This is a genomic window from Mycobacterium sp. NPDC004974 (assembly GCF_053600815.1).
On record NZ_JBSGAQ010000006.1, the window covers coordinates 138,592 to 343,725 of the forward strand.

The following is a 205,134-nucleotide window of genomic DNA, read 5'->3' on the forward strand; positions in this document are numbered from 1 at the left end:
CCGAGACCGCAACAGCACCAGCCGAAGTAGCTCCGAACCCCCAGGACCCCGCACCCGCAGAACCAACCAGCACTCCGGGCAGCGCCGACACCACCGAGACCGCAACAGCACCAGCCGAAGTAGCTCCGAACCCCCAGGACCCCGCACCCGCAGAACCAACCAGCACTCCGGGCAGCGCCGACACCACCGTCACCGCTACAACACCCGTGAACCCCCCACCCGGCGCCATAAACCCAGGTGCCATCGCGCCCACACCTCAAGCCCCGCGGCCATCGGGCAGCCCAGCGTCGACGGTGTCGAATGCATCGGGACCGACTGGAACGCCTTCAGGCGGCGCGCCCTCAGGCGCACCCGCGTCGACGGCAGCAGCGTCCGGCACGCCGTCCGCAACGCCACCGGTCCAACCCGCAAGCGCGGGTCCCGCTGCGGATGCGGCGGCCGCCAAAGCCCCTGTGACACCAATGCAGACGTCCCCGTTGAGTTCATCGCCGATGAGCGCACCGTCAATCGCGGATCCTCACCCCGCTACGCCGGCAGCTGCGTCCACCCATACCGGACCAGCCGCATCGGCAGCCAGCGGCCCGGCTACCGCCCCGCCGGTCAGCGCGCCTAGCAGCGGCGGCGCGACAGGTGCGGCGCCAGGTGGCGGCATGGGCGGCGGTATGCCGTTGGGTGCGCCGCCCACGGCCCCTCCGGCCGCGCCGGTCCCCCCGGCCGCCGCCGCTGCACCGCCACCCGTTGCAGCGGCACCGACGCCACAGGGCGGCGCCCAAGTCGCGCCAGTTCCGGTGTCGGCGGCGCGAGCGGAGCGTGATGCTGCCCAGAATGCGGCACGCCGCAATATCAGCGAACACGAGCCGCTGAATGTGGCGCGCCGGATCGCTGCCGCACTCAACGCTCCCGACATGGTCACCGAAGAGGACTTCTTCTTCCATTGGATCACTGCAGTCACCAAAGACGGCAAAATCGTGGTCGCCAACAATTACGGCCTGGCCTACATCCCCGAGCACGTACTCCTGCCCCAACGGGTAGTGATGGCCTCCGCCGACGAGTCGATCCCGGCAGCTGAACGCGGCAGCTGGGCAACCTACCCCATCGTCGCCGTCCAGCGTTGGGCCCAACATCACGGCACCGAGTTGCGAGCCGTCATCGGGACCGAGGAGCAATTCGCTGGCGGCGATTCCGGTGTGCACCAAGTGATTTTGACGCCTGAGGACATCCCTGCCAGCGGCAAGATGTCAGGCCGTGACCGCCTGCAGGTGATCGCCCCGGAAATCAGTGCCCGGCTCGCGGGGTTCAGTGACGCCGATCTGGTGAGCGTGTTGCCGCCGGCTCCAACCGATTCGAATCCCCCCGAGGATCAACGATCCGAGCTGTGGGACAGAGTCTGGCAACCGCTGTGCAGCAGCGCTTCCAACCGCGGCAACGCACACCTGCAAGCATTCTTGGCGTACGCAGTACACGCCCAGGAGCACACGTTCTACGAAGCACACGCCGCTGCACAACCCGAGGATCAACGCAGGGCAGCCGACGCGTTCATTTACTGGCAGCACGTCGGGCAGGCGACCGCCGACGCTCTTGCGACGTAATCTGCGGGCCGCGGCGCCTCCTCGGGTACCGCGCCAACGAGCGGTAGCGCGACTGACGCTGTCCTCTGCATAGGTACCTGATCGAACGGTTAGGCCATCTCCGTCGGCATGTGCATCATCTGTCCGAAGTGTCCTATCGCATCCGTCGGCCCACCACCGCTCGGGATCGATGGCCCGAACTTCCAGTTGAATGCCGCCGACCTGGCATTGGAACCAGCCGGTGCCTGCTGGTCGGTCTGCTCATACCGATACGCAGCCACCACCAGTCTTGGTCGATGCCGTCTGCGCATCACCTCTGGTCGTCGGCTCAGTCGCTCAGCGGCGCTTCAATGAAACCTGTCCACCTCGCACATTGCGGTACAGCAACCCTCGGTACATCCATCCGCATGCGATCACGGTATCTGTCAACCGATTCTTCATCTGGTTGACGTGGCGTCGACGTCACGTTTCCGACTTGCGACTTGCGACTTGCGACTTGCGACTTCCGATGCCGAGAAAGTCCCCAAATCCCATGTGCCGCTCAGGACTTAGGTTGGTCGTCCACCTTGATATCGAACTTGACGTTGTCGCCATCAACCGATGTGGCGTTGACGTTCACGCCCAACTTCGTGCCGCCAGCGGTCAGCAGACATGTCTGCGTTGCCCCCACCTTGGCCTCAAGGTCCCCGTCGCAGGTCACCGAATCCGCCTTCTCACCCACCTGGGCTTCCAGCTTCTCCTTGACCAACTTGGCCAATTGCTCTTTGGAAATTGCGGCAGTCTTTCCAACCTCCACGCTGGCAGAACACGCGCCAACCAGTCCCGCAGCAACCACCGCCACCGCTGCAACACCCACACGCACGTTCGACGCCATTTTCATTCTGGTGATCCCCTCGGAGTCGTACCCCGATTCTGCTCGACCGCAGAATCCCTCGGCCAGCCAGCGTAACCCGTTGTCACACACCGGAAGCACAGTAATTTCCGGCGGCCCCGCCCTACTTGATCCAGGTCGCGCACCACGTCGCCGAAGGAACACTACTTCCCGTCTGCTCGAACGTTCTAGGAAGATTCGGGCTACCTAGATCTGCCCGCCTGACGCCTCAGCTGAACAACTCGGCCGGTGCGGAATCCTGCTGGGCCCATTCTGCCCACACCAGCGAACTGGCACCCACCGCACTAGCCACCAAATCCCAACCGCCGCTTTGATTTGACCGGAACAGTCCGACGTACGCTTTCGAAGCGCCACCGCTTGCCGCGGCCTCGGCCAGCGGAGTCCCCGCATAGTCGAACGGGCTTCCGTCGGGATTCTTGAGTTGCGCGGACAGGAATCCCCAACCCTCCGACGCCCTGAAGGTCTCCACCGCAATCTGAGCGGGCTTACCGAGTTGGCCATCGGCATTGGTGGACGCCGCCGTCAGAACGGCTTGTCCCTCAGGCGAATTCTGATTCACGTCATTCAATTGTTGGGCTCCCGGCGCCGGCGGTTCGGCCGACGCACACCCGCTTGTAGGTACTGCCAGTCACCGTGCTCCGCGGAGAACCTATCGACGCCCTTCCGTCGCTCTGAAATCCTGACGGCACCAGTATTCGTCGAGTTGAGAACTCGGATACGACCGGAGTGGGAGCGTATTGAGATGAAGTGCAACGCTTTCTACCTCTGGTGGCTCTGCGTCACTCTGGCTGTAAGCGTGTCGGCCGGCTGCGCGGGGTCAACCACCAGCATCGAAGCCACCAACGACAACGGAACCGCATCGTCCTCAATCGTGCCGACCTCACCGCCAAGCATCCCAGCGGCGTTTCCTGTCCTGACGGAATTCACCCCGGTGAACCCCGAGGACTACCGGGACAGCTATCCGTACTTCAACGGCATAAATTTCCGCACGCCGGGCGGGCAAACGTGTGACCACAACAGCATGAACTCCCTTGCAGACGCCGAGAACAAGGTGGTCAGCTGCATCGGTCCGAGTGCGGGCCGCGTTGGAAATTGGTCAGTCGATGCCGCGACCAAACACGCAGCCACCATCGAAGAAGCCGCTGCACCAGGCAATCCCGACTACCAGCCCCGCGAAGAAGACCTACCGAAGTTCCTTCCAGCGATGCACAAGATCACTTACGAGAGCATCACCTGCGCGGCCGGCAACGACGGGCTGACCGCGTGTCAGGTCGGGGCACACGGATTCGTACTCACCCCGACCTCAACCACGCTGTTCTAACCGGCGGAGCCAAGCCCCGCCTATCGACGCAACTCAGTGCAAGCGCAGGTTTCGCAGCAGGTCGTACACGCCGGCGATCCACAGCAGCAGCGGAATCACCGCTGCGATGGCAGCTCCGTCGGTCAGCTCCAGAATTCGCTTGGTCACCGGTGACACCCGACGCCCACTATCGGTGGCCCCCACCGCGATCACGGCGACCAGACCCACCGCCGTGTAGATCGCCAGCACCAACCAGGCGCTACCCGGATTCCACAGGCACAGGCGCACCATCACACCGGTCGGCACGGCGATTGCCGCCGCGAGCAGTGCCCAGGAGCACCACCGCTCGGCATACAGTCGCGACCGGAAGCCACAGATCACGGCCACCAGTGCGGCCACGATCATGCTGTGCACGAAGAAATGCCCCTGCACCACAACGGCAATGGCACCCACCGACAGCACCAGAGAACCGGCCGACAGGAAACCGATCAAGAGCTGGCTGGTCAGCTGGCTGCGCTCTTGCAGGCGTGCGGCCGATTCCGGCACCGAAGCGATGATCGCCTTCCATGTGGGCGAGGCGTCGTCGACCTCGTCCGGCGTGACGACCGGGTCGAGCAGCTCGTCGTTGGACACCGACTCGCCGGGCGCCGGGATCGGCGGCAGGGCGATACGGGCAACGGCGACAGTGAGTTTGGCGGCGTTGGTCACCACGATCAATCCGAACGCGATGGCACCGGCGGGCACCCAGCTGGCTCCGCCGTACCCGACCGTGATCGCGGCACCGGTGATCGCGATCGCCAAGATGGCGACGAATGAAGCCACATCGGCGCGACGACGCGGCCCACCGCGGGTTGCCAACGTCACCAACAGCACCACCGCGCCTGCACCGGCGAGTTGTGGCGCACCAAGGGAATCCGCGTCGTAGGGCAACGGCACCGCCAGCGCTGCGGCACCGCCCAACACGATCGTCGCGCCCAGTAGCAGGCTCTCGGCCAGATCCAGGTTCTCGTAACGGCTCTGGGCAGCGAAGCTGCCGCCGAGCAGGCCCAGGCCGAACAACCCCAGCGCCACCGCCCACCACCAGCCCTGGCCGGCGCCGCTCGAGGACACCAACGACATCGCGGTGATTGCCGTGGCCACCACCGGGATCGCCACGCCGACAAAGCGATTCAATGCAGTGCGGTCGAACACGGGTGATTCGTCGAGCACGGCGATCGCGTCGATCACGTCCTCGACCAGCGGGCGGTACCGCTCGGTGCGGCTGACCGAAACGAGCGTCAGCAACGAACCGTCGACCACTCCAGCATCATCCAGCGATTCGTCGGCCTTCAACGGCGGCGCACCCGGGCGGGCGAACGCCCACATGCCCTGCTCGGAGAAGTCGAAACCCGCGAGGGTGTCCTTCGGCGTGTCCTCGAGCAAATCGCCCAGCACACTGACGGTTTCGTCGATGTAGGTCTCGATCGCCGCACTTGCCGGCAGCACCAGATCGGTCATCCGTTTACCGGTGAGGATCGTGACCCTGGTGGTGGACGGCTTGTTCGGCGCCGAGGTCGATGTATCAGCGGTTGCTGCGGTCGCGGTCAACGGCGTTCAAGCCTGTCGAAATCGTCGGACAGGGCAGCGGCCAACTCGGTGATGCGGCGCTGGAACGTGTCGCTGAGCAACTCGAGTTGAATCTCGGTGCCCGCGGCGATGTGCTTGTCGTACGGCAGCACGATGACACGACCCGGGGGTACGTGGCGCTCGAACTGCTGCACCAGGTCCTCGATGTCGACGTTGGGCTTACCCGGGTTGACGTGGTTGATGACGACGCAGGACCGGCCGAGCAGATCCTGATATCCGTTCTGGCGCAGCCAGTCCATCGTGATGGCGGCCTGGCGGGCGCCGTCGATCGATGCGCTGGCCACGATGACCATGCCGGACACGGTGGACAACACACCGCGGGAGGCCTTCTGGAAAAGGCCGGCGCCGCAGTCGGCGAGAACCAGGTTGTAGTAGCGCGACACCACGGAGGTGGCGCCCTTCCAGTCGTCGTCGTTGAATTCGCGCTGCGCGCCGCTGTAGTCCTCGGAGGACAGCACTTCGAGGTTGGACCCGTTCATGCTCGTGTAGGCGCGAATGTCGTTGTAACGCGACAGTTCCTGGTCGGCGAGCAGATCGTTGATCGTCGCCGCGGACTGCCGTCCGGCCCGGTCGGCCAGATTGCCGCCGTCGGGGTCGGCGTCGATCGCCAGGATGCGGTCACCGCGGACCTTGGCCATCGCCGACCCTAGTGCGACCGTCACCGCGGTCTTGCCGACGCCGCCCTTCAGACCGAACACACCGATCTGGTACGAGTCACGGGCATTGCGCCGAATGCGGCCGTGCAATTCAAGTTCATAGATCTCATCGGGCGACAGACCGAGGTTGATCCGCGTCGTGAGATACAGCCAGTGCCGCCATCCGCGCTGGGACGGCATCTTCACACCGGTTTTCACCCCGACATGCGACAGCGCGTCGATGGCACGGTGGTTGCCCATCGAGGCCGCCGAGGTGGGGCCGGGCGCGGCCGGGGTCGGGATCGCCTGACCTGCCCGCCACTGGCCGCTGACTTCGGGATCGAGGTCAGCGAACTGTGATGGCGCCGGGCCGGGCGCGACGCGCGGAGCCGGGCCGGGCAGGGTGCGGGCCTGCTCGTGGCGTGCGCCCTGGCCGAACTGCTGCTGCTGCGGGGCCCGCAGCATCGAGTTCTGCGGCCACTGCGGCGCGCTCGCCGGCGGCGGCGGCATCGGCGCAGGCATCTGCGGAGTGGTATCCGCATGCCGCGGCTGCGCGGCCGCCTGAGTTTGGGTTGCCGCAGTGGGGGCCACGGGAACGTCCGTGGAACTGGTTTCCCCAACCGGAACCGGCGGTGGCGGCGCGGCCGCGGCGGCCTTCAGAATGGCATCTCTGTCCACGATTGCGGTGGCATCGTCGACCGGTTTACCCGGTTCAGACGAGTGGAAGAGCCGGTCATAGTCGGCCGACATGGGGACCCCTCAATTTGTCAAATACAGATGATTAGATCTTTACACCCAAGCACAAGCGGTGGGCGGGTTCGGCCATCACCAGATAGACCGAGCACCCGCCCACCAAACGCATGCGTGTTGCTGCCCGTTGCTAGGCAAACATTCCCGCGACGCCGGACTCGGTCTGGGACATGGTCTGTCCAGCCTCGCTGATCGTCTGGGCGAGGTTCTGCAGAGCCGAGTTCAGCTCGTTGGCGGTGCTGTCCCAACGGGTCTGAACGGCCTGGTAGGCCTCCGAACCCGAGCCACCCCACGCCGAGGCGAGCGAGGCGAGCGAACCCTTGCCCTCGTCCAGGAGGCCGGCGGTGGTGCCGACGGCACCCTGGATCTCACTGGCTCCGCCTTCGATACCGGCGAAATTCCAAACCTGTTCTGTCATGTCTTGTCTCCGTTTCTTGAGGTCAGCTAGGTCAGATGTTCATCGACGAGGCCAGGTTTCCGGCCTGATCGTCGTCGGTGCTGGTGTACTGCGTACCCGAGGTGTGGATGTTGTTGGAGATGTCGTTCAGCTCCTGGATCTGCTTGTCAGCAGCCTCGTGGAACCGGATCAGTGCCTGCTGAGCGGCGGTGCCGGCCTGGCCCTGCATCTGCGTCGCCAGAGAGCCACCGGTCGACTCGACCTGAGCGATGACGCTCTTCAGCTCACCGGAGATGCGCTCGAAATTGGCAGCCTCCTTGGCGAGGACGGCGGCATCTGTATTCATCTGTGCCATGTTGGATTCCCCTTATTTTTCCTTGTCCTCACCAGAAAAGTTTTGGCGAGTCCTCCGGCCGGGTGGCCGGAAAGTCTTGTCGTGGACGACTACCAATCGTCGTCTGCGTCTTCCGTTTGGTCGTATGTGAGAGCGGTCGGCGCGACCAATCCGTCCTTGGTTTCGCCGCTCTTCTCTTCGTTGTTCTTGGCGGCGTGCACCGGTGCACCACCACCTCCGCCGGCACCGCTGCCGACCGGTGCCATCGGACCCGCTGCGCCCGCGGCGGCAGCGGACACGGCCGGTTTGGCCTCCCCGCTGATACCGAGCATGCTGGACAACAGCGCGGTACGCGGCGGAGATCCGAGCGCACCCGGCAGTGACGCCGCGCGCACCAGACCGGCACCCGAACTCGGGCCCGCGCCTCCGGCCAGCGGATGGTTCGAGAACGGCATCGCCCCCATCAGCCCGACCTGCATACCCCGGTCACTGCCCCCCATGCTGGAGAACTGACTCACCATCTGCGTCACCTGCTGCAGCGGTTGCGTCATCGCCTGCATCGGGCTCTGGAGCATCTGCGGGATCTGCCCCGCGATCTGCCCAGCCTGCTGCCCCATCTGCATGACCATCTGCATGCCCTGCTGCATGGGGTTCTTCTCAGTCGGGTCCTTCTCCTGCTGCCCGGCGTTCTCGGCCTTGCCCGCCGCACCGACCGCCCGCTGCTCGGCATGGTTGGCCTGCGCGGCGGCGTTGCCGCCAACCAAACCCACCGATTCGATGGTGGCCAGTGCGCCGAGGCCCTCGATCATCGCGTTGCGCATCATGCCCATGGCGGTCCGCGGTGCCGTCGACGCCAGCGCCGCTGCCGCGGTCGTCTCGCCGATCCCGGGCAGCACGATGGGTGTCATCGGCATGATCGGCTCGAACAGCAGGTTCATGGTGGTTTCGGCGTGGTACGCCTCCATCGCGTCGGCGGCCTGGTTCCACATCCGGACGAAGTAGTCCATCTCGTTGAGGCCGATCGGCATCGTGTTGATACCGAGGAAGTTGGTGGCGTTCAGGACTGCGTTCGTGACGTGGTTCTGCTCGATCTCGGGAATCGGCGGTGTCGTCGCCAGGGCCAACGTGTACGAGCTTGCCTGCGCACCGGCCTGCAAGGCCCGTTTCTGCGCCTGCAATGCCATCGTCCGCAGCCACATGATCATCGGCATGGTTGCGGCAACAGCGCGTTCACTCGCCCCGCCGCTCCACACCGACGTCAGGGTGCTCAGCGCCCCGGCGAGTTCGTCTGCCTGAGTCTCCAGCAGGATTGCCAGGCCCTCCCAACCGGTGGCCGCCTGGAGCATCGGTGCCGGGCCGGCACCGACCATCAAGCGTGCTGTGTTGACCTCTGGAGGCAACGCGAACCAGGTCGGTGGGACGGGCGGTACCGCAACCATTACTGGATGACCCTAACTTCGACGAATCGTGCCTGCTAAAGCGTGGTCGCCTGGGCGGCGTCGACCGCGTTGTAAATGCCCGCGATCTCCTGGTACGCGGCGCCCGCCCGGGTCAGCTCCTCCTGGGCGAACGAGTTCGCCGCCAGAGCCTCGACACCCTCGCTGGCGAAGGCCATGGCGGCGATCGCCGAGACCTCGTCAGCGCCGGCCGGAACCAGCGCGGTGACGGCGGCAGTGGCGGTGGTGCCACCGGCCAAACCACGGGCTGCGTTTGCGATCACCTGTGCCGCAACACCTTCGGCGCCCGGGTTGTGCATCAACGGTTCCATTTGCTTGCTCCCCTGTTTCGATTGCAAATAACCAGGGACAAGCACTCAAGATCGACCTGGCATGAAGTTTGCCAAGTCGCCAAGGAATCTGTCCCCCGATCCCTTTGCTGGCGGGCCGCCGCCAGCGTTGCTGAGTGCGTTGGATAAATACTAACCGCCCTATTGGGGTGCTGAGAACACTTATTCCGCGGGTGGATCGACGTAGGCCGCCTGAATGACTTCCTTGCCATCGGGCCCGACCATAAATGCCTGGCCAGGCGGCCTTTTCTTGACGATGATCTCCCGCGACGGGAAGTCGTTCTTCTCGCCGGAGAGGAACAAGGTCGGCGAACCGGCGCCATAAGCAGCGCCCACGAACTTGTCCATCGTGGCCCGGTGCGCCTGGCTCATCTGGCACGTCACGATGATGTGCAGGCCGATATCGGCGGCCGCGGGCAGTAGCGGGCCCAGCGGCGCCATCGGCGACAGCATGCCCGCAGCCGCGACGATCATGTGCCAGTCGTCGACCAGCAACACGATGTCCGGACCGGTCCACCACGACCGGGCCCGCAGCTGCGCGGTGGTCAGGTCCGGCGGTGGCAACCGCTTCTTCAGGTTGACCGCCAGCGCCTTGATCGACTCCTCCAGCGAGGCGCTGTTGCGGTTGATCGCACCGGCAGCGAGCAGATGCGATTCGGGCACCGCGTCGAGCAGCCCGGACCGGTAGTCAGCCAGCATGAACCGCACCTGGTCGGGACTGTTCCGGCTGCAGATCGCCTTGGCCACGGCCTGGGCGATCGTGGTCTTGCCCGACTTCGGGGCACCGAAGATCAGCTGATGCGGCGTCATGTTCATCTGGTTGTACGCAACCGTGAGGTCGGACTCGCGCACGCCCAGCGGCACCTGCCAACGGGTGCGGTAATCGGCATCGGCTCCCGGCGGGTTCGGATCCAGCTGATGGAGGTAGATCTTCTCCGGGAGCACCCGAACCTGCGGTGCCTGGTCGGTGTAGCGCGAGGCCACTTCCTGTACGCCGGCCGAGATCGCATCGACGATGTTGGCGGCGCTGTGGACGCCGTCCAGCCGGGGGACTCCGATCATCAGATGGTGTTTCTCGAGAGAGACGGCCCGGCCCGGCCGGTTGGCCGGGATATCCCGCGTGATCCGGTCGATCTGGGTCTCATTGACGTCGCCGAGGCGGAATTCCACCTTGGTGCCCAGGTAGTCGCGCACACGTGACTTGAGCTCGGTCCAGCGCGGGGTGGAGATGATGACGTGCACGCCGTACGCCAGACCCTGGCCGGCAAGATCCTGCACGGTCGGTTCCAGATCGGGGAACTCGGCCACGAAAGCCGGCCAGCCGTCGATCACCAGGAAAACGTCACCGAACGGATCTTGGGCAGCCGGATTGTTCGGGTCCTCCCGCATCTCGCGGTAGGACGAGATGGACCCCACGCGGTACTGCTTGAAGACCTGCTCACGGGCCCTCAGTACCGCTTTGACCTCGGCCACCACCCGGTTGACCCGGTCCGGCTCGGCACGGGTGGCCACGCCGCCCACATGCGGCAGCTCCTCCATGTACATCAAGCCACCACCGCCGAGGTCGATGCAGTAGAACTGCACCTGCCGCGGTGTGTGGGTGGCCGCGGCCGACAGCATCAGAGTCTGCAGGAAGGTCGACTTCCCCGTCTGCGGTGCACCACCGATCGCGATGTTGCCGCCGGCCGCCGACACGTCGACGCCCCAGATGTCCTGCCGGTGCCGGCGCGGCTCGTCCATGATTCCCAACGCGAAGCGCAGCGGCTGCCGCTGGTGGTCCCGCTCGATCAGTTCGTTGACCGGCGTCGGATCCGTCAGTGGCGGCAGCCACATCTTGTAGGCGCGGCTCTCACCGGTGCCCAGCTGCCCGAGGACCACCTCACGCAACACCCTGGGTTCGGCGTCTGTACTCATCGCTAACTCACCGCCGTATCAAAAATCGGGGTCGTCGTGAACTGATGAATCCGCACCCGGGTCTGCCGCTTCTCCCGCGGTCTGGCCTCGCCGTCCACGGAGTCCTCCACCTCGGGCACATAGTTGGCGCCGGTGTAGAGGGTGCTGAACTTCACCGGGTCTTCCATGCCCACCCGCAGGAACCCGACGCCGCTCTCCTTGTTGGTGATGTACTGCGCCTCCGGAGTACCGATCACCGCCTTCGACTCCGAGGAACTGGTGGTACGCAACGCGATTCGGTAGGTCAGGTTCGGCTCGAGCTTGTCGATCCGGACACCGCCGGTGTTCAGCGACTGGGTGGCCAGCAGCAGGTGCACGCGCAGCGAGCGACCCACACGGCAGATCCGGTCGAACAGCTGGATGAAGTCCGGATGGTTCTGTAGAAGCTCGGCGAACTCGTCGACCACCACGAACAGCGTCGGCAACGGTGGCAGGTCCGCACCACGCTCGCGGTGCTTCTCGTACTCGGCCACACCCGAGAGCGCACCCGCGGCACCCACCTGCATACCGGCCTGACGCAGGATCTGCTGACGCCGGTCGAGCTCACCGGTGAGCACCTCGCCCATACGTCCGACGAGTTCGGCTTCCTCTTCCATGTTGGTGACGACGGCCGCGGTGTGCGGCAGCTTCTCCATACCCAGGAAGGTCGAACCGCCCTTGAAGTCGGTGAGCAGCAGGTTGATCTGATCTGGGTGGTGGGTGGCCACCAGCGACAGGATCATGGTCCGGAGGAACTCCGACTTACCCGAGCCGGTGGTACCGATCAGCATGCCGTGCGGGCCGGCACCGAACTCGGCGCCCTCCTTGATGTCCAGCTTCATCACCTCGCCGGACTTGAGTTCGTGGCCGAACGGGATCTTGAGCCGGTCCCGGTCGGTGTCGGTGAACATCCGCCAACGCGCCGGAGTCACCTCCTCCACCGACTTGGCACCCACCAGGTGATGCCATTCCTTGGAGACCTTCTTCTGCACCCGGACGTTCTTGTCGATGATCGTCCCGGTGATCGACCAGCCGGCCAGTTTGCGGGCGACTCGGCCGGCCTGCGCCGGGGTCATCCGGTCGACGACCCGCGTCACCTCGCGGTAGTTCTGGTTCGGAAGCTTGTCGTCGGCTGTCCCGTCGGCGTCGACCCGCAGCCGGTAAGCCGAGCCGCGGTGATTACCCAGGGTCAGCACAGTGACCCCGGCCCGGCCGTCGACCGGGAACCCGGCCTTGCCACCGGTCAGATCCACCACGATCACATACGGGCCGCCGGGCGCGGCGTCCGCGCTGTGCGGGCCGCGCGCGGTCAGATCGCTCAGGCCGTCGGGGCGGGTGTAGACGAGGCGGGTGGGCCCGGCCGCGTCGGTATCCGTCTGGTGCTGAACGTGCGGCAACCACTTGAGCCAGGACCAGTTCGGATCTTCCGGATTGTCGGTGAGCACCCGGATCTGCAGCAGGTCTGGCGGATGGAACACCGCCAGATGACAGATCATCGCGGTCAGCAACGCCGAGGCGCCATCGATGTCGCCACCCACGGCGATGGTCGGAAATGTCCGCAGCTGAACAAGTTTCGGGCAATCCTGGATCAGGCCGTGAGTGCGCAGGAACTTGGTCACCCACATATGGCTGACCGGCTCCAGGTGCGGCTGCGGAGCGCCCTGCGGACCGGCAAGCTCGCCACTGGTGTTCGGCTTGAGCAACCGGTCCACCGCGATCTCGGCACCGATGCCGATCCGGGTGGCGGCGTAGAAGTCCGAGTTGGCCTGACGGGACCACTGCCGGTGCGTGCCGATGATCGAGAGCAGATCGTCGGGATGCGGTGCGTGGTAACCGAAGAAGGCCACCTGCGCCGATGCCGACGACGTCACCCGGGTACGCAGCCCGGCCAGGTACCGCAGGTATTCCTTGCGGTCGGCGTTGATCTCGGGGACCTTCTTGCCGCCGGCACCACCGCCGCCCATCACACCGACGGTGCCCATGATCATCATCAACGGCATCATCAGCATGTAGGGCGACAGCTGACGCACGCCCGTGAAGATCATGATCGCGATCATGCCGAGCATGCAGCCGCCCATGACCCAGGGCATGGCCTTCTGCATTCCCGATGGCGGGATCTCGATCCCGAGGTCATCCGGCGCGGCGACGTTGATCTCGCCCGGGGTGAGCCGCGGCCCCCGCTTGATCGTCGGGGTGAACTTCTTGGTGGTCATGAGCCCTGCTTGCTTTCGACTTTGCGCGGATGTGGGTCGGCAGGCAGCGTGTCGTGCTCAAGCAGCGCCGCGTCCTTCGACAACACCGGGCCCTCCACCAGCAGCCCGACGACCTGCCACGGTGCGTTCACCGAACCGGACAAGCCCAGATTCTTGGCGGCATCGTCATTGGCGATGCCGTACCGCACCCCTTGCGGGTCGATGTAGTAGAGGCTCTCGCCCACCCGCGGATCCGGCGACTGCAGCCGCACGAACTGGCCGCCCTCGATGTACACCGTTGCGTCGCCGCCGATCTGGTCGATCCCGGTGCCGACCGCCGACGACGGGAGCGGCAGCCGGCGGCCGGCGATGACGGTGGTCTTCGGCGCCTGATCGCCCGGCTCGCGCTGCCAGGCCCAGCACAGCACCGGCGAGTCCTGACGCAACAGCACCTCGAGCGGCTTGTCCGGCAACGGCGAGGCATACACCTGCTCCGCGATCTTGGCGACCGCACTGGCCTCCACCGACGGCGGCTGCAAGAGTCCGTAGGAGTTGGTGGCGCGCAGGGCCGCAGCCGTCGTGGGATTCACCCGGGCCACCCCGTCCGGCAACACCACATAGTGCTGGGGATCGGATTCGGTGGCCGTCTGGAACACCGACCCGATCACCAAATTCTCCTGAAGCCCAACGGTATTCGGGGCACCAGCGGCCGGAATCGCCGGCAGCTGCCACGGGCCCATGTTGGCCATTGCGTTGAACAGCCCCTCCGAGACCGGGCTGGCCTTCGCGGTGACGGGGATACCCACCGCGGAACTCACCGCCCGGTCGCCCAGGTCGATGCTGTGCCGGCCTTCCGCGGTGACCAGCCAGTTGCCACCCTCGAACGACACCAGCATGCCCTGGTTCGGTCGCATCGGGCCGACCGCGACATCCGTTGCCAGCGACCGGATCAGGATCGAGGACTCCACCTTGGGTGCCGAGCTGTCCGGCTTGGCCACGGTGTCGCACAGCGTCCAGCGCGATGCGGGCGCACCCGTCGGGGTGGCATACGGCGCACCGGGGATGCCGATCGGCTGCCCCTTCGGCAACCGGTTGAGCTCTTCGGACTTCACCGCAGCGGGAGTGCCCGAATTGCCGAGCGCCAACCGGGCCGAGGTCAGGTTGTACACCGGCCGCAGCATGTTGCTGCCGGGCAACATCACGTAGAGCTGATTGGTGGTGCGATCCACCAGCAGCTGGTCGCTGCCCTGCTTGCCGAGTGGCTTGAAATACGCCAGCATGGCCGCGCCCAGGCAGATCAGCACCGAGACCACGATCCCGGCGAACACCGCACGGCTGTAGAACTGCAGCGGATCGTCGAACATCCGGGTGTCCCGGCGCACGATCGCGTGCTCGACCCGGCGCAGCAGAAAACGCCAGCCGCTGACCTGAACCTTGGTGGTGAGCCGGAAGCCTGCCATCGCCTATTCGCCGATATTCAGGCGGCTGTGCACCGCCGCGATCGCCGCCGACATGTCTTCTCCGTTGATCTCACTGAGCTGCTCGACACCCAGACTCTCGAAGTCCAGCGACCGGGACAGCCGCATGTCGCGGTTCTGCTCACCGGCTTCCACCAGCTGCCGTGCGTAGCGACCGTTACCGGCGATGTCGAGCGCCGGCTTGTTGTTGAGCGTGCGCTGACTCAACAACGCGGCCGCCTCGTTGACCCGCTTGCAGGCGTCATCGTCGAGCCACGAATCATTGGACTTGGCAATGACTTTGGCGATCTCGACAATGTCGTCGGGGGAGTACGAGTCGAACTCGATACGGGTTGCGAACCGGGAACGCAGACCGTCGTTGGCCTCCAACAAACGGTCGATGTCGTTGCTGTAACCGGCGATGATGACCACCAGACGGTCTCGGTCGTTCTCCATCCGGGCCAGCAGGGTGTCCAGCGCCTCGGTACCGAACGGGTCGGCACGGCCGTCGCGCTCCTGCACCAGGGTGTAGGCCTCGTCGATGAACAGCACGCCACCAAGGGCGCGATCGATCGTTTTGGCCGTCTTCACCGCCGACTGGCCTTCGTACTCCGCGACGAAATCCTTACGCGAGGTTTCGATCAGCTTGGGCTCGGCGATGACCCCGAGGCCGGCCAGGATGTTGGCCACCACCCGCGCGATCGTGGTCTTACCCGTACCGGGCGGACCCGCGAAGATCATGTGCTTGGAGGTCTGGGCCACCTTCATACCGCGCGCGGCACGGATCCGGGCCATCTGGGTCGCCGCCCGGTATGCCTCGATCTGCTCCTTGACCCGGCTCAGGCCGATCTGCTTGTCCAGTTCGGCCTGCGCCTCGGCCAGCAGCTTGTCGCGGCCCGAGGTATCGGCCACCACGCTGGACGGATCCCACGGATCGGTGCGGGCCGCGATCTTCTCAGCGGTGGTGGTCTCCAGTCGATACGCCGGATCACGCAGCGCCGCAGTGACTTTGGGCTCAGGGAAGTTCGCCTGCAGCCATTCCAGGAGAACCTGCGCCGACTCTTCGTTGCCCTGGGCGCGCCGGGCCATCGCCAGGAACCAGGCGATGGCACGTGAACAGGCGGCCGCGGCCGGCGTACCGTCCGCGGCGGTGAGGCGGCGGTCTGCCTCGGTGAACAGCCCGAGGTTGGCTGCCGCCACGCCATGGGCCACACCTGCCGCGGCAGCCAGGAAACTGTCCGGCCATTGCTCGGCACCGCGCACCTGGTCGATCACATCGGTCCAGCGTTGCGCCGCACCGTAGATCACTGCCTTGACCCAGGACACCAGATGCTCGGACCCGCCGGCCGGGGCATCTTCCAACGCCTCCATGGCGTCGGCGTAGTTGCCCTCGGACGCCTCCTGCACCGCGAAACCCAAGGTGATCGCCAGCGGCGAGTTGATCGGGTAGGAGATGTCCTTCCCGTAGATGCCGCCGATCGGGATCCGCGCGCCGACACCGTTCATCGAGATCTCGGCAGAGCCGGCCAACTGACCGAAGTTCGAGCGTGAATACCAGGCCCGGAACAACGTCACCCGGTCGGTGTCACCGCAGCGGATCCGGCCCACCCATGCGTCACACGCGGATTCGTCGTAATTGGTGATCTCGGTGAATATCTCGAGTGAACGCGCCGGAGAACCGCTCAGCATCCCGACGGCCGAGCCGAACATCCCAGCGAGGTGGTCAACCATGATCGCCTCCATAGCGAGTCGAAAAGACCTGGGCCCGAGCATCATCGGCTTGCTCCGGGGTGAGCAGATCCAGGTCGCGGGTCAGAAAGTCGCGGGTCGCCGCGTCGTCGTGCCCAAGCTCGCGCATTCCCGCGAGCATGAACGAGTACTGGGCGGACTTGGCCTGTTGAGCTGCCAGGCCCGCGATCACCAGGATCTCCTCGGCAAGATCCCGTTCGGTCAGGTTGGTGATTTTGGGTGCCAATTCGATCCGATGCACCCTGCCGTCCATGAACGCCGTCACCGTGACGGATTCGGGCGGATTGGTGACGATGAACAGTGGAACTGCAAGATTCTCGTCCTCGTCGACGAAACCGTCAGATTCTGCGCCGCCAGATATGGCAGCGCCAAAAACAACTCCGTCGCCGTCGTACGTCCCGAGCGCATCCAGACCCGCGGCGTCCGAATCCTCTTCCGGGTACGAGAATTCCGGCACCGAGCGGTTGTCATAGTCGTGGTCATCGTCGTCCGGATGATGTGGCGGAAAGTCACCCACCGTTGCGGCCTCTCTCAGTGCAGGTAGGAGCTATCCGGTTCGGACTTGTCGAACCACGAACCCGACGGCAGGAACTCGATCAACCCTTCCAGGGCCCGCTGCAGGTTGTCCTTGGTTCCGGTCAGGAAACTGCCGTAGAGCTCCCCGTTCACCTTGCGCGGGATGGACACGATGCGCCCCTGCTTGGAATCGAGCACACCTGCGGCCACGTCGACCTGAGCAGTGGTGCCGCCCGGATTCCGCTCGGACACCACGAGTTCCACCCAGCTCTCGGGTTCGGAGATGATGTTCGCGTACACCCGCGCCGAGGTCGGCGGAATCCCGTAACCGGTCAGCTCGTCGGCGGTCCGGCAATTGGCCAGCGTCGCCGCGACACCGGTCAAGGGCTCGACACTGGCAGGCATGCCTTCTCCGAGCACCGTCATCACCATGCCGGCCAGACCCACCTGCGCGGCCACCCGCTGCAGCACCAGCATGTCGTTGTCGCGGGCGGCGACCACATGCCGACCGCCCTTGCGGCACACCACGAACCGGATCATCTTTCCGCCCACATCGCGGCGCCACCAGCGCCCCTCCAGTGTGCGGTCAGGCCGGCTCAAGGTGTCGAGCATGGCGGCCACCTCCGGGTGTGGGGTGCCGAAGACATCCAGCACCCCCTGGGCCGTGAGATCCCGCTCGACCTGTTCCCACACAGTCTTGCGCAGGTCGGGTTGCGGAATGTTCAGCCGGATTCCCATCGACGGCGGGAAATCGGTCAGTCCCAGCTTGTCGGCGACCACCAGGATCCCGTCGATGGTCAGTTCGACCCCGACGACATCGTCGATCGCCTGCGTATTCGCGTCAGCGCTGTACGGATTGGTCATGAGTCCGCTCCGCCGCTACCGAGCAGTTCCACAGATGGCGTCGCCCATCGTCGAATCCGTCCGGTCATACCCACCCGCTGCGCGGGCGAGTTTTTCCCCGAGGTTCCGCGACACACTGGCCATACCGGTTCCGGCAGCTCGGCGCGCATTGAGCGCGGCCACGACGGCCGTGGCCGTCGACGACGAAATCGGCCCATGCGTGACCCGCACCGAGGCGTCGACACCATCGACCACCCCGGTAGCGATAGTCAGACTGGTCGCGGCCTGGCCTTGTTTGGCCGACAGCTCATACAAATGCGCGGTGGCAACCCGCAAATCACCCGCCATGAAATTCCCCTCGATCCCTGTCCCCGGATTCTTACCTGTCGATCACGGCCGCAGATCCGGGTACACCGCGATCTAATGTAGCCGCCGCTGCCATGTGCAGCTGGCCCTGCTCGAAATCCACCCCGACATGCACCGGAGCCGGACCCGCCACGCCGCCGCCGGCAGCCACGGGTTCCAGGTCAGGCGGCAGTGTCTTGGCAGGCTTGTCATCCCGCCCGGCGTCCAGCGGATCAGCCGGTCCACCCGCAGAATCCGCGTCAGACGGGCCTCCTGCCTGTCCCTCGTCGGGCCCGTCCCCCCTGTCCTCGCCGTCCTTCTCGTCCGCCTTCTCGTCCTCGGCGTCCTTCTCGCGGTCTTCGTCATCTTTGTCATCAACGTCGAAGCCCGCACCTCCCGACACCTTCTCGAGCTGGGCGGCGTCGGCGCCTGTGCCACCCGCCTGCCCGGCCATCTGGGCCGCCTGTGTCCCTGCCTGGGTGGCCGCCTGCAACACGCCGCCCAGGATTCCGCTGAGCGGGCCCATCAGTGAGCCCAGAATTCCGCCGAGCACGCCGGCGACATCGGAGGCCGCGGGTGCCGACGGCGCAGCTGCGGACGGTGCGGCCCCCGTGGCCGGCATGTTCGACGGCATCGAGGGGGCTGCCGTCGGCCCCGACGAGCTCGTGGGTGCGCCACCGCCGCCACCGCTCGGGGCGTCTCCTCCTCCACCGGATGTGGAGCCAGCGGGAGCCGCGACCCAGGGACCTTCCGATGCACCGGGGCAGGCATCTTCCGGCGCGGCGGACGCCTCGGGGTCGCCGGCCGCGGGCGCGAACTCCGCGCCAGTAGCGGCGGCGCCACCCGCCAGGGCCTCGTATTGCGCTGCTGCGGTGCGCAATACGGCGGCGTTCTGATCGATATGTCCACACAGGGCCTTCAGATCGCCACTCGAGTCGCCAACGGCCTTGGCCACCATCGCGAATTCGGCCGACATTTGGGCCGCCGGACCGAAACCCGGAATGATGCCCGCGCTCGTGGTGAGCAGGCTCATCGCGCCCAGCCAGTCAGAATGCCCGTCAAGACTGTCGCGGGTGCCCGCGATCTGGCCGGCTTCGGCGGACAGCACCCCGGCGACCATGGTGTCCAACCCGAGCATGGTCTGGACCCGGCCGACCTGCTCGGCGTTGCGGCCGGCGTAGGCGCTGGCGCCACCGCTGTTCCAACTGTCATCCGGGAATGCCGACACGAGCACCTGTCCGACCGCGCCCATCGTGTCGGCGCCCGCACCGAAGCGTTGTCCGTCCTCCGGATCGCCGACTCCGGTGCTCTTCTTCATCGACGCGATGGTCTGCTGACCGGCGGCCAGGATGGGCGACCGGGCCGATCTGATCAGGCGCCGGCCGATCCGCGATCCGAAAAAGTTGGCGGCGTTCTGGCTGAGGGCGACGATTTGGCCGCCGAACTTGGCGACCTGCTCGAGTTCGGCACCCACGGTGTTGCGGGCGATGAACTCCCCGACCTTGGCGGCGCGCTCGGTCCACTTCAGATTGTTCTCGATCACGCCTTTGCCGAACTCGGCAATATCGCCCAGCAGTCCCATGCCCCGTATCCCCTTCGCCGGAACAGAGATTACCAGCGCATCTGACCCGGTCAGCGCACCAATTTCAGCCCTCCGACGGCGCCGGACAAGCGGCCCCGGAACCCCCTCGGACCATGGTTTATTGCAGTTGGGAAAGCATTTTCCCCGAGGTGTCCAACCGGGTGCGGACCATCCCTGCGCGGGGTGTGGGGTGTGGCGATGCCGGGGCACTTCGCCATGCCTGCCGGCGCGGATTCCCCCTCGCTTTTGGTGCGCGCCGAGTTTGCCACCCGAATTTGCTGCAGCGTAACTTCGGGCCGATTGCGGGCGGATCATGCAAGCCGGACTGGTTGTGGTCGATACTTGAGCACGGTCAAAGTTCCCTTGTGTTGCGTTCCGGAGGAGATTCAGGCGTGCCCGACCCCGACGACACCTTGCGTAGAGAGCTCGGCTGGACGGGTCCGGAGGAATCTCATTTCGAACCCGATACCCGTCCGACCCGACGCAAGCCGCCAGAGCCGCCATCGATCCCCGGGCGCGCTCCGGTCAATTTCGTGCCGTCGAAGGCAGCGGAAACCACTGAGCCCAACGAATCCGGGCCGTCGCAGGGCGTACCGACCGACCCCGACGCCGAGCGCGCCCGCAGCACGTTCCGGGAGGCACCGCCCGCTCAGCCACAGCAGCAGGCACCCCCGCCGCCGGCACCACCCCCGCCGCCACGCGACGTCCGTCAAGCACCGCCGAACCAAGCACCGCCGAACCAGGCTCCGCCCAACATGGGCCATCCGGATGCCCGACCCGATGCGTGGGAGCAGCACCCGCCGGGCTGGCAGCTTCCGTCCCAGCGTCCGCCCGGGCCCGGGGGCCCGCCGCAGCAGCCCTACGGACCACCGCCCGGCCAACCTTGGCCTACCGAAGGCGGATTCGCGCCGGATCCGGGTGGCGCACCCGGCGTACCGCCACTGCCTACCGGCTCCTACGCCGACCGCATCCGGGTCAACGACCTGGTGCCGCCGAAGCGGCAGCCGCCGGGCAGTGGCTGGCGACTGTTCGTGTACCGGGCGACGTTCGGGCTGGTCAACCCCGGCCCGTCACCCGAAGACCTTCGTCAGGCCGAGTTGGAGGCCAAGATCAAGGGGCTCCTGCGCGGCCATTACAAGGTCGGGGTGATGGGCAAGGGCGGGGTGGGCAAGACCACCGTCTCGGCCAGCGTCGGATCGATCTTCGCCCAGTTGCGCCAGGACGATCGCGTGGTGGCCATCGACGCCGACACGTCCTTCGGCAAGCTCGGCAGCCGCGTCGACCCCCAGGCGCAGAGCTCGTATTGGGAGCTCGCCAACGACAAACACCTGGATTCGTTCGCCGATGTGCGCAGTCGCGTCGGCAACAACGCCGCCGGGCTGTTCGTCCTGGCCGGCGAGGGCACGCCGGCCCGTCGCCGGGTGCTCGACGCGGCCATCTATCGCGAGGCCACCACACGACTCGACAGGCATTTCTCAATCTCGGTGGTGGACTGCAGTTCGACCATGGACTCGCCGGTGACCCAGGAGGTGCTGCGCGATCTCGACGGTTTGATCGTGGTGTCCTCGCCATGGGTGGACGGCGCCGCCACGGCCGGCCAGACGCTGGACTGGCTGGCCGCCCACGAGATGACAGACCTGCTGCAGCGCACGGTCGTGGTGCTCAACGACTCCGACGGCCACGCCGACAAACGCACGCGCACCATCCTGGCCGGACAGTTCTCCGGTCAGGGTCAGCGAGTGATCGAGGTGCCTTTCGACGGGCATCTGCGTCCCGGCGGCGTCGTCGATCCGCGAGAGATGTCGACCCCGACCCGGCGCCGGTTCCTGGAGATCGCCGCGGCACTGGCCGAGCACTTCCCGACCCACGACGATCGGCGGGACCGCTAGCCGGTCCGCTGATCAGCGCATCGCGCCGATCAGTGCCTCCAGAGCATGGACCGCGGGGGCGTCGACGGGATATTCCGCCTCGGCGCGGGCCACGGTGTCCTCTGAAACACCTGCAGCCGTTGCGGTTTCACCGATCGTGAGATTCGCCTGCCGACGGGCGGCATACAGGCGCTGCCCGAGGGTGGCCCCGGGCGCGGTGGCGGCCAGCGTGGTCAGCTCATCGATCTGGCGTCGCACCGCGCTGAGCGCCTTGATCAGTGCCGGAGTCACCATGCTGAGCCGCGCGGCTCGAGCGGCCACCGCCTCGAGCTGACGAAGATCGGCCAGCACGGACGTCACCCGCGGGGTGAACTCGGGTTCTCCCACGGCCGGCAGCGTGGCGATCGTCGACTCCAGGGTGTTCACCGCCGTCAGGACCGCCTGGGCGATCAGCGGTACCTCGTCGCTGGCCGGTGGCGTGGTCGTCAACCGCGGTTGCGTGGTGACGACGGTCGGCGGTTCCACGGGTGCTGGTGCCGGCATCGCCGGATCGGGTACCGGCCCGCCCTGGCGCAGCCGAGCGATGGTGCCCGGCGGCCAGCGCAACACCTCTTCGAGCTTGAGCCGGGTGCGCTCGCGGGGCCAGCTGCGGCCCTTCTCGAACGCGATGAGGGCTCCGGCGTTGATGATCCCGTCGGCGGCGAGGCTGCGCTGGCTGATGTCGAGTTCGCGACGCCTGGCCGCAGCTGCAGCACCAGCGCGAATAAGTCCGACATCGAACTCGCCGGTGGCGAGGTCGTACTCAGCGTCGGTCATACGGGGCTGTTTCCTCGCCAATGTGCTCAGCCTCAGCCGAAGTGCTGAAGCGGTTGCCGGGACCCGTCAATCCTAACCCCAGACCGAAGCACCGCTACACCTTGGGTTTTTCGCATCCACAGCAAACAACTCCGATGCTACGGCTTCTTGACCGGACAAATCGATCTCCCGCTACGGGTACATACAGGTACCTATCGGCGTTCTGACGTGCGGTTTTAGATCCAACCGGACTTTTCCCTGGTGATCCGCCATCGTTACCAATGCAAATTTCCGTAGCGTTGCACCGCTGCGGTTTCAATCAAACTGTTGCATCGCTACGGTTCTTGCTATAGCGTTCCCCGCAACGCGGTACACACCGCAACAAAAGTCCTAACAGGAGCAGCAGCATGAACGCACTCATGGCCAACGGCATCCCGCTCGGCGTGTGCGCCAGTGACCCGGAGCGGTGGACCTCCACCCCCGACGATCAGGCCAAGGTCATCTGCCGGGAATGCCCGCGGCGGTGGCTGTGCGCCCGCGAAGCCTGCGAACTGCCCCGCGCTGAGGGACTTTGGGCCGGCATCACGGTTCCCGAGGGGGGCCGGGGCCGCAGCTTCGCGCTGAAGCAGCTGCGATCGCTGGCCGAGCGCAACGGCTACCCCGTGCGCAAGCTGGGCCTGGTCTTCCACGAAGCCGCCTGATCCTCCGGCCGGCGCAGCACCAGTACTTTTGTCTGGCCCTTGCCCTGCCGATTCGAGGGGACGGCAGGGCAAGGACAGGTTTTCCACTGGGGGAGGAATAGGGGCCCGGGGTGTGCCGTTACACCCGGGGACGGTGTCGGGCATTGCCCCGGGCCCCACACCAGAACCGTCGCTTCGAGCGACCACTCGCCGAGAGGCGCAGTGACGGCACCGTCCCCCAACTTCTCCTTCGGCTCCTACGCGAGCGTGGCGACCACGGCATCGAGCAGAGCATCCACTTCGTCCTCGTCGTAGCCGCGCTGAAACAGCGGCGGCTTGGGGAACGCGATATTGCGGACGTCATCGGCATCGAGGTGTCCGCGTCCGTCGAGCCGGCGGGCCACCAACGCCAGGAAGTCGTCGACCGACTTCTTGTCATAGCCCCGCTTACCCAGCGGCGGTTTCGAAAGCTCAGCGCCGCGAACATCTTCGGCAGTCAATCCCCCGGTCATGCCGGTCATGCTAACCGCGCGTGGTCCCGGCTGAACGCGGTTACCGTGAGGTTCATGAGCAATACCGATACGGCGCCTGCCGAAGTCACGTGCGCCAACTCGGAGTTCACCGGGGTCCTGCACCCGCGCGAGGTACCGCTGGGCGGCCCGCGCGCGATGCTCGTCCGTCGCACCCTGCCGCAGCGGGACCGGTCCATGATCGGCGCCTGGTGTTTCGCCGACCACTACGGTCCGCACGACGTCCGAACCGCCGGCAGAGGCATGGACGTGCCGCCCCATCCGCACACCGGATTGCAAACGGTGAGCTGGCTTTTCGACGGGCTGATCGAGCATCGCGACAGCGCAGGAGTGCACGCCATGGTGCGTCCCGGCGAGCTCAACCTGATGACTGCGGGCGCCGGAATCTGCCACTCGGAGGTCTCGACGCCGGAAACCACGATCCTTCACGGTGTGCAGCTGTGGGTGGCGCTGCCCGACGTCGCCCGCGACACCGACCGCGACTTCGCCCATTACGCACCACCGCCACAAACCGTCGGCGGCGCCACCATCCGGGTGTTCCTCGGCGAGCTTGCCGACTCATCGTCGCCGGTGCACACCTTCACGCCACTGTTGGGCGCGCAGATCGACCTGGTTCCGGGTGCGGTGCTGACGCTGGATGTCGACCCGGCCTTCGAACACGGGGTGCTGCTCGACCAGGGAGCGATCGAGGTGTGCGGTACCACCCTGGCGGTCGCCGATCTGGCCTACCAGGCCCCGGGGCGCGCGCAGCTGCAGTTGGCCAACCGCGGCGACGCTCCGGCCCGGGCAATCCTGCTGGGCGGGCCACCCTTCACCGAGGAGCTGGTGATGTGGTGGAACTTCGTCGGCCGCAGCCACGACGACATCGCCATCTACCGAGAACTGTGGCAGGCCAACGATGCACGGTTCGGCGACGTGCAGGGGTACGAAGGCCACATCGCGCGGCTACCCGCACCGCCCTTGCCCAATGGCCGGCTCAAGCCGCGCCCGCGCCCTTCGGGCTAGACGTTCAAGTATTGCGCGGTGCTGCCGCCCACCGGCATCTCGGGCAGCCCGAGCTTGCGGTGGTCCCAGCTGCGCTGCCGAGTGGGCACCACCCGTACCGCGATGCGGTTGTTCATCATCTGGTCGACGAACGGGCGCATCTCCTCGGTGTAGGGCCCGGTGTAGCGCTCCCACACGCTGATGCCCACGCGCAGAATCGTTTCCGGGTCATCGACGATCTCGGCGGTGCCGTCGATCGACACGCCTCGCAGCGTGTTGTAGGTGTCGCCGTCTTCGATCATCACCGTGATCGTCGGGTCGCGGCGCAGGTTGACCGCCTTCTGCGACTTGGCCTTGGTCTCGAACCAGATCTCACCGTCGAGCACCGCGTACCACATGGCCACCAGGTGGGGTCGGCCGCTCGACAGCACCGTGGCCATCGTCGCGGTTCGGCTGCGTTCGACGAATTCGGCGATCTCGTCGTCGCTCATGACGATCTTCGTGCGCTCGTTCTTGCCCACCTGTCACCTCTCTGCTCGGTCAGCTCACCATAGCCACGCGTCCTCAACCGCTCACCGACGCGGTCGCCAACCGGACCGTTCGGTTAGAACACGCCGAACTGCGAGGTCACCCAGCGCACCGGGTCCACGCACCGGAATGGCGCAATACCCCTGGCGTGCAGACGGTTTCCGGTGGGCGGATGCCCCAGCGCCGACACCGCAAAGAACCGGCTGGCCAACCGCGCACCGGCCGACGGGTTCTCCACGGTCGACACGATCGCTCCGCCGTGCAAGCGCACCAGCAGGCTGCGCACCTCCTGGTGCAGCAGCCGGCCGTCCACATCGTCGTAGTGTTCGCCGTCGGAGGTGTCGCGCAGGAACGCCGCTCCGCCGTTGGACATGACCAGCGCCCACTCCGAACCCTGCACGTCGCGCAGCGCGCGCAGCACGTCGAACTTGGACAGGATCACCGCCAGCTTGGGCTGGCCCGGGTTGACCGCCAACAGCAGATTGCCCAGCACCGAGCGCGGCTCCCCGCCGATGAACGGCTGGGGCGGCAGCAGATCCTGCAACTGGTCGCGGATCGACTTCACCCGCAACGGATCAAACATGAAGAACACCGCGTCGGCGTGGGCGAAGAACTGAAAGGGCGGCGCCCGCAGGTCACCGTTCTCCAGGTCTTCGCCTGCGACATCACGCAGCACCAGGAACCGGCGCACCCCGTGCCACACACCGACCGAGAACACCAGTGGCTCACGCTGATTCGGAGCCTGCGTGTGCACCGTCGGAGTGGGCGGCAACAGACCGCGCTGAACATACAGCGGGCCCTCGTAGTTGGCGGCGTAGTTCTGTGCGGTGGCGCGGGTGACCGGTTCCAGCACGACACCGAACTTCTCGCACAACAATTCCAGCTGTTTGATCAGCACGGCGATGTAGAGGCTCTTGCCCGTCGCACGCGCACCGGCCAGCGCGATGCAGATGGCGTGCCCTTCCCGGAAGCCCTCGGGAAGCGTGAAATGGCAGACCGGGCAGATCTCCACCGCCGCTCCCTGCAGCGCCCGGCTGGCCTCGGACGGCGGCGGCGGCGGGCCGTGATAGCCGGCCGCGCGGGTCCAGGTGTACAGCGGGCCGCAATCGGCGGGTGCACCCACGTAGGCGGAGGCGACGTCGTCGCGGTAGCGGGTGCCGCCGACCTGGGCCGGCAGCGTCCACAGGTGGTTGTTCGGGCTCAGCGGGGTGAAGCACCGCGGGCATTTGCTCATGTCAGCCCCGGCTCCCCCTCAGTCGCTCCGCCAGCGACGGTTGCTCACCCCGCCGCGTCAGCAGCCTGTTCACCATTTTGCGGTATCCGCGCATCGTCCCCTCAGAGGAATCGCCCGACAACTGCGCCATCAACACCACCACGGATTCCGCGTCTGCGCCGGACATGGTGGCCGCCACCTGTCCGGCCAGCACCCCAGCCAGCTGATCCACCGGGTCGAGAACTTGCGCGGTGGCCTCGGCCACCGCGGTCCGCAACAGGCCGATCGCCACCACCGTCACCGGCGCCAACTGGCCGCCCTCGACCAGCGGTAGCACTCGGGCCACCGCCTGTGTGCCGCAAGCATTTTCGACGACCAACCCATTGCAGGCCTGCGGATACGGCTGACCGGAAAGTACGCCCAACAACGCGAACGCCACCAGCCGCACCGAGAAATCCTGGTGCACAGACCCCGGCTCCAGACCGGCCAACACCTGATCCCACAGCGGCACATAGGAACTCTGGTGTGTGTGCAGGTAACGCTGATGCAGCCACTCCCGCGGCTCGATGTGTCGTACGGCTGCACAGGCCACCGCCACGTTGTCGCCGTTGTCCTCGATCACCTTGCCGGCCAACAGGTGCAGCGCAACCGAGTCCGCAGCCCCCACCAGGGTGCGCAGCGCGGCCATCCTGGGCAGCGGCTCGGTACCGATCGCCAGCAGCAGATCCGCTGGATCCCAGACCGACGCCGCGGCGACGGCGGTGAAGTGCCCGGGCGCCGTCGTCCGCAGCCACCACAACTGTGCTCCGAGATCACCCGTGCGTTGCGGCCCGCGCCGCTGCGACCGCAGTCCGCGCAGTGCCGCACGGATCCACACCGGATCCCACGGCCGGGCCCCCGCGAGCTCGTCGCGCTCGGGCAGAGGGGCCGCGTCGGCCAGCCAGTCCAGTACGTCATCATCGATCGCGCTGCCCTCGGCGTCGCCCTCGTGCAGCAACCACGCCGCCAGCGACAGCCGGTCCGCGGCACCGATCAGGGCCCGCACCCCCGGATCTGCCAGGCCGGGCAGCACACCATCGGTCAGCGCCGCCCGCAGCCGGTCATCGGCGACCCCGGCCCGCAACAGCAGGTCAACGACCCGCAGCAGCCGGGCGGGCCCCTGGTCCTGGCTACGCTCCAGGGCCGGCCCGATCGCCTTCCGCAACACCGAAGGTAGTGGTTTCCCGTGAAACAATCTCGGCCCCAATGGGATTGGACCGTTTTGCGTCAACCACGCGTCATCAGCAATCGCCCGGGCAACGTACGTGGCGTCGGCGAACGCCGCGCCGGCCCCGTCCGGCAACTCGTGCACGGCCCGCCAGGCGTCGGCCGTCGTGACACCTACCACGGCCGAGAACACGTCGGCGATGATGTGCGCCGCCTCGGACCCCACCAGCGCGCCCGAGGGCGAATGTGCGCCGATCACCTCATGCGCTTCAACGTGCGCGTCGGCGAATTCCGGGCGAGCGGCCACCGCCATCGCCATCGGCCAGGCGGGATGCAGTCCGTCGTCGCGGACCTGGCTGGACAACCCGTCGATGTCCTCGAGCACACGTCGCGCCGACGCCACATCGAGCAGCACCACCTGCGACATCACCGACCAGCGGGTCACCCGGATGCGATGCCCGCCCGCGGTGCAGTGTGGATCACCACCGAGCTCACCCATCGACACCGGCTCGGATTCGCTGATCACCACCATGCCCGGTTCGATCACATCGAGGTCCTCGAGCGGTACCGCACTGAGCACCTGGCCGTTGTGCGGCGCAACCTGCTCGGCACGATCAAAGGTCGAAAAGCTCAGACCTGCCGCGGTACCGGGCGACATCAGAAAACTCACCAGGCCGATCCACTGCGCCGCCGAATCCGGGGAATGCACGCCCAGCACCACCGGTGGGCCACCGGCCATTGCCGCGGCCACCGCGTCGAGCAGGGCGAACAGCGTGGCCAGTCGCCAGGCAGTGGGGTCCAGGGCAAAGGCCACCACGCTGTCCTTCGTCACCGCGCTGCCCAACTGGGGCAGTTCGCCGGGCAACTCCGCGCGAGCCACCGCGGCCGGCCCGTAGGGCTGCAGCCAGTGCGGCGCCCGCCACCACTGGATGGCCCGCGACCGCGGGTGGGTGTCAGGCGCCCGGTCCAACAGCACATGCGCGAAGACGTTGCCGGGACGGCCCGTACTGTCCGACCCGGCCGGGCAGGTGTGCCAGAAGCCGGCACCGTCGCCGAGGTGACGGTAGGCCAGCCGGCGCGGGCCCTGCTCGAGCTGTTCCGGCGTGGGGAAATCCGGCACCGAGCCCACCGGACGGAAGATCGTACGGACGCCGGAGATCAGCGCCTGGGTCTCCGCGGGCGTGAGGTCACCGCCGGTTTGTTTCACCTGCCAACCGCCGACGGTCCCGACCGCATCGAACGACGTGTAGGCAAGCTGGCCGTACCGCGTCGTCATAGCACCGTCACGGTCAGCTGCAGAGTCTCTACCGGAGGGTCCAGCAGTGCGACAGTGCGCAATTGGATCGGGTCGGAAATGTTGACGAACAGCCGGATCCACCCGTGCAGGCCGCTGACATTCGCGGCCCAGAGTTCGCCCTCGCCGGAAGCGGTCAGTGCGGTCCAGCGCAGCTGCTTGGACGGCTGATCGGCGAGCTGCCCCTGCGCGTTGAGCGGCGCCACGTCGACCGGCTGACCGTCGTGCGCACTCAACGGCAGCCGCTGAGGATTGTTGACCAACACGAATGACGGCGACCCCGGAACGTCGTACTCCGAACGCACGGCGACGGTGGCCGTGGTGGGGAATCCGCCTGCGTCGCGGCCGATCCGGACCGCGTACTGCAGTCGCAACCGACCCGGGTATTCGATACTGGCCACCGGCCCGGTCACTCGGCGCCCGCCCGAGAACGTCACCGGCGCCAGATGTAGAGAGCATCCACCCACCGGAAGCGCACCGGTCAGGTGTAGCCCGCCGTACTTCTCGTACTCCTCGAGCGAGATCTCGAAAGTCCTGCCGGTCAGACCCGTCCGGGGATCGTGATCCTTGGGCGCCAGCGTCACCACCACGCCGGCCGCACCGTCCGGCCAATCGAAGGTCAGCACCTGCTTGTTGCAGTATTCGACGAGCTCGATGTCCCCGATCGTGCCGGTGTGCACCGCCGATACGGTACGGCCCAACACGGCACGTCCGGCCAGGATCGTCACCGGGGTGACACAGGCCCGGCTCCAGCCCTGCGGCCAGGGCACCCCGGTCATCACGGTGCGGTGACTGCCGTCTGGTTGCGGTTGATCGACAACCCGATGCGGCAGTCGCAGGTCCGGCGTCAGCCCGACCTGCTCGAGGGCATTCTCGGGCAGCTCGGTGGAGACACCGCCGGCACTCGGACCGGTCTGGCTGAGATAGAGGACAACCTCGGCCCCCGGCGCCGCCCACGACACGTCGAGCGATTCACCGTCGAACGCGGTGTCGACGTCGATGTCGGTGACCGCGGCCAGCACAGCCGACACATCGACATCGGCCTCGACCGGCTGCGAAAGTATGACCGCACCGTCGACTTCGACCGCGCACCGCACGCGATAGCGGTACCGCTTGCCGCGCACCGCACCGGCGTCGACGAACCCGGCCATGTTGTCGCTGTCGGTGAGGATCCGGTACCGCGCCTCGTCGTCCTCGACGTCGCCGGCCCCATCGAACGGGAGTCGGTAGACGTGCACGGCGCGGGTCGCCGGTGGTGCCGTCCACTGCCCGACGACCAGGCCGGTGTCCTCATTGACGGACACATCGCTGACGGGGGCCACCAACACCCCCGCGGCGTGCAGCACCGGCCGGGTGCTCAGGGCATCCGCGCGCGAGGTTCCGGTGATCACCCACACCTGGTAGTAGCGCACCGGACCGGTCAACGGCCGGTCATCGCTTGCCGCCGACAACGGGGTTGCCGCGACGAGGTCGGCGTTCTCGGGTGACCTGGGTGCCCGGTCCTCGGCGCTGACCACCCGGTACAGCACCACGCCCCCGTTGGCCTCATAGTCCGGCCAGCTCAATTCCACGACATCGGGACGGGACTCACCGTGACGGAACGAAATGGCGTGCACGTCCGCGGCTCCGGCCTGAGGCGGCGACGGAGTTTCCGAAGTACCGGTGGGGGTCCCGGCTTCCAGCTCGGCCAGCACCCGGGCCATCTCTTCGGCATGCTCGGCCACCGAACCCGGCAACATCTCGCGGATCTGCTCGACATCGGTGCGTCCGGACCTCAGCACGAGGCGCAGATGCGCCTCCTTGAAGCTGCGTGCCGCCACCGCGCCTGAGTCGACCAGCTGCTGGCGCCACGCAAGCAGCGGCGCCAGTCGCGGATCCGCGTCGTCCGGATCGTCGACGGGATACAGATCGGGCATCAGAACACCAAATCCCCGCCGGACGGCACGTCGGGATCGCTCCGCATGACCTGCTCCGGCAGCTCGAACAGTGCGAACTCCTGAGGTGTCAGACCCTCGCTGGCCTGCACACCCGGCAACGCTACCGCAGCAGCGGCCCCGTCACCGCCACATGGTGAGCCCGGGCCCGCTGCCATGACGACGCCGTCCACCGCATAAGTTCGGCACATCCCGGCGAATCGCGATCCGAGGGGGGCCATGTCATCTTCCAGCTCTTCTGCCAGCCGTGCCAGCGACGACGTGTGGGAAGTGATGTCGACGTCACGCACCATCCGCCGGTTCACCGACGAACCGGTCGACGACGCAACGCTGGCCCGCTGCTTGCAGGCCGCGGTCTGGGCTCCCTCGGGCGCGAATGCGCAGGCCTGGCGATTTGTCGTACTGCGGTCAGCCGAGCAGCGCGCAGTGGTGGCGAGGGCGGCCGCTCAGGCGCTGGCGGTGATCGAACCGGTCTACGGCATGACCCGGCCCGCCGAGAACGACACCAGCCGGCGTGCCCGGACCAATCGCGCCACCTATGAATTGCACGACCGGGCAGGCGAGTTCACCTCGGTGCTGTTCACGCAGCAGCGCTTTCCGACGGCCTCGGAACTGCTGCTCGGCGGCTCGATCTTTCCGGCCATGCAGAATTTCCTGCTTGCCGCGCGAGCCCAGGGTCTCGGTGCCTGCCTGACCAGCTGGGCCTCGTACGGCGGTGAACAACTGCTGCGCGAGGCCGTCGGGGTGCCCGAGGACTGGATGCTGGCCGGCCACGTCGTGATCGGTTGGCCTCGAGGTTCCCATGGACCGGTGCGCCGTCGCCCGGTCGAGGAGCTGGTCTGCCTGGACCGCTGGGACAACCCCGCGCCCTAAGCTGGAATCCGCGGCATCCGGAGGAGGTTCTCCATGGGTATGACAGCACCCGGACTGATGCCCGCCGCGTTCATCGGTCACGGCAGCCCGATGAACGCGATCGAGTCCAATCGATTCACCGCGGCCTGGCGCAGTTTCGGCCAGTCAGTGCCGCGACCGCGGGCGATCCTGGTGGTGAGCGCGCACTGGTACATCAATGCCACCGCGGTCACCGCGATGCCCCGTCCCCGCACCATCCATGACTTCTATGGATTTCCCCGCGAGCTGTTCGCGATCCAGTACCCGGCGCCGGGTCTGCCGGAGTTCGCCGAAGAGGTCGGCGATACGGTGCACCCGACCTGGGTCGGGGCCGACGTGGACAGCTGGGGCATCGACCATGGCACCTGGTCGGTGCTGGTGCACGCCTTTCCCGACGCGTCGATACCCGTTGTGCAACTGGCCATCAATGCCAATCAGACGTCCGAGTATCACCTGCAGCTCGGCGCGAAGCTGGCGCCGCTACGTGAACGCGGCGTGCTGGTGGTCGGCAGCGGCAACATCGTGCACAACCTCGCAGCCATGGACCCCGCCCGACCCCAGGACGGCTACAGCTGGGCCAAGCGGTTTGACGAGGCCGCCAGAGAACAACTCATCCACTCCCCCGCCGACATCCTCACCCTCGAAGCGCACCCGGACCATGCGGACGCGGTTCCCACCCCCGATCACTTCATCCCGCTGCTCTACTTCGCCGGCCTGGCCGGTGCCGCAACCGATTCCGCACGCAACCTGGACACCTTGGTCACCGGATACACCTACGGTTCGCTGTCCATGGCGTCCTACCTGCTGCATTGAGGCCGGCCGTTTCGCCGAACCCGCGCGGGTCGGCACGCTATGGTGACGGGCGTGTTGGGCCATGACAAGCCGGCGAACGCCGTCGGGGTGTAGGAAACGTGCGCGGAATCATTCTGGCCGGGGGCTCCGGCACACGACTCCATCCGATCACCATGGGCGTCAGCAAGCAGTTGCTACCGGTGTACGACAAGCCGCTGATCTACTACCCGCTGTCCACCCTGATCATGGCCGGCATCCGCGACATCCTGGTGATCACCACGCCTGTCGACGCCCCGGCTTTCCAGCGCCTCCTCGGAGACGGCTCTGCCTTCGGAGTGAACCTGACCTACGCCGTCCAACCGCAGCCCGAGGGCCTTGCCCAGGCATTCGTCATCGGTGCCGAGCACATCGGCACCGACACCGTGGCACTTGTGTTGGGCGACAACCTCTTCTACGGCCCAGGACTGGGCACGAGCCTGCGGCGCTTCCAGGATGTCGACGGCGGAGCGATATTCGCCTACTGGGTGGCGAACCCGACGGCCTACGGGGTCATCGAGTTCGGCCCGGACGGGACAGCACTGTCCCTGGAGGAGAAGCCCGCCGTTCCCAAATCCCAGTACGCCGTGCCGGGACTGTACTTCTACGACAACGACGTCATCGAGATCGCGCGATCGCTCCGTCCATCGGCCCGCGGCGAATACGAGATCACCGGAATCAACCAGACCTACCTGAGCCAGGGCCGACTCACGGTCGAGGTCCTGGCCCGCGGCACCGCGTGGCTGGACACCGGCACGTTCGACTCGCTGTTGGACGCCAGTGACTACGTACGCACCATCGAGCGGCGCCAAGGCCTGAAAATCGGTGTGCCAGAGGAGATCGCGTGGCGGGCCGGCTACATCGACGACGATCAGCTGGCCGCCCGCGCCAAGCAACTACCCAAATCCGGCTACGGCGACTATCTGCTGGAACTGTTGCGCCGATAGCCGGCGTCATCACGCACCGATAGCCGAAAATCTGGCGCCGGGAAGGCCGAATCAGGTCACTTATAATTCGGTGAACGACCACACCGGGTCAGGAGGGACTGTGCCCGATCAGTCCGGCGTCGATAACGTCGACCCTCCGCCTCCTGCCAGCCGATAGCTGGTCACAGCCATGGAGCCGACACCGTCGAAGAGGGGGCAGTCTTGACCTATCCACCGCAATGGAACCCACCGCCGGGAGATCCGTTCGAAAACTATCAGTCGCCGCAGACGCCGAGCCCGGGCGGTTACTACCAGCCGATCCCCGGATGGTCCGGCTACGGCGAAGCGCCTCCGGCCGACCAACCACCCAAGCGGAGCCGCACGCCGCTGATCGTCGGCACCGTCGCGGGAGTCGTTGCGATCACTCTCCTGGTCGGCCTGGCGCTGTGGGGGTTCAACTCCCGGGGCAACGACACCGCTGGCATTGCCACCACCACCTCGGCCGCGGCGACCGATGAGCCCACCGGTACCACCACCGCACCGAGCTCCACCACTTCCAGCAGCTCGGCGGCACCGGCGGCGCCCCCGGCGGCACCGGCGGCGTGCGAGGGACGTGTCCCCACTGCCACACCGCAGACTCCCGCAGGGTGGAATCCGGTGGCCAGCCCGCGAGGCCTGAACTACGCCGTACCCGGCAACTGGGAAGTCAATGCCTGCACCGACATGGTGGGCTGGGAAAAGCCCTGCTCCGACGGGCCTTTCGGCTACTGCCCGATCCGCACCATGAGCGGTTCGACCTCGATTCCCAACGAGCAGTGCCCCAAGGGCAGCCGAGGGGTCACGGGCGTTCCCGGTGCGAAGAACACGCCCGATATCAATGAAGCAGTGCAGGGAGAAGCGAAGCTGGTCGCCGACATCTACACCTCCAAAAATGGCGTGGTGCCATCGGTTTCCCTGAGCCCACCCCGCAACTTCACGGTGGGCGGGACACCTGCTGTCCAGATCGTGGCGACCGTGACCGGGATCGAGGGAGACAACTGCACCGGCACTTCAGCATTGCACTCGATGGTGGCCACCACCGTCCCCGGCCAACCCGGGTCGGTGCTGTTTGTCGTCTCGCTGGAGCAGGGCTATCCCGGTGCACCGGATCCTGGGTTGATCGACCAGTTGGTGGGAACGCTGAATCGGGCCAGCTAGTCGCGATGTCCAGGGAGGTTGGCCGGTTCGGCTAACCTCCCTGGACCAATCAGCGCTTGCCGGTGATGTTCTTACCGATGTCACGGGCCACGCTGTACCCCGCCGTCGGGTTGTCGCGTGTGCATCCCCGGACATCGACGATCACATTGGCCCTGCGGGCCAATCCGCGACTGCAGGTGATCGCATCGGCGGCCCCGGTGAGATCGGTGAAGATCGTCATGTTGAGGAATTCTTCCGCCTTGTCCTCGCCATTACCGGTGGTCTTCACCGTGTCGGTGCCGAGCCCGTCATAGGTGGCGTTCATCGACTTGAAGCGGCACGCTGCCCACGTTGAAGCCTGCTTCTGGAACGATGCCTGCGCCGCCGCCTCGTCCGGGAACAGCACCACGGCCTGGACCACGTGGGGTGCCGGCCCGGCGCTCAGTGTCTGGATTGCCACGTCGGTGTAACCGGAATCGGCATAAGCCGATTGGGCACCCGGAGCCCAGACCCCTGCGCAGTCCGGCGGTGTGGCCGGATCGGTGGACAGTGACGTTTCAACAGGTCCGGCAGTCAAGCCCGGGGCCTTCAGCTTTTCCCCGATCGTGCTGGCGGACAACAGCACACCCTGCAACTCGGATGCCTCCACTTTGCCGTCAGCACCGGGTGCCGCCGCCGATGTCGAGGTGGTCGCCGGGCTCTGTGACGTCGTCTTGGACCCCGATGCCCGCGCGCTGGTGGTGCTGGTCGCGCCGGCCCGATCAGTCGTGTCATCCCCGCCGGTCAGGTTGGTCGCCACCACGACGATCACCACCAAGAGCAGGAGCACCGTGCCGATCACACCTCCGATGATCCACGGCGTCTTGTTGCTGGGCGGCGGGGTGTACGGCCCGTTCATCATGGGCGGTGCGTTCCACGGACCTGCCGGACCGGCCTGCCACTGCGTACCGACAGGAGGCGGCGGCGGGTACGGCGGCGGGGCAGAAGGCGATCCGGCTCCCCACGCCGGTGGGGCCGAACCCTGCTGGGGGTTCGCCGGGACCCAGGGTGACTGCGGCGGTTCGGGCTGGCCGCCTCCACCCGGCCAGCCACCTCCACCGCTCTGGAAAGGGTCGCTCGGTCCTTGGTTCATACGGGAATCTTCCTGTCTTTCATGAGATGTCACGGAATGCGCGACAGAATCTTGGCGGCCAGCGTCTCCGCGTCGCGGCCGGGATCCGCACCGAACGCCACCACCACGTCGACGACCACGTTGTTCTTGGCTGCGACAGCCCGGACAATCGGGGTGTTCACAAGCAACTGCGGCCCGTCCAAGGTCGTGCCTCTCAGCACCGCTATCGAGGGATCAGCCGCAGCTCTGGTCACCGGGTCGATCTGATACTTCGAAGTCAGCTGGGTGGCACCCACCAAGTGGTCGACCTGGCCGACGCATCCGTTCCACCGCTGCTCGATCGCCGTGGCTTGGGCGGTGGCCGACGCGGCATCGGGATACAACGTGATCCGTTCGTCGATCGCGCCCAGCTGAATCATCGTCTTGACCGGCAGGCCGTTGATCGAACGGGTCAATGTTGTTATCGCACCACTGTTTTCGTACATATCAACCGCGCCTGCGGCGATGGCGGTCATACAGCCCGCCGGAGTGAAGGCGTCTTGCGGGAGGGAATTCCAGGTGGTCATGTCGGTGGCACCGTAGGTACTGCTCAGCGGATTCACCTCCGCCTTCACCTCGTCGAGGCTGGGTAGCAGTCCCGGAAACTGCGCTTCGGTCACGACGGGGGCCGCCGGCGGCGGCGTGGTGGTCGGGGTGGGCGAGGGCGTCGTACCGGGCGCGGACACGGCGGTGGAACTCGGACCTGCCACCGGAGTCTCGGCCGGACCAGGGATCACGGCCCAAACCACCAGTGCCACAACGGCAACGGTGATCACCACGTAGGACAGGATCACGCCGGTCAACGCGCGGTTGCGTCCTGGTTGCCCGGTCCGCTTGATCTGCGACAGTCCGAGGTGGCCGAGCACCGCCCCGACCGGAGCGAATACGAAAGCGAACACCAGTGACAGCGTCGCGAAGGTGTTGACCGGCGCGTTCGGCGGCGCCGGCGGCGGTGCCGAGACGATCGGGGGTCCGCCGAAGGGTTGCTGCCCGCCCGGAAACTGTCCGCCGGGTTGCTGCCCGCCCGGATACTGCCCGAACGGAGTACCGCCGAACGGGTCACCGGACCCGCCGAACGGATCCCCCGGATCGCCAAATCCTCCGTGGGTCATGCGGGGATCCGCGACAGTATCTCGGCGGCGATACTCTCACCGCTGTCACCGAGGTTCCCCCCGAACACCTGCGCGTCGACCACCACATTGGCCTTTGCCGCCACCACCCGGACGTGGAGGAACTTCGATGATCCGTCCATCGTGCTGCTCACCATCGTGATCGACGGATCACGCGTAGCGCGGGTGGTGGGGCCAATTTCATAGAGCACCGTGCGGCTCCCGTCGTTGAACGTCAAGGTGACCTGCCCGGCGCACCTTCTCGACACTTCCAAGATCTGCGCGACCTGCCGGCGGTGGCGCCGAAAAGATCGGCGGGCCACCGTACGGCAGCTGCCCGAACTGGTCGGGCGTCCCCCCTGCAAAGGTCATGTCAGCCCGGGATCCGATCGAGGATGCGGCGGGCGATGGTGATGTGATCGTCACGCTGTTCCCACGCGAGGAACTGCGTATCCACCATCACGTTGGATTTGACGGCGATAGCCCGGAAGGTGAATACCTCCGGGGATCCAGGGCTGACGTTGAGCAGAGTCGTCACTCCGCCACCGACGTCTTCCACCGGCCCCGAATTGAACACCATCGGACTCGATTTGGTCGGTACCGTCAGCTCCCGGCCTGAGCACTGGCGCCACCTGTCCACGTAACGGGCGAACGCCTCTTGAGCGGCCTTCGCGTCAGCGAAGGCGACCACTCCCTGCCCGGTGACCAGATGGGCGGTTGTCTCTTCCGCCGATGTGGCGTACGCGCTCACGTAGTCGGTGCCCGCATATCCCTCTGGCGCCATGCCATAAAGCGACGCAGTGCATTCGGCCGGCGTCACGTCCCCATGCTGATCGATGACGCCGAACTGGACTTGGCTGGCGGTCAAGTTGGGCGCCTTCATGATGACGCGTAGCTCCTCGAGGTTCGGCAACAACCCGCGCAGTTCCGCAGATGTCACCGTCGGCTCGGGTTTCACCGTGCTGGTGGGGGCTGCGCTTACCTTCGGCACGGCATTGGCGGACGACGTGGTGGCACTCGTGTTCGCCTTGGATCCGTTGTGCACCAAGGCCGCCCAGACCACCAGCCCCACCACCAGCAGCACGATGAATGTGTAGGACAGCACGATGCCGATCAACGCGCGGTCGCGGCCCCGCTGGCCGGTGCGTTTGATCTGCGACAGTCCCAGATGACCCAGCACCGCCCCGGCCGGGGCGAAGAGGAACGCGAACACCACCGAGAGCGTCGCGAAGGTGTTGACCTCGGCGCTCGGCGGCGGCGGGGCCGCCGGAACCATGGGCGGACCGCCATATGGCGCCTGCCCGTAAGGCTGCCCGAACGGCGCACCGCCGAACGGGTCGCCGGTCCCCCCTCCGTATGTCATGTCAGCCCGGGATCCGATCGAAGATCTGCCGGACGACCCTGTTGGCCTCGTCCGTCAATCCCATGCCCAGGATTTGTACGTCCACAAGAACATTGGCTTTGGCGCCGATCGCCCGCACCATCCACACCGTTCCTTGGGGTCCCTCGTTTGCGCTACGCAATCCCGTGATTCCCGGGCCACCGTCCTCTGGGCCACCGAGGGTGAAGTTCGCCGACCGGCCTTCATTGGTGAACGCCCAGGTAAGAGTCCGGCCGTTGCATTCACGCCAGATCTGAACGTAATTGGCCAGTGCCCGCTGCGCGGCGGCCGCGTCGTCGAAGATCGCCACCCCTTCCACCGCCTGCATGTCCACCTTCGGTTTCTGCGCCTGAACTGCCCAGGCGAGCTTCCGGTAGCCGCTGTTCTCGTAAGGCCGCGGCGTGAAGACGCTAAACGAACCGGCACACTCGACCGGAGCGTAGGTCTGGGTGTCCGGGAGACCTATCTCAGGGGCGTCGCCGGGCGGGTTGTCGACCAGTTCCTGGTTGCCGGTGATCGCTCGCATCTCGTCGACGCTGGGCAACAGCGGTGCCATCCCCGCCGCCTCGATCCGTGGCGGCGGCGGTGGAGGCTTCGGCGCTGCCGTGGCCGAAGTCGACTTGGCCACGGCCGACGACGTCGTGGGGACGTCCTCCGCAACCGTCGTCGACGTCGAATGTGGTTCTCGCACCGCGATCCACACCACCAGGGCGACCACCGCCAGGGCAATGAACGTATACGACAGCGTCAGGCCGACCATGGCACGGTCCCGCCCACGCTCGCCGGTGCGGCGCACCTGTGCCAGACCGAGGTGGCCGAGCAGAGCCCCCACAGGGGCGAACACGAATGCGAACACCACCGACAGCGTCGACAACGTGTTGTGCTCACCGGCACCCGGCTGCTGCATCGGCGGCGGCGCGTACTGCATCGGCGGCGGCCCAGCCGGATGTTGGGCAGGGTGGGGCGGTACACCCGGCCCCCCGAACGGATCTTCCCAAGGTCCCCCGAAAGTCACTGCTAGAGCACCCCGAAACTCGACGTCACCCAGCGGATCGGGTCCGCACACCGGAATGGCGCGATGCCCCGGGAATGCAGCCGGTTTCCGCTGGGCGGCTGGCCGAGGGCAGACACCACGAAATACCTGTGATGCAATCGGATTCCGGTCGACGGATTCTCGACTGCAGCGACGATGGCTCCGCCGTGCAATCGGGTCAGCAGGCTGCGGACCTCCTCATGCATGAGTTCCCCGCCCACTTCGTCGTATTGCGAACCGTCCGAGGTGTCCCGCGAGTAGGCGGCTCCGGGGTTGGACATGATGAGGCTCCACTCGGAGCCCTCGACGTCACGCAGCACCCGTAGCGCATCGAATTTGGAGAGAATGACCGCGAGCTTGGGTTGTCCCGGCCCCACCGCCATCAGAACGTTGTTGAGCACCGAGCGCGGATCGCCCCCGCTGAACATCTGCGCCGGGAGCAGATCCTGCAACTGGTCGCGAATCGCCTTGACCCGCAACGGGTCGAACATGAAGAACACCGCATCGGCGTTGGCGAAGAACCGGAACGGCGGAGTGTGCAGGTCGCCCGATTCCATGTCCTCACCGGCCACGTCGCGCAGCACCAGGAACCGACGCACCCCGTGCCACACACCGATCGAGAACATCAGCGGCTCACGCTGATTGGAGGCCTGAGTGAGCACCGTCGGGGTGGGCGGGATCAACCCGCGCTGTACGTACAACGGGGACTCGTAGTTGGTTTCGTACGCCTGGGCGGTGGCCCGGGTGACGGGCTCCATCGACACCCCGAGTTGCTCACACAGCAGTTCCAGTTGCTTCACCAGCACCGCTATGTAGAGACTCTTGCCGGTGGCGCGGGCCCCGGCCATGGCGATGCAGATGGCGTGGCCTTGGCGCCAGCCCTCCGGCAAGGTGTAGTGACACACCAGGCAGATCTCGACCGCGGGTCCCTGCAGTGCTCGGCTGGCTTCGGCCGTCGGTGGCGGCGGACCGTTGTGCCCAGGGGGGCGGGTCCAGGTGTAGAGCGGACCGCACTCAGCGGGTGCGCCCAGATACGCCGAGGCGATGTCGTCGCGGTAGCGGGCCCCGTTCGCCTGCGGTGACAACGTCCACAGATGCTGGTTCGGGTTCAGAAGTGAGAAACAACGCGGGCACTTGCTCATTCGCGGTCCATCTTCGGCTCGTCACTGAAGCTCACGTCAGCGCTCGCACCAGGTTGGCGGTGATCCGGTCCAGGACCGGAGGATGAGCCAGGAGTTCCTCACTGGCCTCATTGCCCGGCCGGGGCGACGGCAGCCGTGCGCCTGCTGCATCGAGACGTCGGTCGTTGGACAGCGCGATGACCGGAAATCGTTGCAGCACAGAACCTGTCGGAAAATCCGCACAGACCACCGTCCGCGCCGACCCTGGCGCCAGCCGGGACCAGCGGGCTCCCGCCGACCACCGTGGCTGAACCTTGCGGAGGGCACCGGCCAAATCGGCAGTGCCCACCGCGTCGACCTGGGTCACCTCGGCACCGACCAACACGGCCGTGACGTCGCGTACCCCGACGGCGTCGGCGACGCCGACCACGATGTCGGTTGCGGCCGCAACACTGCCGTCGGCAAACCACGGCCGCATCGAGGCCGAACAGTCGAAGGCCACCACCACCGCGCCGTGGGACTCCTGCGGTCCCCGGCCGGTCACCTTGCGTGCCGAACTGCGGGCAGCCGTGGCGAGTGGACTCAACGGCGTGTCGGCGACAGCACTGACCGCGATGTCGATCTGGTTGCCCTTGGGGTGCAGCGCGGCGAAAGTCACTCCCGTATCGCCGCTGACATCCACCGGGTCGAACATCACCTGGACCGGGTCGACATCACCCGGGTTGTCATGCGCGATCGCCAGGTGGATGACCGAATCAGGACCGAACCGTTCGGAGCCGACCGGGCGGACGGACACCGTGACCTGTCCGGTCAGGCTGGGTAGCAACACGTGGTGGGCCGTCGAGTGGACGATCGGTTGTTCGGGGCCACCTTGTATCTCGAGCGCGGCCCCGCCGACGGCGCCGGTGATCGACACGGCCAGCGCTTGATTCGGAATCTGCACGCGCTGGTTGCGCGCACCCACCACATAGATCGGCATCAGCGGTTCCCCCGTAATCTCGCCACCAGAGACGGTGGTGTATCGCCCCGCCGTTCCAGCATCCTGCTCACCATTTTGCGGTACCGACGTTGGGCGCCGTCGGACGTGTCTCCGGACAGCTGCGTCATCAGCACGGTGACCCCCTCGACGAGGGTGTCATCTTCGACAAGCCCGGCGGCGGCCCGCTGCGCGAGCTGACCGACGAGTTCGTCGACCGGATCCGGTAACCGTTCGCTGTCCTCAGCCGCGGCGGTGCTCACCAGACTGACCGCCATGACCGCCTGCGGTGCAATCTCATTGCCTTCGATCAGCGGCCACGCCCGGGCCACCGCCTCGCCGCCGAGCACGGCGTCGGAGGCCAGCGCATTACATATCGCCGGATACGGCTGCGCCGCGATCACGCCGAGCACGGCGAACGTCAGCAAGCGCACCTCGAAATCGTGGTGCACCTGTCCACGCTCGACCGACAGCATCGCCTTTTCCCATAGTGGGCCGTAGGCACTGTGATGAGTTTCCACATACCGCTGCTGCATCCACGCCCACGGGTCGACGTGCCGCACCGCCGCGCATGCGACTGCGCCGGCATCGCCGTTCCCGTCGATCACCTTGCCGGCCAGATCCGTGAGCGCGGCGGAATCCGGTGCGCCCAGCAGCGTGCGGATCGCGGCGGGTCCCGGCACCGGTTCCGTTCCGAAGGCCAGTTGCAGGTCGGCCGGGTCCCAGACCGATGCCGCGACGGTGTCCTCGAAGTCCGGCGAACCCGTGGCCCGCAGCCACCACAGCCAGGCCCCGGCGTCCCCGGGCCGGGCCAGCCCGCGACGTGTGGTCCGCAGGCCGTGCATCGCCGCCCGAATCCAGGTGCGGTCCCACGGTTGTGCACGGGCCAGTTCATCGGCACCGGGCAGGGGCGTCGCGTCGGCGAACCAATCGAGCAGGCTGTCGCTGATCGCCTTGCCCTCGACGTCACCGCTGCTCTGCAACACCGTAGTGGCCAGCGCCAACCGACCGTCGACGTCGATCCGCTGGCGCAGCTTGGGGCCGCGCACCGGATCGTCGAGGAGAGGCAGCAGGTCGTTGTTCAACGCCGCGTTCAGGCGCGCGTCGGCGATACCGGCCCGCAACAACAGATCCACGACCCGTAGTTCCCGTTCGGGGCCCTGCTCGCGCGCCGCCGTGAGCGCAGGACCGATCGCGTCCTTCACCTGCCCCGGAATTGGTCTTCCGTGAAATGACCTCGGGCCCAACGGAATCGGGCCGATCTGAGCCAGCCAGGTGTCGTCGGCGATCGCCCGGCTCAGGTACGTGGCGTCGGCGAACTGAGCTGCCGGGCCGTCGGGCAGCTCCTGCACCGCCCGCCACGCATCGGCGGTACTGGCCCCGACCACCGACGAGAACACACCGAATATCGTTGCGGCCGCTGTCGATCCGGCCGGCACATCGAGCGGTGAATACCCCGCGATGACCTCGTGTGCTTCCTCTTCGGCGTCGGCGAACTCGGGACTCCCCGCGATCGCCATCGCCATCGGCCAGGCCGGATGCAAACCCTGATCGACGACCTGGGCGGCCACCCGGTCGATGTCATCGAGTAGACGTCGCGCCGAGTGGGGGTCGAGCAGCGCGACCTGAGCCATCGCCGACCACGCAGTGGCCTCGACTGCATGCCCACCGGCCGTGCGGTGCGGTGCTCCGTCGAGTTCGCCCAGCCAAACCTCTTCGGTCTCGCTGATCACCGTCACACCTGCGGGGATCGCATCGAGGTCGACGATCGGGACCGCGGTCAGCAACTGACCGCTCTGCAGGGCCAGCGTCACCTGATCGGCACGGTCGAAGGTGGAGAAGGTCAGTCGTGCCGCGGTGCCCGCCGACATCAGAAAACTCACCACGCCGATCCACTGGGCCGCCGAATCCGGCGACTGCGTACCGAGCACCACCGGCGCACCACCGTCGAGGGCGGCCGCCACGGCGTCGAGCAGAACGAACAGTGTCGCCAACCGCCAGGTGCGGGCATCGAGCGCAAACGCCACCACACTGTCCCGGGTCACCACGGAACCCGCGGCGGGTGGGGTATCACCGATCTCGGCGCGGGCCACCGCCGCGGCGCCGAACGGGCACACCCACCCGCCGGACTGCCACAACTCGATCGGCCGGACCTGCGGTGCCCTGAACGGCATCCGGTCCAGCACCACGTGAGCGAAGACGTTGCCGGGGCGACCGGTGCTGTCCGTTCCTGCCGGGACGGTGTGCCAATACCCCGCGGTGTCGTTGTCCGGTCGCCCGAAGGCCAGCCGGCGCGGTCTCTGTTCGAGCTGTTCGGCCGTTGGATACGGGGGCAAAGCCTCAACCGGGCGGAACACCGTGCGCACCCCGGCGATGAGCGCCGCGATCTCGTCGCTTGTCAGGGCGCCGGTGCGCTGTTTGACCTGCCAGCCACCAGCCGCACCGACCGCGTCGTAAGAGGTATAGGCCAGTTGACCGTAACGCGCCGTCACTGCGCCGGCGCCGTGAGTCGAAGGCTCGCCACCGGCGGATCGAGCAGGGCGATGACGCGCAGACGCTCCGCCGACGGGGTGTTGACGAACATCCGCACCCAGCCCTGTAGGCCCTGCACGTTCGCCGCCCACAATTCCCCGGAACCGGTGGTGGTCAACGCCTTCCACCGCAGCTCCTTGGAGGGGCGCTCGGCGATCTGGCCCTGGGCATCCATCGGGGCGACGTCAACGGCCTGACCGTCGTGAACACTGAGCGGAATCCGCTGCGGGTTGTTCACCAGAACGAACGCCGGAGAACCCGGCAGATCATGTTCCGAGCGCAGCGCGATGGTGGCGGTCGTCGGATATCCGTGCGGATCCCTGCCGATGCGCACGGCGTACTGCAATCGCAGCAGACCGTGGTACTCGACGCTGGCGACCGCGCCGGTGACCCGGCGGCCACCGGAGAACGCGACCGGAGCCAGGTGCAGCGAGCATCCGCCGACCGGCAGCTGGCCGGTCAACTGCATGCCGCCGTATTTCTCGTACTCTTCCAACGAAATCTCGAAGGACTTACCCGTCAAACCTGCGCGTGGATCATGGCCTTTCGGCGCCAGGTGCATGACGACAGCCGCCGCGCCGTCGGGCCAGTCAAAGGTCAGCACCTGCTTGTTGCAGTACTCGGCCAGCTCGATGTCCTTGATGCTGCCGGTGCGTACCGACGACAGCGTGCGGCCCAGCAGGGCCCGGCCAGCCAGGATGGTCACCGGAGTGAGGTAGGCACGACTCCACCCGGTCGGCCAGGACACCCCGGCCAGCAGCGCCTGGGGGCGCCCGTCCGGACCCGTCCGGTTGGCCACCGGTTGGGTGAGTCTCAGTTCAGGTCCCAAGCCGACCTGCTCGAGGGCATCCTCGGGAAGTTCCCCGGCGTCTGCGCCCGCATTCGGGCCGCTCTCGGTGCGGTAGATGACCACCTTGCCGCCGGCCGGCGGTGTCCAGGTCAGGTCGAACGCGCCGGCATCGACACCGCTGACCACCGCGAGATCGGTGACCGGTGCGAGCACTGCGGATACCTCGACGTCGGCCTCAACCGCCTCCGAGAGCCTCAGCACACCCTCCACGGTGGCCGCGCACCGCGCCCGATACTGATAGCGCTCGCCACGAACCGCCTCGGTATCGACGAAGCCGGTGAGGTTGTCGGTGCCGGCGAGGATCCGGTATTGCGGTCCGTCGCGGGCGATGTCGGCGGCGGGCACCCGGTAGACGTAGACAGCGGTGACCCCCGGAGCCACGCTCCATTGACCGATCACCCGCCCGGCATCCTCACGGATGACGAAATTTCTTATGGGACTCACCAATACGCCGGCGGCATGCAGGATCGGCTGCGCGGCCAGCGCCTCGTCTCTGGTCGCGCCGAGATTGACCCAGACCTGATAGTGCCGTGCGGAGGCGACCAGCGGCCGGCCGTCGGTGGCGACCGTGTCGGCTGTCGCGGCCACCAGATCGGCCCGGTCCGGCGAGTAAGGCGGGTTGTCCTCACTACTGACCAGCCGATAGAGCACCACCTCGCCCGCACCTTGATGCGGCGGCCAACTCAACTCCAGACCGGCATGAGTCGCACCTCGCCGCAGCGCGACGGTGTGCACCGGCGGCGGCTGCTGACTGAACGTGAACGCGGCGAAATGAGCTGCGGTCAACGGTGCTTCGGTGGGAGCCGGCACAACGATCTCGGCCGTGGGGGCCGGGGTTTCGGGCACGTGCTCGGAAACCGACGGCGGCAAGGCCCCGGCTGCCGGCTGCGCAGCGGGCGTCGCCTCGGGAACCCGGTGTCTGGCGCTGAAGCCGGCCTGCTGAGGGGATGCGTCGGCCAGTTCAGACAGCACCCGCGCCATTTCGTCGGCGTGCTCGGCCGCCGACCCCGGCAACATGGCCCGGATCTCCTCGACTTCGGTGCGGCCGGACCGCAGCACCAGACGAAGATGTGCCTCTTTGAAACTGCGCGGGGCCACCGCGCCGGAGTCGATGAGTTGCTGGCGCCAAGCCAACAGCGGCGCCAACCGAGGGTCGGCGTCGTCGGGAGCATCGGTGTGAGACGACTCAGGACTGGAATCCGGCATGTCAGAACACCATGTCCTCCCCTGGCGGCACATCAAGTTCGGTGCGTCGGACCATCGTCGTCGGGTCGTCGTCGCCACCGGCGATGGCAACCGGTATCTCGAACAACGCAAAATTGTACGGCGGGAGACCGTCGCTGGCCTGCACGACCACCGCCCGATATCCCAGCCCGCCGCGCACCACGACGGCTTCGTCGATGGCCACCCCGGACCGCCCGGCAGTGACCGCGGCGTTGGTGAACAGCGACGCGTCGAACGGAGCCGCCCGGTCCGGCCGGTGATCGACGAACCCCGCATTGAACTGCTGCGCCGGGATGTCACGGCCGAACGTCGGAACCCGCACCGTGCCGGTCAGTGCATCGGACAGGGCACCGGGCCGGCCCGCTGCCTCGTCGGTGAACATCTGCTCCACCCGGGCCCACAACGCGTCGGCCCCGGTCGGACGCACCCGCCCGGACATCACGGCCGCCGACCACTGATCCAGGCCCGACGACGTACCCACCCCGGGCTGCCGAAACAGCGCGATGGGCTCCTCACGCAGGCGGGCGGCTGCCTCGGCCAGCATGTCTTCCCACGGTTTCGTCAGCCAACCCAACGAATAGAGCCTCCGCTGGATCCCGTGGACCGCGTTGTCAGCCTGATCCGGCGACGGCGTGGCAATGCCGACCTGCGTGGACCTGGGCAGTCCGTCGACCAGAAAGCCCGCGGCGCGTTGGCTCGGCGGCGGCGGCCCAAACGGCGCCCGCAGCACCGTGCCCAACGTCCTGCACCAGGCCAGCAGCTGTCCGTAGGCCGAGGTCATTCGGCTCAGATCCTGCACGGCGGTACGCAGATTGGCGTGCATCATCTCGAGTTGGTGTTGCTGAGATTTTCGCAAGTTCATCTCGGCGAACAGATCTCGCTGACTCAGCAGGAACAGCGCCAACGACACGAGGACGTAGATGAGGATCACCGCGGCGCCGGTGCTCAGGGCGAACTTCCAGCTCACCCAGTCGGCGGCGGCGATGCCGATCAAAGCCAGCAGCACCACGAACACCGCGACGGTCAACGTTCGCAGGATGATGCTGATGACGGCCTGGCGTTCCCGAAGGCGCTCGTCGACGGCGTCGCGGTTGGCTATCGCCTGGATCTGCGACACCATGTCGGTCACCTCGGACCGGGCACGCTGCATGAAATCGGCCAGGACCGAGCTCACCTGCCAGGCGTAGCTCCGGGTCGCGGCTGCCTGCCAACGATCCAATTCGGTGCCGGTGTTGCGGGCCTCCACCCCGGCGGCCGGATCGGAGTAGGCATTCTGCAGGCGTTCTCGCACATTGGCCGCGCCGAGCACGTCGGCGCCCTCGACCTCGCCGACGCCGATCACCGCTGCCAGTGAGGTCGGGATGCCCCGGAAGTGACCGGCTGGGCTGGGCACCACGTCCTCGGCGTTGAACACCACGCCGACCGCAGAACCCACCGCGACGGGGTCGAGCCCGGCCGCCCGCCGCCCCCCATCGGCCAAAGTCAATGCGCCGTTGGCGAAGTCGGTCCACAACCCGGTCAGATCCTGCTGCTGGACGAGCCCGTCCTGACCGCCGTTCAGTGCCGTCTGCAGTGTCTCTGCGCTGCGGTTGAGGTCCTGCCAGTCGGCTTTCGTCGCGTCGGCGACCACGGCGAATGCCGAGTCGGTGCGCCCGAACACGGTGCCCTGCACCGTGCTGGCCACCACCGAGGTGACCGAACCCATCACGGCCGAGAGCCAGGCTGACGGAGCGCTGCGCAGTGCGGTGCCCATGAACTTGAGGAACATCTTCATCGCGGCCCAGATGGAGATCGTCTGGGTCGGCCCGGCGTCGACGGCCAGGCGCGGTCCCCGCAGCACGTCGCGGTGTTTGGTCCACAACGCGCGAGCCATGGACTGTGTCGCCGTGGGAACGTCTTCGATATAGACCACCGGGACCTGACCGCCCTGCGGCAGGGGCAGCCGACCGGTCGGATCGAAAAGGTGTGTGCGCAAGCTCTCTTCGACGGCAGTGCTGTCCAGCCTGCGGTAGAAGGCGCGGACGGCCCGCACCGTCTGGCCGGGCAGGATCTCCAGAGCGTCGAACGGGCTCCGGTCCAACCCGGCCCACAGGCCGCTGATGCCGGCCACCACCGGCGCGGTCTGCTGGGCCACGTCGGCCGGATCGGTGAGTCGGTTCCATGGCACCGCACCGAGTCCGGGCGCGGCCGAATCCTCCGGTGCGATCAGCAGGTTGTGCCAGCCTTCCAGCACCAACGCCAGATCCGGTGTGGTCGGAGCGGAGTTTCCCGGGGTGATCAGAAGCCGTAGGAGGCTGATCGGCGCCCCCATCGCGCTGCTGCGCACACTTTGCTCGACCGCCTGCTCCGTTTCGAGCGGTACCCGCTCGGCGCTGGGCGCCTCGATCGGCACCAAGACCGTGATCCGGATCCGGTCGTAACGCTCACCGGTCAGAAGCTGTTGCAGCACAACGGGTCTGGCCTGACCGTCCTGGATCATGGTGGCCGGGGTGGAGGGACCGCCCACGTCTTCTGCTGCCACCCAGGCGAACGGGTGGAGCAGTCCGACCGCCGAGTAGTCGGCCAGCACCGCGAGGATTTCCTCGGTGTGCTTCGGCGGTGCCAGCAGCACGGTCAACGCCCGCGGCGGGGCCGGGGGCTGTGTTCCCATGGACGTCGACATCGTTTAGAAGGTCCCGCCGTCCGGAATCACGACCGAGCTGCCACCGTCGTCCAGGAACGTGGCCGCGCCGGCGTGCTCGCCCCTGGCCAGTGCCTCGGCCTCGCGCTCGAGCAGCTTGATCAACATGTCGGTGGCCCAGAAGACATCTGGCGCCAGATCGCGGAAGATCGGCGTCTTGGCCGCCTTGGACCGGGTCGTGATCGTGGTGAACGCCCCCTCGGGTGCCGCACCGGGCATGTCCGAGGGCAGATACTGCGCCGCGACGTCTCGGACGTTGCTCAACCAGGTTTCGGCGGCGCTGCGCCGTTCCTCGGTCGTCTGCGCCGCTGCGATCGGCCCCACCCGGGAGGTGACGCCCCGGCCCGACACTCCGGTCTGGAGGAATTCACGAAGCAACCCGGCGGCTGACAACTCGACGATGCCGCTCGCCGGGTCCTGGCTGTGCGAGTCGTAGAGCTCACGCAACACCTGGTAGGGCCGCAGGGACCGCATCACCGGGGGTTCATGCGAGGTGGCGATCGCCAACAGGATTCCCTCGAGCACCGCCGGGAGCCAGTCGTACGACGCGGTGAACGCCGACGGCGGGGTGAGCAGCGGGTTGGGGAAGTTCAGCCACTGGTTGTCGTTGCCGTCGAAGATCCGCACCGGTTCGGTGTACGGCGACGCGGGAATCTGGATGCGGCCGAGGATCTGGCCCAGGAACCAGCCGGCGGTCATGGTGCGCCGCTCGTCGTCGGTCATCGGCAGCGATGCCGCCAGCGGACGCGACCGCCGGTAGCGCCAGAACTGTCCGCGTCCGGGTCCCGCGGTCTGGGCCCACTGCTGCGCCGCCGGTTTGAGCACCGAATCGAACGCCAGCGGTGAGTAGTTCGGGTAGGACCCGAAGATGTCGATGCGGGTGACACTGTCCTCGTCCGACAGCGACCGGCCGTAGTTGTCCTTGGTGGCCTGGTCGATACGCGGATTGGACCGCAACACGTCACTGAGCGCCTCGGCCACCGGTTGCCCGGCGAACGGGATCTCGGAGAACTTGTATCGGTACTCGACCTGCTGGCCGGGGTGTACCCGTTGAAGTGCCTGGTCGTTCACGCTGGCCAGCGGCCGGGCCAGGGACAGCGCCTCGCTGAACTTGGTGGCGATGTCCTGGCGGCGGTTGTTCAGTTCGGATTCCGAGGCGCCGACGCCCTGCACGAAGTCGCGCAGCGACACCTTGCAGAAGACCTCGAAGGCCTCCCCCGGGCGCGCCACGTACAACCGGGCCCGGGACAGCAGTTCGGCGGGCCGCGTGTGAATGTCGAACTGCGCCATCGACGGCACGCGTGGTCTGCCGGTCTCCGGGTCGGTTCCCAGGGCGCGGGTGACCCAGCTGGCGGTCAGCTCGACGAGCCCGCCGGGAGCCGACACACCGCCGGTGGTCTGCCACTCACCCATGATCACCCGGGTAGTGGCGTCCTCGACGGCGTTGCGCAGCGGGATCATCGCGTGCGCGCCGCCGACTGCCTTGGGCAGGTCGGCTTCGTAGCGTTGCTTGAACGCCGCGGAACTGATCAGCAGCACCTCATTGTTGGCCTCGGCGAACCGCGACGGCACGAGCTCGTCGGCATCCGACGGCCAGGCGACGTACTGATCGGTCGACAACCGGGCCAATCCGATGTCCGAGGGCGGTTCTGAACGAGCCTTCTCGAGCAGAATCATCGCCTCACCGAGCGATTCCCGAAGGGGCGCAAGCAATTCGGCGCCCATCACGCGCATCACGTCGGCAACGCGGGCGGCGGCATCGGCGAAGAGCTGGCGGCGCACGTTGGAGCGGAAACCGTCCAGCGCGACCCCCAGCACCTGGTCGGCGTTGGTCATGGTGCCGTGAAGGGACCGCAGCGCCGCGTCGACCTGCGGCGGCACCGCGACGATGTCCGGCGGGCCCATGGACCCGAGCTGCGCCAGGCCCGGCGCCAGCACGTCGTTGATATGGCGGCGCAGCCGGTCGACGAGCTCACGGGCATACGGCAGACCGAGGGTCGCCGCGGCGCGGCCGACCATCACTCGGACCTGTTCAGAGAACTCGTTGTGCCACGCGTAGGCCATCGCGTAGCCCGTCTCGGCGCAGGAGCGGGAAAGATCGGCACGCCGGTTGAGCACCGCCTGACGGAAAATCGGCACCCACTGGTCGGCCGACATCCCTTGCGGATTGGGCAGATAGCCCCGCAATTGGCGTTCCACCAGACCGTTGACGGCCCCGACGACGGCTTCGGGTGCGAACGCCCCGTTGGCGATCCAGTTACCCAGAACGCCGACCCGGGTCTGCTCGTCGCCTGCCTGATCGGGGATGCGCAGTTCACCGCAGTGCGCATGCCACTGGCTGCTCAGCAGGCTGTCGAGCTGCTCGTTGCTCGACGCCGGGTTGCCCGGCTGGACGTGGCCGAAGAGAAGTTTGTCGGCGGCCGCACGGGCGAGCCGCTGCGCTGCGTACTCCGCATACCGATCACGGCCCATCGACAGACTGGAGAAACCGTATGTGCCCCAAGGCAATACATCCCACGCCGAGATGCCCCAGCCGAGGACGTCACGGTCACCGACCGGCGACGCCGTGTTGCCGAGGTCGTAGGACACGAACTGGTCGCTGGCCTTGCCACTCATCATCAGCCCTGCCAGACCGCGGGCCAGGCCGCGGTACACGGCGTTCTGGGAGCCGTCGCCGAACAGGGTCCGATCGGCGCCGATGTACCGGCCGACCGGGAACACGCGGGCGAACGGGATCGGCTCGCCGTCACCGTGGTGCTGGCCCAGGGCCCGCAGGATCCGCACGTCGTGCTCGCGGGCGGCGCCGGCCTGGCTGGCCACGATCTCACCCAGCATGGCCAGCGCATTGGCCCGCACACCGGTGCGCGCGCTCTCCGGCAACGAATCGAAGATGTCGGGCGTCACCATGAAGACACCCATCAGTTTCGGGTCCAGCCCGGTCACCAAGGTGAGCAACCGGCAGACGTCCAGGGCCATCGAGGCGCCGGCACCGCCGGCCATCGAGGACACCACCAGCACCAGCGGCGGTTCGTTCGGGTCGAACCGACCCATCCCGGGCACGCTGGCCGAGGCCATCTCCGAGATCGTCTCCACCCGGAACAACGCATCCCAGGACGACTGCAGCCGGGCGTGAATCTCGCTGGCCTTGCTCAGCGTGATCATGCGGCCGATCGCCCGGTACTGGCCGGCACCGGCCGAGATCGGGTTGGTGACCTCCTGCGGATTGCGCGGAGCCCAGGTGGCGACGGTATCGAGGGCGCCATCGGCAGCCAGCCGCTGCGACAGCGCACCGTCGAGAATTGCATAACTACTGCCCTGGGGACCGCACCCGATGTAGCTGCCGCCCTGGGCCGGAACGTTCGCCAGGCCCTCGGGCCCCGATTCGGCGGCACTGGGCACATCGATGTGCACGAACTGCCAGCCCGCCAACAACTTGTCGATGCCTGCGGCGTGTAGTTCAGAGCGGAGCTGATCCATCATGAACGCCAAAGTGGCGCCACCGGAACCACCACATCCGACTACCAAGAAACGGCGCATCAGGCTCCTCCACCAAACGGGTCGAACGGATCGGGGTCATATTGCTGAGGGCGCCCCTGGGGCGCCGGGGGTCCCTGCTGCCCCTGTCGAGTATCGCCAGGTGCACCGGGTTGTCGGGCGGGTGGGGGCCGGTTCCCGTCCGGCTGATACGAGTGCGGCACTTGCTGTCCCGACTCATACGGACCGGCACCCGGCCCCTGCGGCGCGGGGGGCATGCCGGCTCCGAACGGATCGGGGGGACCAGATGCCGCGGGGGGCCCGTACGCCCCGCCGGGCGCCTCCATCGGTGCCTGGGGTCCGCCGAACGGGTCGTATCCGGCAGGGGCAGCGCCGTGTCCGGCCTCACCGAACGGTGACGCACCCTGGTCCTGATCGTCGTGGGGCGACGCGACTCCGGCCTGTACCGCACGTAGCCGCAGGCCGTTGAGGAGCTCCGGCAGCCGGCGGCCCACCTCCTCGAAGATCTTTTCTCTGGCTGCGGTGTCGGTGTTGCCGCTGACCAGCAGCAGCACCTCCGCGCGATTCGACGGTCCCCGCGGATCGTGCAGCACCACCCAGGTGTTGTGCACGGCCAGCGGCAGCACCGCGTGCAGGCCGGTCTCGTCGCTACCCGGCAACTCCGAACCGACGCTGACCAGGTTGCCCGCGTCCACCGTGACCCGGCCTGCACCGAAGGGACTGCGGCCCATCACCGCGTTGAGAGTCACCCCGAGCACCGACAGCCTGCGCACACCTTCGGTCAACCCGGTGACCGGCTGGATCAGATCGGAATCGACCATCGCGAACGGATTCCCGTCGCGCAGCGCCATGTCGTTGTTGACCTCGACGTGGATCCGTTCGGCCAGCAACGGCGTATTCGGGATCTTGGTGACCCACCACTTCGACAGGTACAGCAGGCCCAACGGAATTCCCGGCCCGAGCAGCAGCGCAGCGATCAAAACCAGCACGAAGTTGGTCTTGTTCAGCGGCTTCAGCAGCGACGCGGCAAACTGCACGTCGACCACCTGGCCGTCATCGGGATTCTCCAACGAGGCCACATGCACCGGGACGGTGCCGTTCAGACCGCCATGTCCGTCCTGGTCGGTCCGCAACGTGACCTGCAGTTTCTGGGTCTGATCTTTGTCGAGCTTGAGACAGTTGCCCGACGAGTTCTGCGCCGCGGTCACCTTCGGGTCGCCGATTCCCTCCGGGCCAGCGATCACCTTGACGGGCTCACCGTCGGCGATCCAGACACACCCCGGCCCCGTGACGGTCAGTTCCGCAGTGGCGCCCTGGGCCGCCTGTACCGAACCGAAGTCGATCCGATCACCGATGGTGGGCAATCCCACCTTGGGCTGGATCTGCACCGGCAGGTCCCGCGTCTGCTGCGACAGTTTGGTGCCGGGGGCGATCTGCACGCCGGCCGGATCCATCGCCGGTGCGGTGGTGATCCCCAGCGACATCTTGAGCGTGGCGCGGCCCGGGGCGGCCTTGGACAGATCCACGCTCACGGGGACTGCGATGTTCTCCTTGGGCGTGGCATCCATCAGCACTATCGGCTCGGCGCCCTCGGGTACGAGTTGAACGGTCATCTCGGCGGTACCGGCGAGATCCTTCGGTGACACGGCCTGGCCCTTGCCGTCGACCAGGCCGAAAGTCAGATCGTCGATCTTCGCGCCGCTGCGCCACTTGATGGCATCGCCGTTGGTCAGCGCAGGGAAGATGTCGGTGGTGATGTGGATGTTCACCTTCGACACCGCATCGGGATGCGCGCTGCTGGGATCGACGTAGGTGATCGCCCACTGGCCGGCCCACTCACCGCCGCCGCTGGTCATCGCAATGGTCTGGGAGGTGTCGGAGAGCCATTCGTAGCTCACCGGGGCACCACCCACCTGGAGCTCGACCTTGCCGTCCTTCTTCGGTAATTCGACGGTGGCTCCCGACGGGGAAACCAGATAGGGCACCACACCCGGGACGTCGCCGGAGCCCAGGATCGTCACCGATTTGATGGAGCGGTCCAGCACGAAGTTGTGCCGGGCCTCCTCACACAGCTGCCCCTGACATACCGGTCCCTGGGAGTTCACCCCGGGTTCGGGGTTGAGCTTGTCGAACGCGAACAACATGTCGTCGATGTTCGACACCGGATAGAAGTCACCGGGGACCGGATCGGTGATGTCCCCGCACTTCATGCCGTCCAGCCCTTTTCCGGTGCTGATCGCGCTCATCACGTCGAAGTCGCCTGGTGAGGCCTCGGCGCCCAGGCCGATGCCGAGCATCACGATCCCCGATGACCGCACCTGGTCGGCAACTCCCCCGCCGCGGCAGATCGACTCGACGGCCCGCTGCCTGGCCTGATCGATGCCGCCCTGGTTGGTCAGGTCGACACCTTCGGCGTAGGGCTTGGCCACCTCGCGCGGGGTGAAATCGATCTTGCCGTCGGAGAACCAGGCCACCGCCTGACACCGCTGACCCGAGTCGGCGCCGGCACCCGCGCCGCCACCGCCGCGGGCGGCCAGAGCCTGCCGAGCCCCATCCAGTGCCATCCAGTAATCGGTATCGATACCGGTGTTCTTCGATTTCAGACTCGCCAGTTGGTCCCCTACCGAATTGGCGCTCGCCGCGGTGAGCGGGGTCCAATCGTGTTCGGGCGTATAGGTGTCGGAAAAGCCTGCCGAGGCCACTTCCAGTTTGGCGCCGACCCGATCGGCAAATTCGCCGAGCGTGCGCAACAGGTATCGCGCCGCGTTCACCCGATCGCCGCCGGGATCGCTCTGCTGCAGGCTGCTCGACTCGTCGAACAACAGCAGTAGGTCACCGGACTTCTGCGCGCCCACACATGCGCCGAACCGGGCTGCCCCGCCGGTGGCCGTTTCGGCCGACGCCACCGGCGCCGACCAACCCATCACGACGACCGCAGCGGCCGAGGCGACCGCGACCAAACCCTTCGTGCTCGCGCGCGCAGCCGAACGCAAGATCCCCCTCTTCATTCCTTAGAACCTGCCTGCCCATAGCGCGATCTGCCACGCCCCGATCGCAATGCCGATCAGGCAGGCCGCCAACACCACCCAATACAGAGTTTCCGTCCAACCAGGTGCCGAATAGATGGCCTCGGTCCGCCGACGCGTATCGACGCGGGTGTAGACCGCCAATGCTCCGATGGCGACCGGTCCTGCCAACAGCCACCCGGCCAATGCGGTCAGCAACCATGGGCCTGCCACCGCCCCGACAATGGCTATCACCGCACCCAGAACCGCCAGGCCCAGCGCCACGCCGAACCACACCAGCGGCGGCCCGGCCGTCTTCAATGCAGTCCCGCCGAGTGTCGCGGTGGATTGCCCGAACACATCCTGACCGTGCGGCGTCGGTGCGGCACCGAATATGTCCTGCGGCCCGGACGGCTGGGGAGCCTGCGCCGGGGGCTGGCCGGCCCACGGGTCGAAACCGGCCTGCGCCGGCGGTCCCGCAAGACCCGGCGGTGCCGATGGCGGGCCCTGGCGCTGCGGCGGGCCGAAGTCGCTGAAATCAAACGGATTCGGATTGGTCATGACGACACTGATCCTCCCATCTGCGAACCCGTCAGCCAGACGCCAGACGTCGCGCGGATGCCATATCGATGCCCCGCCGCGACCGTAAGAGAGATCCCCCGCGCTGGATTGTCCGACTCTATCGGAAACATCGTGCTGCCCCCCGCCGCCAGCTAATCCCTTTCGGGAGGCACCGCACCATCCGCGCGACCCCCGCATGCTTATCAAACTTGTGTCGAGTTGTTGCCGGAGTAGTCCGATTCCCGGTGGTCGAACACGAGCGGCGACCGCGGCCGTCTGGCACGGCATCACACGTGGATCTGGTCATCAGCATTCTTCGGCTTTCGGGGCGTTGGTAAGACTGTCACCGAATTCGGTTGTCCGCACGCGATCGCCTGCCCGGAAACGTCGAGCGCGGCATGGTCGTCCTACTCGCGCTGGGCCTGTTCGGCGGCGTTACACGGACCTAGCGTGTCGACATCAACCACACGACCAACGCGATGATCAGCAGAAACATCATGACAAAAGACACGGTCACGCCGATCAGTGCGCGTTCGCGGCCGGGCTGACCGGTCTTACCGATCTGGTAGAGCGCGACCTGCCCCATCACGGCCCCAACCGGAGCCAGGATGAACGCGAACACGACCGACAGCGTGGCCAGGGCGTTGACTTCCTGCTGATACGGCGCGTGCCCGGGCGGCGGCGCCATGCCGTAGCCGGAGGCGATGATCGGCGGTCGGTATGCGGACTCCTGCGGTAGGCCGGAGAATCCACCCCGTCCGGCGAAGAGGTCACCGTCGGATGGAGATGTCGGGCCATCCCCGTACCCGCCGGACGTCACGGACATGCCCCGGCTTCGCTCGAGTAGCGATCTGATCGAGTTTCTCCGGCTTGCCCTGGCCGCCGCCGAATACCGGACAGCGCCATGGACTGCTCCGTTTCCTCGTGATCTCAACCGGTCGAACCGAGCCTAACCCGGCGATCACGGACCGCTGGACACCAAATAAATGGGTATCGACCAGCCGGTCCAGACCAGCGGAAGGACCACGCCACCCCGGTGGCCATACCGGCTACCCCCGATGAGATTCGGCCGACGACGAGCTCACGCATTCCGCACATGTGGGTCCAGCAGCTATGACAGGCGCAGAACCCGAACACTGGCTGGCATTGATCGCAATAGACGGCGTTGCATTGCCTCTAGCTATGCCCCGGGCCGATCACATTGTCGACTCGCCGTTGCTGCCGTCTGAAGTCGATTGATATTTCACATAGCTTCAGAGCTTGGCTGGCCTCTGTGAATGCGGTTCGTGTTTGTTCGCATTACGCGTTAGCAAGTTCTCGTCGGACACCAACATCGGCCGACCGGTGGAGTTAAGCGACGAGCGTGCCGTTTTCGAGAACGACAGAATTGGTTTCTGTGCTCCGTTCTTGCGAAATCTTCACCTGCTTGCGACACACCCCCTTAAATGCCGCGCAGCATATGGCCTCAGTACATCGAGCAGAAAGCGTTCTCGCCCACCGAACTCTGTGTCAGGGCCACGGATTTAGTCGGATTCACGTGGCGGTCGCAAGCTGACAGTGAAGTCGCATGTGCCTGTGTGCGTGTTTTCGGCATCCGTCAGGGACACCCGAACCACGGCGTCGCATCCACGGCCAGCGCGTAACTCTTGGCGCATGAGTTCGACTGTGCCCTCGTCAAGCTTGGCGGTAGCAGAGATGCCGCCGCGGGCCGGCCGACTGTATTTGATTGTGGCGTCACGGATCACGGTATATGCGCCATGGCCATCAGCCCCGGCTGCGATTACGGCAGCGCCGGCGCCGGCGACTTCGGCGACGCCGTAGATCACAGGTGCGTTCACATGGTTGTTGTGATTGAGATGTTCAGGTTTGGGTCGACGCAGGATCACCTGGAGTGTGCCATCCGGACCGAACTCGGTGTCCAAGTCAAGCCAGCCGATCCACGGCATCTTGGTCATTGCCTCAGTCGCTGCCATTACACGGTCCTCTCAGAGTCATCCCTGCACGACAAGACTAGAGCACTGCTCTAGTCGATACTCTGTGGCGGTGGACACACTTCGGCCACCACAGGCTCTGCTGCAAACAGCGCTGGTCATCGTTGATCGCGACGGAGTTGACGCGTTGACTGTGCGGGCGTTGGTCCGGGAGTCCGGCATCAGTAACGGCAGCGTCTATCACCACGTTGGGTCGCTGGATCGGCTCCGCGCGCTCGTGGCTGACGAGGCGGTGCAGGACTGGTCCAATTCGTTCCTTACGGCCCTGCATGCCGGCGGTTACGCGTCGGCGGTAGCAGCCGACCTAACTTGGTGCCGACAGCATCCTGCACTGGCCGAACTCCTCGAAACAGAAAGGAGGCATGGCCGTCTCGGGCGCAACGCAATCCGCTTCAGTCAGCAGCTACGTCGATGGCTGGATGACCGCCAGCTAGCGCTCGGCGCTCCTGCCCACCTTGTTTCAGCGATCGTCATCGGACCCCTGACAGAGCTGCGGCGGATCACCCGCGACACCGCCCCACCCTCGGCCGCGGACCTCGATGCGCTCGATGTCGCTGTCACTACAGCGCTCCGGGCTCTCAACGACATTGCTCGCTGATCGTCTCTGCCAGGGGCGCACGCGAACGCCGGATGGTGAAGCAATACTTCGGTCACGGTTTACGGCCGCTGGATCACTTCATCGAATTTGTTGTTATCGCTTGCTTCATCGTCACCTCCCCGCCTGACACTTTCTCTCAACCGGTCACAGGTGTGGGTGTGACCTATGCAAGGAGCGCGAAGAATCCACTTCTGTGATGCCAAACACACGCGCGCCGCGGAGAAGCTGTCGCCGGAGCTACTCACAAAACCGCAACAAAGAAGAACAGCGCGACGACCATGGCCTGGTAAGGGCGCGGGGATGGAGCCGCCGCCTCGCCGAGGAATCGGTCTACACGCCCGCAGCCCGACCGATAAGCTCACTTTCGGGATTACCCGGAACCGAGTCCCGCCACTGAAGACCAGACCCATACCAAAACACAAAGGTCGCGAACCCGATTGGGCTCGCGACCTTTGTGTGTGCGGTTCATCTGAACCGCTCTCTGTGGGCGAAGGGGGACTTGAACCCCCACGTCCCGAAGGACACTGGCACCTGAAGCCAGCGCGTCTGCCATTCCGCCACTCGCCCGAATGACCGAGGGAGCGTAACACTGCGAGCGCGCCGTTCCCAAACCGCCCGATCAGCGGGCCGCCGGAGCGGCCGTCAGACTGTCAGAAGATCCTTAAGCTCATCTAGATCAGGTCACTGACCTGCATTGACCGAATTCTCAGAGTTCTGTTGGTCCCGCATTACGGCACCAGGCCGATACCATGCTTGTGAGCAGTGTGGCCAGAGCGACACGCGGGAGCACGGGTGGCCGTGCCGAGGCGACGAGCGACAACGAGAAAAGGCGGGCGGTGACATGGGTCTGGTCGACCGCATCGAACGCAAACTCGAGTCGACCGTCGGCGATGCGTTCGCCCGGGTCTTCGGCGGCTCGATAGTGCCCCAGGAAGTAGAGACGGCGTTGTGCCGGGAAGCCGAGTCCCGGGCCCGTACCGTGGCCGGTGGTCAAGTTTTGGCACCGAACGCCTACGTAATTACGCTCAGTGGCACTGACTATCAGAAAGTAAGCGCCGATACTGACCTGACCTCGTCCGCGTTCGCCAAGCATCTGGGGGGATTCATTCGTGATCAGGGGTGGCAAACGTATGGTGATGTGGTCGTTAGATTCGAGCAATCATCGAACTTGCACACCGGACAGTTCCGCGCACACGGCGCGGTTAACCCCGATTCGACCGCTGGCGAATCCGCGCGAGCCCGAGGCGACCAAGCGTTCACCGCAGAATCAGGAGAACCACCTATGACCGATAACCCGAATTACCGCGGCGGCCAGGGACAAGGGCGGCCCGGCGACGACTATTACGACGACCGCTACGGGCCGCAGGACGATCCCCGCGGTGGCCAGTACCCGCCGGATCAGGGCGGCGGTTACCCCCCTCAGGACCAGGGCGGTTACCCCCCGCAGCGCGGCGGCTACGGCGCCGAGCGCGGTGGGTACCCCGAGCAGGGCGGCTACCCCGACCAGGGCGGGTACCCGGATCAAGGCGGCTACCCCGACCAGGGCGGCTACCCCCCGCAGTCCTACGAGCAGCAGCGTCCACCCGCCGGCGGCTACGGCGGCCAGCAGGGCGGCGGTTATGACCGTGGCTACGGCGGCCAGCAGGGCGGCGGCTACGGCCAGCCCGCTCCGCCCGCCCAGCCCGCACCGGGCGGTCAGCCCGGTTACGGCGCCGGCGAGTACGACTACGGACGTCAGGACCCACGCCAGGGCGGCGGCTACCCCGAGCAAGGTGGGTACGCCGGCGGCCAGCAGCCCTACGGGCGCCAGGAGTACGGCCAGCAGCAGGATTACGGCCGCGGCTACGCCGAGCCCCAGCAGGGCGGCTACCCCGAGCAGGGCTACGGCGAGCCAGGTTATGGCGAGCAGGGCGGCTACGGCGGCGGGGAGTACGGCGCACCGCAGGGTGGCCAACCCGGTTACGGCGGCCAGCAGGGCGGGTACGGCGGCGGCGACTATGCCGCCGGCGGCGCCGCGGTCACGCTCCAGCTCGACGACGGCAGCGGCCGCACCTACCAACTGCGCGAGGGCGCCAATGTGATCGGCCGCGGGCAGGACGCCCAGTTCCGTCTCCCCGACACCGGCGTGTCACGACGGCATCTGGAGATCCGTTGGGACGGGCAGGTCGCGTTGCTGTCAGACCTCAACTCCACCAACGGCACCACGGTGAACAACGCACCGGTGCAGGAGTGGCAGCTGGCCGACGGCGACGTGATCCGGCTGGGCCATTCCGAGATCATCGTGCGCGTGCACTGAGCGTCTGAAACCGGACACACCTGAGTGGCAAGCACCCCGCTTCGCCCTCACGGCGATCGGCGTCCAAGTATCGTGACGTTGCCGACGGTAGCTGAGCGATACCAGTGGGGCGGATACGGAGAGGACGTCAGATGCAGGGGTTAGTGCTGCAACTGACGCGTGTCGGTTTCCTCCTGCTGCTGTGGCTGTTCATCTGGTCGGTGCTGCGTATCCTGCGGACCGACATCTATGCGCCCACGGGCGCGGTGATGGTCCGCCGGGGGTTGGCTCTCCGCGGTTCCCTGCTTCCGAGCCGGGACCGACGGCATATCGCGCGGCAATTGGTGGTCACCGAGGGCGCACTGGCCGGAACCCGCATCACGTTGGGTGCCCAGCCGGTGCTGATCGGCCGTGCCGACGACTCCACTCTTGTGCTCACCGATGATTACGCTTCGACGCGCCACGCCCGGCTCTCGCCACGAGGTTCGGAGTGGTACGTCGAGGACCTAGGATCGACCAACGGCACATACCTTGACAGGGCGAAGGTGACAACAGCGGTAAGGGTTTCGATCGGAACACCGGTTCGAATCGGTAAGACGGTAATCGAGTTGCGTCCGTGACGCCGCGCACGCGAGGAGCAGATCGGGCACTCCGCGCGCGAGGAGCAGGATCGATACCGCGCATGCGAGGAGCGCGAGACACACTATGACCCTCGTTCTCCGATACGCCGCGCGCAGTGATCGCGGATTGGTTCGCGCCAACAATGAGGACTCGGTGTACGCCGGGGCGCGGCTGCTGGCGCTGGCCGACGGCATGGGTGGCCATGCCGCGGGCGAAGTGGCCTCACAGCTGGTCATCGCGGCGCTCGCGCATCTCGACGACGACGAGCCCGGCGGCGATCTGCTCAGCAAGCTCAATACCGCGGTCGGCCAGGGCAATGCCGCGATCGCGGCCCACGTGGAGGCCGACCCCGAACTCGACGGCATGGGCACGACGCTCACCGCGATCCTGTTCGCGGGCAACCGGCTCGGCCTGGTCCACATCGGCGATTCCCGCGGCTACCTGCTGCGCGACGGTGAGCTGACCCAGATCACCAAGGACGACACGTTCGTCCAGACACTGGTCGACGAGGGGCGCATCACCGCCGAGGAGGCCCACAGCCATCCCCAGCGCTCGCTGATCATGCGGGCGCTGACCGGACACGAGGTCGAGCCGACCTTGATCATGCGCGAGGCCAAGGCCGGTGATCGTTACTTGCTGTGCTCGGACGGTCTGTCCGATCCGGTCAGCCACGAGACCATCAACGAGGCCCTGCAGATCGAGGATGTCGCCGAGAGTGCCGACCGGCTGATCGAATTGGCGCTGCGCGGCGGCGGCCCGGACAACGTGACCGTGGTGGTCGCCGACGTCGTCGACTATGACTACGGGCAGACGCAGCCGATCCTCGCCGGCGCGGTATCCGGAGACGACGACCAGACCGCACCTCCGGACACGGCCGCCGGACGGGCCTCGGCGTTCAATCCCCGCCGCAATGAACCCAAACGCGTGGTCCCCCAGCCGGCCGAGCCGGATCGCCGGCCGCGGTCGCGTCGCCGGATCCTCATCGCCGCTGTGCTGCTGGTGCTGGTGCTCATCGTGGGGCTGGCAATCGGTCGGGAGATCATCCGCAACAACTATTACGTCGCCGAACATCAGGGCACGGTGTCCATCATGCGCGGGGTCCAGGGCACCTTCCTTGGCATCTCGCTGCAGGAGCCGTATCGCCTCGGCTGTCTCAACGCACGCAACGAACTCTCGCTGATCAGCGCCGACCAGGAGCGCAGCCGCCTCGACTGCCGGTTGATGGCGGTCGATGACATGCGGCCCTCCGAACGGGCCTCGGTCCGGGCCGGTCTGCCCGGCGGCACCCAGGACGAAGCCATCCAGCAGATCAACGATCTGGCCCGGAGCTCCGTCCTGCCGGTGTGCGTAACGCGCACCGCGCCCACGACGACGTCGAAGCCGACCCCAGCACCCAGCCCGTCGCCGTCGCCCTCACCTGGCGCCGTGCCGGCCCCGTCCCCGACGCCCAGCGCGGAGCCGCCGGCCCCCGAGACTCCCGCACCTGAATCACCTGCCCCCGGGGTTCCCGGGAGCGCCGCTGCCCCGCCCCCGGCACCGCCGTCACCGTCACCGACGGTCACCGCGCTGCCTCCCCCACCACAAGAACCGGGGAAGAACTGCCGAGCGGTGTCATGACGACTCAGCCCCAGTCGCCGGTTACCGTCACGCCGCCGCTACCCAATCGGCGCAATGCGGAACTGCTGCTTCTGGGGTTCGCGGCCTTCATCACCACGGTCGCGCTGCTGATCGTCGAGGCCAACCAGGAACAGGGCCTGAACTGGGATCTGGCCCGCTACGTCATCGCGTTCATCGTCCTGATGGGCGCCGCGCACCTGGCCGTGCGCCGGTTCGCGCCCTATGCCGACCCGCTGCTGCTGCCGGTCGTGGCACTGCTCAACGGGCAGGGCCTGGTGATGATCCACCGGCTGGACCTGGCCAAGGGTGAGACGGCCTCCGACGGGCTCGGCGGCACCGCCAATCAGCAGATGATGTGGACGCTGGTGGGTGTCATCGGGTTCTCGGTCGTGGTGGCACTGCTGACCGACCACCGCATGCTCGCCCGGTACGGGTACATCTGCGCGCTGACCGGCCTTGTGCTGCTTGTCATTCCGGCGTTGTTGCCGGCGAAGTACTCCGAGCAGTACGGCGCCAAGATCTGGATCCAGTTCCCGGGCTTCTCGATTCAGCCCGCCGAGTTCTCCAAGATCCTGCTGCTGATCTTCTTCGCAGCGGTGCTGGTGGCCAAGCGTGATCTGTTCACCAGCGCGGGGAAACACTTCTTCGGGCTCGACCTTCCGCGACCCCGCGACCTGGCTCCCCTGCTGCTGGCCTGGGCGGCCTCAGTGGGTGTGATGGTTTTCGAAAAGGATTTGGGCACTTCACTTCTGCTGTATGCGTCGTTCCTGGTGCTGGTCTACGTGGCTACTGAGCGACTGAGCTGGGTGGTCATCGGACTCGCCTTGTTCGCCGCGGGAAGCGTTGTGGCATACCAGGTTTTCGGCCATGTCCGGGTGCGGGTGGAGACCTGGCTCGATCCGTTCGCCGATCCTGACGGCGCCGGCTACCAGATGGTGCAGTCCCTGTTCAGTTTCGCCACCGGCGGCATCTTCGGCACCGGTCTGGGCAATGGACAGCCCGGGACCGTGCCCGCCGCGGCCACCGATTTCATCATCGCCGCGATCGGCGAAGAGCTCGGATTGGTCGGGCTGGCAGGCGTTCTCATGCTTTACACGATCCTGATCATCCGCGGCATGCGCACGGCGATCGCGGTGCGCGACAGCTTCGGCAAGCTCCTGGCGGCCGGGTTGGCCTCGACGCTGGCCATTCAGCTGTTCATCGTCGTCGGCGGCGTCACGAAGCTGATCCCGTTGACCGGCCTGACCACCCCGTGGATGTCCTACGGCGGCTCCTCACTGCTGGCCAACTACATCCTGCTGGCCATCCTGGTGCGCATCTCGCACGCCGCTCGCCGGCCCATCACCACCACCCCGACGCCGAACCCGACCCCCATCGCCGCGGCCAACACCGAGGTGATCGAGAAGGTATGAACACCTCCCTGCGCCGGGTGGCAGTCACGATCATGGTGCTGATCGTGCTGCTGTTGACCAACGCCACCATCACCCAGGTCTTCACGGCCGACGGGTTACGCGCCGACCCGCGTAACCAGCGGGTGCTGCTCGACGAGTATTCGCGCCAGCGGGGCCAGATCACCGCCGGCGGCCAGCTGATGGCCTACTCGGTGGCCACCGACGGCCGGTTCCGCTTCCTGCGCACCTACCCCAACCCCGACGTCTACGCCCCGATCACCGGGTTCTACTCGCTGGGCTATTCGAGCACCGGGCTGGAGCGGGCCGAGGATGCCATCCTCAACGGCTCGGACGAGCGCCTCTTCGGCCGTCGGCTCGCCGATTTCTTCACCGGCCGCGACCCGCGCGGCGGCAATGTCGACACCACGATCAACCCGCAGGTGCAGCAGGCGGCGTGGGACGCGCTGCAGCACGGCTGCAGTGACGGCCCCTGCAAGGGCTCTGTGGTGGCCCTGGAGCCTTCGACGGGCAAGATCCTGGCCATGGCGTCGTCCCCCTCGTACGACCCCAACCGGCTCGCCACACACGACCTCAACGCGCAGAGCGAGGCCTGGCAGCAGTTGCGCGACAACGAGCAGTCCCCGCTTCTCAACCGCGCCATCGCGGAGACCTACCCACCGGGCTCGACGTTCAAGGTGATCACCACCGCGGCGGCCCTGCAGTCCGGCTCCACCCCGGACACCCAGCTGACCGCGGCGCCGCGGATCCCGCTACCCGACAGCACCGCCACGCTGGAGAACTTCGGTGGGGCCTCGTGTGGGCCCGGACCGACCACCTCCCTGCGCGAGGCGTTCGCCAAATCGTGCAACACCGCCTTCGTCGAGCTGGGGATCAAAACCGGGGCCGACAAGCTCAAGGCCACCGCCCAGGCCTTCGGGCTCGATACTCCCCCGGCGGCCATCCCGCTGCAGGTGGCCGAATCCACCACCGGACCCATCTCCGACGGCGCGGCGCTCGGTATGTCCAGCATCGGACAGCGCGATGTCGCGTTGACTCCGCTGCAGAATGCGCAAGTGGCCGCGACCATCGCGAATGACGGCATCGCCATGCGCCCGTATCTTGTGGATAGCCTAAAAGGACCCGACCTGACCACGATCGCCACCACCGCCCCCGCCCAAGAGCGCCGGGCGGTGTCACCCCAGGTCGCAGCTACACTTACGGACTTGATGGTCGCCGCCGAGCAGGTGACTCAGCAGAAGGGAGCCATCGCCGGCGTGCAGATCGCTTCGAAGACCGGTACGGCAGAGCACGGGACGGATCCCCGTAACACTCCGCCGCATGCCTGGTACATCGCATTCGCACCGGCCAGCGACCCCAAGGTCGCGGTCTCGGTGTTGATCGAGGACGGCGGGGACCGGTTGTCGGCCACCGGCGGCGCACTCGCCGCCCCGATCGGACGCGCCACCATCGCGGCGGCGCTACGGGAGGATTCATGAGTCCCCGGGTTGGAGTCACGCTGTCCGGGCGGTACCGGCTGCAGCGACTGATCGCCACCGGCGGTATGGGTCAGGTCTGGGAGGCCGTGGACTCGCGGCTGGGCCGGCGCGTCGCGGTCAAGGTGCTCAAGGCCGAGTTCTCCACCGATGCCGAATTCGTCGAGCGGTTCCGGGCGGAGGCCCGCACCGTGGCGATGCTCAACCACCCCGGCATCGCCAGCGTGTACGACTACGGCGAGACCGATATCGACGGCGAGGGCCGCACCGCGTATCTGGTGATGGAGCTCGTCAACGGTGAGCCACTGAACTCGGTGCTCAAGCGGACCGGACGGCTCTCGCTCCGGCATGCCCTGGACATGCTCGAGCAGACCGGACGCGCGCTACAGGTGGCCCACACCGCCGGGCTGGTCCACCGCGACGTCAAGCCGGGCAACATCCTCATCACCCCGACCGGCCAGGTGAAACTGACCGACTTCGGCATCGCCAAGGCCGTCGACGCCGCCCCGGTAACCCAGACCGGCATGGTGATGGGCACCGCCCAGTACATCGCGCCCGAGCAGGCCCTCGGCCACGACGCCACCGCTGCCAGCGACGTCTACGCGCTGGGAGTCGTTGGCTACGAATCGGTTTCGGGCAAGCGTCCATTCACCGGCGACGGTGCGCTGACGGTCGCGATGAAGCACATCAAGGAGACCCCGCCGCCGCTGCCCGCGGATCTGCCGCCCAACGTCCGCGAGCTGATCGAGATCACCCTGGTGAAGAACCCGGGGATGCGTTACAAGTCGGGCGGGCCGTTCGCCGACGCGGTCGCCGCGGTGCGCTCCGGCCGCCGTCCCCCGCGTCCCAACCAGGCCCCGACTCTGGGCCGGGCCGCTCCGGCCGCGGTTCCCTCGGCCGCCCAGGCCCGCGCCGCGGCCGAGCTCACCGGCCGCACCCCGGTGACCGCCACCCGGGCCAGGCCGACCACCGCCGCCCACCGGCCCGCACCGGCTCCGCGGCGCACGTTCTCGTCGGGTCAGCGGGCCCTGTTGTGGGCCGCCGGGGTACTCGGCGCGCTCGCTATTGTGATTGCCATCCTGATCGTGCTCAATGCACAGGATCGCAAGGATCAGCAGCAGTCACCACCGCCCACGGTCACCGACACGGTGACCCAGACGACGCCTTACCAGACCCCGGCAGCGTTGCCGGACCTGGCATTCCACGTGATCTTGCCCAGAGAAGCCGGGGCTGACGCTCCGGCCACCTCAGGGGCCCCGGAACAGATACTGCGATGACGACGCCTCAGCACCTCTCTGACCGATATGAACTCGGTGAAATTCTCGGCTTCGGCGGCATGTCCGAAGTCCACATCGCACGCGACACGCGGCTGCACCGCGATGTCGCGGTCAAGGTGCTGCGGGCCGATCTGGCCCGTGACCCCAGCTTCTACCTTCGGTTCCGCCGTGAAGCACAGAACGCGGCCGCGCTGAACCACCCCGCCATCGTGGCGGTCTACGACACCGGAGAGGCCGAGACGCCCAACGGTCCGCTGCCCTACATCGTCATGGAGTACGTCGACGGTGTGACGCTGCGCGACATCGTGCACACCGATGGGCCCATGACGCCGCGCCGCGCGATCGAGGTCATCGCCGATGCCTGCCAGGCGCTGAATTTCAGCCACCAGCACGGCATCGTGCACCGCGACGTCAAGCCGGCCAACATCATGATCAGCAAGAACAACGCTGTGAAGGTGATGGACTTCGGTATCGCGCGGGCCTTGGCCGACACCGGCAACAGTGTCACGCAGACCGCCGCGGTGATCGGCACCGCGCAGTACCTGTCGCCCGAGCAAGCCCGCGGTGAGACCGTCGACGCCCGTTCCGACGTCTACTCGCTGGGCTGTGTGCTCTACGAAATGCTCACCGGGGAACCACCTTTCATCGGTGATTCACCGGTGGCGGTGGCGTATCAGCATGTTCGCGAGGATCCGGTCCCGCCGTCGCAACGCCACGCCGGCATCTCCCCGGAACTCGACGCCGTGGTGCTCAAGGCCCTGGCCAAGAACCCGGACAACCGCTACCAGACCGCTGCCGAGATGCGTACGGACCTGATCCGCGTGCACAGCGGTGAGGCCCCGGAGGCCCCCAAGGTGCTCACCGACGCCGAGCGGACGTCGATGATGAACTCCGGGCCGATGCTGGCCCAGGGCGGCGGGGTGCCCACCCAGAACATGGTCGTGCCCCGCCCGGCCGACCGCAATGCCTCGATCGCCCGCTGGTTGATCGCCGTCGCGGTGCTGGCGGTGTTGACCGTGGTGGTGACGGTGGCGATCAACATGTTCGACGGCACGTCACGCGATGTGCAGGTGCCCGACGTGAGCGGCCAGCGTTCGGCGGATGCCGTTGCCGCACTGCAGAACCGCGGTTTCAAGACCCGCACCGAGCCCAAGACTGACAACAAAGTGGCCCTGGGTGTCGTGATCAACACCGACCCGGCGGCCAACAGCATGGTGGCCGCCGGCGATGAGATCACCGTGAACGTTTCCGCCGGACCCCAGCAGGCTCAGGTGCCCGATGTGGCCGGGTTGACCCCGTCCCAGGCCCGCCAGAAGCTCAAGGACGCCGGGTTCGAGAAGGTCAAAGAATCCACCAGCCCGTCGACACCCGAACAGAAGGGCCGGGTGCTCGCCACCAATCCGCCGGCCAACCAGACCGCGGGGATCATCTACGAGGTCACCGTCGTGGTCGGTTCAGGCCCGGAGGACACTGCGGTTCCGTCCTGCACCGGCCAATCGGTCGACGTGTGCAAACAGATCCTCACCGCGTCGGGATTCACCAACACCGTCGTGATCGACGTCGACAACACCGCACCCGCGGGCCAGGTGGTGGGTACCGAGCCGCCCGCCGGGACGTCGGTGCCCAAGGACACCCCGATCCAGATCCATGTCTCGAAGGGCAACCAGTTCGTCATGCCCAACCTGGTCGGGCAGTTCTGGGATGACGCCTACCAGCGCCTGAGCGCGCTGGGCTGGACCGGGGTCCTGGACAAGGGGCCGGACGTGCGCGACAGCGGTCAGCGGACCAACGCGGTCGTCACCCAGAGCCCGTCCCCGGGCACCGGGGTGAACTTCGGCGCGAAGATCACACTGAGCTTCGCGTCGTAGCCGCCGCCACGGCGCGGGCCACCTCGGCCTCGAGCGTGGCCACCAGGCCTTCCTCGGGAGCGGCACCGCACACGCCGAGCCAATTGGCCAGCATGCGGTGCCCGCCCTGGGTGAGGATCGACTCGGGGTGGAACTGCACACCGTGAATCGGCAGCTGTCGATGGCGCACGGCCATGATGACGCCACCGTCGGTCTGCCCGATGACCTCGAGCTCATCGGGCACGGTCTCGGGCAGGATCGTCAGAGAGTGGTACCGCGTCGCGGTGAACGGATCCGGAAGGCCCTTGAGCACGCCGGCATCGGCGTGATGCACGACGCTCGTCTTGCCGTGGAGCAGTTCGGGCGCCCGGTCGACGGTGCCCCCGAACGCCACCCCGATGGCCTGGTGCCCGAGACAGACGCCGAGTAGGGGAGTGCCGGCCGCGGCGCACGCGCGCACCAGCGGAATCGTGGCTCCGGCCCGTTCCGGCGTGCCCGGGCCCGGGCTCAGCAGGACGCCGTCGAAGTCGGCCGCCACCTTGGCGAGGTCGGCTTCGGTGGCCAGGCGATCGTCGTCGTTACGCCACACCTGCGCGTCCACCCCGAGCTGACCCAGATACTGGACCAGGTTGAACACGAAGCTGTCATAGTTGTCGACGACCAGAACCTGCATCGGGCCAGGTTACCGGCTCAGTAGCCGACCGGGCCCGCGGGTTTCGCGTAGCGCATCCGCAGTGGCTCGGTGTGCCCTACCAGGTCGACCTCGGCGCGCGGCTCCTCCGCATAGCCCAATCCGAACCGCACCACGTACTGCTTGTAGAGGGTGACGTTCGGGGCGGCCGCCAGCGCGGCCTGCATGGCGGAGGCATCGCCGATCGCGGTGATCACGTAGGGCGGGCTGTAGGTCCGTCCGTTGAGTAGCAGGGTGTTGCCGACGCACCGGGGTGCCGACGTGGCGATGATGCGTTGGTCCTGCATCTGGATGCCCTCGGCGCCGGCACTCCACAGTGCGTTCAGGACGGCCTGGATGTCCTGTTGGTGCACCACGAGGTCGTCGGGGGAGGCGTCGCGGGGAAAACGGCCCTGGGCGTCGCGCTGGGCGTCGTTGAGCGTGACGACCAGGCCGGGTCCCCGCATGGGCACGGTGCCCGCGTCGACGGCCAGCTCGGCGGAGCGCCGGGTGATGGCCCCGAGCGCCGCGTGTGATCCGGGGGATCCGCCGTGATGGCTGTCGATCTCGGTCGACAGCGAATCGCGCTGGACGGTCAGCCGGTCCACCGACTGCTGTGCCTCGCGCACCAGGTCGACGAGGCGCGGTGCGTCGCTACGGCGAATCTCGTCACCGCCCGAGACGCCGTGGGTAGCGGCCAAGAGCAAGCCGGCGGCCAGGCAGACGACCGGGACGCCGAAGCGCCACGGGGATCGATCCGGTTGGTCCATCGCAGTCTCTCCTGGACGTGCAGCTACGTTAGGCTCGTGAGGCATCCTGCCTCATCGTCGCACCGTGTGACGCCGACTGTCCGCGAAGGTACCCATGCCCAAGTCCAAAGTCCGTAAGAAGAACGATTTCACCATCAAGGCGGTGAGCCGGACCCCGGTCAAGGTGAAAGCCGGGCCGTCGAGTGTGTGGTTCGTCGCGCTGTTCATCGGCCTCATGCTGTTCGGCCTGTTGTGGCTGCTGGTGTTCCAGTTGGCCGCGACCAACCCCGTGGACACCCCATCCTTCCTCCAGTGGATGGCTGACCTGGGTCCGTGGAACTACGCGATTGCCTTTGCCTTCATGATCAGCGGGCTGTTGCTCACGATGCGCTGGCGATAACCCCGGACGACGTAATAATGAATTCATCTTACGTTTTCAGCGTTACCGGTTCAGCAACCTTGGCGATGCTCAATCACATCGTTGTGATTCATCCCCATTGGGGATAGCACCTGTGGATAACTCCATTAGTCGCGGTAAGAGGGTGTGAAGAGCCCGTGCAGCAAACTCATTGGGGACCACCTGCTGCCGGAGTCGCTGGTTGCGGCATAGCCGGACTTATGATGGCTATCGCAGCTGTGACCCTGATCACAGACCCGCCCGGACGTGTTCTTGCCGGCATAGCTGGGGTGGGATTGCTCACGTTCGCAACATTGTCGTGGCGGGCACGACCCAAACTGGCAATTAACCAAGACGGTCTCACGGTCGCCGGGTGGTGGCACACCCGGACATATCGCCGGAATGAGATCCGGACGATCCGCATCACCGAGTTCCGCCGGATCGCCCGCAAGGTCCGCCTGCTGGAGATCGACACCGTCGACGACCGCCTGGTGGTCCTCACTCGCTGGGATCTCGGAACGGACCCTCTCGACGTCCTGGACGCGCTCACACAGGCCGGTTTCGCGGCCGGGTGAGGAATGGACCCCACACAACACGCGACGCCCCCGACTACGGGGGCGTCGCGCATTTGTAGGTGCGGGGTCTGGCCCGTTATGACACGGTGACCGATTCGATGACAACCGGATCGGCCGGACGATCGGAACGATCGGTGGGGGTGGACGCGATGGCGTCGACCACCTTCTTGGACTCCGGATCCACGACCTCACCGAAGATGGTGTGGCGCCGGTTCAGGTGCGGGGTCTGGCCGACCGTGATGAAGAACTGGGAGCCGTTGGTGCCCGGCCCGGCGTTGGCCATCGCCAGCAGGTAGGGCTTGTCGAACTGGAGCTCGGGGTGGAACTCATCGGCGAACTGGAAGCCCGGGCCGCCGCGACCGGTGCCGGTCGGGTCGCCGCCCTGGATCATGAAGCCGTCGATCACCCGGTGGAAGACGACGCCGTCGTAGAACGGACCGGAGGTTCCGCCCGAGGCATTCTCGGTGCTGTAGTCCTTGGTGCCCTGCGCCAAGCCGACGAAGTTGGCCACGGTCTTGGGAGCGTGGTTTCCGAACAGTGCGATCTTGATGTCGCCGCGATTGGTGTGCAGTGTCGCCGTCGCGGTCTGAATGGGGCTCGTCACGGCTACTCAGTCTGCCATCCCGGCCGCCGGCAACCGTCAGATACCCCACCAACACCCCGCGACTCGCGCAGAGATGGCAGTCTGGATCTCAGCCGACATACCGGCCTACTCCACCTCCGCCGCCAGTGCCCAGAAAGGTGCCCGATGACCGCGAACGTCGATACCCGGTTGGCCCCCCGTCAGCGCCTAGCCCGCGGTTTGAAATACAGCACCGTCGGTCCGGTCGACGTGACCCGTGGTGTGGTGGGCATCAGCGCCAACACGGTGTCCGCCGCGGCGGCCGGGCTACGCAAGCGCTACGAGTCGGGCAAGCTGCGCCGTCAGCTTGCCGCGGCCGCAGCCGCGGTGGCCGCACTGCCCGAGGTACTGCAGGAGGCCGCCGCGGCGCCACAGCCCAAGCGGCGCCGTCGCCGGTTGGTGATCGCCGCGGTGGCTGCAGCGGTCCTGGCCGGTGGGGCCGTGGCATTCTCCATCGTGCGGCGGTCCAACCGGCCCGAGCCTTCATCGCTGCCACCCAGCGTGGACGTGACACCCCGGCCCTGATCCCGGCCCCCAGAACCCACCAAAGTTGTTGTGACACATGGCAATCACGGGTGCTGGTCCTCGACGATCCCTGGCTGCCGGTGTCGGCGGGCCGGCTATTCCGACGACGGCCCCTGGCAGTCCAGCCATTGGCCGTCCTCTCGGAGGAACGTGTTCGAGTCCGTGCTCGTGGCCGGTGGCTTGTCGCCTGATTTCCATGTGACGGTCAGGTCAGCCGTCGCGTTGTCGCCGGTGACCTTGATGTTCTCCACCTTGTCGATCGTCACTGTCGTTGTCTGCCGGAGAATCTCGAGGTTCGCCGCCTTGTAGGTCGGTTCGTCGTAGCTGATCAACGCATCGACCAGTTGGCCGATCGTGGCATCTGATGCGGCGGGGTACTGCTGTTTGAGCGCCTCGGCCATCACGTCGGCAGGCTTCGCGGCCAGTTCCTCAGGTGTCCCGGCCTCGCTGAGCGGTGGGAACATCGTGTCCGGCTGGGCCAGAACGACGTCACGGTACTGCGCACAGGTCAGCTCGGCCATCCTGTCGAAGTTGAACCCCGCCATCGCAGCCTCTTGCTCATCTATCAGAGCGCGGATCTGCTGCTCGTCGCTCACCTCGGCCTGAGCCGAGGTGGCAGCAGGCTCCGACGGCGCCGACTTGCTTTCCGATCCGCAACCAGCGACGGCCAACACGGCCAGTCCGACGATGAACGCTCGTATCACGTAGTTCCTCTTCCTCACGGTGGCGCTACCGGCTCTGTATGGAGCATCCCGAGGGCAGACGAGCTCCGGCCTGCCATCTGTGGGACGGCGGCAGCTTACCGACTGGGTGAGTTGAGGTCACGAACAAAAAAGCGGCTCCGGCATCTGACACCGGAACCGCTCATGACTGTTTTGATTTGTGGAGCCTAGGAGATTCGAACTCCTGACATCTGCCTTGCAAAGGCAGCGCTCTACCAACTGAGCTAAGGCCCCTCGCTCGGACGCGACTGCGGATTTTCCGCGTCGTGCCAAACCTCTTCACCGTGTCGTGATCGCCAGACGATCACCGCGACGGCTGCGATGCCGGCCAGAAGTATGAACCGCATGGCGCAACCTCTCGATGATCACCGGTTACACCGGGTGTCGTGGGCCTAGGAGGACTCGAACCTCCGACCTCTTCGTTATCAGCGAAGCGCTCTAACCACCTGAGCTATAGGCCCGAAAATTGGGATCGACCGAGCGCAGAGATTACCGCACCGGGGCGCAGACTCCCAAATCAATCCCGGTCGGCCAGCGTGACCTCGACTCCGCCGACCAGATCGGTGGTCAGGTTGTAGATGAAGGCCCCGATGGTCGCCATCGCACACAGCACCACGATGTTCACCAGGCCGACGAGCGCCGCCCCTCCGAAGATCGTTCCGCTGGAGACCAATTCGCCTCCTGAGGCGCCGCTGGCGCTGGTCAGCAGATCGCCCACGTTGCTGTTCAGCTTGCTCCACACGCCCATCGCGCCGAGCACGAGGTACAGGAACGCCACCGCGATCATCCACACGAAGAACAGCACCACCGACAGCACCAGTGAGACTTTCAGCACAGTCCACGGATCGACCCGGCGGATCTGCATGCTGGCCCGGACCGGCCCCTGATGCGGGGTGCGGTTGGCCACCTGGATCCGGGTGGTCGGGCTGTTACTCGAGGATCTGGGCGCCTGGGTATCGGCGGATGTCTTGCGTTGCGACGGACGCTGGGACGGCGCCGACAGGTCCGGAATTTCACTCGCGTAGGCCTCGGACCGCACCGGCTCGCTGCGCGGGGCGGACGGCGCGGCCGGGGCCGACGAGGGCACGCGTGCCGGCCGGGGCTGCTGCTCCGTCTCCTGGGTCTCCGGGCCCGCGACGAAGCGCTGCAGTCGGGCTTCCACACCGGGGGAGTGGGAGCCGGGCGTACGGGCACTCTCGTCGCGCGTCTCGGTTGGCGGCTGCGGCGTGGTCCTGCCGGTTCCGCGCTGCCACGGGGGCACCTCACCGGTCTCGGTGATCTGACCGCCCGCGGGCCGAGCCTGGACCCCGGCGGTCTTGCTCGCCGTCGAAGTGCTCTCGGTCCCGGCGGCCCCGGCACCTGAGCCGTTGGAGCTGCCGGGCCGGTCGCCCGCTCGCGGGTACCCCGGCTCGCTCGGTGAACTCACCTAACAGCTCCTTAGCTCAGGCCGAGGTCCGCGTCGGGCCTCAGCGACGGCGTCACGCCTCGTCGGACTCTTCACCATCCGCATCCGAGTCCTCCTCGGCGTTGCGCGCAATCGCAATCAGTGTGTCGCCGTCGCCCAGGTTCATCAAGCGGACACCCTTGGTCTGGCGCCCAGCTTTGCGAACCTGACGTGCGGCGGTCCGGATTACACCGCCACCGGAGGTGATGGCGTACAGCTCCGTCTCGTCATCGACGATCAGCGCTCCGACCAGACTGCCACGTTTGCGGTCGTACTGGATCGTCAGGATGCCTTTGCCGCCGCGGCCCTGAACCGTGTACTCGTCGATCGCGGTGCGCTTGGCGTAGCCGCCCGCGGTCGCGACCAGCAGATATGTATCCGGTTGGACCACGTTGAGCGACAGTAGCCGGTCATCCTCGTTGAACCGCATGCCCTGCACACCCGAGGTGGCCCGACCCATCGGCCGCAGCGCCTCGTCGGTCGCCGAGAACCGGATCGACTGGCCGTTCGCGCTGACCAGCAGCAGATCGTCCTCCGCCGAGCACAGCACCGCGCCGACCAGCTCGTCACCGTCGCGCAGGTTCACCGCCACGATGCCGCCCGACCGGTTGGAGTCGAAGTCGACCAACTTGGACTTCTTCACCAGACCGTTGCGGGTGGCGAGCACCAGGTATGGCGCATCCTCGTAGCTCTTGATCTGGATGACCTGGGCGATGCGCTCTTCCGGCTGGAACGCCAGCAGGTTCGCCACATGCTGACCGCGCGCGGTGCGTGAGGTTTCCGGCAGGTCGTATGCCTTGGCCCGGTAGACGCGACCCTGCGTGGTGAAGAACAGGATCCAGTCGTGGGTCGAGCAGACGAAGAAGTGGTTGACGATGTCGTCCTGCTTGAGCCCGGCACCCTGCACGCCCTTGCCGCCGCGCTTCTGGCTGCGGTAGAGGTCGGTCTTGGTGCGCTTGGCGTACCCGGTCTCGGTGATCGTGACGACCACGTCCTCCCGGGCGATCAGGTCCTCGTCGCTGACCTCGCCGTCGGCCGGCATGATCCGGGTCCGGCGGTCGTCACCGTGCTTCTCGACGATCTCGGCCAGCTCGTCGCGGACGATCGCCCGCTGCCGTTCCGGCTTGGCCAGAATGTCCTCGAGGTCGGCGATCTCGGCTTCGATCTTGGCCAGGTCGTCGACGATCTTCTGGCGCTCCAGGGCGGCCAACCGGCGCAACTGCATGTCCAGGATGGCCTGGGCCTGGATCTCGTCGATGTCGAGCAGCTCGATCAGGCCGGCGCGCGCGATCTCGACGGTCTGTGAGGCGCGGATCAACGCGATCACTTCATCGAGTGCGTCGAGGGCCTTGACCAGACCGCGCAGGATGTGGGCCCGCTCGTTAGCCTTGCGCAACCGGTACCGGGTGCGGCGGATGATCACGTCGAGTTGGTGTGCGACGTAATGCCGGATCATCTGGTCCAGGCGCAGTGTGCGCGGCACCCCGTCGACGATCGACAGCATGTTGGCGCCGAAGCTGGTCTGCAGTTGGGTGTGCTTGTAGAGGTTGTTCAGCACAACCTTCGCGACGGCATCGCGCTTGAGCTCCACCACGATTCGCAAGCCCACGCGGTCGCTGGACTGGTCCTCGATGTTGGAGATGCCGGCCAGCTTGCCGTCGCGCACCTGCTCGGCGATCGAGGTGATGAAGTTGTCGTGGTTGACCTGGTACGGCAGCTCGGTGATGACGATGCCGGTGCGGCCCCGGTTGTCCTCTTCGATCTCCACCACACCGCGCATCCGGATCGAGCCGCGACCGGTGGTGTAGGCGTCGTGGATGCCCTGGGATCCGACGATCAAGCCGCTGGTGGGGAAGTCCGGACCCTTGACCCGCTCGCACACCGCGGTGAGGGTGGCCTCTTCATCTGCCTCGTGGTTCTCCAGGCACCAGTACACGGCCTCGGCCAACTCGCGCAGGTTGTGCGGCGGGATGTTGGTGGCCATGCCGACGGCGATGCCGCCCGAACCATTGGCCAGCAGGTTGGGGAACCGGCTCGGCAGCACCGTCGGCTCTTGTACCCGACCGTCGTAGTTCGGAATGAACTCGACTGTCTCCTCGTCGATTTCACGCAGCATCTCCATAGCCAACGGCGTCAGCCGGGCTTCGGTGTAACGCATCGCGGCCGCGGGATCGTTACCCGGCGAACCGAAGTTCCCCTGGCCGTCGACCAGTGGGTACCGCAGCGACCAGGGCTGGGCCATCCGGACCAGTGTGTCGTAGATCGAGGAGTCGCCGTGCGGGTGGTAGTTACCCATCGTCTCGGCCACCGAGCGCGCCGACTTGGCGTGGCTGCGGTCCGGGCGGAAACCGGAGTCGTACATCGCATACAGCACACGGCGGTGCACCGGCTTGAGGCCGTCACGGACCTCGGGCAGCGCGCGGCCCACGATCACGCTCATCGCGTAATCGATGTAGCTGCGCTGCATTTCGTGCTGAATGTCGACCGGTTCGATGCGGTCAGATGTTCCGTCGCCGGGTGGCAACGTGGTGTCAGTCATGAGTTCCTCGCTCGTTGGCTCGGCTTGATGCGGTCAAAGGCCATCTGGACGCGACGTGAATTACGGTGGCGCGCAGGGCATGAGTGGTCCGCCTAAACGTCCAGGAACCGGACGTCTTTGGCGTTACGCGTGATGAAGCTGCGCCGCGCCTCGACGTCCTCACCCATCAGGATGGAGAACAACTCGTCGGCCGAAGCGGCGTCGTCAAGCGTCACCTGACGCAATACCCGCACCGACGGATCCATGGTGGTCTCCCACAGTTCCTTGGCGTCCATCTCGCCGAGACCCTTGTAGCGCTGGATGCCGTCGTCGATGTTGATCCGCTTGCCCGACGCCTTGCCCGCCTCGAGCAGACCGTCCCGCTCGCGGTCGGAGTAGGCGAACTCCGGTTCCTGGCGCTGCCACTTGAGTTTGTACAGCGGCGGCTGCGCCAGGAAGATGTGGCCGTGCTCGACCAGCGGTTTCATGAAGCGGAACAGCAGGGTCAGCAGCAGGGTCGAGATGTGCTGGCCGTCGACGTCGGCGTCCGCCATCAACACGATCTTGTGGTAGCGCAGCTTGCTGATGTCGAACTCGTCGTGAATGCCGGTGCCCAGGGCGGTGATGATGGCCTGGACTTCGGTGTTCTTCAAAACCCGGTCGATACGGGCCTTTTCGACGTTGATGATCTTGCCGCGCAGCGGCAGGATGGCCTGGAACATCGAATCCCGGCCACTCTTGGCCGAGCCGCCGGCTGAATCGCCCTCCACCACATACAGTTCGGACTTCGTCGGATCCGTCGAGCGGCAGTCGGCCAGCTTGCCCGGCAGGCCGCCGATATCGGTGGCGCTCTTACGCCGAACCAGTTCGCGGGCCTTACGCGCGGCGATACGGGCCTGTGCTGACGAAACTGCCTTGTTCACAACAGTTTTCGCCTCGGCCGGATTCGCCTCGAACCAGTGGGTGAGCTGCTCGTTGCAGATCTTCTGAACGAACGACTTCACCTCGGTGTTTCCGAGCTTGGTCTTGGTCTGACCCTCGAACTGCGGTTGGGCCACCTTCACGGAGATGACCGCTGCCAACCCCTCACGAATATCGTCGCCGGTGAGGTTCGGATCCTTGTCCTTGAGCAGCTTCTTGTCTTTGGCGTACTTGTTCACCACGGTGGTCAGCGCAGCGCGGAAACCTTCCTCGTGGGTACCGCCCTCGTGGGTGTTGATCGTGTTTGCGAACGTGTGCACCGACTCGGAGTAGCCGGCATTCCACTGCATCGCGATCTCGACCTCGTGGCCGGTGCCCTTGCCGTCGAAATCGATCACGCTGGGCTGGATCGCGGTCTTGGTTCGGTTGATGTGCTTGACGAAGTCGACCAGACCGCCCGGGTAATGGAAAGTGCGGTGCTTCACCTTATGGGGTGCGGCGGCCTCGGCGGCCGTCTCTTCCGCGGTTTTCGGCGCGGCCGCGGTGTCGGCGACCACCTCGTCGACGATCTCGTCCTTGGTCACCCGCTCATCGGTGAGCTCGATGGTCAGGCCCTTGTTCAGGAACGCCATCTCCTGCAGCCGCCGGGCGATGGTCTCGAAGTCGTACACCGTGGTCTCGAAGACGTTCGGATCCGCCCAGAACCGAATCGTGGTGCCGGTCTCCTTGGTCTTCTCACCCTTTCGCAGGGTTCCCGGGACCGAGTTGTCGTAGGTCTGGAACCACTCATATCCATCGGTACGGACATCGGCCTCCAGCCGCGTGGACAGCGCGTTGACCACCGAGACACCGACGCCGTGCAGGCCGCCGGACACCTGGTAGGCGCCCTCCTCGAACTTGCCGCCGGCATGCAGAACGGTCATCACCACGTCGATCGTCGGGATACCGGTGGCGTGCATGGCGACCGGAATGCCTCGCCCGTCGTCGGTGACCTGGACTCCGCCGTCCTCGAGGATGCGCACGTCGACCTTCGTCGCGAAGCCGGCCATCGCCTCGTCTACCGCGTTGTCGACGACCTCCCACACGAGGTGGTGCAGGCCACGTTCACCGGTGGAGCCGATATACATGCCGGGACGTTTGCGAACGGCTTCGAGGCCTTCCAGCACTTTGATCGAGTCGGCACCGTACTGATTCTGGGCAGCCACGTCGGACGCGTCTCCTTGGGGTTCGCGGGAGGTGGTTGCGTCACCGCCCTGCAGATCTCGCCACAGTCTACCGGTCGACACGTACAGGGCCGACTCTGTAGCGGCGTTTCCACCTATCTAACTGCGCCGTGCGCGGAATTTCTCGGGCATCGGTGCCTTCGGACGCTTGAGAAGATCCATTTAGCGCGTCTCGGCGGTTCTGAGCGCGGTCCTAGCCGTAGGTGTCTCGAGGGCCGCGGCCTGGGACGTGATACCGACCTTTCCGCCACGACGGGCCGACGGGGCCCACGATCTTCAATGAGGTCACCACACCGTCGCCGACCGCGGCGGCGATCTTGGCCAACACCTGGGACTGCACCATCCGCAGCTGGGTGGCCCACGCGGTGGACTCCGCCGAGACGGTCAGCACGCCCTCGTTCAGGCCGGTCGGGTTGGCATGGTCGGCGATCTGGTCGCCGACCACTGTCCGCCACCGACCGAACACCGAACCCTCGGCAACCCTCGAGGACCAGCCCCGCACCTTGGCAAGATCCTGGGTCGCGGACCCGAACAGCTGCGGATCGCGGACATCGGGCCCCGGACCCGACCAGCTGCGGCGCCGGCCGGCATTGCCCGCCACCCGCCGTACCGGGGCACGGCGGCCTCGGCCGACATCCTTGCCCTGGCTGCGTGCCGCGCCTCGAGCCTCTTCCAGGGTTCGCCGCACCAGATCCATGCCGCGCATCCGGGTCAGATCTTCCGGGGAGACCGCGGGGGTGGGGGCAGCCGGATCAGGGGATTCTGCGGGATCGTTCGTCATGACTGCACCACCGATATCCGTCCCTGGTCGCCTTCTGTCATCCTGATCTCAACCCGGTTGACCGCCCAGTCCTGCGGGATGTCCTCACCGACCGCCGCGGTCACCAGTACCTGCTCGGCTTCTCCGGCCACCGCCGCCAAAGCCTGCCTCCTCGAGGTATCCAGCTCCGCGAAGACGTCGTCGAGCAACAGCACCGGATCGACGCCGTCCGACCGCAGCAATTCGTAGGCACCCAGCCGCAGGGCCAGCGCCATCGACCACGATTCACCATGGCTGGCAAAGCCTTTCGCGGGTTGGTCGCCCAGCCACAGCTCGAGATCGTCACGATGCGGACCGACCAGACAGACCCCGCGATCCAACTCCGCGTCGCGGCGTCGCGCCAACGCGTCCAGCAGCGCGGCCTCGTAGAACTCCACGGATTCCGGACCCGGAGCGTTCTCGATCGCCTCCACACTGCTGCGGTACCGGATGGCCGCGGGCCTGCTGGACGGCGCCAACAATTGATAAGCCTTCTGAACCTCGGGATGCAGCTGCTCGACCAGCGCGATGCGCGCGGCAGTCAACGCCGCGCCATGGGCAGCGAGGTGTCCGTCCCACACATCGAGGGTGTCCAGCGCGCTACGATCCCCTCGATAACGTGCTCCCGCAGCGGTTTTCAGCAATGCCGTGCGCTGCCGCACGACCTTGTCGTAGTCGGCGCGAATACCCGCGATCGCCGGGCGCCGGGTGGTCGCGAGCTCGTCGAGGTAGCGCCGCCGCTCACCGGGGTCCCCCCGCACCAGTGCGAGGTCCTCAGGACTGAACAGCACCGCCCGCAGAACCCCGAGAATTTCGCGGGGCGAGCGGACCGGTGAGCGGTTCAGCCGGGCCTTGTTGGCCCGGCCGCTGGTGATCTCGAGATCGACGGCCAGCTCCCGCCCCTCGTTGACCACGATGCTCGAGACGATCGCGCGGGGCGCACCGGCCCGGATCAACGGGGCGTCAGAGGCCACCCGATGGGAACCTAAGGTGGCGCAATACCACAGTGCCTCAACAAGATTCGTCTTACCGAAGCCGTTCGACCCGACGAAGACCGTGCGGCCGGGCTCGAGCTCGAGCTCGACATGAGCCCAGGACCGGTAGTCGGTCAGTCCCAGGTGACGGACATACATCGGAATTGCGCCTACCCGGACTCACTGATCCGGTGCACCGCATGGCCACCGAACTGGTTACGCAGGGCCGAGACGGCTTTCATGGTGGGGGAGTCCTCTTGTCTCGAGGCGAACCGGGCGAACAACGACGCCGCGATCACCGGCATCGGGACCCGGTGGCTGATCGCCTCCTCCACGGTCCAGCGACCTTCCCCGGAATCCTCGGTATAACCGCTGATCGCCGAGAAACCGGGGTCCTCCTTGAGTGCCTTGGCCAGCAGCTGCTGCAACCACGACCGCACCACGGTGCCGTTCGTCCAGGCCTGGATCACCGCCTGGGGATCGGTGATCAATTGCTCGGCCGCCAGCAGTTCATATCCCTCGGCGTAGGCGTGCATCAGGCCGTATTCGACGCCGTTGTGCACCATCTTGGCGTAATGACCCGCGCCCACCGGGCCGGCGTGGACGAATCCGTCGGCCACATCACCTTCGGGGCGCAACGTGTCGAAGATCGGCATGGCTCGAGCCACATCGGCGTCACTACCACCGACCATCAGCCCGTAACCCTCGTGCAGACCCCAGACGCCACCCGAAACACCCGCGTCGATGAATTTGATTCCCTTGTCGCCCAACAACTTTGCATGTGGACCATCTTCGGTGTACCTCGAGTTACCACCGTCGATCACCAGATCACCGGGACCCAGTACATCGGCAAGCGCGACGATGGTCTCGTGCGTGACCGTGCCCGACGGCACCATCACCCAGACAACCCGCGGCGTCTCGAGCGCACCGGCCAGGTCCGCGAGGCTGGCCACGTCGCTCACTTCCGGGCGAGGGTCGTATCCCACGACCTCGTGACCGCCGGTGCGCAGGCGCTCGCGCATGTTGAAGCCCATCTTGCCCAGGCCGACTAACCCCAGTTGCATGTGCGCCCTCTCTCGCCCGCGCCGGTCAGCCGGGAAGGCGTACCGGCATCAGCAGGTAGACGTAATCGGTCTTGGCAGCCGGGAACGGACCCGAACCGCCACCTGTACCAGCATCCTCGCTCGTGGGCCGCAACACTGCGGGCCGGCTCGGCGTGGTGAAACCGAAAGTCACCCGGTCGGAATGCAACGAGCTCAACCCATCGGTCAGATAGGTCGGGTTGAACGCGATGGTCAGCGGATCGCCGGCGAAGTCGACGGGCAGATCTTCCTCGGCCCGGCCGACGTCATCGGCGCCGGCCGACAGCCGCAGCACTTCGTCGCCGAATTCCATACGGATCTGGGCACCCCGGTCTGCCACGAGCGCCACACGCTTGATCGCCTCGGTGAGCTCGGCCACGCCGATCGTGGCCACCGCGGTGTGCTCGGTCGGCAGCAGCTGACGGAACTTCGGGAACTCCGCATCGAGCAGACGGGTGGTGCTGCGCTTGCCGTTGCTGCGAATTCCGAGCAGGCCGTCCTTGCCCACTGACGCGCCGGAACCCAAGGACAGGTGCACCTGGTTACCGTCGGTACCCGCCTTGGCAGCCTCGGCCAGGGTCTTCGCCGGAACGAGCACGGCGGTTTCGATGTCGCTGGCACTGGTTTCCCAGGTCAGCTCGCGCACGGCGAGCCGGAAGCGGTCGGTCGCCGCCAAAACCACTGATTCACCGGAGATCTCGACCCGGATACCGGTCAGCATGGGCAGAGTGTCATCACGACCGGCGGCGACGGCGACCTGGCCGATCGCCTCGGCGAACAGATCCGATGACACCACGCCGGTCTCGTCCGGCAGGGTCGGCAGTGCGGGGTAGTCCTCGACCGCCAGGGTCGGCAGCGAGAACCGGGCACTGCCGCAGGTCAATGCCACCCGGGTGCCCTCCACGCTGAGCTCGACCGGCTTGGCAGGCAAGGCCTTGGTGATGTCGGACAACAACCGTCCTGACACCAAAACGCTTCCGGGAGAAGCGATTTCAGCGCTGACACGGACTTCGGCGGAGACTTCGTAGTCGAAGCCGGAGATGGTCAGGCCCTCATCGGTGCCGGTCAGCAGGACGCCGGCCAACACCGGGATGGTGGGCCGGGTCGGCAGATTGCGGGCCACCCAGGCCACCGCGTCCGCGAAGTCCTCACGCACCACGCGGAACTTCAAGTCGGTCAGCCCAGCCGTCGTCGTCGCCACGTGCTTTGCGCCCCTTCGATGATCCCCATTACGAGCTCTACCTGCGTCTTCCGAAAACCACACCACGCAGCATGAGCGCTGAATGACAAAGCTGGAAACCGCTGTCGATGAACCACCGTAGAGCTTTCCGCATGAACTTGAAAGCTAATCGATCGGGGTGACATCCGTGCTTCGTGAGCTCGAGCGGACGCACGGTCCGTCCGGTGTCCCCAACCCCCTTCTTCTAGAAAGAACTCTTAGAAGATATTTGAGTAACAGTATTAGGGGCTGTGAAAACTGGGGATGAAGGGGTGTTTGCCCAGCACCGTAGGTGTGTCGGAATGTGAGTCGGCTGTGGAGACCGGTGGATGGACCGGCGCTCGAGTGTGGACAAATGACATCGTGTGGATGATTTTGTCATTCATCCCGTGGTTTGCCCGCAGGTTGTGCACAGCGGTATCCACAGCGGTCACCTGTGACTTGTGATGCGTAATGGGGCGGAAGTTGTTACAAGATTTTTCGCCAGACGGGCCTGAAGAGACCACGATGTGAGACGCCGGAAGCTGTAAGACGGCACGAGTGAGCCGCGCTCGAGGTTGTCTCGAGGCGTCAGGGAGAGATGCGGCGCGGGATTCAGCGCTTGGCGCGCTGGCGAATCCGGGTGGTGAGTTCCTTCACGTGGTCGAAAACCTCACGTCGTTCGGCCATCTCGCCACGGATCTTCTTTTCCGCGTACATGACCGTGGTGTGGTCGCGACCGAACGCCTGGCCGATCTTGGGCAGGGACAGATCGGTGAGCTCACGGCACAGATACATGGCGATCTGCCGGGATTGCGCCAGCGCCCGGGTCTTGCCGGGGCCGCGCAGCTCCTCCACGGTGGTCTCGAAGTACTCGGCGGTGGCCGCCATGATCGCAGCGGTACTGATCTGCATGGTCGTGGCGTCGGCGATGAGATCGCGCAGCACGACTTCGGCCAGCGACTTGTCGATCCGGGTCTTGTTGAGCGACGCGAAGGCCGTGACGCGGATCAGCGCACCCTCGAGCTCGCGGATGTTGCGCTCGATGCTGCTGGCGATGAGCTCCAGCACGTCATCAGGCACGTCCAGACGGTCCATCTGAGCCTTCTTACGAAGGATCGCGATGCGCGTCTCGAGCTCAGGCGGCTGGACGTCGGTGATCAGACCCCACTCGAAACGCGTACGCAGTCGATCCTCGAGGGTGGCGAGCTGTTTGGGCGGCCGGTCCGAGGAGATGACGATCTGCTTGTTGGCGTTGTGCAGGGTGTTGAAGGTATGGAAGAACTCTTCCTGGATACCTTCCTTGCCCTCGATGAACTGGATGTCGTCGACCAACAGGATGTCGATGTCGCGGTAACTCCGCTTGAACGAGGCCTTACGGTCGTCGCGCAGCGAGTTGATGAAGTCGTTGGTGAATTCTTCTGTGGAGACGTACTTCACGCGCATGCCGGGAAAGAGACGTTGCGCATAGTTTCCGGCCGCGTGCAGCAGATGCGTCTTGCCGAGGCCGGACTCGCCCCAGATGAACAACGGGTTGTACGCGCGGGCGGGTGCCTCCGCGATGGCGAGGGTCGCGGCGTGGGCGAATCGGTTCGACGCACCGATGACGAAGGTGTCGAAGGTGTAGCGCCGATTCAGATTGACCGCGTTGTCGTCGCTGACGGTGGAGTCACGCTGCGGGCTGCTGAAGTAGGTCGGCCAGGTCTCTTCGGCGCTGACCTTTGCGGCGCGGTCGTCGTCGATCTCGTCGTTGTCGGAAGCCTGGTCCGTTGACGTGGCCGCGGGTCCGGCGTCCCGGGAATCCGCCGGCGATTCGGCGGGGGAGTCCTCGGGTTCCTTGGACGGGGTGGCGATGCGCACACCGAGCTCGACACGCTGGCCCAGTTTGCGACTGAGCGCGTTGATGATGGGCTCGCGCAGATGGCGCTCGATCTCGTTCTGGACGAACGTGGTGGGGACCGAGAGCAGAGCAAATCCCTCGGCGATCACGAGTGGTTCCACCAGCTTGAGCCAGGCCCTTTGCTGAGGTGTCAGCTGAGGTGAGGCTGTATCACCCGCGGAACCGGACTCTGTGCCGCGGTCGCCGTTGAGTTCGGCTACGACGCTGTTCCAGACGGCGACGAATGGTGGGTCGGGGTCCGCTGTCAACGACCGTTTCCCCCTTTGAGGTGCTTCGAGGTCGACCCGGTGACGACCAAAAAGAACGATGACGAACTGTCCACATATTTATCCACAGCTTGTGGAGAAAGGACAGTCGTCGTCGCTCTGTTGTCTGTTGTGAGAGCGTCGTGGCCGGGTTCGTCACATGCTGTGAGGCTTGCGGCGGAGCGACGTCCTCATCTTATTGTCCGGGGCCGGTCCAGGCTCGGAACGGCATTGCCAGAAGCTAACAGTTTTCTCTCGATGTGCCAACAGTTCTGCAACATCGAACGCCGACGATGTGGGCGGTTCGGCGCAGGTTTGACCGAGGGAATTCTCATCAGTACCCTCGAGCAGTCGCCCGCACGTGGCGGTACGGCTGCGCCCGGGATTGTTCCGGAGAACGCGCCGGTTAGAAAAGCACGACGGACGAGCTTAAACCGAGCTTGCACGGTGACCGTGTTCTTGGCGACATTTCGGTGTCGGCGAGGCGCGGGTACCAAACGGAACAAGGAGAGATTGCCGTGGCCAAGGGCAAGCGGACCTACCAGCCCAACAACCGCCGCCGTGCGCGCGTGCATGGGTTCCGGCTGCGGATGCGCACTCGCGCCGGCCGCGCCATCGTCGCCAACCGCCGTAGCAAGGGCCGTCGCGCACTTACTGCGTGATACGACGCAGGATCTAGCGCGGTGCTCCCGGCTCGATACCGGATGAGGCGGTCCGCGGAGTTCAGTGCCACCGTCAGTCGTGGCGTGCGTGCGGTTCAACCTGACGTTGTCGTACACGCGCTCCACGAGGGGACGGACGCTACCGGCCCGCGGGTCGGTCTGATCGTGTCCAAAGCCGTCGGCAACGCCGTGGAACGTCATCTGGTGTCGCGGCGGCTGCGTCATGCCGCCCGCACCGTGATTCCCAAACTGGACGCCACGGACCTCGTGGTGATCCGGGCTCGCGCAGGCAGCAGTGAAGCGCCGTCACCGCGTCTGGAGCAGCAGTTGCACCGCGCTCTCGAGCGCCTTGAAGCGCGGCGCGGGACGTCACCATGATCCGCAGAGCGGGTGCCGGTGCTGCCCGCGGCGCGATCTTCCTGATTCAGCTCTACCGTCACACCATCTCTCCGCTTCGGCTGCCGTCGTGTCGATTCATGCCGACCTGCAGCCAGTACGCGGTCGATGCCCTCACCGAATACGGCTTGGTCCGCGGCGGGTGGCTGACGTTGATCCGACTGCTGAAATGCGGACCGTGGCACCCGGGTGGATGGGACCCCATCCCGGACCGGTGCCCTCACGATCACGAGTCCATCAGCTCTGATGAGACCGTCTCTGGCGAGATAGCCGTCGCCGAAAACCTTGTCTGGGATACCCCAGCGAAGCGATGGGAGAGCAAGTCGCGTGTTTAATTGGTTCAGCCTGGACATCATCTATTACCCGGTGTCGGCGATCATGTGGGTTTGGTACAAGGCGTTCGCCTTCCTGCTCGGCCCCGAGAACTTCTTCGCCTGGGCGCTGTCGGTGATGTTCCTGGTGTTCACGTTGCGCGCGATCCTCTACAAGCCTTTCGTCAAGCAGATCCGCACCACGCGGCAGATGCAGGAACTGCAGCCTCAGATCAAGGCGCTGCAGAAGAAGTACGGCAAGGACCGGCAGCGCATGGCGCTGGAGATGCAGAAGCTTCAGCGGGAGCACGGGTTCAACCCGATCCTCGGCTGTCTGCCGATGCTGGCGCAGGTGCCGGTGTTCCTCGGCCTGTACCACGTGTTGATGTCCTTCAACCGGACGCAGACCGGCATCGGCCGGTTGGGGTTGTCGGTGGACGAGAACCGGAGCCTGGCCAACTACGTCTTCAGCGCTACCGACGTCGGCCATTTCCTCGACGCGAACCTGTTCGGTGCACCGCTCGGCGCGACGATGGTTCAGCAGCACGGGCTCGAGGCGTTCACGGAATTCAACCGGCTCGCTGTGGTTGCGGTCGGCGTCCCGATCATGATCTTGGCCGGCATCGCCACGCACTTCAACAGCCGGGCCTCGGTGGCTCGCCAGAGCGTGGAGGCCGCCGCCAACCCACAGACCGCGATGATGAACAAGCTCGCGCTCTACGTGTTCCCGCTCGGTGTGGTGGTCGGTGGGCCGTTCCTGCCGCTGGCCGTGATCATCTACTGGTTGTCGAACAACATCTGGACTTACGGACAGCAGCACTACGTGTTCGGGATGATCGAGAAGGAAGAAGAAGCCAAGAAGGTCGAGGCGATGGAACGCCGCTCGGCGAATGCGCCGGCCCCTGGTGCGAAGCCCAACCGGGCCCGGAAGGCCGAATCTGCGAGCCAGACGGAGAGCGGTGACGCGGCGGGTACCCAGACGGACGCCGCTGAGGCGCAGACGGAGGACCAGAGTGACACGGCTGGTGGATCGGGAGGGCCGAGCGTGAACCGCACGCCCAAGCCCGGTGCACGCCCCAAGAAGCGGAAACGGTGACCAGTTCTCACACTGGCTACAAGTAGGGAGAAGACGGATATGACGGACGCACAGACGACCGAGCCCGGCGCCGAGCTGGAGGAGGACACCCAGTCCGCGCCGAAGAGCGAGGACGACCTGGAGGAGCGACTGGTCGCCGAAGGCGAGATCGCCGGCGACTACCTCGAGGAGCTGCTCGACCTGCTGGACTTCGACGGCGATATCGATCTCGATGTCGAAGGGGACCGGGCCGTGGTGAGCATCGACGGCGGTGGCGATCTGAGCAAGCTGGTCGGCCGCAAGGGCGAGGTGCTCGACGCCCTCCAGGAGCTGACGCGGCTGGCCGTGCACCAGAAGACCGGCGAGCGTAGTCGGCTGATGCTCGACATCGCGCGGTGGCGTCGTCGTCGTCGTGACGAGCTCGCGGCATTGGGTGACAAGGTGGCCCGCCGCGTGCTGGAGTCGGGGGAGCGTGAGGAGCTGGCTCCGATGACGCCGTTCGAGCGCAAGATCGTGCACGACGCAGTGGCCGCGGTCGACGGTGTCCGCAGCGAGAGCGAGGGCGTGGAGCCGTCGCGACGCGTCGTCGTTCTGCTTGGCTGAGCTTTAGTTACAAAGGTGTAGTTCATTTGCGGCGACGGTGCCGTAGGGAGTGCGGAGGATGTTTCACGTGAAACATGGACCGGTCCCCGCGGCACCGGACGCCGCGGCGGAGGTCTTCGGAGATCGTCTGGAGACCGCCGAGCGGTACGCGGCAATTCTGGCCGGTGCCGGTGTCGAGTGGGGTCTGATTGGTCCGCGGGAAGTGGACCGGCTCTGGGATCGACACATTCTCAACAGCTCGGCTCTCGGAGAGCTTCTGGCTCCCGATGAGCGCATCGCCGATATCGGCAGCGGCGCCGGCCTCCCGGGTATCCCGTTGGCCCTGGCGCGCCCCGATGTTCATGTCACGTTGATCGAGCCGCTGCTGCGCCGCAGCGAGTTCTTGCGTGAAGTGGTTGACGAGTTGGGCCTCGACGCGGCGGTGGTCCGCGGTCGGGCAGAGGACTCCGAGGTCCGCAAATTCGTAGGCGAGTTGGATGTGGTGACATCGCGTGCGGTCGCCTCGCTGGATAAGTTGACGCGCTGGAGCATGCCGCTGCTGCGCGTCGACGGAAGAATGCTCGCCCTCAAAGGCGAGCGCGCTGAGGCTGAGATTGAAGAGCACCGGCGTGTGATGGCTTCCCTGGGTGCAGTCGATGCCAGGGTGGTGAAATGTGGCGTGAACTATTTGAACCCACCCGTAACCGTGGTCGCCGTGCGGCGCGGAGCGGTGAGACCGGGCAGCCGGTCAACGGGCAGAGCCTCCGGGTCGCGGGGGAGATCGGGCAGGAGATGAGGATGGGTTCTGATAGGCAGGCAGCCGCTGGCGGGGGTGCTCGGCCCGCCGTTTCACGTGAAACGGTTTCACGTGAAACATGGAAAAACGGTGGCACTACCCCGTGGTCCACGGACGCCAGCATGGACACCCCGATTGCGGCCGAGGCGGAGCAGGCGACTCGCGTGCTCCACACCTCGCACGGGCAGCTTCCCCGGCCGGCGCGTCAACGCGTGTTCACGATCGCGAATCAGAAGGGCGGCGTCGGCAAGACGACCACCGCGGTGAACGTCGCCGCCGCGCTCGCGCTGCAGGGATTGCGGACGTTGGTGATCGATCTCGATCCGCAGGGCAATGCCAGCACGGCTCTTGGCATCGAGCACCGGCCCGGGACCCCGTCATCCTACGAGGTCCTCATCGGGGATATCCCGGTGGAGGAGGCGCTCCAGCAGAGCCCGCACAGCGACCGGCTGTTCTGCATTCCCGCGACGATCGATCTGGCCGGTGCTGAGATCGAGTTGGTCAGCATGGTGGCTCGTGAGGGGCGGCTGCGCTCGGCGCTCGCGGCCCTGGCGAACCACAACTTCGACTACGTGTTCATCGACTGCCCGCCGTCCCTCGGATTGCTGACCATCAACGCTCTGGTGGCTGCCCCCGAGGTCCTGATCCCGATCCAGTGCGAGTACTACGCGCTGGAAGGTGTGGGGCAGCTGCTGCGCAACATCGAGATGGTGAAGGCGCATCTGAACCCGGAGCTGTCGGTGTCCACCGTGATACTGACGATGTACGACGGGCGGACCAAGTTGGCGGATCAGGTGGCCGAGGATGTGCGGGAGCACTTCGGTGACAAGGTGTTGCGGACGGTCATCCCGCGGAGCGTGAAGGTTTCGGAAGCGCCCGGATACGGGATGACGATCCTCGATTACGATCCGGGTTCCCGTGGCGCGTTGAGCTATCTCGATGCGAGCCGCGAGATCGCAGAGCGCGGGGCGCCGCCCCGCGGTCGCTAGGCGCCAGTAACCACCAGCAGCAGACAGACAGCGGACGGCAGCGATGAGCAGGAGACGACCATGAATCAGCCGGCACGGAAGCGGAGTGGCCTTGGCAGGGGACTGGCAGCCCTCATTCCGACCGGTCCCGCTGAGGACGGTACCGACGCCCTGAGCCCAAGGATCGGTGCGACCGCGGCGGACGTTCTGCTCGGTCCATCGTCCAACTCTGGTGATGGCGGGGCGGCGGCCCCGACATCCCCCGCGCACGATGGGGCGGACCCTGTCCTGACCGCCGGTGAAGTCGGCGCGACGTATCGCGAGATCGATCCCAGCCTGATCCAGCCGAATCCGCGTCAGCCCCGCCAGGTGTTCGACGAGGAGGCGCTCAGCGAGCTGGTGCACTCCATCCGCGAGTTCGGATTGATGCAGCCGATCGTTGTCCGCGCTGTCGAGGAGAACGGTCAATCCCACTACCAGTTGGTGATGGGCGAGCGCCGCTGGCGGGCCGCACAGCAGGCCGGCCTGGAGACGATCCCCGCGATCGTCCGCGAGACCGGCGACGACAACATGCTGCGCGACGCGCTGCTGGAGAACATCCACCGGGTACAGCTCAACCCACTGGAAGAGGCCGCCGCCTACCAACAGCTGCTCGACGAATTCGAAGTCACCCACGATGAACTCGCCGCCCGGATCGGGCGCTCGCGGCCGCTGATCTCCAACATGATCCGGTTGTTGAGGCTGCCGATCGCCGTGCAGCGTCGCGTGGCGGCCGGCGTGCTGTCCGCGGGCCATGCACGGGCGCTGCTCGCCCTGGAGGGGGGAGCGGAGAAGCAAGAGGAGCTGGCCGCCCGGATCATCGCCGAGGGTATGTCGGTGCGGGCGACTGAGGAGGCCGTGACACTGGCCAACCGAGACGGCAACACCGCGCCGCCGGCACCTCGGCGCAAGCCGATTCAGATGCCGGGTCTGCAGGACGTTGCTGAACGGCTCTCGTCAGCCTTCGATACTCGGGTCACCGTGAGTCTCGGCAAACGAAAAGGCAAGATTGTGGTCGAGTTCGGGTCGGTTGACGATTTGCAGCGCATTGTCGAAATTATGAGCGCCGAAGAGCACTGAGAACCCACGACCAACGACACCAGGTTGTTCCGTCACTGTGACACATCAGTGATCAGCGCCCGGAGTCGCGAGCACCACATAGCGCAAAGCATCTGTGCGGCATAGCATTTCACTTTGGAGGCGGAGCTCGATGAGATTTTCGGGGCGCAGTGGTCCGACTCCGGCGGACTCTCCTATTCTTGAGGGGCAGCCACGCACAAAGTGTGAAAGCCAGGGACCTCAGTGACAGCACGAATCACACCGCTTCGGCTCGAGGGCTTCGAGCAGCTGCCCAAGCATGCGCGGCGCTGTGTGTTCTGGGAAGTCGATCCGTCCACAGTGGGCGACGACCACCTGACGGACCCTGAATTCGAAAAAGAAGCCTGGCTCTCGATGGTGATGCTCGAGTGGGGGTCGTGCGGTCAGCTTGCGGTCACCGCTCGCCCGGATGGACCGGCAGGGGAGCCAGGTGCTGGGCCAGACGCCGGCTCCGGTGCCGAGATCGATCTGGCGATCCGAGCCGGCGTAGCTGACTCCGAGATGTCAGCCGCGGGCGATGACTGGACGGCTCCAGCCATCATCGACGATCCGTGCCTGGGCTTCGCGTTCTATGCACCCCCGGGTGCGGTGCCGCGGGCCCGGCTCTTTCCGACTGCTCCGGTGAGCGCCGATGCGATTCTTCTGACCGCGGTCGGTGTGGAGTGCGCCGACGACCGCGAGCTGTTGTCCCAGAGTCTGCTTGCCGCGGTGGTCAATGATCTGGTGCGGCGCGGTGTTCGGGCATTGGAGGCGTTCGGCTACACCTCGGCCGTGGCTGAAACGGCCGACAGCGGCGAGCTGCCCGTCGAGTTATCTCCGGTGGTGGCAGTGCTGGGGGACTGCTCGGTTGACGATTGCATGCTGTCATCCGATTTTCTCGAAGACGTCGGGTTCACGGTCGTGGCACCGCACCCGTACTTCCCGCGGCTGCGCCTGGAACTCGACAAGGGACTCGGCTGGAAGGCTGAAGTCGAGGCCGCGCTCGAGCGCCTGTTGGAGAACGCTCGGATAGAGTTGCCGATCGGTGCGGGGATGTCCGGAGCCGGCGTCGGCGCGAAAAGCGTTGTCCGACAGACCAGCCTGACGTAACCGCCATCGGCAGATCGTGCCGGCAGGCTGAGCAGTCTCGTCGGCCGGCTGCGGGGCGGCTCGAGCGCTGGCTATGCGGCTCGAGGCCGCAACGGTGAGCTTGTCGGCTTGTTGGGCAGGACTGCTGGACCGAAGGTTGGAAGTGACGACGGTGGAGCCCTAGCCTGTGGTCATGCCAGCTGTGGGGCGGTATGCCAAGGGTGAGGTCAAACGTGCGGAGATCAAGGCGGCCGCACTGGCGCTACTGGAGCGTGATGGCGAGGCCGGCGCATCGATGCGGCTGATCGCCAAGGAGGCCGGAATCAGCCTGGCGGGCGTGATGCACTACTTCCCGACGCGCGATCTCCTGCTCACCGAGATACAGCGTGACGGCGACGCGAAATTCGAAGAGTGGTACCGGAATTCGGATGTCGATATCGACCCCGGTGAGGCGCTCGCGCAGGCCATGGTGGACAAGGCGAGCAAGCCCGGATCGGGAACGGTCTACCTTTCGTTGGCGGCCGCCGCGGCGATCGACCCGTCGCATCCGGCCGCGCAGTATCTGCGGGAACGGTACGTGCGGATACGCGATGTCGTCGCTGATTACGTGAGGCGGCGACAGGCCGCGGGTACCCTGCCCGAGTATGTTGACGCCGAATTCGTTGCCGCGGCACTGATTTCCGCAGCTGATGGCATCCAGATCCAATGGATGTCCGATCCGTCGATCGACATGGGCGGCCATGTCCGCGCCGTGTGGGAGAGGCTCCTCTCCCGATAAAACAGTGCAGTGTATGGTTTTCGTATGGTCATGAAGTGGAACAGGATCGTGTTGGCGTCCGCCGTGCTCGCCGCATTGAGTACGTCCGCCTGTGACGCGCAGCCAGAGGCCACGCAGCCGGTGGCCTGGGACCGCGATTTCTACTGGGGCACTGCCACCGCCGGATACCAGGTGGAAGGAGATGCGCCCGACAGTAACTGGCGCCGGTACGTCGACCGGACAGCCAACAAACCAGTGACGCCCGCCTCCGATCCCCTGGGCGCCGGCGCGGTCGACCCGTACCAACAGGCCGTCGACTTCCGACACCGCTACCACGAGGACATCGCCAACGCGCATGCCATGGGTGTCAACACTTTTCGCCTCGGCATCGAATGGGCGCGGGTGATGCCCGAACCGGGCAAGTGGGACGAGAAAGAGCTGGCGTACTACGACGACGTGGTCGCGACGCTGCACAAGAACGGCATGACCCCGATGATCACGCTGATGCACTGGGTATATCCAGGGTGGATCGCCGACCGGGGTGGATTCATGAACAACGTGGGGGCGTTCGAGGATTTCGCCACGGCGGTCACCAAACGCTATGCGGGACAAGGTGTGCTGTGGGTGAGCATCAACGAACCGCTGGCCTTCGGGGCGATGGAGCTACGCACCGGCGCGATCAAACCAGACCAGTTCAACACATTCCTCGACCGAGTGGCCGACGCCCACCGCGCTGTGTACCGCGCGGCGCACGACGCCGATCCGGACGCCAAGGTCACTTCCAACGAGGCGTATATCTCGCCGGAAGTGTTGGCGCAGTTCGCCGGTCTCGGAATCAAGGGCCTCGAGGGCTCCTTCTTCGACCGGATCAAGGACAGCCTCGACTACCTCGGGTTCGACTACTACACCGGAACAGCCCACGACAACCCGGCCTCGGCGCAGAGCCTGATGGCGCGATGGAACACCAAACTGCAGGCCGAGGACATCTACTATGTGGCGCGCCACTACGCCCAGCAGTATCCGGGCCTGCCGATCTACGTCGTCGAGAACGGGATGGTCACCGACAACGGTAATCCGCGGTCCGACAGGGTGACCCGGTCGCAGTATCTCGAGGACACGGTGTTCTGGCTGCAGCGAGCCAAAGCCGACGGTGTCCCGATCATCGGCTACAACTACTGGTCGTTGGTCGACAACTACGAATGGGGAAGCTACCGGCCACGTTTCGGCCTATATACGGTCGACGCCCTGGGTGACCCGACACTCAAGCGCGTTCCCACCGACGCTGTGGCGACCTATACGCAGATCACGCGCGACGGTGGCACCGCTCCGGGATACCAGCCCGTTCTCCCCGCGGCGAAGTGCTCGACGACCGTTGGCGAGGACAGCTGCGAGCCACTGGATCCGAACGGTCCAGTCGCCGAGCTGAAGTGAGTTCGAGCGCTCAATCTGATCACGTGATCCACCAGATGTGAGGTGTCACATGACGAAACAACCATCGGGTGGCGGGGTGCTCGGTTGCAGGGGCTGAACCGGCGTTCAGGCAGAACCGGCGCTCACGCGCCGCGGCTCGCCTGTTCGACCGAAAGCTCATGCGCCAACAACTCGGCAAAGGTGAATGTTCCTGTCGGCCGGTCGTTCTTGCCCAACAGATACAGCCGCTTGACGGCGGCAAGGATGCCCTCGGCGATCGCATCACGGGTATGGGTGGACAGCAGCAGACCACGATCGTGCGGGTTGGTGATGTAGCCGATGTCGACCTGAACGGTGGGCATCCGGGTCAGCCGCAGCAGATCCCAGGTGCGTCCGTGGGACCGGCAGTCACGTAAACCGGTGCGCGCCACAACTTCTCGCTGAATGAAGTCGGCAAGATTGCGGCCGATGGTCGACACCGAACCGTGCGAATTGCCGAAGTGAAATGAGGCCACCCCATTGGCTGAGGGGGAGCGCTGACTCTCACACCGCAGGCTGATCATCAGATCGGCGCCGACCGTATTGGCGGTGGCGGCACGTTCGGTGTCCAGCGGGCTGCGGTTGGCCGGCCGGGAGATGAACGTCTCCATGCCGATCGCGGTCATCCGGCCTTCCAGCCGACTTGCCAAGTCCCACAAGATGTCCGCTTCGCTGATCGGACCGTCGGGCCCGTTCATGATCATGCCGTGGTCTGCTCCGCCGCGGCCCGGATCGATGATGACATGCTTACCGGACAGCTGCGGCCCGGAGCGACGTACCAGCTCCTCTTCCCGGATCGCATGTGGCGACCCGCCGGTCACCCGCGAACCCAGGAAATACAACGAGCGCAACGTTTCCGGTCCACAGATACCGTCGGGGTACAGCCCGTACTCACGCTGGTACGAGGACAACGCGTTGTGGGTCTGCAGGCCGAAATGCCCATCGACCATGCCGGTATAGAAACCGAGGTCCTGTAGGCGGGCTTGCAGGGTGGCCACGTCGTCGCCGTACATGGGCGCACCGAACTGGTGGGTCAGGGTGCGGGCCCCGAGCCGGTAGGAGGCCTCGCGCAGTGCGCGATAGGTGGCCTCCCCGACGATTCCGTCCACCAACAGGCCACGGTGCTGCTGAAATGCCCGGACGGCGCGGTCGAGCTCGTCATCGAACGCGTCGAGCGCAACATGCCTACCGGTGCTCAGGTCGGCGTCAGGACCGTCCATCAGACCCAACGCGGCCAGCGACGCCCGGATCTCGGTGACTGCTCCGCCACGGTCACCGCGACGCAGACTCGACATTCGGCCCCTCCATGCTGGTTTCCGGCCGTCTGCCGGGCTAGCTAGCCAGCATTGTCTCAGATTTCGGCCACATACCGGAAAACGCCAGGCGTATCCGGGGTGTGTGTGGTGTCAGTGAACTCAGAGTGCGTCGGCAAGCTCGCGCAGGAGCGCGGCCTTGCCTTTGGCCCCCACGATGCGCTTGACCGGCTGGCCGTCCTTGAAAAGGATCAGCGTCGGGATCGACACCACCTGGAAGTCGCGGGCGGTGGCCGGATTGGCGTCGACGTCGATCTTGGCGACCCGCAACTCGCCGGCCTTCTCCCCGGCGATCTCCTCGAGCACCGGGGCCACCATCTTGCACGGCCCGCACCAGGTGGCCCAGAAATCCACCAGCACCGGTGTGCTGCTGGTCAGGACATCGGTCGAGAACGAATCGTCGGTGACCGTTACGGTTGCGCTGTCAGCACTCATGGAGATCTCCTGTCGGGTCGAAATCTGTTGGTGGTCAGTCGTTATCGGCGAGCCAGCGCTCGGTGTCGATCGCCGCCGAACAGCCGCTGCCCGCAGCGGTGATGGCCTGGCGGTAGGTGTGGTCGACAAGGTCGCCCGCGGCGAACACGCCGTCGAGCGTGGTGGCGGTGGTACGGCCGAGGACCTCCACGTAGCCCTCGTCGTCGAGATCGATCTGGCCGCGCACCAGTTCCGAGCGGGGATCGTGACCGATCGCCACGAACACGCCGGTGACCTCGAGCTTGGATTCCTCGCCGGTGACGGTGTCACGCAGCCGCACGCCGGTGACCTTCGGATCGCCCTCGATCTGGGTGATCTCGGTGTTGGTCAGGAAGGTGATCTTCTCGTTGGCGCGGGCCCGCTCCAACATGATCTTGGAGGCGCGGAACTCCTCGCGGCGGTGGATCAGGGTCACCGAGCGGGCGAATCGGGTGAGGAATGTCGCTTCCTCCATCGCCGAGTCACCGCCGCCGACCACGATGATGTCCTCATCACGGAAGAAGAAGCCGTCGCAGGTGGCGCAGGTGCTCACACCCATGCCGGTCAGTGCTTCCTCGCCGGGCACACCCAGGTGGCGCGCAGCGGCGCCCATGGCCAGGATCACCGACCGGGCCTGGTGGGTTTCATCGCCGACGGTGACGGACTTCACCGGGCCGGTGAGGTCGACCGCGTCGACGTCCTCCATGCGCAGATCCGCACCGAAGCGCAGGGCCTGCTCCCGCATCTCGTCCATCAGCTCGGGGCCGGTGATGCCTTCGCGGAATCCCGGGTAGTTCTCGACCTCGGTGGTGGTCATCAACGCGCCGCCGAATTGCGTGCCCTCGAACACCAGCGGCTTGAGCTGGGCGCGGGCAGCGTAGATGGCTGCGGTGTATCCGGCGGGGCCGGAACCGATGATGATGACGTCGTGAACCGTCGCTGAGGTGGACATGTAAGCCTTTCTGCCGTACTCGGCACGGGTTGCAACGTCAGCCTAGGCCCGATGTGTTCCCAGGTGAGTTGTAGGACAGACTACGGATGTTTCACCGGGCGTTTGATCACGGTCTGGGCCAGTGACCCGGCGTGACCGGTATCGCAGTCCGCGGCGAGCACCACGGCGACGACGGCGTCGGGTGGGTCGGGCGTTTTCGGGGGTACCACGACCAGCACACCGTGTTGACCGGCCACCTCGAGCGGCTTGGCGCCCAGAATCCGGACACCAGAGGGGTACCCCAGTGCGGTGAGGCAGGCGGTGCGGCGCTTCGCGTCGGTCAGGGGCCCCAGGTCAGGTGGTTCCGACAGCAGGCCCAGGATCTGGGATTCGGACAGCCCGACCTCGCCGCGTGGCGGTGAGACCGTGATCTGGCCGAGGCTGACCCTCGTCGAGGGTGCCTGACCTGCCGGGCGCACCAGTACGACGCCGCCGAGCACGGCGGCCGCTGTGGCCGCCCCGGCGCCGGCCACAGCCGCGATCGACTTCCAGCGTTTCGTGGACGGTTTCGCTGGGGCCGGTTCGGCCCGCAGCGCCTCGGACAACCGGGCACTGACCTCGGCGGGCACCGGGGGAGCGGATTGTGAATCCGCACCCAGCTCCCGGAGATCGCGGCGCACCCGATCGAGGGCGGCCAGGGTGCTCCTGGCCTCGGGGCCGGCCAGCGGGTCGGTGCGCACACGCCGGCGGATGTCCGCGGCGGTGGCGTCGTCGAGCAGGCCGGCCTGCAGATCAGCCAGGAGCTCAGCAGGAATCGGGCCGTCCGACGGCACTCGGGGCGTGCTGCCGTTCATCGGCTTCAAAATACTGGAGCAGGCGGGCCAGCTTGTGTCTGGCGCGGGCGCAGCGGCTCTTCACGGTGCCCTCGGCCACCCCGAGCAACTGCGCCGTCTCGGCCACCGAATAACCCTGCATGTCGACCGCCACCACCGCGGTACGCTGCTCGACCGGCAGCTGCATGAGCGCCCGCTCCACCACGATGGCGGTGGCCACCCGCGGTGCCGGGTCACCGGCCGGGTCGTGCAGGTGAAGCAGATGACCGAACTCGTACTGGGACACCGTCGGCTGGGTACGCGACCGGCGCACCCGGTCCAGGCAGGCGTTGACCACGATCCGATACAGCCAGCTGCTGACCGCCGAGTCATGGCGGAACGACGCGGCCGTCCGATGCGCCGAAAGCAGGGCCTCCTGCACGGCGTCGTCGGCGTCTTCGTGGTGGCGGCTGGTCAGAAATGCCAAGCGGCGCAACTGCCGATGGTGTCGGAGGACCAGCTCCTCGAACGCGTATCGGTCCCCGGCGACGTGGGCGGCCAGCAGTTCGGCATCAGAACGCGTGACGGTGTCATGCCCCCGCAGCTCCTCCGTGGCCGGCGTGCCGGCTCCCCCGAACCTTCTCACACGCTGAACCTAAACGCTGTCGGGCAGCGGCCTGGACACTTGTTTGCTCCGCGCGCTATAACTCCTGGTCAACGCCCCAACTCGGCTGGGGATGACGGTTCAGGACGCCGCTTTGATGGTGACTTCGGAGATGTCGGTGCGGCTCTTGCCGTCCACGGTGCCCAGCGTCGAGATCCACACCAGGACGTATGAGGTCGACGACGCCTTGTTCACCGAGATGGTGTTGGAGCCGGGCTTCAGCGGGGTAGCCGGGGTCAGCTCGGTGGTGTCCGACAGTGACGACGGGGTGGCGGACTGGGCCGAGCGGATCTGCACCGAGGTGCCGGTGCTCGTCACGTTGAGGGTGACCGAGCCGACGACGGTCGGCTGCGGCAACTGCAGCATCAGGCCGACACCGTTCTTGAACCCGGGGAACGGGGAGGGATCCGAATAGGTGTCGGTGGACCACGCTGTGCCGGTGTTGCCGTCGATGGCCTGTCCGGCGGTAGCCGGTGAATCGGCTTCACCCTCAGGCGAGAACACCGTGGCCCGAACGGGTTTCACCGTGCTTCCGGTGGCGGCCGAGGAAGTGTCCTGGGTTCCGTCGCTACTCGACGGCGCGTTCAGGCCGAGCTCATCCCGGTTGAGACCGCCGCCGACGTCGCCGAAGATGCTGTTGAGCACCGAGGCCATCACCAGCAGCGCCACCAGGATGATCCCGGCGCCGACGCTGATCCCGATGATCAGGCCCTTGCGGCGCCGCGCTTCGGCGGCTTCGTGTTCCTCGGGCGTCTCGTGCACCCGGACCGGGGCGGCCGGAGCCGGGGTCTCCTCGACCGACCCCAACAGCTCGGTCCGATCCGCGATGGCGGTGGCCTGTTGCAGCAGATTCAAAAGGGTTGGAGCACTCCGGATCCCACCACCAGGCTGGACGGCGCGAGCGGCTGCAGCCGAGATCTGGAACGGGATGTCGCGGTCGACTGCGCGCGGCTCGACCGGCTGCCCGGCCTGGTCCAGGGCGGCAGGCTCCAAGCCGCTGCGCGACCCGGACTCCGGCAGCGGCCACCGATTCACCAGCAGCGCGTAGAGAGCCGCACCGATACCCCGGATGTCGTCGTCAGGTGTGGCGTCGGGCATGGTGGCCGGGAAGGCAAGCGCCACATCGCCTTCGATGCTGACCCGCACCCGGCCCGGGTGATCGATCGACAGCGCAACCCCGGCACGATGGGCGGCCTCGGCGGCAGCGGCCAGCGACTGGATGGCCCGCGCCCCACCGATCGGGGACGGCGAGGTATCGGCCACCTCCGCCAGCGAGCCGCCGCGAATCCACTCAGAGACGATCAGGCCGCCTGATCCGCTGTGGGCCACATCGAGCACGCGCGCGATACCGGGAACGTCGATGCGGCTGAGTTTGAGGGTGCGCGAAAGGATCTCCTGCACCTGCGCGTCGGACATGGTGGCGTCCGGGTCGACGAAGGTCAGCGCCACCTGACGGTCCAGTGCGGTATCCAGCGCCTGCCAGAACTGCAGGTGCGGTGGGCCGCCGTGGAACACGAGCAGCCGGTAGCGGCCCTCGGCGATCGTCGCCCCCGGAATGAGGTGCACATCTTCTTCGGACGATTCCAGTGCGGCATCGTTGGGAGAGGCGAACGAGATCGGCTCACGGGTCGGATCGCCGCCGTAGTCGGTGAGTGGGCGCGTCGCCCCGTTCGACCGACCCGCGGCCGCGTCGTCGGAAGCGGCGCCCTCGGCCGGTGTGGTGGCTTCCGGACCGGCAGGGGCCACGTCCGGTTGGAACTCGTCGGCGGCCGGACGCGGCAACTTCGTCGTATCGGTTGTCATGCCGGAACTCGACGTGGAGTCCAGTGCCGGGCCGTCCGCAGATTCGTCGGTCACCGGTGATCCTTTCCACATCCCCGCCCCGGCAACACCTGCCGGACTCCCGCCTCCGGCGGCTGCCGGGCTTGACGGCCACCCAGTGGGAGCAGAATTCCTCTGATCAGGGTACGTGACGGGCATGGGCGGATGAGGCCCGACGGGCGGCGCAATTGTTTGCGCGGCTACCTTTCCGGCCTCCGGCAGCGGCGCGATACGCCCACGCCCGAGTCGGCGGCGGACCATGGCCAGCGCCGACTGGGCCTCGGGCACCCGGGCCGCGAGCATCACGCCGGCAATGATCGGGACCATGATCACGCCGAGGACAACCAGGCGCAGCAGCGAACCCCCGGCACCGGCACGCGCGGTCAGTGCGTCCAACCCCAGCAGCCGGTCGGCCGCGTGGGCCACCAGGCTTGCGATCAACGAGGCCGCGATGGTCACCAGGATCGTGCGGATGACGGCGTCGCGCAGCAGCCGTCCGCCACGCGGTCGGAGGTTGGCCTTCAGCAGCAGATGGCCGACCACCGCCCCGGCCGCGAAACCAAGACCGTTGGCCAGGCCCAGGTAGCCGGCCACCATGTTGGGGTTGTCGGTCAGGTGGGGTGCGGCGATCGAGCCGATGATCTTGACGATCGTGATCACGACGATGATCAGGATCGGTGTCCACGGCTGCTCCCGTGCGTAGAACACCCGCAACTGCAGCAGCACCAGCGCGTAGGGGATCAGGGTGAAGGCCGAGAGCGTGATCGCCATCCCGAGGTACCCGGCGTCGGCGGCGCTGAAGTTGCCGTACGCGAACAGTGCGCTGCCGATCGCCGGCCCGCCGACGGTCATCATCGCCACGATCGGGATCAGCGTGACCATGGTCAGGCGGGTGGCCAGGGAAAGATCGTCGAGGACGGCGGGGACGTCGTCTGCCGCCGCGTTGCGGCTCAGGCGCGGCATCACCACGGTCAGCACCGTGACGCCGATCATGCCGAACGGCAGCTGCAGCACCAGCCAGGTGTAGTTGTAGATGGCCGGGCCGGAGGCGGAGGCCGAACTGGCGATCTGGTTGCCGACGATCAGGCCGATCTGGCTGACCAGCACGTAGAGCACCATCGCGGCAGCCATGGTGCCGAACTTCTTCAGCCGGGCGTCGATACCCCACAGCGGCCGCAGGCTGACCCGCTCGGCGCGGATCGCCACGAACAGGACCGCAGCCTGGACCACCACACCCAATGTGGTGCCGACGCCCAGGACCACCAGCTTGGCCGTGCCCAGCTCGACCGGATCGCTCGACAACTCACCGGGCACCAGGACGAAGACGCCCAGTGTCACGATCGCCACCACGTTGTTGAGAACGGGGGCCCAGGCCGGGGGGCCGAATACGTTGCGGGTGTTGAGGATCGCGCCGAACACCGAGGTCAGCCCGTAGAACAGCACCTGCGGCAGGAGCAGGTAGGCGAACGCGACGGTCAGCGGATCGTTCACCTGCGGATCGCTGCCGAGCATCAGCCGGACCAGCAGCGGGGCGCACAGCACCGAGAGCACGGTGGTGACCAGCAGCAGGGTGGTGGCCAGCGTCACCAGCCGGCGGATGAATGCGGTGCCGCCGTCGGGGTCGTCGCGCTCGGCCCGGGCCAGCACCGGCACGAAGATCGCGGTGAACGTGGCTTCGAGCACCAGCGCGGCGACCATGTTGGGCAGCTGGTTGGCCACCGAGAACGAGCTCGTCAGCGGTCCGCCGAGCAGGGCCATCAGCAGAACGAACCGGAGGAACCCGGTGATGCGCGAGATCAGCGTGGCGAACGCCATGCCCCATGACCGTGACACGACCGCGGAGTCGGACAGCTCCGCGCGTCCGGCCGGCCGGGCCGGGCCGGTCGCGTGCGGAATCCTCGGCGGGCCGGGTGGCCGGGCCGTGTTGGGGTCGGGGGAGGTCATCTGGGTCGGTCCGGACTGTGTTCGGCGGCCGCCTTCGGGGCGGCCTCGACAGCGTCTCCGCTGCCGGTGTCATTGTTGAACGCCATCGCGACGTCGAGCGGGTCAGGGTGTTCGCCCGGCGGGATGAGGTCCGCGCGGTCGGGCTGGCCGCGGAAGCGGTGCCACAACCGGCGACCGGCGAGCGCCACGAGCACCGCCCCGGCCGACAGCGTGATGAAGAACAGCACCTTGCCGTAGGCGTTGGAATGCACCGACAAACGCACCGGCTCACCGAGGGTCAGACCGTCGGCGGTCTGCAGGCTGACGTCGACGGCCACCCGCTGGGTGAAGTGCACCTCGATCGGTACCCGCAGCGGCAGGTAGCCGGGCGGCAGTTCGATCTCGCCCATGTCGGTGACGGTCATGCCGGGCGGCGTATCGACGTGCAGCCGGACCCGTACCGGCACCGGCAGGTCGTTGCGCAACGCCAGCGGGAGCGGGCTGCGTTCGGTGGCCAGCGTGTACGCCCCACCCGGGTTGACGATCGTCACCGCGCCGAACATGTCGTTGACGCTGCGGCTGACCGTCTGCAATCGCTGCTCGGCGAGCCCCTCACGGGCCTCCGGCGGCACGGACTGGCTGAGCGCCCGCAGCATGTCCTCCCGCAGCGGCGCGGTGTACTGCATGCCGGTCAGCCCGGTGCGCTCGTCGGTGGTCAGCGCGGCGGTCAGCCCCCACAACCGGCTGATCACCGCCGCGATGCCGCTGTTGATGTTCTCGTCGATGCTGCTGCGCGGGTTGCCGAGGGAGTCCGGCGGCGGGGGCGCCACGGGCTCGGGCGGTACGGCGTTGCTCTCGGCGATCACCGCGGGCAGCGGGCGCGGCACGGCCAGCCCGGCGTGGATCGTGGTGGCCACCGACGTCAGGATGGCCTGCGCGTCGTCGGCGTCGAGGGACCACACCAGCGGTGGCATCAGGATCTGGGTCCGGGGTTCCTCGGTGGGCGTGAGCCCGCGCCACAGCAGAGCACCCAGCGCATCCTGGCGGCGTGCGGTCTGCGAGTCGTGGCGTACCGGGATCTCCAGTGACGGGTCCAGGTAGGACGGCGCCACCGGGTCGGTGCCCGCACCGGCCAGCGCGGCACCGACGGCCGGGTCGAATCCGGCGGCCACGACCTCTGGCCGGTACCGCAGCGGCGCGACGTCGGCGGTCTCGGGAGCGCCGGTTTCCGAGTCCTGGGCCGCGATGTGAGCGGCCGAGATGGCGACCGTCTGGCCCTGGGCGGCCAGCAGGTCCAGGGCCGGCCGGGTGAGGGGGCCGTCGCCCAGGATGCTGGCCCCGCGGATCGAGGCGACGCCCAGAATCTGGTCGACGATGTCGCCGGCACCGTTGGTGGCGATCGCGCTCAGGCCCGGATCGCCGACCCGCTGCAGTGCGGTCAGATCGGCTTGCGCGTAGTTGGTGGGCGCCACGCAGAGCCGTGCGGCCAGGGCGCGCAGTCGATTCAGCCAGCCGATGGCGGCCTCCTGGCCGGTACCGGGGCGAGTCGGGGTCCTGGGCCCGGCGTCGGGCCCGTCGTTGACGACGTAGCCGCCCGTCATCGCGTTGACCGTGACCAACAGATCGGGGTCGACGGCAAGGCACAGGGTGGCTCGCATCTGGCCGCCGGAGTCGACGGTCGGCCCGGTGGCGAAGTCGGCTGCCGACAGCAATGTGTCGAGCCGTCCGCCCGGGGCCAGCGAGGCGGCGAGGCTGTCGTCGACCAGGCGTACGGGCGTCGTTCCACCGGGGGCGCCCGGGGCCAGCCGCGGCCGGTCGGCCAACGGCCAGAGCATGGTCATCCGTACCGGCTGCGACGTGTCCGGCGGTACCACCGAATTGAGGGTGTCCGCGGCTGACATCGAGTCGGTGCTGTTGTCTGCTTGCCGGTCGGACGGTACGCCGAGGACGGGCAGCAGGAAGCGGGCATCGTCGAGTTTGGCCGGGGCCCCGTAATCGGGCGTGCCGTTGACGTTGATCAGTACGGGGTAGACGCCGGGTTCGGTGATGTGCAGCGATCCGGCACCTTCGGCGCGCAGGGGGTAGGCCAGCGTGAATCCCACCGACTGGCCGCGCTGCAACTCCGGTGCCAACGTGACGAAGTCGGCCACGGGCTCGAACCGGTCACCGTCTCCGGTGAGGTCGGTGCGCAGCTGGCTCGATGAGGTCACGGCCTTGGCGTGCTCCATCCGGATGTCTACGTCGCGTACCGGCCGGTCGCCGACGTTGAGTACGGCCCCGCTGACCGTCAGCACCGATTCACTGGTGGTGGTGACGACGTTGGGGGTGACGCGGTCGATCCGGATCTGCAGGAACGGCAGGGCACCGGGTTCGCTTGCGCCCGCACGGGGCAGGAGTACGGGGAGCGCGGCGGTGGACCACACCGAGAACAACAACACCACCGCTACAAGCACCACTGTGTGCGCCAGGAGGGAAACCCCTCGGCGCACCGCCGGGGCGGCGGTCACGGTCCCTGTCCGCATCCGTTCGTGCGCCGGCGGGGCTGGGGTTGCGCAGGGTCGTCGCGGCGGTGATTGCGGGCATGTGAATGGGTCTGGGGACGGCGCCGGGGCGCGCTGCGGGGCAGCGGCGGCAAGGAGCCGGGACCGTCGGTGTGCAGCTTGTCGATGAGTTCCCCGGCCACTTCGGCGAGCTTGCGCTCGTCGGCGTAGGCCAACCGGGAGGGCAGATCCCGCAGCGGGACCCAGGCGACCTCGGTCACCTCGACGTCGTCGTCGGACAGCTCCCCGCCCTGAAAGCGCAGGAGGTAATGGTGCACGGTCTTGTGCACCCGGCGGCCCTCGGTGACGAACCAGTAGTCGATGCTGCCGAGCGCGGCCAGCACGTCACCGCGGATACCGGTTTCTTCGGCGACCTCGCGGATCGCGGTCTGCTCGGCCGTCTCGCCGAGTTCGATGTGCCCCTTGGGCAGCGACCACAGCATCCGGCCGCGGCGATCGACCCGGCCGATCAACGCTGCCACCTGGGTGTCCTTGGGGCCGTCGATTCCGTCGATGACCAGACCTCCGGCCGACGTCTCGTGCACGGTGCGCAGCCGCTCCGGTGGCCGGCGCGGCCGCGATTTGTGCTGCTTGGACTGGTCACGCGGGGTGGGTGCGGGATTCGGGGAACCGGCGGTCGCCTCGCTGGGGCCGGCGGCGTCATTGCCCTGATCACCGGCCGGGGGCCCCGCCGCCCTTTGTGCACGACGACGGCCACGACGCCGGCTGCGGCGCCGTCGTGGTTTGGCCTGTTCGCCGTCCGACACCCAAGCGATAGTAGCTGCCACGGGGTTGGCCTCCTGCCCCACTCGCCGGTTGTGACCACACTGCGAGCATTAGGCTCATCGAACGTGTCCGACGCTGTTGTTACTGATGCCGAATTGTTGGCAGGCGCACTGGTCTCGCTGAACCACCGCGCCGAGGTACTGCGCGGGCTCGGTGCGGTGTTCGCCGCGGCGGGTCACGAGCTGTATCTCGTCGGCGGCAGTGTGCGCGACGCCCTGCTGGGCCGGCTGACCGAGCACAGCGATCTCGATTTCACCACCGACGCCCGCCCCGAGCAGATGTTGAAGCTCCTGCGTCCGTGGGCTGACGCGCTGTGGGATACCGGGATCGACTTCGGCACCATCGGCGTCGGCAAGGGTGAGCACCGGCTGGAGATCACCACGTTCCGGGCGGACAGCTATGACCAGGTGTCGCGAAATCCGACTGTCGAGTTCGGCGACAACCTCGGAGACGATCTGGTCCGCCGCGACTTCACCGTGAACGCGATGGCGGTACGCATCACGGCCGACGGCCCAGCCGAATTCCATGATCCCCTGGGCGGTTTGGCGGCCATCCAGGCCAAGGTGCTCGACACCCCGTCGGCCCCGCAGGTGTCGTTCGGGGACGATCCGCTGCGGATGCTGCGGGCGGCCCGGTTCGTGTCGCAACTCGGGTTCGGCGTGGCGCCGCGGGTGCTCGAGGCGCTGCTGGAGATGGCCCCGCAGTTGGAGCGCATCACCGTCGAGCGGGTTGCCGCCGAACTGGACAAGCTGCTGCTGGGCGCGGATCCCGTGGCCGGTGTCGATCTGATGGTGCAGACCGGGCTCGGTGACGTGGTGTTGCCCGAGGTCGGCGAGATGCGGATGGCCATCGACGAACATCACCAGCACAAGGACGTCTACTGGCATTCGCTGACGGTGCTGCGCCAGGCGGTGGACCTGGAGGACCAGGGTCCGGACCTGGTGTTGCGCTGGGCTGCACTGCTGCACGACATCGGCAAGCCCGCCACCCGCAAGCACGAGTCCGACGGCGGGGTGAGCTTCCACCACCACGAGGTGGTCGGCGCCAAGATGACCCGCAAGCGGATGCGGGCGCTCAAATACTCCAAGCAGATGGTCGACGACGTATCGCAGCTGGTGTATCTCCATCTGCGGTTCCACGGCTACGCCGACGACAAGGGCACGGGCAAGTGGACCGACTCGGCGGTGCGCCGCTACGTCGCCGACGCCGGCCCGCTGCTCGGCCGGCTGCACAAGCTGGTGCGCGCCGACTGCACCACCCGCAACAAGCGCCGTGCCGCGCGACTGCAGGCCAACTATGACGATCTGGAGAACCGGATCGCCGAGCTGGCGGCCAAGGAGGATCTGCAGCGGGTCCGGCCGGATCTCGACGGCAACGAGATCATGGAGATCCTCGGTATCCCGGCTGGCCCGCAGATCGGTGAGGCATGGCGGTATCTGAAGGAGTTGCGGCTCGACCACGGGCCGTTGTCCCGCGAGCAGGCCATCGACGAATTGTTGAAATGGTGGAACGCCAGGGGCTGATCGTGCGTCTGATCAGTCATGGACTACTGCCTGGGTGACCCCGACGGGACCGCGACCATCTTCACCGGGGTGCCCGATGTGGATGTGGACGGCAACGGCAGCCCCGACGGCATCGGTCTGGATTTCGACGGGGACGGCCGTATCGATGATGTCATGGCCGATTTCGACGGTGACGGTATCGCCGAGCGGGCGGTGCTCGACGTCGATGACGACGGGCAGGCCGAAAGTTACTTCTCCGACGACGGTTCGGGCACCTGGGCGGTGCGGGTGGACCGGTCCGGGCAGGTGCGCTGGTTCGGGTTGGACGGGGTCGAAAAAACCGGAGGGCCGCTGGTCGATTTCGACGGCGACGGCGCCACCGATGACCGGCTGCTCGATGTCGACGGGGACGGTTTGGCCGACCGGGTGCTCGGGCCGGGCTTGGCGTACGTCGACACCGACGGTGACGGGCGGTGGGACCTGAAGCTGGCCGACACCGATGGGGACGGCCGCGCAGACGCGGTCTCCTGACTCCGCGTGCTCAGCTCCGGCCGGAGCCCGGCGGCCCGGCGAAGGCCTGCGCGATGGTCAGCCACTTGGCCGCGTCGTCACCGACCGCGCTCACATCCAGTTCGGCGGGCGCCCGGCGCTGGGTCACCAGCATGCAGAAGTCTTCGGCCGAACCCGTCACGCGCTGCTGGGCGTCGTGCGGTCCCCACTCCCACAGCGTGCCGTCGGGAGCGCGCAGCTCGACCCGGAACGGCTCGGCGGGTGGTGTCAGTCCGTGCACGGTGAACGCGAAATCCCTTGTGCGCACGCCGATGTGGGCAATCGAGCGGAGCCGCGCGGTGGCGGGCCGGTGGACTCCCAGCGCGTCGGCCACATCGAGGCCGTGCGCCCAGGTCTCCATCATGCGGGCGGTGGCCATGGACGTCGCGCTCATCGGCGGGCCGAACCAGGGCAGCTTGCGCCCTTCGGCCACGTTCACCAGCTCGGTGTGCAATCTCGCGCGGGTCCAGCGCCAATCGGCCAGCAGCTGCTCGGGAGGCGTCAGCGCGAGTTCTTCGGCGGCGGCGTCGACGAACCCGGTCGGGTCCTGCATCGCCTCGGCGAGAACCGCGTCGAAACCGGCTTGGTCGGTGATCGCGATGACCGACACCCGATCGGTCCACAGCAGGTGGGCGATCTGGTGGGCGATGGTCCAGCCCTGGGCCGGGGTGGCGGTGGCCCAGCGCTCGGGCGGCAGGTCGGCCACCAGGGCATCGAGTTCGTCGCTCTCGGCGGACAGGTCGGCCACGATCGGCTCGGCGCTCACCATGGCGGCCAGCCTAGACCGCAGGGTCACACCCGCTTCGGGGATGCCAGCGTGGCGTGGAGTCCGAGGCCGACGAGATAGGCCACGGCGCCGGCGACCACCAGTGCCGGCGACCGCCCGTCGGCGGGAATCACCGCGGCCGCGCCCGCGATCGCCGCGACGAACGACATCCAGAACAGCGCGTCCTGCACGGTGAACACGTGGCCGCGCAACGCGTCGTCGACGTCGATCTGCATCGCCGAATCCGCGCAGAGCTTCACCAGCTGGCCTGCTGCGCCGAGCAGGAAGCCACAGGCCAGCATCACGGGCACATGCAGCCCGATGGCCACCAGCTGGATCAACACGGCGAGGCACAGTGCGCCGTTGGCGGTCGCGTAACGACCGAACCGGCCGATCGCCGCGGGAGCGGCCACGGTGGCCAGGAACTGGCCGATACCCCCGGCTGCCAGGAACAGGAATGCACTGCCCAGGCCCAGTCCGGTCACATCCGGGTTGTCGGTATGCCGGACGATCACCAGCACCAGAAGCGAGTTGATCCCGAACGCCATGCGGTGTGCGGCGAGCCCGCCCAAGGTGCCGGCGACGGTGGGCACTGCCCACACCGTGCGGGCACCGTGAACCCAGCCGGTGGCCACCGCGTACGCCACCGAGCCGTGAATGGTGCGCTTGCTCTCGTGCGGACCCAGCACATGCGCACCGAAGCGCACCGACAGCCACAACGCCAGTGCTACCGGAAGCGCGACGATGAACATCACCACCGAGGCGCCGGCGTCGTAGGCACCGAACAGATTGCGCGGCAGCAGCATGAAGACCGCGCCGAGGAATGCCGCCAACGCGCCGATGGCGGTAGCCACCGAGTTCATCGTTATCACCCGGTCGGCCGGCACCACGTCGGGCAGCGAGGCCGACAGACCTGAGGAGACGAACCGGGTCAACCCGTTGACGATCAGCGCGCAGCACAGAATGGGTACGTCGCCGACACCGAAGGCCAGCAGTGTGCCCACTGCCAGCACCACGAGCAGCCGGCCTGCGTTCGCCCCGATCAGCACGAGGCGGCGGTCCCAGCGGTCCAGCAGGGCACCGGCGAACGGGCCCAGCACCGAGTACGGCAGGAACGTCACCGCGAACGAGGCGGCGATCTGCCAGGGCTCGGCCTCGCGTTCCGGGTTGAACAGGATCGCGCCGGCCAACCCGGCCTGGAAAAGGCCGTCGGCGAACTGGCTGACCGCGCGCAACTCCAACAGCCGGCGGAATTCGGTCATGCCGCGCAACGAATGCCAGAGGGCACGGAGCGCGTGAGCATGAACCACCCGATCAACAGTACAAAGCTGCGCCGAAATCCGACCGCGCCCGGGCTTGTTCGCCACCTCGAGGCAATCGCGGTGCCATGATGTAACCGTGGCGCAGTCAGAAGACCCGGAGGATTTCATCGCGCCTGCGGCGCACCGGGTACGACCGGGCACGCTGCTGCTGGCCAATACCGATCTGCTGGAGCCGACCTTCCGGCGCAGCGTCATCTACATCGTCGAACACAACGCCGGCGGAACCCTCGGTGTGGTGTTGAACCGGCCCAGCGAGACAGCGGTCTACAACGTGCTGCCGCAGTGGGCGAAGCTCACCGCCAAACCCAAGACCATGTTCATCGGCGGCCCGGTCAAGCGGGACTCGGCGTTGTGCCTGGCGACGCTGCGGGTCGGCATGCAGGCCGACGGCGTGCCAGGGCTGCGGCACGTGCAGGGCCGGGTGGTGATGGTCGATCTTGACGCGGACCCGGACACGCTGGCCCCGGTCATCGAGGGCGTACGAATTTTCGCCGGGTACTCCGGCTGGACCATCGGTCAACTGGATGGCGAGATCGAACGCGACGACTGGATCGTGCTCTCGGCGCTGCCATCGGATGTGCTGATCGAGCCGCGGATCGACCTGTGGGGCCGGGTGTTGCGCCGTCAGCCGTTGCCGATGTCGCTACTGGCCACCCATCCGATCGACGTCAGCCGCAACTAGCGGCTATCTGCACTCCGTCACTTACAAGACAACGTGCAGCTGGCACATGAGCCGGCGCATCCCGCACCGGAAGCCGAACCGGCCTCCGCTGCCGCGACGGCCTTGGCACTCTGCCAGCAGCCGGCGGCCACTGTGGCGACGGCGCCGATGATGCACACCATGACGACCATCAGACCGGTGTGGGGTGCGGCGGCCAGGGCGGCGGCCCCACCGGCGGCGAGCATCACCGCGGCAGCCAGTTGGGTCGGGGCCACAGCCCTCAAGACTGACCGCACGGGATCACCGGTGCGAGGCCTGGTCAACAACCACAGCCCGAACACACCGACGATGACGGCGGCGCTCAGGCACAGCAGCGCGGCGATCAGCATGCGCCACACAATACGAGGCGCCGGTCGGTAAAGCGAGGTCGGGTTTGGTCCCGGTGGTTCAGCCCTGCAGGCCCAGGAGCTGGGGCAAACCCGGCGCCGGAGCCGGTGCGGGTGCAGCCGGAGTAGCTGGCGGCGGCGCAGCGGCCGGGGCCGGGGCGCTGACCTTGAAGCCGGACACGATCGCGTCGGCGGCGTCGGCAGCCGCGGAAACACCCTGGTTGGCGGCCGAGGAGTTCACCGACAACGACACCAGGTAACGGTCCGGGCCTGCGGTGGCCAGGATGTGCCTGCGTGAGGTGTTGAGCATCTGGCTGCCCGACAGATAGCTACCTTCGATGAAAGCCGACGGGAAGCCGTTGAAGTCGCCCATGGCCATGTCGGTGGGGCGCCAGTTCTGCAGCTGCTGGGTGTCGACGAAGCCGTGGCTGGCGGCTTCGACCGGATCGAAATTGCCGACGAGCTTGTAGACCACGACCTGTGCGTTGGGGGTGTAGAGGTCGGTGCTCGAGCGGTCGGCGATCACCGCGAAGGCGTCGGGCACGTTCGGGTCCGGCACTTTGGTCCAGCCCGAAGGCAGCGGCAGCACGATGCTCAGCGCCTTGAAATCGTGGCTGACCTGAGGCTGCATCTGCACGCCCTTGCTCTTGAAGAACTCGGCGAAGGTGCCTGACGAAGCCGGGGTGATGGTCTGGGCCACCGGAGCCGGCGCCGCGACCGCAGGTGCGGGGACTGCCGCGGCACCCGGGGCGACGGCCGCACCCGGGACGCCTGCGGCGGCTGGGGCGGCCGGAGCGGCAGCAGCCTGCGCGGGAGCAGCCGGAGCGGCGGCGGGGGCGACCGTGACGGTCTGGGTCACCGTCACCGGGCCGGGAACGCTGGGTGCCGGAAGTAGGGGCTCGGCTGCGGCGGTCTGACCGGCGAGGCCGACAACCCCGGCCACTCCGACGGCCGTTCCCGCTGCCAGCACCCGCCATCGGCGGGCCAACTCGATCATCACTCGTTCCCTCCGCAAACCGTGCCCTCACCAGGCAACCTCGTCTCTAGGGGGCGAGACTATCCACGGGGCACCGCCTGCCACCAGCAACTCAATCGACCTGGAACCAACCCCTGACAGAGCTGCGACGCAACCGATACCAAGCCGTGGCCAACGGAGGGGTGAGACGGGCGGTGAGCTGCTCAAACCGTGGCCTTATACCCTGAACGGCGTGATCGAACCCGCCAACACGTCCCAGCCAGGGCATTCAGAGGACACCCCGCAGCACCGTTACACCGCGGAACTGGCAGGTCAGATCGAGCGCACCTGGCAGGAGACCTGGTCGGACCTCGGCACGTTCAACGTGGCCAATCCGGTGGGCTCGCTGGCACCGCAGGACGGCTCGGCGGTGCCCGCCGACAAGATGTTCGTCCAGGACATGTTCCCGTACCCGTCCGGTGACGGCCTGCACGTCGGGCACCCGCTGGGCTACATCGCCACCGACGTCTACGCCCGGTACTACCGGATGACCGGACGCAACGTGCTGCACGCGCTGGGCTTCGATGCGTTCGGCCTGCCGGCCGAGCAGTACGCCGTGCAGACCGGGACGCACCCGCGCACCCGTACCGAGGCCAACATCGTCAACTTCCGCCGGCAGTTGGGCCGGCTCGGGCTGGGCCACGACGCGCGGCGCAGCTTCGCCACCACTGATGTCGACTTCTACAAGTGGACACAGTGGATCTTTCTGCAGATCTACAACGGCTGGTTCGACACCGCGGCTCGCAAGGCCCGGCCCATCAGCGAGCTGGTGGCCGAATTCGACTCCGGGGCACGCACTCTCGATGACGGCAGGACGTGGGCCGAGCTGTCGGCAGCCGAGCGCGCCGATGTGGTGGACGGCTACCGCCTGGTGTACCGCGCCGACTCGATGGTGAACTGGTGCCCGGGCCTGGGCACCGTGCTGGCCAATGAGGAAGTCACCGCCGACGGCCGCAGTGACCGCGGCAACTTCCCGGTGTTCCGGAAGCGCCTGCGGCAGTGGATGATGCGCATCACCGCCTACTCGGACCGGCTGCTCGACGACCTGGATTTGCTGGACTGGCCCGACAAGGTCAAGGCCATGCAGCGCAACTGGATCGGTCGGTCCACGGGTGCCTCGGTGGAATTCGGCACCGCGGCCGGCGATGTCGAGGTGTTCACCACCCGCCCGGACACGCTGTTCGGTGCCACCTACCTGGTGCTGGCTCCGGAGCACGATCTGGTGGATGCACTGGTCGCCGATGCCTGGCCCGAGGGCACCGATTCGCGGTGGACATTCGGTGCGGCGACGCCGGCCGAGGCCGTCGCGGCCTACCGGGCCGGGATCGCGGCCAAGTCCGATCTGGAGCGCCAGGAGAACAAGACCAAAACCGGTGTGTTCCTCGGTGCCTACGCCACCAACCCCGTCAACGGGCAGCAGGTTCCGGTGTTCATCGCCGATTACGTGCTGGCCGGTTACGGAACCGGCGCGATCATGGCGGTGCCCGGTGGCGACCAGCGGGACTGGGACTTCGCTACGGAGTTCGGCCTGCCCATCATCGAGGTGGTCGCCGGCGGTGACATCACCGAGGCGGCCTACAACGGTGACGGCACCATCGTCAACTCCGACTACCTGAACGGGTTGTCGGTGGCCGAGGCCAAGGACGTCGTCATCGGACACCTCGAGGCCGACGGCCGCGGCCGGGCCCGGATCGAGTACAAGCTGCGGGACTGGCTGTTCGCCCGGCAGCGGTACTGGGGCGAGCCATTCCCGATCGTCTACGACGCCGACGGCCGCGCCCACGCGCTGCCGGAATCGGCCCTGCCGGTGGAACTTCCGGATATCCCCGACTATTCGCCGGTGTCGTTCGACCCCGACGACGCCGACAGCGAACCGTCGCCGCCGCTGGGCAAGGCCACCGAGTGGGTGCATGTCGAGCTGGATCTCGGTGACGGGCTGCAGAGCTACACCCGCGACACCAACGTGATGCCGCAGTGGGCGGGCAGCTCCTGGTATGAGCTGCGCTACACCGACCCGCACAACTCAGAAGAGCTGTGCGCCAAGGAGAACGAGGCCTACTGGATGGGCCCGCGCCCGGCCGAGCACGGGCCGAACGATCCGGGCGGTGTCGACCTGTACGTCGGTGGCGTCGAGCACGCGGTGCTGCACCTGCTGTACTCGCGGTTCTGGCACAAGGTGCTGTTCGACCTCGGCTTTGTCAGCTCGAGCGAGCCGTACCGCCGTCTGGTCAACCAGGGCTACATCCAGGCCTTCGCCTACACCGACGCCCGCGGCAGCTATGTGCCCGCGGCCGAAGTCGTTGAGCGCGAAGGAAGGTTCTTCTGGCCGGGGCCCAATGGTGAGATCGAGGTCAACCAGGAGTTCGGCAAGATCGGCAAGAGCCTGAAGAACTCGGTCTCACCCGACGAGATCTGCGACGAGTACGGCGCGGACACCCTGCGGGTCTACGAGATGTCGATGGGTCCGCTGGAGGCGTCGCGGCCGTGGGCCACCAAGGACGTCGTCGGTGCGTACCGATTCCTGCAGCGGGTGTGGCGAGTGGTGGTCTCCGAAGAAACTGGAGCAGCCGGCGTTACTGCCCACGAGGCACTCGACACCGACACCTTGAAGATTCTGCATCGCACGATTGCCGGGGTGACCGAAGACTATGCGGCGCTTCGCAACAACACCGCGGCCGCCAAGCTGATCGAGTACACCAACCACCTGACAAAGGAGGGGGTGGCGGCTCGCGCCGCGATCGAACCGCTGGTGCTCATGGTCGCCCCGCTGGCACCGCACCTGGCCGAGGAGTTGTGGAAGCGGTTGGGCCACGACACCTCACTGGCGCACGGACCGTTCCCGGTGGCCGATCCGCAGTATCTGGTGGACGACACCGTCGAGTTCCCAGTACAGGTCAACGGCAAGGTGCGCGGCAAGATCACGGTGGCCGCCGACGCGGACAAGGCGGCGCTGGAGGCCGCAGCGCTGGCCGACGAGAAGGTGCAGGCCTTCCTGGACGGCGCCACACCCAAGAAGGTGATCGTGGTGCCCGGCCGGCTGGTCAACCTCGTCGTCTAGCGATTTGTGGAGTTTCGGCCGTCATCACCACGGCCGAAACGGGTCACCCGGGGCGGACCACGATTTCGTGTACGTGACCGTCGGGCGGGGTGGTGACAGCCGTCGCCACCAGCCCGGCGACCGTCTCGGGCTTGAGGAACTTCGCCGGGTCGTAATCGCCAGCGCCGTCGGTCTCATAGGCCACCAGGTCGCGTTGCATCTCGGTGTCGGTGCGCCCGGGGAAGATCGAGGTGACCCGCAGTGACGGTTCGTCGGCGCGCAGTGAGTCGGCGAATGCGCGCAGTGCGAACTTGCTCGCCGAATAGGACGCCATCCCCGGCGAAACCTTCTGTCCGGCACCGGAATTGATGAAGACCACGTGTCCGCGGGCGGCCCGCAGCGCGGGCAGCAGGGCCAGCGTGAGCGCTACCGCGCCGGTGACATTGACCTCGAAGGATGCCCGCCACTGTTCGGCGATGGACTCCGAGACCCGGCCCGGGTATAGCACGCCGGCGTTGTGCACGAGCACATCGAGTTCGGCGAGCACCTCGGTGGCGGATTCGATTGAATCGGCGTCGGTCAGGTCCAGCGGCCAGGTCGGAGCGCCGAGGCGTTCGGCGACCGCGTCGAGGCGGGCCGACGGGCGCCCGGCCAGAAACAGCGTGTGGGTGGGAGCAAGGGCGGCGGCGATGGCCGAACCGATGCCGCCAGCGGCTCCGGTGATCAATGCAGACGGCACGACTGCAACGTTACTGTGACGCCGTTTGGCACGGGGCCGACCTGCGGAGCGGGCCGCGGCGTCGCATCATGGTAGGGATGCCACCGGATCCCAGCTTCGCTCCCACCCAGCTCGCCGCGCGGGCCGCGTACCTGCTGCGCGGCAACGACCTGGGTGTGATGACCACTGCCGCGCCGTTGCTGTATCCGCACATGTGGAGCTGGGACGCCGCGTTCGTCTCGATCGGGCTGGCCCCGCTGAGCGTCGAGCGCGCCGTGGTGGAGCTCGACACCCTGCTCTCGGCACAGTGGCGCAACGGGATGATCCCGCACATCGTGTTCGCCAATGGCGTCGACGGCTACTTTCCCGGCCCGGCCCGATGGGCCACGTCGGCCCTGGCCGCCAACGCCCCGCGGAACCGGCATACCTCCGGCATCACGCAACCGCCCGTGCATGCGATCGCGGTGCAGCGCATTCTCGACCACGCCCGCAGTCGCGGCCGGTCCACCCGGGCGGTGGCTGCGTCCTTCCTGGACCGGCGGTGGGCGGACCTGGTGCGCTGGCACCGCTGGCTGGCGGAGACGCGCGATCAGGACGGCCGCGGCCGCATCACGCTGTATCACGGGTGGGAGTCCGGCATGGACAACTCACCGCGATGGGACAGCGCCTACGCCAACGTGATTCCCGGCAATGTGCCGGAGTATCAGCGCGAGGACAACGCGATCATCACCGACGCCACGCAGCGGCCCAGCGACCTCGAGTACGACCGGTATCTGTGGCTGCTCGAGGAGATGAAATCCGTTCGCTACGACGATGATCTGCTTCCGAAGGTGATGAGCTTCGCGGTCGAGGACGTGTTCGTCTCGGCGATCTTCTCGGTGGCCTGCCAGGTTCTCGCCGAGATCGGGGAGGATTACAAACGCCCCAATGCCGATGTCCGTGACCTCTACTCCTGGGCCGAACGGTTCCGGGTCGGTGTGGTCGAGACCGCCGATGAACGCAGCGGTGCGGCAAGGGATTACGACGTGCGCGCGAAGAAGTGGGTGGCCACCGAGACGGTCGCACAGTTCGCTCCGCTGCTGTGTGGCGGATTGCCGCACGATCGTGAACGCGCCCTGCTGCGGCTACTGGAAGGTCCGCGTTTCTGCGGGCATCCGGACCTGCGGTATGGGCTGATCCCGTCGACCTCGCCGGTGTCGCGGGACTTCCGGTCGCGTGAGTACTGGCGCGGCCCGGTGTGGCCGGTGATGACCTGGTTGTTCTCGTGGTGCTTCGCCCGGCGCGGTTGGGCCGAGCGGGCCTCGACGCTGCGCCGGGAAGGGTTGCGTCAGGCCAGCGACGGGACTTTCGCCGAGTACTACGAGCCGTTCACCGGGGAGCCGCTGGGCAGCATGCAGCAATCGTGGACCGCGGCGGCGGTGTTGGACTGGCTGGGATAGCCCGCTACTCGGACTTGGCGTGGGCGGTCTGAGCCTGATCGTTCTGGACGGCCAGGCGCTCGAGCGGGGCCAGGGCGGCGGCGAGGGTGGCCAGGTCATCTGCGCTCAGGTTGGCCAACCGGGCGGCCAGATCGGCACGACGCGCGGCCAGCGATTCGCGGTGCTGCACCAGCCCGCGTGGGGTGACCTCGACGAGCACGGCACGGAGGTCGGAAGGGTCGCGGGAGCGCTTGACCAGGCCCAGCTTCTCCAGCCGGCGGATTGCCACGGTGGTGGTGGGGGTGCGCACGCGCTCGCGGGCGGCCAGCTCGGTCATCCGGATCGGGCCCTGGTCCAGCAGGGTCAGCAGGATCGAGAGCTGGGCCAGCGTGAGCTCTCCGGCGGTGCCCTTGTTGGTGTCGCCTCGGCGCAGCACCGAGAACACCTTGGAGAGAACGCGTTGCAGCTCTCCGGCCAGCTCTGTGACCTGTGAATCGGGCTCCACCATAATTCGCTAGTCTAACCTGTCTGAAGCTGCCAGGTCGGCAGCTTGTTGGGTTTGGCGCAGGGGTTGCCGTAGCTCTCACAGCACCTGCGACAGGAATCGGCGCAGCCGATCTGTCTCGGCCGCTTCGAAGATCTGCTCGGGGGTACCCGACTCGACCACTTTGCCGTGATCCATGAAGACCACCGCATCGGCGGTGGAGCGGGCGAAACCCATCTCGTGGGTGACCGCCACTATCGTCATCCCCTCGGCGGCCAGTTCGGCAATCAACTCGAGGATTCCCTTGACCAGCTCGGGGTCCAGCGCCGAGGTGGCCTCGTCGAAGAACATCACCTGCGGCGCCATGGCGAGCGCCCGCGCGATCGCAACCCGCTGCTGCTGGCCGCCCGACAGTGTGATCGGACGCACATCGGCCTTGTGCCGGAGACCAACCCGCTCCAGTTGGTCCAGCCCCAATGTCCGGGCATGCTCGGCGCTGAGCCCCTTGAGCTTGCGCGGGCCCAGGGTGACGTTGTCGAGAACGGTCTTGTGCGGGAACAGGTTGAACTGTTGGAACACCATGCCGATGCGTTGGCGCAGGCGGTCGGGATTGTCGGCGAGCACCGAGCGGCCGTCGAGCAGGATGTCGCCACGGTCGGGTTCGTACAAGCGGTTCAGGGTGCGCAGCAGCGTCGATTTCCCGGATCCGGACGGTCCGATGACGGCCGTCGTGGTGCCGGCAGGCACATCCAGATCCACCCCGCGCAGCACTGCGTTCGGCCCGAATGACAGGTGGATGTCCTTGGCGGCCAGCGCGACCGGCTGTGGTGCCGACATCAGATCATCTCCTGGTTGGTCACCGCGGGCAGGGGATCTTCCTCGGCCGGCGGGCGGCCTCTGCGCAGCCGGTTGTCGACGAAGTTCACCAGATGGGTCAGCGGGATGGTCAGCAGCAGATAGAACAGCCCGGCCGCCACCAGCGGTGACAGATTTCCGGTCTGCGCGTTGAGATCTCGCCCCACCTGGAACAGCTCCCGCTGGCTGGCCACCAGACCGAGGAAGTACACCAGTGACGAGGCTTTGAGCAGTGAGATGAACTGGTTCATCAGTGCCGGCAGGACCCGCCGGATGCCCTGTGGAACGACGACCAGGCGCATCGACGAGGCATAGCTGAAGCCCAGGGCGCGTGAGGCTTCCATCTGCCCGGGCTCGACGCTCTGGATGCCGGAGCGGAAGATCTCCCCGACGTAGGCCGCTGCCATGAGCCCGAGCGCCGCGATGCCCAGGGGGTAGGGGCTGTTACCGGTGAGCGATCCGACCACGGGCCCGATGCCCAGCCCGATCAACAGGATGATCACCACTTCGGGCAGGCCGCGGAAGATGTCGGTGTACACCCGGGCGGGCCAGCGTAGCCACCGCGACCGCGAGATACCTGCGACCGCCAGGACCATCCCGAGCACCAGCCCGATGACGCTGGCGCACACGGTCAGGATGAGTGTGTTGGGCAGGCCGGTGCGCAGCAGGTCGGGGATCGCCTGCTTGTAGAGGTTCCAGTCCAGGAAAGAGTCCCGCAGTTGCGCGAGTGTGGATTTGGGTGCGACGGGGGCTCCGGCGGCGGGTTTCTCCTTGGCGGCGGCGATCGCTGCGAAGTCGGGCAGCTGGGGAACGGGCGCGGACTTGGAGCCGGGCTTCCAGCCGGGCGGCAGGGCCCGCGGCACCCAGTCGGAATACAGCTTGGCCCAGGTGCCGTCGGCGATGACGGCGTCCAGTCCGGAGTTGAGCGCGTCGATCAGCGGCAAGTTCTCCTTGGCGACCGCCCACGCCACGAAATTGTCCAGGCTGAACGTGTTCTCGATGATCTGCGCCGGGTCACCGGGCTGCACGGTCCCCGAGGCCTGCTGCGACGGTGCCACCCAGGCATCGATCTGACGGGTCTTGAGGCTGGCGTAGACGGTGTTGTAGTCGGGGAACTTCACCGGCTGTAGGTGAAGCGTGTCGATGACGTAGGCCTCCTGCACGGTGCCCTGTACCACCCCGATGCGCTGTCCGGGGCCGAGCTGGCCGAAACCGGTGATCGGTGAGCCGGTGGGCACCACGAGCGAGAAGTAACCGAAGTCGTAGCCGTTGGTGAAGCCGACGGTACGGCGCCGGGCATCGGTGGTGGTGATCGACGACGACGCCACGTCGAAGCGTCGGGACGCGGTCTGGGCCAGCAGGCCCGAGAAGTCGGTGCCGACGAAGTTGATCCGCAGGCCGAGCTTGTCGGCGATGGCCCGCAGCAACTCGTTGTCGAAGCCGGTGAACTGTCCGGCCGAGTTGATGCAGATGCTGGGAGGCGCATCCGACAACGTGCCGACGGTGAGCACGCCGGGGGTGCTCAGGCCGAGGTTCTCGGTCCGGATCGTGTCCAGGGGGGCGACGGTGGCGGTGGTGTATTTGTCGGCGCCGGGCCCGGTGGCCGCGGCGGCCAGGTTGGTGGGCAATGCGCTGGCGCTGTCCACTCCGGGGGGTGCGCACTGGTCGACGTCCGCGCCTGCCGGTGCTGCACACACCAGCCCGAACAGCATCAGGACCGTGGTCAGCAGCACGGCCGATCGTCTGGCGTCCATCTGATGCAACCTAGTGGGCGGACGCCAGGTGATGAGCGATTCCGCTCAAGGGGACCGTAAGTCGCCCAACACTCCACGCCGGGTCAGCTCGCCGACCATGATCTGCGCCATCTTCTCGGCGCGCTCGGTGCAGGCCTTGCGGGCAGCCTCGGGATCCCGGGCGTGGATGGCGGCGGTTTCCTCTTCGTAGCCGGCCAGAAACTCGGCCTTGGCCTGCGGGTAATTGATCCAGAACTCCGAGGGCGCGAAGCTCTTGCCGGCGCGGATGGTGGCATGCAGGCGCGGCCCCGCGTACTCGTCGTTGATCGCGTCGCGGTACACCCAGCAGGCCTCCTGGAAGGTCTTGGTGTCCTTTGCTGAACGCATCACGCGCAACGTGTCATCGAGATGGGCGATGATGCGGGGGGTGGGGTTTGTGGCGCAGCGCGCCGAGGCGATGCCGTTGAGGATGCCGTACAGCTCGTGATGTTCGGCGACCGTCGCCTCGTCGAACCGGGAGACGAATGCGCCGCGGTGGTACCGCGTCGAGAGGATTCCGTCGTGCTCGAGCTGAACCACGGCTTCCTGGATCGGGACGCGGCTGAGCCCGAGGTCACGGACGATCTCGTTGCGATCGATGCGGTCACCGGAGCGCAGTTTGCCCGTCATCACCAGATTGATGATGTGCGTGACAACCTGGTCCTTCTCCTTGACCCCGTAGTTTTTGGGCACCCTCGGTAACTCCCCCTTTGAGTCGGGACACACACCCCCCGTGCGTTAGCGTTTCGCAAGTTTCTCACGGGCGGCTCCAAAGGGTGATGCGAGTGGCTTCAGCTCATCCGCTGAACTTTGCGTGCCGCCCGTCGCGCCACCGGCACAGGGCCTCGGCGCCGGTCAGGTCGTAGTCGGGTCCGTTGACGCCGACGGTGACGATGCTGACGCCCAGATCTGCCAGCGCATCAGCCTCGGCGAGCATGGCGTCGATGCCGCCGGACTCCTGTACCCCGGCCGAGCGCTGCACGGTGGACGGATCGCGGCCGGTGGTGGCGCAGTGCTCGGCGAGCACCGCTGCCTTGCCCGGGTAGGTGTTGCGGTCGACGAATGCGTGCCAGATGTGAGCGTGTTCGGCCACCAGGCGCAACGTCTTGCGTTCGCCCTGGCCGCCGATCAGGATCGGGATCTCCCGGGTGGGCGCCGGGTTGAGCTTGGCGAGCCGGGCCTCGATGCGCGGCAGCGCTTCGGCCAGATCGTCCAGCCGGCTGCCCGCGGTGCCGAACTCATAGCCGTACTCGTCGTAATCCTTTTGTTTCCAACCACTTCCGATGCCCAAGATGAGGCGGCCGTCAGAGATGTGATCGACGGTGCGGGCCATGTCCGCCAGGAGCTCGGGGTTGCGGTACGAGTTGCAGCTGACCAGTGCGCCGATCTCGATACGCGAGGTCTGCTCGGCCCAGGCGCCGAGCATCGTCCAGCACTCGTAGTGTGCGCCATCGGGATCGCCGTAGAGCGGGAAGAAGTGGTCCCAGTTGAACGCGATGTCGACGCCGATGTCCTCGCAGCGGCGTACCGCATCGCGGATATGGCTGTAGGTGGGGGAGTGCTGTGGCTGCAGTTGCACACCGATGCGTATGGGGTGGCTCACTTTTACGAGGGTACTCAGGGGTGATCCGCAGCATAGGCTGATTGTGTGCAGCGGATCGCGACTGTCGTGCTCGCCGTGTTGCTGGTCGCGATGCCGATCAGCGGGTGCTGGGCCAGGCCGGCTCCCTCCCAGCAGGACACCGGGAGTCCCACGCCGGCACGACCGCAGAACTCCGTGTCAGAGCCGCAGTTCCCACGGTTCGAGGATTTCACCGCGGTCCCCGTAAACGACTACACGAGGCCATACGAAGGAGTTTTCTTCTCGACTCCGAGCGGTTTGGTCTGTGCTGTGGGCTCGGACCGATTCGGTTGCCACGGGGAGATACCCGGTGCCCCCGGCGGCGCGAACGCGGTCGCGGTCAGACCTGACGGCTCAGTGTGGTTCCTGAAGACGGCAGATCCCGTCCCGCAACCCCAGCCGCCGGTGCTGCCGCCTGGCTCACGGCTTTCCGTCGGCTATGTCGATTGCGTGGTCGGTCCCGATGCGTTGACCGCATGCCGGGTTCGCCGCGAACGGCCGGCCGGGTTCGTGGTGCGGGCGGACTCCGCAGCCCTCACTCCCGTGCCGCGTCTGCCCGCCGGCTTCCCCGATCCGCGGCAGTACGTGTTCGACTCCACGAAGGTCTACTCCAAGCACGGTGGGGGCAAGAACATCACCGAGTACTTCGCGGTCGACGGTGACCTGCGTTGTGAGATCACGTCGTTCTCCGGTGTCCGGGCCAGCTGCCGAGGTCCGATGCCGGGTCGCAACGACAATGTCGTCAGCTTGAACATTTCGGAATTGGCCTGGGGCCGAAGTGATGCCGTGATGGATCCCGAGTACGCGGACCCGCTTCCCCATCTCGACCAGGGGCGGGCGGTCAGCAGCCGCGACCCGTACGGGTGGTGCCTGGCGCTGTACGGGGGCGGGGTCGCGTGCAGCGACGACGGGGGTCACGGTTTCGTGATCACCTCGAGCGAAAGCTGGTCGTTCCCCTGAGAATTAGTGCGGCCGGTGACCCTGCAGCGCCGATAGCCTGGGGGAGTTCCGGGCATACACGAAGGGGGAATGTTGACGGCCGTGGTGATGTCCCCGAGTTGGCGCCGGTCGATCCTGCCACGCCGCGACGGCCCCGAGGTGCCGATCGCCGACGTGCGTGACGACGTCGTCGCAGGCATTCGAACCGCGATCACCGACACCCACCGAGTCGAGTTGGAAGCGGTCGCCGGCTACCGCGGAATGGTCGAGGAGCTGGCCGTGGCGCTCCGACGGTTTCTGGCGCCCGGTGGCAACGATCCATTGGGCGCCGCGGTGATTGCCGGACTGGAACTGGTCGCCGATGCCCGGCCGGCGGACTGGGTGGATTTCTGGATCGCCGACTACGGATTCGAGTTCGCGGCGCTGGCAGTGATGCGGTCCCCGCGATGGGTGTTCAATTTCTGGTCCAGCACGGATTACCCGATCCCCCGAATGCCACATGGTGTCGACCGATTCGGACTGGCCCGGCGGATGCGGGAACGGCTCACGCGGATCGAATCCGCCCACTACGACCGAGTGATGTCGGCGATCGACACCGCTCGCGACACCGCACAGGCCAAATGCGCTGCCGCGTTCATGTTGCCGACGAACCAACAGTGGGTCGTCGAAGCGTGCCGCACCCCGATCGGCCTCTCTGAGGACCGCTCGCGCCTGGAGTTGTTGACCTCGGTCGACTCGATCGACGATGTGCACCGCCTGCTCTTCGCGACCAGCGGAGCCTCGTACTACCAGGACTACCGCCACATCCTGCCCACGCTGGTCGATCGGTTCGGTGACGCCCTGGTCCCGATGCTGGACCGGCTGTTGCGCGAGTATCTGTCCAAAGAACGGGTCGGGGTGGTCGCCGAGGCGCTCGCATGTCTGCCCGTCGACGCCGCGTTCGAGACACTGTTGACGTATTCCGGCCGGGAAGGTGTCCGGCCGGGGCTGGCCCGCGCGGTCCGCAACTTCCCGCAGCGGGCGGACCGCCTCCTCGCGGGGCGTGACGACGACCTGGCCCGGGAGTTGCTCGGCGCGGCCGTGCCTGCACCGGCTGCGCTGTCGCAGGCGTGCGCCTTGCCGGAATTGTTGGCCACTCCGCCGTGGAAGCGGGCCGCCAAGTCGCCGAAGCTGCCTGTCCCGTCCCGGCCGCTACGAGCGCCATCACCCGAACTGTTTTGGACTGACGAGGAGCTCACGGTCGCCCGCCGAGTCGCTGCGCAGCCGCCGAGGATGCTGCGCAGCTGGGCCGACATCGAACGGCATCGCGAGGAGTCGGGCGAATGGATCTGTGAGCGCGACATTCTCGTCCACGGTCCAGACCGCCTGGTGGAGAAGCTCATCGCCTCGGGCTGGACACCGCAGTGGCGGCCGTACTACTACGGCGAATGGTGCGGGGCGGCACTCCTTCGGCTCGGCCCCCGCCTGGACTACCTCGCCCTCGCCTACGCGGACAAGTGCTCTGATGTGGCTTACCTCGGCCCCATCCGTAGCGAACTCGTCGCGGTCCGGATCGCCGAATGGCTTTCTGGACAACGCCGTTCGCTGATCGCTGTGGCTCGTGCCTACCTGCACCGGCACGGACCGGACATAGCGCCGTACCTGCTGCCTGCGGCCACCGACGCCGCCGAGACCCGTGGTGCCGCCCACACTGCGCTGCGCTACCTCGCGGCACACAGCTCGGTCGACGAAGTGATCGAGGCGGTGCGCCGGCACGATTCCGAAGCTGTCCCGCTGGTGACGGCGGTGTTGGCCGTCGACCCACTGTTGGTACTGCCGAAACGTGTGCCCCGGCTTCCGGATTGGGCTCGGTCGACGCTGGCTACGCCCGTGCGGCTGGCCGACGGTTCGCAACTTCCACCCGACGCCGTGGAGTCCGTCGCGGTGATGCTGATGCTGTCCGGGCCGGTGCTCCCGTACGCGGGGGTCACCCAGCTGATGGACCTGTGCGACGTGGCCAGCCTCAACGCGTTCAGCTGGGCGCTCTTCGAGGCGTGGTGGGCGTTCGGCGCGCCGGGTGCGCACAAGTGGGCCCTGGACGCGTTGGCGTGGTTTGCCGACGACGAGAGCGTCGACCGCATCGCCGAGATGGTCAAAGCCTGGCCGAGCCAGGGCAGGGGCGGACGGATACCGCACGGGCTGGACGTCCTGAGCACCATCGGCACCGACCACGCGCTGCTGACGTTGTTCCGGCTGTCCAAGAAGGGGCGGTCGAAGCCGTTGAAGGACAAGGCGGCTGAGCGGCTCGGCGAGATCGCCGTCGCGCGGGGTCTTTCCGACGAGCAGATGGCGGATCGCCTGATACCCGACCTCGGACTCGACGAAGCGTCGGCGGCGGTGTTCGACTACGGCCCCCGGCGGTTCACGGTCGAGTTCGACGAATTGCTCCAACCGGTGGTGCGCGACCAGGACGGCGCGCGGTTGCGTAGTTTCCCGAAGCCCGGCGTGCGTGACGACGCCGAGGTTGCCGAGGAGTCGCATCGGCGGTTCACCCGCCTCAAACGCGAGGCCCGAGTCGTGGCCAAGGAACAGCTGCCGCGGCTCGAAACCGCGATGATCCACGAACGGCGTTGGACTGCAACGGAATTTGAACTGATCTTCGCGAATCACCCCGTGATGGTGCACCTGGCCCGGCGTCTGGTGTGGGGGCAGTTCGACGAGTCAGGGTCATTGGCAACCACTTTTCGGATCGCCGAGGACCGCAGCTATGCCGACGTCGACGACACCACTGCGGCGCTGGACCCGGACCTGCCGGTCGGGATCGTTCATCCTCTGCACGGCAGTCTGGCCGGCTGGGCCGAGGTGTTCGCCGACTACGAGATCCTGCAACCGTTTCCGCAGGTGGCGCGTGAGGTGATCCGGGCGACCGGAGAAGACCTGGCCGGCAAGACCCTGCGGCGCTTCGAAGATGCGCGGGCCGAGACCTTCGCATTGCTGGGCCTGGCCAGTCGCGGCTGGACGGTCGGTGAGCCGCTCGACGGCCCGCTGCGGCACGACGTCAGCCGCCCGGCACCCCGGAGTCGATCGGTGGGCATCTGGGTGGATCCGGGCATACCGTTCGATCCGCGGGAGATCGACTCCCAGACCATTCAGGTGGAAGTGAGTGAGGGTACGTTCGGCGATCTCGGTGTGGTGTTCACCTCAGAGGTCGTCACCGATGTCACGGCGGTGCTCAGTCGCTGAGCAGGCCGCGCAGTAGCTGCACGAGTGCCGCCGGCTGATCGCCCTGCACCGAATGCCCGGAGTCGGCGACGACGTGCGTGCGCTGGAAGCCGGGCGCGGTCCTGGCGAAGGTGTCGGCGTCCTCGTCGTTGACGAAGAACGAGTTGGCCCCGCGGATCAGGGTGGTGGGCATGGTGATCGCCGGGACGTCGTCCCACAGGCCCTCAAACCCGTCACCCTTGCGGAACGTGTCGTACCGCCAGGTCCAGGTGCCGTCGTCGAGCTGTTTGGAGTTGTGGAAGACGCCGCGCCGCAACGAATTCCGGTCCCGATGTGGGGCGGCCGCGACGGTCACGTCGAGCATCGCCTGGAATGTCGGGAAGGTGCGGTTGTCCCGCACCAGGGCGACGGTGCCCATCTGGGCCTTGGTCATCTCGTTGTGCCGCTCGGGTGCCGACGGTGTGACGTCGACGAGCGCGAGTTCGGGTACCAGCCGGGGTTCGGTCGCCGCGATCCGCAGCGCGGTCAGGCCGCCCAGCGACATGCCGACCACCAGTCGCGGGTTGGGGGCGTGCGCCTCTAGGACCGGAATCAGGCTCGCCGCATTGAGTTTCGGGCCGTAGTCGCCATCCTCGCGCCAGGCCGAACGGCCGTGGCCGGGCAGATCGACGGCCAGGGCGGTTTCGCCGAGGCCGAGGATCACGGTGTCCCAGGTGTGCGCGTTCTGGCCGCCGCCGTGCAGGAACACGATCCGTGGGGCGTCGGTGCCGAATTTCAGCGCGCTGATCGGCCCCTGCTCGATGCGTTCGACCGCAGGCAGCGGGCCACTCGCGCCGATCTGTTCGGCGTTCTCGTGCAGCAGGCCGAACTCGTCAAGACCAGTCAAAGCGTCGTCGCTCACCACGGGCCCTTTATACGCCGAGAGTGCGGTGAGATCGCATCCGGACGGAAATTCGCGATCTCACCGCACTCTCGGTGAAAGAAGAACTAGCCCTCGATGAAGGTCTCCAGCTCGACGCGCGCGACGTCGTCGGCGATCTGCTTGGGCGGGCTCTTCATCAGGTAGGCCGAGGCCGCCTCGATGGGGCCGCCGATGCCGCGGTCCTTGGCGATCTTGGCGGCGCGCACCGCGTCGATGATCACACCGGCAGAGTTCGGCGAGTCCCACACCTCGAGCTTGTACTCCAGGTTCAGCGGCACGTCACCGAAGGCGCGGCCTTCCAGGCGCACGTAGGCCCACTTGCGGTCATCGAGCCACGCGACGTGGTCGGACGGGCCGATGTGGACGTTCTTGTCCTCGACCTTGCCGGCCAGCGAGCCGGTCAGGTTGGAGGTGACGGCCTGGGTCTTGGAAACCTTCTTGGACTCCAGGCGCGAGCGCTCCAGCATGTTCAGGAAGTCCATGTTGCCGCCGACATTGAGCTGGTAGGTGCGGTCCAGCGTGACGCCGCGGTCCTCGAACAGCTTGGCCATCACGCGGTGGGTGATGGTAGCGCCGACCTGGCTCTTGATGTCGTCGCCGACGATCGGGACACCGGCGTCCTCGAACTTCTTGGCCCACACCGGGTCGGAGGCGATGAACACCGGCAGCGCGTTGACGAAGGCCACGCCGGCGTCGATGGCGCACTGGGCGTAGAACTTGTCGGCCTCTTCGGAGCCCACCGGCAGGTAGGAGACCAGCACGTCGACCTTGGCGTCCTTGAGCGCCTTGACCACGTCGACGGGCTCGAAGTCGGAGATCTCGATGGTGTCGGCGTAGTACTTGCCGATGCCGTCGAGGGTCGGGCCGCGCTGCACCGTCACGTTGGTCGGCGGCACGTCGGCGATCTTGATGGTGTTGTTCTCGGAGGCGAAGATGGCCTCGGACAGGTCGAAGCCGACCTTCTTGGCGTCCACGTCGAACGCGGCCACGAACTTCACGTCACGCACGTGGTAGGGGCCGAACTTCACGTGCATCAAGCCCGGCACGGTCGTGTTCTCATCGGCGTTGTGGTAGTACTGCACGCCCTGGACCAGTGACGATGCGCAGTTACCGACGCCGACGATGGCGACCCGGATTTCTCCTGCGTGCTCAGACATGGACGATCTCCTTACTCGTTCTGTGTGCTCGGCCTGGGGCCATGTGCGGGGCTGTGCTCATGCGTTTTCCGAGCGTCCCTGCGCCGTACGTTCGGCCGCGATCAACTCGTTGAGCCATTTGACTTCTCGTTCACTGGACTCCAGGCCCAGCTGGTGCAGCTGACGGGTGTAGCGGTCGAACGAACTACTGGCCCGCGTCACGGCTTCGCGCAGACCTTCCCGGCGTTCCTCCACCTGACGGCGCCGCCCCTCCAGGATTCGCATCCTGGCCTCGGCCGGGGTGCGGTTGAAGAAGGCGAGGTGGACACCGAACCCGTCGTCGGAGAAGTTCTGTGGCCCCGTGTCGGCGACCAACTCGCTGAACCGCTGCTTGCCGGCATCAGTCAGCTGATACACCCGCCGAGCCCGGCGCACCTTGGTCGGTCCCAAGGGTGCGGCGTCCTCGACGATCAGGCCGTCGGCCTGCATGCGACGTAATGCCGGGTAGAGCGAGCCATACGAGAACGCTCTGAACGCCCCCAACAGACCCGTCAATCGCTTGCGCAGCTCGTAGCCGTGCATCGGTGATTCGAGCAAGAGGCCCAGGACTGCGAGCTCCAGCATCGAGATCACCCCTTTCGACAGATCAGATGGAATTGATCGCTACGACGGATCAACACCTCGCCAAACTGTATCGCGCCGATATATTTGGCGCCAAGTGAATGCCGATAGTCATGGACCGGTGGCCGGGCCCGAGCGTCACGTCGGAGCGATGACGAAGGCCCGGCGAATGACGGCGGCAGCCGAGGGCCGGCTCACCCGTTGTTGCGGTACATCCCCTTGACGGTGCCGTCCGGGTACAGGTTGATGGTCCCGCCCCCGAAATCGCTGCTGACGATGACATCGATGTTGATGGCCTCAGGCGTCGACGGATCTTCGGACGGTGTGATGCGCAGCCAGGTGCTCTTCACGTCGGCGCGTTTGGTGTTGAGCGTGTCGGGCGCGCCCCGCATGATCCCGAGGACCTTCTCGTAGTCGAACGCCGCGAGGTCGACGAGCCGGTCCTCGCTGTTGAGAGTGCTGGGCGAGCTGCTGGGATCGCCCCATCCGCCGGTGTACCGGTAATAGACCTTCATCCGGCTGTCCCGCGGGTCCGGCCGATACGCCATCGCCGAGTCCGGATCGATGTGCAGTTCGAAGCCCATGGTGTTGCCGAACTTCTGGCGCATCTGCTCGAACAGTCCCTTGACGCCGTTGAGCGATTGCAGCTGTGTCGGCGGGGTCAGCACCACCGGGGCGATGCCGTCGGGCACGGCTCCCGGGTCGGGGTTGAAGCTCAACGGTGAGGAGGTGTTTCCGTACAAACCCCAGCCGATACCGATCCCGAGCACGACCAGTACGGCGGCCGAGGCCAGCCGCAGCCCCCACCCGGAGCCGGCCGGCTTGCGGACGCGGGGCAGGCGGGGCTTGGTCAGCGTCGGCAACTGCACAGGTGAATCCGCGTTCTGCAGATCCTCGACCAGACGGGCGAGATCCCCCAGGGTCGTGGCGTTGGTCGCCGCCGACACTCGTTGGCGGTGCTCTTCCATGGACAACTGGCCCTCACCGAGTGCGTTGTCGAGCACTTTGCAGGTGTCGTTGCGATCGCTGTCTTTGGCCCGCGTGGTCGCGGTCTGCCGAGTTGCCACGCCGATGATCGTAGGAGCTGTGACGCGGTCGCGCCTCGGCGTGTAGGGGGTCGACGTACTCTGGTCATCGTGCGATTGCAGAGACAGGTGGTGGACTACGCGCTTCGGCGGCGGTCCCTGCTGGCTGAGGTCTATTCGGGGCGCACCGGCGTCTCGGAGGTCTGTGACGCCAACCCGTACCTGCTGCGCGCGGCAAAGTTTCACGGCAAGCAGAGTTCGGTGATGTGTCCGATCTGCCGTAAAGAGCAGCTCACGCTGGTGTCGTGGGTTTTCGGTGATCATCTGGGCCCGGTGTCGGGCTCAGCGCGCACCGCGGAGGAGCTGGTGATGTTGGCAACTCGTTACGACGAGTTCGCAGTCCATGTGGTTGAGGTATGCCGCACCTGCAGTTGGAATCATTTGGTCAAGTCATATGTCCTGGGCGCGCCTCGGCCGCCGAAGGCACGTGGCACTCGAGGCACGCGCAAGTCGGCGCGTACGGCCAGTGAATAGCGAAGGGCGCCATAGCCGGTCAGCCAACGACATCCGTAATGCGGCTGACCGCCTCGGCGCGCGCGAAAACCGGCCGCCTGCGCGAGAGAACCCACCGGCTCGGGAGAACCCGCCTGCGCGGGAGAAGCCCCCGATGCTGGAGAAGCCCCCGATGCTGGAGAAGCCGCCGATGCGGGAGAACCGGGCTCCGGGTCGCGAGAAGGCACCCACGGGACGGGAGAACGGTCCCGCGGGTCGTCCCGGTCGTCCGGTGGTACCGCCCGACGATCGGCTCACCACGGTGCTGCCGCCGGTACGTGACGGCGGGCCGGCCCCGCTCGATGTCGTCAGGGCGGCGATGGGCGGCACACCGCCACCCAAACCGCAGCCACCCAAATCTCCGCCTCCGCCCCCGCCGCCGGGAGGCGGCCGTGGATCGGGCCCCTCGGGTCCGTCGGGGCCGGGCCCCAAGGCGACGCGGCAATTCCACATCAACTGGAAGTTGGTGCGACGCCTGTCGATAGCCGCGGTGGCGGCAATGATCCTGCTTCCGCTGGTGACCTTCGGTATGGCGTACATGATCGTCGACGTCCCGCAGCCCGGTGACATCCGCACCAACCAGGTATCGACGATCCTGGCCAGCGACGGCAGCGAGATCGCCAAGATCGTGCCGCCCGAAGGCAACCGGGTCGACGTCGGCATCGACAAGATCCCGGAGCACGTCCGCAATGCGGTGATGGCCGCCGAGGACCGCGATTTCTACACCAATCCGGGCTTCTCGTTCACCGCGCTGTTGCGCGCGATCAAGAACAACCTGGTGGGCGGTGATCTGCAGGGCGGATCGACCATCACTCAGCAGTACGTCAAGAACGCATTGGTCGGTGACGAGCGCTCAGGCGTCGGCGGTTTGATCCGCAAGGCCAAGGAGTTGGTCATCTCGACCAAGATGGCCAGCGAATGGTCCAAAGACGCTGTGATGCAGGCGTATCTGAACATGATCTATTTCGGTCGCGGCTCGTACGGGATCGCTGCGGCGGCCAAGGCGTACTTCGACAAGCCGGTCGAGCAACTCAACGTCGCCGAGGGCGCCTTGATGGCCGCGCTGATCCAGCGCCCGTCGACGCTGGACCCGTCGGTGGACCCGGAGGGCGCTGCCGAGCGGTGGAACTGGGTGCTCGACGGCATGGTCGACATGGGCGCGCTGTCAGCCCAGGACCGGGCCGGTCAGGTGTTCCCGCCGACCGTGCCGCCGGACCAGGCCCGCCAGGCAAACCAGACCACCGGCCCGAACGGACTGATCGAGCGGCAGGTCACCAAGGAACTGCTGGATCTGTTCGACATCAGCGAGCAGGCCCTGAACACCGAGGGTCTGCAGGTCACCACCACGATCGACCCGCAGGCCCAGCAGGCCGCGGAGAACGCGGTGTCGAAGTACATGGACGGGCAAGACCCCGACATGCGGACCGCGGTGGTCTCGATCGATCCGCATGACGGTGCGGTCAAGGCCTACTACGGCGGCTCCGACGCCAATGGCTTCGACTTCGCCCAGGCCGGTCTGCCGACGGGTTCGTCGTTCAAGGTGTTCGCGCTCGTCGCGGCCCTGCAGCAGGGCATCGGCCTGGGCTACCAGGTCGACAGCGGGCCGATCACCGTCAACGGCATCAAGATCAGCAACGTCGAAGGTGAGGGGTGCGGCACCTGCTCGATCGCCGAGGCGCTCAAGCGGTCGCTCAACACCAGCTACTACCGCCTGATGCTCAAGCTCGAGCACGGTCCCGAGGACGTGGCCAAGGCCGCACACGATGCCGGCGTGGCCGAGAGTTTCCCGGGCGTCGAGCACACACTGTCCGAAGACGGCAAGGGCGGCCCGCCGAACAACGGTGTGGTGCTGGGCCAGTACCAGTCCCGGGTGATCGACATGGCCTCGGCGTACGCGACGCTGGCGGCCTCCGGCGTCTATCACAAGCCGCACTTCGTGCAGAAGGTCGTGAACTCCTCGGGGCAGGTGCTGTTCGACGCATCCAGCCAGGACAACGGTGAACAGCGGATCGACAAGGCGGTCGCCGACAACGTCTCAGCGGCCATGCAGCCGATCGCCGGTTGGTCGCGCGGACACAACCTGGCCGGCGGGCGCGCCTCGGCCGCCAAGACGGGCACCAACCAGCTCGGCGACACCGGCGACAATCGCGACGCCTGGATGGTCGGATACACGCCGTCGCTTTCGACCGCGGTCTGGTTGGGTACCTCGGACGGTGTGAACCCCTTGAAGACTCCGGGTGGTGGCCCGGTCTACGGATCCGGGCTGCCGTCGGACATCTGGAAAGCCACGATGGACGGTGCGCTGAAGGGTAGCGACAACGAGACGTTCCCGAAGCCGACCGAGATCGGTGGCTATGCGGGTGTGCCGCAGGCCCCTCTGCCCCCGCCCGCTCCCGGTATGCCGGGCGGCCCGCCGATCGCGGTGATGCCCTCGGAGACCGTGATTCAGCCGACCATCGAAGTGGCCCCGGGCATCACGATTCCCATCGGCCCCCCGACGACCGTGCCGATCGGACCGCCGCCGGGAGCTCCATTTGCGCCGGGCGGTCCGGTGCCACCGCCGCCTCCGTGACGGACCGGGTATCGCCGGCTCCGCTCGCCGAGGACGAGCGGAGCGCCGACGACCGCGACCTACCCAGCCGCAATGACCGGCTGGCCGAGGCGCTGTCGCAGACGGTCGGCGGACCCGTCGGCCGTCATGCGTTGATCGGGCGCTCACGGTTCATGACCCCGCTGCGAGTGATGTTTGTGATCGCCGTGGTGTTCCTGGCGTTGGGATATACGACCAAGGCCGCCTGCCTGCAGACGACGGGCAAGGGCACCGCAGGCGAGCGGGTGGCCAACTGGGAGAACAACCGGGCTTACTACGAGCTGTGTTACTCCGACACGGTTCCGCTGTACACCGCAGAGCTGTTGAACCTCGGCAAGTTTCCGTACAAATCCAGTTGGGTCGAGAACGACTCGACCGGCAAGCCGCGCATGCAGTACGACGGCAGCCCGGCGATCCGCTACATGGAGTACCCGGTGCTCACCGGGGTTTACCAGTACGTGTCGATGTCACTGGCCAAGACCTACACCGCGGTGACCAAGCTGGTGTCGGTCCCGCTGGTGGCCGAAGTAGTGATGTTCTTCAACATCTCGGCTTTCGGCCTGGCGCTGGCCTGGTTGGCCACGATCTGGGCCACCTCGCGCATGGCCGGCCGGCGGGTGTGGGATGCCGCGCTGGTGGCGGGGTCCCCGATTGTGATCTTCCAGGTGTTCACCAACTTCGACGCGCTGGCCACCGCAGCCGCCGCGGGCGCGATGCTGGCGTGGGCTCGGCGAAAACCGGTGTGGGCCGGGGCGTTGATCGGAATTGGCGTGGCGGCCAAGCTGTATCCGCTGTTGCTGTTCGTCCCGCTGGTGCTGCTCGGGCTGCGCACCGGCCGTCTGCGTGAGGTCGGCAAGGCGGCGCTGACCGCCGTCGTGACGTGGTTGCTGATCAATCTGCCGATCATGGTGCTCTTCCCGCGGGGGTGGTCAGAGTTCTTCCGGCTCAACACCCGTCGCGGCGACGACATGGACTCGCTCTACAACGTGGTGAAGTCGTTCAGTGATTGGCGCGGCTTCGACCCGGACCTCGGTTTCTGGCAGCCGCCGACGGTGCTCAACACGGTCACGGCGGTGTTGTTCGCGGCCTGCTGTATTGCGATCGGCTACATCGCGTTGACGGCACCCCAGCGGCCCCGGGTGGCGCAACTGGCGTTCCTGGTGGTGGCCACCTTCCTGCTGACCAACAAGGTGTGGAGCCCGCAGTTCTCACTGTGGCTGGTGCCGCTGGCGGTGCTGGCGCTCCCGCATCGCCGAATTCTGTTGGCGTGGATGACGATCGACGCCCTGGTGTGGGTGCCGCGCATGCTTTATCTGTACGGCGAACAGAACAAGGGACTGCCCGAGCAGTGGTTCACCACCACCGTGCTGCTGCGCGACCTCGCGGTGATCGTGTTGTGTGCGTTGGTCATTCGCCAGATCTATCGTCCGGAGCTCGATCGGGTCCGCCACGGCGGCCGCATCGACGATCCCACCGGCGGGGTGTTCGACCGCGCGCCCGACAACCCGCCGCGCTGGCTGCCGGACTGGCTGCGGCCCTCGGCTGACCGAGTCCGGATCGAACCGGCTCCGGCGGAGCCTGTTTCAGCTCAGCCCTGATAGCCCGGATACGGGGGATACCCCTGGAACGGTGAAGAAGCCTGAGCCGCATCCGGGTTCTGCGGACTCTGCGTTGCGCAGATCCACCCTGTGGTCGACGACAGCAAGACCAGTACCAGCGTCAACAACGGGAAGCCGAACCCCAGCACAGCGAGGATGGCGAACGCGGCGGGTTCGTGGGTGGGTTTACCTGAGATGCCGATGAGCAATTCAGCGAAGCTGAGCAGCCCGAGCAGGATGGCCACAGCGCATCCGCCGACGATGAGCCAGCGGCCGATCATCTTGTGCCGCCACAGCAGTATCGCTCCGCTGAAGAGCACCAGCCCGAAGGCGATGCTGAACAGGCCCAAGACTGTGCCCATGGCGTCGAATTCACGGTCACCGATCATGACGGCCACGCACACTCCGCCGAAGAAGATGCCGAACAGTCCGCCAAGTAGCGCCAGGATGCCGGCGGTGATTGCGGTGGCACCGCTCGGGTTGCGGGGCGGTGTCGAATCGCCGCCCGGGTAGCCGGCCTGGTTCGAGTAGACCGGCGGCTGGACCTGGAAACTGGGCTGTTGCGAAAAGTTCTGTTGCTCGGGAAACCCCTGACCCTCGGGCCAATTGGGAAAGGTCACAGATCCGCCCGGATCCACGCCGTGGTTGACGGCAGTGAAGCCGTCACGATGATGGCAATCGGCAGTGCGAGGCTCAGGATTGCCAGCCCGTTGATGGCACCGGCCCCGTAGCTGGATGTCGCGGCCAGACTCAGGCCGAGACTGATCAGGCTTCCCGCGATGATCAATCCGCAGCCGATGACGATGAGGCGGCGGCCAATCATCTTGTGCCGCAACAGCGCCACCGTGCCGGCCAGGAGCAGGAGTCCGCAGGCGACGCTCAGCAGCGTCGCGAGGACCGTCATTGCGAGCACTCCGGGGGTTCTCAGGGCCAGGGTTCGCAAGCCCGCGTCGCCGGCCAGAGCGGCGAGTCCGGTCAGGCCGAGGATGCCGTTGCTGAGGGTCAACAGGGCGCCGATCCCGGCCAGGACAGCTGTGAGGATCGCCGTGACCCCGCTCGGCGATGCCGTAGGCGCCGGCGCCAGTTCGTTCGGCTGCGATTCGCCCTCCGGATGGTCAGGTTGTTGGAGGCCGAGCTGTTCCGCGTAACCGGGCTGAAGGGAATAATCCTGACCCTCGGGTCCATGGGGAGAGGTCACTGTGGCTCCGATCGTGGGAGAAGGGCGTACCCGCACATACGGATTCGCAGATCAGCGAGGGTCACCAGCCCGGATACGGCGGGTAGGGCTGGGGCGCAACCGGTTTCTGCTTCGCTTCGATCCATGCCCCAGTCGATGGCAGCAAGGCCAACACGAGTGTCGCGATGGGGAAGATGAGCGACACCAGCGACAGTGGGTTGGTGCCGTCGGTAAAGCTGCTGTAGTCGCTTTCCAGGGCGGCACCGAAACCCGAAACTGACCAGGCCGCCGAGAATGGCGACGGCGCAGCCGCCGACTACGAGCCAGCGGCCGATCATCTTGCGTTGAAACAGCAGTACCGCCCCGACGAGGAGCGTCAGGCCGAAGATGATGCTGAGGAGCATCGAAACGACCATCAGCGCATAAGTTCCGCCGGAAGCGTGCCTGAGGCTGCCGATAGCGACGAGACCGAAGACGGCGACTGCTCCGGCGCCCACGCCGAGTACCCCGCCCAATCCCGCCAGGGTGGCGGCGATCATCCCCGTGGCCCCGCTGGGTTCACCCGATGCCAGTGCATAGGGCGGTTGTCCGCCTGGGTAGCCGGGTTGTTGCGGGAAACCGGGTTGTTGCGGTTGGCCCAGCATTGGTGGAAAACCGGGTTGTTGTGGATAGCCCGGCTGTGGCGGATACCCGGGCTGGTCAGGAAACCCCTGACCAAATGGCCCGTTGGGAAAGGTCACAGATCGCCCCTCGATCTTCGATGTTCGACAGGCCCACGCTATGCGGATTTCGCAGATCAGGGCTGTTTCCGGTAGCCTAACCCGGTTGCCGACGCAGGCGACCCTCCTGCCACGGACACGCCGTGGCCGCAACGACCATAGGAGGTGATGGGTTCCTTATGCGTCCATACGAAATCATGGTCATTCTCGACCCGACACTCGACGAGCGCACCGTAGCTCCCTCGCTGGAGGCGTTCCTGAACGTCATCCGCAAGGACGGTGGCAGTGTCGACAAGGTCGATATCTGGGGCCGCCGCCGGCTGGCCTACGAGATCGCCAAGCACGCCGAGGGCATCTACGCCATCGTCGATGTCAAGGCTGAACCGGCCACCGTGTCCGAGCTCGACCGTCAGCTCAACCTGAACGAGTCCGTGCTGCGGACCAAGGTGATGCGGACCGACAAGCACTAAAGGCTGTCAGTCGTCGGCGGGGCTACGTAGGCTTCGCGCAAACGGACATGCCTATCCCAGGAGGATCTCGTGGCTGGTGACACCACCATCACAGTTGTCGGAAACCTGACCGCTGACCCGGAATTGCGTTTCACTCCGTCCGGCGCGGCTGTCGCCAACTTCACCGTTGCCTCTACGCCGAGGATGTTCGATCGGCAGAGCAACGAGTGGAAGGACGGCGAGGCGCTGTTCTTGCGGTGCAACATCTGGCGTGAGGCCGCCGAGAACGTGGCGGAGAGTCTCACCCGGGGTTCGCGGGTGATCGTCACCGGTCGGCTCAAGCAGCGCTCCTTCGAAACCCGTGAGGGTGAGAAGCGCACCGTTGTCGAGGTCGAGGTCGACGAGATCGGTCCGTCCCTGCGCTACGCCACGGCCAAGGTCAACAAGGCCAGCCGTAGTGGCGGTGGTGGCGGCGGCTTCGGCGGTGGCGGTGGCGGTGGCGCTTCGCGCCCTGCCGAGCCCAAGGACGATCCGTGGGGTAGTGCACCGGCGTCAGGCTCCTTCAGCGGGGCCGACGACGAGCCGCCGTTCTGATCAACATCGAAATTTTTGCAAGGAAGAGATAACCAATGGCCAAGACCACTAAGAGGCGGCCGGCACCGGAAAAGCCGGTCAAGACTCGGAAGTGCGTGTTCTGCTCCAAGAAGGGCAAGGGGCAGATCATCGATTACAAGGACACCGCGCTGCTGCGCACCTACATCAGCGAGCGCGGCAAGATCCGTGCCCGTCGGGTGACCGGCAACTGCGTCCAGCACCAGCGCGATGTCGCCATCGCGGTGAAGAATGCCCGCGAGGTGGCTCTGCTGCCGTTCGGCTCGTCGACGCGGTAGGGGATAGACCAATGAAGCTGATTCTCACCGCTGAGGTGGAGCACCTGGGTGTCGCGGGCGACGCCGTCGAGGTCAAGGACGGCTACGGCCGTAACTATCTGCTGCCCCGCGGGCTGGCCATCGTGGCCTCCCGTGGTGCCGAGCGCCAGGCCGACGAGATCCGCCGGGCGCGCGATGCGAAGTCCATCCGTGGCGTCGAGCACGCCAACGAGCTCAAGACCGCGCTGGAGGGTCTGGGCGAGGTGTCGCTGCCGGTTCAGGCCGCTGCCGACACGGGCAAGCTGTTCGGCTCGGTCACCGCTGCGGATGTCGTGGCCGTGATCAAGAAGGCCGGCGGCCCCAACTTGGACAAGCGCACCGTGCAGCTGCCCAAGGCGCACATCAAGTCGGTCGGTACGCATCCGATCACCGTGAAGCTGCACACCGGGGTGGAAGCCAAGGTGTCGCTGAATGTCGTCGCGGAGTAATCCCGTAGCGGAGTAAATCCGCCAGCACTCAATCGCCCGGGTGGGAGCCTGCACAGGTTTCCGCCCGGGCGTTTGCTGTATCTCTGGCGAACCCACAGCGGAAAACTCTGGACAGCGAAGCTCACCGGGTGTTAACCGGCGCGGTTCCTGTGCGCAACACAACACGCCCGGGACGGCAACCCGGCACGACACGCCGAAGAACTTTCCATACACAATCACTGACAGCCTTTGTGGGACCCTGACCTGGGAAAACAACAGATTGTTCTGGAATGATCCACAGGTTCTCCCCAGAGCCTCAACACTGCGACCGAGACCTATCCCCACACCATCCACAGGTTGATCAACAGGGGTGGTTTCGGGCGACGTCAGCAACGTCTACCGTGATGCGTCGCAGCGCTGTCACGAAGCTTTGTCGGAGCCCTGTTTTACAGTTGCAGTACCGATTCGAATAAACGTTCGAGCCCATCGCGAGGTGGGGCTCGGAAGGGGGTGGGGAGTCCGTGGCGGTGGTGGACGACCTGGGGCATCCGGATTCGGAGATGGATGGCCCTCCGCCTGGGGAGGACTTCGGCCGGCAGCCGCCGCAGGACATGGCGGCCGAGCAGGCGGTCCTCGGCGGCATGCTGTTGAGCAAGGATGCGATCGCCGACGTATTGGAGCGGTTGCGTCCCGGTGACTTCTACCGTCCGGCGCACCAGAACGTCTACGACGCGATCCTGGATCTCTACGGCCGGGGTGAACCCGCCGACGCCGTCACCGTCGCCGCCGAACTCGATCGCCGGAGCCTGCTGCGCCGCATCGGTGGCGCCCCGTATCTGCACACCCTGATCTCCACGGTGCCGACCGCTGCCAATGCGGGTTTCTATGCCGGCATCGTCGCCGAGAAGGCCCTGTTGCGCCGGTTGGTGGAGGCGGGCACCCGGGTGGTCCAGTACGGCTACGCCGGGGCCGACGGCGCCGATGTCACCGATGTGGTCGACCGGGCCCAGGCCGAGATCTACGACGTCACCGAACGGCGCGCGTCCGAGGACTTCGTCGCGCTCGAAGACCTGCTGCAGCCCACGATGGACGAGATCGACGCGATCGCCTCGGCGGGCGGGATCTCCAAGGGTGTGCCGACCGGGTTCACCGAATTCGACGAGATCACCAACGGTCTGCACCCCGGGCAGATGATCATCATCGCCGCTCGTCCTGGTGTCGGGAAGGCACTCGCGCTCGATACCCCACTGCCGACCCCCAGTGGCTGGACCACGATGGGTGAGGTTGCGGTAGGTGACTACCTCATCGGCGCTGACGGTGAACCGACGCGCGTTGTCGCAGCCACCGAGGTCATGGTCGGCCGGCCGTGCTTCGAGGTCGAATTCTCCGATGGCACAGTGATTGTCGCCGATGCTCAGCATCAGTGGCCGACGGGCGACGGCGTCCGCACGACGACCCAGCTGCGGCCCGGTCTGCACACCATCGCCGCACCGACCTCTCGTGGCGGCGCTGCAGTGCTGGCGCCGGTGACCCAGGTGGCGGCGGTTCGGCGGCTGCCCAGCGTGCCGGTGCGGTGCGTCGAGGTCGACAACGCCGCCCATCTGTACCTGGCGGGTCCTGCGATGGTGCCGACGCACAACTCCACTCTCGGCCTGGACTTCATGCGGTCCTGCTCGATCAAGCACCGGATGGCCAGCGTCATCTTCTCGCTGGAAATGAGTAAGTCCGAGATCGTCATGCGACTCCTCTCAGCCGAGGCGAAGATCAAGCTGGCCGACATGCGTTCGGGCCGGATGAGCGACGACGACTGGACCAAGCTGGCCCGCCGGATGAGCGAGATCAGCGAGGCGCCGCTCTACATCGACGACTCACCGAACCTGACCATGATGGAGATCCGGGCCAAAGGCCGGCGGCTGGCTCAAAAGGCGGATCTGAAGCTCGTGGTCGTCGACTACATGCAGCTGATGAGCTCAGGCAAGAAGTACGAGTCGCGTCAGCAGGAAGTCTCGGACTTCTCCCGAAGCCTGAAACTGATGGCCAAAGAACTTGAAGTGCCGGTGATCGCGATCAGCCAGCTGAACCGTGGTCCCGAGCAGCGCACCGACAAGCGTCCGCAGGTCTCGGATCTTCGTGAATCGGGCTGTATGACGGCGAGTACCCGAATCCTGCGTGCCGACAACGGCGCCGAGGTGACGTTCGGCGAGCTGATGGCGACGGGCGAGCGCCCGCTCGTGTGGTCGCTCGACGAGCACAAGAACATGGTCGCGCGCCCGATGACCAACGTGTTCCCGAGTGGACGCAAGGAAGTCTTCACTCTGCGCATGGCATCGGGACGCGAAGTGGAGGCCACTGCCAACCACCCGTTCATGACATTGGACGGCTGGGTTCCGTTGGGTGAGTTGGCGGTCGGAGATCGGTTGGCGACGCCGCGGCGGGTGCCCGAGCCGGTGCAGACCGAGCGCATGCACGACTCCGAGGTGATCCTGCTTGCACACATGATCGGTGATGGTTCGTGCGTGAAGCACCAACCGATCCGGTACGCCAGCGTCGACCAGGCGAATCTGCTCGAGGTCGAGATCTCGGCGCTGCACTTCGGAGTGACTGCGGTGCGGGACGAGTACCCGGCTGCACGCGTCACGACGCTGCGGCTGCCGGCGCCCTACCGGTTGACGCATGGCAAGCACAATCCGATCGCCGCGTGGCTGGCCAAGCTCGGGTTGTTCGGCAAGCGCAGCTACGAGAAGTTCGTTCCCAAAGAGGTTTTCGCGCTACCCAACGATCAGGTGGCGTTGTTCCTGCATCACCTGTGGGCGACGGATGGTTCGGTGCGTTGGGATGCGACGGCGCGGCAGGCGCGCATTTACTACGCCACGACAAGCCGGCAGCTCGCCGATGACGTGACGCAGTTGTTGTTGCGGGTCGGTGTGTACGCGCGGATCAAACGCGCAAAGAAGGTCGGTTACCGCGACTGCTGGCATGTGCTCATCTACGGCGGAGACAACCAGCAGCGATTCCTGGCGCATGTCGGTGTGAACGGAGAGCGCGGCGTCAAGGCCCGTGAAGTGCTAGCCCATCTCGAGGGCGCCACGCGCAACCCGAATCTCGATACTGTGCCGAAAGAGGTTTGGCAGCAGGTGAAGTCGGCTCTGGTCCGTGAAGGCATGACGCACCGGCAGTTCGCGGTAGCGATGGGCACGAAGTTCTGCGGCTCGGCTATGTGGAAGCACGCGCCGAGCAGGTCACGGCTGCACCGCGCCGCGGCCTTGCTCAACGATCCTGAACTGCACCACCTGGCACTCAACGATGTGTTCTGGGACGAGATCGTCGAGATCACCAGCATCGGTGAGCACGATGTGTACGACGGAACCGTGCCTGGCACGAGCAACTTTGTGGCACAAGGAATTACAGCTCACAACAGCCTTGAACAGGATGCCGACATGGTCCTGTTGTTGCACCGCCCGGACGCGATCGACCGTGAAGACCCGCGTGGTGGCGAAGCCGACATCATCCTGGGCAAGCACCGTAACGGCCCGACGGCGAATATCACTGTGGCGCACCAGCTTCACTTCTCGCGGTTCACCAATATGGCGCGCTAGGGGAGAGAATTTGTAGGTTCTCACGGAACGTGGCGGAATCTCACGACTGATGGCGGAGCGATGGCGGATCCGCCTCCACAGCGGTACTTCGAATAACCGTCGCCGGTGATCCGGCGGCGACAACGTGATCAGGGATGTCTCGCAACACGACGCTTCCGGCGCCGATCACAGCGTTGCGCCCTATCGAAACTCCTGCACCGACGGTGACAGAAGCGCCAAGCCACGCGTTCTCACCGATGACGATCGGATCTGCTCGCTCCCACCCTTCACGGCGTTGGCGATGGTCATCAACAGGGTGCAACGCGGTCATCAACTGCGCTCCAGGACCAATCCTCGCGTGTGCGCCAATCGTGATGGGCGCATCGTCCATGAAGAACCCGTTGGCGTTGACGAACGCATTCGCTCCGAGCCGGATGTTGTACCCGTAGCTGCATTGGAACCGCGGCACCACCGACGCACCGTCACCGAACTCACCAAGGAGGTCGGTTAGGACCTGGGTCCGAGTCCTGGCATCGTCCGCCGCCGCCAGATTGAAGAAATCGAGCTGGCGCCAGCAGTCGAGACGCCGCTGCTGCAGCTCATCGTCATCGAGATACCACTCACCGCGCGAAAGGCGATCAGCCTGGTGTTCCACGAGCCGATTCTGGCAGATTAGCCGCTCAGGGAGGAGCGACACTGACCCCCATCAGAGTTGACAGCTAACGTCGGGGCGACGAAACCCGCCGGGGCCGAATCAAACCCGAGCCTGAGCGGGCGCGTCGGAATTAGCGCGTCCCGCTCATGCAATGACAGGAAGGCCGTCATGATCCCCACGATCTCCATCATCGGCGCCGGCCTTGGCGGTCTGACACTCGCGCGTGTCCTACACGTTGCGGGCGTTGGCGCGACCGTCTACGAAGCCGAGGACTCTCCGAGTACCCGAACCCAAGGCGGGCAGCTAGATCTGCACGAAGGAACTGGCCAGCGGGCTCTTGAGATGGCTGGGCTCACGAAGCAGTACCACGGCGTCATCCACCGGGGTGGCAGTGCTCGGCGGGTCTATGACACGAGCGGTAACGTGCTGGTCGAGGTTCCCGACGACGGGTCGATGACACGTCCCGAGACGCTGCGCGGCGATATTCGCCGCATCCTGCTGGAATCTTTGCCCCCCGATGCAGTGCAATGGGGCCGGAAGCTTGTGTCAGCGACCGCGATAGGCGCTGGCCGGCATGCGCTCGTGTTTTCCGACGGCTCAACCGTGATCACCGACGTTCTTATCGGCGCCGACGGAACGTGGTCTACCGTGCGCTGTTTGCTTTCCGATGAAAAACCCGTCTACTCGGGGCTGAGCTATGTCGACACCTACATAGTTGATGTGGACCAGGAGCATTCAGCGATCGCCCAGACCGTCGGAGACGGTGCGCTCTACTGCGTCATGCCGGGGAAAGCGCTTCTGGCGCACCGCGAGTCTGGGAATGTGGTGCATACATATGTGATTTTGCACCGACCCGTCGAGTGGTTTGACCAGGTTGACTTCACCGACGGGACCTCTTCCCGCTCCCAGATTGCCGCCGAGTTCGACGGCTGGTCGCCAAAGCTGACGGCGCTCATCGTGGAAGGCGACGGATTGCCCGTTCTGCGCAAGATCTATCAGCTTCCTGACCACCACCGCTGGAACCGCACACTCGGTGTCACGCTTGTTGGCGACGCAGCGCACGCTACTGTCCCTGGCGGCGATGGTGCGAACCTCGCCATGCTTGACGGTGCCGAACTCGGCGAGGCCCTTGCCGCGCACCCAAAAGAGACCGAAGTCGCGTTGGGTAGATACGAACAGATCATGTTTCCGCGTAGTGAGGCGGCAGCGATCGCCGCGCATCAGACCATCGACACCATCTTCGGTACCGGCGCACCGGAAGGGGTGGTCGAGCTGTTCAAGAACGTGCTCGCGCAGCAACGAGCGTGATCCCGGCGGGTACTGGCCCGCTTGACTGTCCCGGTTCTCTAGGAGTGAGACAGACCCCTCCGGCCTTGCCGGGTGACGAGCGTTCAGCACGGCAGACTTGGCCGGGTGGAGTCGGTGACGGTGTCTTGTGGCGATGGGACGCAGCTGCACGTCGGTGTGGTGGGCGACGGGCCGGACGTGGTGGTGTTATCGGGCGGCCCGGGTTGTGTGAATTATCTGGAGTGTGACTACTTGGCCCCAGCCGGCACACGCGCGTGGTTTCCCGAGCCGCGGGGCGTTGGCCGGTCCGGCGGCGGTGCCCATGACCTCGCTCAGGCCGTTGTCGATCTCGAAACGATTAGAGCCACGGTGGGTGTGGATTCCTGGACGGTGCTCGGTCACTCGTTCGGATCGGATCTAGGCATCCGCTACGCACTGGATCACCCCGAGCACGTGAAGTCGGTCGTCGGCATCGCCGGGCACGGGTTACACAAGGATCGCACCTGGTCGGAGAGCTACTCGTCTCGCCGCCACATTGACGATAGCCTGGTCATCGCGTGGGATGCCGCGGTGCACGAATCACTCAACGCGTCGTTCATCGAGTGGATTCACCAGCCGAAGTTGTTCCGGCAGCTGGCCGATACTCGTGTTCCGATGACGTTCGTGGCTGCAGGTGAAGACATTCGGCCCGATTGGCCACTTCGCCAGCTCGCCGCGTTGGTTCCACGGGGACAGTTCCGCAACGTCAACGGGGTCCCGCACAACTTCTGGCACACCCACCCGGAGACATGGAAGGCGACCGTTTCCGACCTGTGCCGGGGCGAGGTGATCGTACGGGCGGCAGATATCGATGAGCTGGGTGTTGTCGATGTGGTGGGGTTGGCCATTGGCGACGACCCGCCGAAGATCCGTGCGGCCGTTGAACGCTACCGGAATGACCCCACGGTCACGCTGCTCATCGCGACGGACCGCGGCATGCCCGTCGGGGCCGTTGGTTACACCGTGGGGAAAACCGCGATCACGCTGCTGCACATCGCGACAATCCAATCCGCGCGGCGCACCGGGCTAGGACGTCGCCTCCTGGCAGAGGTACGCCAGTCTGCCGCTGAGCTACCGCTAGTTGCAGAAACCGACGCTGACGGAGTTGGCTTCTACGCCGCGACCGGCTTTACCATCGCCCCTCTGGGAGAGAAGTATCCCGGCGTGCAGAGATTCCGCGCACGCCTCGAAGAACATTCCGGTCGAGACAAGAACTGATCACTCCCAGATTCATCCCCGAACGGCAGCTGATCGCGGAGATCGACCACCTGCAGAGGGCTGGAGCCTACGCGCCAGAATCAAACGGGCCGAACTACTAGCAGAACTCGTGATACCAGCACCTGCACCCCCAGTAGCAACGCCCGGCGCGCCAGAGGCGCAAAAGCAGCAAACCCAGCAAGTCGTTGACCCGCCCGGAGAAAGCACAACCTAGGCCTGGTCGCCGCCTAGTGGGTTGATGACCTGTGAGCCAGAATTTGGGGTGCTCCGCTATCCCGCGAGATGATCCCATGACTTGGCGAGGTCTGCCCATGGTCCTGTCGCCTTGATTTGGCCGTTGACCAGAATCACTACTCGGTCGGCGTGGGCCAGGGCGGCTCGCTTGGATGTTGCCCCGATGACCGTGGTGCGGTGGGCGCGCAGACTGGCCCACAGCTGCACTTCGGTGGTCGCGTCCAGGGCGCTGGAAATATCGTCGGCGAGAAGGAGTTCCGACTCGGTCGCCAGTGCTCGGGCCAGTGCCAGCCGCTGCGCTTGCCCGCCGGACAGGCGCACGCCGCGATGGCCGATGAGCACATTGATGCCGCCGGCCTCCTCGATATCATCTGCCAGACAGGCCTTGTCGATCGCCTCGTTGATCGCGCGGTCGTGGTCGAGGCGGACGTTGTCGGCGAAACTCCCCGACAGTACCCGCGGTACCTGGGCGACATAGGCGACCTGTTCGGGGCGTAGGAAGACCTGAGCATCGCAAATGGGCTCACCGTTCCAACGGATATCGCCGGTGTGGTCTGCCAGTCCGCAAAGTGCCGCCAGCAAGCTGGATTTGCCGGATCCGATCTGGCCGAGCAGCAGTACCAACTCGCCGGCTTCGATCGTCAGGTCGACGCCGGTGACACCGCGGGTCCCGTCGTCGTGGATCGCTGAGACTCCGGAAAGTTCTAGGCGCTGCAACGGGATTCGGAAAGGCTCAGCTGGAGGCCGGGCGGTACCGACGACCAGGTCGATGCCCGGTGGGATGTCCATCAGATCGGTGCCGCCGGCGAAGCGGGTCGTCGCCTGTTGCCATGCCCGCGTCCCGGGTGCCTCGGTGACCGCGGCGGCGACGACACTGCCGAAGTAGTCAAATCCTAAAACCGCACCCGAAACTAGGAGCGCGGAAGCCAGGCTCCAGCCGCCGAGCAGGTACACCGTCCAGGCGGCAAGGACGCCTAGTTGCACGGTGACCACCGGCACCAGGGCCAGGATTGATCCCACCCGGTGCTCACGTACGGCAGCGTCAACACGCCCGCTGTCGACGCGGGTGAGGTGTGCGTGTACGTCGTCGGTGGCTGCGGCGAGCTTGATGGTGCGCACGCACTCCAATGTCGCGACTAGGGCTGTGCCGAATGCGGCTCGCGACGCCGAGGCCGCTGCGGCGGACCGGCCGGCGATCGAGCGGCCGGCCACCGATGTGACGGCGGCGGCGATCATCACGGCCAGCAGGATGGCGCCGGCAATGATGGTTCCGCTGAGCAGCGAGGTGATGATCACGATCAGCACGGCGCTGATGACCTCGTTCCAGCGGTCTGCGTAGCGAAGGAATCGGTCGGCATCCAGCAGCCGGGCCACCACTTCGCCCGGTGGTGTGCGGGGTAGTCGATGCTGCTGAGTTTGGGCAGCGAGCACGGCCATCCGGATCCGTAGCACGCACGCGCTCCACCACGGTGAGTAGCAGCGGACCGCCCAGGCCAACAGGAAGGGCTGCGCCACGATGGTGATTCCGGTGGCGAGCGTGAGCAGGACCGGCGTGTTGCCGCTATTCAGGGTTTGGATGACGTGGCCCCAGAGGTAGCCGGTAACGGCGTTGGCGGAGTTGCCGACCAGCCATGTCAGCAGGAACAGCACACTGCCGAACAGTCCCCAGCGCGGGTGCATCATTACCGCCCGCGCGATGCCGCGAGCCAGGCTCGGCCCGGAGCCCACGTCGGCCTGTGTGACCGGGCTGCCTGGGCGGCGGGCGCCGCCGACGGCCGTGTCATCCTCACTGGCCGCCGGCGGTGGTTCGACTGAGTCCGTCTCGGCCCCGGATGCATCGAGCAGCCGCCGGAACGGGCCCGGTCGCAACTCCAGTTCCGACGGTGTGCCCTGATCGAAGATGCGGCCGTGGTCGAGAACCACGATCTGATCGGCCCGGGCGACGGTCGAAAGCCGGTGCGCGATCACAATTCCGGTGCGCCGAGCAAGCAGACGGCCGGCGGCCCGCACCATGCGTGTCTCCGAGAGAGGATCCATCCGCGCGGTCGCCTCGTCCAAGATGACTACGCGAACATCTCGGACCAGCAGCCGCGTGAACGCGACGAGTTGCTCCTCCCCTGCCGACAATGTCGTGCCGCCCGGCCCCAATTTCGTGTCCAGGCCGTGGGGCAGGCTGTGCACCCAGTCCGTGAGGTCCAGTTCGGTGATCGCCGCTTCCACGCGTGAACGGGGAAGGTCGGCGAACAGCGCAATGTTGTCGGCCAAGGTTCCGGCCATGATCTCGGTGCGCTGGGTCACCACCCCGACCGCAGAACGCAGACCGTGTAGGTCCAGATCGCAGATGTCTGTCCCGCCGAAGTACAACGTGCCGGGTTTCGGCTCGACCGCGCGCGACACCAGCGATGCGAGCGTTGATTTGCCTGAGCCGGTGCGCCCGACGATGCCGCAGGTGGTGCCGGCGTCGATGCGAAGCTGGATGTCATTGAGTGCGAAAGTGCCTTCTGCGTAGGCAAAGTCCAGGTTGTCGAACACGATGTCTATGGGCCCGTCCGGAACGGACTCACCGCCGACAGGTTCGGATTCGACGGCCAGAAACTGCCGCAGCCGGATGACCGCGCCCATGCTGGCCTGCAGGTCGGGCAGTTGTCGAGCGAGCCCGGCGATCTCGCCGACCAGTGTTGCACTCACCAGGACCAGGGTCACTAACTCAGCAACACCCAAGCGACTGTGGCTTACCAGCGCGACACCGGCCAGCAGGACACCAGCCAGTAGTGCCTGCAATAGGCCGCCGGCACGAATGGTGATCCGGGACTCCACCGCCACGGCCGCGCGGAACCTCCGTTGGATGATGCCCGACAGCTCCGCCGCGCGCCGCAGGACGTAGGCCTGGCCCAGGCTGGTGCGCAGGTCATCTCGCGCTGCGATGGCCTCTTCGACCACGGCAGCGTGCTCGGTCCAGGCAGCCTCCTCCTCGACTTTTCGGTCCTTCAACTCCTGCAGGAGCGGGCGGACGATCAGCACCGTGAGCGGGGCTACCACCGGGAAAATGATCCACGCCGGCCACCACGTCAGGCCCGCAACGATCCACATGGGCACCGTGTAGGTCAAGGTGCGCAACGCATCCCAGGCCTGGTGGCGGGCAAGCCCTCCGACGGCTGCAGCGTCGTCATCAACGCGATCGATGATCTCGCCGACGGCCTGCTCGGACAGCACCGCCAGTGGCTGGCGCAACGCGGCAGTCAGAAGGTCTGCGCGTAGCCTGCCTTCAGCACGATCAGCCATCGCCGCCCAGACAGTCCGACCTGCGGAGTCGACAACGGCGCTGCAGAGCAGACAACCGGCCAGAAGAGCGACCGTCGACCACAACGGATTCGCGGCGAGTTGACCACTGACAACGGTGCTCAACGCCGCAAGGACGGCGCCCAAAACCATCGCAGTCAGGGCTACCCCTGCAGCCCCGCGGCCCGCCCCCACGAGGCGCCGCCAGTCGACCGTCCGGTCAAGATCATCGACGGCGCCTGGCGTGCGCCCCGACGCGTGCTCCTGCACCAACGAATCAGAGGTCATCGTTTCGGCACAGTCATCGTGCAGGCCGCAGATACAAGTAATGCCAGACTGCATTCCATTTTTCGCCCCCCGCGACGCGGGTGACTCTACCGGCGGCCGAAAGCGAACAGCATCTGAATTTCGCAGCGACGTGTTCGACCGCTCCGCCAGAATGGGCTCCCGCGGTTTCGCGCACGCCGAAATGCAGTGGTCTTAGTGTGGGACCGTGGACTGGGAGTTTGAGACCGAGGTATTCCAGTGGCGCGGCCCCGCACCGTATTTCTTCGTCGCCACACCCGCCCATATCAATGAGTTCTTGCACGTTCACTCCGGCGAATTGACCTACGGTTGGGGAGTCATCCCCGCGCAGGTGAGCATCAATGACACCGAGGTCACCACATCACTGATCCCCAAGGACGGCGTGTACCTGGTCCCGCTGAAGATCGCCCTGCGCCGCCCCGAAGGCATCGACGACGGCGATCGCGTACGGGTGCGGCTGCAAGTCAGCCTGCACAACAGCGGTGAACTTTCTGAAGGTACGGGGATGTCCACATTCGTCATCGATGCACCGGTGGCCATCAAACTCGCCACCGATAACGCCGTTATCCCCCAGCAGCACAGCTTGACCGCACCCACGCTGCTGCGCTCGCAGGTACTGGCGCTGGTGTATGAAGCGGTGCGCCGCAATGAGATAGACGAACGCGCTGGACGAAAAGTTATCGACGATATCCGTGGTTTGCGGATCCGGTTCCTCAGCGACCGCTCACTGGAGGACCACTCGTGGCGGCTCGCCAGCAAAATGAACTGGCCGGACATACACCAAGTCGAGTACATCGCGCTGACCCAACTGCAGGCCGACGCGCTGGTCACCGTGGATACCGAACTGGCCGCCGCGGCGCGCGCATTCGTCAAAACCGCCTCCGTCGCAGACATCTTGCTGCTGTAGCCAAGACACTCGGGCTCGATGTTGAGTTCGACCCAGCGCCAACCTGAGCGATGATCGGCACCAGGGACGACGGTTTGTGGCGGCGAACCCGCGCAACGTAGTCAGCGTCGCTGACGAAGTGCCCACCCAGCCCAACCATCTGCCGTAGCTCCGCTGGCAGTTGGATGGCTGTCCAGACCGGAGCACGCCCGCGACCGGCTCCGTACCCAGACGACTCGGTGGCGAAATTCAGGGGGTTTCCCCGATGTCCCGGCTACCTCGACCTCGCTATGGTGAGCCTCCTGCGTGGGTATCAACCGGGTGCGGCGAGGAATGGTGAACGCGGTGCGGCAGCGTTGGCGACGGGTGTTCGTCGGAGTGTTGGTCATGTTGGCCGGTGTTGTCGTCGCGGCAGCGGCAGGGGTCGCGGCAACGCTGGGGATGGCCGCGCTGATCACCACACCAGGAGTGTTTCTGGTCGTTGGGTTGGCCGTCTTCGCCGCCGTGGTATTCGGCACTGCTATCGCCGGATTCCGCATCGTGCGGGCCGCACACCCGCTCGCCGGTGCGACGGGGACGGCAGTGGCGGTCACCCTGTTGACGCTGGTGGGGGCGAGTATGACTGTGCTACAACCGTTCCCGGTGCAGAGTGCCGCTCCAGTGCCGGCGGACGTTCGGTTCTGGGAACTGTCCACCGGCACCCGGGCCGCCTTTGTTCACGCGCCCGCGGCGACCGGTTCGCCACATCGGGCCGCGCCGGTGATCTTCCTGCACGGCGGTCCAGGTACACCGGGTGAGGGCATCCCCACCGGAGGAGCCGAACTCGCCGCAGACGGGTTCGACGTGTACGCGTACGACCAACTCGGCGCGGGCCGGTCGAACCGGTTGGCCGACGTGACCGGGTACACGGTGGAGCGTCAGGTCGCGGACCTCGAGGCGATCCGTCGCACCATCGGGGCCGAACAGCTCATCCTCGTCGGTCGGTCGTGGGGAGGCTCCCTTGCCGCGCAATACCTGGCCGCGCATCCCGACCGGGTCGCGAAGGCGGTGTTTGTGGCCCCGGGCGCGATCTGGGGCGGCGGATATGCCGAGAGGGACGTCGGCGAACCCTGGGACGACATGACGACGGATCAGCAGTCGCGTTACGACGAGCTGACCAGCAGCCCGCGGATGTTTGCGCAGGCGCTGCTGATGGCGGTCAACGCGAATGCCGCCCACGCGCTGGTGCCCGATTCGGAGGCCGACTCGTGGATGCACGCCGTCGCTCTGGCCGGCCGCGACGCCACTTCATGCACTCACACGGTGACCGCGCCGCCACACGAGAACCCCCAGGGTTTCTACGTCAATCAGCTCACCAAAGCCGATTTCGACAAGATCCCGGATCCACGACCGCAACTGCGCAACGTCGAGGTTCGTTCACTCGTCATCGCCCCGCAATGCGACTTCATCCGCTGGGCCGTCACCCGCGAGTACCGCGACGTGCTGCCCCGCTCCACGCTCGTCTACTTCCCCGACGCCGGGCACGCCGTTCCGTTCGACCAGCCGGCGGCGTATATCCGTTTGCTCCGCGCGTTCGTCCTCGACGAACCGTTGCCACTGCCCGCATACACGGCGCCCGAGCCGCCCCCCGGACGCTGGACCCGTTGACGCGGAACCCACTTCGACGTCACCGGGACCGGTGTCAACAGCTGAGATTCTCCGAGACCCACCGCGACGGCAACGACACGAACGGGGTGTTGCGATGTGGCGTGTCAAGCATGGGTTTTCGTCCTCAAGCACGCGCTGACGAGGGCAAAGCCTTGCGGAGGTGGTAGGCGGCGATGCGGGCGAGTACACGGGGTTCGAGGAGACGCTGCGGTGGATCGACCATGTTCACGATCCGGACGAGTCGCTCGGTGATGACGATGTCGTTGGCGGCTTCCAACGTCTTGCGGAGAATCCACTGGACAGCACGCCGGCGGACCTTGTCCTTCACACCGCGGTCGGAGCTGTGCCCGGGAGGCTGATTGCCGGCCCATACGGGGGCGATCATCTGCGTCAGTGACTGGTAGAACCGTTGCGGATCAACGCTTCTGCGCTCACGGAGACGGGTGCGCAGCATTTGGGCGTGTCGCGCCGCCATGGTGATCCCTTGCCCGTGGATGGGGTCCAGGCAGCAGAGAGCGTCGCCAATGACGAGCAGGCCGTCGGGGTGCTGGGCGCAGCGGTCATAGCGGTGCCAAGTGCCACCGGGGTAGCGGTAGACCTCGACATCTGACAGCGGCACGGCCTGGCGCAATGCCGGATGGATGTGCGATGGCACGAACTTCTCGGCGAGGGCGAGCATGTCGGCCAACGTTGTGGGTGGTGCCGGGTGCTCGTCTGCGTGCGTTGCGATAGTCAACGTCCAGGTGCCGTGTTCGCCGGCGGCCAGGCCACCGCGGCCGACGCTGCCGGGCGGGACGACCAGGACAAGCCGTTCAGGGAAGGCGTCCTGATCGGGGATGGCGATCTGTTGGCTGTAGTACACGCCGCGCACCGTGAACGACCGCTGCGGTGGCCGGTCGTAGCCGAGCGTCTCCAACAGCAGGGGTGTGCGGGTCGCCCGCCCGGTGGCGTCGATGACCAAGTCGGCGTCGAGCGTCTGCGTCGCGCCTGTCCGCCGGTCGCTGATGGTGACACCGGTGATGCGATCCGGTTCACCCGCGACGAGTTCGCCGATATCGTGACCATCTTTGATGACGACGTTGGGAAGGGCGGCGACCCTACGGCGCAGGGCACATTCCAATAGAGGTCGTGTCACCAGGTAGGTGGCGAGGGCGGCTGGATCTGCCACTGGGTCGGTGCGGTTGAAGGCGTACGGGCCGTTCTGGATGTGCATGCGCGCACCCAGGCGGGCGTCGGCGAGAACGTGGCCGCCGGCGGTGATCACGTCATCGATCAGTCCCGGGACCAGCGTCTCGATGGTGTGCCAGCCCCGGGACAGCAGGCTGTGGAGGTGAGGTCCCTGCGGTATGCCGCGGCGCTGAGAAGGGTTGTCCGGCAGGCGGTCTCGTTCGACGACTGTCACGTCGTGACCGGTGTCGGCGAGCGCAGCCGCAGCCAGCAGGCCGGCGATACCCGCGCCGAGAACAACAGAGTGGTCAGCCATGTCGCGCACGCCTCCCCTGCGTGTCGAACTGAGTGATGGGGTTGACGCTAACACGAAATTAAGAAAAATAAGATTAAAATAAGCAAAGTCTAAGGTTCGGGGTAGGTACGAGGAGGGCTCGGTGAACCGACGAGGTGCAGGATTGGACGCGGGCGATGAGGTTGCGAACCGGGTCGCGCTGATCACGGGGGCCTCCCGCGGAATCGGCGCCGAGGTGGCCCGAATACTCGGTGCGGCAGGCCTGCATGTCCTGGTCAACTACCGCGAGAAAGCCGCGCGGGCCAACACTGTGGTCGACGCCATTCGGATGGCCGGGGGACACGCGTCGGCGGCCGGTGCCGACGTTTCCGACGAAACCGCAGTCAAGGCGCTCCTGGCTGATGTCGGTGAGCGATTCGGCACGCTCGATGTGTTGGTACTCAACGCCTCCGGCGGTCTGGAGCGCGGAGCTGACCCGGGATACGCCATGCGCCTCAACCGCGATGCGCAACTGCGTCTGGCCACGCTGGCCCTTCCGTTGATGCCGGCGGGGGCGCGGATTGTCTTCGTCACCAGTCATCAAGCGCACTTCTACCCGGCCAAACCGGTGCCCGAAGGCTACGAACCCATCGCGCAAAGCAAACGTGCCGGCGAGGACGCGCTGCTCGCAGCGAAACCTGCTCTGGCCGAACGCGGGATTGCGCTCAAGGTCGTGTCCGGCGACATGATCGACGGGACCATCATCGTCCGGTTGCTGCAACGGCGCGACCCCGCCGCCGTCGACGCCCGCCGCAACCAGGCGGTACTTCCGACCGTCGATGAGTTCGCCGCCGCAATCGCCCGAGCGGCGTTGGATTCCGACCATCACGACATGACCTATGTCGGCGGTGCGGACTACCTGATCTGACCAACTCGGCTCTGGGCTGCCTGACGTCGCGCGGGTAGACATCGCCGGTGCCAGTTCGTAGCCTGTCCGGGACATACGTAGCCGGACCACGATCGGTCCCCGCAGCGAAGGACCGTGACAATCCGAATGACCGGGGTTCGCCATTCACTTCGGCGAGCGGCGTACGGTTCGGTAGCCGCGGTACTGGCGTTGGCGTTGGCGATGTCGATGGGCGACGTGAACGCGGACCCCGCGGCCGACGCGATGTCCACGCTCAACGAGTTGTCGCGGCAGGCGGTGCAGACCCGCGAGGCCGTCACAACGGCCCAACGCGACGCCGATGCCAGGCTGGCCGCCCAGACTGCGGCCGAAGATCGCCACCGCGCAGACATGCAGGCCCTCGAGGTCGCCAACGCCCAGCTACAGCCCCATCAGGCGGCTGCCAACCGGGTGGCGGCCATGACGTACATGAGCGGTGGCACCGGTCAAATGGCGGCGGTGCTCACCGCTGGCTCACCCCAACAGCTGATCGGCCACCTGTCACTACGGCGGGTGGTGGCCACCGAGGCGACCGAACAGATGAAGGCCTTTCAAGCAGGACGTGAGCGCGCCGCCGCCGCTGTCCGGGCCTCTGAGGCGTCGGCCGCCGAGGCCCGCGCCGCAGCCGAGCGGTCTGCCGCGGTGCGTACAGACCTGCAGGCGAAATGGGGTGAACTGCAGCGTCAGATCGCCGCCGCGGAGGCGCAGTACGCGGCGTTGACTCCAGGTCAGCGGGCGGTGATCGACAACGCGGCCGCGGCCCCGCCCGTCGATCTCCCGGAGTCGTTACCTGTCGGCGTCGCGTCTGAGGCCGGGTTACAGGCCAACACCATCGTGGCTGCGCGGGCTGTCAGCGCGAGGTTTCCCCAGATCGCCGACATCGATGGGGTGCGGCCGGACTCGAAGCCCTGGCATCCCAGCGGTCTGGCGATCGACATCATGATTCCCAATCCCAGCAGCCCCGAGGGCATCGCGCTCGGAGACGAGATCCTCGCGTTCGCGATGAGTAACGCGGCCCGATTCGGGTTACAGGATGTGATCTGGCGGGGCACCTATTACACGCCATCCGGCCCACAGGCATCGGGTTACGGCCACTACGACCACGTGCACATCACCACGACGCCTCGCCACTAACCGGCGTTAGACGTGCCCGCCGGGGAACATCGTCTTGACGGCCTGAGTGACGGTGTCGCGAGCGTCGGAGGCGTCACCGGGTTCCAGGGAGCTGATCACCATCACGTAGCGGCGTTCGGGTCCGATCGTGCCGGTGGACACGTGTAGCTGGTTGGCGCCGCTCCAGCAGCAGAACCAGCCCTGCTTGACCGCGACCGGCTCGGCGTAGAGCCCGTCCGGGATGCCGAAGCGCTGCGGGTAACCGTCGGTTCCCATCGGTGTGGATTGCGCGAGGTTGGTCATGATCACGTCGGCCTGTTCGGGGGGCAGCCCGCCGCTGCCGTCCAACAGCATGTCGTAGTAACGGACCAGGTCGCTTGCGGTGCTCTGCGTGACGTCCCAGTGTCCGTTGTACGGCGCGGTGGTGCCCTTCAACCCGTACCGCGCCACGATGCGTGAGATGACGGCGTTTCCTCCGCTGCGGTCCCAGAATGTCTGGGCCGCGCTGTCGTCGGAGGAGCGCAGCATGATGTCGAGCGACTTGCGGTCGGCAGCAGTCAGTTTCGTCTCGCCCTTCGATTCCTGCAGCAGCAGGTCGTCGGCGATGAACAGCTTCACCACCGAGGCGATCGGGAAGGGTTGGTTGGCGCCGTTGGAGATGACCCGGCCGGAGTTGCGGTCCAGCACGACGATCTCGACGTCGGCCCCGGACTTGGACGCGTCGGCGGTGGCTTGACGGGTGCGGGCCTCGAGCCCGTCGAATGGCGTGGTGGGCTGGGCATCGAGCTCGTCCAGTGGCGCCAACGGGGGCTGCGGGGCGATAGCCGGTGCCTGGGGGACGCTGTGAGCTGATGGCATGCCCCAGACCTGTGCCGCACAACCATTGACGAGCATCGCCACGCTGGCGATTGCCATGCTCGTCATAGCCGGCTTCGACAGCCGCCTCCGCATAAGTCCTCCAAATGATTCAGAACCTGGGCAGCTGGAATGGACTCTGCGCCCGCCGGTCGCCCCAGCCTAATCGGCCACCCAGACGATCGGCGACCTGAGTCGAGGCTGGGAAGAGGGAGACGGCGTGGAAAGCACCTCCCCGGGATGAGCCAGCCTAGGATCCGAGCCGTGGGGATGGAAAAGGTGACACTGCGTCCGCGAACAGGATTCGTCTTCGGAGTGGTCGCCACGGTCGTGGGCAGCGTCCTGATGGCATGTTCGCCGGGATCTGCGCCGACCGCACTGGTGGCGGACGTGCCGTTGCAGTCGGGTGAGCAGACCACGCTTCCGTTCAGTTCCTTTGACTACCGGGAGATGGGCGTCGACGCGAAGAACGTCCTGTACCTGGGTGGTACCGGCGGGTTCGCGACGTTGACCCCGGGGGCGGCCCGGCCGACCCCGATGAAGCCCAGCGGCAATCCCCCCGTGTCGACGTTCGGGGTGGCACCGGACAGCCGGTTGTCGTTCGTCACTCTCGGTGGTGTCGTCGAGACGATCGCACCTGGGGCCACCACCTCGGAACCGCTGCCTTTCGACAAGCTCACAAAGTACGGCCAGATGGCAGTCGGCAAGGATGGATCGGTCTACGTGACCGACAACCAGAGCAACAAGCTGTTGAAGCTCGCTCCCGGTGCGACCGCCCCGACGGAGCTGCCCGTCGACATCGGAAATGGCTTGGGGCACTTGGTGATCGATGCCGACGACAATCTGTACTCAGCCAAGGACGGCAAGATTGTGAAGGTCGCGAAGAACGCGAAGAAGGCCGAGCCGATTGCCGGGGTGACGGACAACGTGGCCGGCCTGGCGGTGGACGCAGCGGGCAATCTCTATGCCACCGACCGGCAGGCCGGCACGGTGTCCCGGATGCCGGCTCGCGGAGGTGACTGGGTCCAACTCCCGTTCAAGGGCCTTCAGCGCCCATCGGCCATCACTGTCGACGGCGACGGCAACGTCTATGTCATGAATATGAACGTCCGCGAGACGGATACGAGAGACACCATCGTCAGGCTCGCCGCCAAGTAGCCCCGGTGCCCACCTTTCGATCTCACGGGTGGAAGTTCCACTGCCCGCAATCCTGGGCCAGCACGTCGTTGACGTCGACTTCGAGCCCGCCGACCACCGGGCCGGGATTCGACGCTGTGCTCACTACGCGCTGGTAAAGAACTGCGGCAGGGTAGACCTGACCGCCGGACCAAGAGCGGGTCTGCCACGCCCACACGTGACCGGGCGATTGCGACTTGCCGATAACGCCATCGGCTGCAGCCCACTGGCACGGCCTGATACCCGCGTAGATCCCGGTGCGCTGCACCCCGATCACTGAGTTGATTCCGCGGAACCATGGCAGTGCGACGGCGTTCCAGGTGTTGCGGTCGATGTCGTCGTCGACGCTGAAGAAGATCGGTGCGCTCTGTCCACCCCCTGCCGCGGTGTGCAATTGCCAGGCGGTGCGCGCATCGGCGACGCCGCCCGCGTACCCGCGGGTGAAGTCCGACGGCGCGGTCCCGCCGGGCTTGCCGTATTGGTAGTTGCTGACGATCACCAGACCGGCGGCGGTCAGCTCTCGGGCATAGGGCAGGGTGATCGGCTTGGCGCCCATGGAGGAGCCGGGCCGCGATGTCGAGACGTAGTTGATCACTCCGGAGTGACCTGCGGCCCGGATATCGCGGGCCGGAATCTGGCGCATGGCGAAGTCGATCAGTGTGGGTGCGGCCGCCGACGCCGTGGGCATGCCTGCTGATGCCACGCCGAGCCCGGCCAGCGAGGCCGCGGTGGCGTAGCGCAAGGCGTCACGCCGGGAAACCTGCACCGCGTGATGTTAACAAAGTGACTGCTGTGACTTGTGTTGCCTCACGCGCCGGTGTCAGTTCGATGCCGCACTGTTATCCAGCTGGTGCTGTGTCCGTTCTGGCTCCCGGGACCGTCACGACAACAAGGTCACGACAACACGAAGACCACCGCCGCGAGCAGCACCGCGGCAGCGACGAATGCCACCGCGCCCGCTGTCCAACGGTTGTTCTTGACCCAGATCCGTACCGACGGCACTGTGATGTAGATGTGTGGTTCCGCGCTGACCATGCAGCCCCCTCATGCCGTTGTCGCCAGGCTACGGCGCCGGTGTCACGTCCGTCCCGGCACCCTTGACCGAAGCCTTGGCCCGATTCTCGGCCCGGACGCCCCTCTTGCCCCGCACGAACCCGGTCGCGGAGATCGCCGCCGACAGCAGTGCGTCCTCACCGTTGACGAACGGGTGGAACCCGACACCGGCACCACCGCGGCCCTTGACCGGGATATCGGCGACTTCGGTGACTTTCCAACCCTTTTCGGAGATCGACAGGATGGCCTCGCCGTTCGCGCAGGAAATCGGCAGCGCCGCGATCACCTCGTCGCCATCACCGGCCAGCTTCACCCCGGCCACACCGTTGCCGGCCGCACCCTGAGGATTCACGGCGGCGGGGTCGATGCGCAGGATCTTCCCGCGCCGCGTCACCAGCGCCAGGTGGTAGCCGTCGGCCAGCACACCCGACCGCAGCAGCCCGGTGATATCCGGGGCCACCGGGATATCGCGGATCTTGAACGGCAGGCCGTTGCCGGTGGTGAACTTGACGCGCCCGTCGGTCCACACCGCCCAGCCCAGACCCGAGGTGAGCAGGTCGCCGTGGCTGTCGGAGAACACCCCGCGATCGTCCAGGCGCCACGCGGCATTGACCTTCCGCTCGCGGGGACCGTCTTCATCGGCGCTGGACGCGACGGGTGTGGCATCGAAGTCCAGGACCGTGCGACGGTCGAACTCGGGCCCTTTGAACAGTTTTGCGGTCTCCACGAGCTCCTTGTCGATCACCTTCCGGCGCGCATCGGGATCGGCCACCAGCTCGGTGAGCTGGGCGAACTCGGCATCCAGCTTGTCGGCTTCGGCCTGCAGCTCGATGACGTCGAGTTTGGTCAGTCGTCGAAGCTGCAGTGCCAGAACATAATTGGCCTGCTCTTCATCGATCTGGAACCGCTCCTGCAACCCCTGTCGAGCGTCGTCGACGGTGTCGGAACCTCGGATCACCGCCACGGCAGCGTCGATGTCGAGGTGGATCTTCATCAGGCCGGCCACCAGATGACGTCGTGCGGTGACCTTCTCCAGCCGATACTCGCTGCGGTGCAGCACCACCGAGTCACGTAGATGCAGGAATGCGCCGATCAGGTCCCGCACCGACCACCAGCGCGGTACCCGGTCCTCGTCGAGCGCGACCAGGCTGGCGGCGAATGTCGACTCCAGTGGGGTCAAGGCGAGCAGCTGGTCGCGGATCGTCTCGGCACTGTGTCCGCGCTTGGCGGTGACCACGATGCGCAGCCCGTTGCGGCGGTCGGTCAGATCGGACATGTCGGCCACCCCCGACATCTCGCCGGACTCGACCAGGGCCCGGATCCGGTCTTGCACAGTGTTACTCGCGACACCGGGCGGCAGCTCGGTGATGATGCAGTTCTTTCCGTCGACAGAAATCGTGCCGCGCACCGTGAACGCGCCCTTGCCGGTGGTGATGTACTCCCGTAGCCCGCTGGCGCCGACGACGGTGGCGCCGCATCCCCAGTCGGGGCCGGGAATGAGCTTCATCAACGTGTCGTCGGTGGTGTTCGGCCTGGCCAGCAACGCTCGGCAGGCCGCCATGATCTCCCGCGGATTGTGTGCGGGCACCTTGGTGGCCCAGCCCTCGGCGATGCCGACGGCGCCGTTGCAGAGCAGCACGGGCCATTGGGCCGGCAGCATTGTCGGCTCGACCCATTCACCGTCAAACGTCTGGACCATCGGAACGGCGTGATCGTCGAGTTCGGCGGTCAGTGCCGCACCGGGCGCCGACAGCCGCATCTCGGTGTAACGGTCCGCAGCGGGTATGTCGCCCTGGATACGGGGGAACGCGCCTTGTCCGTCAATGACTTTCACCCGCTGGAACTCGGCGGCCATCAGCGCCGCGGCGCCGTACATCGACGCCCCGCCGTGGGGGTGCAGGTTGCCGGTGACCGCCGAGCAGATCTTCGACGATTTCTGCGGCTTGTTTCCGGGCAGCAGTTTCGACTCGTGCATCTGGTAGAGCAGACGCCGCTGACCGGGCTTGAGCCCGTCGAATGCGGACGGGATGGCGCGGTCGCTGACGCTGTAGAGCGCGAAGGTCAGCTGATAGTGGTTCCAGTAGTCATCGGCGCTCTGGTCGAGCACCAGGTCGGCGTTCTGCTCAGGAACGTCCAGGGTGGCGGTCACGTCGTGCTCCTAGGTCAAGTCCAGCGTGGAGGTGTCGACGCGGGAGGCGATATCGGCCATCCACGTGCGCCGGCCCTCGGGTGGCCCGCCGAACAAGGTGTGGTGCAGCTTCTTCTCACCATCGTCGAGATGAACCCGAATCACGGTGCGGCGCTGCGGATCCAGCACGGTATTCCAGAAGTCGTCGGCGTCCATCTCGCCGAGGCCCTTGTTGCGTTGCACCTCGACCTTGCGTTTGGAGGTGGCCTTCAACTGGGCCACGGCAGCGTCACGCTCTGATTCGTCCTGACAGTAGATCCGCTCGGTAGCGTCCTTGACCACGAACAGCGGCGGCAGCGTCACATACACCATGCCGGCCTCGACGAGTGGGCGGTAGAAGTCCAGGAACATCGAGATCAGGCTGGAGTTGATGTTGCCGCCGTCGGGGTCTGCGTCGGAAGCGAACAAGATCCGGTCGTAGCGGCACAGCTCGGGGTCGCAGTGATCACGCACTCCGCAGCCCAGGATGCGTTCGATCGAATCGAACTCGTCTTTGGCCCGTGCCTTGCTCAGAGCGAAGCCGTACACGTTGGGCGGCTTGCCTTTCAGTGGGAAGGCGGCCTGGAATGTGGCGTCGCGCGCCGCTTTGATGGTGCCCAGTGCGGAATCGCCCTCACAGAGGAACAACTCGGCACCCGACCCGCGGCCCGATTCCCGGCTGGGCAGCAGCTTCGGTGGTAACGACAGATTCGTGCCCAGCCCTTTGGCTTTCGATGCCGCACGGGACCGGGCTTTGGCGCCCTCGGCGCTGCGCCGCGCGCGGGCGGCCTCCAGCGCGAGCTTCGTCCACAGGGAGACGGTGTCGCCGTTGGCGGGGTTGGCTGCCCAGATGGTGACGCTGCGCGCGACATCCGGGGCCATCGCTACGTTCAGCGACCGCGACGACACCGCGGTCTTGGCTTGGGAATCCCACGCCACGTCGGGAGCGCGGGTGTCGACCGCCAGGGCGGTGACCGCGGCGAAATCCTGTGCCTCCGGACCGTCTTCGCCTTTGGCCAGACCGAGGTCGCGGATTCGGGACGCGCGGTCGGCCAGGGCTTCGGAGAGCCCCTTCACCGCCGCCGTCAGGTGCGATCCGCCGTTCGGGGTGCGCACGGTGTTGCAGAACGCGGCCACGGTCGCCGGTTCGGCCGGGCCCGCGGTCAACGACCAGCGGAACGGGGTCGGGCCGCGTCCGGTGGTGTACTCGCCGCGGCCCTCCACGACGGCGCGGACGTCGGGCAGCGGACTGCCGGCGGCGGTGCACATGAGGTCCAGCAGGGTTTCGGTGCCCCACGGGCCGCTGAACGGCTCGAGCAACGCGGGCGGAACTTCCTCGCCGGGCCAGCCGTCGTCGACGACCGTCAGGTGCACCCCGGGCGACATCCGCGCCGCGGCGTGCGCCCGCAGCAGTACCTCACCGATGTCCACGCTGGAATCCGGCACCACGGTCGGGTCGAAGAGGATGCGCACAGTGGTGCCGTGTGCATCGGGCTTGCGGTTGCCGGAGCCGCGCAGTTTCTGCGTGTCGGCGCGGGTGAACTCCGCGTCGGGGTCAAAGTCCTTGCCGTCGAACACCCCGGGGTAGCCGTGGCCGAAACTCTGCAGGTAGGTCTTTCCGGCCCGGCGCACCGTCACGTCGGTGCGCGCCGAGATGAACACCGCTGCGGCGGCGCCGATCCCGTTCAGGCCGGCCCCCGTGCTGGCCGCGTCGGCGTGGGCGGAGAACTTGCCGCCGGCCCGCGCGGTGCCCAGTGTCTTGACGATGCCGTTCTTCCCGGTCACCGGGTCGGAGTCGACAGGCAGGCCGCGGCCGTCGTCGGCGACGCTGACCGATCCGTCGGCGTGCAAGGTGATCGTCACGGTGGATCCGCCGTGGCTGGGATCGGCGACCTCTTCGACCGCGTTGTCCACGAGCTCGCGCAGTGCGGTGTTGAGCACGTCGAGGCCCAGGTTCACCGCCGGCCGCAGGCGTGTGTGCTGGACATCGTCGAGTTCGGTGATGTCTGCGGCGTTGTAACTCACTGCTGGTCCTTTCCACCAGAGTCGCTGGCAGAGCGATCGGGCCTGGTCGCGGGGGGCTCACCCCGGCATGCGGGCTTTCTGCGATCGTCATCGTCGACAAGGTGTGCCGCAGGAATGGTAAGCGGGCATACCGACATCGCCGTGCATCCCTCCCGTTGTCCGTGGTGTGGCGAGATCCGCATCACTCCGGGGTCAGACCCGGAGTCTGTGAATTCGCGGCCGGTGAACAGGCAGGTCAGAAGACGCGACGGGTGGACTGCTGTCGATACTTCGTGGAGGTTGCAGTCGTGGTGTGCGTCACGAACCCGGCAATTCGGGGAGTGGTCCCCGCAAATGCGACGATGAGGCCATGACCGCAACGCTTGTCGCGAAGAACGTGGCCGGCGGATTCGCCCACCGCACCTTGTTCGAGGGGCTGGACCTGACCGTGGCACCCGGAGACGTCGTCGGGGTCGTGGGAGTCAACGGTGCGGGCAAGAGCACACTGCTGCGCATCCTCGCCGGAGAGCTCGAGCCGCTGGACGGTGTCGTGAGCCTCGCTCCGGTCGACGGTTTCGTCGGGTGGCTACCGCAGGAGCATGAGCGGGTAACGGGTGAGACCGTCGCCGCCTACATCGCGCGGCGTACCGGGTGCACCGAGGCGACCCTGGCGATGGAAGCCGCAGCCGAAGCCTTGGCGGACCCGGCAGCCGACGCCGACGCCTACTCCGTTGCGCTGGACCACTGGCTCGCCACCGGCGCCGCCGACCTCGACGAGCGGATGCCGGTGGTGCTGGCCGATCTCGGGTTCGACATCGACGAGGTGCGCCCGGATTCCACCCTGATGACCGCATTGTCGGGCGGGCAGGCGGCACGGGTCGGGCTTGCGGCACTGATGTTGTCGAGGTTCGACATCGTCCTGCTTGATGAGCCGACCAATGATCTCGACCTCGAAGGCCTGGCCCGGCTGGAGAACATCGTCTCCGACCTCCGCGGCGGGGTGGTGCTGGTCAGTCATGACCGGGAGTTCCTGGCCCGCACGGTAACCCGTGTCCTGGAACTGGATCTGGCACAGAACAGAACCACTGTCTACGGCGGCGGCTACGAAAGCTACCTGGAAGAGAGGGAGGTCGCTCGCCGGCACCGCCGGGAAGAATACGACGAGTTCGCCGAGAAGAAGGCCGATCTCGTGGCGCGGGCACGAACCCAGCGGGAGTGGTCGAGCCAGGGTGTGCGCAACGCGATGCGCAAGGCGCCCGACAACGACAAGAACCGGCGACGGGCGCAATCCGAGTCCAGCGAGAAGCAGGCGCAGAAGGTGCGCCAGATGGAGAGCCGGATCGCCCGGCTGGAGGAGGTTGAGGAGCCTCGCAAGGAGTGGACCCTGCAGTTCACGATCGCGGCGGCGCCGCGGTCGAGTTCGGTGGTGGCGACGCTGGACAATGCGGTTGTGCGGCAAGGTGATTTCGCACTCGGTCCGGTGTCGCTGCAGGTGAACGCCGGCGAGCGGATCGGTATCACCGGCCCGAACGGGGCGGGGAAGTCGACGTTGCTGCGGCTGCTCCTCGGCCGTCGGCAACCTGACGACGGACGCGCAAGCATGGGCGCGAACGTCGCCATCGGTGAAATCGACCAGGCCCGAGCTGATTTCACCGGCACCGGACGGCTCATCGACCGATTCGAGCGGCACGTGCCGGACTGGCCGACGGCCGATGTTCGCACTCTGCTCGCGAAGTTCGGACTGAAGGCCGACCACGTGGAACGCGCGGTCGACGACCTGTCACCCGGCGAGCGAACCCGTGCCGGGCTGGCATTGCTACAGGCGTGTGGCACCAATGTGCTGGTTCTCGATGAGCCGACGAACCATCTGGACCTGCCCGCCATCGAGCAGCTCGAGCAGGCGTTGGAGACCTATGACGGTGCCCTGCTTCTGGTGACGCATGACCGCCGGATGCTGCAGAACGTTCGCCTCGACCGATCGTGGCTGGTCGACAAGGGGCAAGTCACAGAGTTGTAGGAGCTAGCGCTCCACCGTGGCCAGGACGGTGTTGTTTGCGTCGACGATGTTGAGCTTTCGTAGCTTTGGCATCGGAATGGATGTCGCCCCTTGCACGACCCCTGCCCCGGTCGGCATTGCCGCCCAGGTGGCCGCCGGCTGCATCTGTCCGCTTTCGTCCATCGTCCGCAGTGTGAATACACCGTCGGTTGGTAGGTGGTCCAGGTCGAGCACGATGGCGGTCCCCCACGGCTTGGGCGTCAGGGTCACCGATCCAGAGGCTCCGGCGGCGGCTACCGAATGCATCGCAAAGGTGCCCGTACCCGGCGGAGCCGGCTCACTGCGCGGGATGACCAACACCAGTGCGACGGCCGCGATCGCCGCAGCGCACGCGCCCACGACCACCCGGCGGCGGACCCGGCGGTTCGCTGCCGCACGTCGTGCGGCGAGCATGTCGCGCAGCGCCAGTTCCGACTCGGCACGGTCGGCGGGTTCGGTTTCCAGGTCTACCGGGTCGATCTTGCTCAGGAGTGCCGGAAGGGGCGCGAAATCGGCGACTTGAGCGCGGCACTGCGCACATTCTCTGAGGTGCGCCTCGAACTGTCCGCGTTCCTCGGCGTCGAGTCCGCCGAGGATGTAGGCGCCCAGAAGGACATGAGGTTCGTCGATCACAGCAGCCCCATCTCGTCGAACACCGCCCGCAATGCGCGCACTGCGTAGTAACTGCGTGACTTCACGGTACCCACAGCAACATTGAGCCTATCCGCTGCTTCAGCCAGTGTGAGGTCATCGAAGTACAGCGCCTTGACCACCTCGCGATGTTCGGGGGACAACCGTTGCAGGGATTCACCGATGACGATCCGCTCCAGAGACTTGTTGACGGCATCAGCGCTGGGCAACGCGATATCGGTCTCGACGAGCACTTCGCCTCGCCGTGACCGTCGCCGCCATTGATCGACGATGACGTTGCGGGCAATCGTGAACAGGAAGGATCTGGGATTGCCGTCGTCTGTGTCGATCTGGTCGATGTTCTTCCATGCCCGGGCAAACGTCTCCTGCACGACGTCCTCACGGTGTTGTACATCGACGACGTGGCCGGCGACGAACCGTCGGACGGCATCGCCGTGGATGGTGTACAGCATGGTCAAGAGCTGATCGTCAGCCGCACGACCAAGCTGTGCGGCTGACGATCGGCGACGTCGTGGACGGTTCAGCACGGCTCAGTACCGCGGGAACCCGTCAGATTGCACGACGCCCCACTTGGAGTCGCCGAGTTGCTTTCCCACGCCGTTATGCTGCCCGGCCGTTTTGTCCTGGACGAACGTGTAGAGCGGGCGCGCGTTCAAGGTCAACTGGCGGGTGCCGTCGGGACGTAGGTACACACCCAATACTCCATCAACTCCGGTCGCTTGCGCCGGTAGGGGGTCGGGGGCAATGACGGCCGGCCATTTCTGCAGGCAGTCCTCATCGCATCCGCTGCTTGCGGGGGTGTCGCCCTGGAAGGCATATACCGTCATTCCCTCAGCGTCGATGACGATCTCGCCCAGGTCCGACGTCTGCTTCGCGGTGATCGGTGCCGGGGTGACCGGCTCCTCGGCGTGTGCGTAACCCGGCGCGATCAGTCCCGCCACCATGCCGGCGGAAAACAGGCCCGCACCAACAGTTCTTCTCATCCGATTGATATCCACGGGCTTACGTACGCCGGCGCAGCTCGATAGGTTCATCGCTTCCGAAAGTCATTCGGCGCAACATGCCATCGCGCAGTGTCAGTGTGTGCAGAAGCACCGCCGACACGTGTGCGGCGATCAGCACGACCAGGCCGTAGGCCATGATCGAGTGGCCGTTACGAAGCAGGCCGTACAGGTCAGCGTCCACCGGGGCGATCGGTGGCAGCCGTACGCCGCCCAACACGACGGGGACTCCGCTCGCCGACAGCATTGCCCACCCCAGCAGCGGCTGCGCCAGCAGCAGCACGTACATGCCGAGCTCAGAGCCGATGACGGCGATGCGCTCGACTCGCCCGACCGTGGCAGGCAGGGCGGGCCCGCGATCAGTGAGCCTGTTGATCAGACGGACCACGAATACCAGGAACACCAGGGCACCGAGAGCTTTGTGCACGCTGAGCAGCACTGCGTAGTCCGCCAGAGAGTTGGCCAGGACGAACCCGACGAGCAGCGTGCTGAACACGAGCGCTGCGGCCAACCAGTGCAGGACGCGGGTGCCGAGGGCGTAGCGGGAACCGGATTGTGGGGCCGAGGCGATCATCGCGCCACCTCCCCGGTCTCGACCTGTGGGGCCGCTCCGGCAACGCCGGCACGGCGGCGGAACGACGCCGCATACACCGCCGAACGCGCAGGCAGCAGTGGGTCTTCCGAGGGCTCGATCCCATCCGGTAGCACCATGGGGTCGAAGTTGACGTCACGGGCGTTTCCGGCCGATTCCGTCGCTATCGAGTCGAGCACCACGGTCCCGGTGTCGATCGTGAGGCGATCCGCAGGCCATGCGCTGGTCGCATCGCGCACGTCGTCCTCCGGTTCACCGATCGTCACGAGAAACCGCCAGCGCAACGGGCCGGACCGGATATCGCGAATAGCGTTGTCGAACAGCCAGTTCGGGCCGGCCGGCGATGTGGAGGGTGGCTTCACCTCCTGTAGCGGGATCAGCGACCATCGCACCGGTATACGCTCACCCGCTGCGTTGACGAAGTAGAAGGCGTTGAGCCCGCGGAAGGTGCTGTCGGCAAAACCCGAGGTGGGGGGTTGCTGCTTGATCGTCGACATCGCCCTGGCGGTTTCGGGGTGGGCGGTCAAGAAACGGGCCATGGCGGCGGGATCCGGCTTCCCGGTATCAGGCACCGGTTTGGAAGCCAGCAAGCGGTCATAGAAACCCTGCACCGAATTGTCCTGGAATACCGGCAGGTTCAGCATTGCGGTCCGCCATTGCTGGCCATCGGGATATCCGATCGCCAACCCCAGGCCGCGTGGGGCCGCGGTGGTATCGGACACCGTGGGGTTGCCTCCCGGCACGGAGAACCGTCCGACCAGGGGAGTGCGGCCGACGCGGAAGACTGCGGCCGTGGTCACGTCGGCACCCGCACCGTTGCTGTCGAAGTAGCCACTGACCGCAACCCCCTTGGCGTGATTGAGGCGATAGCCGGGGTGGATCCCGGCGACCCGGTGGAACGCGTCGACGAATGCCTGAGGGGTCAGTCGCCGCTGTGATCCGAGCGGACCACGCGCGTACAGCACCGCGCCGAGGTCGGCAGCCAGGAACCCGCCGACGGCCGCGATCCCGACCAGGACGCTGCGCCGGCTGGGTGAAGTGCTGCGCCACGATGAGGGCACGATCGATTTCCGGTCCATTGGCGACCTTCCGAACTCGGTAGTTGGGGGCTGGTTTCCCGGAGGAATACGCCCACGGGGCACCGAAGGTTCACCGCGGATCCGGCCATCCCATCTCCAGCGGAAACTGGCCCTCGATCAGATGACGCTTCAAGACTTTTCCCGTGGCGGTGCGCGGGAGCTGATCGACGAATGTCACGTCGCGCGGAATCGAGAAGCGGCTCAGTCGGTTCCGCACGTAGTTCTTGACGGTGTCTTCGTCGAGTGACGCCCCCTCGGTGCGGACCACGAAGGCCGCCAGACGCTGGCCGAACTCGGGATCTGGCACGCCGACCACCGCCACATCGGCGACCTGTGGCAGGACGGCGAGAGCTTCTTCGACCGGCCGGGGAAAAACGTTCTCGCCGCCGGAGATGATCATGTCGTCGTCCCGCCCGGCGACGAACAGACGTCCGCTGGCATCCAGGTACCCGAGATCGCCGGTGTCCATCAGCCTGTCCTCGACGGCAGGCGAGGTCGCGTTCGTGTAGCCGTCGAACAGCATGTCGTTGCCGACGAAGATGCGACCGACGGTGCCGGCCGGCGCGATGTTGCCGCGGTTGTCGAGGATGGCGACGCGGGTACCGAGCGGCGGCCGGCCCGCCGTGGTGGGGGCGACGCGCAGGTCGGCGGGATCGGCGATCGTCGCCCAGGACACCTCGGTGGATCCGTAGAAGTTGTAGAGAACGTCGCCGAAGGTTTCCATGAACTTGGTGACGGCCGCGCCCGGAATCGGCGACCCGCTGCTGGCCACCACCTTCAGCGACGACGTGTCGTATCTGCTGACCACTGCGGCCGGCAACTCGAGAATGCGCTGCAACATCACCGGAACCAGGATCACCACGGTGCAGCGGTGGCGCTCAATGGCTTTGAGGCATTCTTCGGCGTCGAACCGTTCCATCAGCACCACCGTGGCCAGCAGCGGGGTGCTCACCTGCAGCGCGGCGAGACCCCAGGTGTGAAACAGCGGCGCGCACAGCAGCATCACTTCGCCACGGTGCAGCGGCATGCGCGACAACATCGCCGCGATGGCGCCGAAGCCGGGCGGCGTGGGCCGTCGGGCACCCTTGGGCGTGCCGGTGGTGCCCGAGGTGAGAGCCACCAGCTTGCCGGGTTGTTTCGGTGGCGCCACCGGTGCGGCGCCGGTGCCGGTGGAAATGAGATCGTCCAGCGAGCGCCGATGCCGCGTAGCCGAATTCGCGTGTATCGAAATTCGCGGGATATCCGCGGAGACGTACCGAACCTCCGATTCGAAGTCGCCGTCGACGAATATGGCGTCGACGCCGTGGCGGTTGATGATCTCTTCGATCGCGCGGGCGGCAAGGCCGGTGTTGAGCAACACCAGGTCTGCACCCAGCTTGCTCGATGCCACCATGCACTCGACCATCGCCGAGTGGTTGCGGGCGAGAACCGCGAACGTGCTGTCGCTGGTGAAACCGATTACGGCAAGGCCCGATGCCAAGCGTGTGGTGCGCTCGGCCACGTCCGCGTAGGTCGACGTCCCGTCCCCGTCGATCGACGCTGTTGTGCGCGGCGATCGCACGGCTGCGGCGGTGAGGCCGCCGGCGAGCGTGAATCCCCATTTGGCGAGCGAATTGAGTTGGCGAAGGCCGCGATCGGGTCGAGACGCGCGCACCACACCGCTGGTGATCATGGTCTTCAACACGTTGAGTTGCAGAGATCGCCCATCGCCCATGTTGACCAGCTGCGAGGACGGCTTGCCTTCGAGGTGGTCCGAGATTCGCTGCAGCCCTTCACGGATCCAGCTCTCGACAGCGTTGTCGCTGGCTTTTGCGATGTCGGCATGGAGCGTGCCGACCGCGAAGATCCTCAATGCGATCCGAGCACCGCCTCCTTCGGGAGTCAGGCGGATCGAGGCGAAACAACGCCCCGTCTGCGTTGCATCAAGGCGCAACTCCATGCCCGACAGGCGGACCGTCCGGCGCATCTCGTGAACGACGACGGCACCGCGAGAGGTGGACAGACGGACCTCGAAGAGCTGCGGGTCGCCGGCAGCCTGCTCGCACGACCCGATGCCACGAAAGAACCGTGGGTACAGATCCGGTGCCGCCAGGATGGGCCAGATATCCGGACATGGGTGATCGAGCGTTGTGTCGACGGCGATCACGTCTCGTGCCACGGTGGTTCTGCCAGGGTTTCGGTAGTTAGCTGCGACTAGCCATTGTGGTTCATCTGTCCCCGGTACGGACCTGTTTCGCGAACGAACCCGAATGTAACCAATCCCCGGGGGTGGAGTTGGGCCGGATCCGCGGATACGCTTCGGTCCGTGACGCGATCTGCCTCACGGCGCGAAGTGCTCAGGTATGCGGCGCTGTTCGCGCCGGCATTGGCCGTGCCGGGAGCGCTGGCCGCGTCGGCCGGCACGCCGACGGCATCTGCCGATGGCCTGCAACTCGTCGATTTCGCCGACCGGTTGGTCCAGCCCGAGCAGATCAAGTCCGCGGGCTTCGGCGGCGCGCTGGTCTACGTCTCCGAACTGCGGCCCGGAGCCACATTCGATTTCAAACCGGTCAACCGGGACTACGCGGACCGCCTGCGGGCGGCGGGCCTTCAGATCGTCAGTTGCTATCAGTTCGGCAAGCCGGGCTGGCCGACGCCGTCGGACTTCACCCGCGGCTACGACGGGGGAGTGGCCGATGCGCAGACGGCGCTGGGGCTGCACACGGCGGCCGGGGGCCCCGCGACGGCTCCGATCTTCTTCAGCGTCGATGAGGATATCGATGCCTCAACGTGGAAAAGCCAGGCAGTCCAATGGTTTCGGGGCATCAACTCGGTCCTGGGCGCCGCCCGTACCGGAATCTACGGCGGCCGCCGTCAGTGCGGGTGGGCCATCGCCGACGGTGTCGTCGGATCCTCGACCAGCCCGGGCTATCGGTGGGCCTGGCAGACCAAGGCATGGTCACGTGGGGAGCGTGAACCGGCCGCCGTACTGTTCCAGAGGGAAGTCGTCACCGCGTCCGATCCGGGCTTCGTGATCGACGGCATCCATGTTGACGTGAACGATGTTCTCGCTGCCGATTACGGCCAATGGGATCTCGCCAGATAGGAGTCACTGCCATGAGCAACACCGACATGCTGGACGCTGCCGCAGCCACGGGAACGGCGATGGAGCAGGCGGTAGCGATCTTCATGCTGCATCCGGAGAACTTCGGTGCCAGTGTTGCCGCCGGCTACGAGAACCCGTTGGCGGGCTACGTGGCCGGCCGCGGCGGAGTGCTGGGCGAGGCGACGGGCGCCACCGTCAGTGCGGTCTTCGCGGTGTTCGAACCGAACGGGTTGGCTGCGATGTGGGACGAGGGCATTGCGGTGCGCGGTGCAGCCGGTGCGGCGCAACAGTATTGGGATCAGGCCGCGGAGTTCGGGCGTAAGTACCTGTCCGGTGCCCAGGGGCTGGACCGCATCGCCGCCTTGGGAGAGAAGCTCATCGCCGCGGCGCCGATCGCGGGGCTGCCGCTGTACGCCGGGTGGCGTGCGATGCCGTTGGACGAGGATCCCGCCGCGCGGGCGTTGCAGGTGATGTTCGTGCTCCGCGAACTGCGCGCCGGTGTGCACTTCAACGCGCTCACGATCTCGGGCATCGCACCGGTTGAGGCGCACATGCTGAACAAGGGTCCGCAGTACACCACGATGTTCGGTTGGCCCGAACCGTTCGCCGACGGCGCAGACAAGAAGGACCGTTACGCCGAGATCGAGCAGGCGACCAACCGGCGAATGGCCGAGATCTTCGCGGCCGCTCTCGATCCGGCCGAGGCGCAGGAGCTGGCCGAGCTGAGCACCGGCGCGCTGGCCTCGTTGAAGGCGAACGTCCCAGGCTGAACGGACTGAACCGTGCGGCTGGGCCCGGAGGAACGCGAGCGGGTGTTCGCAGCGGTGGCCGACGAGCGCCGGTCGATCGCCACCCTGGTCGAAGGGCTGGACGAAGACCAGCTGGCCACGCCGAGCCTGTGCGCCGGCTGGGACGTCAAAACCGTTGCGGCACATCTGGTCAGCGATTTCACCGATGGGTTCTGGGGCTTTCTGGCCAGCGGTCTTCGGCACGGCAGCATCGACCGCGGGATCGACGCGCTGGCCCGTCGCCGCGCGCAAGCGTCTGCGGCTGAAATAGCTGAGACACTGCGCGGCCGGGCCGGCCACAGACTGAGCCCACCGGTCACAGGTCCGCTGTCAGGCCTGACCGACGTGTTGGTACACGGTGCCGACATGCGGTTACCACTGGGGCTTCCGCATCACCCGGATCCGCAGCATGTCGCGCGGGTGCTCGATTTCCTCACCAGCCGAACGCAGCTCGGTTTCTTCCCGCACCGGCGCCTGCGGGGTATCGCGTTGCACGACGCGGACACCGGGCGGACATGGGGTGACGGCCAGGTCATCACCGGTCCGGGCGTCGCGCTGATGCTGGCGGTGTGCGGACGCACCGTCGCGTTCGACCATCTCGCGGGCCCGGGACTTCCCGTGCTGCGCTCGCGCCTGCACCTGCCGGATTGAGCTCTCTACCACGCATTTCGTCGCGTTTTCATCCGGCAGCCGAGGTTTGCTCCTTAAGCTGACCACGACCACCAAATCCTGTGGCCATTCGAAACGTCGAAGGGCCTGGACGATGACAGCTGCCAATAGGTTTCCGACACGTGTGCCGCGGTCACGTGTTCGATGGCCTTGGGAAAAGGGCCGGGTCGTCGGGTGGCCGAAGGTTGCATTCGTCAACTTCGGGAGGCAGCGGCGATGACAAAAGTATTCCGGAAGGTCTGGCTACCGATCGCCATCATGGTTGCCCTGACAGTGGGTGTGCTCACGGTGTCGCACCTGCGGACCATCTTCGGTGCCCATCCGGTGCTGGTGACACCGATCGGCGCGGACACCGCGGAGAAATTCAATCCCAAGGTCGTCACCTATGAGGTGTTCGGCTCGGGCTCCACGGCCGTGATCAACTACAAGGACCTCGACGGCATTCCGCAGCGCACCGGAACCGTCCCGCTGCCATGGACCTTGACGTTGACGACCACGGCGCCCTCGTCGTCTCCGAACGTCCTGGCCCAGACCGACGGCCAGAGCATCGGCTGCCGGATCACCGTCGATGACGTGGTCAAGGACGAACGCACCAGTACCGGCGCCAATGCACAAACCTTCTGCTTGGTGAAGGCAGCATGAGCGCGCCGGTGGACGACGCCCCGACCGCTCCCGTTCCGGGGCCTCCTCACAGGTCGCGCCCGGCGATCCCCCGGTTCATCCGGATCTTCGCTGTCCCGATCATCGTGGTCTGGATCGCCATGATCGCGATACTCAACACCGTTGTGCCGCAACTCGAGGCTGTAGGCAAGATGCGGTCGGTGTCGATGAGCCCCAACGATGCACCATCGATGATCGCCATCAAACGCATCGGCACAGAATTCGAGGAATACCGCAGTAGCAGCTCGGTGATGATCGTGATCGAGGGCCAGGACAAGTTGGGCGCCGAGGCGCACGCCTTCTATGACCAGATGGTCCGCGACCTGCGCGCCGACACCAAACATGTGGAGCACGTGCAGGACCTGTGGGGTGACTCGTTCACTGCCGCGGGAGCCCAGAGCGTCGACGGCAAGGCCGCTTATGTCCAGGTGTATCTCGCCGGCGATCAAGGCGAGGCATTGGCCAACGAGTCGGTGGATGCCGTTCGTCAGATTGCCGAGAACAGCCCGGCGCCGCCGGGGATCAAGGCGTATGTGACAGGCGCGGCGGCGACCAGCTCGGATCAGAACAGGGTCGGCGACGAGAGCATGCGGATGATCGAGATGGTCACCTTCGGGGTCATCGTCGTCATGCTGTTGGTGATCTACCGATCCGTGACCACAACGCTCCTGCTGTGCGTACTGCTCGTCGCCGGACTGACGGGTGCCAGCGGGCTGGTCGCATTTCTGGGCTACTACAACGTCTTTGGCCTGACCACCTTCGCGACCAACATGGTGGTGACCTTGGCCATCGCCGCGGTCACCGACTACGGGATCTTCCTGATCGGCCGCTACCACGAGGCGCGCAGGGCCGGCGAGGATCGAGAATCGGCGTACTACACCATGTTTCACGGGACAGCCCACGTGGTACTGGCCTCCGGCCTGACCATCGCGGGCGCCACCTTCTGCCTGCACTTCACCCGGTTGCCGTACTTCCAGACGATGGGCTACCCCCTGGCCGTCGGCATGGTGTTCGTTGTCGCGACAGCCCTGACGTTGGGAACCGCGCTCATCTCGATAGCCAGTCGCTGGGGCCGGTTCCTGGAGCCCAGGGGGAAGTCGAAATCCAGAGGGTGGCGCCGGGTCGGTACCCTGGCCGTCCGCTGGCCCGGCCCACTGCTGGTGGTCGCGGTGTCGGCGTGCCTGATCGGCCTGCTCGCGCTGCCCGGCTACCACACCATCTACAACGATCGCAGATATCTGCCCCCCGACGTGTCGGCCAATGTCGGATACGCGGCGGCGACCCGGCATTTCTCCGAGGCCAGGATGAATCCGGACGTGATGATGATCGAGACCGACCACGATATGCGGAATCCGGCCGACTTCCTGGTGATCAACAAGATCGCGAAGGCGCTGGCGCAGGTGCCCGGTATCGCCCAGGTGCAGACCATCACCCGACCCGATGGCAAGCCGATCGAACACTCGACGATCCCGTACACGCTGAGCCAGAGCGGTACCGGCCAGATCATGGGCAACGACTACCAGCAGGGCGTCATCGCCAACATCCTGGCCCAGGCCGGCGAGATGCAGACCTCCATCGACACCATGGAGAAGATGCAGTCCATCACCCAGCAGATGGCTGCGGTCACCCACAGCATGGTGCAGAAGACGAAGAAGACGTCGACGGATACCAATGAGGTTCGCGACCACATTGCCGACTTTGATGACTTCTTCCGGCCGATCCGAAACTACTTCTACTGGGAACCGCACTGTTTCAACATCCCCATCTGTTGGTCGCTGCGGTCGATATTCGACACTCTCGACGGAATCAACACGTTGTCTGACGACATTCAGGATCTCGTACCCGACCTGGAGCGCCTGGACGCCCTGATGCCGCAATTGGTCGCATTGATGCCGTCGATGATCCAGTCGATGAAGAACCAGAAACAGATGATGCTCAATCAGTATCAGGTTCAGAAGACCCAGCAGGACCAGACCATGGCCCAGCAGAAGGACAGCACCGCGATGGGTGAGGCGTTCGACAAAGCCCAGAACGACGACTCGTTCTACATTCCTCCGGAAGCCTTCGAAACCGACGACTTCCAACGGGGAATGAAACTGATGATGTCGCCAGACGGGAAGGCCGTGCGGTTCACCATCATTCACGAAGGCGATCCGCTGACCCCGGAGGGTACAGCTCGTTCCGAGGCGCTCAAAACAGCTGCGGCGGCAGCGATCAAGGGAACACCGTGGGAGGGATCGTCGGTCTACCTCGGCGGTACCGCAGCGATGTTCAAGGACATGCAGCAGGGCGCCAACTACGACTTGCTCATCGCGGCAACGGCCGCGCTCATGTTGATCCTGATCATCATGATGATCCTCACCCGGGCCCTGGTGGCCGCCGCCGTCATCGTCGGCACGGTCGTGGTCAGCCTGGCCACCGCCTTCGGCCTGTCGGTGGTGCTCTGGCAACATCTCGTCGGCATCCCGTTGCACTGGATGGTGCTGCCGATGTCGGTCATCGTGCTGGTGGCCGTGGGGGCGGACTACAACCTGCTTCTGGTGTCGAGAATGAAAGAGGAAATCCACGCCGGCTTGAAGACCGGCACCATTCGCGCCATGGGCGGCAGCGGCCCCGTGGTCACCGCGGCGGGTCTGGTGTTCGCGTTCACCATGGCGTCGATGGCGGTGAGCAAATTGATCGTCATCGGCCAGGTCGGCACGACAATCGGCCTCGGCTTGCTGTTCGACACGTTCGTGATCCGGGCGCTGATGACGCCGTCCATCGCCACCCTGCTCGGGCGGTGGTTCTGGTGGCCCCAGCGGGTGCGTCCTCGTCCGCCGCGCTCGCCGTGGCCCAAGCCGATCCAGCGCGATCCGGCCGAGGTGGCGTCGTGAGGCGGCTTCAGCGGGTCAGCTGAAGCGGATGTTCATCGTCGCCAGGCCGAAGATCTTCTTGCCGTCGGCCTTTGCGGCGACGATGACGACACCGTTGCGGGTCTCCGGGTCAAGCGACTTGATCTTGCCGCTGAACTCGATGTCAGCGCCTTCCTTGGCCGACACGATCGCGGGCTGGGACAGCCGCACGGCGTAGCGGGTGACGGCCCCCGGATCGCCCGACCAGGTGGAGACGAATCCGGCACCCAGGCCCATGGTGAGCATTCCGTGTGCGATCACGTCGGGCAGCCCGGCCAGCTTGGCGATGTCCTCGTCCCAGTGGATCGGGTTGGCATCGCCGGCCACGCCGGCATAGTTCACCAGGTCGCCGCGGGACAGCCGGGTGTGGTGCACGCCGATCTCGTCGCCGACCTTCAGGTCATCGAAGGACGGGGTACCCGGCGTGCGGGTGGTGCTCTCGGCGATCCGGATCTCGCCCTCGGGGCGGACGGTCTTCTCGTACTCGTCGTCGCCTACTCCGAAGATGTCGACGTCGTGCATCATCGCCCGCTGGACGGCGGTCTTGATCTCCGGATTGAGATCTTCGGCGGTGACGCCGACGACGGTGGTGTGCAGGGTGTGCACGCGCTCGCCGGCCCGGTCCGTGAAGGTGTTGGTGACGGTGATCATGTCCCGACCGGCGATCCGGCGGACCGACGTCAGCTCGACGTCGACGTGCAGCTCGTCGCCGGCCACGATCGGGCGGTGCTGCTCGAAGACCTCTTCGGTCTGCAGGTAGGTGTCATAGCCGACGACGATCGACTCGAACATGCGCCGGTTGCAGGCCATGGCCGGGGTCGAGGTGAAGGTCAGCGGCGCGACCAGGCCCGAGTAGCCCAGCTTCGCGGCGGCGTCGACGTCCCAGTGTGCGGGGTTGTAGTCCTGCACGGCACGGGCGTACTCGCGGACCTTCTCGCGGCCGACCAGGTAGAGGCCGTCTGCCTCGTAGTAGTGGCCGACGCGGGCTTCGAGCGCCGATGCTTCTGGTGCTGCGGTCATGAATTTGCTCAACTTTTCTATCGGCCCGTTCGCTGAAGCCGACGAAAGCACACTAACGTCTGACCGCCATTACGCGTACAACCGGCAGCGCTCGATGAGAATCCGGGCCAGCCGCTCGGGCTCACTCACCATCAGGCAGTGACAGGTGTCCATCTCGATGAGGGTGTGCACCCCGCCGAGCGCCTCGATGTAGGTGCGTTGCCGTTTCGGTCTCAGCGCGCGATCGCGCAGGGTGAAGATCCAGGTGCGCGGGACATCGACCGGCATTCCGCGCCGGGACACTTTCTCCGCCATGACGGCAATCGATTCCGAGTGAAGTTTGCCTGCCATGAACCGGCGACGGACGCGGGGCACCCCGTTCAGATACGCGAATCGCACCAGCCACTTCGGTGTCACGCTGGGACGGTTCCGCCTCACTCCACGGAGGGCGACCCTCTTGAACGGAACACGAATGCCGCCGCCGTGCACGAGAACCAGCGCGGGCAATGCCATCGCGGACCTCCTTCAGCTCCGGCTCCGGTGAATCGTGGCACCTCTGGCGGGCGTCGTTGCGAGTAATCAAGTACCCGATTACCGGTCACGATCGGCCGATATGGTTCGGCCATGCCCGACCTCAGTAACTCCGAGCTCGTGTCTGCCTACGCCGCCCAGTTCAACCAGTCGGTGCTCAATGGGCACGCAGTGGCCTCGCCGCTGGGCCTGTGGCTGTTGTTGGCGTTGGTCGGCCCGACGGCCACAGGAGAGTTCCGGCGCGATCTCGAGGCGGCGCTCGGTACGACGGTCGACGATGCCGCCGCGCGGGCCGGCGCTCTGTTGAGTGAGCCGCACCCGGCGGTGTCTGCCCTCGCTGCGGTGTGGGACCGCGAGTTGGGGCCGGCGTTCGACGAATGGGCGCGCACCCTGCCCGATGTCGTGGAGCGGGGACCGGTCCCGGAGCAGGCGCAGGCCGATGCCTGGGCGCGGTCCCAGACGAACGGATTGATCGACCAATTCCCGCTCCAGCTCAACGAATTGACCAGGCTGGTACTGGCTTCCGCGCTCGCCACCGATATCGGCTGGGCGCAACCGCTGGGCACCACGAATGAGTTGGGCGGGCCCTTCGGTGAACAGATCAGCACGGCATTGACGTTCCGGGACGGAATCCAGCTGGTGGTCGACACCGAGGCCGCCGGGCTGGTCGCGGTGGCGGCACCGCCCTCGTCGTCGTCGCTCGATGTCTTCAGCGTGATCGCCGCGCCCGAGGTGGTGCCCCACGATGTGGACACCGCAGCGCATCAGGTGGCGGCGATGCTGCGGGGTGACGGATGCGCGGCGCGTCGTGTCCCGGTCGAGGAACTGGCTGACGGGCATGCGTGGACGGTGAACGAGCGGCACGAGCGCAGGGTGGGAGGCCCCGACGTTCACGCGGAGTGGAGCACGTACCTGCCGGCCTGGTCGGCGACGAGTGACCACGATCTCGAGAACGCACCCGGTGTGGGTCCGGTGTTCGGCGCGCTCCGCGGCTTCGCGCGGCCCGAGGACCTACCGGTGGAGTTCAGCGCCCGGCAGTCGGCCGTCGCCGCCTATACGCGAGAAGGTTTCAAGGCGGCTGCGGTGACGGCGATCGACATGCGCGCCGGATCGGTGCCGCGGTTCCGCGAGGTGTTGGTGCGCCGGATCGAGATCCGCTTCAACCGCCCGTTCGCAGTGCTGGCCTGCGCGGACCGCTATGACGGGCCGGAGGCCTGGCGTGGAGTGCCGGTATTCAGCGCGTGGGTCACCGAGCCGCAGGACACCGTCATCGACGAGGCCGGCCCGCCGCGGCCAGTCGCTGTTCGATGACGGCCAGTGCCCGGTCCGCCCAGTCGAGGTTCTCTTCCTCGAACCGGATTCCGCGCAGCAATGTCAGATAGGGGCCGATGCGCTCGGCCTCGGCCAGGTACGCGGCTTCGGTGCGACCGGCCAGCAGGAGGTCTTGCACGCGGCGGTAACGCGCGAGTTTGGCGGTGGCCCATTGCCGGCGTTCGGTGAGCGCGTCGCGGACCGCTTCGATATTGCCGGAATCCACTGCCTGGACCTGAACGAGGAGATCTTCGCGGATCGCGCCGGGCTTCGGCGGCACCTCGGTGAACTCGAGCAATGCCTGCCGGCCCGCGTCGGTCAGTGAGTAGAGGCGCTTGTTCGGTCGCCGGTCCTGCTCGACGAGCCGGGCGGCGATGAGACCGTCGGCGGCCATGCGGTCCAGTTCGCGGTAGAGCTGCTGAGGGGTGGCCATCCAGAAGTTGGCGACCGACGCGTCGAACCCTTTGGCCAGGTCATAGCCGGATGCCTCGCCGTCGAGCAGCGCGGCCAGGACTGCGTCGCGTAACGCCATGAGCAGATGCTAGCAGCGAAGTGATTATTCAAAATGTTGACTATTGAAAGCTGTCGCGCCTAGCATCGCCGCTAGTTGATGAATCGGGTATTGGAGGTGGCATATGCATCCGTTCAGGAAGGCAGTGGAGGCCCGCGACGAGGCCGCGATCGAGGCGCTGTTGGCCGACGACGTGGTGTTCACCAGCCCGGTGGCGTTCAAGCCGTACCCGGGCAAGCCGATCACGGCAGCGATCCTGCGTGCGGTCATGCGGGTCTTCGAGGACTTCCGGTACGTCCGGGAGATCGCCGACGCCTCGGGGCAGGATCATGCGCTGGTCTTCGAGGCCACGGTGGACGGCAAGAAGATCACCGGATGCGACTTCCTGCATCACGATGCCGACGGCAAGATCGATGACTTCATGGTGATGGTCCGGCCGCTGTCGGGTGCGACCGCCCTGTCCGAGGCCATGGCCGCGCAGTTCGAGCGGATCAAACAAGAAGCCGCAGAACAGATTCAGCGAGAGTCCGCTCAGGCCTGATCAGCGGCTCGCCGCTCCGGCTTGATCAGGGCCTGATCAGCGTCCCCGCGTCCGAGGCCGCTTTCTTCAGTTCCGGAATCGTCATGCCGGCGTAGTCGGCATTGACCGGGCCCGCCGCGGTCCCCAGCCACGGCACGACGCCGGGATCCGGGGTGACACCCAGGTGGTAGGCCTGGATGCCGGGCAGGTGGTACTGGAGGAAGTTGCCCAGCATGTCGACGAGGAAGATCACGCTGCGGATGGGGCCGGTGCCCCACAGCGCCGCGGCGTTGATCAACGGCGTTGCAGCGGCAGGATCACCGATCATCACGATCGAGCCGTAGTGCGGCTTGCTGCCGCCGCCGGGCACGTACTCAGGCATGAACGGTTGTAGCCCGGGTATATCGGTGGAGAAGTAGGCCGCGGTATCGCCGTAGGTGAGGACGTTGACGAACCCGGAGTCAGCCCCGTTGCCCGGCACCGTGGTGTTGAGACCGGGGCTCTCGAAACCGACGCCGCCCAGGCCTGTCTGCTGGGCCACGTACGCGGCTTCCCAGCCACCGAGTGAGTGGCCGGTGACGAAGATGTCCTCCTTGCGGTAGCCCTGCGCGATGGCGGCGGCCTCCACCTCCCGCTCGAAGGCCACCGAATCGGTGAAGGCCCACGGCGTGGTGTCGGTGAAGATCACCTGCGTATCGGCGATCACCTGGGAGACGGCGATCAGCGGATTGTGCAGCAGGTTCGTGCCACCCGTGGTGCCCTGGTAGGCGATGATGATCTGGCCGTCGGGCGTCACCCATGCTTTGGCGGACATTCCCGACAGCACGTTGGTCGATTCCATCTGCTTGCCGTTGACCACGAACGGTTTCAGGTCGCCCGGGGTGCCGCCGAATACATACGCGGCGGTCGCGGCATTGAGGAACTGTGACACCGTCGGGGTCTTGCCGGTCGTGGGCCCGTCGTAGGTCATGGTCGGCGGCACCGGTTGCGCCGCAGGCGTTTTGGTCAGTCCCAGCTGTCCTTCGATCTCCCGGAACGCCGCGAAGATCGCATCGTTGATCGGTGCGAAGTTGATCGGGCTCTTCGGGCCGTTGGCCGACACGGTGATGTCCAGCACCTGCAGGACCGTGTTGACGATGCGGCCGGGCAACTCGGCGATCTTGGCGATCGGCGACAACGGCTCCGGGGGTTTCGGAGTCGTCTTGGTGGTGCTGGATACCGCGGCGACCTTCGCCGTCAGGGGGATTTCGTTCGCGGCGACCTTCGGGGCGGCTTGGATGACCGCAGTGATTTCCGGGAGGGTCGCCGTGCGTTCCGGCGCCGGAGCCGGCGACAGGGCGGAGCCGACGTCCTCGCGGTCGGTGACGGCTGACGGGGCGATCGCCGCCGGGCGCTTCGCCGTCACGCGGGGTGTGAAGTCGGACTTGGCCAAGCGCGTGCCATCGATCCGCAGGGGTGCGGCCGTCTTGATGTTACGGAGTTTCCCGCGGACGATGTCGGCGATCGACTCCGGCTGCGGCGCTGTGGAAGTCGGCTGTGCGGCGGGGGAGTTGACGTCATCGTTCGACGGCGTCGGGTCAGGAGCTGTCTTGCCGGCAGTGTCGGAGGCGTCGGTCTTCGCGGGCGACGAGGGCCGGTTCGGACGTGTGCCACGCCGGTCGGTCGGCTTCTTGGGTCCGTGGCCGGTTCCCGTACTCGAGTGACTCGACGTCTGGCCCGATGAGGTCGATGAACCGGTCGTGCCGGGGTCCGCCCATGCCACCGGGTGGGCACTGGCGCCTGCGATGCCGATGCCGATGGCCACGACCGACAGGCCGTACCGCAGTGGTATGCGGCCGGCGTTCTCCGGGCAGCGCGAACTGTTCACCATTACCGATGTCCCCCTTGACATTCCGCGGAAGTGTCCGGACCGCCGCCAACGGGAATGTCAGCCGTCGCGAACACACGCCGGCCCAATATATGACAACGTGCGATGGCAGTCTTGGTTTTTGCGGCCAATGTGACGGCCCGGCGTCGTAGTCTCAGGTATGCGGTTCAGGGGTCTTGCCGGGGTGAGTGTCGTTGTTGTCTTGGCTGCCGCGGTGGCCACAGGATGCACTACGACCGCGGGTACACCCGTGGCGAAGACGACGAGCGCCACGGTGTCCGAGCCTCCCCGGGCGGCGGAGTCTCCCAAGGCGGCCGAGCCAACCGGAGCGCCCGTGGGCTCGGCGGTCATGAAGGTGACCGGCGGCAGTGTCCCGGTGACCATCCGCTACCGGATCAACGGCGGTACGGAGCAGACCGAGACGAACGTGACGCTTCCGTGGGAGAAGCAGTACTCCGTCTTCGACAAACTGGAATCGGAGGTTGCCGCGGACGGCGGGAGTGCCGCGCTGACCTGCACGATCATGATGGATGGCGACAAACTCGTGTCGTTCAAGACCGAGGTGAAGCCGGTGTGCAACTTCTCCTACTGGGGTTAGGATCTGCCGGCTCACGGTTGGCTGAGTTCTTCAAGCGAAAAGTCCGGTGCCGCAGGTTCATCGGTTCGTACCTTGCCGGCGGCAGGAGCTTCACGCTGCTCGCCTGAGGCGCGAACCTCTTGACAACATACAACCGATTGGTTGTATGTTGGTTTGGTGACCGAGAGCGATGAGGACCGGGCTGACGCCCTGTTCCACGCGCTCGCCGACCGGACCAGGCGGGACATCATGCGCCGGGTCCTGGCGGGGGAGCACTCGGTCTCGGTGCTTGCGGCGAAGTACGACATGAGCTTCGCCGCGGTGCAGAAGCACGTCGCCGTGCTGGAGAAGGCCGGGCTGATCACCAAGCGACGCAACGGTCGTGAGCAGCTGGCCAGCGGTGACGTGCAGGCAGTGCGGTCCGTTGCGTCCATGTTGACTGAGCTGGAACAGGTTTGGCGTGGCCGCATCGCACGCATCGATGAACTGATCGCATCCGATCCCCAGGAGGACTGAACCATGCCCGTGACCGATGTCCAACACGACCTCGACCGCCGAACACAACGGCGGCACGCGCGCGGTCTACGTGAGCACCTACTCCTCCGCCGAAGCGCTTCAGCAGGTGCTGGACATGGGCGTGGTCGAGGGCGCTTCGTCGGCGATCAACCAGATCGACGAGCTGATCGCGTCCTGATTCCCGCGCGGCCCCTCTGACGCCGCGGCGCGGGCGCCCGGTTTACCGGTGCCGTCCGGCCGTGGCGGCCACGGGACGTGACTCGGCCGCGCTCTCCTCGGCGTTGCGATCAGGTGCCAGCATCACGGCGGTGATCGGCACGACGAGTGCGAGCAGGCCGATCACGAAGACGGGGAACAGGAACGAGAACACCTCGGGCCCAGCGGGAACCGGCATCGTGTGATCGACAGTCACTCGCACTGCGGCCATGCCGGTGTAGTGCATGCCGACGACGGCGACGCCCATGACCAGGCCGGCGACGAAACGCAGTCCGCGTGATTCGAGGACGAGTGTGAACCACAGCGCGGCGGTGGCCGCGACCACGGCTATCACGAACGAGAGGACGACAAGGGTGGTGTCGTAGGTCATCGTGCCCTGCATCTGCACTGCCCACATGCCGGTGTAGTGCATGACCGCGACCGCCAGGCCGGTGATCACACCGCCGGCCAGCAGGCGGCGCAGATCGAAGTCCCGGCCGATGGTGATCAGCCCGACGAACACCGCGACGATCGCGATCACGGCCGACGCGACCGTCCAGCCCAGGTGGTACCGGACCATGCTGCTGGGGATCGCGAAGCCGAGCATCGCGATGAAGTGCATGAGCCAGATGCCAACCCCGCCAATGGCGATCGAGGCCATGAGCAGCCAGCGCAGCCGATCGCGTCCACTGGTTGCGGTGGCGCCGCAACGAGTGCAGGCCAGGCCGACGACCGAGCCGGTCACCGAGACGATGTACGCCAGGAACAGCAGCCAGAGGCCCATGTCGAAGTGATGTACTTGGTGGTTCATGACGGGTTCCTCGAGACTGTGAGACTGACGGGCGGTGGATCTAGGAGGCTGTCGACGGAAGGCGTTCCAGTGCGAACGAGGTGATGGCGATCAACGCGTTCTTCGCCGAATCACGGTCCCGTGCATCGACATTGATGATCGGGACATTGGGGGACACCGACATCGCCTCGCGCAGTTCTTCGATGCTGTGGGTCGGGGAGTCGTCGAACTCGTTGACGGCGATCAGGAACGGCAGGCTGCGGGCCTCGAAGAAGTCGACGGCCGCGAAGCTGTCCTCGAGCCTGCGGGTGTCGACGAGCACCACGGCGCCGATCGCACCGTGGACCAGGTCGTCCCACATGAACCAGAAGCGCCGTTGCCCGGGTGTGCCGAACAGGTACAGCACGAGATCGTCGGCGATCGTGATCCGGCCGAAATCCATGGCGACCGTGGTGGTTTCCTTGCCGGGGATCGCCTCGATGTCGTCGTGGCCCTGCGAGGCGTTCGTGACCAGGGCCTCGGTGCGCAACGGCACGATCTCCGACACGGCGCCGACGAACGTGGTCTTGCCGACGCCGAAGCCGCCGGCAATCACGATCTTCGTCGACGACACCGTGGGGCCGGAGTCAGAGTGCGCGTAAACCACTGAGGGTCCTTTCGATCAGTAGGCGCCGTTCTGCAACGGTCGAGCGGTCGGTCAGGGTCGCGTGAACACGAAGGTGGCCGCTGTCCACCAGGTCGCTCACCAGCACCCGGGTCACCCCGATGGGTAGGCCGGCATAGGCCGAGATCTCGGCGATCGACGGCCGGGTGTCGCACAACCGGACGATCACGGCGGGGATGTCGCCCGGCGCGCAGTCGAGCTCACCGGATGACAGCAGGGCCTCCACCGGAGCCTCGATCGGCACCTCGACCCGCGCCCGGGTTCGTCCACCGGTCAGGGTGTACGGCCGCACGCGACTGGCGGACCGCTTCTGCTCGGGTCTGTCCATACTCAGGGTCATCGAGCTCCGGGCGTGGCGCGCGGCGTCGCCTCGACGGTCTTGCCGACCCGGTCGACCAGCAACGCCATCTCGTACCCGACCTGCCCGATGTCGCACGAGGTCGAGGCCAGGGTGGCCAGATATGAGCCGTTGCCGACGCCCATCAACAGCAGGAACCCGTCGTCCATCTCGACGATCGACTGGCGTACGTTCCCCGCCTCGAACAACCTCGCGGCACCAGCCGACAAGCTCGCCAAACCGGAGGTGACCGCGGCCAGTTGCTCCGCACGATCGGCCGGGAGGTGGGAGTTCGACGCCATCAGCAGACCGTCGGCCGACACCAGGATCGCGTGGGCCACACCCGGCACGTCGCGGACGAAGTTGGACACGAACCAGTCGAGGGTCCCGGAGGTCCCAGACGGTGCTGCAGCAGACCCCGCGGACCGTTCATGTGGTTGCGTGCCGGCGTTCATCGATCTCCTTCGATTCGGCTGTGTGCTGCGTCGGTCTCGGCTCGGCCCCTGCGTACGCCGGCCAACTGTCGGCTCAGGATGTCTCGGATGGCCGCGGGATCGTTGGGTCCGTCGGGCCTGGCCCGGGTTTCCGATCTTGCCTCATCCGGCACCAGGCGCGCTCCGCGTTCGCGGATCGGCAGCCCGGATGCGGTGTGCCGCTTCGGTTCCTGTTCGACGGCCTTCGCCGCAGCTTCCCAGCCGGCGTCGGCGGCGCTGGCCCAGACCCGGTTGCGGAATTCCGGTGTCGTCGGATCCATCAGCCACTCCGAGGCCATCCGCTCGAAGATCGGCGCACTCTCGGACTCGACGTCGCGCCACGTGGATTCGCCTGCCCGCTCTGGTTCCGGACTCGGCTGATCCGAGTTGGCCTGGGTGGAACCGCCGGACGTGAAGTACGAAAGCGGATTTCCGCGCTGCGGGCGTTCGGGTTCTTCGGGGACCGCGGCGGGGGCGGGGGCCGGGATGGTCGCGGGATGTCCGTTGACACCGCTGGCGCCGGGCGAGCGCTTCGGCAGTCCGTTGGTGGTCGCCTGGACCGGGGCATCCGGTCCACGTTCGGGCTGCGCCGACGGGGCCGGCGAGGCATTGATGCCGGCGAGCGCCCCAGCGCCGGTGTGCGCACTCCGCGCGTTTCCGGCGGCTCGCGGCCGGGGATCTGCAAGCGAAGACTCGGAGAACGAGCCGGTTCGCAGATCGTCGAGCGTTTCGCCCATCCCGATGGGCGAGACCAGCGTGCCGGGCAGGTGCACACTCGCCGTCACACCGGGCCGCTCGGTCAACGCCGAAGTGGTCCGCAGCCGGACCGTGGCCTCATGGCGTCGCGCCAACCGGCCGACCACGAAAAGGCCCATCCGCTTGGCGGTTTCGGAGGTCACCTCGCCACCGAGCGCGAGTCGCTCGTTCGCGGCGGTCAGATCGTCCTTGGGCATGCCCAGGCCCCGGTCGGCCACCTCGACCAGCAGGCCGGCGTCGACTGCGCGCCCGACGGTCACCAACACCGGCGAGTCCGGTGGTGAGTAGCGCAGGGCGTTGTCGAGCAGCTCGGCGATCAGGTGGCCGATATCGCTTGCGGCCGAGCCGGCGATGGAGACGTCGGCCATGTGCCCGACCTGAACCCGGCGATACTCCTCGACCTCGGACATCGCGGCGCGCAGCATGTCGGGGAGTGCGACGGGTGCTGACGTGCGGTGACGTTCCACGGTGTCGGCGAGGACGAGCAGGTTGTCGCCGTTGCGGCGCATGCGCGTCGCGAGGTGGTCGAGACGGAACAGGTGATCGAGCCGGACCGGATCCTCCTCATCGAGCTCCAGCGTCTCGATGAGGGCCAGCTGCTCTTCGACCAGTGAGCGGCTTCGGCGGGACAGGGTCTCGAACATGTCGCCGATCTGCAGGCGGACCCCGTGCTCACCGGCCAGGCGGACCGCTTGGGAGTGGATGTCGTCGATCGCGCGCGCGAGCTGCCCGACCTCTTCGTTGGTATGGAACGGCAACGTCTGGATCTCCGGCATGCCGCCGCCCTTGCTGAGGCGTTCGATCTCCTCGGGCAGCTCAACCTGCGCCACCTGCAGCGCACCCTGGCGCAGCCGGCCGATCGACCGGATGAGCGAGCGTCCGACGGCGAGGGCGAAGACGAGGGCGGCCAGCACGGCGCCGAGGATGATCGCGGTGTCACGCAGGGCGTCGGAGCGCAACACGTTGGCCCGGTGGTGCAGCGTGCCGTCGAGGTCGGAGGACAGGCGCTGCGTCATCGCGCGGTACTGGTCGACGCTGGCCCGCATCGCTTCGGTGAATGCGGGTGCGTGCACGCTGTCGCCGGACGGATCCATGTAGGTGTCGCGACGGACGTCGGACTCCTTGGACAACGCGGCGGCTTCGTCCGTGGGCGTCAGCCGGCTGAGCCGGTCGATAGCCGCGGCTTCCGCGCCTGCCGCGTCCGCGACCTCGGTGCGCAGCTCGTCCGTATCGGCGAAATCGGGGGCGGCGATCAGTACCCGCTGCGTCGTCAATGCACGTTGCGCCGTGAGCGTGTCCACGAGTTGGTCGGCGAGCGGTCGCACGGTGCGGTCATCGACCGTCCCGGTGGTCGTCGCGATAGCCGAGACGACGCCGGACGCCACGTCGGACGCGCGCTCGGCGATCACCCGCTGGGGCAGCGGTCCGGAGTTGATGTCGTCGCGCAGCGTCTTGGCGGTCGAGGACGCCGCCGTCAGCTGTGCGGCGGCCGCCGGGTCGAACTCGGCGGAGGTGATCAGGGTGTCGAGGGCCTTGGCGGTCTGGTCGAACTGTGCGAGGGGTTCCTCGAGCGGTGCGCCCGCGGCCGCGGCGTAGGCCAGCCCGTCGAGCCGGTCGACCAGCTCCACCGCGGGCACGACGATCACCGCGTTGTCGGACGCGAGGTTCAACCGCGAGGCGGCCGACAGCTCGTTGTAGATGCGAGCTGCGCCGAAGGTCGCCGCGAGCAGGATCGGCAACACCAAGGTCGCCGCGACCTTCCACCGCAGCGGCCAGCTCTCGATCGACGCGCGAGACGCAAGAGTCACGGCCGGACGCTCATGTTCTCCGACGCTCGGATCATGTGCATCCACAGCCGTACCACCCTTCACCGAGCAAATTGACGTTCCAGCAGGGGTACTCGGCCACCGGACAGGGTAGGTGATAGGTAACGATTCCGCATCGACGGGGCTAAGGGCGGCGCGTTCGCTGGCGCGCTTCCTTAACTTGTGTCCGCGCGCTACGTGCAGGTTTCCGTACAAACTAAGAAGATGCGGCGATCGGCGCCGCCCCATCGGGCAGAGGTCCGCCGCGATGGACGGATTGCGGTAGCTGGCACCGCAGGCCGCGATGACCTTGATCGCTCGATCAGTTCGGATGAGCGCTCGGGGCAGCAAACATGGCGGCGGAAAATGTCAAATTCGCGAGTGTGAAATGAGTGTGAAATACGTCTCTGTCGCGCTTCTTTCAGTGTGCGAACGCTGCTTAAGAGGGATCCTTAATGTGTCCACGGCCAACTCGATGCATCGTCTCAGCTTGGCCGAGCACGCTCGGGACTGAATAGACACCGAATAGAAGTGTCGTGAAGCTCCACCGGAGGTCAGTGAAAATGGCGACAAAAGCTGCCGGCTCGACGGTCATCGAGCTGGCGACGCACCCGCTCTGGTGTTCGTCGCAGCGCTACTCCAGGGAGCTGGCCGCGGCCAAGCGCAGGCATCCGTCGTCCTATCGACCTGAGGCCGAAGATGACGCGCTCGACGTCGAATCTCAGCGGCCGCTGCCATCGGGCTTGCGCACCAACGCTCTGGTGACCCCGCTGTCCTGCGCTCGGGTCCTCAAGTTGAACAGCGCGGCCGGCGAGCTCGTCGGGGACTGACGCCCCGAAGTTCCGGTCGATCTGCCGTGGCCGAAACGTGACGAACGCTTGACCGAATTGTCTACGTGTGACTACACATTCGGACAGCTGCGGGCCAATACCATGACATCGTTCAAGATCATGGGGGCATCGCAGAGAGATCGGTTTGATGCGCGCGGTAGTTCAGGGTGTTCTCGTTCTGGTCGTGGTTGTCATGACCTATTTCTCCGGCGGTACGAATAGCGTCGACACGGCGGCGGTGAGCCTGCCGTTGACGTCGACCATCGAATCGATCGCGCCGGCCCAGGGCGCTGTCGTCGGCGTGGGCCATCCCGTGGTGGTGACGTTCAAGAACCCGATCACCAACCGGTCATCGGTGGAACGTGCCCTCGGGCTGAAGTCGACGCCGGTGCGTACGGGCACCTACGAGTGGCTCGACGCCAACGTCGTGTCGTGGACCCCGGCACAGTTCTGGCCCGCGCACAGCACGGTGATGCTGTCGGTCGGCGGGATGCGGACGGAATTCCAAACCGGCCCAGCCGTTATCGGTGTTGCCGACATCTCCGATCACACCTTCACGGTCACCATCGACGGGTTGGGTGAAGACCCACCGATCGCCCTGCCGGCACCGCATCATCTGCCGCACGCCGGCGAACCGGGGGTGCTGCTGGCCTCTCTCGGGCGTCCCGAGTACCCGACCCCGGTCGGCACCTACACAGTTCTCGGGAAAGACCGCACGGTGAAGATGGATTCGAGCAGCGTCGGCATTCCCGTCGATGCGCCGGACGGCTATCTCCTGGACGTGGATTACGCGGTCCGATTCACCCATCGGGGTCTGTTCGTACATTCCGCGCCGTGGGCAGTCCCGTCGATGGGCCTGGACAACACCAGCCACGGCTGCATCAGCCTGATCCCGGCGGCCGCCGAGTGGTACTTCAACACGGTCAACATCGGTGATCCGGTGATCGTGCAGGAGTAGTGAATCCTGCTGTGAGGCAACGGTAAAAAGGCAATGAGAAAGGCGCCCGGCTGGTGAGCCGGGCGCCCTTTTTGCGCTACGGGATGGGTTGGATCAGCCGCCGGCGGATGAGTCCGGGGGACCGGGCAGCGTGGGAGTCCCGGCGACCGGGCCGCCCCCGGGCGAAACGGTCGGGACGCCCTTTCCGGTGCCTGCGGCGATCGCCACCGGAGCGGCGATAGGTGCAGCCGCGGGGACCGGAGCGGCGGCCGGTACGACCGGCACCGGCGGTGCGAGGGGCACCGGAGGCACCGGCACCGGCGGTGGTGCGAGTGGTACCGGCGGGACGGCAACCGGTGGCGGTGCCAGTGGTGCCGGCGGGACCGCGGCCGGGACGATTCCCGCGGATTCGACTGCCGCAGCCGCGCACGGCGCCCCGGGCGCCGCACCGGCGGCACCGTCGACGCACTTGTACCCGCCTGTCTTGAGTTGCAGCGCTGCCGCGGCGTGCGGGCTCAGCGCTACTGCGGTCGCTACTGCGGTCATGCACAATCCTGCGCTGACAACAGTTTTGACCGTGATATGAGCAAAGGTGGCCATCCCCGATCAGCTCCCTTGATTCGTGTGGAAATTACATCGGTGAAAATTGTGACGAGCTGAACCGTAGAACTGTCTGAAATCGGTGTCCACACAAGTTTTCAGATGGTTGCGGGGTTGACATGTGAGCGAGCCGTAGTCGTGACCGCATCGTTTCCAACCGGCGGCGTACGTCGTGATATGGCGTCGCGCGGCAATGGCCCAACTCCGCGCGAGGGCGCGATTCTCGCAAACATCATTGACCGAGCTGCATCCGGATCCCTTTGGCCACAAGTTGTTCGAAGGTGTAGCTGAATTCGCCGCGACGTCCGACGGAGAGCACGTAGCGATCCTGACCTTCGGTCAACGGCACGCTGAAGGAGAAGGTGCAGCTGGCGGCGTCGCCCTTACCGGGCCCCAGGGTGGTGGTGGCGAGTACGTCGCCTTTGCCGTTCTTGACGGTGACGATGGTGCCAGGATTGACGTCGGAGTATCCGTTTGCGCCTTGGCATGCTGTTCCGTCGGAGACGATGCCCTCGGCGCCCACGTTGTCAGAGAGAATGAAAGTACCTGCGACCGTCGTCTTTTCGAGCACATGGAAGCCTTCGGAGAAACGCGGGCAGAACGCTTCGACGGCGATCTTGTCGGCGAGTAGGCCCTGTTGGGCTTCACCGTCTTCCAGCCGGCGGCACACCTGCCGCCCGTGGGCGACAGCGTTGGCGTCGGAATTGAACTGATCGCTGATCCCGGCATCCTTCAGTGCGGCAAGGTATCCGGCCTCCGGCGGGGGCGGCGGTCTGTGGCCCGCCACCAGGAGGATCCATACCACCGCGGCGGTCATCACGATGATCGCCGCCGCCGCGGTGGTTCCCAGCCAGGTCGACCGGATGCCCGCGGTCTTCAACTCGAGGTAGTCGGGCAGCATCCGGCCGCCGACGGGGTCGGTCGACGTGGTCCGGCCGTCACGAACCCGATTCGTCGGATGTCCGGTGACGAAGTAGCGGCCTTCGTGGCGGGCTGTGGGGTCCGGTCGCCATCCGGTCGGTGCGGTTTCGTGGATCTGCCCGCAGCGGCTGCAGGTGTCGGTTTCATCGAGCGGGGATCCGCAATACGGGCAGGTCATAGCGGACGATCCACCACGGGCAATCGACAGCGGTTCGCCTGCGTCATCGATGGGCCATCTGTCATCACTACCCGTTATATGCCGCTCGGTCCGCCTGCACAGCGGGCCGCTCAGATTGGCTGCCGGGAAAATCCCGTCGCACATTCGGGTAGTGCGGTACTCGTGCCTGCTCGTGCGTCTCGGCGAAGACTTCACCCATGGCCGAAGTCAAGCTCGTATCGCTTGTCGCCGTTGACGTGATCGTGGCCGTGGCTGCGCCGATCGCGGCTGCCGAGCTGTCGGAGTACTGGCCACTGCAGGTCGGGGCGGCGCTGGTCGGACTGTGGACGTTCCTGATGGTCTGGATAATTCAGCATGGCAACTCCGACCCGGAGCGCAACCGAACCGCGGTGCGGGATGCGATCGTCTCGGCCTTCGTCACGAGCTATCTGATCATCGTCAGTTGGAGTCTGTTCTCGCGGGCGAACAACGGGCAGCCGATGGGCAATGTGGATCCACTCGCCCACACCCTGCTGGCCCATTTCACCTACCTGACCGGGATCGTGGTCGCCGCCCACGTCGGCGCCGGTGCGCTGGAATCCGTGCGCGCCAGGCGCTCGGGCACCCCATCGGATGGCGGAGGCCAGGACACCGCGGCCTGAGGACGCTGAGCAGTTGCACGGCCCCGCCGCGGCGGGGCCCCGGACCTGCGTATACCGTGCTGGTCATGACACGGGTGACGGTGATCACAGGCGGCGCAGGTGGCATGGGACTCGCGACGGCCAAGGTCGTCGGGCGGGACCAGCCGGTGGTGTTGTGCGATGTGCGACAGGAGCGCCTCGAAGGCGCGGCCACCGCGCTGGCCGACCTGGGTATCGCGGCCGCGATCGTCAATGCCGATGTCACCGATCGGGAGGCCGTCGATCGGCTGTTCGAGACCGCGGCCGGGCTCGGCACGGTCGGCGCCGTCGTCCATGCGGCCGGGGTCAGCCCGAGCATGGGTGACGCCGAGTACGTCATGAGAACCAACGCGCTGGGCACGCTGCACGTGAACGAGGCCTTTTTCGCGTCCGCGGGCGAGGGAGCGGCGATCGTCAACGTGGCATCGATGGCGGCGCACCTGCTGCCCGAGGAGATCATTCCTGCGCAGCACTTTCCGCTGGCGCTGCAGGACCAGGACCGATTCCTCACCGAAATGCTCGCGGCGTGCAACATCGCTCCGGAGGACATGCGGTCCGGATTCTCCTACGCGATCAGCAAGGCGTTCGTGAAGTGGTACAGCTCGTCGCAGGCCGAGCGGTTCAACGGCCGCGGCATCCGCATCGTCTCGGTTTCCCCGGGCTCCATCGACACCGAGATGGGCCGGCTGGAGGAACAGGCGGGGGCGGGTGCCATGGTTGCCGACGCCGCGGTGCCACGGTGGGGCAAGCCGGAGGAGATGGCCGATCTGCTGGCCTACTGCGTCAGTGACCGGGCCGGTTACCTCACCGGTACGGACATCCTCAATGACGGCGGCGTCGTCGCCTCGATGCGGGAACGCGCCCGGCTGGCCGCTGCCGGCAGTTAGTCAGCCGCGCACGGGCTGAACGCCCGTGGGATCATTGATGGCGGCATGGGGGTGCCGGGCCTGAGTGGCCTGGTCGTTCAGCGTCAGCAGTTCGGTTTCCGAACGCCGGTCGGGGGGCTGGCGTCGAACCTGTCGGGACATTGCCCGCGGACGCGTCGTCGACAACTCGCTGTGGAGTTGGGATCGCGCGTGCGACGGGTACCCCTTTGGTGCCGTCAGTGTTCGCACAGGGAGATGCGTTTTATTCGTAAAGTGATGCAGGTCAACAGGAAAGACGACGGTGCCGGTTTGGGCCGTCGTGCCGCGTTCAAGCTGTCGCTGCTCGTCACCGCGGGCTTGTCGGTGGCCAGGGCGCCGGAGGCCCACGCGAAAATCGACGGCCACGGAGCCCGCTGGTCGCCCGAGCGGGCGCACCGCTGGTACGCCGCGCAGGGTTGGCTGGTAGGCGCCAACTTCATTCCGTCCAACGCGGGCAATCAGTTGGAGATGTTCCAACCGGAAACCTATGACCCGCAGCGGATCGACAATGAGTTGCGCATCGCCCGGTTGGCCGGATTGAACACGGTGCGGGTGTTCCTGCATGACCAGCTGTGGGCCCAGGGCCACTTGGGCTTTCAGAACCGACTGGCCCAGTTCGTTGCTCTGGCATCCAGCCACGGCATCAAACCGCTGTTCGTGCTGTTCGATTCCTGCTGGGACCCGTTTCCCCGGTTGGGGCGCCAGCGGCGGCCACGGCCCGGGATACACAACTCGGTGTGGGTTCAGAGCCCGGGTGCGCAGAACCTGGACGATCGCCGGTACCGGCGAATGTTGCGTGAGTACGTCATCGGGGTGATCAGCCAATTCCGTCATGATGACCGGGTACTGGGGTGGGACCTGTGGAATGAACCCGACAATCCCGCAGCCAACTACCGCGAGGTGGAACGGCAGGACAAGGTCAGCCTGATCGAGAAACTGTTGCCCGAGGTTTTCGCCTGGGCCCGCTCGGTCGACCCCGTGCAGCCGTTGACCAGTGGTGTCTGGGACGGGGCCTGGGCGGACCCACAGCAGCGCAGTGCGATGGCCACGATCCAGCTCGACCTCTCGGATGTGCTGACCTTTCACAGTTACGACGATCCGGCCGGATTCGAGGCCCGGATCGGCGAGCTGGCACCCATGGGACGTCCGATCCTGTGCACCGAATTCCTGGCACGAGGTGAGGGCAGCACGGTCGAGGGCGTGTTGCCAATCGCCAAACGGCACAACGTCGGTGCCTACAGCTGGGGCCTGGTGGCGGGTAAGACGCAGACCTATCTACCGTGGGATTCTTGGGATCATCCCTATAAGTCGCCCCCGCAGGTGTGGTTCCACGACTTGTTCCACGCGGATGGACGACCGTATCGGGACGGTGAGATTCGCACGATCCGAGAGCTGACCGGACGGCCGTACCCCTGACGCGAGCGTGAGTTCAGCGCCCACCCATGCGACTGACGTCGGCGATCGCGGCGACGAACTGCTCGGGTGCCTCCTGCGGCACGTTGTGTCCGATGCCGTTGAGGATGCGGTGTTCGTAGGGCCCGGTGTAGAGCGCGCGGTAGCCGGCTCCGTCCTTGGCCGCGCCGTCGAAGTCGGAACCGATCGTGATGGTCGGAACCGTGACGGGCGGCTTGCCGGCCAGCCGTGCCTCGTCCGCGTCGTAGCGGGCCTCACCGGGGGCCAGGCTGAGCCGCCACCGGTAGTTGTGCACGACGATGTCGACGTGGTCAGGGTTGTCGAACGCCGCGGCGGACAGGTCGTAGGTGGCGTCGTCGAAATGCCACAGCGGTGAGGCCTTGGTCCAGATCAGCTTGTTGAATTCCCTGGTGTTCTCGCGGTAGCCGAGTTCACCGCGCGGGGTGGCGAAGTAGTACTGGTACCACCAACCCAGTTCGGCCTCGGGCGCCAGCGGCTTGAGGTTGGCGGCCAGGTTCACGGTGATGTAGCCGCTGACCGCGACCAGTCCCGCGCAGCGTTGCGGCCACAGGGCGGCAACGTTGTTGGCGGTGCGTCCGCCCCAGTCATATCCGCCGAGCACGGCCTTGGGGATGTTCAGCGCGTCCATCAAGGCGATGACGTCGTGCGCCAGTGCGGCCTGCTGACCGTTGCGCACGGTGTCGGCGGAGCGGAACCGGGTGGAACCGAAGCCGCGCAGGAACGGCACGATGACGCGAAAGCCCCGCTCGGCGAGCAGTGCCGAGGCATCGGCGTAGCTGTGGATGTCGTAGGGCCAGCCGTGCAGCAGGATCACCGCGCGCCCATCGGCGGGCCCGGCCTCGGTGTAGGCGACATTGAGTTCGCCGGCGTCGATCTGTCTGACCGGGTTCATGGTGTGCGACGGCTTGGCCGGTGGTCCGGGTGGCGGAGCGGGCGCGGGTGAGGTGCCGCAGGCCGCCAGTGTTGCCGCGCCGGCCGCGGCCGCCGTGAGGAAGCCGAAGTTCCTTCTACTCAAACCAGTCACCGTTGCTGCTCCTTCTCGCGGGCTCGTGGTATCCATCCCACCCGCACCACGCCATCAAGTCCAACGATTGGATCCGATGAGACCTATCGATCAGATAGATAGGCTGGCACGGTGGAGTTACGACAGATCGAACACTTCATCGCGGTCGCCGGCGAGATGAGTTTCACCCGTGCCGCCGAGCGGGTGCACGTCGTCCAGTCGGCGTTGTCGACGTCGATCGCGAAGCTGGAGCGTGAGCTCGGGGTAGAACTGTTCGACCGGTCGCGGCAACGGATCAGCCTGACCGCCGCCGGGGAGGCTTTCCGGTCGCACGCCTACGAGGTGCTGCACGCGGCCCGTGCGGCAGCTGAATCTGCCGGACAGTTCCGTGGATCACTCATGGGTACAGTCGAATTCGGCTCGTTGATCTCCTATGGGCCGGTCGATGTCGCCGGTGCTCTCGGCGACTTCCACCGTGCCCACCCCTTTGTCCGGTTGCGGTTGCGGCTGAGCCAGTCCGGTGCGTCGGCCTATCTGGCGGCACTTCTGGAGGGCTCGCTGGATCTGGCCCTGGTCTCACTGCCCAACCGGTTCCCGGCTCAGCTCGACATGAGGCTGCTGTTCGAGGAGCCCATGGTGTTCGTCTGCCGTGACGACCACGTCCTGGCGCGACGTCGCCGTCTCGAGCTGGGCGACCTGGCCGGTGAGGATCTGGTCGGCTTCCCACCTGAATTCGGACTGCGGCGCCTGATGGACGAGGCGTTTCACCGGGCCGGCGTGCAACCCCAGACGCAGTACGAGGTTCCGGCCGGGTTCGCCGCGATTGCCGAACTGGTCGGCACCGGTCTGGGTACCGCATTCATGCCGGCGTCCGAGGCGCGCCGCTTCGGCGATCTGCGGACCGTTGTGTTGCGCGACCCGCCGGTGTGGCAGGTCTATCTCGCCGCGCCGCCGGTCGGGCGGATGACACCGGCCGCGGCGCGGCTGGCCGAAACCCTGCTCGACGCCGCGGCTTCGGCGCCCGGTTAGCGAGCCAGCGGACTGTAGAAGACCAGGCCGTTGCCCTTGTTGTCGTACACCACAGCCCGGCGCTCGTGGGCATCGTCATACGGGTGCTTGATGATTCCGCCGCCACTTTCTTCGATGGCCTTGGCCGCACCGTCCACGTCGGCGGTCTTGATCCCGACGACGACCTGGCCGGGGATCGGGTGATCCACCGACGTGGCCAGGGCCAGCGTGAGAGATCCACCGTCGAGCGCGGCGAAGTGGGCGCCGTCGCGGAACTTCAGCGGCATTCCCAGAGTCTCGGTGTAGAAGCGGATCGACTCATCCAAGTCGTCGGTCGAAAGAATGATCATCCGTACGTCGTGGTCGCTCATCGGTGCCCTCCTATGGCTGAACGGTTTCAGGTTAGGGGCTGCACGGGTGCGCACATAGGGTCCTTGGTCCATCTGGGTCCTTGACCACCACCAGTTCTATGGCACCTTTGGTTTGATCTCCTCGATCACCCACTGGGCATAGTCGAGATATTCGTCGACGCCGCTGACGGTGGGGAGTGGCACGGCGCTGACCGTGACTCCCTGTTCCCCGAGCCAACACAACCGGTCGACGATTTCCTGCGCACTCATGTCGGACCGGGTGTCGGGGTCCTCACGCACGGCATGCGCCTCGCCGACCCGTCTGGTCGCCATGCCGTGCACGACGTCGAACTCGCGTCCGTCGTATTCCGGCTGCGACTTGATGAACTCGATCCTTTCGGCCAGTTTTTCCGGAGGGGTGAGAAACGACCACCACCCGGTGGCATACTTCGCCGCGCGTCGGAGCGCCCCGTCCGCGTCCCCGCCGATCCACACCGGAAGGTGCGGTTTCTGAATCGGTTGGGGTTCCACGGCGATGTCGTCGAAGGCCACGTACCGGCCGTCGAACCGCGGGTTCTCACTGGTCCACAGCTCGATGATGGCCGCCAGGTACTCGTCGGCAATCCGTCCTCGTTCGTGAAAGGGAACGCCGAGTAGTTCGAATTCCCGTTGCAGCCAACCGACTCCGAACGTGACCATCATCCGCCCACTGCTCATCCAGTCGGCCGTGGCCAGTGACTTGGCGAGGACGAGCGGATGCTGGAGCGGCAGCACCGTGATGCAGGAGTTGAGCCGTATCCGTGAGGTGGCGCCCGCAAGGTAGGCCTGCGCGACTGTGGACTGCAGATAGTGCGGCCCGGACAACTCGACGTGTTCACGCGGGATGGCGAAATGTTCGGGCACGGCGATCATGTCGTAGCCCAGGTCGTCGGCCCGCTTCGCCATCCTGGTCTGATCGGCGCCGGTGACTTCGGCCTCCCACGCCTGCATCGTCGCCTTGAGTCGCAGCATGTGAGGCAGGTTGAAGATGAATTTCACCCGGGCTCCGTTCGGTCTTGCATGGGCGGTGTGCAGGACTCTACATATATAGAGACTCTGTGGGGTAGGTTGTCCGGAATCAAGCCGAACCACAGGAGAGCTCGCCGACGATGACACTGCAATTCGATCTGTCACACCGGCGGGTGTTGATCACCGGTGCCGGACAGGGCGTCGGCCGCGGTTTGGCCGATGCCTTTGCCGCAGCCGGGGCCACGGTGCTGGTCAACGACCTCCGAGGTGACCGGGCGGAGGCTGTGGTCGCGGAGTTGCGAGAAGCGGGCGGTGATGCGGTGGCGGTGCCGTTCGACGTCACCGACTACCAGGCGGTCACGCAGGCAATCATGACGGTCGGGCCGGTGGACATCCTGGTCAACAATGCGGGCAACGCCGGCGCCGAGGGCTTCGCCGCCCGGGTGCCGTTCGCCGAATCCACCCCTGCGGACTGGCATCCGTTCCTGCAGGTGAATCTCTATGGCGTACTGCATTGCACGCGCGCGGTGCTGCCGGCGATGATGGAACGGCAATGGGGCCGGGTGGTGACGATCGTGTCGGATGCCGGGCGAACCGGCGACGCCAGTGGCGCGGTGTACGCGGCGGCCAAGGCCGCTGCCGCGGGCCTGACCCGGTCGATCGCGCTGGAGAACGGCCGCTACGGCATCACCGCCAACAACATCGCGTTGGGCACCATGCGCACGCCGCTCACCGAACCGTTGTGGGCCGAGATGGCCGACTCCCCGCAGGCCAAGGCGATCCTGTCGCGCTACCCCATCCGCAGGCCCGGCCTGCCCGAGGACGTCGCCTATCTTGCGGTGCTGCTGGGCAGCGACCACGGCTCCTGGATCACCGGCCAGACGCTACCGGTCAACGGCGGTTACTCCTTCGCGATGTGAGGTGGCCGGGGCCGCCGCGACGATCGCGGTGATGATGTCGTGGAGTTCCTCGTCGGAGTTGATCGTACGGTCGCCGCGGGCCAGGGCAAGCATCAGTCCGCTGATGAAAGTCAGTAGGACATAGGCCTTTTCATCGATCAGACCCGGGTCGGTGTCGGCCGGGCAGAGCGCGACCACGACGTTCCGGTGCAGTTCGAAGAACCGCTGTTGGTTGTGGCTGAACGCTTCGGCCAGGGCGGCGTCCCGGCTGGACGGCATGACCAGCTCATAGCGGGCCTTGCTCCGGACCAGGCGCGCCCCGGTTCCGGACCGGATGACCAGGCGGGCCAGGCCGGCCGCCGGCGATGGGCCGTCGCCGCCGTTCTCCGATCGGGTGGCCGCGGTGAGATCGGCCAGGTCGAGATCGGCGATGCGGTTGGCGGCCGCACGGATCAGCGCCGAGCTGGTGCGGAAGTAGAACGACGTGGTCCCGTCGGCAACCCCGGCCTTGCGGTCGACCTTCAGATGGGTGACACCCTTGATGCCCTCGCGGGCGAGCAGAGCTATTGCCGCATCGCACAATTCGCGTCGGCGTTGCTCGGGGTTCTGTTTGCCTCCCATGCCGAACCTAGCGGCGGGCCGGCTCAGGCACGTGTTCGGGACGCACCCCGGTGCCCACCAGGTACGCGGGGATCGCGGTGAGCTGGGGGAACCGGCGCATGATGCTCACGAGTGCCCCGGGCGGGGTGACCTCGGCGCCTGCCATGACCGGTGCCAGCACCTGACGATGCAGGATCCGTTGGAAGCCTTGGGTAATGGTGGTCGCCACGGTGCGCGTGCGCTGCACGGCGGCCAGGTCGGACTCGGTGACCCGGTGCTCGCGCAGCGGTTGGTACAGCACGCGTGCGGCCGCGGCGGCGTCCTGGATCGCGACGTTGATGCCCACCCCGCCGACCGGCGACATGGCATGTGCGGCATCGCCGATGCACAGCAGACCGTCGCGATGCCACCGCGGCAGGCGGTTGAGCTGAACATCGAGTTTCTTGACGTCGTCCCAGGAGGTGAGTGTGTCCACGTCGGCCTCCGGGATCAACTGGGCCAGCTCGGTGCGGAACGCGTCCAGCCCACGGGCGCGCAGTCCGGCGTCGCTGCCCTTCGGGATCAGGTAGGCGACCTGGAAGTAGCCGGTGCGGGGAATCATGATCAGTGCACGTCCGGGCGCGGTGCGCGGGATCAGCGAGTACTGGCCGTCCTCGGTGCGCGGCAGGCGGAACCACCACACGTCGAAGGGCACCGGATAGTCCCGCGTGGCCAGCCCGGCCTCCCGCCTCACCACCGACGTGCGCCCGTCGCAGGCCACGGTGAGCTCGGCGCGCAGCTCGCCGTCGCCGTCGGGGCTGGTGTAGCGGACTCCGGTGATACGGTCGCCGTCGCTGCGCAGGCCGGTCACTTCGGTCCGCATGAGCAGGGTGAAGTTGGGTTCACTGCGGCCCGCGTCGGCCAGCAGGTCGAGGAAGTCCCACTGCGGCACCATCGCCACGTACGGATGGGACTGGCGCAGCCGCCGGAAATCGACGAACGTCACCGGGGGCCCGCCGTCGACCGGGAATTCGGCCTTCTCGACCTTGCTGTAGCCGATTTTGTCGAACTCGCCGAACAGCCCCAGCTCATCGAGCATGCGCATGGTGCTCGGATGCACTGTGTCACCGCGGAAATCACGCAGGAAGTCGGCGTGCTTCTCCATGACGGTGACCGCCACCCCGCACCGGGCCAGGATCAGCCCGAGCATCATCCCGGCGGGCCCACCACCCACGATCGCGCAGGTGGTGGCTGCCGGCCATGATGCGTCAGACATGGGCGAGTCCGTTCAGCGCGTCGGGAAGGGGTTCGGTGTGCAGAACCCCGAGGCGTTGCGTCGCGCGGGTGAGCGCGACGTACAACTCGGCGGCACCGCGGTCACCATCGGCCAGGATGTGTGCGGGCTCTACGACGAGCACCGCATCGAACTCCAGGCCCTTGGTGTCCGACGGGGCCACCGCGCCGGGCACCTCGGGCGGGCCGATCACCACACACGTGCCCTCGCGGGTGGCTTCATCGCGCACGAATTCCTCGACAGCAGCGGGGATTTCGGCGGCGGTCAGGTGTTTCGCCCATGGCTGCACACCGCATGCCCGCACCGACTCCGGCGGCTGGACCCCGGGTGCGAACTCAGCGAGCAGTGCACCGGCCACCGCCATGATCTCGGCCGGGGTGCGGTAGTTCACCGACAGCGTCCGGTAGATCCACCGGCCGGGCACATACGGCTCGAGCATGGTGTCCCAGGATCGGGCCCCGGCGGCCGAGCGGCGCTGGGCCAGATCGCCGACCACCGTGAAGGACCGGCGTGGGCAACGACGCATCAGCACCCGCCAGTCCATCTCGGACAGTTCCTGGGCTTCGTCGACCACAACATGACCGTAGGTCCAATCCCGGTCGGCCGCAGCACGTTCAGCGAGTCCGCGGGTGTCACGTTCGATGAACCGGTCGGCCAGGTCCTCGGCGTCGATGAGGTCGCTGGCCAGCAGGTGGTCCTCGTCGTCCATCAGATCCTCGCGGGCGACCATCAGGTCGAGCACCCCGGCGGCGTAGGCGGCTTCCTCGCGCCGTTCGCGTTCCGCGGCTTCGTCGGCCGCCTTGTCCCGGCCCAGCAGATCGACCAGTTCGTCGAGCAACGGCACGTCCGAAACGGTCCAGGCGCTGGGGTCGGCTCGGAAGAACCGAGCGTCGGCGCCAGCCGCCTGCAGCCGATCGGGCGACGAATACAGCGTGGCCAACAGGGTTTCCGGGGTCAGGATCGGCCACAGCGCATCGAGTGCCCCGGCGAACGCGGCGTTGTCGTCGAGTTCGCTGACCACGCTGGCCCGCAGTTCCTCCCAGGCCGCCTTGTCCTGGCGGCTCAGCCACCCCTTGCCGATGCGCGCCACGGCGCGTTCGGTGAGGACGTAGGTGACGATGTCGCGGAACGTCGCCCGGGCCTCGTTGTGCGGTAGCCCGGTCTCCCGGGCCTCCTCGATGGCCCACTGCGCGGTTTCGGCGTCGATGCGCACGGTGACATCGGGCAGTTCGATGAAGATCGGCTCGGCCGGGACCTCCTGGCGGTCGGCCACCGCGGCGGCCAACACGTCGAGGATCTTCAGCGAACCCTTGATCGCGGCCACCTCCGGCGCGTCCTCGGCGGTGACGTGCAGGCCGGGAACCAGGTCGCCGGGTGTCATGAACACCGCATCGGACTCGCCCAGCGAGGGCAGCACCCGGCCGATGTGGTGCAGGAACGCCTCGTTGGGCCCGACGACCAGAACGCCGTGACGTTCGATGCGCTCGCGGTGGGTGTAGAGCAGATAGGCCACGCGATGCAGCGCCACCACGGTCTTGCCGGTGCCCGGGCCGCCCTCGACCACGAGCACCCCGGTGTGCTCGTTGCGGATGACCTCGTCCTGTTCGGCCTGGATCGTCGCGACGATGTCGCGCATGCCCTCATCGCGCGGGGCGTTCACCGCCGCGAGCAGTGCGGCGTCGCCTTCGTCACCCTCGGTGGGCCGGCCCAGCACCTCGTCGGTGAAATCGAGCACGCGGCGCGCCAGCGTGCGGAACTGGCGGCGTCGGCGCATGTTCTCCGGGTTGGCCCCGGTCGCGGTGTAGAACGGCCGGGCCAACGGTGCCCGCCAGTCCAGCAGCAACGGTTCGTAGTCGTCGTCGCGGTCGAAGAGGCCCAGCCGCCCGACGTAGAGACGCTCTCCGTCGACGGTGTCCAGCCGTCCGAAGCACAGGCCGTTGTCCGCTACGTCGAGCCGGTTTCCTTCCTTGGCCAGCGCCAGCACCTCGGCGTCGCGTTCCACCGCGGACCCGCCGTGCTCGCGCAGCGCGGTGCGGTACCGGTCACGCACGAGGTTGCGTTCGGCATCCAAGCGGGAGTAGAGCCCGTCCACATAGGTCTGTTCGGACTGCACTTCGACATCGTGATCGTCTGCTGGCACGTGCTCCTCGTTCATCCGTGGTCAGGTTCGGCCAGCGATTGTGCGCCATCACCGGGGCCTTGCGGCAAGGCCCCGGGGTCGCGATAACCTGGAAGAGGCACGGGGTCAGTCGATTGTGCCTATCCCATCCGGCCCGCATCCACGATACGCAACACCGCGGCACCTTCCTCGTCGCTCGCGGCCAGGTCGACTTCCACGTCGAAGCCCCAATCGTGATCTCCGGCAGGATCTTCGAGGATCTGTCGCACACGCCACACCTGCGGCTGCCGATCGAAGATCAGCAACGCCGGGCCACGTGCGTCGGCTCCGGTACCCACCTCGGCGTGCTCGTCGAAATACGCCTCACCCGCATCGGCCCAGCGCTCGGCCGTCCAGCCGGATGCGGCATCGAGCGCCCCGAGCTCGTCCCAGCGGGACCGGGCGAACAGCTCCACCCGGCGGAACAACGCATTGCGCACCATCGCGGTGAACGCCCGCTCGTTGCCCGTCAGCGGGCGAGGCCGGGCCGGTACCGCCACCGGAACGTCGTGGGGCTGATCCGGGCTGGTCAGTTGCTCCCACTCGTCGAGCAGGCTGGAATCGACCTGGCGCACCAGCTCGCCGAGCCATTCGACGATGTCGGCCAGTTGCTCGGTGCGGGCGGCCGTCGGAACGCCCGAGCGCAGCGCCTTGAACGCGTCGGACAGGTAGCGCAGCACGGCACCTTCGGAGCGGGTCAGCCCGTAGACGCTGATGTACTCGCGGAAGGTCAGGGCCCGTTCCCACATCTCGCGCACCACCGACTTGGGGGACAGGTGTCCGTCGGCCGCCCACGGGTTGGTCTGCCGGTACACCTCGTAGGTGTGTTCCAGCAGTTCTTTCAGCGGCTTGGGATAGGTGACCTCGTCGAGCAGTTCGATGCGTTCGTCGTACTCGATCCCGTCGGCCTTCATCTGCGCCACGGCTTCGCCCCTGGCCTTGTTCAGTTGGGCGGCCAGGATCTGGCGGGGATCTTCCAGCGTGGCCTCGATCACCGAAACGACATCGAGCGCATAGCTTTCGGATTCGGGGTCCAGTACATCGACCGCGGCGAGCGCGAACGTCGACAGCGGTTGGTTGAGCGCGAAGTCGTCCGGTAGGTCGACGGTGAGCCGGTATCGGCGTCCGTCGGCTTCGGGTGTGTCGAGGCGCTCGATGACTCCGGCCTGCAGCAGCGAGCGGGCGATGCCGACGGCCTCCCGGATGTGCTTCAGCTGACGCTTGCGCGGTTCGTGATTGTCGGTGAGGAGCCGTCGCATCGCCGCGAACGGGTCGCCCGGACGGTCGACCACGTCGAGGATCATCGCCGTGGAGACCCGCATGTTGCTGGTCAATGCCTCGGGCGCGGCGTCGATCAACCGGTTCATGGTGGCCTCGCCCCACGGCACCATTCCCTCAGGTGCCTTGCGTCGCACCAGCTTTCGGCGCTTCTTCGGATCGTCGGCCACCTTGGCGAACTGCTTGAGGTTCTCCACCTCGTGGTCGGGCGCCTGCACCACCACGGTGCCCGCGGTGTCGTATCCCGCGCGCCCGGCCCGTCCGGCGATCTGGTGGAACTCGCGGGCGTTGAGCAACCGCATCCGGGTGCCGTCGTACTTGGACAGGGCGGAGAACACGACGGTGCGGATGGGGACGTTGATGCCGACGCCGAGGGTGTCGGTGCCGCAGATCACCTTGAGCAGTCCGGCCTGGGCCAACTGTTCCACCAGCCGCCGGTATTTGGGCAGCATGCCGGCGTGGTGGACGCCGATGCCGTGCCGCACCAGCCGAGACAGTGTGGTCCCGAACGTCGTAGTGAACCGGAAGCCGCCGATCATGTCGGCGATCGCGGCCTTCTCCTCCTTGGTGGAGACGTTGACGCTCATCAGCGCCTGCGCGCGTTCCAGCGCCGAGGCCTGGGTGAAGTGCACGACGTAGATCGGCGCCTGTTTGGTGTCGAGCAGATCAGCGATGGTCTCGTGCATCGGCGTGGTGGCGTACGAGAAGAACAGCGGCACAGGTCTTTCCGCGCCTGCGACCAACGCGGTCGGACGCCCGGTGCGGCGTGTGAGGTCCTCCCGCAGGAACGTGACGTCGCCCAGCGTCGCCGACATCAGCAGGAACTGGGCCTTGGGGAGTTCGAGCAGCGGGACCTGCCAGGCCCAGCCGCGGTCCGGGTCGCCGTAGAAGTGGAACTCGTCCATCACCACCAGGCCGATGTCGGCATCGGCGCCTTCGCGCAACGCGAGATTGGCCAGGATCTCGGCGGTACACGCGATGATCGGCGCGTCGGCGTTGACCGACGCGTCCCCGGTGAGCATGCCGACGTTGTCGGCCCCGAACACGTCGCACAGCGCGAAGAACTTCTCACTGACCAACGCCTTGATCGGGGCGGTGTAGAAACTGACGCGGTCCGCGGCGAGCGCCGCATAGATCGCCCCGGTGGCGACCAGGGATTTACCGGAACCGGTCGGCGTCGCGAGGATCACGTTCGCTCCGCTGACCAGTTCGATCAGCGCCTCCTCCTGCGCGGGGTAGAGCGTGGTGCCGTTGGCCTCGGCCCAGCCGGCGAAGTCGGTGAACAGGGTGTCGGCGTCGTTGGCCTTGGCGCGCAGCGCGGACAGGTCGCTCGGGTCATCGAGGAGGGGCTGGGTGGCGGTCATGTTGATGACCAGCGTGCCAGCTCGCCCGCATCCCCGATCGCCCAGGCACGGTCCACGTTCGTAACGCAGTGGCGAAAAACCGGCCCTCAAAGTCAAGTGGCTAGTGCAACGTGGCTACGCAGCTTGATTGAGGAGGGTGGCGAGGCGTTGGGCTGGGGTGTCGAGGTCCAGGGTGGGTC

The 205,134-nt window shown here is 66.5% G+C and carries 178 protein-coding genes, 3 tRNA genes and 1 pseudogene; 71 read left to right on the top strand and 111 right to left on the bottom strand.

Annotated features, from left to right (window positions below; all coding sequences use genetic code 11):
* On the bottom strand, window positions 1–244 hold a 244-nt coding region (locus ACWEFV_RS16195; RefSeq protein ID WP_450070907.1), incomplete at its 3' end, for a hypothetical protein.
* Between the two features lie 406 nt (window positions 245–650).
* Here ACWEFV_RS16195 and ACWEFV_RS16200 point away from each other — a divergent pair.
* Window positions 651–1,589, top strand: a complete 939-nt coding sequence (locus tag ACWEFV_RS16200) for a secretion protein EccK (protein ID WP_450070908.1) — start codon at window positions 651–653, stop codon at window positions 1,587–1,589.
* A gap of 520 nt (window positions 1,590–2,109) precedes the next feature.
* On the opposite strand, the gene ACWEFV_RS16205 is transcribed toward ACWEFV_RS16200, so the two are convergent.
* Both ACWEFV_RS16205 and ACWEFV_RS16210 read right to left on the bottom strand, forming a co-directional pair.
* Window positions 2,110–2,532 (bottom strand): DUF4333 domain-containing protein, encoded by a 423-nt coding sequence (locus tag ACWEFV_RS16205; RefSeq protein ID WP_450070909.1) that lies wholly within the window; start codon window positions 2,530–2,532, stop codon window positions 2,110–2,112.
* A gap of 136 nt (window positions 2,533–2,668) precedes the next feature.
* Complete coding sequence (locus tag ACWEFV_RS16210) at window positions 2,669–3,019, bottom strand: hypothetical protein (RefSeq protein ID WP_450070910.1); 351 nt, start codon at window positions 3,017–3,019, stop codon at window positions 2,669–2,671.
* A 183-nt stretch (window positions 3,020–3,202) separates the two neighbouring features.
* Between ACWEFV_RS16210 and ACWEFV_RS16215 the strand changes: the two genes are divergently transcribed.
* Entirely contained in the window at window positions 3,203–3,781 is a 579-nt protein-coding gene (locus ACWEFV_RS16215; protein ID WP_450070911.1) for a hypothetical protein, read from the top strand.
* A gap of 33 nt (window positions 3,782–3,814) precedes the next feature.
* Here ACWEFV_RS16215 and eccD read toward each other — a convergent pair whose 3' ends face one another.
* The 14 genes from eccD to ACWEFV_RS16285 form a co-directional block, all read right to left on the bottom strand.
* Window positions 3,815–5,347, bottom strand: coding sequence for a type VII secretion integral membrane protein EccD (gene eccD / locus ACWEFV_RS16220; protein ID WP_450070912.1), 1,533 nt, complete (start codon window positions 5,345–5,347; stop codon window positions 3,815–3,817).
* On the bottom strand, window positions 5,344–6,771 hold the full coding sequence (locus ACWEFV_RS16225; RefSeq protein WP_450070913.1) for a MinD/ParA family ATP-binding protein: 1,428 nt from the start codon (window positions 6,769–6,771) through the stop codon (window positions 5,344–5,346). The genes eccD and ACWEFV_RS16225 overlap by 4 nt, the downstream gene beginning before the upstream one ends.
* Before the next feature lie 130 nt (window positions 6,772–6,901).
* Window positions 6,902–7,189 (bottom strand): WXG100 family type VII secretion target, encoded by a 288-nt coding sequence (locus ACWEFV_RS16230; protein ID WP_450070914.1) that lies wholly within the window; start codon window positions 7,187–7,189, stop codon window positions 6,902–6,904.
* Between the two features lie 31 nt (window positions 7,190–7,220).
* A complete protein-coding gene (locus ACWEFV_RS16235; protein ID WP_450070915.1) occupies window positions 7,221–7,523 on the bottom strand; it encodes a WXG100 family type VII secretion target in 303 nt (100 codons plus the stop codon).
* Window positions 7,524–7,612: 89 nt separating this feature from the next.
* Window positions 7,613–8,941, bottom strand: coding sequence for a PPE family protein (locus ACWEFV_RS16240; RefSeq protein WP_450070916.1), 1,329 nt, complete (start codon window positions 8,939–8,941; stop codon window positions 7,613–7,615).
* 35 nt (window positions 8,942–8,976) lie between these two features.
* On the bottom strand, window positions 8,977–9,270 hold the full coding sequence (locus tag ACWEFV_RS16245) for a PE family protein (RefSeq protein WP_450070917.1): 294 nt from the start codon (window positions 9,268–9,270) through the stop codon (window positions 8,977–8,979).
* A gap of 180 nt (window positions 9,271–9,450) precedes the next feature.
* Complete coding sequence (gene eccCb, locus ACWEFV_RS16250; RefSeq protein WP_450070918.1) at window positions 9,451–11,202, bottom strand: type VII secretion protein EccCb; 1,752 nt, start codon at window positions 11,200–11,202, stop codon at window positions 9,451–9,453.
* A gap of 2 nt (window positions 11,203–11,204) precedes the next feature.
* Window positions 11,205–13,433, bottom strand: coding sequence for a type VII secretion protein EccCa (eccCa, locus tag ACWEFV_RS16255; RefSeq protein WP_450070919.1), 2,229 nt, complete (start codon window positions 13,431–13,433; stop codon window positions 11,205–11,207).
* A complete protein-coding gene (gene eccB / locus ACWEFV_RS16260; RefSeq protein ID WP_450070920.1) occupies window positions 13,430–14,872 on the bottom strand; it encodes a type VII secretion protein EccB in 1,443 nt (480 codons plus the stop codon). The genes eccCa and eccB overlap by 4 nt, the downstream gene beginning before the upstream one ends.
* A 3-nt stretch (window positions 14,873–14,875) precedes the next feature.
* Window positions 14,876–16,600 carry a type VII secretion AAA-ATPase EccA gene (gene eccA, locus ACWEFV_RS16265; RefSeq protein ID WP_450070921.1) on the bottom strand — a complete coding sequence of 575 codons (1,725 nt, stop codon included), beginning with the start codon at window positions 16,598–16,600 and terminating at the stop codon, window positions 14,876–14,878.
* A complete protein-coding gene (locus ACWEFV_RS16270) occupies window positions 16,593–17,135 on the bottom strand; it encodes a YbaB/EbfC family DNA-binding protein (RefSeq protein ID WP_450070922.1) in 543 nt (180 codons plus the stop codon). Before ACWEFV_RS16270 ends, eccA begins: the two co-directional genes overlap by 8 nt.
* A 14-nt stretch (window positions 17,136–17,149) precedes the next feature.
* A complete protein-coding gene (locus tag ACWEFV_RS16275) occupies window positions 17,150–17,998 on the bottom strand; it encodes an ESX secretion-associated protein EspG (protein ID WP_450070923.1) in 849 nt (282 codons plus the stop codon).
* A gap of 15 nt (window positions 17,999–18,013) precedes the next feature.
* Complete coding sequence (locus ACWEFV_RS16280; RefSeq protein WP_450070924.1) at window positions 18,014–18,325, bottom strand: ESX-1 secretion-associated protein; 312 nt, start codon at window positions 18,323–18,325, stop codon at window positions 18,014–18,016.
* A 31-nt stretch (window positions 18,326–18,356) separates the two neighbouring features.
* On the bottom strand, window positions 18,357–19,904 hold the full coding sequence (locus tag ACWEFV_RS16285; RefSeq protein WP_450070925.1) for an EspA/EspE family type VII secretion system effector: 1,548 nt from the start codon (window positions 19,902–19,904) through the stop codon (window positions 18,357–18,359).
* 392 nt (window positions 19,905–20,296) lie between these two features.
* Between ACWEFV_RS16285 and ACWEFV_RS16290 the strand changes: the two genes are divergently transcribed.
* The gene (locus ACWEFV_RS16290; RefSeq protein ID WP_450070926.1) at window positions 20,297–21,793 is read left to right on the top strand and encodes a nucleotide-binding protein; all 1,497 of its coding nucleotides are present in this window, start codon (window positions 20,297–20,299) and stop codon (window positions 21,791–21,793) included.
* A gap of 12 nt (window positions 21,794–21,805) precedes the next feature.
* On the opposite strand, the gene ACWEFV_RS16295 is transcribed toward ACWEFV_RS16290, so the two are convergent.
* A complete protein-coding gene (locus ACWEFV_RS16295) occupies window positions 21,806–22,588 on the bottom strand; it encodes a helix-turn-helix domain-containing protein (protein ID WP_135451368.1) in 783 nt (260 codons plus the stop codon).
* A 386-nt stretch (window positions 22,589–22,974) separates the two neighbouring features.
* Here ACWEFV_RS16295 and ACWEFV_RS16300 point away from each other — a divergent pair, with 386 nt between their 5' ends.
* Window positions 22,975–23,268, top strand: a complete 294-nt coding sequence (locus tag ACWEFV_RS16300; RefSeq protein ID WP_450070927.1) for a WhiB family transcriptional regulator — start codon at window positions 22,975–22,977, stop codon at window positions 23,266–23,268.
* 236 nt (window positions 23,269–23,504) lie between these two features.
* Here the strand turns inward: ACWEFV_RS16300 and ACWEFV_RS16305 are convergent, their stop codons facing one another.
* Window positions 23,505–23,768 carry a DivIVA domain-containing protein gene (locus ACWEFV_RS16305; protein ID WP_450070928.1) on the bottom strand — a complete coding sequence of 88 codons (264 nt, stop codon included), beginning with the start codon at window positions 23,766–23,768 and terminating at the stop codon, window positions 23,505–23,507.
* Window positions 23,769–23,813: 45 nt separating this feature from the next.
* On the opposite strand from ACWEFV_RS16305, the gene ACWEFV_RS16310 reads away from it, so the two are divergent.
* Window positions 23,814–24,782 (top strand): pirin family protein, encoded by a 969-nt coding sequence (locus ACWEFV_RS16310; RefSeq protein WP_450070929.1) that lies wholly within the window; start codon window positions 23,814–23,816, stop codon window positions 24,780–24,782.
* On the opposite strand, the gene ACWEFV_RS16315 is transcribed toward ACWEFV_RS16310, so the two are convergent.
* The 5 genes from ACWEFV_RS16315 to ACWEFV_RS16335 all read right to left on the bottom strand — a co-directional run bounded on the left by ACWEFV_RS16315 (window position 24,779) and on the right by ACWEFV_RS16335 (window position 31,157).
* On the bottom strand, window positions 24,779–25,282 hold the full coding sequence (locus tag ACWEFV_RS16315) for a pyridoxamine 5'-phosphate oxidase family protein (protein WP_135451364.1): 504 nt from the start codon (window positions 25,280–25,282) through the stop codon (window positions 24,779–24,781). The genes ACWEFV_RS16310 and ACWEFV_RS16315 overlap by 4 nt on opposite strands.
* An 83-nt stretch (window positions 25,283–25,365) precedes the next feature.
* A complete protein-coding gene (locus tag ACWEFV_RS16320; protein WP_450070930.1) occupies window positions 25,366–26,523 on the bottom strand; it encodes a hypothetical protein in 1,158 nt (385 codons plus the stop codon).
* Window position 26,524: 1 nt separating this feature from the next.
* Entirely contained in the window at window positions 26,525–28,984 is a 2,460-nt protein-coding gene (locus ACWEFV_RS16325; RefSeq protein ID WP_450070931.1) for a GAP1-N2 domain-containing protein, read from the bottom strand.
* Window positions 28,981–30,918, bottom strand: a complete 1,938-nt coding sequence (locus ACWEFV_RS16330; protein WP_450070932.1) for a hypothetical protein — start codon at window positions 30,916–30,918, stop codon at window positions 28,981–28,983. The genes ACWEFV_RS16325 and ACWEFV_RS16330 overlap by 4 nt, the downstream gene beginning before the upstream one ends.
* Window positions 30,918–31,157: a hypothetical protein gene (locus ACWEFV_RS16335; protein ID WP_450070933.1), complete on the bottom strand. Its 240-nt coding sequence runs from the start codon at window positions 31,155–31,157 to the stop codon at window positions 30,918–30,920. Before ACWEFV_RS16335 ends, ACWEFV_RS16330 begins: the two co-directional genes overlap by 1 nt.
* On the opposite strand from ACWEFV_RS16335, the gene ACWEFV_RS16340 reads away from it, so the two are divergent.
* The 4 genes from ACWEFV_RS16340 to ACWEFV_RS16355 all read left to right on the top strand — a co-directional run bounded on the left by ACWEFV_RS16340 (window position 31,156) and on the right by ACWEFV_RS16355 (window position 34,778).
* A complete protein-coding gene (locus ACWEFV_RS16340; RefSeq protein ID WP_450070934.1) occupies window positions 31,156–31,809 on the top strand; it encodes a nitroreductase family protein in 654 nt (217 codons plus the stop codon). The two genes, ACWEFV_RS16335 and ACWEFV_RS16340, sit on opposite strands and share 2 nt — an antisense overlap.
* A 57-nt stretch (window positions 31,810–31,866) precedes the next feature.
* Window positions 31,867–32,640 (top strand): 4,5-DOPA-extradiol-dioxygenase, encoded by a 774-nt coding sequence (gene ygiD, locus ACWEFV_RS16345; RefSeq protein ID WP_450071024.1) that lies wholly within the window; start codon window positions 31,867–31,869, stop codon window positions 32,638–32,640.
* A gap of 98 nt (window positions 32,641–32,738) precedes the next feature.
* Complete coding sequence (gene rfbA / locus ACWEFV_RS16350; protein ID WP_135451358.1) at window positions 32,739–33,602, top strand: glucose-1-phosphate thymidylyltransferase RfbA; 864 nt, start codon at window positions 32,739–32,741, stop codon at window positions 33,600–33,602.
* 201 nt (window positions 33,603–33,803) lie between these two features.
* Window positions 33,804–34,778: a hypothetical protein gene (locus tag ACWEFV_RS16355; protein ID WP_450070935.1), complete on the top strand. Its 975-nt coding sequence runs from the start codon at window positions 33,804–33,806 to the stop codon at window positions 34,776–34,778.
* A 49-nt stretch (window positions 34,779–34,827) separates the two neighbouring features.
* Here the strand turns inward: ACWEFV_RS16355 and ACWEFV_RS16360 are convergent, their stop codons facing one another.
* The 15 genes from ACWEFV_RS16360 to ACWEFV_RS16430 form a co-directional block, all read right to left on the bottom strand.
* Complete coding sequence (locus ACWEFV_RS16360; RefSeq protein ID WP_450070936.1) at window positions 34,828–35,889, bottom strand: sensor domain-containing protein; 1,062 nt, start codon at window positions 35,887–35,889, stop codon at window positions 34,828–34,830.
* Window positions 35,890–35,918: 29 nt separating this feature from the next.
* Window positions 35,919–37,019, bottom strand: a complete 1,101-nt coding sequence (locus ACWEFV_RS16365) for a sensor domain-containing protein (RefSeq protein ID WP_450070937.1) — start codon at window positions 37,017–37,019, stop codon at window positions 35,919–35,921.
* The gene (locus ACWEFV_RS16370; protein WP_450070938.1) at window positions 37,016–37,339 is read right to left on the bottom strand and encodes a sensor domain-containing protein; all 324 of its coding nucleotides are present in this window, start codon (window positions 37,337–37,339) and stop codon (window positions 37,016–37,018) included. Before ACWEFV_RS16370 ends, ACWEFV_RS16365 begins: the two co-directional genes overlap by 4 nt.
* A 50-nt stretch (window positions 37,340–37,389) precedes the next feature.
* Window positions 37,390–38,379 carry a sensor domain-containing protein gene (locus ACWEFV_RS16375; RefSeq protein WP_450070939.1) on the bottom strand — a complete coding sequence of 330 codons (990 nt, stop codon included), beginning with the start codon at window positions 38,377–38,379 and terminating at the stop codon, window positions 37,390–37,392.
* A gap of 1 nt (window position 38,380) precedes the next feature.
* Complete coding sequence (locus tag ACWEFV_RS16380; protein WP_450070940.1) at window positions 38,381–39,325, bottom strand: sensor domain-containing protein; 945 nt, start codon at window positions 39,323–39,325, stop codon at window positions 38,381–38,383.
* A gap of 89 nt (window positions 39,326–39,414) precedes the next feature.
* Window positions 39,415–40,572 carry a hypothetical protein gene (locus tag ACWEFV_RS16385; RefSeq protein ID WP_450070941.1) on the bottom strand — a complete coding sequence of 386 codons (1,158 nt, stop codon included), beginning with the start codon at window positions 40,570–40,572 and terminating at the stop codon, window positions 39,415–39,417.
* 31 nt (window positions 40,573–40,603) lie between these two features.
* A complete protein-coding gene (locus ACWEFV_RS16390; protein WP_450070942.1) occupies window positions 40,604–41,530 on the bottom strand; it encodes a hypothetical protein in 927 nt (308 codons plus the stop codon).
* Entirely contained in the window at window positions 41,530–44,019 is a 2,490-nt protein-coding gene (locus ACWEFV_RS16395; protein WP_450070943.1) for a GAP1-N2 domain-containing protein, read from the bottom strand. Before ACWEFV_RS16395 ends, ACWEFV_RS16390 begins: the two co-directional genes overlap by 1 nt.
* Entirely contained in the window at window positions 44,016–46,115 is a 2,100-nt protein-coding gene (locus ACWEFV_RS16400; RefSeq protein WP_450070944.1) for a hypothetical protein, read from the bottom strand. Before ACWEFV_RS16400 ends, ACWEFV_RS16395 begins: the two co-directional genes overlap by 4 nt.
* A gap of 1 nt (window position 46,116) precedes the next feature.
* The gene (locus tag ACWEFV_RS16405; protein ID WP_450070945.1) at window positions 46,117–48,783 is read right to left on the bottom strand and encodes a hypothetical protein; all 2,667 of its coding nucleotides are present in this window, start codon (window positions 48,781–48,783) and stop codon (window positions 46,117–46,119) included.
* Between the two features lie 15 nt (window positions 48,784–48,798).
* On the bottom strand, window positions 48,799–52,350 hold the full coding sequence (locus ACWEFV_RS16410; protein WP_450070946.1) for a tubulin-like doman-containing protein: 3,552 nt from the start codon (window positions 52,348–52,350) through the stop codon (window positions 48,799–48,801).
* Window positions 52,350–55,316: a VWA domain-containing protein gene (locus tag ACWEFV_RS16415; protein WP_450070947.1), complete on the bottom strand. Its 2,967-nt coding sequence runs from the start codon at window positions 55,314–55,316 to the stop codon at window positions 52,350–52,352. The genes ACWEFV_RS16410 and ACWEFV_RS16415 overlap by 1 nt, the downstream gene beginning before the upstream one ends.
* 3 nt (window positions 55,317–55,319) lie before the next feature.
* Entirely contained in the window at window positions 55,320–55,874 is a 555-nt protein-coding gene (locus ACWEFV_RS16420; RefSeq protein WP_135451347.1) for a hypothetical protein, read from the bottom strand.
* Window positions 55,875–56,319: 445 nt separating this feature from the next.
* A complete protein-coding gene (locus tag ACWEFV_RS16425; RefSeq protein WP_450070948.1) occupies window positions 56,320–56,700 on the bottom strand; it encodes a DUF4190 domain-containing protein in 381 nt (126 codons plus the stop codon).
* 697 nt (window positions 56,701–57,397) lie between these two features.
* The gene (locus ACWEFV_RS16430) at window positions 57,398–57,847 is read right to left on the bottom strand and encodes a YiiD C-terminal domain-containing protein (RefSeq protein ID WP_450070949.1); all 450 of its coding nucleotides are present in this window, start codon (window positions 57,845–57,847) and stop codon (window positions 57,398–57,400) included.
* Between the two features lie 70 nt (window positions 57,848–57,917).
* Here ACWEFV_RS16430 and ACWEFV_RS16435 point away from each other — a divergent pair, with 70 nt between their 5' ends.
* Window positions 57,918–58,463, top strand: coding sequence for a TetR/AcrR family transcriptional regulator (locus ACWEFV_RS16435; RefSeq protein WP_450070950.1), 546 nt, complete (start codon window positions 57,918–57,920; stop codon window positions 58,461–58,463).
* A gap of 484 nt (window positions 58,464–58,947) precedes the next feature.
* Here the strand turns inward: ACWEFV_RS16435 and ACWEFV_RS16440 are convergent.
* Window positions 58,948–59,030, bottom strand: a tRNA-Leu gene (locus tag ACWEFV_RS16440).
* Between the two features lie 274 nt (window positions 59,031–59,304).
* On the opposite strand from ACWEFV_RS16440, the gene ACWEFV_RS16445 reads away from it, so the two are divergent.
* The 7 genes from ACWEFV_RS16445 to pknB all read left to right on the top strand — a co-directional run bounded on the left by ACWEFV_RS16445 (window position 59,305) and on the right by pknB (window position 69,005).
* The gene (locus tag ACWEFV_RS16445) at window positions 59,305–60,759 is read left to right on the top strand and encodes an FhaA domain-containing protein (RefSeq protein WP_450070951.1); all 1,455 of its coding nucleotides are present in this window, start codon (window positions 59,305–59,307) and stop codon (window positions 60,757–60,759) included.
* Between the two features lie 131 nt (window positions 60,760–60,890).
* Window positions 60,891–61,358: an FHA domain-containing protein FhaB/FipA gene (locus ACWEFV_RS16450; protein WP_029110475.1), complete on the top strand. Its 468-nt coding sequence runs from the start codon at window positions 60,891–60,893 to the stop codon at window positions 61,356–61,358.
* An 85-nt stretch (window positions 61,359–61,443) separates the two neighbouring features.
* The gene (locus tag ACWEFV_RS16455) at window positions 61,444–62,976 is read left to right on the top strand and encodes a PP2C family protein-serine/threonine phosphatase (RefSeq protein WP_450070952.1); all 1,533 of its coding nucleotides are present in this window, start codon (window positions 61,444–61,446) and stop codon (window positions 62,974–62,976) included.
* On the top strand, window positions 62,973–64,388 hold the full coding sequence (locus tag ACWEFV_RS16460; protein ID WP_450070953.1) for an FtsW/RodA/SpoVE family cell cycle protein: 1,416 nt from the start codon (window positions 62,973–62,975) through the stop codon (window positions 64,386–64,388). The genes ACWEFV_RS16455 and ACWEFV_RS16460 overlap by 4 nt, the downstream gene beginning before the upstream one ends.
* The gene (gene pbpA, locus ACWEFV_RS16465; protein WP_450070954.1) at window positions 64,385–65,863 is read left to right on the top strand and encodes a D,D-transpeptidase PbpA; all 1,479 of its coding nucleotides are present in this window, start codon (window positions 64,385–64,387) and stop codon (window positions 65,861–65,863) included. The genes ACWEFV_RS16460 and pbpA overlap by 4 nt, the downstream gene beginning before the upstream one ends.
* The gene (locus ACWEFV_RS16470) at window positions 65,860–67,137 is read left to right on the top strand and encodes a protein kinase domain-containing protein (RefSeq protein ID WP_135459698.1); all 1,278 of its coding nucleotides are present in this window, start codon (window positions 65,860–65,862) and stop codon (window positions 67,135–67,137) included. The genes pbpA and ACWEFV_RS16470 overlap by 4 nt, the downstream gene beginning before the upstream one ends.
* Window positions 67,134–69,005 carry a Stk1 family PASTA domain-containing Ser/Thr kinase gene (gene pknB / locus ACWEFV_RS16475; protein WP_450070955.1) on the top strand — a complete coding sequence of 624 codons (1,872 nt, stop codon included), beginning with the start codon at window positions 67,134–67,136 and terminating at the stop codon, window positions 69,003–69,005. Before ACWEFV_RS16470 ends, pknB begins: the two co-directional genes overlap by 4 nt.
* On the opposite strand, the gene ACWEFV_RS16480 is transcribed toward pknB, so the two are convergent.
* On the bottom strand, window positions 68,983–69,657 hold the full coding sequence (locus ACWEFV_RS16480) for an aminodeoxychorismate/anthranilate synthase component II (RefSeq protein ID WP_450070956.1): 675 nt from the start codon (window positions 69,655–69,657) through the stop codon (window positions 68,983–68,985). The genes pknB and ACWEFV_RS16480 overlap by 23 nt on opposite strands.
* Before the next feature lie 17 nt (window positions 69,658–69,674).
* Window positions 69,675–70,424, bottom strand: coding sequence for a DUF881 domain-containing protein (locus ACWEFV_RS16485; protein ID WP_450070957.1), 750 nt, complete (start codon window positions 70,422–70,424; stop codon window positions 69,675–69,677).
* 94 nt (window positions 70,425–70,518) lie between these two features.
* Between ACWEFV_RS16485 and crgA the strand changes: the two genes are divergently transcribed.
* A complete protein-coding gene (gene crgA, locus ACWEFV_RS16490) occupies window positions 70,519–70,803 on the top strand; it encodes a cell division protein CrgA (protein WP_029110467.1) in 285 nt (94 codons plus the stop codon).
* A gap of 155 nt (window positions 70,804–70,958) precedes the next feature.
* Window positions 70,959–71,375, top strand: a complete 417-nt coding sequence (locus ACWEFV_RS16495) for a PH domain-containing protein (protein WP_450070958.1) — start codon at window positions 70,959–70,961, stop codon at window positions 71,373–71,375.
* Window positions 71,376–71,451: 76 nt separating this feature from the next.
* Here the strand turns inward: ACWEFV_RS16495 and ACWEFV_RS16500 are convergent, their stop codons facing one another.
* Window positions 71,452–71,979, bottom strand: coding sequence for a peptidylprolyl isomerase (locus ACWEFV_RS16500; RefSeq protein ID WP_450070959.1), 528 nt, complete (start codon window positions 71,977–71,979; stop codon window positions 71,452–71,454).
* A 144-nt stretch (window positions 71,980–72,123) separates the two neighbouring features.
* Here ACWEFV_RS16500 and cwsA point away from each other — a divergent pair, with 144 nt between their 5' ends.
* Window positions 72,124–72,522: a cell wall synthesis protein CwsA gene (gene cwsA, locus ACWEFV_RS16505; RefSeq protein WP_450070960.1), complete on the top strand. Its 399-nt coding sequence runs from the start codon at window positions 72,124–72,126 to the stop codon at window positions 72,520–72,522.
* Window positions 72,523–72,617: 95 nt separating this feature from the next.
* On the opposite strand, the gene ACWEFV_RS16510 is transcribed toward cwsA, so the two are convergent.
* The 11 genes from ACWEFV_RS16510 to dnaA form a co-directional block, all read right to left on the bottom strand.
* On the bottom strand, window positions 72,618–73,226 hold the full coding sequence (locus tag ACWEFV_RS16510) for an Rv0361 family membrane protein (protein WP_450070961.1): 609 nt from the start codon (window positions 73,224–73,226) through the stop codon (window positions 72,618–72,620).
* A 179-nt stretch (window positions 73,227–73,405) separates the two neighbouring features.
* Window positions 73,406–73,478: transfer RNA gene (locus ACWEFV_RS16515), tRNA-Ala, on the bottom strand.
* A gap of 153 nt (window positions 73,479–73,631) precedes the next feature.
* Window positions 73,632–73,705, bottom strand: a tRNA-Ile gene (locus ACWEFV_RS16520).
* 56 nt (window positions 73,706–73,761) lie between these two features.
* Entirely contained in the window at window positions 73,762–74,670 is a 909-nt protein-coding gene (locus ACWEFV_RS16525) for a DUF3566 domain-containing protein (protein WP_450070962.1), read from the bottom strand.
* A 52-nt stretch (window positions 74,671–74,722) separates the two neighbouring features.
* The gene (gyrA, locus tag ACWEFV_RS16530) at window positions 74,723–77,227 is read right to left on the bottom strand and encodes a DNA gyrase subunit A (protein ID WP_135459688.1); all 2,505 of its coding nucleotides are present in this window, start codon (window positions 77,225–77,227) and stop codon (window positions 74,723–74,725) included.
* Between the two features lie 92 nt (window positions 77,228–77,319).
* Window positions 77,320–79,332 carry a DNA topoisomerase (ATP-hydrolyzing) subunit B gene (gene gyrB, locus ACWEFV_RS16535; RefSeq protein ID WP_450070963.1) on the bottom strand — a complete coding sequence of 671 codons (2,013 nt, stop codon included), beginning with the start codon at window positions 79,330–79,332 and terminating at the stop codon, window positions 77,320–77,322.
* Window positions 79,333–79,543: 211 nt separating this feature from the next.
* Window positions 79,544–80,131 (bottom strand): DUF721 family protein, encoded by a 588-nt coding sequence (locus ACWEFV_RS16540; RefSeq protein WP_450070964.1) that lies wholly within the window; start codon window positions 80,129–80,131, stop codon window positions 79,544–79,546.
* On the bottom strand, window positions 80,128–81,282 hold the full coding sequence (gene recF, locus ACWEFV_RS16545; RefSeq protein ID WP_135459685.1) for a DNA replication/repair protein RecF: 1,155 nt from the start codon (window positions 81,280–81,282) through the stop codon (window positions 80,128–80,130). The genes ACWEFV_RS16540 and recF overlap by 4 nt, the downstream gene beginning before the upstream one ends.
* A gap of 11 nt (window positions 81,283–81,293) precedes the next feature.
* Window positions 81,294–82,187, bottom strand: a complete 894-nt coding sequence (gene gnd / locus ACWEFV_RS16550) for a phosphogluconate dehydrogenase (NAD(+)-dependent, decarboxylating) (protein WP_135459684.1) — start codon at window positions 82,185–82,187, stop codon at window positions 81,294–81,296.
* Window positions 82,188–82,212: 25 nt separating this feature from the next.
* Window positions 82,213–83,406: a DNA polymerase III subunit beta gene (gene dnaN, locus ACWEFV_RS16555; RefSeq protein ID WP_450070965.1), complete on the bottom strand. Its 1,194-nt coding sequence runs from the start codon at window positions 83,404–83,406 to the stop codon at window positions 82,213–82,215.
* A 612-nt stretch (window positions 83,407–84,018) separates the two neighbouring features.
* Window positions 84,019–85,551, bottom strand: a complete 1,533-nt coding sequence (gene dnaA, locus ACWEFV_RS16560; protein WP_450070966.1) for a chromosomal replication initiator protein DnaA — start codon at window positions 85,549–85,551, stop codon at window positions 84,019–84,021.
* 515 nt (window positions 85,552–86,066) lie between these two features.
* Between dnaA and rpmH the strand changes: the two genes are divergently transcribed.
* The 11 genes from rpmH (at window position 86,067) to ACWEFV_RS16615 (ending at window position 94,731) form a co-directional block, all read left to right on the top strand.
* Window positions 86,067–86,210 carry a 50S ribosomal protein L34 gene (gene rpmH / locus ACWEFV_RS16565; protein WP_003883350.1) on the top strand — a complete coding sequence of 48 codons (144 nt, stop codon included), beginning with the start codon at window positions 86,067–86,069 and terminating at the stop codon, window positions 86,208–86,210.
* 21 nt (window positions 86,211–86,231) lie between these two features.
* Window positions 86,232–86,588: a ribonuclease P protein component gene (gene rnpA / locus ACWEFV_RS16570; protein ID WP_135459681.1), complete on the top strand. Its 357-nt coding sequence runs from the start codon at window positions 86,232–86,234 to the stop codon at window positions 86,586–86,588.
* Window positions 86,585–86,941 (top strand): membrane protein insertion efficiency factor YidD, encoded by a 357-nt coding sequence (gene yidD, locus ACWEFV_RS16575; RefSeq protein ID WP_450070967.1) that lies wholly within the window; start codon window positions 86,585–86,587, stop codon window positions 86,939–86,941. Before rnpA ends, yidD begins: the two co-directional genes overlap by 4 nt.
* Before the next feature lie 43 nt (window positions 86,942–86,984).
* Window positions 86,985–88,013: a membrane protein insertase YidC gene (yidC, locus tag ACWEFV_RS16580; protein WP_450071025.1), complete on the top strand. Its 1,029-nt coding sequence runs from the start codon at window positions 86,985–86,987 to the stop codon at window positions 88,011–88,013.
* A 39-nt stretch (window positions 88,014–88,052) separates the two neighbouring features.
* Complete coding sequence (locus ACWEFV_RS16585) at window positions 88,053–88,595, top strand: Jag family protein (protein WP_055119208.1); 543 nt, start codon at window positions 88,053–88,055, stop codon at window positions 88,593–88,595.
* Window positions 88,596–88,653: 58 nt separating this feature from the next.
* A complete protein-coding gene (gene rsmG, locus ACWEFV_RS16590) occupies window positions 88,654–89,370 on the top strand; it encodes a 16S rRNA (guanine(527)-N(7))-methyltransferase RsmG (RefSeq protein WP_450070968.1) in 717 nt (238 codons plus the stop codon).
* 122 nt (window positions 89,371–89,492) lie between these two features.
* Window positions 89,493–90,359 carry a ParA family protein gene (locus ACWEFV_RS16595; protein ID WP_286175237.1) on the top strand — a complete coding sequence of 289 codons (867 nt, stop codon included), beginning with the start codon at window positions 89,493–89,495 and terminating at the stop codon, window positions 90,357–90,359.
* Between the two features lie 60 nt (window positions 90,360–90,419).
* A complete protein-coding gene (locus ACWEFV_RS16600; protein ID WP_450070969.1) occupies window positions 90,420–91,457 on the top strand; it encodes a ParB/RepB/Spo0J family partition protein in 1,038 nt (345 codons plus the stop codon).
* Between the two features lie 222 nt (window positions 91,458–91,679).
* Window positions 91,680–92,564, top strand: coding sequence for an acetyltransferase (locus tag ACWEFV_RS16605; protein WP_135459676.1), 885 nt, complete (start codon window positions 91,680–91,682; stop codon window positions 92,562–92,564).
* A gap of 172 nt (window positions 92,565–92,736) precedes the next feature.
* Window positions 92,737–93,321: a TetR/AcrR family transcriptional regulator gene (locus tag ACWEFV_RS16610; protein ID WP_135459675.1), complete on the top strand. Its 585-nt coding sequence runs from the start codon at window positions 92,737–92,739 to the stop codon at window positions 93,319–93,321.
* A 30-nt stretch (window positions 93,322–93,351) separates the two neighbouring features.
* The gene (locus ACWEFV_RS16615) at window positions 93,352–94,731 is read left to right on the top strand and encodes a glycoside hydrolase family 1 protein (protein WP_450070970.1); all 1,380 of its coding nucleotides are present in this window, start codon (window positions 93,352–93,354) and stop codon (window positions 94,729–94,731) included.
* 122 nt (window positions 94,732–94,853) lie between these two features.
* On the opposite strand, the gene ACWEFV_RS16620 is transcribed toward ACWEFV_RS16615, so the two are convergent.
* The 8 genes from ACWEFV_RS16620 to ACWEFV_RS16655 all read right to left on the bottom strand — a co-directional run bounded on the left by ACWEFV_RS16620 (window position 94,854) and on the right by ACWEFV_RS16655 (window position 105,973).
* Window positions 94,854–96,044: a peptidoglycan-binding protein gene (locus ACWEFV_RS16620; protein WP_450070971.1), complete on the bottom strand. Its 1,191-nt coding sequence runs from the start codon at window positions 96,042–96,044 to the stop codon at window positions 94,854–94,856.
* Between the two features lie 120 nt (window positions 96,045–96,164).
* Complete coding sequence (trxA, locus tag ACWEFV_RS16625) at window positions 96,165–96,497, bottom strand: thioredoxin (RefSeq protein ID WP_077739698.1); 333 nt, start codon at window positions 96,495–96,497, stop codon at window positions 96,165–96,167.
* Window positions 96,498–96,531: 34 nt separating this feature from the next.
* Window positions 96,532–97,467 carry a thioredoxin-disulfide reductase gene (gene trxB / locus ACWEFV_RS16630; protein WP_450070972.1) on the bottom strand — a complete coding sequence of 312 codons (936 nt, stop codon included), beginning with the start codon at window positions 97,465–97,467 and terminating at the stop codon, window positions 96,532–96,534.
* Between the two features lie 80 nt (window positions 97,468–97,547).
* Window positions 97,548–98,300, bottom strand: a complete 753-nt coding sequence (locus tag ACWEFV_RS16635; protein WP_450070973.1) for a hypothetical protein — start codon at window positions 98,298–98,300, stop codon at window positions 97,548–97,550.
* Complete coding sequence (gene sigM / locus ACWEFV_RS16640) at window positions 98,251–98,862, bottom strand: RNA polymerase sigma factor SigM (protein ID WP_450071026.1); 612 nt, start codon at window positions 98,860–98,862, stop codon at window positions 98,251–98,253. Before sigM ends, ACWEFV_RS16635 begins: the two co-directional genes overlap by 50 nt.
* Window positions 98,863–99,003: 141 nt before the next feature.
* On the bottom strand, window positions 99,004–102,687 hold the full coding sequence (gene murJ, locus ACWEFV_RS16645) for a murein biosynthesis integral membrane protein MurJ (protein ID WP_450070974.1): 3,684 nt from the start codon (window positions 102,685–102,687) through the stop codon (window positions 99,004–99,006).
* Window positions 102,684–105,173, bottom strand: a complete 2,490-nt coding sequence (locus ACWEFV_RS16650; protein WP_286175236.1) for a DUF6049 family protein — start codon at window positions 105,171–105,173, stop codon at window positions 102,684–102,686. Before ACWEFV_RS16650 ends, murJ begins: the two co-directional genes overlap by 4 nt.
* Window positions 105,170–105,973, bottom strand: coding sequence for an NUDIX hydrolase (locus tag ACWEFV_RS16655; protein WP_135459671.1), 804 nt, complete (start codon window positions 105,971–105,973; stop codon window positions 105,170–105,172). Before ACWEFV_RS16655 ends, ACWEFV_RS16650 begins: the two co-directional genes overlap by 4 nt.
* Window positions 105,974–106,057: 84 nt before the next feature.
* Between ACWEFV_RS16655 and ACWEFV_RS16660 the strand changes: the two genes are divergently transcribed.
* Both ACWEFV_RS16660 and ACWEFV_RS16665 read left to right on the top strand, forming a co-directional pair.
* Window positions 106,058–107,515: a CCA tRNA nucleotidyltransferase gene (locus tag ACWEFV_RS16660; protein ID WP_135459670.1), complete on the top strand. Its 1,458-nt coding sequence runs from the start codon at window positions 106,058–106,060 to the stop codon at window positions 107,513–107,515.
* An 18-nt stretch (window positions 107,516–107,533) separates the two neighbouring features.
* Entirely contained in the window at window positions 107,534–108,025 is a 492-nt protein-coding gene (locus ACWEFV_RS16665; protein ID WP_450070975.1) for a pullulanase, read from the top strand.
* Between the two features lie 10 nt (window positions 108,026–108,035).
* Here ACWEFV_RS16665 and ACWEFV_RS16670 read toward each other — a convergent pair whose 3' ends face one another.
* Window positions 108,036–108,812, bottom strand: a complete 777-nt coding sequence (locus ACWEFV_RS16670; protein ID WP_450070976.1) for a TIGR03084 family metal-binding protein — start codon at window positions 108,810–108,812, stop codon at window positions 108,036–108,038.
* Between the two features lie 23 nt (window positions 108,813–108,835).
* Window positions 108,836–110,071, bottom strand: coding sequence for an MFS transporter (locus ACWEFV_RS16675; protein WP_135459668.1), 1,236 nt, complete (start codon window positions 110,069–110,071; stop codon window positions 108,836–108,838).
* A 136-nt stretch (window positions 110,072–110,207) separates the two neighbouring features.
* Between ACWEFV_RS16675 and ACWEFV_RS16680 the strand changes: the two genes are divergently transcribed.
* Complete coding sequence (locus tag ACWEFV_RS16680) at window positions 110,208–110,813, top strand: YqgE/AlgH family protein (protein WP_135459667.1); 606 nt, start codon at window positions 110,208–110,210, stop codon at window positions 110,811–110,813.
* Between the two features lie 17 nt (window positions 110,814–110,830).
* Here ACWEFV_RS16680 and ACWEFV_RS16685 read toward each other — a convergent pair whose 3' ends face one another.
* Together ACWEFV_RS16685 and ACWEFV_RS16690 are read right to left on the bottom strand one after the other, a co-directional pair.
* On the bottom strand, window positions 110,831–111,181 hold the full coding sequence (locus ACWEFV_RS16685; RefSeq protein ID WP_044514280.1) for a hypothetical protein: 351 nt from the start codon (window positions 111,179–111,181) through the stop codon (window positions 110,831–110,833).
* A 58-nt stretch (window positions 111,182–111,239) separates the two neighbouring features.
* Window positions 111,240–112,175, bottom strand: a complete 936-nt coding sequence (locus ACWEFV_RS16690; RefSeq protein ID WP_135459666.1) for an LpqN/LpqT family lipoprotein — start codon at window positions 112,173–112,175, stop codon at window positions 111,240–111,242.
* Between the two features lie 211 nt (window positions 112,176–112,386).
* Here ACWEFV_RS16690 and leuS point away from each other — a divergent pair, with 211 nt between their 5' ends.
* Window positions 112,387–115,251 carry a leucine--tRNA ligase gene (leuS, locus tag ACWEFV_RS16695; RefSeq protein ID WP_450070977.1) on the top strand — a complete coding sequence of 955 codons (2,865 nt, stop codon included), beginning with the start codon at window positions 112,387–112,389 and terminating at the stop codon, window positions 115,249–115,251.
* Between the two features lie 43 nt (window positions 115,252–115,294).
* Here leuS and ACWEFV_RS16700 read toward each other — a convergent pair whose 3' ends face one another.
* Window positions 115,295–115,969 (bottom strand): SDR family oxidoreductase, encoded by a 675-nt coding sequence (locus ACWEFV_RS16700; RefSeq protein WP_135459665.1) that lies wholly within the window; start codon window positions 115,967–115,969, stop codon window positions 115,295–115,297.
* Window positions 115,970–116,046: 77 nt separating this feature from the next.
* Here ACWEFV_RS16700 and ggh point away from each other — a divergent pair, with 77 nt between their 5' ends.
* Window positions 116,047–117,387 (top strand): glucosylglycerate hydrolase, encoded by a 1,341-nt coding sequence (gene ggh, locus ACWEFV_RS16705; protein WP_135459664.1) that lies wholly within the window; start codon window positions 116,047–116,049, stop codon window positions 117,385–117,387.
* 4 nt (window positions 117,388–117,391) lie between these two features.
* Here ggh and ACWEFV_RS16710 read toward each other — a convergent pair whose 3' ends face one another.
* From ACWEFV_RS16710 to ACWEFV_RS16730, 5 genes are all read right to left on the bottom strand, one after another.
* Complete coding sequence (locus ACWEFV_RS16710) at window positions 117,392–117,874, bottom strand: MarR family winged helix-turn-helix transcriptional regulator (protein WP_135459663.1); 483 nt, start codon at window positions 117,872–117,874, stop codon at window positions 117,392–117,394.
* 75 nt (window positions 117,875–117,949) lie between these two features.
* On the bottom strand, window positions 117,950–118,687 hold the full coding sequence (locus ACWEFV_RS16715) for an amino acid ABC transporter ATP-binding protein (protein ID WP_135459662.1): 738 nt from the start codon (window positions 118,685–118,687) through the stop codon (window positions 117,950–117,952).
* Entirely contained in the window at window positions 118,687–120,459 is a 1,773-nt protein-coding gene (locus ACWEFV_RS16720) for an ABC transporter substrate-binding protein/permease (protein ID WP_450070978.1), read from the bottom strand. The genes ACWEFV_RS16715 and ACWEFV_RS16720 overlap by 1 nt, the downstream gene beginning before the upstream one ends.
* A 45-nt stretch (window positions 120,460–120,504) precedes the next feature.
* Window positions 120,505–121,170, bottom strand: coding sequence for a GntR family transcriptional regulator (locus ACWEFV_RS16725; RefSeq protein WP_135459660.1), 666 nt, complete (start codon window positions 121,168–121,170; stop codon window positions 120,505–120,507).
* A 103-nt stretch (window positions 121,171–121,273) separates the two neighbouring features.
* Window positions 121,274–122,098, bottom strand: a complete 825-nt coding sequence (locus ACWEFV_RS16730) for an LLM class F420-dependent oxidoreductase (protein ID WP_167858217.1) — start codon at window positions 122,096–122,098, stop codon at window positions 121,274–121,276.
* Window positions 122,099–122,125: 27 nt separating this feature from the next.
* Here ACWEFV_RS16730 and ACWEFV_RS16735 point away from each other — a divergent pair, with 27 nt between their 5' ends.
* Window positions 122,126–123,058, top strand: a complete 933-nt coding sequence (locus ACWEFV_RS16735) for a hypothetical protein (RefSeq protein WP_450070979.1) — start codon at window positions 122,126–122,128, stop codon at window positions 123,056–123,058.
* 69 nt (window positions 123,059–123,127) lie between these two features.
* Window positions 123,128–126,259 carry a DUF4132 domain-containing protein gene (locus tag ACWEFV_RS16740; RefSeq protein WP_450070980.1) on the top strand — a complete coding sequence of 1,044 codons (3,132 nt, stop codon included), beginning with the start codon at window positions 123,128–123,130 and terminating at the stop codon, window positions 126,257–126,259.
* Here the strand turns inward: ACWEFV_RS16740 and ACWEFV_RS16745 are convergent.
* The 4 genes from ACWEFV_RS16745 to ACWEFV_RS16760 form a co-directional block, all read right to left on the bottom strand.
* Window positions 126,249–127,142, bottom strand: coding sequence for an alpha/beta fold hydrolase (locus ACWEFV_RS16745; protein ID WP_450070981.1), 894 nt, complete (start codon window positions 127,140–127,142; stop codon window positions 126,249–126,251). The two genes, ACWEFV_RS16740 and ACWEFV_RS16745, sit on opposite strands and share 11 nt — an antisense overlap.
* 83 nt (window positions 127,143–127,225) lie before the next feature.
* A complete protein-coding gene (locus ACWEFV_RS16750; protein ID WP_044514262.1) occupies window positions 127,226–128,317 on the bottom strand; it encodes an inositol-3-phosphate synthase in 1,092 nt (363 codons plus the stop codon).
* Between the two features lie 57 nt (window positions 128,318–128,374).
* Window positions 128,375–128,920, bottom strand: coding sequence for a PadR family transcriptional regulator (locus ACWEFV_RS16755; protein WP_167858052.1), 546 nt, complete (start codon window positions 128,918–128,920; stop codon window positions 128,375–128,377).
* Window positions 128,921–129,111: 191 nt separating this feature from the next.
* Window positions 129,112–129,984: a DUF1707 SHOCT-like domain-containing protein gene (locus ACWEFV_RS16760; RefSeq protein WP_450070982.1), complete on the bottom strand. Its 873-nt coding sequence runs from the start codon at window positions 129,982–129,984 to the stop codon at window positions 129,112–129,114.
* 69 nt (window positions 129,985–130,053) lie between these two features.
* Here ACWEFV_RS16760 and ACWEFV_RS16765 point away from each other — a divergent pair, with 69 nt between their 5' ends.
* The 3 genes from ACWEFV_RS16765 to ACWEFV_RS16775 all read left to right on the top strand — a co-directional run bounded on the left by ACWEFV_RS16765 (window position 130,054) and on the right by ACWEFV_RS16775 (window position 134,682).
* On the top strand, window positions 130,054–130,476 hold the full coding sequence (locus tag ACWEFV_RS16765; protein WP_036443617.1) for a DUF5318 domain-containing protein: 423 nt from the start codon (window positions 130,054–130,056) through the stop codon (window positions 130,474–130,476).
* Between the two features lie 169 nt (window positions 130,477–130,645).
* Complete coding sequence (locus tag ACWEFV_RS16770; RefSeq protein ID WP_450071027.1) at window positions 130,646–133,066, top strand: transglycosylase domain-containing protein; 2,421 nt, start codon at window positions 130,646–130,648, stop codon at window positions 133,064–133,066.
* A complete protein-coding gene (locus tag ACWEFV_RS16775) occupies window positions 133,063–134,682 on the top strand; it encodes a glycosyltransferase family 87 protein (RefSeq protein ID WP_450070983.1) in 1,620 nt (539 codons plus the stop codon). The genes ACWEFV_RS16770 and ACWEFV_RS16775 overlap by 4 nt, the downstream gene beginning before the upstream one ends.
* Here the strand turns inward: ACWEFV_RS16775 and ACWEFV_RS16780 are convergent.
* The 3 genes from ACWEFV_RS16780 to ACWEFV_RS16790 are packed head-to-tail and all read right to left on the bottom strand — an operon-like array spanning window position 134,673 to window position 136,599.
* On the bottom strand, window positions 134,673–135,302 hold the full coding sequence (locus ACWEFV_RS16780; RefSeq protein ID WP_450070984.1) for a hypothetical protein: 630 nt from the start codon (window positions 135,300–135,302) through the stop codon (window positions 134,673–134,675). The two genes, ACWEFV_RS16775 and ACWEFV_RS16780, sit on opposite strands and share 10 nt — an antisense overlap.
* Window positions 135,299–135,880 carry a hypothetical protein gene (locus tag ACWEFV_RS16785; RefSeq protein ID WP_450070985.1) on the bottom strand — a complete coding sequence of 194 codons (582 nt, stop codon included), beginning with the start codon at window positions 135,878–135,880 and terminating at the stop codon, window positions 135,299–135,301. The genes ACWEFV_RS16780 and ACWEFV_RS16785 overlap by 4 nt, the downstream gene beginning before the upstream one ends.
* Window positions 135,877–136,599, bottom strand: a complete 723-nt coding sequence (locus ACWEFV_RS16790; protein WP_450070986.1) for a hypothetical protein — start codon at window positions 136,597–136,599, stop codon at window positions 135,877–135,879. Before ACWEFV_RS16790 ends, ACWEFV_RS16785 begins: the two co-directional genes overlap by 4 nt.
* Before the next feature lie 158 nt (window positions 136,600–136,757).
* Between ACWEFV_RS16790 and rpsF the strand changes: the two genes are divergently transcribed.
* The 5 genes from rpsF (at window position 136,758) to ACWEFV_RS16815 (ending at window position 141,959) form a co-directional block, all read left to right on the top strand.
* Window positions 136,758–137,048 (top strand): 30S ribosomal protein S6, encoded by a 291-nt coding sequence (gene rpsF / locus ACWEFV_RS16795; RefSeq protein WP_135459650.1) that lies wholly within the window; start codon window positions 136,758–136,760, stop codon window positions 137,046–137,048.
* Window positions 137,049–137,117: 69 nt separating this feature from the next.
* On the top strand, window positions 137,118–137,621 hold the full coding sequence (locus ACWEFV_RS16800) for a single-stranded DNA-binding protein (protein WP_450070987.1): 504 nt from the start codon (window positions 137,118–137,120) through the stop codon (window positions 137,619–137,621).
* Between the two features lie 35 nt (window positions 137,622–137,656).
* Window positions 137,657–137,917, top strand: a complete 261-nt coding sequence (gene rpsR / locus ACWEFV_RS16805; RefSeq protein ID WP_135459648.1) for a 30S ribosomal protein S18 — start codon at window positions 137,657–137,659, stop codon at window positions 137,915–137,917.
* Window positions 137,918–137,928: 11 nt separating this feature from the next.
* The gene (gene rplI / locus ACWEFV_RS16810; protein WP_044514249.1) at window positions 137,929–138,384 is read left to right on the top strand and encodes a 50S ribosomal protein L9; all 456 of its coding nucleotides are present in this window, start codon (window positions 137,929–137,931) and stop codon (window positions 138,382–138,384) included.
* Between the two features lie 500 nt (window positions 138,385–138,884).
* On the top strand, window positions 138,885–141,959 hold the full coding sequence (locus tag ACWEFV_RS16815; RefSeq protein ID WP_450070988.1) for a replicative DNA helicase: 3,075 nt from the start codon (window positions 138,885–138,887) through the stop codon (window positions 141,957–141,959).
* Window positions 141,960–141,999: 40 nt separating this feature from the next.
* Here ACWEFV_RS16815 and ACWEFV_RS16820 read toward each other — a convergent pair whose 3' ends face one another.
* On the bottom strand, window positions 142,000–142,593 hold the full coding sequence (locus tag ACWEFV_RS16820; protein WP_450070989.1) for a sugar O-acetyltransferase: 594 nt from the start codon (window positions 142,591–142,593) through the stop codon (window positions 142,000–142,002).
* A gap of 168 nt (window positions 142,594–142,761) precedes the next feature.
* Between ACWEFV_RS16820 and ACWEFV_RS16825 the strand changes: the two genes are divergently transcribed.
* Together ACWEFV_RS16825 and ACWEFV_RS16830 are read left to right on the top strand one after the other, a co-directional pair.
* Entirely contained in the window at window positions 142,762–143,901 is a 1,140-nt protein-coding gene (locus tag ACWEFV_RS16825; protein WP_450070990.1) for an FAD-dependent oxidoreductase, read from the top strand.
* A gap of 105 nt (window positions 143,902–144,006) precedes the next feature.
* Entirely contained in the window at window positions 144,007–145,137 is a 1,131-nt protein-coding gene (locus tag ACWEFV_RS16830; protein WP_450070991.1) for an alpha/beta fold hydrolase, read from the top strand.
* Between the two features lie 270 nt (window positions 145,138–145,407).
* Here ACWEFV_RS16830 and ACWEFV_RS16835 read toward each other — a convergent pair whose 3' ends face one another.
* Entirely contained in the window at window positions 145,408–148,938 is a 3,531-nt protein-coding gene (locus ACWEFV_RS16835) for an ATP-binding cassette domain-containing protein (protein ID WP_450070992.1), read from the bottom strand.
* 205 nt (window positions 148,939–149,143) lie between these two features.
* Here ACWEFV_RS16835 and ACWEFV_RS16840 point away from each other — a divergent pair, with 205 nt between their 5' ends.
* Together ACWEFV_RS16840 and ACWEFV_RS16845 are read left to right on the top strand one after the other, a co-directional pair.
* Complete coding sequence (locus ACWEFV_RS16840) at window positions 149,144–149,863, top strand: DUF1905 domain-containing protein (RefSeq protein WP_450070993.1); 720 nt, start codon at window positions 149,144–149,146, stop codon at window positions 149,861–149,863.
* 285 nt (window positions 149,864–150,148) lie between these two features.
* A complete protein-coding gene (locus tag ACWEFV_RS16845; RefSeq protein WP_450070994.1) occupies window positions 150,149–151,489 on the top strand; it encodes an alpha/beta fold hydrolase in 1,341 nt (446 codons plus the stop codon).
* A 124-nt stretch (window positions 151,490–151,613) separates the two neighbouring features.
* On the opposite strand, the gene ACWEFV_RS16850 is transcribed toward ACWEFV_RS16845, so the two are convergent.
* Window positions 151,614–152,972 carry an NAD(P)/FAD-dependent oxidoreductase gene (locus tag ACWEFV_RS16850; protein WP_450070995.1) on the bottom strand — a complete coding sequence of 453 codons (1,359 nt, stop codon included), beginning with the start codon at window positions 152,970–152,972 and terminating at the stop codon, window positions 151,614–151,616.
* Window positions 152,973–153,093: 121 nt separating this feature from the next.
* On the opposite strand from ACWEFV_RS16850, the gene ACWEFV_RS16855 reads away from it, so the two are divergent.
* The gene (locus ACWEFV_RS16855) at window positions 153,094–153,858 is read left to right on the top strand and encodes an SDR family oxidoreductase (protein WP_450070996.1); all 765 of its coding nucleotides are present in this window, start codon (window positions 153,094–153,096) and stop codon (window positions 153,856–153,858) included.
* Window positions 153,859–153,984: 126 nt separating this feature from the next.
* Window positions 153,985–155,010 carry a glycoside hydrolase gene (locus ACWEFV_RS16860; protein ID WP_450070997.1) on the top strand — a complete coding sequence of 342 codons (1,026 nt, stop codon included), beginning with the start codon at window positions 153,985–153,987 and terminating at the stop codon, window positions 155,008–155,010.
* A gap of 6 nt (window positions 155,011–155,016) precedes the next feature.
* On the opposite strand, the gene ACWEFV_RS16865 is transcribed toward ACWEFV_RS16860, so the two are convergent.
* Window positions 155,017–155,940, bottom strand: coding sequence for a serine hydrolase (locus ACWEFV_RS16865; RefSeq protein ID WP_450070998.1), 924 nt, complete (start codon window positions 155,938–155,940; stop codon window positions 155,017–155,019).
* 168 nt (window positions 155,941–156,108) lie between these two features.
* Between ACWEFV_RS16865 and ACWEFV_RS16870 the strand changes: the two genes are divergently transcribed.
* Window positions 156,109–157,002, top strand: a complete 894-nt coding sequence (locus tag ACWEFV_RS16870; RefSeq protein ID WP_450070999.1) for a hypothetical protein — start codon at window positions 156,109–156,111, stop codon at window positions 157,000–157,002.
* Window positions 157,003–157,024: 22 nt separating this feature from the next.
* Here the strand turns inward: ACWEFV_RS16870 and ACWEFV_RS16875 are convergent, their stop codons facing one another.
* The 4 genes from ACWEFV_RS16875 to ACWEFV_RS16890 all read right to left on the bottom strand — a co-directional run bounded on the left by ACWEFV_RS16875 (window position 157,025) and on the right by ACWEFV_RS16890 (window position 162,265).
* The gene (locus ACWEFV_RS16875) at window positions 157,025–157,786 is read right to left on the bottom strand and encodes a DUF1906 domain-containing protein (protein ID WP_135459639.1); all 762 of its coding nucleotides are present in this window, start codon (window positions 157,784–157,786) and stop codon (window positions 157,025–157,027) included.
* A gap of 128 nt (window positions 157,787–157,914) precedes the next feature.
* Complete coding sequence (locus ACWEFV_RS16880) at window positions 157,915–158,055, bottom strand: hypothetical protein (RefSeq protein WP_167858049.1); 141 nt, start codon at window positions 158,053–158,055, stop codon at window positions 157,915–157,917.
* Window positions 158,056–158,083: 28 nt separating this feature from the next.
* Window positions 158,084–160,222: a DNA gyrase subunit A gene (locus ACWEFV_RS16885; protein WP_450071000.1), complete on the bottom strand. Its 2,139-nt coding sequence runs from the start codon at window positions 160,220–160,222 to the stop codon at window positions 158,084–158,086.
* Between the two features lie 9 nt (window positions 160,223–160,231).
* Window positions 160,232–162,265 carry a toprim domain-containing protein gene (locus ACWEFV_RS16890; protein ID WP_135459637.1) on the bottom strand — a complete coding sequence of 678 codons (2,034 nt, stop codon included), beginning with the start codon at window positions 162,263–162,265 and terminating at the stop codon, window positions 160,232–160,234.
* Window positions 162,266–162,614: 349 nt separating this feature from the next.
* On the opposite strand from ACWEFV_RS16890, the gene abc-f reads away from it, so the two are divergent.
* Window positions 162,615–164,261 carry a ribosomal protection-like ABC-F family protein gene (abc-f, locus tag ACWEFV_RS16895; protein WP_450071001.1) on the top strand — a complete coding sequence of 549 codons (1,647 nt, stop codon included), beginning with the start codon at window positions 162,615–162,617 and terminating at the stop codon, window positions 164,259–164,261.
* A 3-nt stretch (window positions 164,262–164,264) separates the two neighbouring features.
* Here the strand turns inward: abc-f and ACWEFV_RS16900 are convergent, their stop codons facing one another.
* The 6 genes from ACWEFV_RS16900 to ACWEFV_RS16925 form a co-directional block, all read right to left on the bottom strand.
* A complete protein-coding gene (locus ACWEFV_RS16900; protein WP_450071002.1) occupies window positions 164,265–164,912 on the bottom strand; it encodes a zf-HC2 domain-containing protein in 648 nt (215 codons plus the stop codon).
* Window positions 164,909–165,457, bottom strand: coding sequence for a sigma-70 family RNA polymerase sigma factor (locus ACWEFV_RS16905; RefSeq protein WP_286175232.1), 549 nt, complete (start codon window positions 165,455–165,457; stop codon window positions 164,909–164,911). Before ACWEFV_RS16905 ends, ACWEFV_RS16900 begins: the two co-directional genes overlap by 4 nt.
* Before the next feature lie 3 nt (window positions 165,458–165,460).
* On the bottom strand, window positions 165,461–165,913 hold the full coding sequence (locus ACWEFV_RS16910) for a COG4315 family predicted lipoprotein (protein ID WP_450071003.1): 453 nt from the start codon (window positions 165,911–165,913) through the stop codon (window positions 165,461–165,463).
* Between the two features lie 19 nt (window positions 165,914–165,932).
* Window positions 165,933–166,505, bottom strand: coding sequence for a cytochrome b (locus ACWEFV_RS16915; protein ID WP_450071004.1), 573 nt, complete (start codon window positions 166,503–166,505; stop codon window positions 165,933–165,935).
* Window positions 166,502–167,602 (bottom strand): catalase family peroxidase, encoded by a 1,101-nt coding sequence (locus ACWEFV_RS16920; protein ID WP_450071005.1) that lies wholly within the window; start codon window positions 167,600–167,602, stop codon window positions 166,502–166,504. The genes ACWEFV_RS16915 and ACWEFV_RS16920 overlap by 4 nt, the downstream gene beginning before the upstream one ends.
* 70 nt (window positions 167,603–167,672) lie before the next feature.
* Window positions 167,673–169,760, bottom strand: coding sequence for an AMP-binding protein (locus ACWEFV_RS16925; protein WP_450071006.1), 2,088 nt, complete (start codon window positions 169,758–169,760; stop codon window positions 167,673–167,675).
* 147 nt (window positions 169,761–169,907) lie between these two features.
* Between ACWEFV_RS16925 and ACWEFV_RS16930 the strand changes: the two genes are divergently transcribed.
* From ACWEFV_RS16930 to ACWEFV_RS16950, 5 genes are all read left to right on the top strand, one after another.
* On the top strand, window positions 169,908–170,687 hold the full coding sequence (locus tag ACWEFV_RS16930; RefSeq protein ID WP_450071007.1) for a DUF1906 domain-containing protein: 780 nt from the start codon (window positions 169,908–169,910) through the stop codon (window positions 170,685–170,687).
* 11 nt (window positions 170,688–170,698) lie between these two features.
* Entirely contained in the window at window positions 170,699–171,457 is a 759-nt protein-coding gene (locus tag ACWEFV_RS16935) for an SCO6745 family protein (protein ID WP_450071008.1), read from the top strand.
* 12 nt (window positions 171,458–171,469) lie between these two features.
* Window positions 171,470–172,126, top strand: coding sequence for a maleylpyruvate isomerase family mycothiol-dependent enzyme (locus ACWEFV_RS16940; protein ID WP_135459629.1), 657 nt, complete (start codon window positions 171,470–171,472; stop codon window positions 172,124–172,126).
* A gap of 234 nt (window positions 172,127–172,360) precedes the next feature.
* A complete protein-coding gene (locus ACWEFV_RS16945; protein ID WP_044514215.1) occupies window positions 172,361–172,786 on the top strand; it encodes an MmpS family transport accessory protein in 426 nt (141 codons plus the stop codon).
* Entirely contained in the window at window positions 172,783–175,680 is a 2,898-nt protein-coding gene (locus ACWEFV_RS16950; protein WP_135459628.1) for an MMPL/RND family transporter, read from the top strand. Before ACWEFV_RS16945 ends, ACWEFV_RS16950 begins: the two co-directional genes overlap by 4 nt.
* A 15-nt stretch (window positions 175,681–175,695) precedes the next feature.
* Here ACWEFV_RS16950 and ACWEFV_RS16955 read toward each other — a convergent pair whose 3' ends face one another.
* Window positions 175,696–176,718 carry a fused (3R)-hydroxyacyl-ACP dehydratase subunits HadA/HadB gene (locus ACWEFV_RS16955; protein ID WP_135459627.1) on the bottom strand — a complete coding sequence of 341 codons (1,023 nt, stop codon included), beginning with the start codon at window positions 176,716–176,718 and terminating at the stop codon, window positions 175,696–175,698.
* A gap of 69 nt (window positions 176,719–176,787) precedes the next feature.
* Window positions 176,788–177,210 carry a hypothetical protein gene (locus ACWEFV_RS16960; protein ID WP_210115609.1) on the bottom strand — a complete coding sequence of 141 codons (423 nt, stop codon included), beginning with the start codon at window positions 177,208–177,210 and terminating at the stop codon, window positions 176,788–176,790.
* 111 nt (window positions 177,211–177,321) lie between these two features.
* Between ACWEFV_RS16960 and ACWEFV_RS16965 the strand changes: the two genes are divergently transcribed.
* A complete protein-coding gene (locus ACWEFV_RS16965; protein WP_450071009.1) occupies window positions 177,322–178,539 on the top strand; it encodes a hypothetical protein in 1,218 nt (405 codons plus the stop codon).
* Here the strand turns inward: ACWEFV_RS16965 and ACWEFV_RS16970 are convergent.
* On the bottom strand, window positions 178,496–179,071 hold the full coding sequence (locus ACWEFV_RS16970) for a PadR family transcriptional regulator (RefSeq protein WP_135459624.1): 576 nt from the start codon (window positions 179,069–179,071) through the stop codon (window positions 178,496–178,498). The two genes, ACWEFV_RS16965 and ACWEFV_RS16970, sit on opposite strands and share 44 nt — an antisense overlap.
* 103 nt (window positions 179,072–179,174) lie before the next feature.
* Between ACWEFV_RS16970 and ACWEFV_RS16975 the strand changes: the two genes are divergently transcribed.
* Window positions 179,175–179,591, top strand: a complete 417-nt coding sequence (locus ACWEFV_RS16975; RefSeq protein ID WP_135459623.1) for a nuclear transport factor 2 family protein — start codon at window positions 179,175–179,177, stop codon at window positions 179,589–179,591.
* Between the two features lie 25 nt (window positions 179,592–179,616).
* Here ACWEFV_RS16975 and ACWEFV_RS16980 read toward each other — a convergent pair whose 3' ends face one another.
* Window positions 179,617–181,440 carry a hypothetical protein gene (locus tag ACWEFV_RS16980; RefSeq protein WP_450071010.1) on the bottom strand — a complete coding sequence of 608 codons (1,824 nt, stop codon included), beginning with the start codon at window positions 181,438–181,440 and terminating at the stop codon, window positions 179,617–179,619.
* Between the two features lie 247 nt (window positions 181,441–181,687).
* Here ACWEFV_RS16980 and ACWEFV_RS16985 point away from each other — a divergent pair, with 247 nt between their 5' ends.
* From ACWEFV_RS16985 to ACWEFV_RS16995, 3 genes and pseudogenes are all read left to right on the top strand, one after another.
* A complete protein-coding gene (locus ACWEFV_RS16985) occupies window positions 181,688–182,035 on the top strand; it encodes a hypothetical protein (protein WP_450071011.1) in 348 nt (115 codons plus the stop codon).
* A 156-nt stretch (window positions 182,036–182,191) separates the two neighbouring features.
* A complete protein-coding gene (locus ACWEFV_RS16990) occupies window positions 182,192–182,530 on the top strand; it encodes an ArsR/SmtB family transcription factor (protein ID WP_210115608.1) in 339 nt (112 codons plus the stop codon).
* Window positions 182,531–182,570: 40 nt separating this feature from the next.
* A pseudogene (locus tag ACWEFV_RS16995) lies at window positions 182,571–182,708 on the top strand (SRPBCC family protein); the annotation flags it as partial.
* A 42-nt stretch (window positions 182,709–182,750) separates the two neighbouring features.
* Here ACWEFV_RS16995 and ACWEFV_RS17000 read toward each other — a convergent pair.
* From ACWEFV_RS17000 to ACWEFV_RS17020, 5 genes are read right to left on the bottom strand one after another with little or no spacing between them, the layout of a single operon-like run.
* On the bottom strand, window positions 182,751–183,536 hold the full coding sequence (locus ACWEFV_RS17000) for an MHYT domain-containing protein (RefSeq protein WP_135459618.1): 786 nt from the start codon (window positions 183,534–183,536) through the stop codon (window positions 182,751–182,753).
* A gap of 40 nt (window positions 183,537–183,576) precedes the next feature.
* Window positions 183,577–184,161 (bottom strand): GTP-binding protein, encoded by a 585-nt coding sequence (locus ACWEFV_RS17005; protein WP_450071012.1) that lies wholly within the window; start codon window positions 184,159–184,161, stop codon window positions 183,577–183,579.
* The gene (locus ACWEFV_RS17010; protein WP_135459617.1) at window positions 184,142–184,519 is read right to left on the bottom strand and encodes a DUF742 domain-containing protein; all 378 of its coding nucleotides are present in this window, start codon (window positions 184,517–184,519) and stop codon (window positions 184,142–184,144) included. Before ACWEFV_RS17010 ends, ACWEFV_RS17005 begins: the two co-directional genes overlap by 20 nt.
* Window positions 184,516–184,971, bottom strand: coding sequence for a roadblock/LC7 domain-containing protein (locus ACWEFV_RS17015; protein ID WP_286175228.1), 456 nt, complete (start codon window positions 184,969–184,971; stop codon window positions 184,516–184,518). Before ACWEFV_RS17015 ends, ACWEFV_RS17010 begins: the two co-directional genes overlap by 4 nt.
* Entirely contained in the window at window positions 184,968–187,553 is a 2,586-nt protein-coding gene (locus ACWEFV_RS17020) for a sensor histidine kinase (RefSeq protein WP_210115606.1), read from the bottom strand. Before ACWEFV_RS17020 ends, ACWEFV_RS17015 begins: the two co-directional genes overlap by 4 nt.
* 560 nt (window positions 187,554–188,113) lie before the next feature.
* Here ACWEFV_RS17020 and ACWEFV_RS17025 point away from each other — a divergent pair.
* A complete protein-coding gene (locus tag ACWEFV_RS17025) occupies window positions 188,114–188,380 on the top strand; it encodes a hypothetical protein (RefSeq protein WP_135459614.1) in 267 nt (88 codons plus the stop codon).
* Window positions 188,381–188,528: 148 nt separating this feature from the next.
* Window positions 188,529–189,338, top strand: a complete 810-nt coding sequence (locus ACWEFV_RS17030; RefSeq protein WP_135459613.1) for a L,D-transpeptidase — start codon at window positions 188,529–188,531, stop codon at window positions 189,336–189,338.
* 93 nt (window positions 189,339–189,431) lie between these two features.
* On the opposite strand, the gene ACWEFV_RS17035 is transcribed toward ACWEFV_RS17030, so the two are convergent.
* The gene (locus ACWEFV_RS17035; RefSeq protein WP_450071013.1) at window positions 189,432–189,863 is read right to left on the bottom strand and encodes a hypothetical protein; all 432 of its coding nucleotides are present in this window, start codon (window positions 189,861–189,863) and stop codon (window positions 189,432–189,434) included.
* A 286-nt stretch (window positions 189,864–190,149) separates the two neighbouring features.
* Complete coding sequence (locus ACWEFV_RS17040) at window positions 190,150–191,016, bottom strand: DUF732 domain-containing protein (RefSeq protein ID WP_135459611.1); 867 nt, start codon at window positions 191,014–191,016, stop codon at window positions 190,150–190,152.
* A 197-nt stretch (window positions 191,017–191,213) separates the two neighbouring features.
* On the opposite strand from ACWEFV_RS17040, the gene ACWEFV_RS17045 reads away from it, so the two are divergent.
* From ACWEFV_RS17045 to ACWEFV_RS17055, 3 genes are all read left to right on the top strand, one after another.
* The gene (locus tag ACWEFV_RS17045; RefSeq protein ID WP_450071014.1) at window positions 191,214–191,657 is read left to right on the top strand and encodes a hypothetical protein; all 444 of its coding nucleotides are present in this window, start codon (window positions 191,214–191,216) and stop codon (window positions 191,655–191,657) included.
* A 65-nt stretch (window positions 191,658–191,722) separates the two neighbouring features.
* A complete protein-coding gene (locus ACWEFV_RS17050) occupies window positions 191,723–192,562 on the top strand; it encodes an SDR family oxidoreductase (protein ID WP_135459609.1) in 840 nt (279 codons plus the stop codon).
* A 288-nt stretch (window positions 192,563–192,850) separates the two neighbouring features.
* Window positions 192,851–193,996, top strand: a complete 1,146-nt coding sequence (locus ACWEFV_RS17055) for a 1,4-beta-xylanase (protein WP_450071028.1) — start codon at window positions 192,851–192,853, stop codon at window positions 193,994–193,996.
* Window positions 193,997–194,009: 13 nt separating this feature from the next.
* On the opposite strand, the gene ACWEFV_RS17060 is transcribed toward ACWEFV_RS17055, so the two are convergent.
* Window positions 194,010–195,038, bottom strand: coding sequence for an alpha/beta fold hydrolase (locus ACWEFV_RS17060; protein WP_450071015.1), 1,029 nt, complete (start codon window positions 195,036–195,038; stop codon window positions 194,010–194,012).
* A 111-nt stretch (window positions 195,039–195,149) separates the two neighbouring features.
* Between ACWEFV_RS17060 and ACWEFV_RS17065 the strand changes: the two genes are divergently transcribed.
* A complete protein-coding gene (locus ACWEFV_RS17065; protein ID WP_450071016.1) occupies window positions 195,150–196,046 on the top strand; it encodes a LysR family transcriptional regulator in 897 nt (298 codons plus the stop codon).
* On the opposite strand, the gene ACWEFV_RS17070 is transcribed toward ACWEFV_RS17065, so the two are convergent.
* Window positions 196,043–196,396, bottom strand: a complete 354-nt coding sequence (locus ACWEFV_RS17070; RefSeq protein WP_036443520.1) for a VOC family protein — start codon at window positions 196,394–196,396, stop codon at window positions 196,043–196,045. The genes ACWEFV_RS17065 and ACWEFV_RS17070 overlap by 4 nt on opposite strands.
* 96 nt (window positions 196,397–196,492) lie before the next feature.
* The gene (locus tag ACWEFV_RS17075) at window positions 196,493–197,413 is read right to left on the bottom strand and encodes a TIGR03619 family F420-dependent LLM class oxidoreductase (protein WP_450071017.1); all 921 of its coding nucleotides are present in this window, start codon (window positions 197,411–197,413) and stop codon (window positions 196,493–196,495) included.
* 110 nt (window positions 197,414–197,523) lie between these two features.
* Here ACWEFV_RS17075 and ACWEFV_RS17080 point away from each other — a divergent pair, with 110 nt between their 5' ends.
* Window positions 197,524–198,303, top strand: a complete 780-nt coding sequence (locus ACWEFV_RS17080) for an SDR family NAD(P)-dependent oxidoreductase (protein ID WP_450071018.1) — start codon at window positions 197,524–197,526, stop codon at window positions 198,301–198,303.
* Here the strand turns inward: ACWEFV_RS17080 and ACWEFV_RS17085 are convergent.
* The 4 genes from ACWEFV_RS17085 to ACWEFV_RS17100 all read right to left on the bottom strand — a co-directional run bounded on the left by ACWEFV_RS17085 (window position 198,268) and on the right by ACWEFV_RS17100 (window position 204,955).
* Window positions 198,268–198,903: a TetR/AcrR family transcriptional regulator gene (locus ACWEFV_RS17085; RefSeq protein WP_135459605.1), complete on the bottom strand. Its 636-nt coding sequence runs from the start codon at window positions 198,901–198,903 to the stop codon at window positions 198,268–198,270. The two genes, ACWEFV_RS17080 and ACWEFV_RS17085, sit on opposite strands and share 36 nt — an antisense overlap.
* Before the next feature lie 7 nt (window positions 198,904–198,910).
* Window positions 198,911–200,137: an FAD-dependent oxidoreductase gene (locus ACWEFV_RS17090; protein ID WP_450071019.1), complete on the bottom strand. Its 1,227-nt coding sequence runs from the start codon at window positions 200,135–200,137 to the stop codon at window positions 198,911–198,913.
* Window positions 200,130–202,295, bottom strand: a complete 2,166-nt coding sequence (gene helR, locus ACWEFV_RS17095) for an RNA polymerase recycling motor ATPase HelR (RefSeq protein WP_450071020.1) — start codon at window positions 202,293–202,295, stop codon at window positions 200,130–200,132. Before helR ends, ACWEFV_RS17090 begins: the two co-directional genes overlap by 8 nt.
* 119 nt (window positions 202,296–202,414) lie before the next feature.
* On the bottom strand, window positions 202,415–204,955 hold the full coding sequence (locus ACWEFV_RS17100) for a DEAD/DEAH box helicase (protein WP_450071021.1): 2,541 nt from the start codon (window positions 204,953–204,955) through the stop codon (window positions 202,415–202,417).
* Window positions 204,956–205,134: the final 179 nt, after the last annotated feature.

Bases quoted from the DNA above. Each gene is read 5' to 3' on its own strand.
- ACWEFV_RS16300 (WP_450070927.1), top strand. From the start codon at position 22,975: ATGAACGCACTCATGGCCAACGGCATCCCGCTCGGCGTGTGCGCCAGT.
- ACWEFV_RS16420 (WP_135451347.1), bottom strand. From the start codon at position 55,874: ATGACCAATCCGAATCCGTTTGATTTCAGCGACTTCGGCCCGCCGCAG.
- yidD (WP_450070967.1), top strand. From the start codon at position 86,585: ATGATCCGCAGAGCGGGTGCCGGTGCTGCCCGCGGCGCGATCTTCCTG.
- ACWEFV_RS16910 (WP_450071003.1), bottom strand. From the start codon at position 165,913: ATGAGAAGAACTGTTGGTGCGGGCCTGTTTTCCGCCGGCATGGTGGCG.
- ACWEFV_RS16305 (WP_450070928.1), bottom strand. From the start codon at position 23,768: ATGACCGGCATGACCGGGGGATTGACTGCCGAAGATGTTCGCGGCGCT.
- eccCb (WP_450070918.1), bottom strand. From the start codon at position 11,202: ATGAGTACAGACGCCGAACCCAGGGTGTTGCGTGAGGTGGTCCTCGGG.
- ACWEFV_RS16685 (WP_044514280.1), bottom strand. From the start codon at position 111,181: ATGCTGATCGCCGCGCTGCTGTGCCTGAGCGCCGCCGTCATCGTCGGT.
- pknB (WP_450070955.1), top strand. From the start codon at position 67,134: ATGACGACGCCTCAGCACCTCTCTGACCGATATGAACTCGGTGAAATT.
- ggh (WP_135459664.1), top strand. From the start codon at position 116,047: ATGCCACCGGATCCCAGCTTCGCTCCCACCCAGCTCGCCGCGCGGGCC.
- ACWEFV_RS16540 (WP_450070964.1), bottom strand. From the start codon at position 80,131: ATGACGAACGATCCCGCAGAATCCCCTGATCCGGCTGCCCCCACCCCC.
- ACWEFV_RS16230 (WP_450070914.1), bottom strand. From the start codon at position 7,189: ATGACAGAACAGGTTTGGAATTTCGCCGGTATCGAAGGCGGAGCCAGT.
- ACWEFV_RS16860 (WP_450070997.1), top strand. From the start codon at position 153,985: ATGACCGGGGTTCGCCATTCACTTCGGCGAGCGGCGTACGGTTCGGTA.
- ACWEFV_RS16240 (WP_450070916.1), bottom strand. From the start codon at position 8,941: ATGGTTGCGGTACCGCCCGTCCCACCGACCTGGTTCGCGTTGCCTCCA.
- ACWEFV_RS16740 (WP_450070980.1), top strand. From the start codon at position 123,128: ATGTTGACGGCCGTGGTGATGTCCCCGAGTTGGCGCCGGTCGATCCTG.
- ACWEFV_RS17080 (WP_450071018.1), top strand. From the start codon at position 197,524: ATGACACTGCAATTCGATCTGTCACACCGGCGGGTGTTGATCACCGGT.
- ACWEFV_RS16935 (WP_450071008.1), top strand. From the start codon at position 170,699: ATGAGCAACACCGACATGCTGGACGCTGCCGCAGCCACGGGAACGGCG.
- ACWEFV_RS16425 (WP_450070948.1), bottom strand. From the start codon at position 56,700: ATGTCCGTGACGTCCGGCGGGTACGGGGATGGCCCGACATCTCCATCC.
- ACWEFV_RS16365 (WP_450070937.1), bottom strand. From the start codon at position 37,019: ATGACCCACGGAGGATTTGGCGATCCGGGGGATCCGTTCGGCGGGTCC.
- ACWEFV_RS16955 (WP_135459627.1), bottom strand. From the start codon at position 176,718: ATGACCGCAGCACCAGAAGCATCGGCGCTCGAAGCCCGCGTCGGCCAC.
- ACWEFV_RS16285 (WP_450070925.1), bottom strand. From the start codon at position 19,904: ATGGGACTGCTGGGCGATATTGCCGAGTTCGGCAAAGGCGTGATCGAG.
- rpsF (WP_135459650.1), top strand. From the start codon at position 136,758: ATGCGTCCATACGAAATCATGGTCATTCTCGACCCGACACTCGACGAG.
- ACWEFV_RS16325 (WP_450070931.1), bottom strand. From the start codon at position 28,984: ATGACGACGCGGTACGGCCAGCTTGCCTACACGTCGTTCGATGCGGTC.
- eccB (WP_450070920.1), bottom strand. From the start codon at position 14,872: ATGGCAGGCTTCCGGCTCACCACCAAGGTTCAGGTCAGCGGCTGGCGT.
- eccA (WP_450070921.1), bottom strand. From the start codon at position 16,600: ATGGTTGACCACCTCGCTGGGATGTTCGGCTCGGCCGTCGGGATGCTG.
- rplI (WP_044514249.1), top strand. From the start codon at position 137,929: ATGAAGCTGATTCTCACCGCTGAGGTGGAGCACCTGGGTGTCGCGGGC.
- ACWEFV_RS16455 (WP_450070952.1), top strand. From the start codon at position 61,444: ATGACCCTCGTTCTCCGATACGCCGCGCGCAGTGATCGCGGATTGGTT.
- ACWEFV_RS16960 (WP_210115609.1), bottom strand. From the start codon at position 177,210: ATGGCATTGCCCGCGCTGGTTCTCGTGCACGGCGGCGGCATTCGTGTT.
- ACWEFV_RS16340 (WP_450070934.1), top strand. From the start codon at position 31,156: ATGTCATCTTCCAGCTCTTCTGCCAGCCGTGCCAGCGACGACGTGTGG.
- ACWEFV_RS16615 (WP_450070970.1), top strand. From the start codon at position 93,352: ATGAAGTGGAACAGGATCGTGTTGGCGTCCGCCGTGCTCGCCGCATTG.
- ACWEFV_RS16295 (WP_135451368.1), bottom strand. From the start codon at position 22,588: ATGACCGACGCTGAGTACGACCTCGCCACCGGCGAGTTCGATGTCGGA.
- ACWEFV_RS16485 (WP_450070957.1), bottom strand. From the start codon at position 70,424: ATGGACCAACCGGATCGATCCCCGTGGCGCTTCGGCGTCCCGGTCGTC.
- ACWEFV_RS17040 (WP_135459611.1), bottom strand. From the start codon at position 191,016: ATGACCTGCCCGTATTGCGGATCCCCGCTCGATGAAACCGACACCTGC.
- ACWEFV_RS16460 (WP_450070953.1), top strand. From the start codon at position 62,973: ATGACGACTCAGCCCCAGTCGCCGGTTACCGTCACGCCGCCGCTACCC.
- ACWEFV_RS16770 (WP_450071027.1), top strand. From the start codon at position 130,646: ATGCGGGAGAACCGGGCTCCGGGTCGCGAGAAGGCACCCACGGGACGG.
- ACWEFV_RS16825 (WP_450070990.1), top strand. From the start codon at position 142,762: ATGATCCCCACGATCTCCATCATCGGCGCCGGCCTTGGCGGTCTGACA.
- ACWEFV_RS16715 (WP_135459662.1), bottom strand. From the start codon at position 118,687: ATGTCGGCACCACAGCCGGTCGCGCTGGCCGCCAAGGACATCCACCTG.
- ACWEFV_RS16405 (WP_450070945.1), bottom strand. From the start codon at position 48,783: ATGGGAACACAGCCCCCGGCCCCGCCGCGGGCGTTGACCGTGCTGCTG.
- ACWEFV_RS16600 (WP_450070969.1), top strand. From the start codon at position 90,420: ATGAATCAGCCGGCACGGAAGCGGAGTGGCCTTGGCAGGGGACTGGCA.
- ACWEFV_RS16980 (WP_450071010.1), bottom strand. From the start codon at position 181,440: ATGGTGAACAGTTCGCGCTGCCCGGAGAACGCCGGCCGCATACCACTG.
- ACWEFV_RS16380 (WP_450070940.1), bottom strand. From the start codon at position 39,325: ATGCAGTACGCGCCGCCGCCGATGCAGCAGCCGGGTGCCGGTGAGCAC.
- ACWEFV_RS16690 (WP_135459666.1), bottom strand. From the start codon at position 112,175: ATGATCGAGTTGGCCCGCCGATGGCGGGTGCTGGCAGCGGGAACGGCC.
- ACWEFV_RS16335 (WP_450070933.1), bottom strand. From the start codon at position 31,157: ATGGCCCCCCTCGGATCGCGATTCGCCGGGATGTGCCGAACTTATGCG.
- ACWEFV_RS17050 (WP_135459609.1), top strand. From the start codon at position 191,723: ATGACACGGGTGACGGTGATCACAGGCGGCGCAGGTGGCATGGGACTC.
- ACWEFV_RS16480 (WP_450070956.1), bottom strand. From the start codon at position 69,657: ATGCAGGTTCTGGTCGTCGACAACTATGACAGCTTCGTGTTCAACCTG.
- ACWEFV_RS16595 (WP_286175237.1), top strand. From the start codon at position 89,493: ATGGACACCCCGATTGCGGCCGAGGCGGAGCAGGCGACTCGCGTGCTC.
- ACWEFV_RS16385 (WP_450070941.1), bottom strand. From the start codon at position 40,572: ATGAGCAAGTGCCCGCGTTGTTTCTCACTTCTGAACCCGAACCAGCAT.
- trxB (WP_450070972.1), bottom strand. From the start codon at position 97,467: ATGTCCACCTCAGCGACGGTTCACGACGTCATCATCATCGGTTCCGGC.
- rpsR (WP_135459648.1), top strand. From the start codon at position 137,657: ATGGCCAAGACCACTAAGAGGCGGCCGGCACCGGAAAAGCCGGTCAAG.
- ACWEFV_RS16665 (WP_450070975.1), top strand. From the start codon at position 107,534: ATGGACTACTGCCTGGGTGACCCCGACGGGACCGCGACCATCTTCACC.
- ACWEFV_RS16310 (WP_450070929.1), top strand. From the start codon at position 23,814: ATGAGCAATACCGATACGGCGCCTGCCGAAGTCACGTGCGCCAACTCG.
- ACWEFV_RS16950 (WP_135459628.1), top strand. From the start codon at position 172,783: ATGAGCGCGCCGGTGGACGACGCCCCGACCGCTCCCGTTCCGGGGCCT.
- ACWEFV_RS16320 (WP_450070930.1), bottom strand. From the start codon at position 26,523: ATGAGCAAATGCCCGCGGTGCTTCACCCCGCTGAGCCCGAACAACCAC.
- ACWEFV_RS16755 (WP_167858052.1), bottom strand. From the start codon at position 128,920: ATGCTGGAGCTCGCAGTCCTGGGCCTCTTGCTCGAATCACCGATGCAC.
- pbpA (WP_450070954.1), top strand. From the start codon at position 64,385: ATGAACACCTCCCTGCGCCGGGTGGCAGTCACGATCATGGTGCTGATC.
- ACWEFV_RS16635 (WP_450070973.1), bottom strand. From the start codon at position 98,300: ATGAACGGCAGCACGCCCCGAGTGCCGTCGGACGGCCCGATTCCTGCT.
- ACWEFV_RS16850 (WP_450070995.1), bottom strand. From the start codon at position 152,972: ATGGCTGACCACTCTGTTGTTCTCGGCGCGGGTATCGCCGGCCTGCTG.
- ACWEFV_RS16675 (WP_135459668.1), bottom strand. From the start codon at position 110,071: ATGACCGAATTCCGCCGGCTGTTGGAGTTGCGCGCGGTCAGCCAGTTC.
- cwsA (WP_450070960.1), top strand. From the start codon at position 72,124: ATGACCGCGAACGTCGATACCCGGTTGGCCCCCCGTCAGCGCCTAGCC.
- ACWEFV_RS16965 (WP_450071009.1), top strand. From the start codon at position 177,322: ATGCCCGACCTCAGTAACTCCGAGCTCGTGTCTGCCTACGCCGCCCAG.
- ACWEFV_RS16400 (WP_450070944.1), bottom strand. From the start codon at position 46,115: ATGCCGGATTCCAGTCCTGAGTCGTCTCACACCGATGCTCCCGACGAC.
- ACWEFV_RS17015 (WP_286175228.1), bottom strand. From the start codon at position 184,971: ATGAACGCCGGCACGCAACCACATGAACGGTCCGCGGGGTCTGCTGCA.
- ACWEFV_RS16710 (WP_135459663.1), bottom strand. From the start codon at position 117,874: ATGGTGGAGCCCGATTCACAGGTCACAGAGCTGGCCGGAGAGCTGCAA.
- yidC (WP_450071025.1), top strand. From the start codon at position 86,985: ATGTGGGTTTGGTACAAGGCGTTCGCCTTCCTGCTCGGCCCCGAGAAC.
- ACWEFV_RS16390 (WP_450070942.1), bottom strand. From the start codon at position 41,530: ATGCCGATCTATGTGGTGGGTGCGCGCAACCAGCGCGTGCAGATTCCG.
- ACWEFV_RS17090 (WP_450071019.1), bottom strand. From the start codon at position 200,137: ATGTCTGACGCATCATGGCCGGCAGCCACCACCTGCGCGATCGTGGGT.
- ACWEFV_RS16880 (WP_167858049.1), bottom strand. From the start codon at position 158,055: ATGGTCAGCGCGGAACCACACATCTACATCACAGTGCCGTCGGTACGG.
- ACWEFV_RS16430 (WP_450070949.1), bottom strand. From the start codon at position 57,847: ATGGCAGCGACTGAGGCAATGACCAAGATGCCGTGGATCGGCTGGCTT.
- ACWEFV_RS17025 (WP_135459614.1), top strand. From the start codon at position 188,114: ATGGCGACAAAAGCTGCCGGCTCGACGGTCATCGAGCTGGCGACGCAC.
- recF (WP_135459685.1), bottom strand. From the start codon at position 81,282: ATGTATGTCCGTCACCTGGGACTGACCGACTACCGGTCCTGGGCTCAT.
- ACWEFV_RS16670 (WP_450070976.1), bottom strand. From the start codon at position 108,812: ATGGTGAGCGCCGAGCCGATCGTGGCCGACCTGTCCGCCGAGAGCGAC.
- ACWEFV_RS17000 (WP_135459618.1), bottom strand. From the start codon at position 183,536: ATGAACCACCAAGTACATCACTTCGACATGGGCCTCTGGCTGCTGTTC.
- ACWEFV_RS16620 (WP_450070971.1), bottom strand. From the start codon at position 96,044: ATGTCGAGTCTGCGTCGCGGTGACCGTGGCGGAGCAGTCACCGAGATC.
- eccCa (WP_450070919.1), bottom strand. From the start codon at position 13,433: ATGACCACCAAGAAGTTCACCCCGACGATCAAGCGGGGGCCGCGGCTC.
- murJ (WP_450070974.1), bottom strand. From the start codon at position 102,687: ATGACCTCCCCCGACCCCAACACGGCCCGGCCACCCGGCCCGCCGAGG.
- ACWEFV_RS16585 (WP_055119208.1), top strand. From the start codon at position 88,053: ATGACGGACGCACAGACGACCGAGCCCGGCGCCGAGCTGGAGGAGGAC.
- ACWEFV_RS16915 (WP_450071004.1), bottom strand. From the start codon at position 166,505: ATGATCGCCTCGGCCCCACAATCCGGTTCCCGCTACGCCCTCGGCACC.
- ACWEFV_RS17030 (WP_135459613.1), top strand. From the start codon at position 188,529: ATGCGCGCGGTAGTTCAGGGTGTTCTCGTTCTGGTCGTGGTTGTCATG.
- crgA (WP_029110467.1), top strand. From the start codon at position 70,519: ATGCCCAAGTCCAAAGTCCGTAAGAAGAACGATTTCACCATCAAGGCG.
- gyrA (WP_135459688.1), bottom strand. From the start codon at position 77,227: ATGACTGACACCACGTTGCCACCCGGCGACGGAACATCTGACCGCATC.
- ACWEFV_RS16470 (WP_135459698.1), top strand. From the start codon at position 65,860: ATGAGTCCCCGGGTTGGAGTCACGCTGTCCGGGCGGTACCGGCTGCAG.
- ACWEFV_RS16835 (WP_450070992.1), bottom strand. From the start codon at position 148,938: ATGACCTCTGATTCGTTGGTGCAGGAGCACGCGTCGGGGCGCACGCCA.
- ACWEFV_RS16920 (WP_450071005.1), bottom strand. From the start codon at position 167,602: ATGGACCGGAAATCGATCGTGCCCTCATCGTGGCGCAGCACTTCACCC.
- ACWEFV_RS17085 (WP_135459605.1), bottom strand. From the start codon at position 198,903: ATGGGAGGCAAACAGAACCCCGAGCAACGCCGACGCGAATTGTGCGAT.
- ACWEFV_RS17100 (WP_450071021.1), bottom strand. From the start codon at position 204,955: ATGACCGCCACCCAGCCCCTCCTCGATGACCCGAGCGACCTGTCCGCG.
- rsmG (WP_450070968.1), top strand. From the start codon at position 88,654: ATGTTTCACGTGAAACATGGACCGGTCCCCGCGGCACCGGACGCCGCG.
- ACWEFV_RS16450 (WP_029110475.1), top strand. From the start codon at position 60,891: ATGCAGGGGTTAGTGCTGCAACTGACGCGTGTCGGTTTCCTCCTGCTG.
- abc-f (WP_450071001.1), top strand. From the start codon at position 162,615: ATGACCGCAACGCTTGTCGCGAAGAACGTGGCCGGCGGATTCGCCCAC.
- ACWEFV_RS16275 (WP_450070923.1), bottom strand. From the start codon at position 17,998: ATGACCAATCCGTACAGCGCTGACGCGAATACGCAGGCGATCGACGAT.
- ACWEFV_RS16410 (WP_450070946.1), bottom strand. From the start codon at position 52,350: ATGCGCCGTTTCTTGGTAGTCGGATGTGGTGGTTCCGGTGGCGCCACT.
- ACWEFV_RS17010 (WP_135459617.1), bottom strand. From the start codon at position 184,519: ATGACCCTGAGTATGGACAGACCCGAGCAGAAGCGGTCCGCCAGTCGC.
- ACWEFV_RS16415 (WP_450070947.1), bottom strand. From the start codon at position 55,316: ATGAAGAGGGGGATCTTGCGTTCGGCTGCGCGCGCGAGCACGAAGGGT.
- ACWEFV_RS17035 (WP_450071013.1), bottom strand. From the start codon at position 189,863: ATGACCGCAGTAGCGACCGCAGTAGCGCTGAGCCCGCACGCCGCGGCA.
- ACWEFV_RS16865 (WP_450070998.1), bottom strand. From the start codon at position 155,940: ATGCGGAGGCGGCTGTCGAAGCCGGCTATGACGAGCATGGCAATCGCC.
- gnd (WP_135459684.1), bottom strand. From the start codon at position 82,187: ATGCAACTGGGGTTAGTCGGCCTGGGCAAGATGGGCTTCAACATGCGC.
- ACWEFV_RS16215 (WP_450070911.1), top strand. From the start codon at position 3,203: ATGAAGTGCAACGCTTTCTACCTCTGGTGGCTCTGCGTCACTCTGGCT.
- ACWEFV_RS16945 (WP_044514215.1), top strand. From the start codon at position 172,361: ATGACAAAAGTATTCCGGAAGGTCTGGCTACCGATCGCCATCATGGTT.
- ACWEFV_RS16280 (WP_450070924.1), bottom strand. From the start codon at position 18,325: ATGGCGGGTGATTTGCGGGTTGCCACCGCGCATTTGTATGAGCTGTCG.
- ACWEFV_RS16330 (WP_450070932.1), bottom strand. From the start codon at position 30,918: ATGCCCGATCTGTATCCCGTCGACGATCCGGACGACGCGGATCCGCGA.
- trxA (WP_077739698.1), bottom strand. From the start codon at position 96,497: ATGAGTGCTGACAGCGCAACCGTAACGGTCACCGACGATTCGTTCTCG.
- ACWEFV_RS16235 (WP_450070915.1), bottom strand. From the start codon at position 7,523: ATGGCACAGATGAATACAGATGCCGCCGTCCTCGCCAAGGAGGCTGCC.
- ACWEFV_RS16445 (WP_450070951.1), top strand. From the start codon at position 59,305: ATGGGTCTGGTCGACCGCATCGAACGCAAACTCGAGTCGACCGTCGGC.
- ACWEFV_RS16720 (WP_450070978.1), bottom strand. From the start codon at position 120,459: ATGGACGCCAGACGATCGGCCGTGCTGCTGACCACGGTCCTGATGCTG.
- ACWEFV_RS16750 (WP_044514262.1), bottom strand. From the start codon at position 128,317: ATGTCTGAGCACGCAGGAGAAATCCGGGTCGCCATCGTCGGCGTCGGT.
- ACWEFV_RS16975 (WP_135459623.1), top strand. From the start codon at position 179,175: ATGCATCCGTTCAGGAAGGCAGTGGAGGCCCGCGACGAGGCCGCGATC.
- ACWEFV_RS16360 (WP_450070936.1), bottom strand. From the start codon at position 35,889: ATGAACCAAGGACCGAGCGACCCTTTCCAGAGCGGTGGAGGTGGCTGG.
- ACWEFV_RS17045 (WP_450071014.1), top strand. From the start codon at position 191,214: ATGGCCGAAGTCAAGCTCGTATCGCTTGTCGCCGTTGACGTGATCGTG.
- ACWEFV_RS16970 (WP_135459624.1), bottom strand. From the start codon at position 179,071: ATGGCGTTACGCGACGCAGTCCTGGCCGCGCTGCTCGACGGCGAGGCA.
- ACWEFV_RS16200 (WP_450070908.1), top strand. From the start codon at position 651: ATGGGCGGCGGTATGCCGTTGGGTGCGCCGCCCACGGCCCCTCCGGCC.
- ygiD (WP_450071024.1), top strand. From the start codon at position 31,867: ATGCCCGCCGCGTTCATCGGTCACGGCAGCCCGATGAACGCGATCGAG.
- ACWEFV_RS16375 (WP_450070939.1), bottom strand. From the start codon at position 38,379: ATGACATACGGAGGGGGGACCGGCGACCCGTTCGGCGGTGCGCCGTTC.
- ACWEFV_RS16245 (WP_450070917.1), bottom strand. From the start codon at position 9,270: ATGGAACCGTTGATGCACAACCCGGGCGCCGAAGGTGTTGCGGCACAG.
- ACWEFV_RS17070 (WP_036443520.1), bottom strand. From the start codon at position 196,396: ATGAGCGACCACGACGTACGGATGATCATTCTTTCGACCGACGACTTG.
- ACWEFV_RS16610 (WP_135459675.1), top strand. From the start codon at position 92,737: ATGCCAGCTGTGGGGCGGTATGCCAAGGGTGAGGTCAAACGTGCGGAG.
- ACWEFV_RS16225 (WP_450070913.1), bottom strand. From the start codon at position 6,771: ATGTCGGCCGACTATGACCGGCTCTTCCACTCGTCTGAACCGGGTAAA.